This window comes from Psychrobacillus sp. FSL W7-1493 (assembly GCF_038004905.1).
Taxonomy (GTDB): Bacteria; Bacillota; Bacilli; order Bacillales_A; family Planococcaceae; genus Psychrobacillus.
The window spans coordinates 1-230,686 of record NZ_JBBOSB010000002.1 but is presented as its reverse complement, the minus strand read 5'-3'; the positions used below and the strand labels follow the sequence as shown (position 1 = coordinate 230,686).

The 230,686-nt window shown below is 38.0% G+C and carries 238 protein-coding genes, 13 tRNA genes, 6 rRNA genes, 2 pseudogenes and 4 riboswitches (1 of these 263 cut by a window edge); of the genes and pseudogenes, 85 read left to right on the top strand and 174 right to left on the bottom strand.

Going from position 1 to position 230,686, the window contains the following annotated elements; translation table 11 throughout:
• Nucleotides 1-485: the 5' portion of an ankyrin repeat domain-containing protein gene (locus tag MKX96_RS18680; protein WP_340886594.1), read on the bottom strand. Its footprint begins 52 nt before the window's first position; only the first 485 of its 537 coding nucleotides appear in the window; it begins with the start codon at nucleotides 483-485; its stop codon lies off the left edge, out of view.
• Between the two features lie 7 nt (nucleotides 486-492).
• A complete protein-coding gene (locus MKX96_RS18675) occupies nucleotides 493-2,010 on the bottom strand; it encodes a T7SS effector LXG polymorphic toxin (RefSeq protein ID WP_340886592.1) in 1,518 nt (505 codons plus the stop codon).
• 530 nt (nucleotides 2,011-2,540) lie between these two features.
• Here MKX96_RS18675 and MKX96_RS18670 point away from each other — a divergent pair.
• The 6 genes from MKX96_RS18670 to MKX96_RS18645 all read left to right on the top strand — a co-directional run bounded on the left by MKX96_RS18670 (nucleotide 2,541) and on the right by MKX96_RS18645 (nucleotide 8,229).
• Nucleotides 2,541-3,695, top strand: coding sequence for an ABC transporter substrate-binding protein (locus tag MKX96_RS18670; RefSeq protein WP_340886590.1), 1,155 nt, complete (start codon nucleotides 2,541-2,543; stop codon nucleotides 3,693-3,695).
• A gap of 69 nt (nucleotides 3,696-3,764) precedes the next feature.
• The gene (locus MKX96_RS18665) at nucleotides 3,765-4,649 is read left to right on the top strand and encodes a branched-chain amino acid ABC transporter permease (protein WP_169360078.1); all 885 of its coding nucleotides are present in this window, start codon (nucleotides 3,765-3,767) and stop codon (nucleotides 4,647-4,649) included.
• A gap of 7 nt (nucleotides 4,650-4,656) precedes the next feature.
• Nucleotides 4,657-5,637 carry a branched-chain amino acid ABC transporter permease gene (locus MKX96_RS18660; RefSeq protein ID WP_340886588.1) on the top strand — a complete coding sequence of 327 codons (981 nt, stop codon included), beginning with the start codon at nucleotides 4,657-4,659 and terminating at the stop codon, nucleotides 5,635-5,637.
• Complete coding sequence (locus tag MKX96_RS18655) at nucleotides 5,609-6,382, top strand: ABC transporter ATP-binding protein (protein ID WP_340886586.1); 774 nt, start codon at nucleotides 5,609-5,611, stop codon at nucleotides 6,380-6,382. Before MKX96_RS18660 ends, MKX96_RS18655 begins: the two co-directional genes overlap by 29 nt.
• Nucleotides 6,375-7,085: an ABC transporter ATP-binding protein gene (locus MKX96_RS18650; RefSeq protein ID WP_340886962.1), complete on the top strand. Its 711-nt coding sequence runs from the start codon at nucleotides 6,375-6,377 to the stop codon at nucleotides 7,083-7,085. Before MKX96_RS18655 ends, MKX96_RS18650 begins: the two co-directional genes overlap by 8 nt.
• 19 nt (nucleotides 7,086-7,104) lie before the next feature.
• Entirely contained in the window at nucleotides 7,105-8,229 is a 1,125-nt protein-coding gene (locus MKX96_RS18645; RefSeq protein WP_340886584.1) for an alpha-hydroxy-acid oxidizing protein, read from the top strand.
• 227 nt (nucleotides 8,230-8,456) lie between these two features.
• On the opposite strand, the gene hpaB is transcribed toward MKX96_RS18645, so the two are convergent.
• The gene (hpaB, locus tag MKX96_RS18640) at nucleotides 8,457-9,887 is read right to left on the bottom strand and encodes a 4-hydroxyphenylacetate 3-monooxygenase, oxygenase component (protein WP_340886581.1); all 1,431 of its coding nucleotides are present in this window, start codon (nucleotides 9,885-9,887) and stop codon (nucleotides 8,457-8,459) included.
• A gap of 193 nt (nucleotides 9,888-10,080) precedes the next feature.
• On the opposite strand from hpaB, the gene MKX96_RS18635 reads away from it, so the two are divergent.
• Nucleotides 10,081-10,425 carry a hypothetical protein gene (locus MKX96_RS18635; protein ID WP_340886578.1) on the top strand — a complete coding sequence of 115 codons (345 nt, stop codon included), beginning with the start codon at nucleotides 10,081-10,083 and terminating at the stop codon, nucleotides 10,423-10,425.
• A gap of 96 nt (nucleotides 10,426-10,521) precedes the next feature.
• Here MKX96_RS18635 and MKX96_RS18630 read toward each other — a convergent pair whose 3' ends face one another.
• On the bottom strand, nucleotides 10,522-11,148 hold the full coding sequence (locus MKX96_RS18630; RefSeq protein WP_340886576.1) for a hypothetical protein: 627 nt from the start codon (nucleotides 11,146-11,148) through the stop codon (nucleotides 10,522-10,524).
• 172 nt (nucleotides 11,149-11,320) lie between these two features.
• On the bottom strand, nucleotides 11,321-12,205 hold the full coding sequence (locus tag MKX96_RS18625; RefSeq protein ID WP_340886960.1) for an SDR family oxidoreductase: 885 nt from the start codon (nucleotides 12,203-12,205) through the stop codon (nucleotides 11,321-11,323).
• Between the two features lie 162 nt (nucleotides 12,206-12,367).
• Here MKX96_RS18625 and MKX96_RS18620 point away from each other — a divergent pair, with 162 nt between their 5' ends.
• Complete coding sequence (locus tag MKX96_RS18620) at nucleotides 12,368-12,532, top strand: hypothetical protein (RefSeq protein ID WP_340886998.1); 165 nt, start codon at nucleotides 12,368-12,370, stop codon at nucleotides 12,530-12,532.
• Between the two features lie 62 nt (nucleotides 12,533-12,594).
• On the opposite strand, the gene MKX96_RS18615 is transcribed toward MKX96_RS18620, so the two are convergent.
• The 12 genes from MKX96_RS18615 to MKX96_RS18560 form a co-directional block, all read right to left on the bottom strand.
• Entirely contained in the window at nucleotides 12,595-13,353 is a 759-nt protein-coding gene (locus MKX96_RS18615; RefSeq protein WP_340886574.1) for an SDR family oxidoreductase, read from the bottom strand.
• 588 nt (nucleotides 13,354-13,941) lie between these two features.
• Nucleotides 13,942-14,760, bottom strand: coding sequence for an SDR family NAD(P)-dependent oxidoreductase (locus MKX96_RS18610; protein ID WP_340886572.1), 819 nt, complete (start codon nucleotides 14,758-14,760; stop codon nucleotides 13,942-13,944).
• 10 nt (nucleotides 14,761-14,770) lie between these two features.
• The gene (locus MKX96_RS18605; protein ID WP_340886570.1) at nucleotides 14,771-15,469 is read right to left on the bottom strand and encodes an SGNH/GDSL hydrolase family protein; all 699 of its coding nucleotides are present in this window, start codon (nucleotides 15,467-15,469) and stop codon (nucleotides 14,771-14,773) included.
• Nucleotide 15,470: 1 nt separating this feature from the next.
• A complete protein-coding gene (locus MKX96_RS18600; protein ID WP_340886568.1) occupies nucleotides 15,471-16,064 on the bottom strand; it encodes a TetR family transcriptional regulator C-terminal domain-containing protein in 594 nt (197 codons plus the stop codon).
• A 159-nt stretch (nucleotides 16,065-16,223) separates the two neighbouring features.
• Nucleotides 16,224-16,694 (bottom strand): GNAT family N-acetyltransferase, encoded by a 471-nt coding sequence (locus MKX96_RS18595; protein ID WP_340886565.1) that lies wholly within the window; start codon nucleotides 16,692-16,694, stop codon nucleotides 16,224-16,226.
• A gap of 23 nt (nucleotides 16,695-16,717) precedes the next feature.
• Entirely contained in the window at nucleotides 16,718-17,059 is a 342-nt protein-coding gene (locus MKX96_RS18590; RefSeq protein ID WP_340886561.1) for a hypothetical protein, read from the bottom strand.
• Between the two features lie 106 nt (nucleotides 17,060-17,165).
• Nucleotides 17,166-17,645: a hypothetical protein gene (locus MKX96_RS18585; protein ID WP_340886559.1), complete on the bottom strand. Its 480-nt coding sequence runs from the start codon at nucleotides 17,643-17,645 to the stop codon at nucleotides 17,166-17,168.
• A gap of 67 nt (nucleotides 17,646-17,712) precedes the next feature.
• Nucleotides 17,713-17,910 (bottom strand): hypothetical protein, encoded by a 198-nt coding sequence (locus MKX96_RS18580; RefSeq protein WP_340886556.1) that lies wholly within the window; start codon nucleotides 17,908-17,910, stop codon nucleotides 17,713-17,715.
• A gap of 176 nt (nucleotides 17,911-18,086) precedes the next feature.
• Nucleotides 18,087-19,289 carry a quaternary amine ABC transporter ATP-binding protein gene (locus tag MKX96_RS18575; RefSeq protein WP_340886554.1) on the bottom strand — a complete coding sequence of 401 codons (1,203 nt, stop codon included), beginning with the start codon at nucleotides 19,287-19,289 and terminating at the stop codon, nucleotides 18,087-18,089.
• The gene (locus MKX96_RS18570; protein WP_340886552.1) at nucleotides 19,286-20,146 is read right to left on the bottom strand and encodes an ABC transporter permease; all 861 of its coding nucleotides are present in this window, start codon (nucleotides 20,144-20,146) and stop codon (nucleotides 19,286-19,288) included. Before MKX96_RS18570 ends, MKX96_RS18575 begins: the two co-directional genes overlap by 4 nt.
• Before the next feature lie 63 nt (nucleotides 20,147-20,209).
• Entirely contained in the window at nucleotides 20,210-21,205 is a 996-nt protein-coding gene (locus tag MKX96_RS18565) for an ABC transporter substrate-binding protein (protein ID WP_251555085.1), read from the bottom strand.
• 578 nt (nucleotides 21,206-21,783) lie between these two features.
• Nucleotides 21,784-22,743, bottom strand: coding sequence for a 2-hydroxyacid dehydrogenase (locus MKX96_RS18560; protein ID WP_340886549.1), 960 nt, complete (start codon nucleotides 22,741-22,743; stop codon nucleotides 21,784-21,786).
• A gap of 154 nt (nucleotides 22,744-22,897) precedes the next feature.
• Nucleotides 22,898-23,006, top strand: a riboswitch (TPP riboswitch).
• A 75-nt stretch (nucleotides 23,007-23,081) separates the two neighbouring features.
• Between MKX96_RS18560 and MKX96_RS18555 the strand changes: the two genes are divergently transcribed.
• The 4 genes from MKX96_RS18555 to MKX96_RS18540 are packed head-to-tail and all read left to right on the top strand — an operon-like array spanning nucleotide 23,082 to nucleotide 26,348.
• Entirely contained in the window at nucleotides 23,082-23,672 is a 591-nt protein-coding gene (locus tag MKX96_RS18555) for a YkoF family thiamine/hydroxymethylpyrimidine-binding protein (protein WP_340886547.1), read from the top strand.
• Nucleotides 23,665-24,246, top strand: coding sequence for an ECF transporter S component (locus MKX96_RS18550; protein ID WP_340886545.1), 582 nt, complete (start codon nucleotides 23,665-23,667; stop codon nucleotides 24,244-24,246). The genes MKX96_RS18555 and MKX96_RS18550 overlap by 8 nt, the downstream gene beginning before the upstream one ends.
• Nucleotides 24,233-25,603 (top strand): ABC transporter ATP-binding protein, encoded by a 1,371-nt coding sequence (locus MKX96_RS18545; protein WP_445678223.1) that lies wholly within the window; start codon nucleotides 24,233-24,235, stop codon nucleotides 25,601-25,603. The genes MKX96_RS18550 and MKX96_RS18545 overlap by 14 nt, the downstream gene beginning before the upstream one ends.
• Nucleotides 25,593-26,348 (top strand): energy-coupling factor transporter transmembrane component T family protein, encoded by a 756-nt coding sequence (locus MKX96_RS18540; protein ID WP_340886540.1) that lies wholly within the window; start codon nucleotides 25,593-25,595, stop codon nucleotides 26,346-26,348. Before MKX96_RS18545 ends, MKX96_RS18540 begins: the two co-directional genes overlap by 11 nt.
• Before the next feature lie 95 nt (nucleotides 26,349-26,443).
• Here MKX96_RS18540 and MKX96_RS18535 read toward each other — a convergent pair whose 3' ends face one another.
• Genes MKX96_RS18535 through MKX96_RS18525 form a run of 3 tightly spaced genes read right to left on the bottom strand, consistent with a single transcriptional unit; the run spans nucleotide 26,444 to nucleotide 27,139 of the window.
• Complete coding sequence (locus MKX96_RS18535) at nucleotides 26,444-26,599, bottom strand: hypothetical protein (RefSeq protein ID WP_340886536.1); 156 nt, start codon at nucleotides 26,597-26,599, stop codon at nucleotides 26,444-26,446.
• A 9-nt stretch (nucleotides 26,600-26,608) separates the two neighbouring features.
• Nucleotides 26,609-26,914 carry a hypothetical protein gene (locus tag MKX96_RS18530; protein WP_340886534.1) on the bottom strand — a complete coding sequence of 102 codons (306 nt, stop codon included), beginning with the start codon at nucleotides 26,912-26,914 and terminating at the stop codon, nucleotides 26,609-26,611.
• A 3-nt stretch (nucleotides 26,915-26,917) separates the two neighbouring features.
• Nucleotides 26,918-27,139: a helix-turn-helix transcriptional regulator gene (locus MKX96_RS18525; RefSeq protein WP_340886532.1), complete on the bottom strand. Its 222-nt coding sequence runs from the start codon at nucleotides 27,137-27,139 to the stop codon at nucleotides 26,918-26,920.
• A gap of 139 nt (nucleotides 27,140-27,278) precedes the next feature.
• Between MKX96_RS18525 and MKX96_RS18520 the strand changes: the two genes are divergently transcribed.
• Nucleotides 27,279-27,779 (top strand): DUF1697 domain-containing protein, encoded by a 501-nt coding sequence (locus MKX96_RS18520; RefSeq protein ID WP_340886530.1) that lies wholly within the window; start codon nucleotides 27,279-27,281, stop codon nucleotides 27,777-27,779.
• 105 nt (nucleotides 27,780-27,884) lie between these two features.
• Entirely contained in the window at nucleotides 27,885-28,253 is a 369-nt protein-coding gene (locus MKX96_RS18515) for a VOC family protein (protein WP_340886527.1), read from the top strand.
• Between the two features lie 63 nt (nucleotides 28,254-28,316).
• On the opposite strand, the gene MKX96_RS18510 is transcribed toward MKX96_RS18515, so the two are convergent.
• On the bottom strand, nucleotides 28,317-31,403 hold the full coding sequence (locus tag MKX96_RS18510) for an efflux RND transporter permease subunit (protein WP_340886525.1): 3,087 nt from the start codon (nucleotides 31,401-31,403) through the stop codon (nucleotides 28,317-28,319).
• 96 nt (nucleotides 31,404-31,499) lie between these two features.
• Between MKX96_RS18510 and MKX96_RS18505 the strand changes: the two genes are divergently transcribed.
• Nucleotides 31,500-32,333, top strand: a complete 834-nt coding sequence (locus MKX96_RS18505) for a TetR/AcrR family transcriptional regulator (protein ID WP_340886522.1) — start codon at nucleotides 31,500-31,502, stop codon at nucleotides 32,331-32,333.
• Between the two features lie 76 nt (nucleotides 32,334-32,409).
• Here the strand turns inward: MKX96_RS18505 and MKX96_RS18500 are convergent, their stop codons facing one another.
• The 3 genes from MKX96_RS18500 to MKX96_RS18490 form a co-directional block, all read right to left on the bottom strand.
• Entirely contained in the window at nucleotides 32,410-32,760 is a 351-nt protein-coding gene (locus tag MKX96_RS18500) for a DUF4260 domain-containing protein (protein WP_340886520.1), read from the bottom strand.
• A 199-nt stretch (nucleotides 32,761-32,959) separates the two neighbouring features.
• Nucleotides 32,960-33,400 carry a hypothetical protein gene (locus MKX96_RS18495; protein WP_340886517.1) on the bottom strand — a complete coding sequence of 147 codons (441 nt, stop codon included), beginning with the start codon at nucleotides 33,398-33,400 and terminating at the stop codon, nucleotides 32,960-32,962.
• A gap of 19 nt (nucleotides 33,401-33,419) precedes the next feature.
• Nucleotides 33,420-33,953 carry a dihydrofolate reductase family protein gene (locus MKX96_RS18490; protein WP_340886516.1) on the bottom strand — a complete coding sequence of 178 codons (534 nt, stop codon included), beginning with the start codon at nucleotides 33,951-33,953 and terminating at the stop codon, nucleotides 33,420-33,422.
• A 253-nt stretch (nucleotides 33,954-34,206) separates the two neighbouring features.
• Here MKX96_RS18490 and MKX96_RS18485 point away from each other — a divergent pair.
• Both MKX96_RS18485 and MKX96_RS18480 read left to right on the top strand, forming a co-directional pair.
• Nucleotides 34,207-34,630: pseudogene (locus tag MKX96_RS18485) on the top strand (carboxymuconolactone decarboxylase family protein).
• Between the two features lie 126 nt (nucleotides 34,631-34,756).
• The gene (locus MKX96_RS18480) at nucleotides 34,757-35,605 is read left to right on the top strand and encodes a methyl-accepting chemotaxis protein (RefSeq protein ID WP_340886514.1); all 849 of its coding nucleotides are present in this window, start codon (nucleotides 34,757-34,759) and stop codon (nucleotides 35,603-35,605) included.
• 629 nt (nucleotides 35,606-36,234) lie between these two features.
• Here MKX96_RS18480 and MKX96_RS18475 read toward each other — a convergent pair.
• Genes MKX96_RS18475 through MKX96_RS18465 form a run of 3 tightly spaced genes read right to left on the bottom strand, consistent with a single transcriptional unit; the run spans nucleotide 36,235 to nucleotide 39,900 of the window.
• Nucleotides 36,235-37,266 (bottom strand): ribonucleotide-diphosphate reductase subunit beta, encoded by a 1,032-nt coding sequence (locus MKX96_RS18475; protein WP_340886512.1) that lies wholly within the window; start codon nucleotides 37,264-37,266, stop codon nucleotides 36,235-36,237.
• On the bottom strand, nucleotides 37,208-37,681 hold the full coding sequence (locus MKX96_RS18470) for a flavodoxin (protein WP_340886509.1): 474 nt from the start codon (nucleotides 37,679-37,681) through the stop codon (nucleotides 37,208-37,210). Before MKX96_RS18470 ends, MKX96_RS18475 begins: the two co-directional genes overlap by 59 nt.
• Nucleotides 37,681-39,900 carry a ribonucleoside-diphosphate reductase subunit alpha gene (locus MKX96_RS18465; RefSeq protein ID WP_340886959.1) on the bottom strand — a complete coding sequence of 740 codons (2,220 nt, stop codon included), beginning with the start codon at nucleotides 39,898-39,900 and terminating at the stop codon, nucleotides 37,681-37,683. The genes MKX96_RS18470 and MKX96_RS18465 overlap by 1 nt, the downstream gene beginning before the upstream one ends.
• A gap of 165 nt (nucleotides 39,901-40,065) precedes the next feature.
• A riboswitch (cobalamin riboswitch) is annotated at nucleotides 40,066-40,244 on the bottom strand.
• A gap of 203 nt (nucleotides 40,245-40,447) precedes the next feature.
• On the opposite strand from MKX96_RS18465, the gene MKX96_RS18460 reads away from it, so the two are divergent.
• Genes MKX96_RS18460 through MKX96_RS19610 form a run of 3 tightly spaced genes read left to right on the top strand, consistent with a single transcriptional unit; the run spans nucleotide 40,448 to nucleotide 41,508 of the window.
• Nucleotides 40,448-40,972: a DUF2569 domain-containing protein gene (locus tag MKX96_RS18460; protein ID WP_340886508.1), complete on the top strand. Its 525-nt coding sequence runs from the start codon at nucleotides 40,448-40,450 to the stop codon at nucleotides 40,970-40,972.
• 24 nt (nucleotides 40,973-40,996) lie between these two features.
• Nucleotides 40,997-41,392, top strand: coding sequence for a DUF2569 family protein (locus MKX96_RS18455; RefSeq protein WP_340886505.1), 396 nt, complete (start codon nucleotides 40,997-40,999; stop codon nucleotides 41,390-41,392).
• Nucleotides 41,393-41,427: 35 nt separating this feature from the next.
• Nucleotides 41,428-41,508 (top strand): hypothetical protein, encoded by an 81-nt coding sequence (locus MKX96_RS19610; RefSeq protein ID WP_445678225.1) that lies wholly within the window; start codon nucleotides 41,428-41,430, stop codon nucleotides 41,506-41,508.
• 74 nt (nucleotides 41,509-41,582) lie between these two features.
• Here the strand turns inward: MKX96_RS19610 and nhaC (MKX96_RS18450) are convergent, their stop codons facing one another.
• Together nhaC (MKX96_RS18450) and MKX96_RS18445 are read right to left on the bottom strand one after the other, a co-directional pair.
• A complete protein-coding gene (gene nhaC, locus MKX96_RS18450; RefSeq protein WP_340886503.1) occupies nucleotides 41,583-42,968 on the bottom strand; it encodes a Na+/H+ antiporter NhaC in 1,386 nt (461 codons plus the stop codon).
• 590 nt (nucleotides 42,969-43,558) lie between these two features.
• The gene (locus tag MKX96_RS18445) at nucleotides 43,559-44,761 is read right to left on the bottom strand and encodes a DUF418 domain-containing protein (RefSeq protein ID WP_340886500.1); all 1,203 of its coding nucleotides are present in this window, start codon (nucleotides 44,759-44,761) and stop codon (nucleotides 43,559-43,561) included.
• Nucleotides 44,762-44,873: 112 nt separating this feature from the next.
• Here MKX96_RS18445 and MKX96_RS18440 point away from each other — a divergent pair, with 112 nt between their 5' ends.
• Nucleotides 44,874-45,575, top strand: coding sequence for a response regulator transcription factor (locus MKX96_RS18440; protein WP_340886497.1), 702 nt, complete (start codon nucleotides 44,874-44,876; stop codon nucleotides 45,573-45,575).
• A 3-nt stretch (nucleotides 45,576-45,578) separates the two neighbouring features.
• Nucleotides 45,579-47,234: a sensor histidine kinase gene (locus MKX96_RS18435; protein WP_340886494.1), complete on the top strand. Its 1,656-nt coding sequence runs from the start codon at nucleotides 45,579-45,581 to the stop codon at nucleotides 47,232-47,234.
• A gap of 40 nt (nucleotides 47,235-47,274) precedes the next feature.
• Here the strand turns inward: MKX96_RS18435 and MKX96_RS18430 are convergent, their stop codons facing one another.
• The 3 genes from MKX96_RS18430 to MKX96_RS18420 are packed head-to-tail and all read right to left on the bottom strand — an operon-like array spanning nucleotide 47,275 to nucleotide 49,802.
• Entirely contained in the window at nucleotides 47,275-48,102 is an 828-nt protein-coding gene (locus tag MKX96_RS18430) for an undecaprenyl-diphosphate phosphatase (RefSeq protein WP_340886491.1), read from the bottom strand.
• A gap of 9 nt (nucleotides 48,103-48,111) precedes the next feature.
• A complete protein-coding gene (locus tag MKX96_RS18425) occupies nucleotides 48,112-48,714 on the bottom strand; it encodes a DedA family protein (protein ID WP_340886489.1) in 603 nt (200 codons plus the stop codon).
• Between the two features lie 5 nt (nucleotides 48,715-48,719).
• Nucleotides 48,720-49,802, bottom strand: a complete 1,083-nt coding sequence (locus MKX96_RS18420) for a metallophosphoesterase (protein WP_340886487.1) — start codon at nucleotides 49,800-49,802, stop codon at nucleotides 48,720-48,722.
• A 158-nt stretch (nucleotides 49,803-49,960) separates the two neighbouring features.
• Here MKX96_RS18420 and MKX96_RS18415 point away from each other — a divergent pair, with 158 nt between their 5' ends.
• From MKX96_RS18415 to MKX96_RS18390, 6 genes are all read left to right on the top strand, one after another.
• A complete protein-coding gene (locus MKX96_RS18415) occupies nucleotides 49,961-50,308 on the top strand; it encodes a lmo0954 family membrane protein (protein WP_340886486.1) in 348 nt (115 codons plus the stop codon).
• Between the two features lie 13 nt (nucleotides 50,309-50,321).
• Entirely contained in the window at nucleotides 50,322-50,960 is a 639-nt protein-coding gene (locus tag MKX96_RS18410; RefSeq protein WP_340886484.1) for a PspA/IM30 family protein, read from the top strand.
• Nucleotides 50,961-51,059: 99 nt separating this feature from the next.
• Entirely contained in the window at nucleotides 51,060-51,761 is a 702-nt protein-coding gene (gene liaF, locus MKX96_RS18405; protein ID WP_340886482.1) for a cell wall-active antibiotics response protein LiaF, read from the top strand.
• A complete protein-coding gene (locus tag MKX96_RS18400) occupies nucleotides 51,758-52,825 on the top strand; it encodes a sensor histidine kinase (protein WP_340886481.1) in 1,068 nt (355 codons plus the stop codon). The genes liaF and MKX96_RS18400 overlap by 4 nt, the downstream gene beginning before the upstream one ends.
• Nucleotides 52,826-52,830: 5 nt before the next feature.
• On the top strand, nucleotides 52,831-53,472 hold the full coding sequence (locus tag MKX96_RS18395; RefSeq protein ID WP_340886478.1) for a response regulator transcription factor: 642 nt from the start codon (nucleotides 52,831-52,833) through the stop codon (nucleotides 53,470-53,472).
• A 60-nt stretch (nucleotides 53,473-53,532) separates the two neighbouring features.
• Entirely contained in the window at nucleotides 53,533-53,787 is a 255-nt protein-coding gene (locus tag MKX96_RS18390) for a hypothetical protein (protein WP_169360876.1), read from the top strand.
• Nucleotides 53,788-53,831: 44 nt separating this feature from the next.
• Here MKX96_RS18390 and MKX96_RS18385 read toward each other — a convergent pair whose 3' ends face one another.
• Both MKX96_RS18385 and MKX96_RS18380 read right to left on the bottom strand, forming a co-directional pair.
• On the bottom strand, nucleotides 53,832-54,329 hold the full coding sequence (locus MKX96_RS18385; RefSeq protein WP_340886475.1) for a DNA topology modulation protein FlaR: 498 nt from the start codon (nucleotides 54,327-54,329) through the stop codon (nucleotides 53,832-53,834).
• Nucleotides 54,330-54,332: 3 nt separating this feature from the next.
• Nucleotides 54,333-54,797 carry a DinB family protein gene (locus tag MKX96_RS18380; protein ID WP_340886956.1) on the bottom strand — a complete coding sequence of 155 codons (465 nt, stop codon included), beginning with the start codon at nucleotides 54,795-54,797 and terminating at the stop codon, nucleotides 54,333-54,335.
• Between the two features lie 106 nt (nucleotides 54,798-54,903).
• Between MKX96_RS18380 and MKX96_RS18375 the strand changes: the two genes are divergently transcribed.
• A complete protein-coding gene (locus tag MKX96_RS18375) occupies nucleotides 54,904-55,842 on the top strand; it encodes a nuclease-related domain-containing protein (protein WP_340886954.1) in 939 nt (312 codons plus the stop codon).
• A gap of 299 nt (nucleotides 55,843-56,141) precedes the next feature.
• On the opposite strand, the gene MKX96_RS18370 is transcribed toward MKX96_RS18375, so the two are convergent.
• The 7 genes from MKX96_RS18370 to MKX96_RS18340 all read right to left on the bottom strand — a co-directional run bounded on the left by MKX96_RS18370 (nucleotide 56,142) and on the right by MKX96_RS18340 (nucleotide 62,168).
• Nucleotides 56,142-56,309: a hypothetical protein gene (locus MKX96_RS18370; protein ID WP_340886472.1), complete on the bottom strand. Its 168-nt coding sequence runs from the start codon at nucleotides 56,307-56,309 to the stop codon at nucleotides 56,142-56,144.
• A gap of 392 nt (nucleotides 56,310-56,701) precedes the next feature.
• Nucleotides 56,702-58,906 (bottom strand): sensor histidine kinase, encoded by a 2,205-nt coding sequence (locus MKX96_RS18365; RefSeq protein WP_340886470.1) that lies wholly within the window; start codon nucleotides 58,904-58,906, stop codon nucleotides 56,702-56,704.
• Between the two features lie 138 nt (nucleotides 58,907-59,044).
• Nucleotides 59,045-59,737 (bottom strand): response regulator transcription factor, encoded by a 693-nt coding sequence (locus MKX96_RS18360; protein WP_340886468.1) that lies wholly within the window; start codon nucleotides 59,735-59,737, stop codon nucleotides 59,045-59,047.
• Nucleotides 59,738-60,376: 639 nt separating this feature from the next.
• Nucleotides 60,377-60,556 carry a hypothetical protein gene (locus tag MKX96_RS18355; RefSeq protein WP_340886466.1) on the bottom strand — a complete coding sequence of 60 codons (180 nt, stop codon included), beginning with the start codon at nucleotides 60,554-60,556 and terminating at the stop codon, nucleotides 60,377-60,379.
• A gap of 13 nt (nucleotides 60,557-60,569) precedes the next feature.
• Nucleotides 60,570-60,863: a YolD-like family protein gene (locus MKX96_RS18350; RefSeq protein WP_340886463.1), complete on the bottom strand. Its 294-nt coding sequence runs from the start codon at nucleotides 60,861-60,863 to the stop codon at nucleotides 60,570-60,572.
• Between the two features lie 83 nt (nucleotides 60,864-60,946).
• Complete coding sequence (locus tag MKX96_RS18345) at nucleotides 60,947-61,168, bottom strand: transcriptional regulator (RefSeq protein ID WP_340886461.1); 222 nt, start codon at nucleotides 61,166-61,168, stop codon at nucleotides 60,947-60,949.
• A 136-nt stretch (nucleotides 61,169-61,304) separates the two neighbouring features.
• The gene (locus tag MKX96_RS18340) at nucleotides 61,305-62,168 is read right to left on the bottom strand and encodes a S16 family serine protease (protein WP_340886458.1); all 864 of its coding nucleotides are present in this window, start codon (nucleotides 62,166-62,168) and stop codon (nucleotides 61,305-61,307) included.
• A 460-nt stretch (nucleotides 62,169-62,628) separates the two neighbouring features.
• Here MKX96_RS18340 and MKX96_RS18335 point away from each other — a divergent pair, with 460 nt between their 5' ends.
• Nucleotides 62,629-63,507 carry a BsuPI-related putative proteinase inhibitor gene (locus MKX96_RS18335; protein WP_340886456.1) on the top strand — a complete coding sequence of 293 codons (879 nt, stop codon included), beginning with the start codon at nucleotides 62,629-62,631 and terminating at the stop codon, nucleotides 63,505-63,507.
• 43 nt (nucleotides 63,508-63,550) lie between these two features.
• Here the strand turns inward: MKX96_RS18335 and MKX96_RS18330 are convergent, their stop codons facing one another.
• From MKX96_RS18330 to aceA, 3 genes are read right to left on the bottom strand one after another with little or no spacing between them, the layout of a single operon-like run.
• A complete protein-coding gene (locus tag MKX96_RS18330) occupies nucleotides 63,551-63,673 on the bottom strand; it encodes a YhfH family protein (RefSeq protein ID WP_205964027.1) in 123 nt (40 codons plus the stop codon).
• A 12-nt stretch (nucleotides 63,674-63,685) separates the two neighbouring features.
• Complete coding sequence (gene aceB, locus MKX96_RS18325; RefSeq protein WP_340886452.1) at nucleotides 63,686-65,281, bottom strand: malate synthase A; 1,596 nt, start codon at nucleotides 65,279-65,281, stop codon at nucleotides 63,686-63,688.
• 27 nt (nucleotides 65,282-65,308) lie between these two features.
• Complete coding sequence (gene aceA, locus MKX96_RS18320; protein ID WP_340886450.1) at nucleotides 65,309-66,592, bottom strand: isocitrate lyase; 1,284 nt, start codon at nucleotides 66,590-66,592, stop codon at nucleotides 65,309-65,311.
• 199 nt (nucleotides 66,593-66,791) lie between these two features.
• On the opposite strand from aceA, the gene MKX96_RS18315 reads away from it, so the two are divergent.
• From MKX96_RS18315 to MKX96_RS18305, 3 genes are all read left to right on the top strand, one after another.
• A complete protein-coding gene (locus MKX96_RS18315) occupies nucleotides 66,792-67,448 on the top strand; it encodes a LytTR family DNA-binding domain-containing protein (RefSeq protein ID WP_340886449.1) in 657 nt (218 codons plus the stop codon).
• 144 nt (nucleotides 67,449-67,592) lie between these two features.
• Nucleotides 67,593-67,949, top strand: a complete 357-nt coding sequence (locus tag MKX96_RS18310) for a YybH family protein (protein ID WP_340886446.1) — start codon at nucleotides 67,593-67,595, stop codon at nucleotides 67,947-67,949.
• Nucleotides 67,950-67,968: 19 nt separating this feature from the next.
• Nucleotides 67,969-68,139 carry a hypothetical protein gene (locus tag MKX96_RS18305; RefSeq protein WP_298469496.1) on the top strand — a complete coding sequence of 57 codons (171 nt, stop codon included), beginning with the start codon at nucleotides 67,969-67,971 and terminating at the stop codon, nucleotides 68,137-68,139.
• Nucleotides 68,140-68,153: 14 nt separating this feature from the next.
• Here the strand turns inward: MKX96_RS18305 and MKX96_RS18300 are convergent, their stop codons facing one another.
• The 4 genes from MKX96_RS18300 to MKX96_RS18285 form a co-directional block, all read right to left on the bottom strand.
• Nucleotides 68,154-69,512 (bottom strand): DUF4652 domain-containing protein, encoded by a 1,359-nt coding sequence (locus MKX96_RS18300; protein WP_340886443.1) that lies wholly within the window; start codon nucleotides 69,510-69,512, stop codon nucleotides 68,154-68,156.
• Nucleotides 69,505-70,029 carry a sigma-70 family RNA polymerase sigma factor gene (locus MKX96_RS18295; RefSeq protein ID WP_340886440.1) on the bottom strand — a complete coding sequence of 175 codons (525 nt, stop codon included), beginning with the start codon at nucleotides 70,027-70,029 and terminating at the stop codon, nucleotides 69,505-69,507. Before MKX96_RS18295 ends, MKX96_RS18300 begins: the two co-directional genes overlap by 8 nt.
• Nucleotides 70,030-70,140: 111 nt before the next feature.
• Nucleotides 70,141-70,590, bottom strand: coding sequence for a hypothetical protein (locus MKX96_RS18290; protein WP_340886436.1), 450 nt, complete (start codon nucleotides 70,588-70,590; stop codon nucleotides 70,141-70,143).
• A gap of 675 nt (nucleotides 70,591-71,265) precedes the next feature.
• Entirely contained in the window at nucleotides 71,266-72,132 is an 867-nt protein-coding gene (locus MKX96_RS18285) for a DMT family transporter (protein WP_340886434.1), read from the bottom strand.
• A gap of 90 nt (nucleotides 72,133-72,222) precedes the next feature.
• On the opposite strand from MKX96_RS18285, the gene MKX96_RS18280 reads away from it, so the two are divergent.
• Nucleotides 72,223-72,453 carry an excisionase family DNA-binding protein gene (locus MKX96_RS18280; RefSeq protein WP_169359239.1) on the top strand — a complete coding sequence of 77 codons (231 nt, stop codon included), beginning with the start codon at nucleotides 72,223-72,225 and terminating at the stop codon, nucleotides 72,451-72,453.
• 60 nt (nucleotides 72,454-72,513) lie between these two features.
• Here MKX96_RS18280 and MKX96_RS18275 read toward each other — a convergent pair whose 3' ends face one another.
• Together MKX96_RS18275 and MKX96_RS18270 are read right to left on the bottom strand one after the other, a co-directional pair.
• Complete coding sequence (locus MKX96_RS18275) at nucleotides 72,514-73,500, bottom strand: homoserine dehydrogenase (protein WP_340886431.1); 987 nt, start codon at nucleotides 73,498-73,500, stop codon at nucleotides 72,514-72,516.
• Between the two features lie 124 nt (nucleotides 73,501-73,624).
• Complete coding sequence (locus MKX96_RS18270) at nucleotides 73,625-74,917, bottom strand: O-acetylhomoserine aminocarboxypropyltransferase/cysteine synthase family protein (protein WP_251555225.1); 1,293 nt, start codon at nucleotides 74,915-74,917, stop codon at nucleotides 73,625-73,627.
• 121 nt (nucleotides 74,918-75,038) lie between these two features.
• Nucleotides 75,039-75,155: riboswitch (SAM riboswitch) on the bottom strand.
• Between the two features lie 144 nt (nucleotides 75,156-75,299).
• Between MKX96_RS18270 and MKX96_RS18265 the strand changes: the two genes are divergently transcribed.
• Nucleotides 75,300-75,941 (top strand): glycerol-3-phosphate acyltransferase, encoded by a 642-nt coding sequence (locus MKX96_RS18265; RefSeq protein WP_340886427.1) that lies wholly within the window; start codon nucleotides 75,300-75,302, stop codon nucleotides 75,939-75,941.
• An 18-nt stretch (nucleotides 75,942-75,959) separates the two neighbouring features.
• Entirely contained in the window at nucleotides 75,960-76,547 is a 588-nt protein-coding gene (locus MKX96_RS18260) for a YdcF family protein (protein WP_340886424.1), read from the top strand.
• An 87-nt stretch (nucleotides 76,548-76,634) separates the two neighbouring features.
• On the opposite strand, the gene MKX96_RS18255 is transcribed toward MKX96_RS18260, so the two are convergent.
• Both MKX96_RS18255 and MKX96_RS18250 read right to left on the bottom strand, forming a co-directional pair.
• Nucleotides 76,635-77,036 carry a hypothetical protein gene (locus MKX96_RS18255; RefSeq protein WP_340886422.1) on the bottom strand — a complete coding sequence of 134 codons (402 nt, stop codon included), beginning with the start codon at nucleotides 77,034-77,036 and terminating at the stop codon, nucleotides 76,635-76,637.
• A 115-nt stretch (nucleotides 77,037-77,151) separates the two neighbouring features.
• Entirely contained in the window at nucleotides 77,152-77,907 is a 756-nt protein-coding gene (locus tag MKX96_RS18250) for a DUF2087 domain-containing protein (RefSeq protein ID WP_340886420.1), read from the bottom strand.
• Nucleotides 77,908-78,054: 147 nt separating this feature from the next.
• On the opposite strand from MKX96_RS18250, the gene MKX96_RS18245 reads away from it, so the two are divergent.
• The 4 genes from MKX96_RS18245 to pepT all read left to right on the top strand — a co-directional run bounded on the left by MKX96_RS18245 (nucleotide 78,055) and on the right by pepT (nucleotide 82,684).
• On the top strand, nucleotides 78,055-79,752 hold the full coding sequence (locus MKX96_RS18245; protein WP_340886418.1) for a M3 family oligoendopeptidase: 1,698 nt from the start codon (nucleotides 78,055-78,057) through the stop codon (nucleotides 79,750-79,752).
• Nucleotides 79,753-79,778: 26 nt separating this feature from the next.
• On the top strand, nucleotides 79,779-80,183 hold the full coding sequence (locus MKX96_RS18240; protein ID WP_169359247.1) for an RDD family protein: 405 nt from the start codon (nucleotides 79,779-79,781) through the stop codon (nucleotides 80,181-80,183).
• Between the two features lie 587 nt (nucleotides 80,184-80,770).
• Nucleotides 80,771-81,424, top strand: coding sequence for a lysoplasmalogenase (locus MKX96_RS18235; RefSeq protein WP_340886411.1), 654 nt, complete (start codon nucleotides 80,771-80,773; stop codon nucleotides 81,422-81,424).
• A 33-nt stretch (nucleotides 81,425-81,457) separates the two neighbouring features.
• Entirely contained in the window at nucleotides 81,458-82,684 is a 1,227-nt protein-coding gene (gene pepT / locus MKX96_RS18230) for a peptidase T (RefSeq protein ID WP_340886409.1), read from the top strand.
• Between the two features lie 69 nt (nucleotides 82,685-82,753).
• Here pepT and MKX96_RS18225 read toward each other — a convergent pair whose 3' ends face one another.
• Together MKX96_RS18225 and MKX96_RS18220 are read right to left on the bottom strand one after the other, a co-directional pair.
• Entirely contained in the window at nucleotides 82,754-84,910 is a 2,157-nt protein-coding gene (locus MKX96_RS18225; protein ID WP_340886405.1) for a YhgE/Pip domain-containing protein, read from the bottom strand.
• A 147-nt stretch (nucleotides 84,911-85,057) separates the two neighbouring features.
• On the bottom strand, nucleotides 85,058-85,405 hold the full coding sequence (locus MKX96_RS18220; RefSeq protein ID WP_340886402.1) for a DUF6054 family protein: 348 nt from the start codon (nucleotides 85,403-85,405) through the stop codon (nucleotides 85,058-85,060).
• 965 nt (nucleotides 85,406-86,370) lie between these two features.
• Here MKX96_RS18220 and MKX96_RS18215 point away from each other — a divergent pair.
• Together MKX96_RS18215 and MKX96_RS18210 are read left to right on the top strand one after the other, a co-directional pair.
• Nucleotides 86,371-86,685: a DUF3243 domain-containing protein gene (locus MKX96_RS18215; protein ID WP_169359253.1), complete on the top strand. Its 315-nt coding sequence runs from the start codon at nucleotides 86,371-86,373 to the stop codon at nucleotides 86,683-86,685.
• Nucleotides 86,675-86,887 (top strand): hypothetical protein, encoded by a 213-nt coding sequence (locus MKX96_RS18210; RefSeq protein WP_169359254.1) that lies wholly within the window; start codon nucleotides 86,675-86,677, stop codon nucleotides 86,885-86,887. Before MKX96_RS18215 ends, MKX96_RS18210 begins: the two co-directional genes overlap by 11 nt.
• A gap of 61 nt (nucleotides 86,888-86,948) precedes the next feature.
• On the opposite strand, the gene MKX96_RS18205 is transcribed toward MKX96_RS18210, so the two are convergent.
• The 4 genes from MKX96_RS18205 to MKX96_RS18190 all read right to left on the bottom strand — a co-directional run bounded on the left by MKX96_RS18205 (nucleotide 86,949) and on the right by MKX96_RS18190 (nucleotide 89,594).
• The gene (locus MKX96_RS18205; protein ID WP_340886398.1) at nucleotides 86,949-87,503 is read right to left on the bottom strand and encodes a biotin transporter BioY; all 555 of its coding nucleotides are present in this window, start codon (nucleotides 87,501-87,503) and stop codon (nucleotides 86,949-86,951) included.
• Nucleotides 87,504-87,648: 145 nt separating this feature from the next.
• Complete coding sequence (locus tag MKX96_RS18200; protein WP_340886396.1) at nucleotides 87,649-88,038, bottom strand: DnaJ family domain-containing protein; 390 nt, start codon at nucleotides 88,036-88,038, stop codon at nucleotides 87,649-87,651.
• 9 nt (nucleotides 88,039-88,047) lie between these two features.
• Complete coding sequence (locus tag MKX96_RS18195) at nucleotides 88,048-88,494, bottom strand: PH domain-containing protein (protein ID WP_340886393.1); 447 nt, start codon at nucleotides 88,492-88,494, stop codon at nucleotides 88,048-88,050.
• 11 nt (nucleotides 88,495-88,505) lie between these two features.
• A complete protein-coding gene (locus MKX96_RS18190) occupies nucleotides 88,506-89,594 on the bottom strand; it encodes an AI-2E family transporter (RefSeq protein WP_340886391.1) in 1,089 nt (362 codons plus the stop codon).
• A gap of 137 nt (nucleotides 89,595-89,731) precedes the next feature.
• Here MKX96_RS18190 and MKX96_RS18185 point away from each other — a divergent pair, with 137 nt between their 5' ends.
• From MKX96_RS18185 to MKX96_RS18175, 3 genes are all read left to right on the top strand, one after another.
• The gene (locus tag MKX96_RS18185; RefSeq protein ID WP_340886387.1) at nucleotides 89,732-90,175 is read left to right on the top strand and encodes an NUDIX hydrolase; all 444 of its coding nucleotides are present in this window, start codon (nucleotides 89,732-89,734) and stop codon (nucleotides 90,173-90,175) included.
• Between the two features lie 1,056 nt (nucleotides 90,176-91,231).
• Nucleotides 91,232-91,405 (top strand): hypothetical protein, encoded by a 174-nt coding sequence (locus MKX96_RS18180; RefSeq protein WP_340886385.1) that lies wholly within the window; start codon nucleotides 91,232-91,234, stop codon nucleotides 91,403-91,405.
• A gap of 296 nt (nucleotides 91,406-91,701) precedes the next feature.
• On the top strand, nucleotides 91,702-91,941 hold the full coding sequence (locus MKX96_RS18175; RefSeq protein WP_340886383.1) for a PepSY domain-containing protein: 240 nt from the start codon (nucleotides 91,702-91,704) through the stop codon (nucleotides 91,939-91,941).
• A gap of 120 nt (nucleotides 91,942-92,061) precedes the next feature.
• On the opposite strand, the gene MKX96_RS18170 is transcribed toward MKX96_RS18175, so the two are convergent.
• Nucleotides 92,062-93,498: a DEAD/DEAH box helicase gene (locus MKX96_RS18170; RefSeq protein ID WP_340886381.1), complete on the bottom strand. Its 1,437-nt coding sequence runs from the start codon at nucleotides 93,496-93,498 to the stop codon at nucleotides 92,062-92,064.
• Nucleotides 93,499-93,746: 248 nt separating this feature from the next.
• Here MKX96_RS18170 and MKX96_RS18165 point away from each other — a divergent pair, with 248 nt between their 5' ends.
• Complete coding sequence (locus tag MKX96_RS18165) at nucleotides 93,747-93,968, top strand: DUF2187 family protein (protein ID WP_169359263.1); 222 nt, start codon at nucleotides 93,747-93,749, stop codon at nucleotides 93,966-93,968.
• Here the strand turns inward: MKX96_RS18165 and recQ are convergent.
• Together recQ and MKX96_RS18155 are read right to left on the bottom strand one after the other, a co-directional pair.
• Nucleotides 93,953-95,719 carry a DNA helicase RecQ gene (gene recQ, locus MKX96_RS18160; RefSeq protein ID WP_340886378.1) on the bottom strand — a complete coding sequence of 589 codons (1,767 nt, stop codon included), beginning with the start codon at nucleotides 95,717-95,719 and terminating at the stop codon, nucleotides 93,953-93,955. The two genes, MKX96_RS18165 and recQ, sit on opposite strands and share 16 nt — an antisense overlap.
• 40 nt (nucleotides 95,720-95,759) lie before the next feature.
• A complete protein-coding gene (locus MKX96_RS18155; RefSeq protein ID WP_251555282.1) occupies nucleotides 95,760-95,999 on the bottom strand; it encodes a hypothetical protein in 240 nt (79 codons plus the stop codon).
• A 252-nt stretch (nucleotides 96,000-96,251) separates the two neighbouring features.
• On the opposite strand from MKX96_RS18155, the gene MKX96_RS18150 reads away from it, so the two are divergent.
• A complete protein-coding gene (locus MKX96_RS18150) occupies nucleotides 96,252-97,445 on the top strand; it encodes a class I SAM-dependent rRNA methyltransferase (protein WP_340886374.1) in 1,194 nt (397 codons plus the stop codon).
• Nucleotides 97,446-97,690: 245 nt separating this feature from the next.
• Here the strand turns inward: MKX96_RS18150 and MKX96_RS18145 are convergent, their stop codons facing one another.
• Entirely contained in the window at nucleotides 97,691-98,116 is a 426-nt protein-coding gene (locus tag MKX96_RS18145) for a GatB/YqeY domain-containing protein (protein WP_340886372.1), read from the bottom strand.
• 137 nt (nucleotides 98,117-98,253) lie between these two features.
• Between MKX96_RS18145 and MKX96_RS18140 the strand changes: the two genes are divergently transcribed.
• From MKX96_RS18140 to MKX96_RS18120, 5 genes are all read left to right on the top strand, one after another.
• A complete protein-coding gene (locus MKX96_RS18140; RefSeq protein ID WP_340886369.1) occupies nucleotides 98,254-98,589 on the top strand; it encodes an ArsR/SmtB family transcription factor in 336 nt (111 codons plus the stop codon).
• A gap of 18 nt (nucleotides 98,590-98,607) precedes the next feature.
• Nucleotides 98,608-99,903, top strand: coding sequence for an arsenic transporter (locus MKX96_RS18135; RefSeq protein WP_340886367.1), 1,296 nt, complete (start codon nucleotides 98,608-98,610; stop codon nucleotides 99,901-99,903).
• Between the two features lie 23 nt (nucleotides 99,904-99,926).
• The gene (gene arsC / locus MKX96_RS18130) at nucleotides 99,927-100,346 is read left to right on the top strand and encodes an arsenate reductase (thioredoxin) (RefSeq protein ID WP_340886366.1); all 420 of its coding nucleotides are present in this window, start codon (nucleotides 99,927-99,929) and stop codon (nucleotides 100,344-100,346) included.
• Nucleotides 100,347-100,435: 89 nt separating this feature from the next.
• On the top strand, nucleotides 100,436-100,882 hold the full coding sequence (locus MKX96_RS18125) for a MarR family winged helix-turn-helix transcriptional regulator (protein WP_298469291.1): 447 nt from the start codon (nucleotides 100,436-100,438) through the stop codon (nucleotides 100,880-100,882).
• 71 nt (nucleotides 100,883-100,953) lie between these two features.
• Entirely contained in the window at nucleotides 100,954-102,288 is a 1,335-nt protein-coding gene (locus MKX96_RS18120; RefSeq protein ID WP_340886363.1) for an NAD(P)-binding domain-containing protein, read from the top strand.
• 296 nt (nucleotides 102,289-102,584) lie between these two features.
• Here the strand turns inward: MKX96_RS18120 and MKX96_RS18115 are convergent, their stop codons facing one another.
• The 3 genes from MKX96_RS18115 to MKX96_RS18105 all read right to left on the bottom strand — a co-directional run bounded on the left by MKX96_RS18115 (nucleotide 102,585) and on the right by MKX96_RS18105 (nucleotide 104,851).
• Nucleotides 102,585-103,025, bottom strand: a complete 441-nt coding sequence (locus MKX96_RS18115) for a cell wall hydrolase (protein ID WP_169359273.1) — start codon at nucleotides 103,023-103,025, stop codon at nucleotides 102,585-102,587.
• A 193-nt stretch (nucleotides 103,026-103,218) separates the two neighbouring features.
• Nucleotides 103,219-104,040, bottom strand: a complete 822-nt coding sequence (locus tag MKX96_RS18110; protein ID WP_340886359.1) for a phytoene/squalene synthase family protein — start codon at nucleotides 104,038-104,040, stop codon at nucleotides 103,219-103,221.
• A 79-nt stretch (nucleotides 104,041-104,119) separates the two neighbouring features.
• A complete protein-coding gene (locus MKX96_RS18105; protein ID WP_340886355.1) occupies nucleotides 104,120-104,851 on the bottom strand; it encodes an SDR family NAD(P)-dependent oxidoreductase in 732 nt (243 codons plus the stop codon).
• Nucleotides 104,852-104,977: 126 nt separating this feature from the next.
• On the opposite strand from MKX96_RS18105, the gene MKX96_RS18100 reads away from it, so the two are divergent.
• Nucleotides 104,978-105,223, top strand: coding sequence for a spore coat protein (locus tag MKX96_RS18100; RefSeq protein WP_340886951.1), 246 nt, complete (start codon nucleotides 104,978-104,980; stop codon nucleotides 105,221-105,223).
• Between the two features lie 36 nt (nucleotides 105,224-105,259).
• Here MKX96_RS18100 and MKX96_RS18095 read toward each other — a convergent pair whose 3' ends face one another.
• A complete protein-coding gene (locus tag MKX96_RS18095; RefSeq protein ID WP_340886353.1) occupies nucleotides 105,260-106,918 on the bottom strand; it encodes a hypothetical protein in 1,659 nt (552 codons plus the stop codon).
• Nucleotides 106,919-107,132: 214 nt separating this feature from the next.
• Here MKX96_RS18095 and MKX96_RS18090 point away from each other — a divergent pair, with 214 nt between their 5' ends.
• Nucleotides 107,133-107,561, top strand: coding sequence for a hypothetical protein (locus tag MKX96_RS18090; RefSeq protein WP_340886350.1), 429 nt, complete (start codon nucleotides 107,133-107,135; stop codon nucleotides 107,559-107,561).
• 328 nt (nucleotides 107,562-107,889) lie between these two features.
• On the opposite strand, the gene MKX96_RS18085 is transcribed toward MKX96_RS18090, so the two are convergent.
• The 9 genes from MKX96_RS18085 to MKX96_RS18045 form a co-directional block, all read right to left on the bottom strand.
• Nucleotides 107,890-109,599, bottom strand: a complete 1,710-nt coding sequence (locus MKX96_RS18085; protein WP_340886348.1) for a hypothetical protein — start codon at nucleotides 109,597-109,599, stop codon at nucleotides 107,890-107,892.
• 454 nt (nucleotides 109,600-110,053) lie between these two features.
• A complete protein-coding gene (locus MKX96_RS18080) occupies nucleotides 110,054-111,094 on the bottom strand; it encodes a siderophore ABC transporter substrate-binding protein (protein WP_340886345.1) in 1,041 nt (346 codons plus the stop codon).
• 212 nt (nucleotides 111,095-111,306) lie between these two features.
• Nucleotides 111,307-112,071 (bottom strand): iron ABC transporter ATP-binding protein, encoded by a 765-nt coding sequence (locus MKX96_RS18075; RefSeq protein WP_340886341.1) that lies wholly within the window; start codon nucleotides 112,069-112,071, stop codon nucleotides 111,307-111,309.
• Entirely contained in the window at nucleotides 112,068-113,024 is a 957-nt protein-coding gene (locus tag MKX96_RS18070) for an iron chelate uptake ABC transporter family permease subunit (RefSeq protein ID WP_169359282.1), read from the bottom strand. Before MKX96_RS18070 ends, MKX96_RS18075 begins: the two co-directional genes overlap by 4 nt.
• Nucleotides 113,011-113,967, bottom strand: a complete 957-nt coding sequence (locus MKX96_RS18065; RefSeq protein WP_340886338.1) for an ABC transporter permease — start codon at nucleotides 113,965-113,967, stop codon at nucleotides 113,011-113,013. Before MKX96_RS18065 ends, MKX96_RS18070 begins: the two co-directional genes overlap by 14 nt.
• Nucleotides 113,968-114,409: 442 nt before the next feature.
• Entirely contained in the window at nucleotides 114,410-115,645 is a 1,236-nt protein-coding gene (locus MKX96_RS18060) for an MFS transporter (RefSeq protein WP_340886334.1), read from the bottom strand.
• A 145-nt stretch (nucleotides 115,646-115,790) separates the two neighbouring features.
• Nucleotides 115,791-117,977, bottom strand: a complete 2,187-nt coding sequence (helD, locus tag MKX96_RS18055) for an RNA polymerase recycling motor HelD (protein ID WP_340886332.1) — start codon at nucleotides 117,975-117,977, stop codon at nucleotides 115,791-115,793.
• A gap of 208 nt (nucleotides 117,978-118,185) precedes the next feature.
• Nucleotides 118,186-118,872 carry a GNAT family N-acetyltransferase gene (locus MKX96_RS18050; protein ID WP_340886329.1) on the bottom strand — a complete coding sequence of 229 codons (687 nt, stop codon included), beginning with the start codon at nucleotides 118,870-118,872 and terminating at the stop codon, nucleotides 118,186-118,188.
• 14 nt (nucleotides 118,873-118,886) lie between these two features.
• Complete coding sequence (locus MKX96_RS18045) at nucleotides 118,887-119,999, bottom strand: mandelate racemase/muconate lactonizing enzyme family protein (protein ID WP_340886327.1); 1,113 nt, start codon at nucleotides 119,997-119,999, stop codon at nucleotides 118,887-118,889.
• Nucleotides 120,000-120,086: 87 nt separating this feature from the next.
• Between MKX96_RS18045 and MKX96_RS18040 the strand changes: the two genes are divergently transcribed.
• Nucleotides 120,087-121,322, top strand: a complete 1,236-nt coding sequence (locus MKX96_RS18040) for a hypothetical protein (protein ID WP_340886325.1) — start codon at nucleotides 120,087-120,089, stop codon at nucleotides 121,320-121,322.
• 90 nt (nucleotides 121,323-121,412) lie between these two features.
• Here MKX96_RS18040 and nhaC (MKX96_RS18035) read toward each other — a convergent pair whose 3' ends face one another.
• The 3 genes from nhaC (MKX96_RS18035) to MKX96_RS18025 form a co-directional block, all read right to left on the bottom strand.
• On the bottom strand, nucleotides 121,413-122,852 hold the full coding sequence (gene nhaC, locus MKX96_RS18035) for a Na+/H+ antiporter NhaC (RefSeq protein WP_340886323.1): 1,440 nt from the start codon (nucleotides 122,850-122,852) through the stop codon (nucleotides 121,413-121,415).
• A 92-nt stretch (nucleotides 122,853-122,944) separates the two neighbouring features.
• Complete coding sequence (locus MKX96_RS18030) at nucleotides 122,945-124,048, bottom strand: amidohydrolase (protein WP_340886320.1); 1,104 nt, start codon at nucleotides 124,046-124,048, stop codon at nucleotides 122,945-122,947.
• Nucleotides 124,049-124,108: 60 nt separating this feature from the next.
• The gene (locus MKX96_RS18025) at nucleotides 124,109-124,303 is read right to left on the bottom strand and encodes a YwbE family protein (RefSeq protein WP_169359290.1); all 195 of its coding nucleotides are present in this window, start codon (nucleotides 124,301-124,303) and stop codon (nucleotides 124,109-124,111) included.
• 213 nt (nucleotides 124,304-124,516) lie between these two features.
• On the opposite strand from MKX96_RS18025, the gene MKX96_RS18020 reads away from it, so the two are divergent.
• From MKX96_RS18020 to MKX96_RS17995, 6 genes are all read left to right on the top strand, one after another.
• On the top strand, nucleotides 124,517-124,957 hold the full coding sequence (locus tag MKX96_RS18020; protein WP_169359291.1) for a peptidylprolyl isomerase: 441 nt from the start codon (nucleotides 124,517-124,519) through the stop codon (nucleotides 124,955-124,957).
• Between the two features lie 142 nt (nucleotides 124,958-125,099).
• Nucleotides 125,100-125,282, top strand: a complete 183-nt coding sequence (locus MKX96_RS18015) for a hypothetical protein (protein WP_340886314.1) — start codon at nucleotides 125,100-125,102, stop codon at nucleotides 125,280-125,282.
• Nucleotides 125,283-125,381: 99 nt separating this feature from the next.
• Nucleotides 125,382-125,687 carry an ArsR/SmtB family transcription factor gene (locus MKX96_RS18010; protein WP_169359292.1) on the top strand — a complete coding sequence of 102 codons (306 nt, stop codon included), beginning with the start codon at nucleotides 125,382-125,384 and terminating at the stop codon, nucleotides 125,685-125,687.
• 2 nt (nucleotides 125,688-125,689) lie between these two features.
• A complete protein-coding gene (locus MKX96_RS18005; protein WP_340886311.1) occupies nucleotides 125,690-126,382 on the top strand; it encodes an SRPBCC domain-containing protein in 693 nt (230 codons plus the stop codon).
• Between the two features lie 393 nt (nucleotides 126,383-126,775).
• Complete coding sequence (locus tag MKX96_RS18000; RefSeq protein ID WP_169359294.1) at nucleotides 126,776-126,967, top strand: hypothetical protein; 192 nt, start codon at nucleotides 126,776-126,778, stop codon at nucleotides 126,965-126,967.
• 187 nt (nucleotides 126,968-127,154) lie between these two features.
• A complete protein-coding gene (locus MKX96_RS17995) occupies nucleotides 127,155-127,355 on the top strand; it encodes a YjcZ family sporulation protein (RefSeq protein WP_340886307.1) in 201 nt (66 codons plus the stop codon).
• A gap of 91 nt (nucleotides 127,356-127,446) precedes the next feature.
• On the opposite strand, the gene MKX96_RS17990 is transcribed toward MKX96_RS17995, so the two are convergent.
• From MKX96_RS17990 to MKX96_RS17970, 5 genes are all read right to left on the bottom strand, one after another.
• Nucleotides 127,447-128,118: an SOS response-associated peptidase gene (locus MKX96_RS17990; RefSeq protein WP_340886305.1), complete on the bottom strand. Its 672-nt coding sequence runs from the start codon at nucleotides 128,116-128,118 to the stop codon at nucleotides 127,447-127,449.
• Between the two features lie 114 nt (nucleotides 128,119-128,232).
• Nucleotides 128,233-129,345, bottom strand: coding sequence for a DUF1648 domain-containing protein (locus tag MKX96_RS17985; protein WP_340886303.1), 1,113 nt, complete (start codon nucleotides 129,343-129,345; stop codon nucleotides 128,233-128,235).
• Nucleotides 129,346-129,348: 3 nt separating this feature from the next.
• Nucleotides 129,349-129,732 carry a GntR family transcriptional regulator gene (locus MKX96_RS17980; protein ID WP_340886300.1) on the bottom strand — a complete coding sequence of 128 codons (384 nt, stop codon included), beginning with the start codon at nucleotides 129,730-129,732 and terminating at the stop codon, nucleotides 129,349-129,351.
• Between the two features lie 280 nt (nucleotides 129,733-130,012).
• Nucleotides 130,013-130,174, bottom strand: a complete 162-nt coding sequence (locus tag MKX96_RS17975) for a hypothetical protein (RefSeq protein ID WP_340886298.1) — start codon at nucleotides 130,172-130,174, stop codon at nucleotides 130,013-130,015.
• Between the two features lie 9 nt (nucleotides 130,175-130,183).
• On the bottom strand, nucleotides 130,184-130,828 hold the full coding sequence (locus MKX96_RS17970) for an FMN-dependent NADH-azoreductase (RefSeq protein WP_169359299.1): 645 nt from the start codon (nucleotides 130,826-130,828) through the stop codon (nucleotides 130,184-130,186).
• Nucleotides 130,829-131,030: 202 nt separating this feature from the next.
• On the opposite strand from MKX96_RS17970, the gene MKX96_RS17965 reads away from it, so the two are divergent.
• Entirely contained in the window at nucleotides 131,031-131,243 is a 213-nt protein-coding gene (locus MKX96_RS17965) for a hypothetical protein (protein WP_169359300.1), read from the top strand.
• A 58-nt stretch (nucleotides 131,244-131,301) separates the two neighbouring features.
• Here MKX96_RS17965 and MKX96_RS17960 read toward each other — a convergent pair whose 3' ends face one another.
• Nucleotides 131,302-131,739 carry a GNAT family N-acetyltransferase gene (locus MKX96_RS17960; RefSeq protein WP_340886295.1) on the bottom strand — a complete coding sequence of 146 codons (438 nt, stop codon included), beginning with the start codon at nucleotides 131,737-131,739 and terminating at the stop codon, nucleotides 131,302-131,304.
• Between the two features lie 213 nt (nucleotides 131,740-131,952).
• Complete coding sequence (gene trhO, locus MKX96_RS17955; RefSeq protein ID WP_340886292.1) at nucleotides 131,953-132,897, bottom strand: oxygen-dependent tRNA uridine(34) hydroxylase TrhO; 945 nt, start codon at nucleotides 132,895-132,897, stop codon at nucleotides 131,953-131,955.
• 279 nt (nucleotides 132,898-133,176) lie between these two features.
• Here trhO and MKX96_RS17950 point away from each other — a divergent pair, with 279 nt between their 5' ends.
• Together MKX96_RS17950 and MKX96_RS17945 are read left to right on the top strand one after the other, a co-directional pair.
• Nucleotides 133,177-133,470, top strand: a complete 294-nt coding sequence (locus MKX96_RS17950) for a 3-isopropylmalate dehydrogenase (protein WP_340886290.1) — start codon at nucleotides 133,177-133,179, stop codon at nucleotides 133,468-133,470.
• A 291-nt stretch (nucleotides 133,471-133,761) separates the two neighbouring features.
• A complete protein-coding gene (locus MKX96_RS17945; protein WP_340886288.1) occupies nucleotides 133,762-134,235 on the top strand; it encodes a hypothetical protein in 474 nt (157 codons plus the stop codon).
• Between the two features lie 93 nt (nucleotides 134,236-134,328).
• On the opposite strand, the gene MKX96_RS17940 is transcribed toward MKX96_RS17945, so the two are convergent.
• The 4 genes from MKX96_RS17940 to MKX96_RS17925 are packed head-to-tail and all read right to left on the bottom strand — an operon-like array spanning nucleotide 134,329 to nucleotide 138,596.
• On the bottom strand, nucleotides 134,329-135,690 hold the full coding sequence (locus MKX96_RS17940) for an ABC transporter substrate-binding protein (protein WP_340886286.1): 1,362 nt from the start codon (nucleotides 135,688-135,690) through the stop codon (nucleotides 134,329-134,331).
• Between the two features lie 34 nt (nucleotides 135,691-135,724).
• Nucleotides 135,725-136,537 (bottom strand): carbohydrate ABC transporter permease, encoded by an 813-nt coding sequence (locus tag MKX96_RS17935; RefSeq protein ID WP_169359306.1) that lies wholly within the window; start codon nucleotides 136,535-136,537, stop codon nucleotides 135,725-135,727.
• Complete coding sequence (locus tag MKX96_RS17930) at nucleotides 136,534-137,469, bottom strand: carbohydrate ABC transporter permease (protein ID WP_340886281.1); 936 nt, start codon at nucleotides 137,467-137,469, stop codon at nucleotides 136,534-136,536. Before MKX96_RS17930 ends, MKX96_RS17935 begins: the two co-directional genes overlap by 4 nt.
• Nucleotides 137,466-138,596, bottom strand: coding sequence for an ABC transporter ATP-binding protein (locus MKX96_RS17925; RefSeq protein WP_340886279.1), 1,131 nt, complete (start codon nucleotides 138,594-138,596; stop codon nucleotides 137,466-137,468). Before MKX96_RS17925 ends, MKX96_RS17930 begins: the two co-directional genes overlap by 4 nt.
• Nucleotides 138,597-138,818: 222 nt before the next feature.
• Here MKX96_RS17925 and MKX96_RS17920 point away from each other — a divergent pair, with 222 nt between their 5' ends.
• A complete protein-coding gene (locus MKX96_RS17920) occupies nucleotides 138,819-139,685 on the top strand; it encodes a glycerophosphodiester phosphodiesterase family protein (protein WP_340886276.1) in 867 nt (288 codons plus the stop codon).
• Here the strand turns inward: MKX96_RS17920 and MKX96_RS17915 are convergent.
• From MKX96_RS17915 to MKX96_RS17900, 4 genes are all read right to left on the bottom strand, one after another.
• Nucleotides 139,682-140,134 carry a YaiI/YqxD family protein gene (locus tag MKX96_RS17915; RefSeq protein WP_340886274.1) on the bottom strand — a complete coding sequence of 151 codons (453 nt, stop codon included), beginning with the start codon at nucleotides 140,132-140,134 and terminating at the stop codon, nucleotides 139,682-139,684. The two genes, MKX96_RS17920 and MKX96_RS17915, sit on opposite strands and share 4 nt — an antisense overlap.
• A 211-nt stretch (nucleotides 140,135-140,345) precedes the next feature.
• Nucleotides 140,346-141,425, bottom strand: coding sequence for an ABC transporter substrate-binding protein (locus MKX96_RS17910; RefSeq protein ID WP_340886273.1), 1,080 nt, complete (start codon nucleotides 141,423-141,425; stop codon nucleotides 140,346-140,348).
• A 12-nt stretch (nucleotides 141,426-141,437) separates the two neighbouring features.
• Nucleotides 141,438-142,217 carry an ABC transporter ATP-binding protein gene (locus MKX96_RS17905; RefSeq protein ID WP_298469777.1) on the bottom strand — a complete coding sequence of 260 codons (780 nt, stop codon included), beginning with the start codon at nucleotides 142,215-142,217 and terminating at the stop codon, nucleotides 141,438-141,440.
• Between the two features lie 5 nt (nucleotides 142,218-142,222).
• Entirely contained in the window at nucleotides 142,223-143,050 is an 828-nt protein-coding gene (locus MKX96_RS17900) for an ABC transporter permease (RefSeq protein ID WP_169359313.1), read from the bottom strand.
• Nucleotides 143,051-143,171: 121 nt separating this feature from the next.
• Here MKX96_RS17900 and MKX96_RS17895 point away from each other — a divergent pair, with 121 nt between their 5' ends.
• Together MKX96_RS17895 and MKX96_RS17890 are read left to right on the top strand one after the other, a co-directional pair.
• Complete coding sequence (locus tag MKX96_RS17895) at nucleotides 143,172-144,527, top strand: M48 family metallopeptidase (protein ID WP_340886270.1); 1,356 nt, start codon at nucleotides 143,172-143,174, stop codon at nucleotides 144,525-144,527.
• 149 nt (nucleotides 144,528-144,676) lie between these two features.
• Nucleotides 144,677-145,081, top strand: a complete 405-nt coding sequence (locus MKX96_RS17890; protein ID WP_445678222.1) for a DUF5412 domain-containing protein — start codon at nucleotides 144,677-144,679, stop codon at nucleotides 145,079-145,081.
• 152 nt (nucleotides 145,082-145,233) lie between these two features.
• Here MKX96_RS17890 and MKX96_RS17885 read toward each other — a convergent pair.
• The 3 genes and pseudogenes from MKX96_RS17885 to MKX96_RS17875 all read right to left on the bottom strand — a co-directional run.
• Nucleotides 145,234-145,716 (bottom strand): annotated as a pseudogene (locus MKX96_RS17885) (nucleoside deaminase); the annotation flags it as partial.
• 26 nt (nucleotides 145,717-145,742) lie between these two features.
• A complete protein-coding gene (locus tag MKX96_RS17880) occupies nucleotides 145,743-148,823 on the bottom strand; it encodes an SMC family ATPase (protein ID WP_340886265.1) in 3,081 nt (1,026 codons plus the stop codon).
• Entirely contained in the window at nucleotides 148,820-149,986 is a 1,167-nt protein-coding gene (locus MKX96_RS17875; RefSeq protein ID WP_340886264.1) for an exonuclease SbcCD subunit D, read from the bottom strand. The genes MKX96_RS17880 and MKX96_RS17875 overlap by 4 nt, the downstream gene beginning before the upstream one ends.
• Before the next feature lie 148 nt (nucleotides 149,987-150,134).
• Here MKX96_RS17875 and putP point away from each other — a divergent pair, with 148 nt between their 5' ends.
• From putP to MKX96_RS17850, 5 genes are all read left to right on the top strand, one after another.
• Nucleotides 150,135-151,625: a sodium/proline symporter PutP gene (gene putP / locus MKX96_RS17870; RefSeq protein ID WP_298469790.1), complete on the top strand. Its 1,491-nt coding sequence runs from the start codon at nucleotides 150,135-150,137 to the stop codon at nucleotides 151,623-151,625.
• 157 nt (nucleotides 151,626-151,782) lie between these two features.
• Nucleotides 151,783-152,835: a fatty acid desaturase gene (locus MKX96_RS17865; protein WP_169359320.1), complete on the top strand. Its 1,053-nt coding sequence runs from the start codon at nucleotides 151,783-151,785 to the stop codon at nucleotides 152,833-152,835.
• Between the two features lie 86 nt (nucleotides 152,836-152,921).
• The gene (locus MKX96_RS17860; RefSeq protein ID WP_169359321.1) at nucleotides 152,922-154,052 is read left to right on the top strand and encodes a sensor histidine kinase; all 1,131 of its coding nucleotides are present in this window, start codon (nucleotides 152,922-152,924) and stop codon (nucleotides 154,050-154,052) included.
• Between the two features lie 2 nt (nucleotides 154,053-154,054).
• Nucleotides 154,055-154,657, top strand: a complete 603-nt coding sequence (locus MKX96_RS17855; RefSeq protein WP_169359322.1) for a response regulator transcription factor — start codon at nucleotides 154,055-154,057, stop codon at nucleotides 154,655-154,657.
• Between the two features lie 107 nt (nucleotides 154,658-154,764).
• On the top strand, nucleotides 154,765-155,364 hold the full coding sequence (locus tag MKX96_RS17850) for a hypothetical protein (protein ID WP_298469797.1): 600 nt from the start codon (nucleotides 154,765-154,767) through the stop codon (nucleotides 155,362-155,364).
• 141 nt (nucleotides 155,365-155,505) lie between these two features.
• On the opposite strand, the gene MKX96_RS17845 is transcribed toward MKX96_RS17850, so the two are convergent.
• The 7 genes from MKX96_RS17845 to MKX96_RS17815 all read right to left on the bottom strand — a co-directional run bounded on the left by MKX96_RS17845 (nucleotide 155,506) and on the right by MKX96_RS17815 (nucleotide 159,402).
• Nucleotides 155,506-156,306, bottom strand: coding sequence for a metallophosphoesterase (locus MKX96_RS17845; RefSeq protein ID WP_251555445.1), 801 nt, complete (start codon nucleotides 156,304-156,306; stop codon nucleotides 155,506-155,508).
• A 118-nt stretch (nucleotides 156,307-156,424) separates the two neighbouring features.
• Nucleotides 156,425-156,709, bottom strand: a complete 285-nt coding sequence (locus MKX96_RS17840; protein ID WP_251555460.1) for a hypothetical protein — start codon at nucleotides 156,707-156,709, stop codon at nucleotides 156,425-156,427.
• Nucleotides 156,710-156,809: 100 nt separating this feature from the next.
• Nucleotides 156,810-157,511 (bottom strand): CBS domain-containing protein, encoded by a 702-nt coding sequence (locus MKX96_RS17835; protein WP_169359325.1) that lies wholly within the window; start codon nucleotides 157,509-157,511, stop codon nucleotides 156,810-156,812.
• Between the two features lie 17 nt (nucleotides 157,512-157,528).
• Nucleotides 157,529-158,020, bottom strand: coding sequence for a hypothetical protein (locus tag MKX96_RS17830; protein WP_340886254.1), 492 nt, complete (start codon nucleotides 158,018-158,020; stop codon nucleotides 157,529-157,531).
• Nucleotides 157,959-158,312 carry an ABC transporter permease subunit gene (locus tag MKX96_RS17825; RefSeq protein WP_340886252.1) on the bottom strand — a complete coding sequence of 118 codons (354 nt, stop codon included), beginning with the start codon at nucleotides 158,310-158,312 and terminating at the stop codon, nucleotides 157,959-157,961. Before MKX96_RS17825 ends, MKX96_RS17830 begins: the two co-directional genes overlap by 62 nt.
• Complete coding sequence (locus MKX96_RS17820; RefSeq protein WP_340886250.1) at nucleotides 158,309-159,208, bottom strand: ABC transporter ATP-binding protein; 900 nt, start codon at nucleotides 159,206-159,208, stop codon at nucleotides 158,309-158,311. Before MKX96_RS17820 ends, MKX96_RS17825 begins: the two co-directional genes overlap by 4 nt.
• A complete protein-coding gene (locus MKX96_RS17815) occupies nucleotides 159,205-159,402 on the bottom strand; it encodes a PLDc N-terminal domain-containing protein (RefSeq protein ID WP_340886248.1) in 198 nt (65 codons plus the stop codon). Before MKX96_RS17815 ends, MKX96_RS17820 begins: the two co-directional genes overlap by 4 nt.
• 92 nt (nucleotides 159,403-159,494) lie before the next feature.
• Here MKX96_RS17815 and MKX96_RS17810 point away from each other — a divergent pair, with 92 nt between their 5' ends.
• Nucleotides 159,495-160,064 carry a GNAT family N-acetyltransferase gene (locus tag MKX96_RS17810; protein WP_298469812.1) on the top strand — a complete coding sequence of 190 codons (570 nt, stop codon included), beginning with the start codon at nucleotides 159,495-159,497 and terminating at the stop codon, nucleotides 160,062-160,064.
• A gap of 19 nt (nucleotides 160,065-160,083) precedes the next feature.
• Entirely contained in the window at nucleotides 160,084-160,989 is a 906-nt protein-coding gene (locus MKX96_RS17805) for a DMT family transporter (RefSeq protein WP_340886245.1), read from the top strand.
• Nucleotides 160,990-161,046: 57 nt separating this feature from the next.
• Here the strand turns inward: MKX96_RS17805 and MKX96_RS17800 are convergent, their stop codons facing one another.
• Complete coding sequence (locus MKX96_RS17800; RefSeq protein ID WP_340886244.1) at nucleotides 161,047-161,409, bottom strand: hypothetical protein; 363 nt, start codon at nucleotides 161,407-161,409, stop codon at nucleotides 161,047-161,049.
• 56 nt (nucleotides 161,410-161,465) lie between these two features.
• Nucleotides 161,466-162,347: an alpha/beta hydrolase gene (locus MKX96_RS17795; RefSeq protein ID WP_340886242.1), complete on the bottom strand. Its 882-nt coding sequence runs from the start codon at nucleotides 162,345-162,347 to the stop codon at nucleotides 161,466-161,468.
• 533 nt (nucleotides 162,348-162,880) lie between these two features.
• Here MKX96_RS17795 and MKX96_RS17790 point away from each other — a divergent pair.
• The 4 genes from MKX96_RS17790 to MKX96_RS17775 are packed head-to-tail and all read left to right on the top strand — an operon-like array spanning nucleotide 162,881 to nucleotide 167,114.
• The gene (locus tag MKX96_RS17790) at nucleotides 162,881-164,521 is read left to right on the top strand and encodes a spore germination protein (protein ID WP_340886239.1); all 1,641 of its coding nucleotides are present in this window, start codon (nucleotides 162,881-162,883) and stop codon (nucleotides 164,519-164,521) included.
• Nucleotides 164,511-165,725 (top strand): Ger(x)C family spore germination protein, encoded by a 1,215-nt coding sequence (locus tag MKX96_RS17785; protein ID WP_340886236.1) that lies wholly within the window; start codon nucleotides 164,511-164,513, stop codon nucleotides 165,723-165,725. Before MKX96_RS17790 ends, MKX96_RS17785 begins: the two co-directional genes overlap by 11 nt.
• 28 nt (nucleotides 165,726-165,753) lie before the next feature.
• On the top strand, nucleotides 165,754-166,896 hold the full coding sequence (locus MKX96_RS17780; protein ID WP_340886234.1) for a GerAB/ArcD/ProY family transporter: 1,143 nt from the start codon (nucleotides 165,754-165,756) through the stop codon (nucleotides 166,894-166,896).
• Complete coding sequence (locus MKX96_RS17775) at nucleotides 166,893-167,114, top strand: hypothetical protein (protein WP_340886231.1); 222 nt, start codon at nucleotides 166,893-166,895, stop codon at nucleotides 167,112-167,114. The genes MKX96_RS17780 and MKX96_RS17775 overlap by 4 nt, the downstream gene beginning before the upstream one ends.
• A gap of 564 nt (nucleotides 167,115-167,678) precedes the next feature.
• On the opposite strand, the gene rrf (MKX96_RS17770) is transcribed toward MKX96_RS17775, so the two are convergent.
• The 34 genes from rrf (MKX96_RS17770) to MKX96_RS17605 all read right to left on the bottom strand — a co-directional run bounded on the left by rrf (MKX96_RS17770) (nucleotide 167,679) and on the right by MKX96_RS17605 (nucleotide 197,246).
• Nucleotides 167,679-167,794: ribosomal RNA gene (rrf, locus tag MKX96_RS17770) — 5S ribosomal RNA — on the bottom strand.
• A gap of 87 nt (nucleotides 167,795-167,881) precedes the next feature.
• Nucleotides 167,882-170,810, bottom strand: a 23S ribosomal RNA gene (locus tag MKX96_RS17765).
• Between the two features lie 116 nt (nucleotides 170,811-170,926).
• Nucleotides 170,927-171,002: transfer RNA gene (locus tag MKX96_RS17760), tRNA-Ala, on the bottom strand.
• 16 nt (nucleotides 171,003-171,018) lie between these two features.
• Nucleotides 171,019-171,095: transfer RNA gene (locus MKX96_RS17755), tRNA-Ile, on the bottom strand.
• 109 nt (nucleotides 171,096-171,204) lie between these two features.
• Nucleotides 171,205-172,758 (bottom strand): 16S ribosomal RNA (locus MKX96_RS17750).
• A gap of 135 nt (nucleotides 172,759-172,893) precedes the next feature.
• Nucleotides 172,894-172,969 (bottom strand) — tRNA-Ala (locus MKX96_RS17745).
• 14 nt (nucleotides 172,970-172,983) lie between these two features.
• A tRNA-Pro gene (locus MKX96_RS17740) sits at nucleotides 172,984-173,060 on the bottom strand.
• A gap of 5 nt (nucleotides 173,061-173,065) precedes the next feature.
• Nucleotides 173,066-173,142, bottom strand: a tRNA-Arg gene (locus tag MKX96_RS17735).
• Between the two features lie 16 nt (nucleotides 173,143-173,158).
• Nucleotides 173,159-173,247, bottom strand: a tRNA-Leu gene (locus MKX96_RS17730).
• A 15-nt stretch (nucleotides 173,248-173,262) separates the two neighbouring features.
• A tRNA-Gly gene (locus MKX96_RS17725) sits at nucleotides 173,263-173,337 on the bottom strand.
• A gap of 17 nt (nucleotides 173,338-173,354) precedes the next feature.
• A tRNA-Leu gene (locus tag MKX96_RS17720) sits at nucleotides 173,355-173,439 on the bottom strand.
• 22 nt (nucleotides 173,440-173,461) lie between these two features.
• Nucleotides 173,462-173,534 (bottom strand) — tRNA-Lys (locus tag MKX96_RS17715).
• Between the two features lie 6 nt (nucleotides 173,535-173,540).
• A tRNA-Thr gene (locus MKX96_RS17710) sits at nucleotides 173,541-173,616 on the bottom strand.
• A 13-nt stretch (nucleotides 173,617-173,629) separates the two neighbouring features.
• Nucleotides 173,630-173,705 (bottom strand) — tRNA-Val (locus MKX96_RS17705).
• Nucleotides 173,706-173,728: 23 nt separating this feature from the next.
• Nucleotides 173,729-173,844 (bottom strand): 5S ribosomal RNA (gene rrf / locus MKX96_RS17700).
• A gap of 121 nt (nucleotides 173,845-173,965) precedes the next feature.
• A 23S ribosomal RNA gene (locus tag MKX96_RS17695) occupies nucleotides 173,966-176,894 on the bottom strand.
• Between the two features lie 241 nt (nucleotides 176,895-177,135).
• Nucleotides 177,136-178,689: ribosomal RNA gene (locus MKX96_RS17690) — 16S ribosomal RNA — on the bottom strand.
• Together the 16S, 23S and 5S rRNA genes with 11 tRNA genes alongside form the textbook arrangement of a ribosomal RNA operon.
• A gap of 379 nt (nucleotides 178,690-179,068) precedes the next feature.
• Nucleotides 179,069-180,559, bottom strand: a complete 1,491-nt coding sequence (gene lysS / locus MKX96_RS17685; protein WP_251557205.1) for a lysine--tRNA ligase — start codon at nucleotides 180,557-180,559, stop codon at nucleotides 179,069-179,071.
• A 160-nt stretch (nucleotides 180,560-180,719) separates the two neighbouring features.
• Nucleotides 180,720-181,745 carry a tRNA dihydrouridine synthase DusB gene (gene dusB, locus MKX96_RS17680; RefSeq protein WP_298469509.1) on the bottom strand — a complete coding sequence of 342 codons (1,026 nt, stop codon included), beginning with the start codon at nucleotides 181,743-181,745 and terminating at the stop codon, nucleotides 180,720-180,722.
• Nucleotides 181,742-181,915: a helix-turn-helix domain-containing protein gene (locus MKX96_RS17675; RefSeq protein WP_340886226.1), complete on the bottom strand. Its 174-nt coding sequence runs from the start codon at nucleotides 181,913-181,915 to the stop codon at nucleotides 181,742-181,744. Before MKX96_RS17675 ends, dusB begins: the two co-directional genes overlap by 4 nt.
• Nucleotides 181,916-181,917: 2 nt before the next feature.
• A complete protein-coding gene (gene folK / locus MKX96_RS17670; RefSeq protein WP_340886945.1) occupies nucleotides 181,918-182,439 on the bottom strand; it encodes a 2-amino-4-hydroxy-6-hydroxymethyldihydropteridine diphosphokinase in 522 nt (173 codons plus the stop codon).
• Nucleotides 182,433-182,798 (bottom strand): dihydroneopterin aldolase, encoded by a 366-nt coding sequence (gene folB, locus MKX96_RS17665; RefSeq protein ID WP_298469515.1) that lies wholly within the window; start codon nucleotides 182,796-182,798, stop codon nucleotides 182,433-182,435. Before folB ends, folK begins: the two co-directional genes overlap by 7 nt.
• Before the next feature lie 3 nt (nucleotides 182,799-182,801).
• Nucleotides 182,802-183,659 (bottom strand): dihydropteroate synthase, encoded by an 858-nt coding sequence (folP, locus tag MKX96_RS17660; protein WP_340886224.1) that lies wholly within the window; start codon nucleotides 183,657-183,659, stop codon nucleotides 182,802-182,804.
• A gap of 1 nt (nucleotide 183,660) precedes the next feature.
• On the bottom strand, nucleotides 183,661-184,500 hold the full coding sequence (gene pabC / locus MKX96_RS17655; protein ID WP_340886222.1) for an aminodeoxychorismate lyase: 840 nt from the start codon (nucleotides 184,498-184,500) through the stop codon (nucleotides 183,661-183,663).
• Nucleotides 184,501-185,088, bottom strand: coding sequence for an aminodeoxychorismate/anthranilate synthase component II (gene pabA / locus MKX96_RS17650; RefSeq protein WP_340886220.1), 588 nt, complete (start codon nucleotides 185,086-185,088; stop codon nucleotides 184,501-184,503).
• Entirely contained in the window at nucleotides 185,085-186,497 is a 1,413-nt protein-coding gene (locus MKX96_RS17645; protein WP_340886218.1) for an anthranilate synthase component I family protein, read from the bottom strand. The genes pabA and MKX96_RS17645 overlap by 4 nt, the downstream gene beginning before the upstream one ends.
• Before the next feature lie 141 nt (nucleotides 186,498-186,638).
• Nucleotides 186,639-187,562 (bottom strand): cysteine synthase A, encoded by a 924-nt coding sequence (gene cysK, locus MKX96_RS17640; protein WP_340886216.1) that lies wholly within the window; start codon nucleotides 187,560-187,562, stop codon nucleotides 186,639-186,641.
• Nucleotides 187,563-187,950: 388 nt separating this feature from the next.
• A complete protein-coding gene (locus MKX96_RS17635) occupies nucleotides 187,951-188,880 on the bottom strand; it encodes a peptidyl-prolyl cis-trans isomerase (protein WP_340886214.1) in 930 nt (309 codons plus the stop codon).
• Nucleotides 188,864-189,745, bottom strand: a complete 882-nt coding sequence (gene hslO / locus MKX96_RS17630; RefSeq protein ID WP_169360372.1) for an Hsp33 family molecular chaperone HslO — start codon at nucleotides 189,743-189,745, stop codon at nucleotides 188,864-188,866. The genes MKX96_RS17635 and hslO overlap by 17 nt, the downstream gene beginning before the upstream one ends.
• Before the next feature lies 1 nt (nucleotide 189,746).
• A complete protein-coding gene (locus MKX96_RS17625; protein WP_340886210.1) occupies nucleotides 189,747-190,529 on the bottom strand; it encodes a type III pantothenate kinase in 783 nt (260 codons plus the stop codon).
• A gap of 110 nt (nucleotides 190,530-190,639) precedes the next feature.
• Complete coding sequence (gene ftsH / locus MKX96_RS17620; protein ID WP_340886207.1) at nucleotides 190,640-192,673, bottom strand: ATP-dependent zinc metalloprotease FtsH; 2,034 nt, start codon at nucleotides 192,671-192,673, stop codon at nucleotides 190,640-190,642.
• A 183-nt stretch (nucleotides 192,674-192,856) separates the two neighbouring features.
• Nucleotides 192,857-193,399, bottom strand: coding sequence for a hypoxanthine phosphoribosyltransferase (hpt, locus tag MKX96_RS17615; RefSeq protein ID WP_169360369.1), 543 nt, complete (start codon nucleotides 193,397-193,399; stop codon nucleotides 192,857-192,859).
• A gap of 15 nt (nucleotides 193,400-193,414) precedes the next feature.
• Complete coding sequence (gene tilS / locus MKX96_RS17610; RefSeq protein ID WP_340886203.1) at nucleotides 193,415-194,806, bottom strand: tRNA lysidine(34) synthetase TilS; 1,392 nt, start codon at nucleotides 194,804-194,806, stop codon at nucleotides 193,415-193,417.
• 67 nt (nucleotides 194,807-194,873) lie between these two features.
• On the bottom strand, nucleotides 194,874-197,246 hold the full coding sequence (locus tag MKX96_RS17605) for a SpoIIE family protein phosphatase (protein WP_169360367.1): 2,373 nt from the start codon (nucleotides 197,244-197,246) through the stop codon (nucleotides 194,874-194,876).
• A 296-nt stretch (nucleotides 197,247-197,542) separates the two neighbouring features.
• On the opposite strand from MKX96_RS17605, the gene MKX96_RS17600 reads away from it, so the two are divergent.
• From MKX96_RS17600 to MKX96_RS17590, 3 genes are all read left to right on the top strand, one after another.
• Nucleotides 197,543-197,616, top strand: a tRNA-Met gene (locus tag MKX96_RS17600).
• A gap of 7 nt (nucleotides 197,617-197,623) precedes the next feature.
• Nucleotides 197,624-197,695: transfer RNA gene (locus tag MKX96_RS17595), tRNA-Glu, on the top strand.
• Nucleotides 197,696-197,762: 67 nt separating this feature from the next.
• The gene (locus tag MKX96_RS17590) at nucleotides 197,763-198,494 is read left to right on the top strand and encodes a nucleotidyltransferase domain-containing protein (protein ID WP_340886199.1); all 732 of its coding nucleotides are present in this window, start codon (nucleotides 197,763-197,765) and stop codon (nucleotides 198,492-198,494) included.
• Nucleotides 198,495-198,858: 364 nt separating this feature from the next.
• On the opposite strand, the gene MKX96_RS17585 is transcribed toward MKX96_RS17590, so the two are convergent.
• From MKX96_RS17585 to MKX96_RS17450, 29 genes are all read right to left on the bottom strand, one after another.
• Nucleotides 198,859-199,119, bottom strand: coding sequence for a hypothetical protein (locus tag MKX96_RS17585; protein ID WP_340886197.1), 261 nt, complete (start codon nucleotides 199,117-199,119; stop codon nucleotides 198,859-198,861).
• Nucleotides 199,120-199,124: 5 nt separating this feature from the next.
• The gene (locus MKX96_RS17580; RefSeq protein ID WP_340886195.1) at nucleotides 199,125-199,316 is read right to left on the bottom strand and encodes a hypothetical protein; all 192 of its coding nucleotides are present in this window, start codon (nucleotides 199,314-199,316) and stop codon (nucleotides 199,125-199,127) included.
• Nucleotides 199,317-199,410: 94 nt separating this feature from the next.
• On the bottom strand, nucleotides 199,411-199,869 hold the full coding sequence (locus MKX96_RS17575) for a DinB family protein (RefSeq protein WP_169360365.1): 459 nt from the start codon (nucleotides 199,867-199,869) through the stop codon (nucleotides 199,411-199,413).
• A 582-nt stretch (nucleotides 199,870-200,451) separates the two neighbouring features.
• Complete coding sequence (locus MKX96_RS17570) at nucleotides 200,452-200,883, bottom strand: S1 domain-containing RNA-binding protein (RefSeq protein WP_169360364.1); 432 nt, start codon at nucleotides 200,881-200,883, stop codon at nucleotides 200,452-200,454.
• 143 nt (nucleotides 200,884-201,026) lie between these two features.
• A complete protein-coding gene (locus tag MKX96_RS17565) occupies nucleotides 201,027-201,425 on the bottom strand; it encodes an FtsB family cell division protein (RefSeq protein WP_251556968.1) in 399 nt (132 codons plus the stop codon).
• 11 nt (nucleotides 201,426-201,436) lie between these two features.
• Nucleotides 201,437-201,955 carry a spore cortex biosynthesis protein YabQ gene (yabQ, locus tag MKX96_RS19605; RefSeq protein ID WP_169360363.1) on the bottom strand — a complete coding sequence of 173 codons (519 nt, stop codon included), beginning with the start codon at nucleotides 201,953-201,955 and terminating at the stop codon, nucleotides 201,437-201,439.
• A complete protein-coding gene (yabP, locus tag MKX96_RS17560) occupies nucleotides 201,952-202,254 on the bottom strand; it encodes a sporulation protein YabP (RefSeq protein WP_169360362.1) in 303 nt (100 codons plus the stop codon). The genes yabQ and yabP overlap by 4 nt, the downstream gene beginning before the upstream one ends.
• Before the next feature lie 170 nt (nucleotides 202,255-202,424).
• On the bottom strand, nucleotides 202,425-202,715 hold the full coding sequence (locus MKX96_RS17555; RefSeq protein ID WP_251556966.1) for an RNA-binding S4 domain-containing protein: 291 nt from the start codon (nucleotides 202,713-202,715) through the stop codon (nucleotides 202,425-202,427).
• Nucleotides 202,716-202,719: 4 nt separating this feature from the next.
• Nucleotides 202,720-204,180, bottom strand: a complete 1,461-nt coding sequence (mazG, locus tag MKX96_RS17550) for a nucleoside triphosphate pyrophosphohydrolase (protein ID WP_340886188.1) — start codon at nucleotides 204,178-204,180, stop codon at nucleotides 202,720-202,722.
• A gap of 12 nt (nucleotides 204,181-204,192) precedes the next feature.
• A complete protein-coding gene (locus MKX96_RS17545) occupies nucleotides 204,193-205,803 on the bottom strand; it encodes a putative polysaccharide biosynthesis protein (RefSeq protein WP_340886185.1) in 1,611 nt (536 codons plus the stop codon).
• Nucleotides 205,804-205,888: 85 nt separating this feature from the next.
• A complete protein-coding gene (spoVT, locus tag MKX96_RS17540; RefSeq protein ID WP_169360358.1) occupies nucleotides 205,889-206,425 on the bottom strand; it encodes a stage V sporulation protein T in 537 nt (178 codons plus the stop codon).
• Between the two features lie 88 nt (nucleotides 206,426-206,513).
• On the bottom strand, nucleotides 206,514-210,041 hold the full coding sequence (gene mfd, locus MKX96_RS17535) for a transcription-repair coupling factor (protein ID WP_340886182.1): 3,528 nt from the start codon (nucleotides 210,039-210,041) through the stop codon (nucleotides 206,514-206,516).
• 91 nt (nucleotides 210,042-210,132) lie between these two features.
• Complete coding sequence (locus MKX96_RS17530; RefSeq protein WP_251556961.1) at nucleotides 210,133-210,363, bottom strand: anti-sigma-F factor Fin; 231 nt, start codon at nucleotides 210,361-210,363, stop codon at nucleotides 210,133-210,135.
• Nucleotides 210,364-210,409: 46 nt separating this feature from the next.
• Nucleotides 210,410-210,973 (bottom strand): aminoacyl-tRNA hydrolase, encoded by a 564-nt coding sequence (gene pth / locus MKX96_RS17525; RefSeq protein ID WP_169360355.1) that lies wholly within the window; start codon nucleotides 210,971-210,973, stop codon nucleotides 210,410-210,412.
• A 235-nt stretch (nucleotides 210,974-211,208) separates the two neighbouring features.
• The gene (locus MKX96_RS17520; protein ID WP_169360354.1) at nucleotides 211,209-211,823 is read right to left on the bottom strand and encodes a 50S ribosomal protein L25/general stress protein Ctc; all 615 of its coding nucleotides are present in this window, start codon (nucleotides 211,821-211,823) and stop codon (nucleotides 211,209-211,211) included.
• Nucleotides 211,824-211,902: 79 nt separating this feature from the next.
• Nucleotides 211,903-212,862 (bottom strand): ribose-phosphate diphosphokinase, encoded by a 960-nt coding sequence (locus MKX96_RS17515; RefSeq protein WP_169360353.1) that lies wholly within the window; start codon nucleotides 212,860-212,862, stop codon nucleotides 211,903-211,905.
• Between the two features lie 25 nt (nucleotides 212,863-212,887).
• A complete protein-coding gene (glmU, locus tag MKX96_RS17510) occupies nucleotides 212,888-214,258 on the bottom strand; it encodes a bifunctional UDP-N-acetylglucosamine diphosphorylase/glucosamine-1-phosphate N-acetyltransferase GlmU (protein ID WP_340886177.1) in 1,371 nt (456 codons plus the stop codon).
• A gap of 358 nt (nucleotides 214,259-214,616) precedes the next feature.
• Entirely contained in the window at nucleotides 214,617-214,931 is a 315-nt protein-coding gene (locus MKX96_RS17505; RefSeq protein WP_340886172.1) for a DMT family transporter, read from the bottom strand.
• Nucleotides 214,931-215,272: a DMT family transporter gene (locus tag MKX96_RS17500; RefSeq protein ID WP_340886169.1), complete on the bottom strand. Its 342-nt coding sequence runs from the start codon at nucleotides 215,270-215,272 to the stop codon at nucleotides 214,931-214,933. Before MKX96_RS17500 ends, MKX96_RS17505 begins: the two co-directional genes overlap by 1 nt.
• A 63-nt stretch (nucleotides 215,273-215,335) precedes the next feature.
• Nucleotides 215,336-215,434, bottom strand: a riboswitch (guanidine-I (ykkC/yxkD leader).
• A 100-nt stretch (nucleotides 215,435-215,534) separates the two neighbouring features.
• Nucleotides 215,535-215,822, bottom strand: a complete 288-nt coding sequence (spoVG, locus tag MKX96_RS17495; RefSeq protein WP_169360349.1) for a septation regulator SpoVG — start codon at nucleotides 215,820-215,822, stop codon at nucleotides 215,535-215,537.
• Nucleotides 215,823-216,108: 286 nt separating this feature from the next.
• On the bottom strand, nucleotides 216,109-216,480 hold the full coding sequence (locus MKX96_RS17490) for a RidA family protein (protein WP_169360348.1): 372 nt from the start codon (nucleotides 216,478-216,480) through the stop codon (nucleotides 216,109-216,111).
• On the bottom strand, nucleotides 216,458-217,309 hold the full coding sequence (gene purR / locus MKX96_RS17485) for a pur operon repressor (protein WP_169360385.1): 852 nt from the start codon (nucleotides 217,307-217,309) through the stop codon (nucleotides 216,458-216,460). Before purR ends, MKX96_RS17490 begins: the two co-directional genes overlap by 23 nt.
• A gap of 57 nt (nucleotides 217,310-217,366) precedes the next feature.
• A complete protein-coding gene (gene ispE / locus MKX96_RS17480) occupies nucleotides 217,367-218,233 on the bottom strand; it encodes a 4-(cytidine 5'-diphospho)-2-C-methyl-D-erythritol kinase (protein WP_340886162.1) in 867 nt (288 codons plus the stop codon).
• Between the two features lie 220 nt (nucleotides 218,234-218,453).
• Nucleotides 218,454-218,630: a small, acid-soluble spore protein, alpha/beta type gene (locus tag MKX96_RS17475; RefSeq protein ID WP_144541539.1), complete on the bottom strand. Its 177-nt coding sequence runs from the start codon at nucleotides 218,628-218,630 to the stop codon at nucleotides 218,454-218,456.
• A 131-nt stretch (nucleotides 218,631-218,761) separates the two neighbouring features.
• On the bottom strand, nucleotides 218,762-219,025 hold the full coding sequence (gene veg / locus MKX96_RS17470; RefSeq protein ID WP_144541541.1) for a biofilm formation stimulator Veg: 264 nt from the start codon (nucleotides 219,023-219,025) through the stop codon (nucleotides 218,762-218,764).
• A gap of 152 nt (nucleotides 219,026-219,177) precedes the next feature.
• A complete protein-coding gene (gene rsmA / locus MKX96_RS17465) occupies nucleotides 219,178-220,059 on the bottom strand; it encodes a 16S rRNA (adenine(1518)-N(6)/adenine(1519)-N(6))-dimethyltransferase RsmA (RefSeq protein ID WP_340886160.1) in 882 nt (293 codons plus the stop codon).
• Complete coding sequence (gene rnmV / locus MKX96_RS17460) at nucleotides 220,056-220,625, bottom strand: ribonuclease M5 (protein ID WP_340886158.1); 570 nt, start codon at nucleotides 220,623-220,625, stop codon at nucleotides 220,056-220,058. The genes rsmA and rnmV overlap by 4 nt, the downstream gene beginning before the upstream one ends.
• A gap of 168 nt (nucleotides 220,626-220,793) precedes the next feature.
• Entirely contained in the window at nucleotides 220,794-222,011 is a 1,218-nt protein-coding gene (locus MKX96_RS17455) for a ubiquitin-like domain-containing protein (RefSeq protein WP_340886155.1), read from the bottom strand.
• A 122-nt stretch (nucleotides 222,012-222,133) separates the two neighbouring features.
• Nucleotides 222,134-222,904: a TatD family hydrolase gene (locus tag MKX96_RS17450; protein ID WP_340886153.1), complete on the bottom strand. Its 771-nt coding sequence runs from the start codon at nucleotides 222,902-222,904 to the stop codon at nucleotides 222,134-222,136.
• A 595-nt stretch (nucleotides 222,905-223,499) separates the two neighbouring features.
• Between MKX96_RS17450 and MKX96_RS17445 the strand changes: the two genes are divergently transcribed.
• The 3 genes from MKX96_RS17445 to MKX96_RS17435 all read left to right on the top strand — a co-directional run bounded on the left by MKX96_RS17445 (nucleotide 223,500) and on the right by MKX96_RS17435 (nucleotide 224,919).
• Nucleotides 223,500-224,033 carry a spore coat protein gene (locus tag MKX96_RS17445; RefSeq protein ID WP_340886151.1) on the top strand — a complete coding sequence of 178 codons (534 nt, stop codon included), beginning with the start codon at nucleotides 223,500-223,502 and terminating at the stop codon, nucleotides 224,031-224,033.
• Between the two features lie 31 nt (nucleotides 224,034-224,064).
• A complete protein-coding gene (locus tag MKX96_RS17440; RefSeq protein ID WP_340886149.1) occupies nucleotides 224,065-224,487 on the top strand; it encodes a spore coat protein in 423 nt (140 codons plus the stop codon).
• Nucleotides 224,488-224,703: 216 nt separating this feature from the next.
• Nucleotides 224,704-224,919 carry a spore coat protein gene (locus tag MKX96_RS17435; protein ID WP_205964094.1) on the top strand — a complete coding sequence of 72 codons (216 nt, stop codon included), beginning with the start codon at nucleotides 224,704-224,706 and terminating at the stop codon, nucleotides 224,917-224,919.
• A gap of 469 nt (nucleotides 224,920-225,388) precedes the next feature.
• On the opposite strand, the gene metG is transcribed toward MKX96_RS17435, so the two are convergent.
• Nucleotides 225,389-227,350 (bottom strand): methionine--tRNA ligase, encoded by a 1,962-nt coding sequence (gene metG, locus MKX96_RS17430; protein WP_340886146.1) that lies wholly within the window; start codon nucleotides 227,348-227,350, stop codon nucleotides 225,389-225,391.
• A 334-nt stretch (nucleotides 227,351-227,684) separates the two neighbouring features.
• On the opposite strand from metG, the gene MKX96_RS17425 reads away from it, so the two are divergent.
• The gene (locus tag MKX96_RS17425) at nucleotides 227,685-227,960 is read left to right on the top strand and encodes an AbrB/MazE/SpoVT family DNA-binding domain-containing protein (protein ID WP_144541581.1); all 276 of its coding nucleotides are present in this window, start codon (nucleotides 227,685-227,687) and stop codon (nucleotides 227,958-227,960) included.
• Nucleotides 227,961-228,056: 96 nt separating this feature from the next.
• On the opposite strand, the gene rsmI is transcribed toward MKX96_RS17425, so the two are convergent.
• The 5 genes from rsmI to ricT all read right to left on the bottom strand — a co-directional run.
• Nucleotides 228,057-228,929, bottom strand: coding sequence for a 16S rRNA (cytidine(1402)-2'-O)-methyltransferase (rsmI, locus tag MKX96_RS17420; protein ID WP_340886144.1), 873 nt, complete (start codon nucleotides 228,927-228,929; stop codon nucleotides 228,057-228,059).
• On the bottom strand, nucleotides 228,901-229,191 hold the full coding sequence (locus MKX96_RS17415) for a GIY-YIG nuclease family protein (RefSeq protein ID WP_340886142.1): 291 nt from the start codon (nucleotides 229,189-229,191) through the stop codon (nucleotides 228,901-228,903). Before MKX96_RS17415 ends, rsmI begins: the two co-directional genes overlap by 29 nt.
• A complete protein-coding gene (locus tag MKX96_RS17410) occupies nucleotides 229,178-229,924 on the bottom strand; it encodes a tRNA1(Val) (adenine(37)-N6)-methyltransferase (protein WP_340886141.1) in 747 nt (248 codons plus the stop codon). The genes MKX96_RS17415 and MKX96_RS17410 overlap by 14 nt, the downstream gene beginning before the upstream one ends.
• A 62-nt stretch (nucleotides 229,925-229,986) precedes the next feature.
• The gene (gene yabA / locus MKX96_RS17405; protein WP_169360336.1) at nucleotides 229,987-230,343 is read right to left on the bottom strand and encodes a DNA replication initiation control protein YabA; all 357 of its coding nucleotides are present in this window, start codon (nucleotides 230,341-230,343) and stop codon (nucleotides 229,987-229,989) included.
• Between the two features lie 24 nt (nucleotides 230,344-230,367).
• On the bottom strand, nucleotides 230,368-230,686 hold a 319-nt coding region (gene ricT, locus MKX96_RS17400), incomplete at its 5' end, for a regulatory iron-sulfur-containing complex subunit RicT (protein ID WP_340886137.1).

Genomic DNA, 230,686 nt, shown 5'->3' with positions numbered 1-230,686 from the left:
AACTCTTTAGCGTAGTCTACTATTGATTTATTAAAGGTATCCTTTATATTCACATCAGACCCCTCTTTCACTAAATAAGAATAAATCTCCTTCATATCCTCTGTAGTGTTTTTATTGACTGTTATCGCATATTTTAAGGGAATTGAATGGAACTTATCTAAACCATTTACATCTACACCGTTTTTCACCAGCAGTCTCACAACTTGTTCCATATAGTCTTTTGGACCTTTCATAACGTTAAAAAAGAAAGTATGTAGAGCATTTCTTTTATATAAAGAATCTGTAAAAGAAATATCTACACCATTTTCTAATAGGTACTGGATAATCGTCAGCTTATCATCGGGTTTCTCAGAATTAAGCATTGCGGTAGACAATAAATTTAACTTGCTATGTGGATTTATCTGATTTACTTCTCCATTATAGAAACTTTTAAAATCTTCAAAGGTTCCTTTAAGTACTGCATCAAACACATTTGTTATTTTCATATCCTTATCATTTCCCTTCGAATTTACGACTCCTATTTGCTCCAGGACTCTCTATCCTAAAGTTTTCGGGGTTAAATTGGAACTCTTTCAATTCTTCTAAAGTTATTTCACGATTTCTATATTTTTCAAACATAGGATGATACTCATAACCTTGTCGATGTCCAAAGTCTACCGCACCTTTTCTTGGTTGACCAGGCTTCCAGTCAAGGACCTCCATTGTATTTGGATCACGTAAAATGCCATCAGGTCCAACATTGTCGTCATATACCTTCCGTTCAAACTCTAATTTTTTGTCACCTGATAATTGTGGTCTTCCACGTGGTTTTCCATTTTTTATATATGGTCCATTTTCTATAGGAGGTAACTCATCTATAATTCTAGAGGCATCTCTAACCTTATCTGCCGCCTTTGAAGCATCAGCAGCGTTGTCTACAGCTTTGACTGCTGCCGAACCACCTTTTACAAGTTTTCCAACGGGAAGAGGGATAACAGAGGCGGCAGCTATTCCTTTATCTAAAAAAGATGCATTTGGATCTGTTAATGTTCTGATATCATCCATAATCAGAAAATCAGCGACTACTTCAAAACCGTTTTTATCCTCTGACTCCTGTGCTTCCTCTACTTTGGATACTATTTCATATTGAATTTGGTCGGATTCAATTTTTTGAAACTCTTTTACGATAAGTCCATTGTCATAAACATGATACCTGACAAACAACATAGTATCATCCAGTTCCCCTTCAACTGATTTAATTCTACCATTTTCCATAATACTCAGTATCTCTGGATCAATCTCCGTCCCTATTAATTCGTCTACGTTGTCTCCTGCAGTACAAGTAATCATTGGATATGTCTTAGAATCTACTATATCTTTTAATTCACTGTTCAACGTCATTGCTTTCCATTGGTTCGTCTCAAATCTAATATCTGTACGTCCGGATAAAAATAATGATTCAATCATAGAAATCCATTGATTCATTAAATTAATACCTTCCTCTATAGCGGATAATGCATTGTTTTGAGAGGTATCAAACTCATGAAGCTTGTCTATCGTTTCATCTTTATCTTTTCTTGCATTACTTACACCTTCTTGCACCATGCTATCATCTAATTGAGGAAGAGCTACAATATCACTAACTTGGCTTATCATATCATTTGATTGGTTAGTTAAATCACTAGTAAGCTGGGAAAAACTCGTAAGCCCAGTCTCTATTTCTCCCTCCAAATACGCCTCCCGTATATAGCCTTCTTTACTTGACTCCAGTGATTCTAAAGCATTATTTATGTTGACTAATGTTTCTGAGAAATGTTGAGAAAATAATTGAAAGGTTTGATGTAGAGGGAGATGACACTCTTCATAGAAGGACTTAATCGCTGTTCCTCCTTTCCCTTTCAGTACTTCGTCCATTGCTATTAATGCTTCGATAGATTGCTGTATAGCAGTCATTTCAGTTCTTAATCTCTCCTGTTGATTCCCAATCCGCTGAAGTCCATTTTCTAATAAGTCTACATCTAATATTTTCATAGTATGTTTTTCCTCTTAGCTCTTCTAACGACCTTACAACCATCCCCTGTTTGCTTGCCTATGCACATAAAACTCCTCCTTTAAAAAATCAATATTAGTTATAATATTCCATTTTTGTATATAGAGGTAAAGTCAGAACTCTGTTATAAACAACAAATAATTCCAAAGTAATTGAATTTTTAATTTTATTATGATAAAAGGCTCACGAGTAAATTGATCTATATAAATAAAAGCGTATGGACTAATCTTAATCTCTAATGACACCTAAGTCGGAAGTAAACTAGAATTTTTATAAGTTATTCCCACTAGTTGAATACGTAATATTATCCCTAATAGCTTTATTTTTAAATAATTTAATCTTATTAATCTTTTTTTTGAAACCTATATTTGCATGCTTAGTTCTAGATTTCATATATCAATATATTATTATTTTATTATTTAAATTATTCAAAATATTAACTTTACATTATAGAGTTAATAGTTTTAATATAGATATATGTTTTATAAATCTTTTTCAGGGGGTTTGGGGTATGGGAAATGTTTTTAAAAAGTTATCTATTATTCTTACCATTACGATGTTAGTTTTCCTGGCAGCTTGTGGAGCTGGGGAGTCTTCAAATGGAGAAAGCAGTAAGGACGCAAATGGCACGATTTCAGCCAAAATAGGGGTTATTTCTTACATGACAGGTCCAGGCGCAGCTTATGGGGAAGCGATTACAAATGGATTAAAGCTAGCTTTAGAAGAAATTAATGAAAAGGGCGACGTAAAGATTGAGCTTGTCATCGAGGATTCTGTCGGAAAACAAGAGCAGGCATTATCTGTTGGTCAAAAATTAATGAGCCAGGATGACATTGTTGCCATTATAGGGCCAACGTTAAGTACGGAAATGAACGTAGTCGGTCCTGAGGCTGACATTAATGGGATCCCAATCATGGGGACTTCTACAACAGCGGCTGGTATTCCTCAAATCGGAGATTATGTATTCCGTAACTCTATACCGGAATCTTTGGCTATTCCAGCAGCATTAGAAAAGGCAGTAGACAAATACGGTGCTAAAAAAGTAGCCATTTTATATGGGAACGATGACTTATTCACTCAATCTGGATTCGATACGATGAAGGCTGAAGCTGAAAATATGGGACTAGATATATTAACAATCGAGACGTTCCAAAAAGGACAGTCTGATTATAATGCGCAGCTTACTAAGATTAAAGATCTTCAGCCAGATTTAATCTTGGCTTCCGCACTATACAATGAAGGTGCAGTAATCATGGATCAAGCGAGAAAAATGGGCATTGATGTTCCTTTTGTAGGAGGGAATGGTTTCAACTCACCTCAGGTAATTGAAATTGCTGGGGAAGCAGCTAACGGATTAATCGTTGCAACTCCTTGGTTTGCTGATAAACCTGATGAAAAAGTGAAGGCTTTTGTAGAGAAATATGAGACAGAGTACGGGCACAAACCAGACCAATTTGCTGCACAGGCCTATGATGCTCTTTATATTTACGCAGAGGCACTAAAAAATGCTGGGGAAGCAGATCGTGATGCACTCCGCGATGCTCTAGCTGAAATAAAAGATTTAGAAGGTATTCTTGGGAAGATCTCTTTTGACGAAGAAGGCGATGTAATCATGGACCCTACTGTACTAATCATTCAGGATGGGGAATTTAAATTATTTGAGTAAGCAAATAAAATCTAACGATTATAGGTAAGGGTGAATAGCCCTTACCTTATTTTGAAAGGGTGAGCTATCATGCTTTTAGAACAAATTATTAACGGTATAACACTCGGAAGCATTTATGCTATTGTTGCCCTTGGATTTACACTTGTCTTTGGTGTACTCGGCATTATTAACATGGCTCATGGAGAAATTTTCATGATAGGTGCTTTTATAGGGGTATTGGTAACTAGTGTATTAGGATTACCACTTTGGGTAGCATTTCTCTCAGCAGTAATCGTTACAGCTATCTTGGGCTATTTGTTAGAAAAGATTGCACTTCGGCCTCTTCGAGGGAAACAGGGTGTTTCACATCTTGCTCCTTTAATTAGCACTATTGGGGTTTCCATTTTGTTGGAAAACCTTTCGCATCATTTGTTTGGAGCCGGTAATCATCCGTTTCGACATTCTTTTGCACAAATTCAAATCCAAGTTGGTTCAATCACTATTTATTTAGTACAGATTTTAATCTTTGCGATTTCTATTACCCTTATGATCGTACTTTCGTATTGGCTCTCTAAAACGAAAGCTGGAAAGGCTCTGCGCGCTACTGCCGAAAACTTAGAGACCGCTAGTCTACTGGGTGTAAATACGAAACGTACTATTACAACAACTGTCATACTTGCCTCTGCCCTTGGTGGAATAGCAGGAATTCTAGTAGGTATGGCCTTTAACTCCGTCAATCCACAGATGGGCTTGTCCATGGGCTTAAAAGGTTTAGCCATTATCATATTAGGCGGCATGGGAAATGTAAAAGGTGCAATGGTTGGAGGATTACTCCTTGGTCTTTCTGAAACAATGATTGTTGCCTACGGAGATTCTGGGTATAGAGATGCCGTTGCTTTCGTTGCTATTATCTTTATCCTTCTCATACGTCCACAGGGTATTTTCGGCAAGAAAACTGCTGAGGTAGGAAGGTGATGATCATATGCTAGGAGAAATTTTAAATCCATACTATTTACAGATTATCTCTTTTATTCTTATCAATATTATCTTAGGGATAAGCATTTACATAACGCTTTCCTCCGGGCAATTATCTTTAGGAAATGCAGGTTTCATGGGTATCGGAGCCTATACTTCTGCCCTCTTAACCATCAACTTTGAGGTCCCTCTTTATTTGAGTATTGTTTTGGGAGCAATAGTTGCAGGGGCTTTCGGAATTTTAATTGGTATTCCTGCATTAAGATTGAGTGGAGTTTATCTAGCTATTGCAACACTCGGTTTTGGAGAAGTACTTCGAGTGATTTTTGTGAACTGGGACTCAGTGACCAAAGGCTCGATTGGCTTGTCTGGTATACCTCATCTTGGTAGAGAGCTGTTTCAATTTTTAAGAGATTTAGGATTTGATCCCGATATGCTTGGACTTAAAAACAATCAAGCTATTTATTTAATAGTAGTACTTGTTTTATTGATCATTACTATATTTATTGTTTGGTTTTTTATCAGACAGAACAAGTCACGTGTCGGTAGAGCATACGCTGCCATTAAAATGGATGAAAAAGCGGCAGAAGCAATGGGTATTAACATCACTTATTACAAAGTATTGTCCTTTACACAAGGTGCAATTTTGGCTGGCTTTGCTGGTGCTCTTTACGCACATGTATTAGCTTATATCAGTCCTGCAGACTTTGCTTATCACCGTGCCATTGATATTTTAATCTTCTCCATTTTTGGTGGAAGCGAGGTTATTTGGGGAGCAATATTCGGAGCAACCTTTATGACACTACTTCCAGAGGCATTACGATTTATTAGTGAGTATCGATATATGATTTACGGGATTATTCTAATTGTATTGATGGCTTTCCGCCCACAAGGAATTATAGATGTTCCCGTATTAAATTGGCTAAAACGAACATTTACATTTAAAAGGAGGGATTCCAATGGTATTAGAGTTAAAAAATATAACTAAAAACTTTGGTGGAATCTCAGCCTTAACGGACGTTTCATTCCAAATCAACGAAGGAGAAATTTTCGGATTAATCGGACCTAATGGGGCTGGTAAAACAACCATGTTCAATATAATAACTAATATGTTCGCCCCTACTTCTGGAGAGATCTTGTTTTTAGGGAAAAACATTTCAGGTATGAAGCCTCATAAAATCACAGATAAGGGAATCTGTCGTACGTTTCAAAACATCAGGTTGTTTTCTCAAATGTCCGTCTTGGAAAATGTATTGGTAGGTGCCCATTGTCGAAATAAATCCGGTGTTTTAAAAAGTGTACTTAGAACAAAGTCACAAAAACAAGAAGAGAAAGGTAATTACGAGACGGCTTTGGAGCTGTTAGAGTTAGTGGGTCTCTCTCCATACGAAGAAACGATTGCAGAGAACTTAGCTTACGGTCAACAGCGAAGATTAGAAATAGCCCGCGCCCTGGCAAGTAATCCAAAACTATTATTATTAGATGAGCCTGCAGCTGGTATGAATGAAACAGAAACAGAGAACCTATTTGAGTTGATAAAAAAAGTTCAAAAGCGTGGAGTAACTGTTTTACTGATTGAGCACGACATGCCTTTTGTGATGAAGCTTTGCGACAGAATTGCAGTTTTAAATTTTGGGAAGAAGCTTGCTGAAGGTACTCCTACTGAAATTCAAAATAATCAGGATGTAATAGAAGCTTACCTCGGATCAGAGGAGGATGAAGAAATTGCTTAAGGTAACAGGAATTGAAACATTTTATGGAAAAATACAAGCTCTTAAAAATGTAAACCTTGTAGTAGAGCAAGGGCAGGTCGTCACCCTCCTCGGTGCAAACGGTGCCGGGAAAACTACAACGATGAAAACAATTACAGGCCTACTAAAGCCTCAAAAAGGAACTGTGGAGTTTTTAGGTGAGAACATTACTGGCATGAGACCTGACCAGCTTGTCAGAAAAGGTATTGCCCTTGTCCCTGAGGGAAGGGCTATCCTCTCTAGCATGACCGTTCTAGAGAACCTGGAAATGGGCGCTTATCACCGTAATGATAAGGACATAAAAAAAGATTTGGAAAATGTTATGGAACAGTTCCCTATTTTAAAAGAACGGGAGGATCAGTTAGGCGGTACCTTATCCGGTGGACAGCAGCAAATGCTCGCCATCGCAAGAGCACTGCTATCCAAACCGAAGTTACTATTGCTAGATGAACCTTCTATGGGGCTAGCACCATTAATAGTTGCCGATATCTTTAAAATGATTCGTGAAATTAAAGCCAGCGGTACGACTGTATTGTTGGTGGAACAAAATGCAAAGCAAGCACTGAAGGTTGCGGATTATGGTTATGTCATGGAAACCGGAAAAATCATTATTAACGGAGAAGCAGATAGCTTACTAGAAGACCCAAGAGTTGTTGAGGCATATTTAGGTAAGAAAACGAGTTAGTATTTAAGGAGGAGCTTATATGACCCGTTCTATTTCACAGTTGGAGTTACCACATTCGATTTCTCTTTTAGAAGAATTGGCCTCTAAATCTATTGAAACAGGACCGTTTACATACGTCCATAGTGGTGCTGGTAATGAAAGCACCCTTCGCGCCAATGAGGCAGCCTTTGAGGATTGGTGTATCGTCCCTCAATATTTAAATGATGTGAGCAGTCGAGACACCTCCACTACTTTGCTGGGAACTACCTTCCCTTCCTCTTTTGCACTTGCACCAATCGGGGTTCAAAGTATTTTCCATCCTGAAGGTGAACTGGCTTCCGCACGTGCTGCTGCAGCATGTGGAGTCCCTTTTATAGCTAGTACATTATCCTCTTATCCTTTAGAGGAAATTGCAGCTAATCTAGGAGACACCCCTCGCTGGTATCAGTTGTATTGGTCCAATGATGAGGAAATGGCGATAAGTATGGTTCGTCGCGCAGAAAAAGCAGGTTATTCTGCTATCGTCATTACGATTGACACCTCCCTTCTTGGAAATAGGGAGCGTGATTTGAACAATCGCTATTCTCCTTTAAAACTGGGAAAAGGTGCTGCTAACTACTTATACGACCCTGTCTTTCAGGATCGATTTACTAGCCCCCCTTCCGCTGACGATCCGGAGGTCATCAAAAGTATTGTTGATATTATCTTTAATCCTTCATTAACTTGGGAAAACCTTAAAACCATTAAGGAGCACACCAAGCTTCCTATTTTACTGAAAGGTATCCTTCATGAGGAGGATGCAAGAAAAGCTTTACTCCACGGAGTCGATGGAATTATAGTCTCCAATCACGGAGGCAGGCAGCTGGATGGCTGTATTTCGTCATTAGAGGCACTCCCATCCATCGCGGAAGTCATTCAGGGGAATATTCCAGTGTTATTGGATAGTGGTATCAGACGGGGCTCTGATGTCATTAAAGCAAAAGCTCTTGGGGCAGATGTAGTTTTACTGGGCAGACCTTTTATCTATGGTTTGGCCTCTGCCGGCGAACAAGGAGTTGAGCACGTCCTACGTAACATGATTAATGATATTGATGTTACTTTAGCATTATCTGGTTGTGCATCGATGAACGAGGTTAATTCATCGCTTATTAGAAGAAAGAAATAAACTTATTTAGCCATACTAAAGGCAAGCATGCTATTTTTCGCATGCTTGCCTTTTCAAATTATGTGATAAGTGATTGGAACCGACCGATTATTTGTCTGAACCGACCGGTTTTCTGTGCGAACCGTCCGATTATTCGTCTCGACCGACCGATTAATTGCCCTAACCGACCGATTATTAGTATTAGCTAATAAAACAAGGTAGGGTTCTGACCAGTTATCTCCCTGCAACTATAAAATATCTTTAATACGTTGAACATAAGGCTCTTTATCATAGGCAAAGTAGAGCTGGCTTGCTACGCGAATTGGATCTCCAAAGAAAAAACGCTCATAAATGGTTTGTCTTGTTCCGAAGGGACTCATCGTAAGATCCCAAGCAAGGCGGAATAGCTTTACACGTTCTTCAGCTGGGGCTGCCTTTGCCTGCAAGTATTGATCGAGGTCCTTTCTAATCGGTGAGTTAAAATCATTTTCTGTTGGAATGGTCATTAGTCCACTAGCACCCAATAGCTGTACGATTTCCGCTAGTCTTGGGTATACCTTCGGATACACAGTAATAGCAGCATGCAATGTAGTTCTATCTGGCTCCATTAAACCAAAACGATTTATTTTCGCATCTATCTCTGATTTCATTAACAACGCTTTTAAAGATTCTAATGCTACAATTACCTCTGCCGCCTTTTCCTGAACATGCTGATATTCTGCTATATTAATAGTTTTGATAATAGACTGGACAATTCCTAAGACAAATTCAGTTTTAACAATCTGTCTAGATATTACCTGGTGTAGGGTGAACGGTTGAAAGGAGCTGCTAGTCATAAAATCATTGGCCGTCATAGTGTCATCATAAATAAATACACGGTCCCACGGGACTACAGCATCATCAAAAACCACAATGGTATCCATTTCATCATATTTGGAGCTCAGCGGATAATTAAAGGAAGAATCTCCCCCTACTAATGACTCCCGACATATAAATTTTACGCCCTTCGTGTTACTTGGGATAGAGAAAAAATATCCTTTTCCTTCATCTAAAATTGAACCAATGGAGTACACTAAAATTTCATCTGTCATACCACCTTGCGTTGCAAGCAGACGAGCACCTTTTAAAATAATTCCTTTTTCATTTTCACCGATGACCTTAGCTGCAATTGGTTCTTTTTCATTTTCTAAATAGTAGAAGGTCCGATTTACCTGTGGCTCAATAAAACTGTGAGTTAAAGTTAAATCATTTTCTCGTACATATTCAAAGTAGGATTGGAGATACTGAGGGAAACAGCTATTTTTACCTTCCAGTAATTTTGCGGAAGACGCATAAGCCATTAAAGTTGTATTCATATAATCAGGACTTCTTCCCATTAGACCATTGGTCGCTCGAGCCCATTCCTGAACCATCAACCTTCTTTTAGCCAAATCTTCTTTTGATTTTGGCTCTAAAAAAGACACTCCCACAGATTCTCCTGTAGTTGGGGAAGAATAGGTTAATATTTCTTTTAATTTTGAGTCATGCTGCATATCAAATAATGCTGCTTGGCTCTTCATGACCCCTTTGAATGCGGGGTGTTCGGAAATCTTCCCCGTTACTCTTTTTCCGTCAACCCAAATTTCCGAATTCAACTGATCTATCCGGTCTATATATTGTTTTCCTGTAATAGCAGGCATAGGCACTCTCCTAAATGATGCTTCATAATTATTCTTATCTGCTTATACTATTACGATTTTTCTTGAAAGGTGACAGTTTGGGAAGAGCTATCATTTGACATCATATATTCAGTATTTTAGGATAACTATTTAAGGGATAACTTTTATTCCATGAAAAACGCTTCAAATAAAAATGATGAAGGAGTCCTGGAAAGTGAAAAAATTATTAATTGCTATCGTGGGATCTGTTATACTAGCTGGTTGCTCAGCTACTGAAGAGGAAGTATCAGATGTATCTCCCGTTGAATTAGAAGAAGAACTACCAAAGGAAAATCAAGCCCTCAATGATTTTCCAGAGTATCCTATTTTAAATAATATTATTGATCTGCAAGTATATGTAGCAAATATTGAGACTGATAACGAAGGGACTCGAGTGATTTTCTTTGAAGACACTGATGGCAATAAAATATATAAAAGTGTGTTCGTTAAAAATGAGAGTTACTTAAAAGTTATAGAGCTAGAGGACGGAGAAGGAATTCTTTACAATGAGGTCATATAAAAACAGCCCCTAGAAAAAACTTAGGGACTGTTTTTTTCGTGTACTATATTCATGTAATAATTAGGTCTTATCAATAATCAGGAATCTAGAAGATTCTTACTCCTCTTCTACCGTCTCTTTCTTTTCTTCTCCATCAACAAAATAGTTAATGGTATTTTCTTCAGTATCCACTTCAATTGGTTGGTCCACATCCACATCAATTCTTGAAGCTATTACTTCTTCATCTTCTTTAGAGTATTTATAGGTTGCTAATGTTTTGTTTGTATCATCACTTTCTTGAGTAACAAGTACTTCAGTACCGTTACTGAATGTTAATTTGTCTTCTAGGATTTCTATTTTCAAGCTGTTATCAATCGGAACATTTTGAGAAATGGCCCACTTTTCATCGGTTTCATTATACTTCCCAATTAAAAGACCCTGGGGCTCCTCTTTAGCTTGTGTATAAGGAATAACTACTTCGGGGATTGTATCCTCATCAAATTGGACGATTACGGCTTGTCCAAATTCTGGCTCAGTTAAATCATTTTCCTCCCACCATTTACTTTGGTTAGATAATGCTAGCCATTCTTCATCTGTCACCTCTAGTGAAAATTCCTCATCTTCTACGACTTCTTCTTGCTTGGTTTCTTCAGTTTGGTCCTTTTGCTTCACTGTCGTCTCCTCATCAGAGCAGGCTGCAAGCAACAGAGTAAGAGCAGTGACACCTAAAATCCTCTTTTTCATAACAAATACCTCCTTTAAAACTGAATGCCCCTACAACTATTACAAAATTCGACATTCATTTTATCTATATAACCTAAACACATGGATGATAAACTCAGTAAAGGAAAAATTAGTATTTCTATATACAAACACAAAAGACCAAATCACAAGGACATGGTCTTAACAGAACTTTTTAAGAAGAAGTGATTTGCCCGCCATTAACATGAAGGGTTTGACCAGTGACAAACCGTGAATCATCTGAGGCTAGATAAACAAAGGTAGGTGCTAGCTCGAAAGGTTGACCTTGTCGTTCCATCGGATTGCCAGCTTGTGTAACCTCATCTGCTGAAAAGCTAGCAGGGATCAACGGTGTCCATATTCTGCCTGGTGCAATTGCATTTACTCGAATACCTTGGCTTACTAGGTTATTTGCAAGGGCGCGAGTAAACCCTACATTTGCGGCTTTAGTAGCCGTATAATCCATTAAATGCTTATGTCCTTCATATGCAACGACTGAAGCAGTATTAATAATAGAGCTCCCGGGCTTAAGATGTGGTAAAGCTGCTCGCGTTGTGTAGAAATGGGAATAAATATTAACTTTAAACGTATCGTCAAATTGCTCATCTGTAATATCTAAAAGACTTAGCTGCTGGAATTGAATTCCTACATGATTACATAAAACATCTAACTGCCCAAAAGCTTGAACAGTTGCATCCACTATATGCTTACAATGCTCCTTGTCTCGCAAATCTCCCGGCAACAGTAAACAACGTTGCCCAAGCTCCTCTATCCTATTTTTTGTACGATAGGCATCTTCATGCTCATCAAGATAAGCAATGGCGACGTCTGCTCCTTCCTTAGCAAAGGCAATAGCTGCAGCCGCTCCCATCCCACTGTCTCCTCCTGTTATTAAGATAGCCTTGCCAAGTAATTTACCCGTTCCTGTATAGTTAGGATTTTCTATAATTGGCCTTGGATGCATCAGACTTTCCAGACCAGGCTGTCTTAGCTGACGCTGCTCTGGTACAGTGATAGGAACCTCTTGAAATTTCGTTATTTTACCGAAGTTTGGATACATCGGGTAGTTTAGATTGTGTTCATGCTGTTCCAAGACATTCTCCCTTCAGGTTTAGTATCCAATCATCTTATGTGTATCCTCTTATTAAGGTGAATATCCTATTCCATCCCTGTTCCTTATTCACGTTAAAAAGAATAAGCTAAATCCAAAGGAGGAATGCTGTTGAACAGACATGAAGAGGTAGAAAAATTACTTATAAATCACTCCGACAAAAAGGTAAATGTGCAATATGCTTCGAATGCCAAACCATTTGAATTACCCGAAATTGGAGCAAGACCACCATATTATTGCCACCCAAACTACGAAGCCTATTATCCGCTTATTTAATATACTTTTAGCTAATTAAAAACCCCTTCTCCAAATAAGGAGAAGGGGTTTTGATGAAGATATTAGTAGGAAAGCCAGCCTGCATCTGCTGTTATGACAGTTCCATTAACAAAGCTGGATTCGTCAGAAGCAAGGAACAATGCAACCGTTGCAATTTCTTCTGATTTACCCATTCTTGGATTGTTACCCATCCCTAATCGAATACGGCCCATTCCTTTTTCACTAATACTTGTCATAGAATTATTAATGTTCGTTTCCACTCCACCTGGTGCTATTGCATTACAACGTATACCTTGATCAGCATACATGTATCCAGTGTTTTTAGTGAATCCTACTACTGCATGCTTAGAGGCTGTATAAGCGCCGCCCGCTCGAGATCCTTGTAGTCCACCAACAGAGGCAACATTGATAATAACTCCCTTTTGCTTCTCTAAAAAGATTGGCAATACCTTTCTCGTTGAACGCATGACGCTTGTTGTATTAACTGAGAATATTCTTTCCCAGTTGCTATCTTCAATATCTCCAGCAGGCTCGAAGTTGTCCATTATACCTGCGTTGTTTACTAAAATATCAACCGTACCATACGTACTTACCGTCGTATCAATAAGATTTTGAATATCCTCTTCTTTTGCAACGTTGGCAGTTATGGCTAGTGCCTCTCCGCCATTTGATTTAATCTCATCAACTGTTGCCTTTGCCGTTTCTTCATTTAAATCTGAAACCACAACCTTAGCTCCCTCTTTTGCATAGAGAACTGCAATCGCCTTGCCCATCCCTGAACCCGCACCTGTTACTACTGCTACTTTATCTTGAAGTCTCATTTCAACTACCTCCTCGGCTTGATTGAATGCGCTTACATTATTATGATTTAGTAGTACATAAACCATCTCGTACTATCTTTAGTTTAGTTAATAATATCCATTTTTGCAATATATAATATGCGAAAATTCAAATAATTTAAACTATGTTAAAGGGAAAGGTTGATAAATGGTATTAATATAATAACAGGATATAGTGCAATTGTTTTCAGCTTTCCGCTTCAATCAATAAATTGAAAGTAAAGATCACTTATTACAGCTATTAGATTATCTTCTTGAACAAAGGAATCACATACTTGCACTATTACAGTTTGAACAAGTTGAAAAGCATTTACTGTTCTTAATGAAAGATTTAATCGTCACCCGGAGAATTCAATCTAAAAATATAAGAAAAAAATCATGGTAGATACAGATATTAAGACCGCCTCTATATCGGGGTAATCATGTGGTGGATAAAAGATGGCTTGCACTTAGATTCCGAATATATTGCCGAGCAAATTAATCTACTGTATCGAACTTGACCTTGTTTTCTTTATAGAGAGCACTTGACCTGGTATTTTAGGACATGACTAGACAGAGGGATTCTATAGCCTATGATATACGAGCTCTCCTTCCAACTTTGCAAACATAGTCCATTAGCTTACTATGTGCTAGTGGGAACAAGGAAAAGAAGATATCCATTGTTCGTCGCATGGGCATCGGACAAATAATGGGGGCATTTTGATGAACACCATTTATGGCAATCTTAGCTAGCTTTTCAGGAGTCATTAACTTTTGCTTTTTCATCTGTTGAATCATTTTATGCTTATCCATATTAATAGCTATAGCATTTGAAAAGATAGGCGTATCTACAAATGTGGGACAAAGTACACTTACTTTCACGCCATGTTCTTTTGCCTCATAATGCAATGAGGTTGTGAGCCCAATTACAGCATGTTTCGTGGCGGAGTATGCTGCAGTAAGAGAAGAGGGCCCCATTCCTGCCGCCGAAGATGTATTTATGATATGACCAAAGCCTTGCTCTTTCATGATCTTGTAGCCTATCTGTGTCCCATGTATGACTCCCCAAAGATTGACATTTACGATATGTTTCCAGTCCTCTATTGAAACATCATACAATTCACCATACATAGTAATTCCAGCGTTATTGAACAGATAATCCAGTCTACCATGTTCGTTAAAAGTATTCTTAACCAACTCTTCCATACTTATTTGATCAGCTACATCCACATACTCATACCGCGCACAGCTCTGTGGTCGATTAAGCTCATCCTCCACAACTTTACCTTCTATCTTATTTACATCTGCTATTATGACAAATACCTGTTGAGTGATGAGTTCTTCGCAAATTGCTTTACCAATTCCGGAAGCTCCACCAGTAACAATCGCAACTTTTCTTTTTGTGTCCATGATTACCCCCTTAAGAAACTTCCATAATTGAACTATCACCAAGTGTACTTCTGATCACAGTGGCATATTCATCTGCAACAATTCTTGCTCCGGTGCTGTTCAGATGTATTCCGTCTAAGGTAAGTTTTAAACCACGCTGGCTTGATAATCGATCAATCCTTGCTTCACTTTTGTAGAAGAATACATCGAACATAACTCGAAATGGATTAGTTGAAATATAAGTGGAGCTGTTCGTGTTAGCCAATTCTTTCTCAAAAATCGTTTGGAGATTCATATAATCCATTAGCTTTTTTTCACTTAAAGACTGGATAAGAACAGATAATTCTTTAATTTCCTTGTTAGTCTGATTTTCAATATATTCACCTACTATAGAGGGTGAAACCGTCACCATCTTCTTGGTAGAAGGCATCACTATTTTTAACACTTGTTGGTAAAGCTTTATAAATTCATCATGATTTTCAGCAACTGGCTGCGCCTGAACCTTTAATAGCTTTGAATATACATCGTTCGTACCAATCCATAGAAAGGTTAAATCATAATCAGAATCTAAACCAGTTTTGATCAATCGGCTATATAGACTTTTTACAGTCTCCCCTGGTTTTCCAAGATTCACAAACGAATCGCTCGGAAACTTCTCTTTTAAAATATTTACAAACGAAACGCCAGGGCGTCCCTCAGTTAAACTGTCACCAATTAATGCAACTTTCATATCAGTTTCCCCTTTTCTTTATTGAACTTAAAAATATAGTGATTGCTTGTTCAAATAAAGGCTCAAGTGACTGTAATGGCTGTGTATTGGTCAATTGACATAATCCCCCGAGCCAAGTTCCTAACAGGGCAGTCCATTCATCAACATTGCCGTTTTCGAACTCATCACATTCAATTCCTTCTATAAAGATTGAACGATAAGAGCTCATCGGCACTACCGCAAGTTCATATAACTTTCGGACCGATTCCAATGATGATTTAGGATTAGCCGCTAATTCCTCTCCAGCCTTAAGCAATGGAGTTTGATAATTGTACAAAACATGCTTGGCCATTCCGTACCATTTTTCAGAGGCTGATGAATAATTTTGTTCGACATCCGTCCATTTTGAATACCAATCATGCATGGAATTCTGTGCTAATAGGACAAACAACTTCTCTTTGTTTTCAAAATGATAGTAAATGTGACCTTTACTAAATCCAGAAGCTTTAGAAACATCTGCGATTGAGGTCTGATTGTAGCCATGTAATGAAAACAATTCAAAAGCCTTTTCCTTAATGATTCGTTTTGCCTCTTCACTGTCATAACGCCTACTCAATACAAAATAATCTCCTTCCGTCAATTTGAACGACCGTTCTAATTTTATTGTATGATTAATTCCTCCAAAATAAAAGTTTATTTTCTGAATTTTTAGCTTTATTTTACAAAATAAAAAAGAGCAACAATGTAGAGTTACCCTTCTAATAGAAATAATAATTCAAGTTTGTATGTCTCCATTTATTTTGGATACCCATTCGTATTGAATGTCAGGTAAATTTTCTTCGTTTTCATGCCCTCTACTTATCACTTCAAAACCATGTTTTTCATAAAACTGCTGTGCATTTTTATTTACCTCAAATGTGTACAATGTTAATTTCCCACTAGATTTCACTTTTGCTTTATCTAGTAATGCTCGACCTATACCGATTCCTTGATACTCTATGTGAATATATAGTTGGCTTATTTCCCTGTCATTATAGGCGATCATCCCAACTACTTCTTCATCCATTAACGCTAACTCTATTTGAAATTGTTCCGTTAAAATATGATTTAAAAAATAAACGTGTTTTTCGAAGTCGTGAATTTCTTTTTGGCCAATAGCCTGTTCCTTACTTTTCCGCCACATATCCACTGTTTTTACTGCGTACTTAGGGTTATACGGAATAATTTTGATCTTATGGTGTAGCATATAATACCTCCTTAAACATAAAACTATTCTTCACAAAAATTATCTATATTTGAGTGGATGTAGTATCCAGCCATGGTGACTTTTCCGTTACTAAATAAATTGAAAGATTTTGTCTCACCTTCATTATTTTCGAGTGTAGAGAGATGCTCCAGATCAAATTCCATCTCTTGTGTACCTTCTCTTTTTGATTCGTTGATTTCCCTAATCACTTTTTTAATGGTTTTTTCGTTATCAATTTCAATTATTTCACCATCTATACATCCAATTGTGAGTTTAATCATCTCATCATTTAATAAGGGTTCATTGAATTGACTACAGGAGCATAAGAACAAGATACATAGGCAATAGAGTGACATTCTCTTCATTTATTCATCTCCTAAAGACTTAAAATGACTTCTAAATAAGTTATAGTGTCCCATAAACACCCAAATTCAGACCTTAGACATGAAATGCGCCCTGTTTCTAGTACCACTATTGGATCCATTCCATCACAAACAATTTTTGTTCTTTCGCATTTGAAATAGCCAGTATATAACTATTATCCTCTTCCAATTTATAAAAATATTTATCCTCTTCTTCAAAAGTCACAGGATTCTCTTGAAATAACATATTAAACTGCTGTGTATCCTTATTAATATTAGCCACATCTTTTTGAAACTTTTTAAGGTGTCCAGATACAGTGTCAAAGGAATCTTCATTAATTGAAATCCAACCATCTTTGTCCTCTAATTTCTTTTCAATAGATTTATAATGAAGTACATGAAATACTTCTCCCTCGCTAGGAAATCCATTTCTTGTATGAAAGACTGTTTCTATCTTGGTTGGTCTTGGGATTCCTATCTCCCAATTCAACTTCCATTCGGTATATTGGGAAATATAATTCCAATTCACTGTTATTAAAACTATTATTAATAAAGGAACTGGAATCCAAATAAGTAATTTCTTTTTCACCTAAACTCTCCTTTAATATGAATGATAATTCTATTGTATTCACCAAAATATATAATCATTTTCTTAATTATCTCGAGTTAAATCCCATACTCCATGAACAAAAGCTAAACAGCCCAGTTAAAAAGAAGGATAACAAAATAACCTCTATTGAAACTACATTTTCACTACTAAATACTAGCCAAGCAAATATGCCAAAGTAGAAGGCAACGAAAGCCAATATTGCTCTGATGTTGTTCTTTACTATTTTTATTAGGCTATTTTCCATGGATAACTCTCCTTCTGTCCAATTCTCAAACAACACTATGTTTACATGTTAAATTTTAACATAATCAACCAAATAATATTCCATTTATTACACATGTTGTTTTCATTTTTCATCTTTAAATGGTCAAAATAAAAAGCCCAAAAGACGACATAATGGCCTTTGGGCTTTCTTGATATTTATATTTCTTCTGATTCCTCTATCGGATCACTTATTAAACTTGCCAATACATGCACTCGTAAAATAATTCCTTTCATCGTACCTTCCTCGTCTGTGACAACGAGAGGATACCTGGAATCAAGTACCTGTTGTATTAAATCTTGTACATATTCTTCTGGATGTACAGTTTTTACTTCCTTCGACATCGCTTCTTGTAAGGTTTTCTTTTGTTTCATCCCTTCAATAGCTTGGTCGATAGTAATGATACCTTGTAGCTGCCGCTTTCTGTCAACTACAAACGCACTCGAGTTACCATTCTCTCTCATTACCTGGATTGCAACATTTAGTCCATCCTTTAAGGATACTAATCCATTTGGCTTAGACATGATGTGCTCGGCCTGAAGAATTTTCGTACGGTCAATATCGCGTATGAATTCGGAAATATAACTGCTTGCTGGATTTTCCAGAATCTCTTCTGGTGTGCCAATTTGCTCTACTTTTCCGTTTTTCATAACCGCTACACGATCGCCAATTTTAAATGCTTCGTTAACGTCATGTGTAATGAAAATAATTGTTTTTTGCAGACGGTTTTGGATATCTAAAAGCTCTAGCTGCATTTCTCTACGGATTAGTGGGTCAAGTGCACTGAAGGGCTCGTCCATTAATAGGATGTCTGGATCGTTCGCAAGCGCTCTTGCGATGCCTACTCGCTGACGCATACCGCCAGAAAGCTCATCAGGATATTGGTTTTCATAGCCTTTAAGACCGACCGTCTCTAAATGCTTCTGAGCAATTTCCTGACGCTCCTTCTTGGACATTCCTCTAATTTCTAATCCATACTCGATATTTTCTAATACGGTACGGTGACTAAACAGTCCAAAGTGTTGAAATACCATTGCTATTTTCTTTTGACGATAGAATTTTAACTGTGTCTTATTGTAATCGACCACATTTTCCCCATCGACATAAATAGCACCTGAGGTAGGTCTATTCAATAAATTCAAGCAACGGATTAGGGTAGATTTGCCACTTCCAGACAGCCCCATAATGACGAAGGTCTCTCCTTCCATGATTTCCATAGAAGCATTGTACACTCCAACAGTATGCCCTGTCTTAGCTAATATCTCTTCCTTTGGTACACTCTTCTCTACCATTGGGATAATTTTTTTAGGGCGTGGTCCAAATATTTTGGAGACATTTTCTAGTTTTAATTTTACTGTCATGCTGCATCCCTCCTATGCTTCTGAAGGCGATTTGCAATTCCTCCGGTAACTCGGTCGATAATAATCGCTAGAAAGACGATACTAATTCCGGCTTCAAAACCTAGGGATATGTCAATTCGGTTAATCGCAAAGAGTACTCGTTCTCCAAGTCCCTGTGCCCCAACCATAGAACCAACAACAGCCATTGCAAGAGCCATCATCGTTGTTTGATTGATACCCGCCATAATTGTAGGTAAGGCTTGTGGTAGTTGAACTTTCATGAGCATTTGAGAGGAAGAGGAACCAAATGATTGTGCAGACTCTACAATTTCTTTATCTACACTTCGGATACCTAATTCTGTTAAACGGATTACTGGTGGTAAAGCATAAATGATTGTTGCAATAACTGCTGGTACATTTCCTAGTGGAAAGAAGAAAATTACTGGTATTAAGTAGACAAAGCTCGGCATTGTCTGCATTGCGTCTAATATTGGGCGCATGATTCTAGACATGGACTTACTAAAAGCCATTCCAACGCCTAGCGGAATGCCTATTACAAGAGATAAAATTACGGAGATTAGAACGATGGAAATCGTGGTCATCGTTTCCGGCCACAAATCAAAGGAGCCTATTAAGAAGATAAATGCCCCATAAAGCAATCCTCCATAAATATTATTAAAATACCACCCTATTAAAAAGATGATAACAATAAATAACCACCAAGGTATTGCTAATAGACCTGCCTCTAAGCCTTTAATCATAGAGGAAGAAATAATAAAGATAAAATCAAAGAATGCATCAAAGTTCGCGGCTAAAAAATCTACGAATTTTTCTACTACATCCCCGATTGGAAAACGTACATCTGGAAATTCTGTCATATAGTAGGACTGCAAAACATACAGTCGCAGGTCACCTCTCTTTTAGTTAGATTGAGTTATGAATTATTTTAAAGAAGCTTTAACTTTTTCTGCCACTTCTTCTGACACCCAAGCTGTCCAAATATCTTCATACTCTTTCATCCACCAAATAGCGGCTTCATCTGCTTCCACATCATTTTCTTGCATGTAATCTAAAGCACTTTCAGTTAAATCATTACTAGTTTCATAGTTACTTAAAAAGTCTACTACTTCCTTAGCTTGTGTTGGTAAATCTTTATGAACAGCAACCACTACATCATTCGGAGGAAATTCAGTTCCCTTCGAATCATTCCATGTTGCTTCATCGTATGGTGCGTCTTCTAATAGAGTTAAATCGTAGCTTGCTGTTACCCACGTTGGTGACCAATAATAACCTACCCACGGCTCGCCTTTTTTATATGCGCCAGCTAAATCTGCAACAATGGCAGAATCAGAGCCAGGTGCTAGATAGTTATATTGTTCGTCAAGGCCATATGTTTCAAGTTTCGTCCCCAAATACTCACTTACTACCCAACTGGATGGAGCACCGACCACTCGGCCTTTACTGCTATCTTCGGGATCTTGGAAAATTTCTGGATACTTCTCTAAGTCTTGAACTGTTTTTAAATCTGGAGCGATTGGTTCAATACCTCGTTCTGCATCTCCTTCTATCACGTAAGTTGGAACATATAATCCTTGCGCGTTATCAGCGAAATTAGTAGCTACCTTTATGATATCTCCACTTTCAATTGCTTTTTCATAGACATCTTTAATGTTATCGGTCCATACTTCCATATAGACATTTATGTCGCCCTTCTCAAGTGACTGCATTGTTGCTGCTGTTGTTCCACTTGTTACTTCGGTTTCATAACCATAACCTTCTTCGACGATTGTTTGAGCTATGCTATTGTGTAGGCGAATACTATCCCACCCTGCATCAGCAAACTTAATCACCTCAATATTGTCCTTGCTTGTCTCACTGCCACAGGCTGCAAGTACTAAAAGCGTGCAAAGTGAAAAAAATAACATAATCTTTTTCATTAGTTTGACTACCTCTTTTCATTCAGTTTTTAAATTAGACGTTCGATCGTTCCTCCTTCAAAATCTATAAATAATTGCTAAAATACTAAACAATTAAACTTCCCTGAATTTGGAAATTAAAGGACGCCTAATTTATAACTACTAATACTACTAAACAAATTTGTATATTGCAAATTTACTTAATAAATGATTGTTATTATTCTATCTTTATCTGAATATTATGTATCATTTTTATAGTTATTTATCATTAAATAATTAGTAAACCCTAGACAATCTATTCATACAAATAACGACGTAATTATTAATTATTTGTTATAATTCTTTTTTTGCTCGAGGGTGGCTTTGTCTAGGAGAAAGTATGCAGATAAATAGAGTAGATTTTGAATTTATCACCGTTCGGGGAAGGTTTATCACCGTTCACGCGAGTTTATCACCGTTCGTAGAGATTTATCACCGCTCATTAAGGTTTTATCACCGTTCATGGGATTTTATCACCGGTAGGGTTAATTTTTATTTTTTATCACCTTGCAAAACCTAAAAAAAGCCATGAACGCTATGTTCATGGCTTCTCTTACACTTTAAACCACTCTGTTTTCTGGTACCCGTTCCTCTAAAGCATCTTCAATGGCCGTAGCATTTATTTGCATCATAGCAAGTCTTGTATAAATACTGGCACTACCGATGTGGGGTAGGACAGTCACGTTAGGTAAAGTTAATAGTGGATGATCTAATGGAACTGGCTCCGTTTCAAAAACGTCTAGACCCGCAGCCCAAATGCTTTTGTTGACTAGGGCATCATAAAGAGCCTGCTCATCAACTATTCCTCCTCGTGCCACATTAATAAGAGCTGAGGTTTCCTTCATCATTTCCAGTTCTTTTTTCCCAATTAAGCCTCTAGTTTCTGGAGTGAGAGGAGTCAATATGACAACAAAATCTGACTCCTTTAGTAGTGTCTCAAGCTCCACATATGTAAAGTTATACTGTTGCTCAGATTCTAATTTTCTTGTTCGATTATGGTATAAGACCTTCATATCAAACCCTTTTGCACGGCGTGCAACCGCTTCACCGATTCTCCCCATGCCTATAATTCCTAAGGTTGATCCAAAAACGTCCATGCCAGTCAGTTGCATCGGCGTCCAAGACTTCCATTTCCCTGCACGAATATCCTGCTCCGCTTCTGTAATACGACGGGCAGTTGCTAGTAATAAGGCAAATGTTAAATCTGCTGTAGTTTCCGTTAATACACCAGGCGTATTGGTTACAATAATCCCTTTTTCTTTTGCAGCCTCGATATCAATGTTATTATAGCCGACCGCAAGATTAGATATAATTCTTAGATTTGGTAGGCTTTCTATCAGTTCCCGGTCCACTTTATCCGAGAGAACGGTCCACAAAGCATTACAATCCTTTGCCTCTTTTTTAATATCCTCGTACTTCATTGGAATTTCTTCGCTATGCCACATAATGACTTCAAATTTTTCTCTTAGTGGTTGTACAATCTCTTCCGGTAACTTTCTAGTAATAAAAATTTTATACATCCAATTCCCCCCTAATGATTTTCTGATAATTTAAGCATCGCTGATTTGAGAAAAGAATTCAACTGTATTTACAATAATATTTTTATACGCTATACTGTGGTCACATAAAAAAACAGATTGTGTAAATCTTACATAATTGGAAAACTACATACCGTTTCTGCACTAGGGGTGCCCACTTTGGCTGTGATGAGAGCTTTTTAAGCTCCGATCCCTTATTACTCGATCAGGATAATACCTGCGTGAGGAAGTGCGGTGACTTTCCTTTTTTTCATAAGGTTAGTGGCTGCATCTTCACGGATGTAGCTTTTTTTTATGAAAAATTTTAAGGAGGGTTTTGAATGGAATGTGGTTTAAGTCCAATTGTAGGGTTTCGTTTCTCCCTACATCCAATGAGCAATGAGTTTATCAGTATTATTAAGGGGGCGTTACAGGATACAGACACATCGAATGTGTGGATGCATACGGATGACGTATCGACTGTGATCAGGGGAAAACAAGCTCATGTATTCAATGTGGCAAAATCAATAGCTTTAAATGCAGCTAAAACTGGGGTACATGTGGCTCTCTCAGGAACATTTTCAGCGGGCTGTCCAGGTGACACAGCAGCTGACGTTTATTTAGAAAGAGGAGATGAAGTTGCTAATATGGATGCAACTAAACAATATGTGTCCTCTCAATTTGCCTTATATCCAATGAACAATCCAAACTACATGGATGTTATCTACAAAGAGATTCAGCATGCGAAAGACGCTGATATATTCAATGAGTCCATGCATTATGCAAGCGGGATTCACGGGGATATCCATGATGTATTTGCCTTCTACGAATCTACCTTTAGCAGAGCCAGATCAGAGGAGCACAAGCATTTAGTAATGACTTTATCGATGAGCATTAACAGTCCTTCTCATGGAGATAATCTTCATGCTTAAAACATGGAAGCTAAAAGAGATTATTTTAATGTCTATCTTTGCAGTAGTATTTGGGATTGTGTATTTACTATTCCTTCATGTCGGAAATATTTGGTCAGGGTTTATTGGCCCAATCGCATATGAATGGATTTTTGGAGTATGGTTTATCGTTTCTATCATCTGTATGTATATTATTCGCAAACCAGGAGCTGCTGTAATCTCTGAAACTATTGCAGCCGCAATAGAGGTGCTTTTAGGTAATGCAGTGGGACCACGACTTATCCTTTCGGGTGTCATTCAAGGATTGGGTGCAGAGGCAGTATTCGCAGCTACCGGCTATAAACGATTTGATCTTTGGGTATTAATGCTTGCTGGTGCAGGATCTGCAGTGTTTAGCTTTGTATACGGATATTTTTTAGGAGGGTTTACCGTTTATACTACTGGATATGTCCTTTTTATGCTTGTCGTACGGATCTTTAGTGGGACGTTAATTGCTGGTGTAGGAGGCAAAGCCATAGCTGATGGTTTGCTTGCAACAGGTTCGTTAAGAGGATATTCTATCTCACGATCTAAAAAAGGTGATGCACGTGTCTAATGTTATCCGTCTCGAAAATGTTTCTTTTTCATTTCCTGATGAAGAGATTCCTGTATTATCAAATTTTTCGATGTCTATTGAACAAGGAGAGCGCGTTGTAATCACTGGTCCAAGCGGCTGCGGGAAAAGTACATTGCTATATTTGTGCAACCGCCTCTACCCTGACAATTGCGATGGAATAGTTTCTGGGAAAATAGAGCTATTTGGGAAGGAAAGCGATTCTTATCGACCAGGCGAGGTCAATCATCGTATCGCTACCGTCTTTCAGGATCCGGAGGCGCAGTTTTGTATGCCAACCGTTGAGGAGGAGCTTGCCTTTACTTTAGAGAATTTACTCGTGGCGCGAGAGGACATGGATTCAAGAATTTCAGAAGTATTGGAGGCAACCAGGTTAACCGCTTATCGACATTCCATCATTCAGTCACTTTCTGGAGGAATGAAACAAAGAGTCGCCACGGCTTGTGCGCTCATTATGAAGCCAGAGGTTTTATTGTTAGATGAGCCGATCACACACTTAGATCCCTATACTGCAAAGCAATATATTGAATGGTTGGATACACTGCAGCAAAGCTCTGGATTAACGATATTAGCAATTGAACACAAGCTAGACCTTTGGGAAGACTTCTTTCATCGTCGAATTAGATTAAAGGAAGACAGAAATTCGCTTATAAACGATGTTAAACGGGATAACAGGGTCCAACAGGAACTATCCCTACAAGTGGAAGGAGTTAGCACCACTAGTTTTCTTCAACCAAGCTCGTTTTCTTTAAACAAAGGAGAGGTCGCAGTATTAGCAGGACCTAATGGCAGTGGAAAATCCACCTTATTAAAAGCACTGTCCGGGATCCTGGCAGCTGAAGGCAAGGTCCAGCCCAGCTTGTTAGGCTATGTACCACAGTCACCAGAATTTTTGTTTGTTACAGGAAGAGTAAAAGAGGAGGTCTCTTTTGGCGGTGGATCAAACACAGAAGAATTGCTGGAACGACTTGATTTATCTAGCATCTCAGAGGCCCATCCATTTTCTATCAGCCATGGACAAAAACGTCGCCTAGCTATAGCCGTTATGCTTTGCCAGAACCGTAAAGTGATTTTGATGGATGAACCAACTTCTGGTCAGGACTCTGCTAATCTGACAGAACTTTTAAAAGTCGTAGATGAGCGCTCTAGGGCAGGTACTACTTTTCTAATCGTTACCCACGATATGGAATTTGCGTATAAGGTAGCTGATTCCATCTTATTGATGAGGAACGGAGGGGTGACAGGGAAATATAGTTCGACTAGCTTCTGGGATAAGAAAGATTTAATGCTAGAACATCAATTACTTCCTCCTAAGCGAGGTCCTGTCTATGCGTACTAGCCTTCATAGGATGAATCCGTCCATTAAGTTTGTGATCGTAATGATTTGCATGCTTTCACTAGCATTCTTTTTCGATCCATGGACACCACTAGTTTTTTGGTTCAGCATTATTGTGATTCAAATATTCTTAAGCAATATCTCCTGGAAAAACTGGGCCTTACTGATGCTCCCTTTCGTAATCGCAGCTTTTGGTTACCTTTGGACCACTCTTCTATTTGCAGAGAGCGGGTCTGGAACTGTTCTTTGGTCCATCGGTTCTGTCGATATAACGGAAAGCCAATTGAACCATGCCTTATCCTTAAGCTTTCGGGTGTTGGCCTTTTCTAGTCTGAGCCTTTTATTTGCTCTAACAACCGACCCAATTATATTTATACGGAGTCTAATGCAGCAGTTGAAGCTGTCTCCTAAAATTGCTTATGGTATTATGGTTGGTTATCAATTTTTACCGCTTTTAAAGGACGAGTTTATACAAGTTCAACAAGTACAGAAACTGAGAGGACTAAGCGACGACTCCAATGTTTTTAAAAGACTGATTGGTTTACGTCGCGTATTGATTCCTATGCTTTCTGGGGCTGTTCGTAAGGCTGAAAGAGTGGCGTTCGCAATGGAAGCAAGAGGCTTTACGGGAGATCCTAGAAAAGTTTTTTATCATGAAGTGCCTATTGAAAAGAAGGATTTTATACTAGTGTTCTTGTTTATTTGTGTTTTACTAATTAGTTGTAGCACTAGTATGTGGCTACCGTAAAGAAAAAGAGTGTCTCCAGACTTGGATGACACTCTTCTTTCATTTATGGCAACTCGCTTTCCACTAACTCTATATAGTCCTGGTCATCTATTAATTTAAATAGGAAGTGATCTATACTTTTTTGCAGAGAAAGGCTTTGTATTTATAATAATCGATGTAATTTTCCATTTACCTATGTTTTTTGCATCCTTTAGAGGAAGTAGGGTGAAGAACGCATAAATTCCAATACCAATCCACGTATAAATGCTCATCTTATCCTCCTAATACTTTCTTTTTAAAACGATTATGTTAATGGCGTGCCAAATCATTAATCCCGTCAGTAGAAACCATATTGCTAGCTTGTATGATTCATAGCCTATTTCGCTTATATATGAGTCATATAGCTCAATCAGGAACCATCCAAAGGGTGCAAACGGAAATATGATGCTGTAGGATTTGTGAGCGATTGCGTTACCTCTCTCATCTTTTCCTTCACTACTCCATTCAAATTTGAAGCTTATATAGCAAGCAACAAAAAAGATAACTACATAAACAAGCCTTAATATACCAAATACAACCTCCGTCACTTTCTATTCCCCCTCTTTCTTATATTGAAATACATCCGTTAAATCCACTTCAAATAGCAATGCAATGTCAAATGCTAGCTTTAACGATGGATTGTACTTGTTCTTCTCTAGCGAAATGATTGTTTGCCGGCTCACTCCCAATAAATCAGCAACTTCTTTCTGGGAAAGACCCTTTTCAGCTCTTAATACTAAAATTCTATTGGTTATATGTCTCTTACTTTCCATGTTCTGTCACCTCACACAAATTGTAATATATTTTTTACTTAAAGTAAACTATTTTTTACATATTGTTAGAATTATATTACATATTCCACTAATCAGAAAATATATGTATGATTAATGTAAAAATAGTGGAGGTCGTAACATGTCGTCAGTAGCTCTATTAAGAGGGATCAACTTAGGAAAGCTCAACAAAGTAGATATGAAATCGCTAAAGCTTCTTTTTGAAGAGTTAGGCTTTCAAAATGTGCGTACATATATTCAAACGGGAAATGTTATTTTTGATAGTGGAGGTTGCAGCGAGGAAACACTGGAAGAAGCATTAAGGAATGACTATGGATTCGAAATACCTGTTGTAGTGAGACCAAAAGCAGAATTAGAAGAAATACATAATCACCCACTTTTCTTGAATGACCAAACCTTCGTCATGTTCCTACAAAAGGACGTTACAAATGATCAGCTTGCTATATTAAAAGGAACTGTAGAGGACGATTTTATTGTCCTACATAATCGAAACTTGATCATCCACCATACTAAAAACTATCATCAAACTAAATATACAAATACCTTTTTTGAAAAGAAGCTTCAAATGGTCTCAACAGCTAGAAATAAAAATACCGTAAATAAAATATTGGAGCGAATGTAACCTTTTTAACATAAGAATTACTTATCCCTTTTCATGATTTATATAAATTTTTATTATCAAAAAATTCCATTTATAATTAAGTTAATTCATAAGGGGGTATGGACCATGTCATTTACATTTAAAAGAATTGATCACATTCAATTAGCTGCTCCAAAGGACTGTGAGGAAGAGGCACGCAGCTTCTTTACGGGAATATTAGGATTGCGGGAAATAGAAAAACCACCTCTTCTAAAAAAGAAGGGTGGCGTATGGTTCGAGCTTGGAAGCTATCAAATTCATATCGGGGTTGAAGAGCCTTTCTCTCCAGCCAAGAAGGCACACCCAGCTTTTGAAGTTGAAAGCCTTGAAGCTCTAAAAATGCATTTAACCGAACAACAAGTAAGCTTTAAAGTAGATACAGAACTTCCAGGGGCTAAGCGCATATATATTAACGATCCATTTGGTAATCGTATCGAGATATTAGAATGGATTTAAGAAAAGGATAATCTAAGTTGCAAAAAAGCGCCTGTGAGAATCAATCCCACAGGCGCTTTTTGTTTAATTATCTTGTACTTCGTTACGTTTTTTCTTAAATAGCTTCGATAGAACCTCGTAAACGATTGGAACGATGATTAATGTTAGTAGCGTAGAACTTGCTAGACCACCAATAACCGTGATACCTAATCCTTTAGAAATTAAACCACCGCCGCCTGATCCAACTGCAAGTGGTGCGAGTGCTCCAATGGTTGCAATAGCAGTCATCAGAATAGGACGTAAGCGAGTTGCACCAGCTTCAAGAATTGCTTCACGCATATTCATACCTTCGCGCTCCATATGAATGATTCGGTCCACTAATACAATGGCATTCGTGACAACGATACCAATCAACATGAGAAGCCCCATCATAACAGATACGGAAATTGTTTCGTTTGCAATCCATAGACCTGCAAATGAACCGATTACTGCAAATGGTAATGAGAATAGGATAGCTAATGGTGCTATACCTTCACCAAATGTTACTACTAATATAAAGTAAACAATCGCAATTGCTGCAAGCATTGCTACTCCAAGCTGAGTGAATGTTTCATTCATATCTGCAGTTACACCGGCAACACCAACTGTAACGCCTTTAGGTAAATCTAGCTTTTCAATAGCTTTGTCAACATCTGCTGAAGCTTTTGAAATATCATCATCTTGAATTGTAGCGGATACAGAAGCATAGTATTCACCCTTACTACGAGCAAGCGTATTTAGAGCGTAACCCTCTTCTACTGTTACTAATTCAGACAATGGCATTGTAGTTCCCATTGCTGTCGGTACTTCTCTAGCTAAAATATCATCAATCGATTTAGGTGTTGCTGTTTGTTCTTGCTGTACGATAACCTCTAAATCATTTCCTTCTTTTTCAACTGTCGTTAATACTTCCTCCGTAGTGGAAGGACTCAACATCCCAACGATTTGACCAGTTGTTAAACCGTACTGCAATAATTCATCTTGAGCTACTTGGAATGTATACTCTACATAGCTGTCTTCAGCACTCGAAGAAACATCTTCTAATCCTTTTGTTTCTCCCATTACTTCTTCAACCATTGCAACAGCTTCGTTCAACTTATCTAAATCTTCACTATAGAATGTATAGCTAATTTCATTTGTCGACATGGACATACTTGAGAAGTTTTGGCTCTTCCATTCGCCAGTTTGACCAATGTTGAACACATAATCCTCGATTTCCTCACGAGCACCTGGGAAGTCTTCCATATCCTCGTCAAAGATCAAGTACATTAATGCGCCGCCTGAACCTCCGCCCATCATTGCCGTCATGTCATTTGCGCCGTCACCGTTTATGGATACTTGAGTAATATCAATATCCTTACGTTTAAGCATCTCTTCTTCAACTTTAGTAACGTTTGCCAATGTGTCTTCTTTTAGCTCACCAGCTTTTGGAGTGTAAGTTAAATACATTACTTTTTCTTCTTCACTACCCAAGAAACTGAAACCAATTAACGGTGTAAGCATCAAGCTTCCTACTAGCAATGCAACCGATACAAGGGAAGTAATAATTTTGTGGTTTAATGTCCACTCTAGAGCTTTTTTATAGCTACCAGCTAACTTACCTTGCTCTTTATGATTACTTTCTGTTTTTTCAGCGTACAATTTCTTCTTAAATAAGAAGTGTGACATTGCAGGTACAATTGTAATTGCTACTAATAGAGATGCACCAAGAGCAAATGTCATTGTTAGTGCGAATGGCATGAACAATTCTCCAACCATACCACCTACAAAGATTAATGGAGCAAATACTGCTACCGTTACCAATGTAGAAGAAAGGATCGGTTTGAACATTTCAATCGTTGCTTCACGAACAAGGGCACGGCCAGTTAATGGTTCCCCTTTTAAGTGAAGGCGTCTATAAATGTTCTCTACTACAACAATCGAGTCATCAATTACACGTCCAATTGCTACGGTAACGGCTCCAAGTGTCATAATATTTAACGTAATATCTAACCAATTTAATAGCAGTAATGCCATAAAAATAGAAACCGGTATAGAAACAATAGAAATAATTGTAGATTTAAAATCACGTAAGAACAATAGAATAATCAACACGGCGATTAATCCACCAAACAATGCTTTCTCAACCATTGTAAATACTGAATCTTCAATAGGAGCACCTTGGTCTAAGGAAACGTCAATCACTAAACCATCAATGTTCTTTTCTTCGTCTGCGATTAAATCTTTCACTGCATTTACTACTGTTACAGTGTTAGCATCTGGATTTTTTATAATTTGGATTGCAATTGCATCTTTCCCATTTGTACGGGAAACCGATTCTACTTTACCAACCACTTCAATAGAAGCAATATCTCCAAGTTTTACAAAAGGAGATGGGTTTGTAGCAGAAGGTGTAACAGGGATAAGCATTTCTTTCAGTTCGTCGGCTGTCATGAACTTACCGTCAACCGCTACTGCCTGCTCGCCTTCTTCAAATTCAAACAATCCTAAGGATACTGCCATATCACTTGCTTGGATCATTTGTTTCACTGTATCTTGAGTTACATCTAGTTCGGCCATTTTTGCTTCGTCATATGTAAGCTCTACTTCTTCAATATGCTGGCCTGTTATAGTAGCAGAACCAACACCATCTATTTTCTCAATTTTCGGTAGTAAAATTTCTTCTACTGTCGATGTTAGCTCTACGATATCTTCTTCTGTGCTACTTACGCTTAGGGCTGCTACCGGCATCATATTCATGCTTATTGCCGTAATAGTTGGCTCCATTGCTCCTTCAGGTAAGGTTATGTTATCTAAAGAAGACTCCAATGCGCGTTTTGCTTCATCCATGTCTGTGCCATATTCATACTCTACTTGAATATTAGACATACTCGAATAGGAATTGGAATATACCGATTTAACATCCTCTAATCCTTCTAACGCTTTCTCAAAAGGCATCGAAATATCTTCCATAACTTTTTCAGGAGTCGCACCTGGATAAACATCCATCACCATTAAGAATGGAATCGAGATATCTGGAATGGTCTCCATCTTCATTCTTGTACCTGAATAAATACCGGAAACAGTAATGATAATAGTTAATAACCATACCGCTAACTTATTTTTCAGTACAAAATTTACTAAACCTTTCACACTTGCACCTACCCTCATTTGACTTATCAAACTCATTTACTTATAATAATGACTAATTGGTCATTTGTCAACAATAACCATTGGGAGCGATAAGATATGGTAAAGAAACAATTAATAATGGATAAAGCATTAGAACTTTTTTCAAAGCAAGGTTTTGAAGCTACATCAGTCCAACAAATCACTGACCATTGCGGTATATCTAAAGGTGCTTTCTACCTTTCCTATAAATCCAAAGATGAGCTCATTACTTCTTTGGTAGATTGCTTTATGAAGCAGATTATTTCAGAAATTGACTACTCGGTCAAAGAATGTTCACATTCTGATGAAATGCTATATACCTTTTTCTACACTGCCAACAAGGCATTTCAAGAAAACTCTACTTTTGCTAAAATCTTCTTCAAGGAACAGACACATACGGTAAACGATGATTTATTAAAAAAACTAACTTATTATGACAATCTATTAAATGAAATCATTCTTTATATGGTAGACAAGTTAGATTTAACTTATGAAGAAACAAAATATGACTTACTTATTTGTATAAAAGGTTTTATGAAAATATATATCGATCTCTATCTATTCTTTGAATTACCAATCGATATTGACACGCTAACTAAGTCGCTCGTTGAAAAAACGAAAGTATTGGCAAAGCACTCAACCATCCCTTTAATCTCAGCAGATAGTGCTCAAATTATGCAAAAGGTTATAAAAGAGAACACGGATAAAGACAAGCAAATACTGGAGTTAATCAGTCAGATTCTATTAGAAATAGAAGAGCCAATTGAAAAGGAAACGCTTCAAATTCTAAAAAATCATCTCCTAACCGAAACTCCGAGTCTCGCACTTATAAAAGGTCTTTTAGAGAATATTAAAAACCATCCTCAATGCAAGTGGGTTTCCTACTTAATTAGAGAACAGTATAAGCTTTAAAGAAAAAGCGTCTAACCAGTTGTGTGACTGATTAGACGCTTTTTCTATGATTAATTATAAAAAACTAACTTTAATTTTAAAGCCTTTGCATATGAGTTTCTTTAAAAGATTCTTGGTACTTTAATCCAAAGCCAAAAAGTCTATCCATAAAAATATGGGCTACCCAAATGATAGAAATTATAAGCAAATAATCTTTTAAAAAGTAGAAGTAACCTAATGTTAAAAGTATAGGAAAAATAAAACTGTGACCAACATTATAAATGGTCGCACCTATTTTATTATTAATTGTATAACCGATCATCGTAATATCAGGAACGAATAATAGTAAAAAAAACATCCAGATTGGAAAGTCCAGCTGCATATAAATAAAAAAGGAAATCCCGAAAGCTAATCCGTTTTCGAGGTGAATTATATGATTGACCTTCACTTCAACACCCTTTCTATCCTTAGAATTCGTCTTATCTTTCTTTCCTGATCAGCTATTTTGAATGAGGTCAAAACATACTTTTTATTAGAATGTTCTTTATTGAAGGAAGCTGGTGATAATCTTGGTTTTTCAATTTTAGCTGCCTCTGATATTCCAAAAATATATTCAGCATGTTTCCTTCCATTTCTCAAGAATATAACTAATCCCAACAATTAAAAATAACCTCTCCATTATTATTCGGACGCCAATACTTCACATTTTTTAATTCATCCTCTGATAAATCATGAGCGTTAGGATTAAACGGATCATTTAAAAAAGCTGCTTCTAAAACTGTATAAAATGGACTCAGCTCAGTGGATAAATTATCATACTCTATAAATTGTAGCTGGAGTTCATTTTCATATAATACAATGGCTGCATATGGAAAATATTGATGCAGTAGAATCGACACCACTTTTTTATCTACCTCAATGTCCATACGAAAATAATTCAATGGGTAGCTAGGTGAAAAAAAACCAATTATTTTACCATTAGTCTTTCTAGCAATTTCGTATCCTAACTTTTTAAATAGGTCTCCATCCATCTCTTTCATTTCAATTGTACTATTTGCTAAGCCGGTAATATTCATTGGTAGCCTCATTTTATTCTCCTTATCTTATTTACTTTTTAACAATGTAATGTAGTTCTACAAACTGGTTGAAGGTTCTAGTCCCTTTCAATATAAGGTCTAACTGATAATCTCCTTTATTGAATAACGGAATACCTTTTCCGATTATAGTCGGAGCAACAGTTAAAATAATTTCATCCACTAGTTTTTCTTTTAGAAAGTTTTGTAATAATTCGCCTCCACCGACAAGCCAAATGTTACTTCCTTCGCTACTTTTTAGTTCGCCGGTTAATTGCACTATGTTACCATTCGTAAACTGAACATCTTCGGTATCTTCCATAGTTAATCTTGTAAATACGTAACATTCTTTATTTTTATATGGAAATTCTCCTGATTCATGCTTTATTATCCAGTCATATGTTTTTTTACCCATTAAAACGGTATCTACCGTCTCATAAAACTCTGATATTCCATTATCACCCTCACCCTCTACATTAAATAGCCACTCTAAAGAATCATCTTCCGTAGCTATATATCCGTCTAAGCTAGCAGCAATATATAAAATCAAGTTTCGTTTATTATTCATTTGTATCTCCTTTTGTGATCTGTTTTCATTCAGTATATTTTAATTTTTGGCTATGTTAAACGTAAAGCTGATAGAAGTATACATAAAAAACGAGCTAGGATGTTTTCTACTGGCTCATTTACTTTGATATTATTTTTTACTGAAGCACGTGTTAGCTAAATAAGCATCTTCTCTTTTATTACACATTATCTACTTACTGCGAAGCAACCCTAATTACTCTTTACAGTTGGATTTCATCTTGAATAAATACGATATGATGGAAATGGAGAAATATACGAAAACTACAGCTATCGAACGAAAACTTCGTGAGCTAATTAAAATTCGTGCTTCTCAAATTAACGGATGTGCATTTTGTTTGAGTATGCATACAACCGATGCCCCAAAAATGGGTAAAACCGAACAGCGACTTTACTGTGTCAATGCATAGAAAGAGTGAATTCTACACTGAAGCAGAAAAAGTTGCTTAAGAATTGACAGAGCACGTGACATTAATCCCAATGAAACGTGTTCCAGACGAACTTTATCAGCGAACTCGAGAACATTATGACCAGAAACAATATGTAGGTCTTGTTCTAATTTTCAATCAAATCAACAGTTGGAACACAATTTGTATTTATTATAAAGAGAAAAATATTAGGAATAAGACGATTAATTATAATAAAGCTTATATCCCCTAATTTAGTAGAAAATTTATAACGATAATAGTAATGGAGCACCAAAAAATATTATTTAGCAGACAATTTTAATTACTAGTGATAAGATAAATTAAAATCCATCTTTTAGTAGAAAAGGAAAAATAGAAAATGACTAATATTAAAATTTTAAATTCGAATTCAGCCATTCATCCAAATCTACAAAACTATTTAGAAATCTTACCTATATTCCACTCGATGTTACCAGACATAGCTATTGGATTAACAAATACGCAAGAATGGATTGCTTATCATCCTGGGCGTAAAATAGATATAGGAGCAAGAGCTGGTACTAAAATCAATCCACGCGAACCATTAGCAGATTGTATTAAAAACATGATAGTAATAAGCGAAGAAGTTCCATCCGAATTCTTTGGAATTCCGTTTACTGGATCAGCTGCACCTATTGTAGATAATGGTCAGGTCATTGGAGCATTAGCCATTCAATTACAAAAACAAAACGAAAAACAACTTAGAACCATTTCAGAGCAGATTGAACAATCACTTGAACAAGCTAATAATCGTGTTGTATCTATAACAGATGGCTCGGAAGGTCTCTCGAAAATAAGTAATGTATTGTTAGAAAAGTCCAATCGTGCTTCGGAAGAAGTGAATAATACGGATGAAGTACTAAATTTCATTAAGAGAGTCGCTAATCAAACAAATCTTTTAGGGTTAAATGCTGCTATTGAAGCAGCAAGGGCTGGTGATAAAGGTCTTGGCTTCACAGTAGTCGCTAATGAAATAAGAAAACTTTCTTTAGAAACAGTTTCTTCCACAGAAAAAATAAGACAAACATTAACTAACATCCAAGAGTCTGTGAATGAGATTACAGCTTCCATACAAGAGGTTGTTATTGTTGGACAAGACCAGGTATCCTCTACTGAAGAAATCTCTAACATCATTACCAAAATTCACTCGATGAGTAAAGAGTTAAACAAGTATGCTTCCGAATTATAAAAATAAAGAACGTATTTAAATAGAACCTCCTGACATTAATCGTTTTGATTTAGTCAGGAGGTTCTTATTTGATAATCCAACAACTCATAATAGTTTGTGTGACTGTTGTTTTTAAACACTTTCCAATGAATGCTTCCTCGTCTTCGACTTTTGTTCTTTTTATATCAAACTCTTCTGGTAAAAAAAACAAAGAAATTTCACTATTTCATCCCAAAAATACTGTAAAAAATCCAAATCGTCTTTACTAATAGTCTTTGAATAAAGACTTCTACCATTATTCCACCAAAGGATTGTGCATCTCTTATTCCCATAATTTTTTTCAATCTGGTCGAATAAACTTACCAACAAGGATTTATTTGGATTACCATTTGAGAAATTAATCCATTAAAATCTGTAAATTTGCTTTTAGTCTGATACTTTGGTCTAACGTAATTATGTCTAAAAAGCCTTCCCACGAATTTGTCATATTTTCACCCATCTCCACTTCAAGAAAAATCAACCTAAGCCTTTAACATAGCCTGATTTTGTTAGATTCCAACTAAATATCCATCTATTAAAAAAAATGCCATGAACACGAAGTTCATGGCATTGCTAAGATTATAATTTTATCAGACTAGATCTCTTTTCTACTAAAGATCATCAAAGCCATTATCAATTGCATTCACCTTTACATATTGGCGAGACTTTTGTTCGAAGAAGTCTGTTTTAGTGCCATCTATATTATCTGCATATGCTCGAATCCATTTCATCGGGTTTTCCACATACTCAGGGTAGATTTCATTTAAACCGATGAGACGTAGCATTTTATTGGCGCGGTATTTAATATACCCTTGCATATCTTCTATATCGATTCCATCGATATCATGTAGCACATAATTGGACCATTCTATTTCTAGTTGGACAGATTCTTTAAATTGCTCATAGACCCACCCTATAAATTCATCGTTATTTAGCTCTGGATTTTCAGCTAGCGTTGCTCTGAATAGCTCTGATATAAACCGGCCATGCTCTAGCTCATCTCGGTTGATGTAGCTAATCATCGTAGAAGTACCTACCATTTTGTTATAACGAGCAAGATTATAAAAGAAGGCAAAGCCAGAATAGAAAAATAGCCCTTCCAATAATGTTGTATAAGTAAGCGTCTTTAATATGTTTTCCGTCGTTGGGTTCTCTACAAATTCATTGTAGTACTTGGCAATGTTTTGATTGCGCTTAATTAGCACTTCATCCGTTCTACCAAAATCAAATGCCTTGTTTTGCTTATCCAGCGATACAATGGATGATAAAACATAGGAATAGCTTTCATTATGCACGGCTTCTTGCTGTGCAATGACCGCCATAATGGATTGTACCGATGGATCTGTTGCATATAGCGAAAGCAATAGAGCTGTACGAGTTTGAGGTGCATCTAATGTCGCTAGCAGTCCAATGATTTTTAAGTACGCATCCTGCTCCGATTCACTCAAGCTACCAAATTGCTTTATGTCATTAGACATATTTATTTCATCCGCTTGCCAGTAGTTCCCTAGCAGACGTTTGTACATCTTATGCCAATGTGGATACGCAATATCATTCCAATTCAGTATACCGCTTGATTGCCCATTAAATATTCCTGTTGATTTGTTTGGATTTCTTGGTTCTAATGTTTTTGCCTTTTGCATGATTTAAAACTCCCTCTAGCCATTTAGTGACAATTTTCTCTTGGCTTCCTCTTGGTGACTGTTCAATTTTTAAGCCTTGGAAAGGACTGTTACAATAGCAAACTAGTTTATCCACTGCTCCGCAAAATAGCTCGTCTCCACCAAATTGAGTATCGCCAGAGCCAAATATATAACTATTTTCTGGTCGATATCCTAAGTCTCTTAAAAAATCCTTCATTTCATCTGGAATACCCCCCTGATCCCAGGTGAAAGTCCCTATAAATACTAAGTCATACAGCTGCAGGTCTGGTAAGTCTCCTATACCGATGCAATAGGTATCCACCTGATAATGGAGGGTCACCAGCTGATTTTGTAAAAGCTCTGCTATTTCTTCTGTATTTCCGCTATAGCTCACATAACATATAATTGCCTTCATCAGCTCGAACAGGACTCACATTCGATAAGTTCTACCGAGGTGGAACGTACGTAATAAGTCGTTTTTAGCCCACTTTTCCAAGCTTCTAAATGTAACGAAAGTAATTCCTTTGCCTTTATCGTGTTTTGTACATATAAATTTAAGGAGACCCCCTGGTCAATATGTCGCTGACGTGCAGCGTTTTGCTTCACCGTCCAATGCTGATCAATGAAATAAGCAGACTTATAAAACCACGTAGTCTCTGAATTTAAATCTGGCACTGTAACAGGAATTTTATAATCCTTCTTCTCTTCTGCATAAGACTTCTGGAAAATCGGATCAATACTAGCAGTACTTCCCGCTAAAATAGAAGTCGATGAATTAGGAGCAACTGCCATTAAATAACCATTTCTAAGACCTACTTCTGCGACCTTTCTGCGAAGCTTATTCCATTCGTCTCCTTCATACTGACGCTTTTCAAAATAAGCACCTGTTTGCCATTCCGAACCTTCGAATAAAGGATAAGCTCCCTTTTCCTTAGCAAGACTTGAGGATGCCTGAATAGTTAAATATGCAATTCTTTCGTATAATTTATCCGCAAGTTCAACCGCTTCCTCTGACTCCCAACGAATCTGCTTAAGTGCGAGCAAATGATGCCATCCAAATGTACCAAGACCAATACCTCGATACCTTGCATTTGTGCGCTCTGCCTGGGGCACAGGAATCATATTTAAATCGATTACATTATCTAGCATGCGTACTTGAATGTTTATCAGTCTTTCTAATACATTTGCTGGTACAGCCTTTCCTAAGTTAATAGAGGATAAGTTACAAACAACAAAGTCCCCAGGTTTTCTGCGTGTGACAATAACATCATCCTCTAACTGGATCGATTCAAAAGTTGTTGCGCTCTGGTTTTGAAAAATTTCTGTGCAGAGGTTACTACTATAGACCATTCCTTCATGCTTATTTGGGTTGCTCCGATTTACTTCATCTCGGTAAAACATATATGGCACCCCTGTCTCTAACTGAGACCTCATAATTCTTTTCATCAAGTCGATTGCTTGTACAGTTTCTCGCGATAGGCGTTGGTCATTCACACATTCCTCGTATTTTTCTCGGAATGATCCTTCTCCTCGTTTCTCATCGTAGAAATCCTCCAAAGAATAACCCATTACCTGACGAACCTCATGCGGATCAAACAAATGCCATTCTTCTCTTGCATCAACCCTCTCCATGAATAAATCCGGCAAGCATATACCTGTGAAAATATCATGCGCTCGAAGGCGATCATCTCCATTGTTTAGGCGTAAGTCTAAAAAAGTAAAAATATCCTTATGCCAAGCATCCAAGTAAACAGCTACTGCTCCTTGTCGTTGGCCAAGCTGATCGACGCTGACTGCCGTATTATTTAACTGTTTAATCCAAGGTAGAACTCCACTAGATGCTCCCACGAATCCTCGTATAGAAGAGCCACGGCTACGCACCTTCCCCATATATACACCGATACCCCCTCCAAATTTAGATAGAGTAGCTACGTCTGTATTACTGTCGTAAATACCTTGCAGACTATCATCTACAGTGTCTATAAAGCAGCTAGAGAGCTGTCCATGCGGCTTCCCAGCATTAGATAAAGTTGGAGTTGCAACCGTCATATATAAATTGCTCATCGCCCAATAAGCTTCTTTTATTTTTTCAAGACGGTTTACTTTTTCGTCCTTCATAAGTGTCATAGCTATAACAAGCCAGCGTTCTTGTGGCAACTCTACAATATTCTTATTAAAATCCTTCGCTACATAGCGATCTAAAAGGGTTTTTAAGGCTATATAGGTAAATAGGAAATCTCTTTTTGCGACAAGGAGATTTCCTAGCTGCTCTAACTCCTCATTCGAATAACTTTCCATAATAGAGGGATTATATATTCCCTTTTTAGCAAGGATCCGTACGTTCTCTGCAAATTTTGTATAGACGGCATCTGCGGTTGTGTTTCTGCGTTCGGCTTGCTGTGAATAGACTTCTGCTAAATATATTCTTGAGGCTACAAATGTCCAAAATGGCTCCTGTTCATCTAAAAAGCTTAGTGCATCTAGAGACATAGCTTTAGACCAAGCAGCAATTGTGCCTTCCGGGTGTTTTTGTAACCACTTGTGATGCGACTTAACTAAGGGCGCTATCTTTTCTTCTCCAAATTCTACTATTAACTGCTGTAATACCTGCTGTTTTTCTGTATTCGTAATAATTGCCAATTCAAATTCCTCCCTATTTTTTATATACAAAAAAAGCGATGCCTCCAGCCTCTTCGGCTGAGTCATCGCTCATGATTTTAAAGTAGGAAACAACAAGACATATCGTTCGTTTTAAGATAGAGTCTCTCGCCCCCACCTCTCAACCCCCGAAGAAAGTGTTGCTTCACCGATAAAAAGGCAGGTCTACTGGCTCGTGTTTCTCCCTTCTGCTGGCCTTCCCACGAAATATCGCAGTGGCATATTCAACAGTCGTCTACACTTACAGTTGCGGGGACAGCTTCGGTCTTTCACCGAATTCCCTTTTAAACCATAACGGTACCTTTTCATCGTATAAATACTATATATTGTGTTTTGATTACTTATATACCCTAACATATTGTGTTTAAACTTGTACATAGGTAAAAAGACTATGAGTTAGGTCTTACATCTTATTTTCAGAATAACTCTGTCACAAAATTGCGAATCCAATATTTTCTGTATATTATAATTATAGCGACCTATAAAAATGGTAAAATATCTTAATTTTAGGAGAGTGTTAAATATGATTGCAAGCAATTCCGCGAGGTCGACCTCTAAGGACTTATTACCCCAAGGACCAGTTGGTATTGGTGGCTGGCTGATACTTCCACTTATCGGACTTATTACCTCACCGTTTGTTATTATTGCCTATCTCATGATAGATGTTTTCCCTTTTATGACGGCTGAAGGTTGGGAGAGTATAACTAGTAGGAGTGGAGAGTATTACCACCCTTTATTTGGCCCAATTGTAATAATAGATCTCATCATTTACCTTGCTCAAAATTCTTTAGTTATCGTATTACTCATTCTTTTCTTTAAAAACAAAACCATTTTCCCTAGAGTAATGATCACCTATCTTACCACAATACTAATATTAGATATTCTCATAGGCTATATAAATTTGCAAATCGTAGAGAGTGTGTTTGAACCCGATCCTTTAACGTCCCAGCACTATATGTTTAATGTAATACGGGCTATGGTAAGTACCTCGATTTGGATTACTTATTTTAGTAAATCCAAGAGAGTAAAGAATACATTTGTAAAGTAAACATACGATAGGAGGTAGTTCTCAATGACTGTTACTAATGTATCTATACAACCACATAATGGACCCTCAGGAATTAATGGTTGGCTAATTCTGCCCTTGATCGGTTTGCTATTTGCACCATTTCACTATTTACTTAGATTTTTCAGCCACGTAATAACCTACCTTACGAATAACATTTGGGTGACGATGATTGAATTAGATGTATCTAAAGGACAGCAAATCTTCATAAGTGTAACCATAGTAGTCTACTCCCTTATTTTACTTTTAACAGCAGTCATCTCAACCATCCTTATTTTTCACTTTTTCAAGAAAAAAAGGACATTACCAAAGAATATGATTCTTTATTATATTGCCACAGCTGCGTGTAAAATTGTTCTCGGCTTTGCATTGTTTACATATCAAATCTATTATATGGAGTGAATCATGAGGAACGGTTTGAATTTGCTGCTGTCTCTATGATGTCCTTTATTTTTACATTTATATGGGCGAATTATTTCAATGAATCTCAAAGAGTTCATAATACATTTGTTCATTAACAAACAATCCAGCCCATAACTACAGTAAAGTCCTCATTACTAAATAAAATTAGTAATGAGGATTTAGTGTAAAACTATTTTCCTTCGATATAAGTTAATGTTTTTCCAGTAAATCCAAATAATATAGTCAAAATCGGGCTAATTAAGCAGAAAAATGCGAATGGTAAGTACTCGAGTGTTGTCACAGCTAATACATTCGTTATGAAAATCCCACATACACTCCATGGTACTAGCGGGTTTACAACCGTACCAGCATCTTCCATTACGCGTGCTAAGTTTTTATTGGCCAAACCAACTTTTTTAAATTGTGCTTGGAATGCTTCTCCAGTCAATAAAATCGACAAGTACTGCTCTCCGATAAGTGTATTAACCCCAATTGCAGTAAATGCAGTTGCTGCAACAACAGAACTCACCTTCCTTAGCGAGCTTTCCACTTTCATCAGCAAGCTTTGCACGATCCCCAGTGTAAACAAAAGTCCACCCATACTTAGGGCAAGTAGAACAAGCCCAATCGTAAACATCATGCTATTAATGCCTCCCCTAGAAAGTAAGGAGTCAATTGCTTCCATACCCGTGCTAGATGTAAAACCGTAAAATAGTATATTCAATACTTCCCCAAAACTAAAAGATTGATGGAAATAGGAAATAAGTATAGCAACAACTGATGTGAAAGCCAGAGATAATATAGCAGGCACTTTCTTAATGGAAAGTATAACGAGTAAAACAAGAGGGATCAGTGTATACCAATGAATCATCCCTGTTTGGAGTAGTCCAGCTTGAAATCCATTTACTTGCTCGAGCTGTTGAAATTCTTTGTTTGGCGATAAAATTACATATCCAATTAGCGAAATAATGAATGCTGGTATCGTTGTCCATCCCATATTTCGAATATGTTCAAATAAATCTACCTGAACGATAGCAGATGCGAGATTTGTAGTATCTGATAGTGGAGACATTTTATCTCCGAAAAAAGCTCCTGAAACAATTGCACCAGCTGTAATAGCCAAAGAAATATCCATAGCGCTAGCCATTCCAATAAAAGCAACACCGATTGTAGCTACTGTTGTTAGGGAGCTTCCTATCGATAAACCAACGATACAAGTAACTAGAAATACAATAGCATAAAAAAAGTGGGGCGTAATAAATTGAAAGCCTAAGTGAATAAGTGTTGGAATCGTCCCGCTCATCATTAAGCTACTAACTAATATACCAATAAAGAAAAAGATGAAAATTGCGCCAAGACCTGCTTTGGCACCATCTGCTAGTCCTTCTTCTAGTTTTTTGTAAGGTACTTTCTTCATAAGACCATAAGTTATGAGTAATAGAATTGCCAGTAAGATAGGCATATGAGGAACTGAATCAAATTTTATGATACAAAGTGCCATTATTGCGATAATCATAGTACTAAGTAGTGCCGCCTCCGAAAATGAGGGGGAGATCGTGGAACGAATACGAAACATTGTATATCCTCCTAATAATAGTTTTTAGGAATGAAAAAAAACCTTCCAATCCCTATAGCTAGGGACGAAGGAAATCTCCGCGGTACCACTCTATTTGTCGAACATGGTGTATGTTCAACCACTTCATTAAAATTGAGTTTACTTAATTGTTGTAATTCATCTATCATGTTTACCTGAACTTTCACCAACCGTTCAGTCTCTTTTTGCTGGGTACATGCAGATTACTAGGACAATCACTCATACATATTCCACTTTCGCGATTCAACGCTTTCAATCGCTAAAGTTAATAGAATTTTATCATGTTTTACCGTACTGTCAAGATGTATTATGTTAAATGCATTATTAACGGGTATGTTTAATGAAAAAGACAGAAAACCATTAATTTTAACGTAGCCAAAAACAAAAGGATGACCCCTGTGAAAGAAGTCATCTCTTAATCATAAAAAAATATAATAAATGCTAGTACTGTCACTAAAACAATACGATAAACCTTAAACAGGATTTAATTAATTTGCAATTTCTGTTTAGCAATTATAAGTTCGCTCTAATTTATTGGTATTGGAGCCGTAATCCAAAACCTTAACTTCTTGTTATGCGAGCACTTTTTCTACCTTTATCTTCTGCTTTTTCGCTTTTAAATCTCCTCTCCAGGATAGATTTGTTCCCATTCTAATAATCATCTCTAAAGGACCTCGTTTAAATCTTTTTAGATAAAAATAGCTGCTTATGCACTGAAATACAAAAAGTATAAGAACAAGAAAAATACTGTTTAGCATTCCCAATGTTCCAAACTGACCCAAGCCGTATCCATAGAAGACAAAGGTACATACTATGCTTTGTGAAATGTAATTAGTTAAGGAAAGCTTCCCTGCACTCTCTAAACCAAGGAATACTTTACTAGCAGAAAACTTTCTAAATAGAAGAGCAAAAGTACCAATGTAAGCTATAGAAAGAAATTGTGCTCCTAAATGCAGAAAAATGTCTGTCCAATTGGAATCATCCCCAAGTATAGCTAATGATTTTAGCAATAGTCCTATCGGCAATAGTGCCATACTAAGCTTATACCACTTCTCCTCCTGTTCCATTTGTTGAAATAACCCACCTTTTGCAGCTGCCATTCCGAACAAAAACATTGGAGAGGTCAAAAGCGGTGCAAATAACAGCATAAACAGTATTAAGAAGGCCGTTTCCAACTCATCGTCCGTAAACAAGGGGCTCTCATTATTTCGATGATCCTTTATTTCTTCGTAAGAACCGCTTTTGTAGATATCATATGTTTTTTCTATGTAGTCAGAAATTCTTTTCTCTTCCTCTATTGATTGCTCTACTACACCATAACCGGCTGCCCCAGTCAGAATGAATAAAACCACTCCCCAGATGATTAACGTTTTCTTTTTTCTATTAAGAAAGAGTAATAGGAAGATACCCATCATCCCGTAAAAGGCCAAAATATCTCCTTCCCACAAGTAAGTCGAATGTAATAGACCTAATGAAAAAAGCAGTAAAAAACGTCTCCACAGGTGTCTTTTTACTTTTCCATTTTTATTTTTGATGGATTCTGCTAGTTTAATTAGCGAATATCCAAATAAAAAAGTAAAAATGGGCATAAAACTTCCTTCTACAACAATTTTTAGAAAAGAATATAATCCTTTATCTGTATCCGACAAAGAAAAATAACTAATTTCATCTTTTCCCCAAATACCGTAATGAAAGATTAAAAGATTGGCCAATAATATACCAAACAAGCTTAATCCTCTTAAGGCATCTATAAAGCTTATCCTATTTGTGTTCAACTAAAAAACCCCCTAAAATTTTCACCTTCTTAATTAGTATAAAATGGTAAGCTTATAATATATTGAAACCGACCTTAAAGAAACCTTAAATATTTATAGGAGTGAGTTAATTATGGAAGATACTAATATATTGATAGTGGAAGACGAGCTTGCCATCGCTGAAATGGTAGAAATCATTTTAAGAAGAGAAGATTTTCGTCATATTGATATTTGTGAAACTTATCAGAAGGCCAGTAGTTATATTTCCACTAGTCTTTATGATTTATATATACTCGACATAATGCTTCCCGATGGAGTAGGACTTGATTTAGCTAAACAAATTCGCTTAAAATCCAATGCTCCTATATTTTTTCTAACAGCAAAAGAAAGCGATGCTGATAAAATAAGAGGATTTATGAATGGAGCTGATGATTACATAACCAAACCTTTTAATCCATTGGAGTTAGCGGCCCGAGTTAAAGCACATATGAAACGCTATACTTCTGCATTTAAACCTTCTGATGAAAAGGTATATAAATTCGGCAATTTTATGTTGAATAAAAGTAGCGCAGAGCTAACTGTAAACGGAGAAAAAAGTATTGTTACGGGTAAACTATTTCATTTACTGCTTCTTTTTTGTGAAAATGCCGGACAGATTTTATCTAAGGAGCAAATTTTTCTTTCTATCTGGGGAGAAGACAGCTATATAGATGACAACACAATAATGGTACATATACGGAGACTCCGAGAGAAAATTGAACAAAACCCTAGTAATCCTCAACAGTTGGTAACTATTAGAGGGATTGGCTATAAGCTCGTTAATGAGGAGAAATAAGGTATGAGACTTTCGAGTAAACTATCATTACGATTTTTAATTTATTTTGTTGTATTCTATGCCGTATTATTTTTAGTGACATTTGGGATGTTCGCTTATATCATTTACGATTTACTTTCAAAGGAAGCTATCTCAGATATTCGTGCATTGGATACCTTTGAAATAGAAAGTGACATTCAGAAACAAACAGATGGTAGCTATATATTTTCGGAGGACTTAGTAAAAATGGCCAAACAAAACTCCGGCCATGTATACCTTGTAGACGAAGTAGGGAAAATTCTTGTAGCTACTGACCAAGAAAAACTGTCTTCACACTCTATTGAATGGACTGCCATACAGAAACAAGATCATGTTGTTTGGGAGTTACCAGATCAGCTTTTCATGATTTTCATAGAAAACCATATGGTAGAGTCGTTACTTGATAGGCTTTATATAAATAATGAAATTCAAATGAATGACGAGCTAGAAAAGGAGTTTTCAGCTGTAGATGCAGCAGTAGAAATATACAATTCCAATGGTACAAGAGAAGAAATCATTTATGGAGATACACATAAAGCATTAAGTAGCATGGAAATAGTTACGAATAGTCAGGACTACTTTGAAAGAAAAGAAGTTACAGCTTTCAAAATGATGGGAAATGGAAAAGTCCTAGTAGTACGAATGCCTAATATGAATTATCATCCCTTTGAGCCGGCCTTAGTAGATACGATGAAAAAGCTAGTGTTCTCCATTTTAGCATTTCATCTCTTTCTGTTCATCTTTACTATTCTTTTTTCTATCTGGCTTGGATATCGATTTGGTCGTCCTTTGCTCTACTTCTTGCATAGAATTGAAAAATTAAGCGTAAAAGACTACGAATCACCACATGACAAAAAATTACGTTCGCCAAAATCCGGTAGATTTAAACGAAAATACCGTATATACGAGGAAGTGGATAAGTCCCTAGCCAAATTAGCAAATACATTAAAAAGTAACGAAGAGAAGATAATAGAAACGGAAAAACTAAGAGAGGACTGGATTACTGGGCTTTCTCATGATTTAAAAACCCCTCTCAGTTCAATCTATGGATATTCTACCATGCTAGCTTCCTATGAATACTCCTGGTCGGCTGAAGAGGTACAACACTTTGCTAAAACCATGCAGGAAAAGTCTATTTACATGAATGCCTTAATCGAGGATTTGACTTATACTTACCAGTTGAAAAACGATGCAATTCAACTTAACAAAGAAAAATTAAATCTCTTTAAATTTTTAAGATCCTATGTTATCGCCAGTCATTGGAATGATGTTCAAGAACCTAGAGGGAATAAGGATCTTACTGTTTATTTAGATGCAAAGCTATTTGAACGGGTTCTCGATAATCTTGTAGGAAATGCAGTAAAACATACTCCGAATGGCACTAACATTTACTTGGAGATTTATGAAAAAGATAGCGTAGCCTGTCTTGCAATTCGAGATGAAGGCCCTGGTATTCCAAAGGTAGTTTTAGACAACTTGTTTAACCGTTACTATAGAGGAACAAATACAACTTCTGAAACTTCGGGAACTGGGCTTGGTTTAGCAATTACTAAACAACTAATAGAAGCACATAACGGTACTATAAGGGTAGAATCATTAAACACCGGAACACTAGTGACTGTTATTCTTCCAAAGGAATAATAAAAAGCATTGGGAACTCCCCCAATGCTTTTTGGTATCTTTACAAAAATATAATACCCGCTAATACAGCCGCTAAAACTATTCGATAAATAGCGAACGGTGTTAGTTTAACTTTATCAATTAGTTTCAAGAAGAAGCGAATCGATATTAAAGCAAATACAAATGCGCTGACAAAGCCCACTGCATAAAAGCCAAAATGATCCATCTCCACGTACTCCCAGTTTTTCAAAAGGGATAGAAAGCTTGCCCCTGCCATAATTGGCACAGCCATGATAAAAGTAAAATCTGCTGCCGTTTTATGATTCATACCTAATATTACGCCACCGGAAATCGTTGAACCAGAACGAGAAAATCCTGGCCACAATGATAGACACTGTATAAGCCCAACAAGAATCGCTTGCTTATATGTAATCTTGTCTAGTGTGTTCGTTTTTGGATGTTTAGGTCCAAGTTTATCAGCAACAATCATAAGGATTGCACCTAGCACTAATCCTATTAATACAGTCTCTGTTGTAAATAAATGCTCATCGATGTAATCCTCAAACAATACACCAAGCACACCAGCAGGGATAAGCCCAACAATTACATGAGTCAGCTTTAGCTGTCCCCCTTTAGGCGCATCCTCTATTTTATATAAGCCTATTAAACTCAATAATCTTTTCCAAAAGACAACGACTACAGCGAGAATTGACCCAAGCTGAATAACAATTTTGAATGTATTAGCTGAGTATTCTCCTAAAAAGTCTTTTGTTTGAAGCCACATATCATCCACGATAATCATATGACCAGTGGATGAAACCGGAGCAAACTCCGTCATACCTTCTACAAAACCTAATATTAATGCTTTAAATAATTCTAGAATTTCCATAAGATCTCCTTAGTCACGTTTTTTAAAATACCATACTAAAAATGCAATCCCTACTATTGCTATAAGCACATAAACTATGTTCGAGTAGATATCCATATACCCTACGATATCTTCCCAGTTTTCACCTACTGCAGAACCTACAGAAACTAAAACTGTATTCCAAATAAGTGTACCTAGTGTAGTAAATAGAAGGAATAGCCAAAATTTCATATTTGACATCCCTGCTGGAATAGAAATAAGACTTCTAACCAATGGAATTAGTCGACCAAAAAATACAGCCCAAACGCCATATTTGTCGAACCAGGCATCCGCCTTATGAATATCTTTTATAGTAAGTCTCAAGAATTTACCGTACTTGTTCACAATCTTTTCTAAACGCTCTACATCTAGTAATAGACCAATCCCATAAAGAATTGTCGCCCCAATTACCGACCCCGCAGTAGCTGCTAGAATAACACCTACCTTGGTCATCGAAGTTGTAGTTGTCATAAATCCTCCAAGCGTTAAAATAACCTCTGAAGGTATCGGCGGGAATACGTTCTCTAACAATATTAATAAAAATACGCCAAAATATCCAAACTGGTTCATCCAGTCTGTAACCCATGCTTCCATTATACTTACACATCCTCTAACTTAATCTCTACCGACCATAACTCTGATTGACTACCTAATCGAATTGGAGGTCCCCAAAATCCAAATCCGGAAGATACAATCGCATGCATATTTCCTTTTTTCCTATACCCGTAATCTAGCTCAAAAATTCTTTGGGTAAACAAATGATTTGGCCACATTTGACCACGATGGGTATGACCCGACACGTGAAAGTCTACCTTCTCCCTCTCAGGGATGAGTAAATTAGACGGTGTATGATCCATTACAAGCCATGGCAAATTGTTTTGTTTTGGTGCCAGTTCGGATAGTTCTTTTCTATTTCTATTAGTTAAGTCCTCACGTCCTGTCAAATAGAACGTGTCTGCCACCATGATTGTTTCATCTAATAACATCTTTACATTAGAAGCTTCCATTTCCTCCACAAGTAATGGAATTTTCTTCCCATAGTATTCATGGTTTCCTAGCACCCCATAATTACCATACGTAGATTGAAGCTGCTTCATCACCTCGGACATACCCTTTTTTACAAACCATATTGGGTCATCGTCCACTATATCTCCAACTAGTAATACCAAATCTGGATCTTGTTCATTTGATTTTTTTACAAATCTTTGTAAATGCACTTTATTGGATAACAGACCCAGGTGAAAGTCAGATGCAACCACCACTTTCAACTTGTCCACTGCTGCACCCTTTTTAGGCATGGTAATAGTAAGATTTCGGACTACTGGTGAGAAGGCATTATATGTTCCAAGCAACATGATCAAAACAAAGATTAGCAAAACGATTCCACCAATCGGCTTTAAATACTCTGGGAAAATCCACACAAGTATACTTGCAATCGGGAATAAAAGAATTCCATACTGCATGATTATAAGCCAATAAGAACCTATTATACTAAAAGTTCTTAGTCTGTGGTCAAGTCTTGCAATAATAATTGCATAAGCAACTAAAAACCAAATCCCCATGAAAAGCCCCAGATTAATTGAGAAGAAAGCTTCTAACCATGTCCACACACTCCAGCCAAAATAAAAAACAATTGCGGAATAAATAAGGATCGCTAACGTTATAAAGCCATTTTTTTTCATTTGAGTTCTCCATTTTGTCTTTTCCCATTAGTATAGCAGATTTGCGTAATTTACTCCTTCTCAGCCTTAAGACCGAGGAGAAAATCATGTTTAAGCCCGTTTAGCAAAACATAAGGAGTTGGTAAGCTATAGATACAGACGAGAGGAGGAACAAATATATGAAAAAATTTGGTTTAGTTACACTTGGGATAATTGCAGGAATTGCAGCATTGGTGAATCTTGGTCCGTTATTAGGATTAGGGATATCCGCATTGTTCGTCATGGCAGGTGTACATTTCTACTTAAAAAGCGATTCAAGCCTACTAAAAATCTTTTGGGCAACAGTCGGTATTATTGGTTTATTGACAGCGATTTCTAATATACCAGGATTTGTTGGTATCTTATCAATCGTAGCTTTATACTTCATCTGGAAAACTTGGAATAAGGAAGATCTTTCACTATCTTTACAAAAAAAAGATGATCCATTCGTTAATTTTGAAACACAGTGGAACGAACTTAATAAATAAGGAGGAAACAAACATGACATCATTACTACAACGATTAAAGTATTCAGTTAAGGCAGATCTACACCAACTATTTGATAAAAAAGAAGAAAAGAATCCAATCGCTATGCTCAATCAATACATTCGAGAAGCAGAGAAACAAACAGAACAAACCGGTAAATGGCTAGAGCGCCAAGGGAAATTAAAGCAAGAGCTGGAAAAAGAATTGGCTGAAACATTACAGATGGCTGAAAAACGCAAAAACCAAGTCGAACTAGCTAATGCTTCAGGCGAAGAAGATTTAATTTCCTTTGCACAGGCAGAGGTTGATGCCTACAACGAACGTGCAACAACTTTACAGACTAGCATTCATCAAACTATGGAGGAGCTTTTCGGGTTAGAGCGCAAATATGAAGAGATGAAGCACAAAGTGAAGGATATGAAGGTCCGCCAACTGCAGCTGATGGGCAAAGAAAATGTTACTCGTGCCCACCACCAAATGGATCAATTGTTAAAGCCTGAAGAAAAGCAGAAAGGATTCGGTACTTTTCAAGACATGGAACAATATATCGAACGCCTTGGACAAAAAATTGAAAAAGAGCATGAAATCACTTCCATGGAGCAACGTTTAGAACAATTAGAAAAAAACGAACAACCAAAGGCAGAAATTGTGTAATATATAGTAAAAGGTTGTCCATTTTATAGGACCAATGAGGGGAAGGCAAACGCCTTCTCCTTCTCATGCATTACTATGCGAAGAAGGGAGAATACAAGCATGAAAGAAAACCAAACAAACAAGCTAGCTTTTTTTCTTATTTGTTTTGTTTTTCTCATTTTTATAGAAGCTACTATATTTGGGAACGGCAATATTATATTAGTCCTTCTTGGCATAGGAATGATGTACTTTAGCTTACGGAAGCAATCGAAATATATGTTCTGGCTAGGCTTTATATTTCTGATTTTAGCCATCTTTTCTATGTGGAGCCTACGATTGTTTTTAGTAGCTATCCTTGTCTATTCCCTTTATAAGCTTTGGAAAAACGAACCTATTAGCCAAGTGATTAAACCGTTTGGCAAGGTATATGAAGAAACACCAAATAGTATAATCCAAAACAAGCTATTTTCATCACAATCAACGCCATTTCAAGCCTATGAGTGGCAGGATGTACACGTGCAAAGCTTTTACGGAGACTATGTAATTGATGTCACTGAGACAGTGCTACCAAAAGGCACCTCCCTTATTTCCATTCGACAATCTTTAGGGAAGGTTACTATACATGTTCCATACGAGATTCCAGTTCGCATACATTACACTACCGTAATTGGTGAAGCACGTATTCTTTCCCGCGGGGTTCAGCGTCTATGGAACCAGACTGTCCTTGTAAAGGACGGTTACCTGGAGGAGGTTTCTCATCCAGCAGAGCTACTGATAACTGTATCCACGTGGATTGGTGATGTTGAGGTGATCCGAAAATGAAAATATTTCTAGGTCAAGGAATCTCCCTCTTTTTCTATCTAGTTAGTATTATTGTGTTACTTTTATATGTTGTCTGGGGATGGCCAAATGACGAAGCTTGGTGGTCATTGTTAAACCAGACATATGCACAAATACCTCTAGGCGTGTGGATAATAATTGTGCTAGCTTTTATAAGCTTCGGATTTTCATTGAACACACTTCAAAAGGTGCGCGGTCAAGAAAAGAAAATAGAAACGAGCTTACGCCCATTACTTGCAGAAACGTTTGAAACGAGCAAGAAAAAGTATACACAAACCAAAAGAATGCAGGCAACTGTTACTCAACTAGAACAGCTAATCCTGACCCAACGAAAAACATTACAGCGTATAACAAATGAAAAGGCTGAAACACAGGACAGAATTATTCAGGAAAGACTAGTCCAAGAAAGACAAAGATTGGCTAGAGAGCTTCATGATTCCGTATCCCAGCAGCTTTTTGCAGCATCCATGCTTCTATCTACCATGGTAGAAATAGAGGAATCTAAAAATGGAGAAGTCCCAAAAACCTTGATGCAAACAGAGAAAATTGTACAGCAGGCTCAATTAGAAATGCGCGCGCTACTTCTCCACCTACGCCCAGCAGCTTTACACAATAAAACCTTAAAGGAAGGCTTAGAGGAGTTACTTCAGGAGCTTCAAGAGAAAGTGTTTTTTACCATACACTACCGATTAGAGGAGGTTTCCTTGTCTAAGGGCGCCGAGGATCATTTATTCCGAATCGCACAGGAAACCTTATCAAATACACTAAGACACGCTAAAGCAACTGAAGTAGACATTCTCTTCGTTGAAAGAGACAATCTCGCTATTTTCCGTGTCCAGGATAATGGTGTTGGTTTTGAAGTAGGGGAAGGTAAAAATGGCTCTTATGGAATACAAAGTGTTCGAGAACGAGCCGTCGAGATTGGTGCTACATGCAAAGTCGTATCCGTTCCCTCTCAAGGAACAATTGTAGAAGTGAAGCTGCCTATTGAAAGACCAGTAGTCCAGCCTATAAATATAGATATTAAAAAGGCCACGGAGGAGTGAATAGAATGATTCGCATTTTGCTAGCCGATGACCATGAGATGGTCCGTATCGGCGTTTCAGCTTACTTACAGGCTCAACCAGATATGGAGGTTGTAGCAGAGGCAGTAAATGGACTAGAGGCAGTCGACTTGGCTCTCAAGCATCGACCTGACATTATTTTAATGGATATGGTCATGCCTATTATGAACGGGGCAGAGGCTACTCGGGAAATTATTAAAAAATGGCCTGAAGCTAAAGTGATGGTGGTCACTAGCTTTATCGATGATGACAAGGTGTATCCTGCTTTGGAAGCAGGAGCGATCAGCTATCTCTTAAAAACGTCCAAAGCCTCACATATTGCTGATTCAATTCGTAAAACTTTAAATGGAAATGCTGTTTTAGAGCCAGAGGTCACTAACAAGATGATGTTACGAATGCGACAAGGATCTGGTCGTTCATTACATGAGGATTTGACTGATCGTGAACTAGAAGTGCTTCTTCTCATAGCCGAGGGCAAAACAAATCAGGATATTGCCGATACTTTATTTATTGCGCTCAAAACAGCAAAAACGCATGTCAGCAACATCTTATCTAAGTTGGAGGTAAATGATCGTACTCAAGCTGTTATATATGCTTACGAGCATAAGTTAGTCTCTACAAAAAAATAACCAAACCTAATCGGCTATCATATGCTAATGAAAAGACAGCCAAAGGATGATAGACAACATATGACTCCTAATAACAACGACAAACCTAGTGAGCAACCTAACCTTGGCGCTACCGTGGACTTCTTGGGCTCTGTCGTCATCACATTAGGTTTCCTCATTGGTACTATTGGAGAAGGTATCACCCTCCAAGAATCCTTAGAAGAAAAGAAATCTGAAAAAAACTCTAAGAACAATCAGAAACTGCAGCTCTCTCAAATAGAAAAAAAATTAGACCAAGTGATTAAAGAGCTAGAAGCATTAAAGAAAAGGAGATGATCCTAACCATCTAAGGGTCATCTCTTTTTGATGTTTTAGCGTATTTAAAACAATGCTATTATTTTTCGGAAATCACTTGTTGATAGTAGTGCTACTTTATTATCATACGTATTAAACTTCTTAATAAATTCAGGTTTCATTTGTTTTTCAAAGTACCTCGTCCATTGAAACATTTTTAGAAATATAGAAAAGGTTGGCTGGTAGTTAGCCTTTTCCAATCCAACTGCTTGACGAGTAAACCTCTTTACAATTCGCCAATGTCTTATAGCTACTGGAATATCTAGAAATAAAATATAATCGGATGCCTCTAAACCAGGGTCCGTCCAATCTATATGAACTCCTTCGATTACCCACTGCTCCAATTGAATTGCACTTTTAAGTAAATCGTCTCGTTTTTCCACAGAATTCCTAATGTCCCCCTCAGGGCGTCTGGTCCAAACAAAGTTATCTGTTTCAAAATGAGGTATGCTATAATACTCCGCTAACTGTCGACCTAGTGTTGTTTTTCCACTTCCTACAGAACCCACAATATATATTTTCATCTGTTACTCCATATTTGCTTGATTGATCGAATGAATGATTCCTGCATGTACCCCTTCATGCCAAACAATGAATTGTACAATTGCCTCTACAGTTTCCATGCTATGTAGATTTCCTATCTCTAACGTATCTATTAAATAATCTTGTAGTTTTGGTGCTAAAAGTGCTAACACACGGTCTAACTGGTCTTTTAAACTAACTACTAGTTCTTCTTTTGAAGGAGGGATCTCCTGCCAATCTTCCGGATCTGTGCCTGGTGCAAAAAAAGGTATCCATTCGGGATGTACTATTTGGTAGGCAGGGATTGCTTTTTGAACTAAAATCTCCATTTGTACAAAGACATGTCCGACATTCCATCGAATGGTGTTAGAGAATCCTTTAGGCTTTACATCCCATTCAGCTTCTCGGCATTGTTTGATTCTGCCAAGTGTGTAGATTCTTGCAAAGTTTAGTTGGTATAAAGATTCTATTGTTTTCCACCCCTTTTTAATTTGAGTATATCATTTATGGGAAAATTCTGTCTCCTGATACTTGTTTTCTATTATAGTAGATGATATGTTTTAAGAAAAAGGAGAGATTACTATAGACCAACCCCGTGGCATTCCTAAAACAATTGAAGTTTACAAACGATCTATTCATCGACTTCCTAATCAACATTCGCTTACTCCCCTTCTAGAAAATCGCATTTATAGTCTGAAAGCAGGCTACGCTGGCGAAACATACGTTGATAACTTTTTAAAACAAATCCCGTTTTCTAAGCATTACGCTATTTTAAAGGATCTTCACCTTCCCATTTCTGACTCGAGCTACCTTCAATTAGATACCATAATCCTCACTCCAAAATATTTAGCCCTCCTAGAAATCAAAAATATTCGAGGAAAAATCTCTTTTCAAAGAAACCCTGAACAACTTATACGTGAAATCGACGGTGAAACCACTGCCTTTAAATGTCCTGAGCAACAGATCATACGACACGCCCAAAAGCTAACATTCCTATTAAACTCCCTCAAAATTCAGCTTCCTGTGAAAAGTTTTATTGTTTTTGCTTCCACGAAGACCATCGTTATCCAGCCCCCTAAATTAGTGAAAGCCGTCATGGGCTGTGATATTGCAACTTCTATAAATTCCCTACACATTCTCCCTGATGTCCTGTCCGCAAATAAATTTAAACATCTATTAAATTATTTAACGTTGCACGCTACCGAGTTCATACCAAAACCTCTATCTCATATCCATCCCTTAGACCTTCAGGACATTAAGAAAGGTTTGCTATGTGGAAAATGCTTTCAATTTGTAGAAGGCAATTGCCCATCATGTGGTACATTAAAAAAAATAATGCAACATGATGGCTTGGAAGATTGGTTTTATCTATATAAAGAAACAATCTCCAATAAAGAGTGCATGGAATTTTTAAACCTAAAAGACAAGCATGCTGCTTCATACTTATTAAGGAACTCTAGATTATTTCCCATCAATAATACGAAAAGTCGTTACTACGTCATTCAAAAGAAATAAAGATTCACGAACGAGCAGTAGTTTGAGCGAGGACTAGGTATGCCGTTCAGTAACTAGGAGAGGTTCGACATAGCAGGTCTCTATTTTAAACCAATCCCGGCCTGAGTCTCCTCCCGGAGATGGATTACAACAATCAGCCGCTCGTTTACTACAATCACGCTCTACTTTACGACAATCACCTAGTTTTTTACTACAATCAATGACCAAACTATCTTCCCAACCATCGATTACGACAATCAGCCGCTCGTTTACTACAATCGAGCTCTACTTTGCGACAATCAACTAGTTTTTTACTACAATCAATGACCAAACTCTCTTCCCGACCATCGATTACGACAATCAGCCGCTCGTTTACTACAATCACGCTCTACTTTACGACAATCAACTAGTTTTTTACTACAATCAATGACCAAACTATCTTCCCAACTATCGATTACAACAATCAGACGCTCGTTTACTACAATCACGCTCTACTTTACGACAATCACCTAGTTTTTTACTACAATCAATGACCAAACTCTCTTCCCAACCATCGATTACAACAATCAGCCGCTCGTTTACTACAATCACGCTCTACTTTACGACAATCAACTAGTTTTTTACTACAATCAATGACCAAACTCTCTTCCCGACCATCGATTACAACAATCAGACGCTCGTTTACTACAATCGAGCTCTACTTTACGACAATCACCTAGTTTTTTACTACAATCAATGGCCAAACTCTCTTCCCGACTATCGATTACAACAATCAGCCGCTCGTTTACTAAAAACACGCAACAGAGTATGCTCCTAACTAAGACCCAATCCCTTCACAACAAAAAACCCTTCCAAAAGGGAAGGGTTTTCGATTTTCTTATTAAATAACTGGTATTTTCACAGTTACTTTAAACAGATCTCCGTCTACTTCGGTTACCAGGCTTCCTCCATGTAAGTCTACAATAGATTGAGCAATGGCAAGGCCTAGTCCAGAGCCTTCTGTGTGACGGGATGTGTCTGCACGCTTAAATCTCTCCGTAAGCTCTGCCACATCATCGCCCAGCTCATATTTCGCGATATTTTTAAACACAAATACTGCGTGGCCATCTGATTGGTCTAAGTTTATATATACTCTTGTATTAAGCAGAGAATACTTCAATGTATTTATAATTAGGTTATCTAGTACTCTCCACCACTTCTGACCATCTACATAGGACATAATTGGTTTTGTGCCGATAGTCACTCGGTAGTCAAGTCCAGACTTATCGATATCCTCTTGATGTTCAGCAACTGCCTGCTGCAAAAGCTGAGTTAAATCGACCTTACGTTTGTCTAACTCCATATTTCCTGAGGCCATTTTAGATACCTCAAATAAATCCTCAATCAATGTTTTTAGCCGTAATGATTTCTTATCTAAAATCGCTATATACGAAGCTCGCTCTTCCTCCGTAATATCGGGATTTTTCAAAAGATCCGTGTACGTAATAATAGAGGTCAATGGCGTTCTTAAATCATGGCTTACATTAGTAATTAGCTCCGTTTTTAGGCGTTCACTTTTCACTTGCTCTATTTGTGAAGTTTGTACGCGTCCCCTTAAGTCATTTACATTCGATGCAAGCTTAGCAATCGGTGATCTTCCCTTCACCTTAATTTCAGAACCATCATTGCCCTTGACCATCTCTTCGGTTTTCCCAATAATACGATTCAAATAAGCCATTCTAGATAATAAAATAAATAGAACAGGGATACCTATAAATAAAGTACAAGGAATCCATAATATGATTAGTTCCGGAACATTTGCGATTAAGACCGTACCTACCCCCCAGAAAAATACTACAATTAGCATAATAATTGTTTGTACTCCAATGGATCGATTTAGGAAAAACCCTTCTAACGATTTAATCCCATGAACTGTAAGACTGTTTTTCCAGTCAGCTGTACTTAACGATTCTTTTAGCCACGGAATTTGATAGAGAGTTGCTGCTGTTAAGATAACCGCAATAATAAATCCACCGATTGGTATATCATATCCTCCATAATGGAAAACTGACAGTATAGCTTCCTCAGCAAATAAAATTGCTAGGAATCCACTAACAAAAGTTAATACTATCTGAACATCAATTGGCAAGCTTTCATATTTTGCTCTTCCTTTTTCAAAAATGAAAGATTTACGATTCTTTCTCCATTGAAATACAAACAATACTGCTGAAAGAATCCCTACTACAATGACACTATAAAAAATTAGCTGTCGTGTTTTAAAGTAATTGTACTCATACGATCTATTTCCACTAAGCATACTTGCTTCTGAGATGGCAATGGTACCTTCAAAGCGAGTATATCGACTTCCAAGAGTGTCACTTAGATCCCTATAAGCGCCGTCGTAATAATCTTCATTAATTGCTGGCGAATACGTGTTAGGCTCCTTTAAATAGCCATTATCACTGGAGTATACTTTCTTAAACGCCATTTTCTTTCCGATTGTTCCGTTTGTGAATACCTCTCCGGTTTCTACATTTTTTAACTCGTAGTTAAAATCATCTTTCTCATTTAATAAATGGTTTTTTGCTTTAGCTACGCTTTGGAAATAAGCATCCACTTCTTCTTCTTTTTCTTTTCGGATTTTATCTTCTACGTGTTCATCGCTTTCAAAATTCTTCTTAATATCCGCTATCTTAGCGTCTCGTTCTGCTATGAGGCTCGCTCTAACCGTGTTTTCTACATCCTTCTCCTGTGCTGCATCACCCTCGCTAGATGTCTCCTCCATGGTTGCAGAATTTATTCTATCCTCATAGTTACGCTCAATAGAATATATTTGATCCTCCAAATTTCCATAACGATTACGATGCTCTTCAATTTCACTAGAGGTAACTACTATATTTTTCTTTACTGCTTCTATATCTGGGACAGCCAACGCTAACGGAACAAGCGCAGATTCAAACTCATCTAATTCTTGTTGAAAGCTAGAACTATCGAAATAGTTTTTCCCTATATACTCTCTACCTAAATTTGTAAGAGTAATGAACGCACCAACGGCTATCACTACCAACACACTCAATAAAATTACTTTTCCTAGAGGGCGCTTCATCTTGCTCCTCCTTTCATTAATTCAACAATGTCTGTAAAGGTTCTGCTAATCTCCATGATGGGAATGAGCTGAGATGTACAATAAAATAAACAAATTGCTCCGCAAAGAATAGCGCCTATAGAAAAAAGAAAACTCCATTTACTTGTCGATTTTATAGCCAACTCCCCACACCACCTTTAAGTATCTTGGATTTTTAGGATCTGCCTCAATTTTTTCTCGTATTTTACGAATATGAACAGCCACAATATTCTCCGCGTTGTATGCTGGTTCATTCCATACTCGTTCATAAATATCGTGAATAGAAAAAACTCTTCCTGCATTGGTCATTAACAGTTCTGTTATTTTATATTCAATTGGGGTTAGCTTTACCGCTTCTCCTTCTACAGAAAGCTCCTTTGCCTCCTGATTTAAAATAAGACCATCCACTTCTATCACCGCTTGCCTGCCCAGATACGTCCCTAGCTTTGTGTATCTTCTGAGCTGTGACTTAACTCTGGCTACAAGTTCCATAGGATGAAATGGCTTCGTTACATAATCATCTGCACCTACAGACAAACCGTGAATTTTATCTGAATCCTCTGCTTTAGCACTTAACATAATAATTGGTATATTTCTTTGCTCTCGAATTTTAAAAGTAGCAGAAATTCCATCCATTTGAGGCATCATGATATCTAATACAATGACATGAACCTCGTTTTCCTCTAGCAACTCCAGTGCCTCTATCCCATTTCCTGCCTTCAACACACGGTAGCCTTCATTTTTTAAATAGATCTCTATTCCATCTCGAATGTCTTGATCATCATCCGTCACTAGTACAGTAAACTCAGGCATCTCTTGCTACCTCCTCACGTTTGCTTTCTTATGATTCTTATTGTAACCTTCATTTCTTAACATTCCAGCAGTATAATTCTGAAGAAAATCTTAAGAAATTATTTTGTTTATGGCTATGTTAAAGAGTAGGGTTGATTTATGATGCATAGAAAAAGAAATCTTTAAGTCAGAGAGTAGAATTGATCACCGCACCAGCCGGAAGCTTTCTTCGGGGTGAGCGATAAGCCATCACCCATCGCTTACGCGCGTGGATGTATGTCTTATCTGTCTCACTCATCCCGTAGGAGTAGCCGTCTGGCGCTCCAATCAATAAATGGGAACAGCTTTAATGCATCGATAAATTGCTTATAAATTTACTCGCATAAACAAAGCCGAAAAACTGTACCCAATCCCAATTTCATCATCTATTTATGTTCTTAATAGCCATTTGAAAGTTCCTTTTTTAATGTTTACAGTCACTATAAAAAAGAATTGTTTGTCAAAATCAACCAATAACTTTAACAAAGCTTGGTTTATTTATATATTGTTGCACTCTAAGGTTTTGTAAGCTTAACTAAATTATCGGCATAATAAAGTACATTCAAAATAGAATAGAGTATTTTCTTTTGCACTCACTATTAAAAAAATCCACCTACCTTTTTACAGGTTGGTGGATTCATTACACGTTTCTTCTATACTAGTGCAAAGCTCTAGGTCAATGTCCTGGTAACTTATATCGCTAATCCGCTCTATATAAGAATTCACTACTTCACCAGAATAATTTTCAAATAATTCATTTACTAATTGATCTAGCTCTAATTGTTCCTTCGTTTTGCTCATGATTAGTCACTCCTTAGTCCATAATTGTTATATCTACAATTTCTTCTAGCTTAATAGGTATTAAATAAAATGGATCGTGAAGATGAATTGTCCTATGCTTTGCATCTATTTCTTCAATAGTACCCCTGTTATAAATATAGTGACCATTTTTCCAGCGTTTGATCTTCGTATCACCTTTAGACGTATAGGCTAACTCAAGCGTCTCTGATATCATGACATAATCGTATTCTGTCAATACTGGCTTAGGCTCTTTCTTTACCTCTTCATAATACTCACGAAGTAGTGAGACATGTTCTGGAAGCATCATAGATGTCCCCCATTTAATATTTCGGCGAGGATCTAAAGGATATTTAGATTTTTTAATCCCTTCAAAAAACTTATCATAAATATTCATATAACCTCACGTTCCTTTTGAAGAATGGGAACAAATGCTAGCACATTTTCTATTTTAAAGATCCTTTTCGTACCTCTTAAAAAGCAATAAGCCTGAAAGGATTCCTTAGAGACACTTAGCACCTTAACTCGTCTCTTACTGATTTCACCATTGTGTTTCATGTAAATCATTTCAGATAACTGATTGGCTTTCATTGACTTCAAAATTATTATGCGCACATTCGTTCCCTCCTATTACTTTTTAGTATACGAACATTTGTTTGTTTTTACAACTTGAAATTTTAGGGAAATGAAATTTTGTAAAGAAAAAAACGCCACTATGGGCGTTCCTAAATAATTTAAAGTTCCTATCAATCTACTTTTTATATTTTTCGTTCAAATCATTAATTACTTCAATTGCTTCCTCAACATGCTCGACATCAAAAACTTCAATATTTAACTTTAACTCTCTTTGAAGGGTCTCTGCTTCTTTTGCGTTTTCGCTCGGTATAATAATAAAAGGAAAACCATATTTGTTAACATTTTGCAGCTTTTCTCTCAAGCCTCCAATAGCTAAAACATTTCCCTCTGCATCAATGGCACCTGTAATAGCCAAACGTAAATCATTTTGTAGTTCACCTTTTATAATGAGCTCAGTTAACAGCAAGCTTAGCCCTGCACTGTCTCCTATCGCTTTATCATGCTTGAAATATTCTGTAAGCCTTGCTTCTTCTTTACCAAAGTACAGTTTTAAGTTCTCTCTCATCTCTTCCTTCGGCGTTTTTTTAAGTTGTAGCCACTCAAATATTGTCCTGTTCTTATTTTCGTAAAGAATTTCATTCGTTATTTTAGCAACGTTTATAACCTCTAGATCAGGGTGATTTCTTAAATACTTCCGGACCTCCTGTTGGCTTTTCATGTTATCTAGAGGCTTGTAAGAAACAGAAACTATAAAGATTCCTGAACCTTCTACTGTCTGTCTTGGTTCTACATATAAGTTTGCTACGTATGTTTTTGTAACGAACCCTAGAAGCGGAAGCTCATAACAAAATAGAAGCAATAGGATAGCTAGAGCAATAGTAAGTTGTTTTTTGGTCTTCTGTTTTCTTCGAAATATGAAGATGGAGATAATTAGCATAAATAAACTAAGGAGCAGTAAAACTAAATACGAGATACCATCTATAGCGTCTCGAAGGAATAAACCTAGTACTAGAAGATAAAATACGATAGTAATAATCACGGGGATAACATTTAGTGATCGAGTATAATTTTTCGATATAGTGGTCCAGCTCCTTCTTAAAAGTCTATACTAGTAAAGGGAAAGATCCTTTGTTAAGTTATGCATATGATTATGTAAGTAATGATATTCTTTTTCATCAAATGCCATATAAGGGGCTCAATTACGTAATAGCGTTCCACAGATAAATTTAGAATCTATATTTGATTTGTAAGACGGAAAATATCATATTGGGCAACCCACGAAAATCCGTCCGAGTAGAAATCATTTATTTAATTATTAGAGGTAAATACTTACTTTCAAAGACTTTAAACAACAAGTCCAGGATACAGTAAGAACTAAAGTATTTATAACACATTTAAATTCCATTATAATCCTATTAAGGCAACTTAACTATCACTTTTTCGTATATCTGAAACTTTCTGGAACAAAAACGGTCTAATATTCTAAAGGAGTGAACAAGATGAAAAAAATGCTTTGGAGTATGTTAACTATTTTTACGATCTTATTCCTTGCAGGCTGCGGTACTAGTAATAATAACGATGACCCTACAACAGGCAGTGGAGAGCAAGAAACAGAGGCGAAAATTACTACTCAATTAAAGGTGGATGCTACTGGAGAAGCAAATCTCCTTATCAAAAACCCTACCAAGGAAGAAATGACATTAACCTTTCCAAGTGGTCAAGAAGTGGAGTACCAACTACTAGACCAGGATAAAAATGTTATTTATACGTATTCTGCCAATAAAAATTTTACACAAGCAATTCAAGAAAAGAAAATACAGCCTAACGAAGAGATTTCCGTTAACCTAGATTTAGAAAACGAGCTTGCAGATGTACCTGCTGGAAAGTATAAGCTAGTTGTTTGGTCTTTGGCATCTGAACTGAGCGAACAAAAAGTGGAAACAAATTACGAATGGGCTGGAACTGAACAAGCAGAAGAAAATGCTCCTCCTGCTGGTGAAAATGGTAAAATTACTTTATACAAAGAAGATGCTAATGCAGAATTTGTAGAGCCTTACGAGGTGGAAATTGATCCATCTGGAGATAAAGTGAAGCAAATATTTGAAGAAATTGACACAACAAATGTAGGATTACTAGAATATCGTTTTGAGAATGACGAGAAAAAACTAGTTTTAGTAATGGATAAGGCTACTGAAAATGTTCAAGGAACTGCTGGAGAATACCTATTTTTAGGCAAAGTCCTCCATTCTTACTTTGAAAACTACCCTAAATTAGAAGAAATTGATTTTGTTAAAGAAGATGGTACACCTGTTGAACTGTCACATATGGGAGCTGTATCCACCTTCACACGCGATGAGCAATATACAAAACCAAATTAATAAAACAAAAGAGCTTGGATCACCTCCAAGCTCTTTTTCTAGTTTATTCACTTCTATCATTCAGACAGCGTTCACATTCAAATAATGGAGATTCGACTTGCTCTTGGATGACGCATCCACATTCGCGACAAATCTTTGGATTTTTTTCACTCGTTGGCTTATTCATTCCAATCACCTCCTATAATTTTGCATAGCCTGGAATAGTTAAAAATTCAATGAAGTTATCCTCTTTCACTAATGTCAAAAATAGCTCTGCTGCTTCCATATATCTACCGTTCAAATAGATGTCATTACCGAAGTCAGCTTTTAACTTCCCTAGCTCCTCTGTTAATACCTGCTCTACAAGTGGCATTGTAATTTTTCGCCCGTCCTCTAGCTTTCCTTCTGGATGTCGAACCCATTGCCATACCTGTGTACGAGAAATTTCTGCAGTCGCTGCATCCTCCATCAGGTTGTTAATAGGTGCAGCCCCGTTGCCTCGTAGCCATGAAGCAATGTATTGAACTCCAACGCTACAGTTTAGACGGAGTCCTTCTTCGGTGATTGTTCCAGCTGGGACTTCGAGAAGGTTGTCTGCAGTTACCTGAACATCCTCTCGTTTACGGTGGATTTGGTTAGGCGTTGGCATATACTCGTCGAATTGCTCCCAAGCAACTGGTACAAGTCCAGGGTGTGCTACCCAAGTTCCATCGTGTCCATCCGAAGCCTCTCTTCTTTTGTCTTCTCGAACCTTTGCAAATGCCGCCTCGTTTGCTTCCTCATCATTCTTAATAGGAATTTGAGCTGCCATTCCCCCGATAGCTGAAGCATTACGTTTATGACAGGTTTGAATACAAAGCTGTGTATACGCTCTCATAAATGGTGACGTCATGGTCACCTGGCCGCGGTCAGGTAAAATGACCTCTGGTTGGTTGCGAAGACGTTTGATATAGCTAAAAATATAATCCCAGCGTCCACAATTTAAGCCTGCAGAATGATCTTTTAATTCGTATAAAATCTCATCCATTTCAAAGGCAGCCATAATTGTTTCTATCAATACCGTTGCTTTTATAGTTCCTTGTGGAATACCTAGCTTCTCCTGCGCAAAGATAAAGATATCATTCCACAGTCTTGCCTCTAGATGACTTTCTAGCTTTGGCAGATAAAAATATGGTCCTGTTCCACGTTCGATTGCCTCTTTCGCGTTGTGGAAAAAATATAATCCAAAGTCAAAGAAGCTACCAGAAATCGGCTTACCATCTATATGAATATTCTTCTCCATCAGATGGAGGCCACGAGGACGAACTAATAACACTGCTGTTTCATCCTTTAAGTGATAACTTTTTCCAGTCTCAGGTTGCGTATAAGAAATTGTCTTTCTTACTGCGTCTCTCATATTAATCTGGCCTTCAATCATATTCTCCCATGTAGGAGATGTTGCATCCTCAAAGCAGGCCATGAATGCTTTTGCTCCAGAATTTAGGGCATTAATAACCATCTTTCGATTGACTGGTCCAGTAATCTCTACCCTTCTATCCTGTAAATCCTTAGGGAGTGGAGCTATTGTCCAGTCCCCTTCTCGAATATGCTTTGTTTCTGTAAGAAAATCTAATTTTTCTCCATTATCTAGTCTTTCCTGGCGATCTCTCCGAGCAATGAGCAAATCCTTTCGTCGATCATCAAATGTTTGATGAAGAGAAGCGACGAATTCCAATGCTTCTGGTGTTAGAATCTCATGTATTCCTTCCACATCATTACCAACAATTTCAATCTTTTTTTCAGTTATTTGTTCCATTCCTTTACCCTCCCATTTCTTCAATGATCAAGCAAATTGTGCTGTTTCAGTTGAACCTTTCATGGCAGTCGTAGAGGAAGTACCACCGGAAACGACTTGAGAAACCTCATCAAAGTATCCAGTACCAACCTCACGCTGATGTTTGGTAGCAGTATACCCCTTTGATTCGTTCGCAAACTCTGCCTGTTGCAATTTGGAGTATGCAGCCATCCCTTTCGTTTTGTACTCATGAGCAAGCTCAAACATGCTGTGGTTCAATGAATGGAATCCAGCAAGTGTAACGAATTGGAACTTGTAGCCCATCTTACCTAGCTCTACTTGATACTTAGCAATCGTCTCTTCATCTAAGTTTGCCTTCCAGTTAAATGATGGAGAACAGTTGTATGCAAGCATTTTATCTGGATATTGAGCATGAATTGCATCCGCAAATTGCTTTGCTTCCTCTAGGCTCGGGTGGGAGGTTTCGCACCATACTAGATCTGCATATGGAGCATAAGCCAATCCACGAGCGATTGCTTGTTCTATACCAGCCTTCGTACGATAGAAGCCTTCTGGAGTTCTTTCTCCCGTAATAAATTCATGGTCACGTGGATCAATATCACTTGTCACCATGTCTGCAGCGTCTGCATCCGTACGTGCGATTAAAACGGTAGGGACGCCAGATACGTCAGCTGCTAAACGAGCTGCCACTAGGTTACGGATAGCATTTTGTGTTGGAAGAAGTACTTTACCTCCAAGATGACCGCACTTCTTTTCTGATGCTAGCTGGTCTTCTAAGTGAACGCCAGCTGCTCCTGCTTCAATCATTCCTTTAATTAACTCAAATACGTTCAGTGGGCCACCAAAACCTGCTTCAGCGTCTGCCACAATCGGTGCGAACCAGTCAAACTCATCCTCACGACCTTCAGCTTGGTCAATTTGGTCTGCACGCTGAAGTGCTTGGTTAATACGCTTCACTACTGCTGGAACGCTGTTTGCCGGGTAAAGACTTTGGTCTGGGTACATTTGACCGGAAAGGTTTGCATCAGCTGCTACCTGCCAGCCACTCAAGTAAATCGCTTGTAGTCCTGCTTTTACCTGCTGTACTGCCTGGTTTCCAGTTAGAGCTCCTAAGGCATTTATAAAATCTTCTTTATGAAGGGAATTCCATAGACGTTCTGCTCCCTTGCGCGCTAATGTATGCTCGATTTGTAGTGATCCACGTAACTTAATAACCTCTTCAGGAGTATAAGGACGTTCTATTCCCTTCCAACGGTTATCCTCTTCCCATTGCTTTCTAAGCTCTTCTACTTGCTGTTGTCTGTTTGTCATTATTCAACACACCTCTCCACAATTTTTTGATAATTAAAAATATGTCTTTTTTACTGTATCATAACAGTGCCTTTTCTTGTAATCTAATATATAACAGAATGGTTTATTCTGTATCGGTTTTTGGATAAGATACTTTTTTTCAAGGACGAACAAGAAATAAGGCAGACGAATGGTAAAAAAAGAACTTGGAGGTGTATGAATGGAAATAACGAAAGACCAATTAAAGAGGTATAGCAATCTATTAGAAGAATGGATTCCTAAAGAGGCTTCCATTGCAATTGCCGTTAAAGACCAGTACATCTATTATTATGCAGGTGAGCATGACCTACAATTGCAGGAAGGACAGAAGGTTCAGCCAGGAAGTATTGCTGATTTAGTTTTTAAAAATGGCTGTCGAACAGAAGCTGTATTAGACGATAATTTGTTTCAAATCCCTTACTACGGAGTAGGCTATCCTATCGAAATTAATGGCGAAAATGCTGTATTAGTTGTTATCCTCCCACCAAAGCATGCTGTTCCAAAGCAATCCCTGGTTCGATTTCTTACAGGAAAAAAAGAAGAAGAGTGGAAGCCTGTACCTATTGAAAAAATAGAATACCTGGAAAGCTTGCAAAAAAAGATTTGGTTTTATGCAGAGGGTGACGCTTACAAAACGACTCTCCCTTTAAAGGATCTTCAAAGAAAATTGCCTGATAATTTCATAAGAATACATCGTTCTTATATCGTTAATATCTCATTTATTGATCGAATCATTCGAGACTTTTCCTCCAATTTATTAGTTGTATTAACCGATGATACAGAATTGCCGATTAGCCAATCTTATATGGCTGAGGTGAGGGCTGTTCTAGGATTTTAAAAGAAGAGGTCATAAGCCTCTATCAATAGACATAAATAAAAGAGCTACCATTTTAGGGAAGCTCTTTTTAGGTTGCCAAATACCATTTGTTTTCTACAAACAACTTCTTTATTATAAAAATAAGTAAACTGTCGGAGGATAATCATGGAAATTCTAAATACGTATATAGCAGCCACGAACACGCATGACTTTGAACAGGTCCGTAAAGTATTGCACAACAATGCCGTTTACTTTTTCTCCGATCAAACCTGTACTACTCATCAAGAGATACAGAATTACTTTGAAAACGCTTGGACGGTTGTAAAAGATGAAAACTATGAGGCTCGGAATGTCCATTGGCTCCATCAAGGTGAAGACTCAGCGACATGTATCTATACCTATTTTTATGAAGGGTACGTAAATGGTGAGTATGTTAATGGTGAAGGCAGAGCTACAAATGTATTCGTAAAGAATGAAGGAGATTGGAAACTCATTCATGAGCATTTAAGTAACCAATTATAATAAGAAAGGAGAAATTTGATTGATGAACACGTTTATTGCAATTATCCCTTTAATTCTTTTCTTTGCATTCTGGTGTTTTGTTATTTGGTTTATCATTACATTAGTACTTTCGAATAAAGAGCGTAATGAATTATTAAGAGAGATTTCTAGAAAGCTCGATAACCTCCCCCATTCTAACAAGGCAGAATAAAAAAGAGAGGGTAATTACTCCCTCTCTCCAGGCTTTGGTAATGGTAGTGTATTTTCTTCCACATGGCTTTCTGAGCCTTCCATTGCATCTGTATCATATACATGTAATTGATATGTGAAAGTATCATCGTTGTTCACCTTTATAGACATAACTTCTTCTTTGTTAGTTAAATCTGTAATAATTGGCTTCATTTCATTCCTCTCTATGTCTAACACATACAGCTTGCCACCAGCAGTTATCATCCCGTACGCGTAGCCGATTATAACAAATAGTCGACTTTCATCAATCCAAGCCACTTCTTTCGGTGTGTATTGCCTGTAAGGTTCTTCCTCCAGTAATTTAAAGATAAATGAATCCTTTGCATTCATGTTTTCGATAACTAAAGTACCGATGCCCTCTTCTCCAGCATGTTCTCCACGTCCTTCTATTGTGGCACGATATGTACCGTTGGGTGAAGGAATCCATGGAGAGTGGAAAGTTGGTTTGTAATTAAATTCTTTAGTTTTCTCAAATGTATCGGGAGTTGCTTTATTTCTATCATCTTTTGACTCTGTTGCATACGTATATTCTTTTATTTCCTCTGTTACCCCAATAATATAATCGCCTTTTTCTTCATCCCAGTATTCAGATACCCCTTTTATATATCCATATCCAGGAGCATAGTAGCTTCTAGCTCGATACGCATCCGCACTTGTCTCTACAACCATCACGTTGTTCAAGGTACCTAAAGGAGTTGTAATCTCTTCCTCTAAGGAAACAATAACCCCTTCACCAAGGGTACCTCCATACCCATATGGATCTCCCACTTCAAATGGAGCTTCTAGTATCAGCTCTATGGTAGGCAAGGACTCTAACTCTTTGAATGTCATATTCGTTGGCGAGACGCCCTCTAGCATTTCTCTGTAAACGAGCTCTACCTTATTGTCCTTAATTCGATAAATGTTTTCGAACGCTGCCCCTGTATTACTCACTATTTGCTGAACATAATCTACGTTGAGCCAAGTTGTTTCAATAGTAGAACCGCTATCCTCATAACCACCATCAAAAGTAGACTTGCTATTGGACGGAAAATATTCTTTTAATAGCAATGTAAGATCTTCTTCATGATTTGGTTCTTCCAAGGGAGGGACCACAGTGGTTGGCGGTTCCTCTGCAGGTTGGAACGGCTTTTCTTGGAGAAGGTTTGGGACTAGTAGGAAGCAAGCAACAGCTATCAAACCTGTAAAAGCTGCTATAGCTGTATAGCTAGCCAAACGCTCCGACTTTCTTTTTATGTGGTTCCCTTTTTTCTTTTGAATCTGCTCCTTCACTCTATCACCACGTTCGGAGGTGTTCCCTATTTTCAACAGCAGCTGTTGTTTAATATCATTCATTTACAAGCACCTCCCATTCCCCATCCTTTAGTTTTTCCTTCAATAGTGACCTAGCTTTTCTGAGCCTTGTCTTTACGGTACTATCTGAAATGATTAACAGCTGAGAAACCTCCAGGACTGATAACTCTTCAAAATAATAGTGTATGATCACTTCACGATATTTCAATGGGAGCTCTAGCACTGCTTCTGCCAGTTCTAATTTTTCATCACTTTCTATCATGACATTTCGAGACCTTTTAGTTGGTGATTTAAATGAATTAGTTAATGTATGAGTTCGATATCGCCAGCTCTTCAAATAATCCTTACATCTGTTAATGGTTATTCGTGCAAGGTATGTCTTCAAAGATGCTCGTTCTTCAAACTGCTCGAATTTCTGATAGAAGGTCAAAAAAACCTCTTGAACAATATCTTCTGCTGCAGGCCACTCCTTTACATATAAGTAAGCAAGCTTAAGCAGATAATCCATATGCTCCTGCATTACCTGCTGAAACCTCTGTTCTTCTAAATAACTGTCCAAATTCTATCCCCCTTCCTATCCCTTTTAATAATAGACGAGGCACCTATACAGCACGTTTTGAAAACGTACATATTAATAAAAGCTGCTTCGACTCTTGCTCGAAACAGCTTGTTAATTTAAAAACAGTATTTTCCTTGTATATGGGTTAAAGATTACAACAATTTCATTGGAATCCTGAATAACATTCATACGATAATTCTCTTTACCTGTCTCCGCTTGAGGTATAGTAGTTAGAAAACTCTCTTGGACCTCTACGTCATACTCCTTCGCTACTATTTGCTTTGCTTCTTCATACGTATAATTAGGCTTAACTATTTCATACATCAAAGTAATACAAACAATACCTAATAAGCACAATCCTGTCGTTTTAAAGAATTTTTCTCTTTCATCCATCCAAATAATATAAATTTGAACATACGATAATAAAATTAACGGAATGTAAATCGATAAAAAGTGTAGAGTTGGATCAATCCTTAAATATTTGCTGGAATCATAAAAGAAGTGAAGAAAGAAAGCAATGGACGCTATAAAATAAATAATAGACACAATTATTTCCTTCATCTTTTCACCTCACTTACAGATTTCTATTAAAAGATTTCCATTCTTACTTATTCTTCAACAAGCCGTCCTCTTTTACCTTTTCCCCATACATTTTGAAGTCCCAAGGTTAGAATGTACAAATTATCTTCCACACAAAAATGCAGTCCCTAATTGATTTCGAAAGGATGCTCTACTGCTGGATTGTAGTAAAATACCGGTTGATTGTCGTAAAGTAGAGCTCCATTGTAGTAAACGAGCACAGGATTGTCGTAATCTTTGTTCAGGAAACCAATTTGGTTAGGGATTGTAGTAAAATACCGGCTGATTGTCGTAAAATATAGCTCCATTGTAGTAAACGAGCGCAGGATTGTCGTAATCTTTGTTCAGGAAACCAATTTGGTTAGGGATTGTAGTAAAATACCGGTTGATTGTCGTAAAGCAAAGCTCCATTGTAGTAAACGAGCGTAGGATTGTCGCAATCTTTGTTCAGGAAACCAATTTGGTTAGGGATTGTCGTAATCTTTGTTCAGGAAACCAATTTGGTTAGGGATTGTAGTAAAATACCGGTTGATTGTCGTAAAGTAGAGCTTCATTGTAGTAAACGAGCGTAGGATTGTCGCAATCAATGAGACTTTATTTCAGATTGCTGCTTCCAGTCATGAATTGTGTGGAAATTGTGTGTGACACAGGGACAGGCTAGCGTCTACTACCCAAAGTTAAAATGACGATACTTCCAAGCAACAAACCAATTCCTATCCACGATGTAAACCCTAAAATTTCTCCCACTACGACTACACCAAGCAGTGCAGCTGTGGTTGGCTCTGCTAGCGATAGTGTCAATGCAGAGGATGCTGGTATCTTCCGAAGACCCCACCCATACAAAACATACGCCACACTCGTTGTAGCCAAGCCTAGATAGACGATGATTCCCACGTTACCTGGATCAGCTAGCCAGCTTATGTCATATATAAAGAGAAATGGCGTTAACAGCAACGCACTTAGTGAGAACGTCACTGCCACTACAGGGATGGCTTCTTCTTTTTGTAAAAGTGACTTGCTCGTAAGCGTATAAAAAGCAAATATAAGCCCGGCAACTAGTGAATATAAAATACCTACCGGATCAATTGTTACTTCACCCTTCGTCAAAAATAAAAACAGACAGCCAACAATTGCTAGTCCAGTAGAGAGCCCCCACACTTTTGTGGGTCTCATTTTCAAGAAAATCCATTCAACCATGCCAGAGAAAACAGGCGCACTTCCGATAGCAACTACACTCGCAATGGCAACACCGGTTAATCGTACGGATGAAAAAAACAAAAGCTGAAACAAGGATATGCAAATAGCGGCATATATTGTCTGTTTCCAAGGCCAAGTGCGAAGCTTTAACTTTTTTAGTAAAATCATCACGATTAATAGTGGAATGCCTCCGGTTGCAGATCGTCCAGCGCTAATAATAAAGGGATGGGCATTATCTGGTAAAAATGTTTGAGCCGTTCCTGTCGTTCCCCAAAGCATCGCTCCCAGTAATACGAATATGTATGGTATAACAGCCACTCTTTTCATCCTTTCTACTACAACTATTTTCTATGTGAGGACATTGAGTTACCTCCTTGTCTCCATTATACTAATAAAGACGTAGGAGGGATTCGTACCATGTACATGACAGTAGAAGAAACAGCTGACTTCTTGTCGATGCCACTTGAACAAGTCAAAAGGTATATCGCCGATAAAAAAATACGTGCTGTCTTTGACGGAGAGCAATATGTTGTCAATAGTGCACAGTTCGAAACCCATTTAGAGCAAGTGGAAGAATTAAAACGCCAAATTGATGAGTGGCGCAATACTCCAATTCCAGAGGACATTGATGTGAAGGACGAGGACTAGCCAATTTAAGCATATCAAACAAAAAGGACTTTTTCCGAAGGGAAATTGTCCTTTTTGATTTTATATTGTAATAAAAAAGCCTGCTCTCTTACCGATAATCTCTGCGTAGTCCTCAACCATCACACTAGCAGTAGGATACATCCCCGCTCCAGGACCTACTAGTGTAAGTGTCCCAATATAGTTAGTATCAAGAGAAACAGCATTATTTACTCCTTCGATTGCATACAACGGATGATCTGCTCCTACCAGCTGAGGTCCTACTGATGCATATAACTCTCCATTTTCATCCTGTTCAATTTCTGCTACATGACGATAACGAAGACCTTTGTCCTTAGCTTCACGTACATCCTCTAATGTAATTTCATCGATTCCTACTACACGTACATCGTCCCAATCTGGCTGTTTTCCAAATGCCAATGCGCTTAAGATCATTAGCTTGCGAAATGCATCCTGACCAGATATATCGTTGTAAGGATCAGCCTCTGCATATCCAAGCAGCTGTGCTTCTTTTAAGGCATCCTCAAATGGCGAATCCTCTATACGCATTTGCGTCAAAATATAGTTGGATGTTCCATTCAATATTCCTTGAATTTTCTTCACAGAGTTTACTTGAAGCAGGTTTTTTAGAGTCTTGATAATTGGCACCCCACCAGCTGTAGTAGCCTCATAGCCTACAAATACACCTCGTGATTTTGCGCGCTCCTGTAAGGGAATACTATATTTAGAGAACATGACTTTATTTGCAGTAATCACGTGACAACCTTTGTCAATCGCTCTGCATAAATAGCTATATGCGGGCTCTTCGTTGACAATTGCCTCAAAAACTACCTGGAGTCCAGGAATATTCTCAATATCCTCAAAGTCGTCTGTTACCAAAACTCCTGGAGTTTCAGGTCTTTCTTTTGCTAAATTATTTATCAGGATTGCACAAATCTCAATATCCAACCCTAATGACTTTTTTAAGTCTTCTCTTTTTTCATTTACGATGTGATAAATCCCTTGGCCGACTGTTCCAAACCCTAAAATCGCTGCTTTTATTTTTGCCATGCTGTCTCCTCCAAAATGAATCTGTACAATTGAATATAAATAATCGCACTTGTGTAATATTTCAATAAATTTATTGACTATTTTACATATTGTAGACTATTTTTATTCATTATACAATATAATTCTACCTAGAGAGGACATTTGTTTTTCTCAAAAGTACTTTTTCGAGTGCATTTTGTAAGTCTTCAACTGCCTCCAAGCCAACAGACAAGCGGATTAGATCCTCTGTAACACCTGATTTTACTAAATCCTCGGGAGTAAGCTGTTGGTGAGTAGTAGAAGCTGGGTGGATAATTAAGGATTTTGCGTCTCCTACATTAGCAACATGAGACCAAATTTCAATATTATCAATAATTTGTCTACCTGCTTCTCTGCCTCCCTTCACTCCAAATGTCAGAATAGAACCGAAGCCATTTTTTAAATACTTTTTAGCCAGCTCGTGCGTTGGATGGTTTTCAAGCCCTAAGTAGTTAACCCATGACACTTCCTCATTTGCATTTAAGTACTCTGCAATCTTCTGTGCATTTTCGTTATGTTTTGGCACTCTTAAGTGAAGTGTTTCTAGTCCTTGAAGAAAGGAAAATGCTGCCTCTGGGCTAAGAGTAGGACCAAAATCCCGAAGCAACTGAACTCTTAGCTTAATTGCAAATGCTACATTTGGTACGTCGATTCCATAACGTAGCCCATGATAAGTAACATCAGGCTCTGTAAATCCCGGAAATTTATCGGAGTTCCAATTGAAATTCCCTCCATCTACTACTACACCACCAATTGTTGTCCCATGTCCTCCAATCCACTTCGTTGCAGAATGTATAACAATGTTAGCTCCATACTCTATAGGATTTGAACCAAAAGGTGTAGCAAATGTGTTATCTACTAATAATGGAACTCCTACTTCATTGGAAATTTTTGAAACAGCTTCTACGTCTAGAACATTTAAGCTTGGATTTCCAATGATTTCTGCAAAGAACCCTTTCGTTTTCTCTGTAACAGCTTTACGGAAATTTTCTGGATCAGAGGAATCTACGAATTTTACTGTAATCCCATAACGTGGGAGTGTATGTGCAAATAGATTAAAAGTTCCTCCGTATAAGTTTTCAGCAGCTATAATTTCATCTCCAGCTCCAGCAATGTTCAAAATAGAAAATGCAATGGCTGCTGCTCCTGAGGAAAGTGCTACTGCTGCTGTTCCTCCTTCCAGTAATGCAATTCTTTGTTCAAAAACATCTACGGTTGGGTTTGTGATTCTGGAATAGATATTACCAGTCTCTTTCAAGGCAAATAGATTTTGTGCATGCTCTGTGTTTTGAAATACATATGAGGTTGTTTTGTAAATCGGTACTGCTCTAGATCCTGTCACTGGATCAGGCGTTTGTCCACCGTGTAATAGAAGTGTTTCTTTTTGAAGATTAGTCATTTGAATTCCTCCGATTTAGTAGATTAGATGGATGCTGGAGGCCAGAGAGGATTATAGAACTGACAACTATAAAAACCCCTCTCCAATTAAGAAGAGGGGTCAAATTGATGACATGTTCCTCCTCTTATCTTCCAAATTCTATTAAAGAATTTGTAGGATTTAGCACCTTTCCAAGTTATAGAACTTGGTGGTTGCCGGACTTCTTAGGGCCTATTCCCTCAGTCACTCTTGATAAGAGTATTTGATTAGTATTCCATCTTGTTACACAGTATAAGTCTCCATATATTTAGATGTCAAGTAATTTTATAAAAATTCTGAAACTTCTTCTTTTTTTAATCGTTTAATATAATAGATAGAATAATTTTATAAGGGGTGTCATAGAATGGTTGTTTGGATTGTTAGCATTCTCCTAACAGGCTACATTATTGGTTCGCTACATGGATCTAAACTCGCTCAATGGATGAGTGGAGTTAATATAAAAAAAGAAGGCCTAAATAATTCCGGAGCATCCAATGCTACTATCGTACTTGGTTGGAAGTATGGTGTTTTAGTGGGAGTCATAGATATATTAAAGGGTGCCATTATGATTATTGGCGTACGTGTACTTTCTGAGCAGTGGAGCTTGTTTAGTTCATCAGAGCTGGATCTACTTCTTTATCTAGCTGGTGCCGCGGTTATTTTAGGACACAACTTTCCAGTTTTCACAAAATTTAAAGGTGGGAAAGGCACTGCTTCCATCATCGGGGTTTTACTTGCATTACACTGGCCGGTCGGACTGGCAGGATTGCTTATATTAATCTGCGTTACACTTTTAACGGATTATTTGTTGATAGGAGTTTTATTTTTTTATCTCATATTTTTAGGAGCCTCTGTCTGGACAGCAGATGGAGCAGGGCCAATTTTAATAGCTGGCTTCCTATTTTTAATGGCTTCCTTCTTACACATAGAAAATGTCCAACGATTATTACGAAAGGAAGAGACAAAAATCTCCTCCGTTATAAAGAAAAAGAAGCCTTCGCTTTAAAGGAAAAGAGTGAGTTAAATGAGCAAAAAAAAGAGGTGGATTGTGGTCATTCCATTAATAATAATCGCATCGAGCGGATTAGGTATGTGGATGCTTACAAGCAAATGGCTCGAGGACGGGTTGAAGCCTAAGGCAGACGGTTCCAATGAGTATGCCATTGTGTTAGGGGCAAAGGTAAAAAAAGGACATATACCTTCTCTAGCACTTCTTTATCGTTTGGAAGCAGCACTAGAATATGCTGAAAAGTATCCAGCTGTAAAACTTGTTGTTACTGGAGGACAGGGACAAGATGAGGATATAGAGGAAGCTATAGTGATGAAGAACTATCTTGTAGAGAATGGAATTAAGGAGAGTCGAATCATAGTAGAAGATCAATCTACCTCTACGTATGAAAACCTTTTATACTCCCAACAGCTTCTCCCTGACAGCGTTACCTCTGTCACCATTATTACGAGTGATTTCCATTTACAGCGCGCAAAAATTATAGCCGAAGGAATAGGATGGAATGCTGATGTGGTAGCTGCTAGGACACCACAAATTTCAGAGGCAAAACTGCGTTTGCGTGAAAGAGCAGCCTTGCTCAAAACCTTTGTCTCTGGAGAATAAAACAAAGGGAAGGATTAAAAAGAAGAGTAGCTACGCTGCCCTTCCTCCCTTCCTCGGCTCGCTCATTTGCGAAATATAGGAAATTTATTAACCCTCTACCAGTGCATAGTATTTCAGAAGTTTACCTTCTAACTCTACGAGTAAAATAGGACCTTCTTTTTCTATAGTTGAAAAGATCTTTGCACCAACAGGGAGCTTATTCGACATTTCGTCTTCAAAGTCTGTGTCTGAATCATTTCTTGTTTTTATTTCCCCTACTTGCTCGCCTTTTGTTAAAGTAAGTTCCTCAACCCAATCAATTCCGGTCTTATAAATCACACCATCTAGCTGAAATATATCGGCTTCAGGGTCTAATGTTAAAACCTCTTCAGCGTCAGGATTTTTAGTTTCATGAACTTCTATTTTTTCTGTATTTAATGAATTAGAACATCCAACAGCAGTTAATAAAATGAAAATGATCAAACCCAAAAATAATGCTGGTAGTCTCACGTTATCCCCTCCTTACATTGTTAGACGGACAAGGGTGGAATAAGTTACCTCTCAATACTTTTATATATGGTCTGTATTCTTCTCTAATTATAATTGGATTCAATTCACTTCTTCCTCACCCCTTTACCCAATAAACACTACCATCATCTTTTCTATCTAAAAACCCGTACTCAACTAAATAGCGTCTAAGGGTCACATAGTCATCGTATATGCTTTTTAGAATTTCATTTATTTCTTTTTCGCTATACTGTTTTTCCTTCTCAAAATGCTTAATAATTACTCGTAGTGTTGCTAGCTTTTGCTTTTCCTTTTTCGGAAATTTAATCATCCGCCCATTTAATCCACCAGGGAAGAACTTTTTCTCTACTTCTGCCTGCTCTTCGGCTGTTATATTGTAGCGATCGTCTACCATCGTAGCGTTTTTATGAATTGGAAGGAAATTAGGGGCATGACTGTCCTTTTCCTTCAACAGCTCCATCATCGTCAAAAATATCTTTGCTTGGCGTTCCTTCTCCTTCAAAACAAAACGGTGATTTCGAATAGTTGAGGCGCTCCCTATCTCTAACTCCTTTTGAACTTCTAAGTCACTTCTCCCTTCATAAAACAGTTTTAGCAAGCTATTTTGGTGATCCGTCAAGCCTGTTAGCTTTTTGTTTAAGCCAATTAAATAGTCAAACACAGAGATATGTTGTTGCTCTATATGAAGCTTCATAAATTTCTCCGACTCATAAAGTACGTGATTTTCAGGATAAATCAAACCTTTTTCTACTTTTTCCCCACACAATAAACATTGATAGCATTCTAGTTCCTCCACATATCCTCTTTTCATATCTTCCATAGAAGCTTCTATAAATTTCTCAACCGCATTCATAACAAACACTCCTTAATTTTGTTTATTTATTTATAAACATTTTATATTATTGTCTATAAGTAATCAAATAAAATAATACTGTTGCAATTTTTCTGAAAATAATAAACAATTGAAAGGTGAGGATTACAAAAATTAGGGGGAAATACAGTGGTTACATTTAAAGAGTACGAATATAAAAGACCAGATTTACAAGAAATGAAGACAGCATTTCATAGTTTATTGGATAAAATGAAGGAGGCTTCTTCTGTAGAGGAGCAAAATGCAATAATTGAAGAGATTAACTCGATTCGCAACGACTTCTCTACCCAAGCAAACCTTGTTTATATCCGAGCTTCTATCGATACAAACAATGAATTTTATCAAAAGGAACGCGATTTTTTAGATGAAATTAGTCCCGAGGTAGATGAGCTTGTCACAGAATACTACAAGGTTCTTGTAGCTTCCCCATACCGTAATGAGCTAGAACAAAAATGGGGCAGCCAATTATTTGATTTGGCAGACTTTCAAATTAAAGGATTCTCTTCCGAACTTATAGGCTTAATGCAAAAGGAAAACAAACTAACTTCTGACTACTCTAAACTTGTTGCATCTGCAGAAGTTGAGTTCGAGGGAGAAAAATATACTCTAGCACAGCTTGGAAAGTTCACAGAGTCGACAGACCGTGAAATAAGAAAGAAAGCTAGAGAAGCTTCCGGTGGATTTTTCGAAGAAAACGAAGCCAAATTCGATGATATCTATGACCAACTTGTCAAACTACGTCATGAGATGGCAACTACTCTTGGCTACAAAAACTTTGTAGAGCTTGGGTATATTCGAATGAACAGAATCGACTATAATGCAGAGATGGTAAAGAAATTCCGTGACCAGGTTCGTGATTATATAGTCCCTCTTGCCAATAAGCTACATGAAAGACAGGCTAAACGCATTGGTGTAGAGAAGCTTAAATTTTATGATGAACCACTTAACTTTTTAACTGGGAATGCAACTCCACAAGGCTCTCCACAATGGATTATAGATAACGGAAAGAAAATGTATGAGGAGCTTTCTCCAGAGACAGCTGAATTCTTCCAATTTATGATTGACCGAGATCTAATGGATTTAGAAGCTAAAAAAGGGAAAGAAGCTGGAGGATATTGTACATTTATCGATGACTATGAATCTCCTTATATTTTCTCTAATTTTAATGGAACATCTGGAGATATTGATGTCTTAACACATGAAGCCGGGCATGCTTTTCAGGTTTACACAAGTAGAAATATTGGGATACCGGAATATATCTGGCCAACGTTTGAATCATGCGAGATCCACTCGATGAGCATGGAGTTTTTCACTTGGCCATGGATGGAGCTTTTCTTCAAAGAGCAAACAGAGAAATATAAATTTGCCCATCTAAGCAGTGGCCTTTTGTTCCTTCCTTACGGTGTGGCCGTAGACGAATTCCAGCACGTCGTATATGAAAATCCAGAAATGACACCAGCAGAAAGAAAGGCAGCATGGAGAAAAATTGAGCAAACGTACCTCCCTCATCGTGATTATGATGGGAACAGTTATTATGAGGCTGGTGGCTTCTGGCAGCGCCAAGGACATATTTACGCAAGTCCATTCTATTACATCGATTATACGTTGGCACAGATTTGTGCATTCCAATTTTGGAAACGTTCAAGAGAAGATCGTGAATCCGCTTGGAAGGATTACTTACACCTTTGTAAACTAGGGGGCTCTATGTCCTTCACTAAGCTTGTAAAAGAAGCTAATCTCATTTCTCCTTTTGAAGAAGGCTGTGTCGAGTCTGTCATTGGTACAATTGAGGATTACTTAAACAGCGTAGATGATGCTTCACTTTAATTTTAGAAATAAGGAGTTTATAAGTTATGATTAACCCAGCAGGTTTTTGGATAAGAGTTGGGGCAGGTCTATTAGATGGAATTATTATCGGTATACCATTGGCAATTATTAGCTTACTTTTGTTCGGAGAAAGTGATACTTGGTTTACGACCATAGGACAAAACTTTTATACTTTTATCTTGCCTATTTTATGGGCAGGATACACAATAGGCAAACGAATTGTAGGAGTACGAATCGTTAAAGTAGACGGGTCTAGTGTAGACGTTTGGACGATGGTAAAAAGAGTTATAATAGCAGGAATTGTCTATGGGATAACTTTGGGTATTGGTCTAATTGTGAGCTGTTTTATGGTCGGTTTACGCGAGGATAAGAGATCCCTTCATGATTTTATAGCTGGTACTTATGTAACTCATGATTCGCCTTATTCATGAGCAGTTAACTTAACCTTCTATCATCCCCACTTTATTTTTGATACTAATGAAAAGTAAAGAAGATGGTCGTGATTCCCTTCACGACCATCTTCTTTTATCTAGCCTTATTTTTTAAAGCTTTGTTAAAGTTATTGGTTGATTTAGACTAACAATTTTTTTTATAGTGACTGTAAACATAAACAAAGGAACTTTCAAATGGCTATTAAGAACATAAATAGATGATGAAATTGGGGTTGGTGACAGTTTTTCAGCTTTGTTTAGCGAGTAAATTCTTTAGCGATCGATGCTAAAGCTGTTCCCGTTTATTGATTGGAGCGCCAGACGGCAACTCCTACGGGATGAGTGAGACAGATAAGTCGTCACAACCACGCGCGTAAGCGATGGGTGATGGCTTATCGCTCACCCCGAGGAAAGCATCCGGCTGGGGCGAAAAATCAATTCTACTCTCTGATCTAAGATTATTTTGCATCATAAATCAACCCTAACCTTTAACATAGTCTTTTTAATAACATTTTTTAGCCTATACTCTCATACAATAGCAGGTAATTCATAGAAGATAACGAATGTAAGTATAAAGGGGTGTTATTATGTCGAGTAAAATATTAGCAATTACAATTGCGATTATGGGAATTATTTATATATTTTTGATACCTCATGATCCGGTTGGTATTAAAATAATGTTCAAACTTATTCCTATGTTGCTTATTATTCTTTTTGCAAGTGTTCAACCACCTGGTTTACCCAAGAGCTACAAGACACTTATCATTTTAGGATTATTTATATGTATGCTAGCAGACGGACTAATTTATTGGTTTATAATCGGGCTTATCACATTTTTAATAGGACATATCATTTATATTTTTGCGTTCAGGAGAATAAAGAAGAAAACCATCCCTAAGTGGGCAGCAGCTTTGTTACTTCTTTATGGACTTATTATGATTATTTGGATTGCAGGCACTTTATGGACTGAAGGAGAATTTGTTTTAGTAGTTGCTGTTGTTCTGTATATAGGAGTTATTTTAACTATGGGCTGGCATGCATTACAGACAGGTAATAGGTTCGCCATAATGGGTGCCATCCTATTTATATTCTCTGATTCAATTCTAGCAATTAATAAATTTATAGTAGCTATCCCTTATGAACATGCACTTGTAATGCTCTCCTACTATGGTGCACAATTTCTCTTCTCATACAGTATATTTTCGCATTATTCCTCAACACGGAATAATCTGTTAAAATAAATATATGCTTTGCATATTGGAGGAGATTTTATCATGAAAGAAATTCTTATCGATCGATTAACTAGATACACTAAAATAGATACACAATCCAATGCCGCTAGCTCTTCTTGTCCTTCTACTGAAGGTCAGTGGGACTTACTTCATTTATTGGAGAAGGAATTAGCAGAACTTGGGATGGAAGAGATCACGTTAGATGATAATGGATACTTGTTTGCATCTCTACCAGCTAACACAAATAAGGATATACCTACAATCGGCTTTTTGGCACATGTGGATACAGCAACAGATTACACAGGAAAAAATGTAAATCCTCAGCTAATTGAAAGCTATGACGGTCGAGACATTCAACTGAATAAGAATACTGTTATGTCAATTGCAGACTTCCCTGAATTAACAAAGTACGTTGGTCAAACACTAATGACTACAAATGGATCGACCTTATTAGGAGCTGACAACAAAGCAGGTATAGCTATTATCATGACTGCTATGGAATACTTCCTTCAGAATCCAGAAGTAAAACACGGGAAAATTCGTGTGGCCTTTACACCAGATGAGGAAATAGGTCGAGGACCACATAAGTTTGACGTAGAAAAGTTCGGGGCAAAATACGCGTACACGATGGACGGAGGTCCAGTTGGAGAACTGCAGTATGAGAGCTTTAACGCCGCTAGTGTAAAAGTTATAACTCATGGGACTAGTGTGCATCCTGGCTCTGCTAAAGGAAAAATGGTGAACTCCATTACGATGGCAACTAAATTCCAATCCCATATGCCTGTGGATGAAGTTCCAGAGAAAACTAGTGGGAACGAAGGCTTTATTCACTTAATGTCCATTAACGGGGATGTAGAAAAATCAGAGCTAGGCTACATTATTCGTGATCACGACCGTCAAAAATTCGAAGCTAAAAAACAACTGTTTCTAGATGTGGCAGAAAAATTGAAAGCTGAATACGGAGAACACGCAATCGTGGTGGATGTAAGAGATCAGTATTATAATATGGGTGAAAAAATTACACCTGTTATGGAAATTGTAGATATTGCTAAGGATGTTATGATTTCTTTAGACATAGAACCATTAATCATTCCTATCCGTGGTGGGACAGATGGCTCTCAGCTTTCCTTCATGGGTATGCCAACACCAAACATCTTTACAGGTGGAGAAAACTATCATGGGAAATATGAGTATATCTCTATAAATGCAATGGAAAAAGCTACAGAAGTAATGAAAGGGATTATTCAAACCTTTGAAAATAAAGCATAACTAAGCTATAGATAAAAGAGACACTTGCCATATTAGCGAGTGTCTCTTTTATCGTTTTAGCATATCTTATTACACTGTAGCTTCTGTTACTGGATTTCTTTCTGCAATGTAGCGAGATACATGCTTGTAGCTGACAGCAAATACGATAAATGTCAGTACAAGGAATGCCACTAAGCAAATTAGAAGTACAAAACCATTTGCCAGCATAAACCCTGGATCGCCTAAAGAAATAACGGATTTAAGCCCTGCATTAGAATACGTTAGCGGTAAGAATTTACTAAGCGCTTGTAAGTTCTCCGGTAACATAGGTATTGGTAGGTTCGAGCCTGTTGTAGATAATTGAAGAACGATGAATGCTAGAGCAATAAATCGACCAATATTACCTCCTAATGCTATCAAGAAGAATACAATAGACATAAACGCTAGACTTACAAAAACAGTAAACAGTACAAATAATCCCGCATTAGTAACCTGAAGTTTCAAGAAGAATAATGAAAATAAAGATACTAATAAACCTTGAGCAACTGCAAATAATGAAAGTTGCATAAGTTTACTTGCATACCAGCTAAATAATGAACCTGGCAAAGTAACTGGTCTTTTGAAATCAACGATAAAAGATAATATTAAAATTCCAACAAATAAAGCTAAAGAAATAATATATGGAGCCGTAGAATCACGGTAATAATTATAGCTGTTCACCGTCTCCCCCTTAAAACTAACCGGATTAGAGAATTTAGCTATATTAGCTTCACTCACCTGAATACCATTTACTTGTTCCGCTCCACCTGCTAAGCCAGTTTGAAGCTCTTGGCTTCCAGATTGCAATTGATTTGCACCATCGTTTAGTGATGTTACCCCTAAAGTCATTGTCTCCCAACCAACCGCAACAGTTTGGTTACCATCACTAATTTGTGTAAGCCCTGCCTTTAAATCAGTAACTGCATTGCCAATCTTCGTCCAAGAACTTGCAACAGTGGCATTCCCATTAGCCACTTGATTTGCCCCTGTTTTAAGTCGATTGATCCCAGCATTAGCTACCGTTTGTCCTTCTACAAGTTGATTGATCCCAGCATTCAGCTGCTTAGAGCCTGTGGTAAGCTGAGTCGCTCCCGCAACTAAAGCGTCAGCACCCTGCTTTAATGGTTGAACTTGCTGATCAAATTGAGTGAGACCTTTTGAAATTGCATCACTTGTACCTACAAGAGTCATAAATTCCACATCTTTTGCAAGCTCAGGATGTTTTGCTAAATAACCCTTCAGGCCTTCCGTAAGATTTTGAGATCCTCCTGAAAGCGTTTTCGTAGATTCCGTCACTTTAGCAATTCCACCTGCTAACTGCTCTGCCCCTGGTTTCAACTGTTTTTCTAAACCTGCAGATAATGTGGAACTGCCTGTGTTAACAGTCTTTAAACCATTCAATACCTGGTCAGATCCAGCTTTTAGAGAATCTAAGCCCTTCACAACCTCTTTTGATCCTACAGCCAGCTTTTTAATATCATTCTCTCCACTTTTAATCGAGCTAAGTAATTGGCTAGCTCCATCCTCAGCAGTTTTAGCTCCAACTGCAAGCTTCTGAACATCTCCTGATTTTTCGTTTAAAGATTGTAGCAGTTGACTTGTACCTGCCGAAAGACTTGTTGTACCCTCATACAATTTGTTAGAACCATCAGCACCAGAAGCAAATCCATTAGAAATATCACCAAATCGAGCAAATAATGTTTTGGTGTAGGTTTCCGTAATTTTGTTTCCTAGCTGTTCACGAATTTTTTCTGTGGCACTTTTCGTGACCTGTGAAGCCATGAAGTTTAGCCCTTCATTTTGTGTATAAATTATTTCTGCTACCTGTGGATTAGCATCTAGCACAGTTGTTACCTTGCTAGAAAAGTCCTCTGGAATTTCAATAGTCATATAATACTTCTGACTCTTGAGTCCTTTTTCGGCTTCCTCTTTCGATACAAAATCCCATCCTAATGCTGGATTTTGCTTCAAATCTGCCACTAAATCATTCCCCACGTTTATTGGGGCTCCCCCTGATTCAGCACCTGCATCATTATTAACAAACGCTACAGGTAAATTATCTAGATTGTCATACGGATCCCATGTAGCAGATAACAACACTGCTGCATAGACAATTGGAATTAGCAAAACTCCAATGAGTGAAAATAATACCCCTTTTTTCTCTGTTAGCTTGGATAATTCCACGCCCAACAATTTGAACGCACCCATACATAACCCCCTATTTTAAATTAAAAAAATGTAGAAACAAAAAATGAATACTCATTCATTTTTATTCCTACATTAATTATATTTTAAATTTTTAGATTTTTCATTATTTTTGTTAAATAGTAATTTTAGACAAAAATTATCAAAATTTCACTGTTCAACAATATATTGGTCCAACGCACGGCTTACACCCTCTACAAAATTACTGCCAGCTCCCCAATCAAACCGCATAAATGCTCCTGCCCCACCACCAGAGGCTACTGCATGAACCTTGGTAAATTCCTCTAAATTGTCTAATGTGATAGTTAAAGATGCTCTATTACTTGTTCGATAATAGAATTTTTCTATTACACAAACAACTATCTCTTGGTCTCCTACAGAGCGCTTATATACGTCTAACACCTTACCAGATATAGATCCTGTGACAATTGATTGTTCTATTACCCTTAATGCCTCAATAGGTGTAATATCTACATAAAATTCTCGTACGTCTTTCATAATAACCGCCCCCTTTCTAACTTCTACGGTTTGGAAGTTAAAAAGGTTCCATGTCACAAGTCATTATTACATAAGTGATAATTGGTACAACGCAAGATTGCTTAAACGATTTTACCTTATACTATATGCTCTTTTTTAAACTGTAGTTCATGCTAGCACATCTGGTGCATTTCTCAATTGATTGGATGTACAGTGAAGATAATTCCCAGTTAGAATGGCCGCCAAAGTCTCAGTAAATACATGCGATAAATTTGTAAATCCTTGTTTTTGTATATTATTAATAATGCCTGATAAATTACACATAATAATTTCATACAATCAATTATTTGTTTTTTTCTTTACGAGCTTGACTTCATAATTTTTTTGTCAATTATTTTAAGTCTTCCACGATAATTTCTTTTTAAACTTATATAAAACTATAGGTTGGTCTACCAAATATTACCATTCCAATACCTGTAGGTTGTTCACCGTTACAGCGAACACTTTCTATTTATTGATAGTTACGTCGCCGCCTTATTTGTTTTATCGCGTAAAAAAAAGCGACATCCACGCGGATGCCGCTTTTCAAGGGACGAACTTAACGTTGAGGGGGTTAAGTCGTAATAAATACTCAGCTGTACTTTGGAGAAAAGTTGCTGGTAAGAACCTTCTCTATTGAGTAAGCTCTATACGATAATGATAATCATTTTCAATTAGTATGTCAACCATTTTTATAAATGTAATTTTTTACTTACCCAAGTTGAGTTTATATTTAGCAGCCGAAGATTGGTGACGGCTTATTATCTCTTTTCACAAGTAAACTTTTGCCAGAGTAGAAATCAAAATAAAACACCATTATTAGGTGTTTATCGATTACACTCCCCTTTTAACAGTTTGCCAATAACTTTATTGTAAAACTAAAATGCATATTCCTTTTAGCTTCGGGAATAGCTAATAACAATCCCAAAAAAAAGGAGTGAGAAAGAATGGATCGAAAAATAGACAAACAAGTGGAAGTAGCATTAGAAAGCTTCAGTACAGACGAAAAAAATAATATCCTAAAAAGCTTTACTACATTTAAGGATTATCTAGCTGACAAAGTTAAAATGGGTGAAAAAATGGGTCTAAGTGATGAGACCCTTGCAAAAGCAACCGAGAAAGTCGCAGGTTATCTTGCAGCACACGAAGAACCTAGAAACCGTGAAGAACATCTTTTACAGCAACTATGGAAAACTGCTGACAAAGATGAGAAGCAAGCACTTAGCCAAATGCTTTTAAAACTTACGAAACATGAAGGATAAACGAGAAGAGGCAGATGGTCGTCTATTAGACAATCCTGATAGGGTAAAGACGACCAAAGTCAGCCTGTTCGATATGCATGAGGATATGCAAACTGTTGATGCAATCTCTGTAGAGGATTTGAATATTCAAGTTCAAGACGAAAGAGATCATACCCACACGAAAAACCGTTCTTCTAGCGAAGAACGATTTCCTCCTAGATAATGTTTCTCCAACCTAGAAATAAAAAAGAATGCTCCTTTCCCCTTGGAGCATTCTTTTTTTATTAAAGAGGAGTAGCCCTAATCAATTTAGCTTGGACCAAACGACGTCTAATAACCACTCCTAGTAGTGCTGCAACTATTGATTTTACTAAATCGGGAATAAGAAAAATTAACATTCCACCTTTAAAGGCACCTTCCCATGAAATACCTGTAACTATTTTTAACCAAACCATACCGATCGATAGGATAATTAATACACTAAGCATATTAGCTCCAATAGCCACAAATTTGTTATGACCAAACATGTCTAACAGAAAACTTATACATACCACAGCTGGAAGCGTAGCTAAAATATATCCTCCCGTTGGACCGAGTAATATGCCTGGTCCACCTGTCATGCCAGCAAAAACAGGTATGCCACCTAGTCCAAGTAATATATAGATGATAATAGCAAGACACGCATATTCCTTCGGTAAAATAGTAGCCGTTAACATAACAGCAATCGTTAAGAGTGAAAATGGTACAGGCGGTATAGCGATCATGATCTGAGCAGCTACGGCAATAATGCCAGCAAACATAGCAGCAGTAATCATCATTTTCAAACGTTCATTTCTCATAATTTCTTCCCCTTTTTATTTGTGTTAACCACTTACAAATATAGGTTAACACAAAGGTGGGTAAAAGAGAACAAAATAAAAAAAGAAACCGAAGGATTAATTCTCGGTTTCTTTTTTTATTTGAAGCAAGTCTGTCTAGCAATGCTTACAACCAACGAATCACTACATTTTCTACTGATTCTAATCGTACTGTACTCTTTTGCATAGGAGGCGGACATGACTTGTTATAAGCCATAATTTTTTCATTTACTTTAGTAATTCGAAAATGGAGTCCTTCTTTAATACCATGTGTATAGTTAGACGCTATATCCTGTAACTCATCACGAATTTCATGCTGTAGCTTAAGCCAGTGTGGTTTGTACCCAGCATCTTTGGCTATCTTTTGAAAGTGCTGAAAAATGTCTCCTGAGAAATATTCATCCGAAATCGGTTGACCCATTCCCTTGATACGATCCATGCCTCCAGACTTTTCATAGTTCCTAAGAATATCACCCATTAAATCGTTAACCGGTGGTGTATAATCGTCCTTATCCATCATCAAACCTCATTTCATAGAGATGTGTGGTGCTTTTTCAGACAAAATTCTTAAAAATTTCTGCTGTTCGCTAGGTGAGATAATTACACTTCCAAGCACTGCTTTTTTATAATGAATTTCTAACGCGTCTTTAGAAGATAGAATTCGATAACCAGCTAAAATTTGAGATGTTTTATTCACTTTGGTTATATCCTCATAAGGAATTTTACTTTTAAACGGACCTCCTTTAATAAATAAGTACTTCTCCCTAAAAGAATACTCAATATCAAAGGTTATCCACAAAATAAATCCAACACACATGATAAATAGAATACTGATAATAACCACTGCTTTTACATCTACATCATCTGAAAAGATTTCATATAAGGCGGGTACAAGTGTAGCAAGTGCTATTATAAAAATTGCTACCCCTATAAAATAAGCAAAGGTTTTATCAATTTTAGATTTAAAGGTCATTCCATCCCCTCCTAGACAGATTTCGTGGCTGTATCCTTAATCCCTTCCCTATGTGCATATATATTCTTTAAAATAGCTTTAATAACTGCATAGGTTGGAACCCCTAAAATGATTCCCATTAAACCTGCTATATTTCCAGCTGCTAAAATAATCGTAATAACCGTTAATGGATGAATATCCAAGGATTTTCCCATCACGTTTGGAGTAATGAAGTTACTTTCAATTTGCTGAGCCACAAGCATTACAATCGCTACGTAGATAGCTAGTTTAGGATCTTGAATTAAAGCAATAATAACAGCAGGAACTAGGGATATATATGGCCCTAGGAATGGAATAACATTCATAATCATCCCAAATAAAGCTAGTAGTAAGGAATATTCTAGACCAATTATCTTATATCCGATAAATAGCATGACTCCCACTAAAAAACTCACGAATAATTGTCCTTGAACGTATGAGCGAAGAGTATCATCTATATCCGATAAGGTTTTACGTATAAAGGTCCTCTTCTCCCCTTTGAAAAACTGTGTAATGAAAGGGACAAATTTTTCATGATCCTTCAGCATATAGACCAGGAAGAATGGTACAAGCACCAATAAAAATACTCCTTGGAATACATTCTGGACGAACTTAACTATCAAACCGCCAGCAGATACTGCTATCGTTTCTATTTTTCCACTTGCACTATCTATCGTAGTTTGAATTGCCTCTGGCAGTTCACCAAATTTTTTTCTTTGGGAGATGGAATAATTAACGAATTCCTCTACCTCTTCTACCATCTCAGGTGTATTATCTACCAACGCATTCACCTGTTTTGTTAGGACAGGACTTAATAATGCAATGAATCCCCAAATAAGGAGACCAATTACAACAAATACTGATATAATACTAGCCCATCGTGGAAATTTTTTCGATTCTAGCCATTTTTGAAGTGGTCTGGATAAATAGAATAATACCCCACCCAATAACAGCGGCATAAAAATAGCCTGGGCAATTGTTAGAAAAGGGGAAAAGATCGATTTAACCTGCATAAACATAAAAATAATTAATAAAGTAAATAATATTGCGGTTCCAACCTGGAACCAAAGCTTTTTAGTCAACTAACTTTCACATCCTCCATGTAGGTTTAACATAATCTTATATACGAATTATCATAAGGTAAGTTTCATCATTATACGTATCGTACCATTTTTATAGTAAACTGTTAATAATTCTTAACTTGAATAGGGGGAGACTCTTGGAATACTATAAAAAATTACGCCAATATGTTGGGCATCAGCCACTAATACTGCCTGGTTCAGTTGTGCTAATACTAAATGAACACAATGAAGTGTTACTTCAAGAAAGAGCACCTGGCATTTATGGTCTACCTGGAGGATTAATGGAACTTGGTGAAAGCCTGGAAGACACTGCACATCGAGAGGTTTTAGAGGAGACTGGCTTGCGTATTGGAAAGCTGACACTTTGCCAAGTTTACTCGGGTCCTGATTATTATATAGAAAATCCAAATGGTGATACCTTTTATTCGGTTACTATCGTTTACAAAACCAATGAATATGAAGGCCTACTTACACCGGATGAATTAGAATCTATCTCACTTCAATTTTTTCCACCGAATAACCTACCGAACGGTATCCTAGCATCCTATCGTACCTTTATAGAGGACGAGTTATTGAATTAACGTCTCCATAACATAATTCAATGCAAATACTACTCACATTATGTATGAAACTTCTATAATTTTAGTATTTCTAAAAAAATAGATTGTCATTCAATTATCTCCAATTATTTTATAGATGAAAAATTGGATAGCAATTATAACAGAGAAGAAAAGGTCAGCGTCTAGGAGATGATGCTGACCTCTTTTTTACTTTTCTTTATGTTCAAATTCGGGAAATCCTTACCTAAACATGGAATATAGACCTAGTATAGCAGATCATAACGCTTATTCTTGGTTATTTAAAAAACAATTTCACAACCACTTAAAATGGATATTTATGTTAAAATATAAAGAAGTTGTTAAAAACTAAACTTGAACTAATGATACAGAGAAGTCAATTGTACATTTTTTATAAAAGCTTTGTTTAAGTTATTGGTTGATTTTAACTAACAATTCTTTTTTATAGTGACTGTAAACATTATAAAAAGGACATTCAAATTACTATTAAAATCATAAATAGATGACTAAATTACGTTGGTTACAGTTTTTCAGCTTTGTTTATGCAAGTAAATTGATTGGCGCTTTATCGATGCTAAAGTTGTTCCAATTTATTGATTGGAGCGCCAGACGGCGACTCCTACGGGATGAGTGAGACAGATAAGACATCACAACCACGCGCGTAAGCGATGGGTGATGACTTATCGCTCACCCCGAGGAAAGCGTCCGGCTGGCGCGGAAATCAATTCTACTCTCTTTTAAGATCTCTTTGAATCATAAATCAATCCTACCCTTTAACATAGCCTTTATAAAATGATAAGCAGGAGGTACCATTATTAAAATAAATACTTACTTTATTCAATTATCTTTTACAATAATTATTATTTTCGGTGGAACTTTTGTCATTCGTTATTTTAGAACGAATGAACTTCTAGTAGACCAACTTATTGGAGCATCCGTTGGAGTTCTGCTTCTTATGGCATCATTGTTTTGGAGGAGAATAAACAAGTAATTACAAGACGTTAATGAAAATTGGCATATGTGTATAGAACGAGTAAATGCATTTAGGGGGTGTAATTAATGACTTTGAATCTGGATGATGTTATAGCGACTTTAATATTTTTAATTTTTATTGTTCTAGTTATTGCTATTATTTTTATAGCTATTAAAGGCTTGAGAAATTCAACTAAAGAAAAACAGCTAATTAACCAAAAGTTAGATACCGTATTGAAAAAGTTAGATGATAAAAGTTAATCCATTAAAATCTAAGCTATTATATTCACTCATCAGGGAACTCAGAAAAATTCATATACAAGGAGCGGAGAAAAAATCATGAATAAAAAATCTATATTTATTTTGATTTTTTACTTCCTTATCGCAAGTTCATGCTCTTTTTATTTTTATAATAGAACCGTTGCTTACGCATTTGCTATTCCGTATTTAAATCTTGTTTTCTTCCCAATTATCACCTTTTTAGTATTGTTTTCCGGCGTATTTATCTTATATCTTAAAGATAGACAACACCTTGTTTTTAAATGGCCACTATTTTTATGGCTATAATAGTAGGTATGTTTATTTTATTTGAATTGACTAGTCCTAATTATACGTATGACGAAGCTAAGGAAATAATAGAGACGGAATATAATGTAAAAGTAGTAGAAAGTGATCATAAGAAATTAATGGATCATGACGTTGGCAAAGAAGTATATAGAATTACTGTTCTCAAAGATTCACAAACACTAGTGTATACGTTCAACCCGTATTCAAAAGAGATACTTTTTTTTAAATAATATAATCTTTTTATGAGGTATGTACAAAAGAATTAGAAGAACCTCCTAACCTTTAATTCAAACAAAAAAACTACCTCTAGATCACTCTCTAGAGGTAGTTTTCGTTTTCTATTAGATATCTTATTTATGCGCAATGTGGACTTTTAAAAGCTTACCTTTAATCGTTGTGTTTCTCATTTTTTTCAATACAAGAGGTCCTTTGCCATTGAGAATTTCAACGTATGAAACGTTATCTTGGATCGTAATAATACCTATATCGTCAGCACTAACGCCCTCGATTTTGGCTATTGTCCCTACGAAGTCTACCGCTCTGATTTTCTTCTTCTTACCACCATTGAAATATAGCTTAGTAATATTAACATTCAGCTGCTCGCCTTTTGATTTCTTAGCCTCCGGCTGCTCCTGCATCTTCAAATCAAACGCTGCTCTGTTTTGAGCAACCATTTCTGACGTAATTTCACGACCAGTTGGAATTTCAAAGCCAATAAATGCTTCAATCTCTTTTACAAATTTGTCTTCATGAGGAGTCGCAAGCATGATCGATTTTCCGCTTCTGCCAGCTCTTCCTGTTCTACCTGTACGATGTACATAGCTTTCTTGCTCTAACGGCACATCATAATGTACTACGTGCGTAATATCTTCAATATCAATACCACGTGCTGCGACATCCGTAGCGATCAAATAACGGAACTCACCTTTTCTGAAATCATCCATTACCTCAAAACGATCTTCCTGCATCATACCACCGTGAATCTTATCTGCCGTATAGCCTTTATTGTCTAATGCGTCTACTAATTGATCTACACGCTCTTTTGTCCGGCAAAATACAATACAGCTATCCGGATTTTCTGTAATCGTCAGCTTTTCTATAAAGGCTAACTTCTGGTCATCTTTCACTATATATTTTAAATGCTCAATTTTAGGCGCATCTTCTTCAGCTGCGTCTATTTCTATTGATACCGCATCATTCATATATCTGCCGCTCAACGTTTTTATCTCCTGTGACAAGGTTGCAGAGAATAGCATAGTCGTACGTTTTTTAGGAAGCAGTTTTATAATAGATTCTACTTGTTCAAGGAAGCCCATGTTTAACATTTCATCTGCTTCATCAATTACTAAGTATTCTATTTTGGATACATCCAATGTCCCTTTTTCTATATGATCTAACACACGACCTGGAGTTCCAACTACAATATGTGTTTTTTGCTTTAATGCCAGCTTTTGCTTTGCAAATGGAGATTTTCCATACAACGCTAATCCTTTAATTCGTTTATAGCGACCGATATTTGTGATGTCTTCCTGAACCTGCACTGCAAGCTCTCTTGTCGGGGTTAAAACTAAAGCTTGTGGCTTATTTTCTTCCCAATCTACTAGCTCACATAAAGGAGTGGCAAATGCTGCAGTCTTCCCACTACCTGTTTTCGATTTCACCAGAATGTCTTTCTTTGACAAGGCTACTGGGATTACCTTTTGTTGGACTTCAGTTGGCTCTGTGTAACCTAGTTGTTCAATTGCTTGCAATATTTTATCATCTAATTTAAATTCGTTAAAATGCATTCTGCATAATCTCCTCTTAGTTAAAGCCTAATTTATCTTCCGCGTTCTTTTTCTTGCCTTACTTCTATCATGTGCAAATGGGTTAATCTCAAACATAAAATGTGCTAGTGTCATTGGCCAAACTACAATTCGACAATATTCGTAGGGAATCTCTTTTTAATAATCTTAAACTACAATTTTCAACCCAATTTTGTGGTATAATTACTATATCGCTCTGTGAGTGAATATATTAGAAAAGAGGCAGATACATGAGTTTCCAACGACAACCTAAGGATGTTTCACCTTTCGTGGCAGCACGGAAAATTGATGAGAAGATCTCTTTTACACGCAATGATGTTGAAGTACAAGGTACTATTTTTAAAATCCTAGAGCAATCTGTTATTGTCGAAATATCTATGGAGGATGCGAAGAAAATTAATGTTCCTTCGAATCTTACAGTAGTATCACATAAAAACTATACGGTGATATAACGGAGTATTTCTTCTAGAAAAGCTTGACCATATTTGTCACGCTTATTAGCACCAACTCCATGTACATCTAGTAACTCATCTTCGGTTTGCGGACGCTTTACGCACATGTCTTGTAATGTTTTATCAGAAAATATAACAAACGGTGGAACACCAGCTTCGTCCGCAATTTTTTTCCGAAGCACTCTTAACCCTTCAAATAACGGGTCATTCTTAGCAATCTGCTTTGTGACTGCTACTCCCTTACGCATGATCTTTCTCTTCCCTAACAATACTTCTTTTCCTGCATCCGAAATATAAATCGTCGGCATACTTCCCTGGTTCACTAGAAGTAATCCTTCTGCAATCATAAACTCCATAAGCCCTAACACTTCTTTTAAGGATTGAGCCTTTAATATCCCATAAGTAGATAGTTTTTGAAATCCAAACTCTATTACCTTTTTGTTTTCTGAACCTGTTAGCACCTGAGCGGTAATCGTCTTACCAAATCTTTGTCCCATTCTAACCACGCAAGACAAAACCATTTGTACTTCCTTTGTAACGTCCTGCATTTCTCTAGAATCTGTACAATTTCCACATTGACCACAAATATCTCCATTGGGCTCTCCAAAATATTGCACAATATATTGCTGTAAGCAGTTTTCTGTATGGCAATAATCTACCATCCCTTGTAGTTTTTCTAATTCTTGAGGAATTCTATCTCGGTCTAATGCCTGATCGATTAAGAATCGCTGTGTTTGTACATCCTGCGATGCATAGAGAACCACACATTCACTCGGTAGTCCATCTCGGCCAGCTCTTCCAGCCTCTTGATAATAACTTTCCATGTTTTTAGGAAGCTGATAGTGAATGACATATCGGACATTCGATTTATCAATTCCCATTCCGAAGGCATTTGTAGCAACCATCACCTGTGCCTCATCTGTAAGAAACCGCTCCTGCTCCTTGTTTCTAAAGGCCTCAGGTAATCCGGCATGGTATTTAGCCGCTTTGACTCCTGCCTTGTTTAATAAATCATATAACAAATCTACTGTTTTTCTCGTTGCTGCATATATAATGCCGACTTCCTGTGCATTCTTTTTAATAAATTCTTTTAAGAATTTATTCTTATCTTGGCCGAGCACAACAGAGAACGATAGATTTGAGCGAGCAAATCCAGTTATAACCGTATTTTCATCTCGAATTTGTAATAAACGACAAATATCGTCTCGTACAGCTGGTGTCGCTGTTGCTGTTAATGCAAGAACAACAGGCTGTTCCGTGAATACATCCTTTAATCGATGAATCGCACGGTAGCTGGGACGAAAATCATGACCCCACTGAGAGATACAGTGTGCCTCATCGACTGCAATTAACGGTACCTTCACTTTTTTTAATTGGTTCAAAAAGGCTTGTGATTCCAAACGCTCTGGAGCTATATAAAGCATTCGATATTGGCCATTTAGAACCTCTTCCATCGTTTCTCGTACTTCTTCAGAAGATAATGTACTATTTATGAATGTTGCGGGTATACCTGCCTGCAATAAGGTATCCACCTGATCCTTCATCAAGGAAATCAATGGTGAAATTACTATAGTCGTCCCATCTAATAATAGAGAGGGAATTTGATAGCAAAGAGATTTACCACCTCCAGTAGGCATAACACACAGGCTCGATTTGCCATTCATTACATAATTGATTACTTTCTCTTGCCCTTCTCTGAAAGAGTCATAGCCATAATATTCCTGTAGTAACTGTGTTGCATTTTCTAGCATGCTAGTCGCTCCTATCTAGTGAAGTAAAAAGGGAAACAGATTATTTTCCGCTTCCCTTCTTTTTATTCTCTGTATGATTAGCTGATGGTTTTGGATCTACCTTGTCGATGTCTGGTTTTAAGAGGATATAACCTATGGAAGAGGACACAATAGCTGCACCAAGTGCGATAAGAATCTTATTTATAATAGTGACTTCATTATATTCTTCTTGAGATAAAAGAATGGCTGCCAACACGACCACAATTACCATGATTGGTATGATAACTTTTGATTTTTTCAAAACAAACTTCCTTTCGCGACATATAGAATAGTATATCATAATTCATAGGAAGAATGTGACGAAGAGGGTGTAACGTCGAGTTAATTTAGAAGCTACTTTACATTATAAGTATGGAAAACCATTAGTCTCTATTTTATGCTTGTAGGTAATATAAGTCATTTATAAGCTACTGAATTAACTGGAACCTCGTTCCTTTTTAAATATAGCTGGTTATGTGATAATAGAGAAAACATAACTAGAAGGATGAAATGTATGCAAAAAGAAATAGATATTAAAGTAAAAGACTCTCTAGCACAAGATTTACAGAAGGGGGTTCCTGTTTTACTGAAGGATGGCTTTCACGAGACGGACTCGTTGGTAGATGGGACAATTCTAAAGCTCAGAAATCCTGGAGGAAAGTTTATAGGCAAAGGCTATGTCGGGAAGCAAAATAAGGGAATTGGCTGGCTGCTTACTAAAAATGAAGCAGAGACAATTGATACTGGTTTCTTTCAAAATAAAATTACCAATGCATTAAAGCACCGAAAAGATTACTATGAAAACGATGATACAACCGCCTTCCGTGTCTTCAATGGAGAGGGTGACGGAATCGGCGGTTTGACGATTGATTATTTTGATGAATTTTATCTGCTCAGCTGGTACAGTGAAGGGATTTATGCATTTAAGGAGCAAATCTTAAAAGCTTTAGAATCTACTGTTCCTTCTTATAAAGGAATTTATGAAAAAAAACGTTTCGATACGAAGGGCCAGTATTTAGAAGACGATGATTTCGTAAAAGGCGAACGCGGGGAGTTCCCTCTTTTAGTAAAAGAAAATGGAGAAAACTTTGCTATCTACTTAAACGATGGAGCGATGGTTGGAGTCTTCCTAGATCAGCGAGAGGTTCGAAAAAAAATACGCGATGAGTATGCAAAAGGAAAAACGGTTCTCAATACATTCTCCTATACTGGTGCTTTTTCTGTATTTGCTGCAGCTGGCGGTGCAAAAAAGACAACAAGTGTCGATTTAGCAAAACGTAGTTTAAGTAAAACGACAGAGCAATTTGAAATAAACGGGATTAATGTTGAAGACCAGGATATTATCGTGATGGATGTCTTCGATTACTTCAAATATGCAAAGCGTAAAGAATTATCTTTTGACATGGTTATTTTAGATCCCCCTAGCTTTGCACGCTCGAAGAAGTATACGTTCAGTTCCGCTAAGGATTATACGAAATTGTTAATGGATGCCATTACGATAACAGAAAAAAATGGGGTAATTGTTGCCTCCACAAACAATGCAACCTTTGGCATGAAGAAATTTAAGACCTTTGTGGAAAAGGCATTTAACGAAAGCAATCGAAAGTATGTCATTGAAGATGAATTCTCGTTACCAAGTGATTTCCGTACTTCCCCACTCTTCAAAGAAGGTAACTATTTAAAAGTACTTTTCATACGGGCAAAATAATAAAAGCGTAAGCACTACTTAGGCTAGGCTCGATATGCTAATGGGGTAAGAGAAAGGGCAGGTTTTTGGTTACTGCAAGGTTCTTGATGGTTTCCGCAAGGTTTAAGCTGATTTGTGCAAGGTTTCAGTCGATCTGTGCAAGGTTCTCGCTCGTTTCTGCAAGGTTTTCTGCCGGAGCCTAATTCATAAATGGTTTAAATATAACGAGGAGGGGCATGACTTTTTGAGTCACGCCCCTCCTTTTTTTAGATTAAGCTTTTAACTACTTTAGACATTGTTGCTCCATCTGCTTTTCCTGAAAGCAAAGGTTTAGCAATTTTCATAGCGTCACCCATGTTCATTCCCTTAGTAACCCCTGCTTCTGTAAGAGCCGCAGCAATTTCTTCTTCACTTAATTGTTTAGGCAAGAAGCTCTTTAATAATTCTAGCTTCGCTTCCTCTTTCTCAATTAAATCTTCACGCCCCGCATCTTTGGCTCCATCTAATGCTTGGTTCGTTTGTTTTACTTCACGATTTACCACTGCTACTTCCTCTTCTTGCGTTAGAGTAGCACCTTTTTCTTTTTCAGCTTTATCTAAAGCTGCTTTTAAAAGAGTCAATACACCTTTTGATAACACATCTTTATCACGCATCGCTTGCTTCAATTGTTCAAATACTGCTGTTTTTAACATTTAAATACTTCCCTTCTACTTTACGTTCCATATATTTTATTATAGTCCACCTCTTCTCCTACTGTAAAATTTAGTTGCACCGAGCATATAAGCAAGGTATTATATAAGCAAACGCTTATATAAAGGATGGATTACTCTTGGAACAAGAAATCGAACGTGCTGCGAATCTTTTCAAGCTACTCGGTGATAAAACAAGACTTACTATGCTTAAAATGCTTGAATCACATGATTACTGTGTTTGCGAATTTGTGGAGATTTTCAAGACGAGTCAGCCTGCAATTAGTCAGCATTTAAAAAAGCTAAAGGATGCAGGCTTAGTTCAAGAGACTAGAAGAGGCCAATGGATTATTTATTCCCTCAATAGAAATCAGGAGCTCTTTTCACTCGTAAAAAGCTTGCTCGAACATTTGCCAAATCAAGACTTTTACCTGGAACAGCTAGAGGAACAAGGAAGACGTATTTCATGTAAGTAATTATTGGAGGTTTCTATATTGTCACCACTTATTTTAGCAGCAACTATTTTTATCGTTACTTTGATTTTTGTCATTTGGCAGCCTAGAGGCTTGAATATCGGCTGGTCTGCCTGCGCAGGAGCTGTTGTCGCATTGTTAGTTGGCGTTGTCGGATTTAATGATGTCCTAACAGTAATAGACATCACCTGGAATGCCACCCTATCTTTTATAGCAATCATTCTAATTTCATTGATTTTAGATGAAATTGGTCTATTTGAATGGGCTGCCCTTCATATGGCTAGAGTAGCAAAAAGCAATGGTATTAAAATGTTTGTCTATGTCAGTCTACTAGGGGCGGTAGTTGCGGCGTTCTTTGCTAATGATGGAGCTGCTTTGATCCTTACCCCTATCGTATTGGCAATGGTTCGCAACTTAAATTTTACAGAGAAAATGATTTTTCCTTTTATTATGGCTAGTGGTTTTATAGCCGATACGACTTCTTTACCCTTTGTCGTCAGTAATCTAGTAAATATCGTTTCTGCTGATTTCTTTGGCATTGGATTTATAGAATATGCATCTCGCATGATTTTGCCAAATATATTTTCTTTAATTGCCACTATTACAGTTTTACTGTTTTACTTTAGAAAAAGTATTCCGAGAACGTACGATTTAACCATGCTCAAACAGCCTAAGGAGGCTATAAAAGATACGTCTATGTTCCGCTTGTCCTGGTATGTGCTTGCTATTCTATTAGTCGGCTATTTCACAAGTGAGTTTATAGGGTTACCTGTTTCATTTGTAGCTGGCGTGGTTGCCATATTTTTTATCGTTATGGCAAGAAAGAGTTCAGTTGTCGATACTCGCACGGTAATTAAAGGTGCACCATGGAATATTGTCTTCTTTTCTATTGGTATGTATGTAGTTGTTTACGGACTAGGAAATGCAGGATTGACTCATGCCTTGGCGGGGGTTATTGATACTGCTGCTGGATATGGCTTATTTACTGCAACCATGTCTATGGGTTTCATCGCTGCGTTTCTATCATCCATTATGAACAATATGCCAACGGTAATGATTGATGCACTTGCAATCGCCGAGACGAATACTACTGGTACAATCCGAGAGGCACTTATTTATGCCAATATTATTGGCTCTGATTTGGGACCAAAAATTACACCTATCGGGTCTCTTGCAACACTTGTATGGCTGCATGTCCTTTCTCAAAAAGGCGTTAAAATATCTTGGGGAATCTATTTTAAAACAGGTCTCATGTTAACAATCCCTATTCTATTCATCACACTATTAGGCCTATATTTTTCTTTATTAGCCTATTAATAAACCTAGAGGAGCAAACTATAATGACCAGTAAAATAATTTATTTTTTATGCACCGGCAATTCTTGCAGAAGTCAAATGGCTGAGGGTTGGGCAAAACAATATTTAAGTGACGAATGGATTGTAAAAAGTGCTGGAATTGAAGCACACGGCCTTAATCCTAATGCTATAAAGGCCATGAATGAGGTAGATATCAATATTTCCAATCAAACCTCAGATCTTATTGACATGGACACACTCCATCACGCCGAATTAGTCGTTACTCTATGTGGCGATGCTGCCGACAAATGTCCAGTAACACCACCCCATGTGAAAAGAGTACATTGGGGATTTGATGACCCTGCTAAAGCAAAAGGATCTGAAGAAGAAAAATGGAGCGTCTTCCAACGAGTTCGCGATGAGATTGGAGAAAGAATCAGGCACTTCGCGAAAACGGGTGAATAAGTATGATTTCGAGCACTTACGCTCGAAATTTTTATTAATTAGTTGCACTTTACAAGTAATGACCATATACTTTAATAGAGGTGAACTACATGGATAACAAACGGGAGCTATTTCAAATACTTACGCGTCGCTTTGGACTATTAAACAAAAATTGTTGTTCAGTAGGTTCTGTTGATATTTCAACTATTCAAAGCCACATTTTATACGAAATTGATAAACACCCCGATCGTTCTATGCAACAAATTGCAGATATTCTTGCAGTGGATATCACTACCTTTAGTCGACAGATTCAAACATTAATTAAAATGGAATTAGTAAAGAAATGTCCATCACCTAAAGACAAAAGAGTGTACCTGCTTTCTTTAACCACTCAAGGAAAGTTTGTCGCTACAACAATCGATCAATCGATGAATGATTATTTAGAGGAAGTATTTTCACATATGAATGAGTTTGAAAAAGAAACTGTCATACGCTCCATTCAATTATTGAATCAGGCAATGGCTAAATCCACGGTATGCTGTACTCCGTTACTTTGAGCAAGCGAAAGCTTGCTTAATAAAATATTATATAGTTGCAAATTACAAATAAATTACTGGAGGTTACTATAATGAATCAAATTAAATTAACGCCGATTAACACAGGATGCTGTTCTTCCACTCCTGAAAAGATTGAACCAAACAAAGAACTACCTATAGCCATTATCGGTGCTGGCCCCATCGGCTTGGCAGCAGCTGCTCACTTAGTAAATGCAGGAGAACACTTTATCGTTCTTGAAGCTGGAAGTACTGTTGGACACCATATTTCTTCTTGGGAACATGTACGTTTATTTTCTCCATGGCAATATAATGTAGATAAGGTTGCGGAGAAATTGTTGGAGAAACAGGGATGGATTGCACCAAATCCTGAGCATCTTCCTTTAGGTAAAGAACTAATTAGCAGCTATTTAGAGCCTTTAGCAAAAATACCCGAAATAAAGTCTTCACTTTCGCTTAACACGAAAGTAGTATCCATTAGCAAAAAGGGATTAGACAAGATGAAAACTGCCAATCGATCAGATGTACCCTTCATTTTGTACGTGGAGCAAGCAGGACAATTAAAGAGAATAGAGGCACGAGCAGTTATTGACGCAACTGGAACGTGGTCTTCTCCCAATCCAGTTAATGCCGACAACATATGGACAAACGCTGAAAAAGATTTAAAAGATCATATTTATTACGGAATTCCTAATGTACATGGCTCTGCTCTAGACAAATATAAAGGAAAACGAGTAGCAGTTGTTGGTGGTGGTCATTCAGCTATTAATTCGATTTTAGAGCTAGCTCAATTAGATGAAGAAATTGAAATCATATGGATTATGAGAAAGAGAAACGTAGAAGCGGCATTTGGAGGAGAAGACAAGGATGCCCTGGCAGCTAGAGGTGAATTAGGCAGTAAAGTACACCAGCTAGTAGATGCCGGCAAAGTGCGGGTATTCACACCATTTCTTATTCATCACTTAGCAAAAACAGAAAATGGAATCATTATAGAAGGTGAATCTAAGGGCCAGGTTACCACTCTACCTCCCATCGATGAAATTATTGCAAACACAGGTAGTCGACCAGATTTTTCTTTAACAAGAGAGATTCGATTGGATATCGATCCAGTAACTGAAAGCGTGACTGCGATTGCCCCATTAATTGATCCAAATATCCATAGCTGCGGAACTGTTCGCCCCCATGGAGAAGAGGAATTAAGACAGCCTGAAAAGAACTACTATATTGTTGGGATGAAAAGTTATGGTCGGGCACCTACTTTTCTAATGGCCACAGGATACGAGCAAGTACGTTCTATTGTAGCCTATATAACTGGAGATATAGCTGCAGCCAAAAAGGTAGAGTTAGATTTACCTGAAACGGGAGTTTGCAGTGTGAATATTCAAGACCCTACTTCTAGCTGTTGTTAAGCTTTGCTCATATATAATTTTAGCTTGGATTACATTAGACAAATAAAAACACCTTTCGTTGGAAAATGGGTATACGTTACCTTCAATTTTCAATCGGAGGTGTTTTTTTTGAAATATAAGTCCTTTATTTAGTAATGACTGCTATATTTTCATCTATCTCCAGTGATTTATGAAACTATGCTCGATAAATATGCTCAAAAATAGACATATTCATTTTATCTGAATATGCCTTATAAATAGACTTATTGAAGAACATTAAATTCAACTAAAACTCCAGATTTAAAATACTATATAACCTAACCTATATAAACGCTTTCGCATGTTCCAGCTGCTGGTTCATAAAAACAATGATCTTTATATTGACCAGAAAAAGGTTGACCATACCAAGTCGGAGGGCACGGAGCGTATGGATTAAAATACCATAATGCATATTTTGCTGGGTGTTCTCTCCAGTAATCCAAAGCCTGCTTTGCTAACTTTTTTTCAGTACCTCTCGCTCTTTCATAAAATAAATTACCTTTTTGAACGGCTTCAAAAGAATAATTGCCCCCTTGTACCTGAAAAATGACATCCTCAATAGACCTTACATCTCTAAAGTCTAAACAATCAGCTTTAGCACGGTTTACAATTACATTTCCAACATATAACATCCCTTGCTTACCTTCACCTTCAGCTTCTGCTCTCATCATCCTTGCCATGAGGTCAACATCTTTATCTCGGTATTTAACTCTAGCCATTTTTTCACCCCCTAGATACTATATGATAAAAGCCCAAATTATGTCATTTTATACCACACCCTTTAAAACAAGTAACCATATGAATAGGGATCGATACTCCCTATTCATTTAGGTTATAAACCTTTTCCTTTAAATCAGCCTATTAAAAAATCTCGAGACACTACATCTCGAGATTGCTTTAGTCTATACACTTTTAAACTTCTGCCTGTACTTCAACCACTGTTTCTTCTACTTCAGAGCGACTCATTTTTTCTTTACCGCTCTTCAACGCTTTTAATGTTTTATGTGCTAGCGCAAGTGGTAGCTTGCAGAATAACAGGATGCTTTTACGGTTAATGCTTTTTATATACTCGTCCGCTTTAGATAGGTTGTCCTCCGCATATTCAAACATATCCGCTCGTGTCCATCCCTCGGGGAAGAATTGTACCCCTCGCTCTTTGTCTTCGTCTTTATTTCTTAATATGTTTACTGCTTGCAAGCCTCTCCCGTACGCTACCGCTAAATCTCGGTCGGTTTCAATATCTGCATTCCACTTCCATAGATCAGAAAGCATTACGCCAACAAGTCCAGCTACATAGTAGGTATACTCATCTAAGTCTTCTTTTGTTTTTACTTGCCATTCCTTCTCAACCCACTTCGCCATTCCTTCCGCCATTTCAGCAGTATAGGTCTTAACTGTCTCCGCTAAATCTGTTGGACAGATTTCAAGCCAGTCGCCAAGTCGGAGGGAAACTGCTGGTAATTGTTCCTGATACGGAGCTACAAGCAGTTCATACCCTTTTTTATCAAAACCATTTACAAGCATCTTGCTAGTTTCGAACAATAAATGTTGTTTTACTAGTGCATCCAATGTTTCGTGGTCTTCAATCTCATCAATTGCACGCATACAAAGGTATGCAGAAGCAACCGCTTTTTTCAGAGTGGGCTCTAAAAAAGTAATTGGAATATAAAAGGTTCTGCTTGTTTTCTTTAGCATATCCATTGCTTCTTTTTGTAATGTTGCTACTTCACGCACAACTAGGCGCCTCCATTTCACGTTCAAGATTCTATACCCTCTATTGTATCGGATTTTACCTAAAAGATAAAATGACTCCTTACAGTTGTCGTAAATCTGTTACAACTTCACTAGTATAATATTGATCACTTACCAAAAAACCTATCAGCTTGGATGCAACTTCCTCTGCACTACTTAGCTGACCAGTCACTTTATACTCTCTAAATTTATTTACTAACGCAAATTCACTTTCTTTGGCATCCCGAATCTTCCCTTGCATATTCGTATCAATAATTCCCGGAGCAATAGATACTAGCTTTACACCATTTGTTTTCCTCGATTCCTCTAGCTGTACTGCTTCTGTAAAACGATCAAGTCCTGCCTTCCCAGCACAATAGCTGCTCCATCCCTCATACCCATTTCGACCAGCGCCAGAAGAAATTTGCATAATTTTTTTCGGAACTTCTTTTTGTTCTGTCATTCTTATAAACGTTCCAGTTAATATCATAGGTGCAGTGAGGTTTACCGCAATGCTTTTTGCCACTAGATTAGAATCTATCTCTCCAGCTGTCCCAATTGGCTCAATGGTTCCTGCATTATTGATAAGGGTCAACGATGTTGCCTCTTCTATCACGTTATTCAACAGCTCTTCTAGAGTTTCTGCTACCTTTTCAGTTGTTGCTAAATCTAATAGAACGTGATGATAATTAGGATGTTCAAGCTTACTTTCTCCCCTTGCAATACCAAACACTCTTTTATTTTTATCAATTAGTTGTTTTACTAGCTCTTGTCCGATCCCGCTAGTAGATCCAGTTACGATAAATACGTCCATTGTTAGTCCTCCCTTTATTAACTGCTTCTATTAGAATATCCTTCCTTCTGTCTCCTTTCAAATGTCCTTCTCTCTTTTTATATTTAAATTAAAGATTGAAATGGATTAAAAGAAAAAAAGGGGGTAATTGCTACCGATTTATTAATTACTTCTAAGGCAGCTGTTAGAAACCTTGCTACTGCAATTACGGAAACTGCGACTCCTTCTATTAAGAAGCTGCTACGTCGTGAGATGGATAATGCCATTGATACACATGATAAAATCGCACAATACATGATTAAAAATGAAATGTATCACGCGTATGATTTAAACGAACAAATGGAGCATGATTTAGAAAAAGCTGATATTGCCTTAAATTTAGCCAAAAAATAGGGATTCGGAGATAACTCCAAATCCCTTTTTATAGTACTACTCAATGCCCTCTATCTTTACTTCTTTCACTGGTAAGAACAGCTCGCCTGTCTCTAGATACTTCACCTGTACCTTGTCGCCCACTTCCATATACACAACGAATGGTGCCATTTCTGAAGAGACAATGTAATTTGCTTTATTGTCTAGCAGGAACGATACTTGCGTGAAGTCTCCTACACGTTCTTTAAATACACGAACTACTGTACCAGACACTGATTTTTCCTCGGCGCTAGAACTACCGTCTACAGTGCTTCCGCCACGCTGAATAGCTGTTTTATAAAGTTTTAACGCTTCATTTGGCGTATTCCCGTAAACAGAGATTTCCGGGTTCGCTGCTGACACGATAAAGTAGTTTTGTAAAAACCCGTTTGAGTCTAATACTGGTGTTAGCCAGCTTGCTTCTCCATAAAAATTATAGAGAACAGGCATTTCTCCAGACCATTTCTTTTCAATAAATTTCTTTTCAATAATTTGAAGTGCACCTTGTGAGTCCATATAGGAATCCTCTAGGTTACCAGTGTAATAGGTTGCTTTACCAGTTCGACCGTCAGTTAAGGAGTAACCAAGCATAGAGTCCACGCCTTCTTTTGGGCTAGTGAAATCTGTAAAATAATACATTTCTCCGTTTTCAGTGAAGATTGGACTTACATTAGCCTCCGTTCCTTCGTCTGAAGGAAGCTTCACTTCTTTTTTACCGATCAAGCTATTAATAAACCCATGCACATACTTTCCATAGTAACTGTTTTGTAAGCTTACCGTCTCTGGTGAAACAGCACCATCAATAAATTCGGGTACATCTGCTAAAGCAAATGATTCCGTTTGTCCTGTAGCTGGGTCTACAACAACGATCCCCTCTACATCAAAGCCATTACGTGCAGTGATAAATTTACCGTATGAACGAATATAGTATGGTTTTCCATCTTCATCAATTTCTAATTGGGCATCTCCATAGAAAATTTTAGTCGGATGCTTCATACGCATATGTCTTTCTAAGTTTTTATGAAGAAATGACGATGGTGTATAGGTCATTTGGGATTTCACAAATTTAGGATTATCCGCTGAATCAGTTGCACTCATTGTAAAATAACCTGGAGTGACATCCCCATTCCACCATTTAAAAAATCCTGAAAATTCTACCGGTGCGATATATACGTACTTGCCATCTACCTTTTGAATTTGTAAATTACCTAATTCATAGTAGCTTGTATCTGGTACTTGGCCAAATGCCTTCTTCATTTTGTTACGCGCAAACTTAGGAGGAACACTCGCTGGTGTTTTTGTTTCATCGAATGCCTCAATTTCAACTTCTTCATCCATTTTTGCTACTTCATACTTTTTATCAGCATTCCACACAGGTGCTGATAGCATATAAATTGCTAAAGCTAAGCTTCCTAGTAAAAGGAAACCTTTTACCTTTTGTTCTACACCTCTTGCCAAAAACGTTCCTGCAAAGGTGATCAATACTAGCCACGGCCATAGGGCAGTCCAGTTTCTATCTAAATTTGTTACATAGTATATGATTGCGACTACAACGAACGTTAGGATTGCAAGTAAAGCAATAGAAGACACTTTATCCTTACGACCGCCGCCAAGTGGGACTACTAATAATGCAGTGAATACTGCGACTACGGCTGAAATAATAAATACAAAAGCCATTTATTCATCCTTCTTTCTTTTGTTCATACTTCAATATACGGTCGAAAGAAGAAATGGTTTCAAGCTAATAAATTAAATAATTCTTTCAAACTTATTTAATTCCCATTATAATTTACAAGAATCTAATGATTAAGGGAGCAATAATTTAAAAAGAATACTAACTATACTTATATCCCTGTTAATCCTTGCAAGCTGTTCAAATCAGAACAATAGCTTGGAAAATGAAAGTAAAGATTTTTCTCTAGAAGACCAAATGAACGAGGCCATTATTGGTTATTTTGGCCATCGGGTTGAAATTCCAGAACAAGCAGTTAAAACGATAGAATTTAATGAAAAAAATGGAAATTTAAAAGTTGTTGTAACTACCTTAGCTTTTATGGATGAAACAGTAGAAGAATTTAAAGCTGATTTACTTGATAGTTGCATACTACTTTTGCAAGAAATACAAATGCAAGACAAGGTGCAGAATCTTACACTTGTAGTTGAAATACCGTATGAAAAAGAAAATGGGGAAAATATAAACTATGGCGTATTCAAAATAGATTTTACACAGGAGAAGCTTTTAAAGGTCAATTTCGATAAACTAAATCCTCAAAACCTTAGAGAAAAAGCTGACTTTTATTTTGAAGCTCCCTTTTACTAATAAAAAACTGTAATACTTCCTCCATGAATAATGTTGGATATATTACAGTCTTTTTTTATTCAGGCTATGTTACGGTTATGTATCGGCGTTGAAGATAAATCAGTGAATCATGTGTGTTTTCATGTGAAAACCTCGAAAATATTAAAAAGCCCTTAGAGAGATGGACAGTATTAATTCTGTCACTATCACTCCCATTTGCACAGAAAATGGTAACTCATTAGCATTGGCAAGTTTCTCTATACTGGAACAATCGAATTTTACACAAGGTTCTTTTCTATTATTTTCCCTATATCTAACCGTTAATTTTAATTAGCTGAAACGACTTTCATCATTGTATAATTTTATCGCCTTCCACCTTGTACGTTTTTATGGCGTGTTTTGGAAGTTTTGAAGAATATAATGTTTCAGTAGAAACAACCACCAATCTCCCATTTTGATAAAATATATTTTTGATATATCCACTCATTGTATAACTCTGAACTCTTTCCATTGTGGCATAATTGTAAACCTCTATATTTTTTCTATTGCTTGTATAGAAGAGCCCATCATCCATGTTATAGGTAATTTGTTCAAAGGGGGTATATAGCTTTGTTAGATACGTCATATTCATTGCCTTTGAATCTGAAGCAACCATAATGACACCGGAACCGTTAAAAATATATTTTCCATCCGGTGAAATGCTTATATTTGTATTTAGTGAGTAATCACCGTGATAAGGTGAATCGTACCCTGTTGTTACTTTACCATTTTCAATAAGGTGATTTTCAATATCTCTTGGACTAACAGTTGTATCAATGGCATAAATTCTATCTAAATTTGGATGCATTACTATATAACTATCCTGATATACAGACATGCTGCTCTTGGAAGTTTCGAGTAGTGTCTCCCTTGAATATCCCAGGATATTTGAATGTTGACCAGAACCGCTTGATATATATATAGACTTGTCATCTGCCACTATATCAAAAGGATCGATATTAATATCAAACTGTTCCACCACTTTAAAATTAACCGTATCAATTATAGCGATAGCCCCATTTTGATATTCTATATAAGTACTACGTGTCCCTTTTAGTAAAGCAACATACAGCTCATTATTATATAAATAGATAGTTTCGGGAACTAGATTCATTGTAAGTCGCTGAATTTCACCTGTTTTATAATTTATCTTTAAAACATCTTTATTTTCGTTTAAAGCATAAATAATAGGCTGGGATGGATGAATCACTACCTCCCGAATTAAATCGGATAAATAAAAGAACTCATCATAATCGAACAGGTTGATTCCTGGAATGGTCTTTTTAGCCTCATCTAATTTATTTAGTAATAGTTGTCGAGCGTTTTCATCTTGTATTTTGTTAACAGTGGCCTGAATTTGCTTGGCAGTTAAAAGTAGTTCTTCTTTGGTTTTATTATTAGCAATTAATTGCTGAAACCGGTCAATCTCTATGTTTGCGCTTATGGCATACATGGTAGATTGTCTGGCTTTTTCTCCTGGGCTTTTATATCTTTCTAAAATAGCATCCCTCGTTGACTTACCGTATACACGATATAGTAATATCGCCTGCTTTCTAATTTCGCTCGATAAATCATGATAAGCCTTTTCTGTTTGCTTACCTAACGGGTTTAATCTATAGGCATCATTAAGATCATCTTTTTTTACTATGATTTTATTCCCAGACTTTATAGCATCTATGTACGCCATTGACCTGGTAAAGTGGATATCCACATTACTCTCCATTCTTTTAGTTAACTTCTCTTTCTCTTGAGAGGGGAGACTTTTGATCGCATCGTATGCTAATTGCCTTGCACGTTTTGTATCATTGTATAAATTCATATTTGGTAATGTCACGGGATCTGAATACTTAACCTTTCTATGTTCTAGAGAGATTTCCCATTTTAATATCGTTGCAGCACTCTCAGCTTTTTGAACCAACTTCTCTGCTTGTGAAAGGGTAGCTGCATTGCCTGTGCTAGGCATTGTCATCATAAGAACAGTTAAAATAATAACCGTCGCAAAAATATTACATTTATTCACTTAATTGCTCTCCTCATCCTATTAAGAATCTTATAAAAACTATATATTAATATACTAATAGATTTGCCTAAGATTGTATAATGGTAAAAAAAATCCACTCAAAGATGTGATTCATCTCTTTCCAATCCGGTTAACTCTAAAGTATTATTCACCATACAAGACCAGTTAATGATTTGTTAAGAGAATCATCTCATATTTTCTAAACGCAGATGGATGGAACTTGTTTGAAAGATTGTAGTATTCCTTCGATTAATTAACGGACACTCGCTGTATTGATTGTAGCGGGAGGTGGCGACTCCGCGGTGGGATGAAAGCTATCACAACCACGCGCGTAAGCGATGGGTGATGGCTTATCGCTCACCCCGCTATTAAAAAAAACCCTATAAGATGACCTTTTTTCAAAGTGTCTATCTTATAGGGTTTATTTGGCTATGATTTGAATCTTTTTATGAGATTATTTTAACTCATTTAAGATTTCATCTAATTTTTCTGTTTCAGTAGTTACACCGTTGCTTGAGAAGTACCAGTTAACACCGTCTAAGTACACGATTTTACCTTCTTTGTAAGCGCGAGTTTGTTTAATAATATCATTTTCAATATCAGCTTTAATTGTTTCTACATCAGAAGCTGTACGGTCAATTATTAATAAAACTTCTGGATCTACAGAAAGAACTGATTCATAAGAGAAATCTGAACCATGAGATGATGCCTCAATATCAGTAGTTGCTGGTTTGAAACCAAAGTCATTGTACACATATGCAAAACGAGAATCTGCTCCGTTATCGAAACCAGAGATTTTTTTGTCATTGTACATTGCTACTAATGCATTTTCATAACCTGCTGCTTTTTCTTTCACTTCATCCACTTTTGCTTGTAGATCTGCTTTTAGTTTTTCAGCTTCTGTTTCTTTATCAAAGATTTGAGCTGCTAAGTCAACTGTTTCATTTACAGCGTTAATATAATTTTCATTGTCAGAACCTATGAATACTACATTTGGTGTAATTTCTTTTAATTCCTCATAGAATGGTGCTTGACGACCTGAGATGAAAATAACATCTGGTTCAGCAGCTGCTACTGCTTCAAAGTCGATTTGTTTTAGCGTACCAACATCAGCTACACCGTCAACTACATATTTTTCTTTTAAATGTGGTGGGATGTTACCTTTACCACCGTTAGCTGCGATTCCTACAATTCCTTCTACTCCAAGTGCATCCAGTGTATCCAAGAAACCATAATCTAAAGTGATAATGCGTTCAGGCATTTTATCTAATGTTACATCTTCAAATGTAATTGTTGTTCCTTTTTCTTCATCTTCGCTTGAAGCTGTCAAAGAAGATATTTTCATTGGAAATGCAGATTTTTCAGCCGTATCAGTTGCTGCTGAAGTTGAATCTTTCTCTGTAGATTCACCAGTTGCTGAATCATCATCTGAGTTACATGCTCCTAGCATTAATGTTAAGGCTGCAACAGCAGTTAAAAACTTCCATTTTTTCATCTTTCTTTTCCTCCTAAAATATACTTACTTTAATTGAAAATGATTATCATTTTCATTTCTAACTCTAGTTTAAATGAAACCTTCAAAATTTGTCAACTGATTTCTGCAATTAATTATCATTCTCATTTAGCCTCATGAAACACGTGCATAAGTGTCTGACTTATGCACGTACATGAATCTCCTGGTTACTTGCTAAAAAGAGTCCTATAGAGTTATTGGGAATTAAAGTACACGCAAATACGACACCCATCTTGCACTTGTACAGGGATATCCATATCGTAGACATCACGTAAAGCTTCGGAATTGATAATCTCATGTGTTGGACCATCCTTTACAAGGCGGCCTTCTTTAAGTGCAACGATACGATCAGAATAAACAGAAGCAAAGTTAATGTCATGTAATACAATAACTACAGTTTTTCCTAAGTCATCTACGAGTTTACGTAAGATTTTCATGATTTGTACAGAATGTTTCATGTCTAGATTGTTTAACGGCTCATCCAATAAGATATATTCCGTATCTTGAGCAATTACCATGGAAATAAAAGCACGCTGCCTTTGACCACCTGATAACTCATCCAGAAACTTATCTTGCATATCTGTTAAATTCAAATACTCCAGTGCTTGATCTACCAACTTCTCGTCCTCTGTATTTAGTCTCCCTTTTGAATAAGGATAGCGACCAAAAGCAACAAGCTCGCGTACAGTTAAACGGATGTTTAAATGATTGGCCTGCTTTAAAATAGCCACACGCTTTGCAAAGTTATTCGATTTCATTTTCTTTACATCCGTTTGATCTAAAAATACTTCCCCTGTATCCGCATCTAAAAGGCGGCTTACCATGGATAACAATGTGGATTTACCTGCACCATTTGGTCCAATAAAAGAAGTGATTGCTTTTGGTTGTATTTTTAGTGTTACATTTTCAACGACCGGTTTTTTCCCAAAGCTTTTAGAAAGCTCTTTAATTTCTATCATGCTGCTTTCCTACTTTCCTTTAGTAATAAGTAAATAAAGTAAATCCCACCGACAAAGTTAATGATGACACTAATAGTTGTATTTAAATGAAACACATGCTGCACGATAAATTGTCCTCCGACAAGGCCGATAATACTAATCAAGCTTGCTCCAACAATTAATACAGAATGCTTATACGTATCTAAAAATTGATAAGCTACGTTTGCTACGATTAGTCCTAAGAATGTAACAGGACCAACTAGCGCTGTGGAAGTAGCTATTAACACAGAAGATAAAATCAAAACTTGTAGAACAATCTTGTCATAATTAACACCGAGGTTAATGGCATTGTCTCGTCCTAACGAAACAACATTTAAATCTTTTAACAACCTAGAGCCATACAAAAATGCCAGTCCTAGTATAACCATGGCAATCAGTAATAATTCGGTTTTCACATTCATAAAGCTTGCAAACAACCGAGCTTGTAAACTTTCATATTCAACAGGATCAATGATGACCTGCATAAATGTCACTAGACTTCCTAGCAAAGTCCCAATGATCATACCTGCTAATAGTAGAAGGAAGATTGGATACTTATCTGCTCGGAATAGGAAACGATATAAAAGCACTGCGAAAATGATCATCGCCATAATCGATACGCTAAAGTTCAAATAACGATTTACGACGAATAAAGAAGCAGAGCCTGCTGTAAAGTAAATCACCGTTTGTACTACCTCATACATAGAGTCAACGCCCATTACGGAAGGTGTTAATAAACGATTATGTGTTACCGTCTGGAATATAATCGTTGCATAGGCAATTGCAGTACCCGTGATTACCATTGCAGCTAAACGTTCCACACGCTTTGGAAAGGCATAACTAAAGCCACCCTGAATATTGTAAAATGCAAACAATGCCATACATACTAATGCAATAACAGCCAAAATAATTAGCTTCTTACTATTTTTTCGCATATGCTTTCCCCCTAAACAACATAATTAAGAAGATCGCACTGCCGATTACGGCAACTGTTGTATTTACCGGAATCTCATAGGGATGAACTATTAGACGGCTGATAATATCACATGCGAGTAAGAATGCTGCTCCCATGAAAATAGTATGCGGTATTGTCTTGCGTAAATTATCTCCTAAATACAAAGAAACGAGGTTCGGAACGATTAAACCTAAAAACGGTATAATACCTACCGTTAAAACGACCGTTGTAGAAATAATAGCTACAATGACAAGACCTATATTTAACACTGTACGATAACTTAAACCTAAGTTTTTTGCAAAGTCCTCACCCATGCCTGCTACAGTGAATTTGTTTGCGTAAATATAAGCTATAATAATGGCAGGTACGGCTACGTATAGTAGTTCATAGCGTCCAGAAACAATTAGTGTAAAGCTCCCTAAGAAGAATGAATCTACATTTTGTAAGACATCTGCTTCGTATCCTAAGAATGTGGAAATGGCACCAATGATATTACCATACATAATACCAATTAAAGGTACGAACATAACATCCTTGAATTTAATACGCTCAAGCAGCTGCATAAAAATAAACGTACCGATTAGTGCAAATGAAAAACTAAAGAAAATCTGTCCCATATAAGACATATTTGTAAAGAATATCATCGAAACAATGACCCCTAGTTTCGCTGCATCCAGCGTACCGGCCGTTGTCGGTGATACGAACTTGTTCCGACTTAAACTTTGCATAATTAAGCCTGCAATACCCATTCCTGCACCAGCTAAAATAATTGCCATTAAACGTGGCAATCGACTCATTATAAAGATTTGGGTCTTCTGGGAGTCCAAATCAAGCAGATCACTCGGTTTTATATCAATGGCACCTATAAATAGCGAAATAAAGGATAGGATAATAGTTGCTACTACTAATATCCATAATCTCATTTGTAATCCCCATAAAAAAATATATTTCTCAACTTTGTTGATAACGATTATCATTATTGAGTCGTCTTTCATTATAAACAACGAATATAGTAAAATCAACATGTACTACTCAATTACATTGTTAATTTCAACAATTCTTTGTACTCTAAAATTATAAATTGACGTTAGTTTATGAACATATGTTTTAAAATATAGTTTAGGGTAGGACATTTAACTTGAGAACTCTAGTTTTTTAGACCTAATAGCTACCTGCAGGCACAATTATAAAAAAGATTAAATTCGTATTTAAATTGCAAAGTTTAGTTATGAAAACAAAGAAACTTCTATGTAGATTACATATGCATATTTCAACATTTGCTACCTTTCACTATGATGAGAATATGAAAAAACTGCTCTTAATATTCCATCATACTTAAGAGCAGTTTTGTTTGATTGATTTAGTTTATATACTGACTTCTTCTATACAAATAGCTTTTTTATTTCTTACCACAAAGCCTTTCTTCCAGCTAATTGTAACCATGAAGGCCGACGCGACCAATAGGCCACTTAATATATAGAAACATATGATAATTAATCCGGAAGAGACCATTCCTGTAAAAAGACCTAGTAATAATATTCTAATGAGTAAACCAATAGAACGGAACAAACTATCAACTCTGCCAATAATCTTGTTCGGAACTTGATCCATCAGGAACGAATTTCTCGCTACTCGAGCCCCGCTGTTTCCAATAGCTAAAAACAACATTAACGATAGGTAAATAGGCAGCTCTACAAAAACAATCAAAGAAATGGCAACGGTATAAATAAGCACTCCTACTATAATAGTCTTCTCATTTCCTAGCTTTTTCGCAAGCATCGGAACAAATGCCCCTGCTAGCACTGCTCCAGCTGCATATATCATTCCCTCCAAGCCATATACGCTAGCGTCCGCCTCTAGTACTTCCACTAAATAAACAGGAAATAAATAATTCGTCAGCATAACTCCTATAAAGGGCATAAAGGCAAATATCAAAAAAACGAACATGGCTGGACGTGCCATCATGTAAGCTAACCCATCCCAAGCTCTACCCTTCTCTTCCTTCTCTGCTTCTGATTGTTTCGCTCTGGTATAAGGAAGTTTAACATAGAAGTAAATAGCTGCTCCGTAAGTCAAAACATCTAATAGTAAAATATAATGTAAATCCCATTTCATCAACAAAATACTAGCTACTCCTCCAGCTATCATGCTAGAAAGCTGCCCCTGTACCTCCATCGTCCCGTTTAAAGATTTATACTGATCCTTATGAAAAATCTCCTGATTCATCGCAAACATAGTGGGATAAAAAATAGTGTAATACAGACTTCCAATCATATAAATTAGTGTATAATGCCAGATCTCATAGGATAACCCAAGGAATCCAATGGAAGCAAAAAACACTAATGCGATTAAACAAACTACTTCACTGATTAAAAGTAATTTTTTCCTGGACATTCTATCCACTAAAGAACCCACAAAAGGCGTTATCATAAAACTAATGATTGTCATTGTGATTGTAATGTATCCGAAGACAGTATTTCCTTCATCACTTGTCACGAGCATCCAAGGGATTGCAATCATTGTTATTCCAGAACCAATAGAGGAAGCTATATTAGCCAGTATGATCAGCCAAAATCGCGAATCTTTATATAAATTTTTCATCGTCAAACACCCTCTCAAATATTCTTACTATTCTTAATGTAAGGGAATTGACATGGATTGCATTCAGCCAATGGTCTTAAATCATCCTCATACCTTTGACCGAAGAAACCCACCTTTACAGGAGGTAAAGGTGGGTTTCTTTGTTTTATTTTAAGGTTTCCGTAAGATATAAGTCCTTTTGGATTTGTTTCAAAGCCTCCGTAAGCTCTATACGATAGAAAATAATTAAGTTTCTGGTTGCTCGCGATACCATAGTGTAGAGAAGAAACTTGTCATAGGGCCCAGCGTAAACCGCTTGGTCAGCGTCTGCTATTAATACAGTCGTAAATTCGAACCCCTTTGCCATGTATCCTGGCATGATTAATATCCCTTTCATATATACCTTTTGTTCCTGTGATATTAGTTGAATAGTGGGAATGATATTCTTCAATTCCTCAAAGAGCATCCGACAGCTTGCCATGTCCTTACATAATATAACCAAAGAGGTGTTGGTCTCATAATAAGAATCTACCACTGCTTCTATTTCCGTTAGCCGTTGCTCCTTATCCACTTTTTTTACTAATGGCTTTCTCCCACTCACTCCTAGCGAGAGGACCTTGTCTTGTTTTAAAATATCACTCATAAAATCTGTAATTTCATGCGTAGAACGATACGATTTGTTAAGTTCTACTATTGATATATCGGAAAGCTCCCTTGGCACCTGATCTTTTTCGGTTGGATGTACTACCTGGTTTTTATCTCCCAGCAAGGTAAAGTGAGCTTTCGGGAAAAGCTGCTGAATAGCTTTAAACTGAAGAAATGAATAGTCCTGTATTTCATCGATTACAATATGCTTGATGTCTAGGTTTCTGTCAATCCCTTTGATTCTAGCTTGTATATACATAAGTGGACCTAAATCTTCATAAAAAAGTTGTTTGGATTTTATTTGTCGAATCGTTAATTCATAGACTTTTCTAGCCTCCGTTGTATCCATACTCCTAATGGAACCCGTATAAATTTTCAGGATGTTAACGAATCCCAGTTCTTCTATTGCACTATGGAGGGGTGAGTACTGCTTTTCTATCTCTTTTTTACTCTGTCTAATCAAATCCTCGTCATCACCGATGTATTGGTCGACTCCTCTAAGTTCCTCGTATCTCCTCAAAATCGCTTGTTCCTTCCATTCCCTTAACCTAGGCATCAAGTGATTACGGATCTTTTTTAAACGGAAGTCTATTTCCAAGTTTGTATATTTTCGATAAAACAATTCTTGAAGCTCTGTAGCTGATATAAAAACTTTCTTGCCAATGCTTAATGTGTAAAAAGGTAATCCTGCCAATCCTAAATCCTGTAGGTATTGTACGAGATGAATTGCATAAGCATTTGAGTTTTTCCAGTAAAAGCTTTCCTGATGTATCAAGTCGGCGTTTTGTAGCCGCTCTACATTTTCATAAAAGGTCTCTGCCAATAATGGAAGACGCCTCATCCCTTTATATAAACGATAATAGGTTGAATGTACGACATTCTCCTCTCCTAATTCTGGTAAAACATTGGAAATATAATCATTAAACAAATCGCTTGGGGATATAAGCATAATATTTTTGGCGGAAAGCGTCCTGCGGTATTGATATAGAAGATAAGCGATGCGTTGCATAGCTACAGATGTCTTTCCACTTCCCGGTGGTCCTAGCACCATCATATTACGATGACTTTCTGAACGAATAACTGCATTCTGATCACTTTGAATGGTCGTCACAATACTCTTCATCTTTTGTTTTGCTGTATCCGTCAAAAGGCTTTGCAGCACCTCATCACCGATATACATGTCTGCATCGAATATTTGTAGAAGATTATCGTAGGAGATTTTAAATTGTCGGCGTCTTTGAATCTGGACGGGCACCATCTCTTCACTAGGAATTTGGTAGAACGCTTCACCTAACTTGTTTTCATAAAACAGACTGGATATAGGGGCACGCCAATCATGGATAATGATATCACCTGTATCTTCTTCACCAAACGTAGCGAGTCCAATATAAAGGCTCTCCAGTTGTTCATCCTCTATATCAATTCGTCCAAAATAGGCACTTTTATAGAGTAGCTCTAACTTAGAAAGCACGTCATTAACATGGATATAACGAAGTTCTTTTTCCTTGAGAGTAGGTAGTATGGTTGCAAAATCAATTCCACGTTCATCAGACAAATCTGAGAACTCCTTTGAAACGGATTGCCGCTCTTCTATTAGTTCACCTTTTTGCTTTTTAAGAAAAACTTGAAGAACATCTATATGTCCCGTTAGCTTTTCAACTACTGTGGTTAAATGTCGCTGTTCCTCATCCCAAATATGTTTTTCCATCCACTAACCTCCCTGACATAGCATGCTTATGTATTATTACAAAAAATTCTAACAATTTGCAGTCTTATAATAAAAAAATAAATCTGCTATAATGAATATATAAGAAAGGCAGAGACACTAGTGTCCCTGCCTTTTATAGTCTATGCAAATAAGCAAAAATTTATAAGAGTTACCTCAAGGCTATAGCTCTAAAGGTATTCCCTTTACCTTAAATCGTTTCTTTATAGACTACGTACCACTCTTCTTCTTTTTGTAGAATGTTGGTGCCTACCCAGCCTGCTTTAAGTAGCTTTTGCTGTTCCTCTATGTCAGACATTTTTATATTCATCTGATTTTCACCAAATACAATATAATCATTTCCGTCGAGCCTTTTGTAAAATATGTAACGTAGCATGTTGTCATACTTACGTTTGAGAGCTTTAATAACCATTCCTTGACTAAGCTTGTCCTTCAAGCTAGCAAAGTTAAAAGGTGCTACTGTTGCACAAATGTATGTGTACGGAGAATTCTGCAGGAGCTCCATTACTAGGTCTGCTAGTTTTCTTTGAAGACCGTAGCCTCGATACTCTGGATGGACATTTGTAATTTCCTGATAAACTACATCACCTAGCTGCTCTTCCGAAAGACCAATGTCATAGCCAAGGTGATTCTCATCCATCACTGGGATGGCAAGCGTTCGAAATGCAATCAGCTCATCATCAGCGAATACCCCTACCATTAATCGATGCTTAAGAGAGTCTTCAAATTCCTCTTTTGTTAGAGGCTGTAAAAACTCTTTGTTCTCTAAATGCTGGAGAACAATGCTCTGTAACGCTAAAATTTGTTCCATGTTGTCTATTGTTAATTCTCTAGCTGGATAATCTTTTTTCCCTAGACTGACAGTCCACTCTTTCATTGACGCACTTCCTCTTACTTCATGACTTTTACGGAGAACTCGGTTAACTCTTTTAACATATTTTCATCCACATCAATTCCTAAACCCGGACACTCATTCAGTTTAATAAATGGGACATCATAGCGCAAATTCCCAACGTCCTTCGAGAATTTAAGTGGACCGGTCAATTCGACACTCGTAAATGCTTTTTTAGAAAATGCCACATGAAAACCTGCTGCTGAACCAATAGAAGACTCTACCATCGAGCCAATCTGGCATTCCATTCCAGCCATTTCTGCCATATGAGCGAGTTTCATAGCAGGGTATATACCCCCACATTTCATCAGCTTGATATTCACCTTATGCGCGGCTTGTTTTTCTATTAATTCACGCATGTCTCGTATTCCTCTCAACCCTTCATCCATCATAAGCGGGGTACTAGTTTTTGCCTTGACCTCTACCATCCCATTGAAGTCGTCGGCCATAACGGGCTGCTCTAGCCAATCTAATCCGGTATGCTCCAACTGACGCATGGCAGAAATTGTGTTCGCACTGTTCTTCCACCCTTGGTTTACGTCCACTCGGATAGCAACCTCATTACCTACTTTTTCTCTAACGGCTTGTATACGTTGTACATCCGCCTGTACTTCTGTTCCAACCTTCATTTTAAACGATGTATAGCCCTCTTTCATACGTTTTTCTGCTTCCTCTGCCATAGACTCTGGTGATCCTATGCTCAATACATGAGTAACTGGAAATTGCTCGTGATAACGCCCACCTAACAATTGGTATACAGGTACGCCTAGTTTTTTACCAACTACATCGTAACAAGCAATATCTAAGGCTGCTTTAGCTGCTGGAGCTTGATAGACCGCCTTATCCATTTTTTCATGCAGTCGCTCAAATTCCATTGGATTTTCTCCAATCAAAGCCGGAGCTAACGTATTTTTCAGCATCGCATAAGTGCTCTCCCACGTTTCCCCTGTTACATGCTCGTCTGCTACTGCCTCCCCATATCCAATTAAACCTTCTTCTGTTGTTAGCTTAACTATAATCGAAGGCATATCATCGTATGTATGATAGCTGATGATAAATGGGGCAATTAATGGTAATCTAATAGCATAAATTTCTATTTCTTTAATTTTCATATTTTTCTAACTTCCTTTACATTTTTATATTTTTTAGTTATAGTTGTCGTTAAATAGTCGTTAATGTTTTAAAAAAAGGAGGATGTCATGCAAACACGTATAGCAGTACTTGGTTCTAGAAACTTTATAGATCGCTTGAAGCTTTTCGAACAAGAAATTCCTTCTATCCGTTTGGATTATTATCAATATCATACTCCAAAAGAAGCAAAGGAACTACTAAAAAATATAAAACCATGCGACGCTGTATTTTTCTCCGGTTCGCTCCCCTACCTATATGCAGTACAGGAGAGAGAGCTGTTGCCGGTACCTTCCTATTATTTAAAACAGGATGGTACTTCTGTTGCCACTACATTATTAGCAACCTGCAGTACCCCTATGCATCATATTTCCATGGATTTAATGGAACCAGCCCTTGTAGAGAGTGTCCTTCAGGATATTAATCAAACTGCTTCTGTCCCCTTCCTTATGCAAGTAGATCCTGCATTCTCTTTAGAGGAAGTGACTTCCTTTCATATAAACCTACAAAGGAACGAAAAAACAAAATTGGCTATCACCTCTGTGCACGCAGTTTATGAGACCCTGGTACAAAGGGGAATACCTGTTATACGAATGATTGATCCTAAAAACTCTATTTTAAAGTCCCTTGAAGAAACTAGGTCATTGGCATTACTCACAAAAAGTGAGGCTGCTAAGATTGCCGTTTGTTCCATCTCCCTTACCGAACAAGACATGAACACAGCAACAGCATTAAAAAGAATTACAGATTCGATTGATGCTTCTATTGTGAAAGCAGATGACCTCCTCTATTTGCTATTTACTACTCAAGGTAAGGTTCAGCAAGCCTTAGAGCACAATAAGGTTAATAATTGGCTTGAGTTTTTTAGTACACCAATTCGTATTGCCTTTGGTTATGGAACGACAGCAATAGAAGCAAGTGAAAATGCAAAAGATGCTTTAGCACATGCGACAGAAAATACAGTCTTCCTTATGAATGAGAAAAAACAATTGACTAGCCCACTCTTCCAGGAAGAGAACAAGATCAATTTAAGAACGAGCGATCCTAGGCTAGTTGTATTGGCGAAGGAAACAACTTTAAGTCCAGCAAATCTATCTAAAATTATGCTTTTTAGTCGCCTCCATCATTCAGTTGAGTTTACGGCACATGATTTAGAGATCTTTTTAAAGGTCAGCCGCAGGACTACCGAAAGGATACTAAAGAAGCTGTTGAACAAAGGTTATGCATCCATTGTTGGGGAAGAAATGACGTACCAGCAAGGCCGTCCCCGAGCGATTTATGAATTTAATTTTCCTACCTACCAATAAATATGTATAGGCATCAACTAATCTTTTTATCAGTATTCAATCATGAAACCTATAAAAAAGAAAGTTCAGCTTGTCACTGAACTTTCTTTTTTACGCTTCGGCAATCTCTTTGTTTAAAATCTCTTGCTTTTCTTCCTCTGTAATTTTTACAATGGAGAACCCTACCGCTGCATAGATAATAGATATAATTGGCACTGTAAAGTTTAATATTGCATAGGGAGCATATTCATAAGCCCCTACTCCTAATGTTCCTAATATGAAAACGCCACATGTGTTCCAAGGTATGAACACAGAAGTCAATGTCCCTCCATCCTCTAAAGCTCGTGATAGGTTTTTAGAGTGGAGTCCCATATTCGTATATGCTTTAGAAAACATTCTCGCTGGCACAACGATGGAGATATATTGCTCAGAGCATGTCGCATTCGTTGTAAAGCAAGCTAATATAGTAGAAGCTATCATCGAAAAAGCAGTCTTTGCTAGCTTTAAAATTTGATTCATAATAGATTGAAGCATCCCTGAAAATTCGAGAATACCACCAAATGTCATCGCCACAATGGTCATCGACACGGTATACATCATGGAATCCAATCCACCACGATTAAATAGTTCATCCACCATTGTGTTACCTGTTTTAATCTCAAACCCACTTTGAAGAGCACTAACAGCTGATGCTACATCTCCCCCTTGTACAAAAATTTGAGAAAGGAATCCTAGTAAAATCCCCACCACTAAAGCTGGTATAGCAGGTACCTTTACAGCAACTAATACAATTACTGCTAACGGGATTAATAACAACCATGGAGATATTACAAAGCTTTGATCAAGTACATTTATTGTTTGCTGTATGCTCTCCTGATCAATACTGCTATTTTTGTATTTCATTCCTAACAGACCGTAAGCTACTAACGCAATAATAGCTGCTGGTATAGTTGTATAAAACATGTGTCGGATATGTACGAACAAATCTGTCCCTGTAAGACCAGCTGCAAGATTGGTAGTATCAGAAAGCGGGGACATCTTGTCTCCAAAATAAGCTCCAGAAATAACTGCACCAGCAATCATAGCAGCTGGAATCCCCATGCTTAGACCAATCCCCATACCTGCAACCCCGATAGTCCCCATCGTAGACCAGGAGCTACCAATGGCAAGAGAGACAATCATACAAATCACACAAATAGTGACTAAAAAGAATGCTGGTGTAATAATTTTTAGACCAAAATAAATCATGGTCGCAACTACACCGCCACCGATCCAAGCTCCTATTATGAGGCCGACCAATATAATGATGACTACAGCTGGAAGCGCTAGTTTGATCCCCTTATACATCATTTCCTCGACTTCATCCCATTTAAAGCCATGCTTCCAAGCAACCATAGCTGCTACGATTGTACCAACTATTAGCGGAATGTGAGGACCTTGCTCCAGCTTAACGACAGCTATAACCATTGTTATAATCATTACTAGTAAAGGCGTTACAGCCCATATTAATGACATTTCTTTTTTCTCTGTTTGTTCCTTCTTTTCTACCATTCCACTTCACCCCTTCGCGACTTTTTCAATTATTAGAAATTGTCGTTTATTAGTCGCTATTAGGGATATATTAATCTTTTATTAAAAATTCGTCAATCTTTTTTGGCAATTTGTAAAAGCGTTTTCATAAGGACTTGAGCGCCTATATAAAGGGCTTTACGGTCAAAAGACATATGTGGATGATGAAGACCGGGAGAAAGGTCTGCACCGACCCCAATCATAGTAGCCTTTAAATCCGGCTGTCTAATCGTATAAAAATGGAAATCATCACTACCAGATGTGATAACCTCTTCCGCCAGGCTCTCTTCTCCTATTGCTTCCACGATACCCTCTCTTGCTATTAAAGCAGCCTCATTGGAGACTTCTGCTCCTGGAGTGATATCCTGCCATTCCCATTCTATATCTATATCAAAAAGAGCTTGAAGAGCATGTAAATTCTTTTCAATTTGTACTTTCATTTGTTTTAGCACACTATTCTTTTGAGCGCGTGCATCAATTGAAAAGCTCGCTGTACCAGGAATAATATTAGAGCTCTCACCGCCAGCCTGAATTTTAGTTAGTTTCGCGGAATATGCTTCAAAAGGAGAAAAATATAAGTTCTTTAAGGATTGATGTATAGCGACTGCTACATCAATTGCATTCTGCCCTTGATGAGGTCTGGCTCCATGGGCATCCATTCCTTTAATCTTACCTTCAAGAAACATAGCTGCTCCGTGATGAATTGCTGGTGAGACCTTACCAAAAGGTAGTTCTTCTATCGGTCTTAAGTGCACACCAAAGAGATGCGTAACTCCTTCAAGCGCTCCTCTATCGACCATAGAATTCGCACCATTTCCTTTTTCTTCTGCAGGCTGGAAGATGAAACGAATACGTTTATTTAATTTTTCATCCTTCAATAAAAGAAGGGCTCCTAAAACCATAGAGATATTAGCGTCGTGACCACATGAATGATTGGCTCGGTAAACCCCGTCCACTTCCTGCCACAAAGCATCTATATCTGCACGAATTGCTATTACTTCGTCACCTTCTCCTATCTCTGCTAGGAGGCCGGTTACATCATTAAAAAGTCGGTAAGGTACATTGAGCGAATCAAGAATTTCTGTTATTTTTTTCGTTGTTTCGAATTCCTTCCAGCTAACTTCGGGGTATTTATGAAAATGTTCAAACCACTCTAAAATTTGAGATTCTACCTGCATCTTTTCTCATTCTCCCTTTACACTTTTTTATTTTTAGAGCTTTTTTGAAGCCCCAATTTTTTACTTTATGATTTCACATACACGGCCAATTTGACCATCTGTGAGTCTTACTTTAATACCGTGTGGATGAAAGGAAGAATTCGTTAAAATATCTTGAACGATTCCTTTTGTTTTGTTACCGGTACGCTGATCCTTCTTCAAAATAATATAAACTTCTAGTCCTGCGTGAATGTCTTTTCTATTTTGTCCGTTCATATAATCACCTCTTTTTGTATCGTACCACTTTCATATCATGCTTACATCCATTTGTTTAATTGAAACCGGTTTTCCTTAGTAAGTTTTAGAAGAAATGGGCGCCATCTTATATTTAGTACACTACAACTGCTAATAACAGCTATGTTCTTTGGAAAAAGCAAGAGTTCATGCTATACTGTGAAAGAATTTTCATTACAAAAGGAGTGTTTTATAATGGCGAAAAAAGGTTATTTCCTTATGGAATCTGGGGACAAAATTGAATTTGAACTATATCCAAACGAAGCACCAAACACAGTAGCTAACTTTGAAGAATTAGCTAACAGTGGTTTCTACAATGGTGTAGTGTTCCACCGTGTAATTCCTGGTTTTGTAAGCCAAGGTGGAGACCCAACTGGTACAGGTATGGGCGGAAGCGGTAAAACTATTAAATGTGAAACTGCTGGAAATCCTCACAAACACGAAGCTGGAAGCCTTTCTATGGCTCACGCTGGAAAAGACACTGGGTCAAGCCAATTCTTCATCGTTCACGAACCACAACCACATTTAAACGGTGTTCACACTGTTTTTGGTAAAGTAACTAGTGGTTTAGAAGTAGCAAAAGCTATGAAAAACGGCGACAAAATGGAAAAAGTCGAAGTATTCGACGAAGCTTAAGTTAGATATTTTAGGTCTTGGGGTGATTAATTCCAAGGCCTATTTTAAATAACAAAGTCACACCCCTCCCCCCAGCTAAATCCCCAGTATCGTATATCACTGAACAATAAAAACAGAGCAGTACATTTTAGGAGGTAAAAGGATGAAGGATTTCCATTGCTGTGCAACTTGCATTCATTTTAGCAGTGAAAAAACGACTAAAGGCATGCATTATAAATGCAAACGATTAGGCTTTCAAACTGAACCCTCTTATAAATTCAACTGTTGGAACCCAAAAGAGAATGTAAGAAAGCTAATGGAGAAGACAGACACTAGTAAGTCTTAATAAATTAAACTAAATATTACAACTATATATTTACACCGCTTATCCATTATTGTATATTTTATATATAACCAAAAGGTTATGTGATGAGGAGGTCATTTGTTGACGGACATTTATAGAGCAATAGCAGATCCCATACGTCGTCGTATCCTCACCATATTGTCTCAAAAGGAATGTACTCAAACCGAGCTAGTTGATCATTTCCCAATCTCCCAGCCTGCAGTAAAAAAACATCTCACTATATTGCTAGAAGAGGAATTAATTGAGGAAAGGCGAGAAGGGAAATATCGTCTCTATCGTTTAAAGCAAGACAATTTTGCTGTTCACTATAAAAAATTGCAAGAAGAGATTGGCTTGATATTAGAGGATAAGCTCACGAAGCTAAAAAACTATTTAGAGGAGGATTAAAATTGGAGAAAGTTGTTCAGTCGGTTCAAAGGAAAATCTTCATAAAATCTACACCTGAGAGGGTATGGAGAGCACTTACACAAGCAGACGAACGTAATGCCTGGGAAACCAGAAGCTGCGAAATGGATATTAGAATCGGCGGACAGGTAACCCTAGATTATGGGTGGGGCGCTAGCTATGTAGGAACTATAATAGAGTTAGAGGAAGAACAAAAGCTCGTTTTGCAAGGGAACGACAAGCAATTGACCACATGGACCATTACTACTGAAGCAGATGGTGTCCTTGTCTCCATTGAATATACAGGTTCTTGGACTGGGGACATTGGCTTAATGGAAATGGACAATATGCTTTTTGGTACTTATCAGTTCATGTTAAACCTTAAGAGTGTATTAGAAAAGGAAATGGATTTACGCAAAAACTTTTGGAAAAGTTGGATTGGTGTCTTGCATCGTACTGCGGATAAACGAGAAGGAACTAAAGTAGTTCAAGTAATAGCCTCTACTCCAGCGGATGGGTTAATAGAAGTAGATGACGTGATTACAGCAGTAAATGGAAATCCGATTCAATGCTATGACGACTTGGAAAGGTATGTATTTTCATGTAATCCCGGACAAAATTTAATTATTTCTCTTAATCGAAATGGGCATGAACTGCCGGTTAGCCTTCATACGGTTGGTTTTGGTCAATTCAATTAATTCTGCTATATTGGAATCCAAGTAGGCCCTCCTTCGAGAGCCTACTTTATGTTAGGAAGAATCCATCTCTCGTCACTAAGCGTAAAGGCTTATCCATCAACCGTCTCGCTTCGCCACCTACAGCTTTATAAGATCTACCCTCTTAAGCACTTTCCTTCCAACTCATTGCATCGATTTTTAATAACAGTACTTCAGTTCTTAAAACATCTCAGCAAAACCCATTACGTTGTAAATAAATTCCTTTTATAGTCATAATTAATTATTTTTTTAATATTTGGTTACTATATTACAATATAGTAACAATTATAATATAAATTTGTATATTTATACCTTTTATATGTTTTTGTAGGTATAATAAATTATAACAAAATAGTGATAGGCGGAGGTGTACCTATGTTTCTAATCACTCGCAAAATCAATGGTACAACAGAGACCTTGAAAAATTCCAACAGCCAATTCAATAAAACTTTTACAACTTATGAGGATGCCCATAAGTTTGTTCTAAAGTTAAATAATAATATTATTCCTTCTAAGCATTGGAAGGTTACCGAAGAGACGATGGAAGTTACAAACGAGCAGTCATAGCTGCTCGTTTTTTTATTACAGTTTTACTTACCTGTCCAATCCCACCATATCCCGTCAATACTAGTGAACCCAATATTTTTTTGTTTCGCCTAAAAAATAATATGAAAAATCGTTACATATTCATCAGTCTAACCCTATCCCTCTACATATAAATAAGATAACTCTTAGCGAGGAGGAGGTGTTAATAATGAGTTATTCAAATTATTGTGGTGGTGGCTACGGTGGTGGATACGGCGGTAACACTGGCGGTGGCGGTTACCCAGGCGGCGGAGCTGGCATGGGTTCTGGATTTGCTTTATTAGTTGTTTTATTTATTCTTTTAATCATCGTAGTTGGTACTTTCGGATATGGAAGTGGCGGCGGTTATGTTGGCGGAGAGTCCTGCTAAATAAATGTGTTAATGTTCCTCCTAGTTACTATACTTCACCTCACAAGACGGGCTTTTAGGAGCCTGTCTTTTTTTATTACATGTAGTTATTTTATAATGAGTTTAAGAGCTCAGCATAATTATTTTTTGGAGTATTTACTTCCTTCGAAACTGGATAAGCCTGCATTAGGTTTGATTCATAAGGGTTGAGCATTGCTTTAAGCCTATCTTTATCACGAAGGTTGGGATCTAACCAATTCCCGAACTTTTCTGGTGGAAGTATGACTGGCATACGATCATGAATAGTCTTTACTAAAGAATTAGCTTCGGTAGTGAGAATAGTGCAGGAATGAACCGTTTCTTCATTATCCCTTTTCCAGGTCTCCCATATTCCCGCTACTCCAAATAGTTCATTGTTTTTCATTTTTATAAGCATTGGAACCTTTTCCTTTTCATTTACGGTCCATTCATAAAAGGAATTCATAGGTATGATACATCTTCGTTGTGTAAAAGCATTACGATAGCTAGGTTTTTCATCAACTGTTTCAGACCTTGCATTGATCATTTTGTAACCTATCTTCTCGTCCTTTGCCCAGCTGGGTATTAAACCCCACCGTAGCTGCCCCATTCTATTGCTGGTTCCATCGTTAATAATAGCTACGACAGACTGAGAAGGGGCTATATTATAATTAGGATAATAATCCTCTTCATTGGATACAAACTGCACATCAAATTGTTCTTTGATCTGTTCCATATCCGTATATAGACTAAAACGCCCACACATAAGTGAACCTTCCTTTCTAATTACCTGTCCTATATCCTTTTCCTATTTATCGTTCGTTCAAACGCAGACAAAAATTAAAAAGATCCCTAGAGTGTTTTACTCTAGAGACATTTTCTATAAGAGAAATGAAATACCAATAATGAGCACGATAGGTCCTAAAATAAATAACCAAGCTAGCGGTCTTGCAAAGTTGACAGACCAGCCAACTCCAAAGCGTTTTTCTACAAAAACACTTGGATCATCTTTGTTGATATAGAAAATACCGCCCTTCCAAAATCGATCATCATCTACAGAAGTAATATGAGGATTTCCTACAACCGCTTCTTCCTCCCCTACTTTCAAACGTGATCCTCCTTGACCAACTCTTACAGTAAAAATAGCTACACTAGCAAAAGCTAGCACCAAAAATCCTATTGGTAAAGCAATCATAACAAGGGAAGAGGTTATTTCAGGATGTATAGTCTGTAACTGAAGATATCCCATCAGCAAGGTGACTCCTACCGACATGACAAAAGAGAGCCAGCTAGAGTATTTCCGAAATGCAAGCTGCTGCTTAACGGAAGTTTTTTTGCGTTGAGGGCTAATGCTTGTTCCCGACATTTTAATTCCCTCGCTAGTAAATAAAAACATTACCTGCACTATCAATAAAATTAGTGGAAGGGAAATAACAGTAAGATAGCTTTTCTCACTAAAAGCATCCGCTTCCCCAGTTGGACCCCAATGAGTAGGAATCATGTCCGGCATCTGTGGATATTTTAAAAGCGTATAAAATATAAGCCCAATCGATACAATCATGGGAATAATAAATAAAATTCTCGGCAGCAGTTGAAGCTTCTCTTGAAATCCTAAATCTACTACTTTCACTTCATTTTTGTCGGAAAACCAGCGACGCTGCTCCTTTAATTTCTTCATTTTCGTATGCATGATGAAGTAATAGGCGACGCTCAAAAATAGAACACCAATTTGAACTCCAACACTAACAAGAGCTAATACTTCTTCCTGAGGATTTTGAAGCAACGCCCAAGCAATATAGCCCGCAAAAATTACTAACCCAACAAAAAGTACTACAGCTGTGTATCTATTTTTTAACTGAAGGATTTCCTTGTCCTTTTCATGCTGCTCAGGAACGTTTACACCAAACACAATCGTTGGTTTTAAAAATTTTGGAATGTATGCCTGTAAAATTGTAATAAATAAAAGAATAAATCCAAATAACAACAAAATCATTATTTACCCCTCCTTAATTTGTCGAACAAGCTCTCGTACCATTACAACCATTTCTTCCTCTGAAAGTTGCAATACCATCCCCTCTGCTAACAATGGGCGAATCTGTTCAGCTAACACTTGCTTTTGTTGATCTGTTGCTTTTTCCATACCTTTTGGTTGTATAATTACCCCTGACTTCGGAACAATTTGAATGAAATCTTTCTCCTCCAAAAGATGATAAGCCTTATTAACCGTATGCATATTCATACCCAAATCACTGGCAAAGCTTCTAACAGATGGCAAGGAATCCCCTGGCTTTAGTTCTCCTCTAGCCATTCCTTCCATCAATTGTTGCGCTAGCTGTAAATAGATCGGCACAGATGAATTCGGCTTTATCTCTATAAACATTTCATGACCTCCTATTTACCTCTTGTTCTATATATATTATAACACTCTGTTCTATATGTAGTATATCAAAATGTTTTTATTTTTGGCTAATCCATTGTTTTACTGGATAATCTTGGGTCGTTTTACGACAATCCGCGCCTCAATTACTACAATCCAGGCTTCGTTTACTACAATCCCTCACTCTTTTACTACAATCACTGGAAATTTTACGACAATCCCTTTCCAGGCTTATTTCCCTGACTCGATTTACTACAATCAAGCATTCATTTACTACAATCCCTCATTCTTTTACTACAATTAACTGAAGTTTTACGACAATCCCGATCCAATCCTGATGCTTATCAATAACTACGGAGCCCTTCACACTTACCATTCTTCCGCAAACAGGACTCATTCCAACAAAAAAAGCCGACAAGATCTCTGAGGATCTTGCCGGTTCCAAATATGTTTATTATCCTTTTACTGTTAACTCTACTAAGCGTTGAGCAGAAGCTTTTACTTCTTCCATACCTGCTGAGATAATTTCTTGTGCTTTAGCAGGCATAGCATTGTGACCTTCAATAATTACTTCATCAATGATTTGCATACCGAATACTCCACCAAATACTGCACGCATATAGTTTACAGCCATTTCCATTGGCGCTGCCTCAGGTGTAGAATAAATTCCACCACGAGCGTTTAAGAAGATTGCTTTTTTATCTGTCATTAATTGAACCATGTTGCCTTGTGCATCATATTTAAATGCAAAGCCTGCAGCATATACATAATCAATAAAAGTTTGTAATTTAGCAGGGATTGTTAGATTCCATAATGGGAATGCAAATACTACAACATCTGCAGCAGTTAATAGATCCATTGCTTTTTGTTTAGCTGCTAATAAGCGAGATTCAACGTCCGTCAACTCTCCACCAGTTTGTACTTTACCGAAAGCATTGAAAAGGTCTTGTCCGAAGTATGGAGTATCCTCTTCATATACATCATAAACTGTTACGTTTACATCTTTACCTTCAAGTTCAGCCATGAAAGTTTCATACATTTTACTTGAAATCGCTTCTGTTGCTGGTCGGTTATTTGCTTTTACTACTAATACGTTCATTTTTATAACTCCTCTATAATATCCATATATTTTTATATTTTTATTTATCTCAAATTCGAGACTTCCTTATATTATATTAATATAAGAAGACTGTCAAAAGGTTAGCTCCTGTTAGTTATTTGCTTCTATGTTTTTCTTATCCTTGGAAACTTTAACTATTAATGTATTTGTTATACTATTTATATAAAGGGAGGTGCATTTCTTGGAGGATATTATTGCTATCTTTATTTTTTCAACTATTGGCTTATCCTTGCTGAGTTTAATCGCTATGGGTGGCTACGTAACAGTGAAACAACAGCAGCATAAACAAAAGGAATTAGAGATAGAACTTTTGCGTTTAGAAAACGAGGCTTTTATGCTTTTGGAGCGAAAAGCTATGCGAGAAGAAAAGCATCTAGAGGAACCTAAGAATTGAATATAAAAAGGTGCTCCTTGTAAATAACTTCACAAAGAGCACCTTATAGAATTGTTGTTTAAAGTCCTATTACATGAGTGGTGTCAGGAGATCTGCGGTCAAATATAAAGCCGTTTGCCCGATAAAAAGCATCCGCTTTCATGGATTCGGTTTTAGTCGTGATTTCGTTGAACTGACCTTTAGCATCCTCTAAAATTGCTTTAAAAAGTTCACTGCCGATTCCTTTTCTTCGATAATCAGGCAACGTATAAAAACGATGCAATCTAGCAGAATCTGCTCCTAAAACATCTCGATTTAAGCCTCCAATTGCCACTAGCTCTCCTTCATTCCAAGCACCATATAGTGCCTCCCCTTGCTCACTAAACCTGTTTGTACCGTCCTCATACTCAGTAGCTAGCCTGGATACAAAACGGTACCCTTCTTTTTCGCTTTCTTGAATTAGCTTGGATACGTCGACCTCATTCAAATCAGAAATTCTTCTTACTTCGATTGCCATATACGCTCCTCCATTCTATTTGTAAAAACGAACTCCTAGTAACTTTCGATATACAGAAGCGAATAACCTCTATTACATCAATATATTTCTATCCTTCCACAAATAGAATGTCATCATTCACGTACCCATTAAATCTTATTTTCTGATGCAGGCTCGTCTTAAAAAAAGTAAAAAAAGACTGCGCTTAAAAGCACAGTCCTTTAGCAAACGAAATTAGATAGCAGCTAATCTTGCTTCTACTTCTTCATCCGTCAATTTATGTTCTACAATATAGCGATTACGCGGGTGTACACGACATTCGTGTGAACAGCTGCGAAGATACTTATGTTCATTTTCTTCCGAACATAGAATTTTGTCATTACAGTCCGGATTTGCACAGTTTACATAACGTTCACAAGGCTCTCCAGTGAAATGATCTTTCCCTACAACCACATGCTCTACTTGGTTAATCGGAACAGCAATACGCTCATCAAATACGTACATTTGACCGTCCCATAGCTGACCACGAACTTCTGGGTCTTTACCATAGGTAGCAATACCTCCGTGCAGTTGAGCAACATCTTCGAATCCTTCTCTAACTAACCAACCAGAGAATTTTTCACAGCGAATTCCGCCTGTGCAATACGTTAATACCTTTTTACCTTCAAAAAGCTCTTTATTATCGTGAATCCATTCAGGAAGATCACGGAAGTTTTTGATATCTGGACGGATTGCTCCGCGGAAATGACCTAAGTCAAATTCATAATCGTTACGAGCATCGATAACTATTGTGTCTTCGGCTTGCATTTGCTCATAAAATTCTTTTGGAGACAGGTATTTACCTGTTAATTCATTAGGATTGATATCTTCCTCTAATCCTAAGTGAACAATTTCACGCTTAGGGCGAACGTGCATTTTCTTAAATGCATGTCCTTCCGCTTCATCTATTTTAAACACCATGTCAGCAAAACGTTCGTCTGCTTTCATCATGTCCATGTATGCGTCTGTTTGTTCAATTGTTCCGGAACAAGTTCCGTTTATACCTTCATTCGATACTAAAATACGCCCTTTTAACCCAAGTTCCTTACATGCAGCAAGATGTTCTTGTGCAAATGTTACTGGATCTTCAATCGGGACATATTTGTAGTAAAGTAATACTCTGTATGCATTTGTGTCCATTTTTTACTCCACCTTTTCAAATTTTGTCCATCAATTTATCATAACAAATTTAAAGGGAGAAGTTAAATAGTTAGTTTTGTCAAAAAATAATCACGAAATAATTCAAAGAGTTTTAATGTCTGATAAGTCTAACAGGAAAGCCATTTTCCACTTATAACTTTAAGGTTTTATTTTTCTTTATATGGAATTGTTTGTAAAATGTTACACTTGAACTAGTAATGATCATCGCAAACAATATTTTAGTTGTGATGATAAATAAATTTACTGACGGGGGTTTACATGGATAGTTTTTTCATAATACTTTTAGTCTTTTTTATCGTTGCTGCCAATATTATTGGATTTCTAACTTACAGAAAAAAGAAAAGTCTATATTACTCCGCTTTTACTATATTATATCTAGGGGTTTTGTTTGGCTCCATCGGTGGTGCAATAACCGTATTTGTTATTAATGATCCTTTTGCAATATTTTACGGTCTTCAAGTAGCATACTATCTACTAATAAATAGTGTTATTGTTTTTCTAATTGCCATTTTAGCAAGCGCAATAAAAAGATTTAACAACAAAACAATATGATTCGAGACTAGACAGTTTTGACCTGGGTTTTAGGTTTTCTAACTATTCTCAGTCCTTTTTGAATATAAATCATATATGTCCAATTGTTGCGTGGGTCATTTTCAGCTCATTTATTTTATTTAAAGAGATTCATAAACAAGTAGTACCCGCCAATCAATGACAAGGTAAAAGAAGCGTACGAAAGATATATAGAAGATAGAGACGAAAAACAAACTTAATGCAAGAACGCGAAAACGAAAAAGTTTTTTCTTTTTGAAAAACAGTAATGTGCATTAAGATAGGAGAATTTCTTTGAATAATAAATTTAAGATTTTGATGATCTTATTAACTTTTTTCGCCATTGTATGTTTGGCTGTATCTTTTTTTAGCCAAGACAAAAAGAACGCAGAAGAATTTGCAAACAAAGTCTTTTCTACTCCTCTACCTCCTAAGACAAAAGAGCTTGATCGTGGATTTGACTTTGGAGTTGCGTATGGTGGAGGACCATGGGGGAGTGGGGGACGACCAACTGTCGTTGTCTACAAAAAGTTATATTCTGAACTTAGCGAAAAAGAAGTACATGATTATTATAAGGAAAGAGGTTTCGAAATTTACTTTGACGGTGACGAAGAGCTTAAAAAGACCTCTAATGGTAAGAGATTTTGGTATGAAGGAAAGGAACGCAAGAATTTAAGTACTAAAGATAATACTGAAGAACCTATAAAATTCATTATTCAGATAAGAAAGGAGTTTACTTCTGCATTTGGAGATTTAGCTAGATATTAAAGTAAGCTCGGAGATTCATAATTAACCGCCCTGTATCCTTTCTTTAAATTACTTAAAAAACAAGCAGAAAGCCTAAGCTCTCTGCTTGTTTTATTATTTTGTTCTATTAGCAATCTCGATTGCGCGGTTAGTTCCTTCTGCCGCTGCATCTAGCGCTTCTTTAGGATCCATCCCTTGATATAAATTCTCCAACGCCGTCACAATTTGCTGACGAGATTCTGGGAACACTGATATTAAGGCGCCCTGAGTAGCGATAGATGGCTCTGTGCTTTGTAGCTGTTCTACCGTTACTTTTAACTGTGGCATCTTTTCCCATGCTTCTTTAACAATGTCTGCTTCATATGCAGATGGGTTAATCGCAAAGTATCCTGTATCTAAATGCCACTTAGCTTGAACTTCTGGAGTAGTTAAATACTTCATGAACTCCCAAGCTGCTTTTTGCTCAATTTCAGCGATTCCTTTAGACATCCATAAAGATGCCCCTCCAATTACAACACCTTTACGATCTACTTCGTCTGCGTAAGGAATGTATGCAGCACCCACTTCAAATGGCGCATTATCAATAATACCTCGTACACCTGCAGAGGAATCCATATACATAGCTACCTTCCCTGATTGGAAAGCTGCTCGAATGTCATCCCAGTTCGTTCCGAAGTTACCAAATGTACCAGCCTCATTCATAGTATTTAAGAATTCAAACACACGTTGACCTTCTTCTCCGTTGAAAACCGCTTCTGTTGCATCACCAGCACGACCGTTGTCTTCATTTACATAAAGTCCACCTTGTGTGGCTACTAACTGCTCGAAGAACCAGCCGTATGTTAGCATAGAAAAGCCTTTCATCTCCTCTGTTTTAAGCTTTGCTGCTGTATCAATTACCTCCTGGAACGTTTTAGGAGGGTTTTCAGGATCCAAGCCGGCTGCTTTAAATGCATCCTTGTTGTATAGCATTACTGGTGTAGAGGAGTTAAATGGCATAGAATATAGCTCTCCATCAAGAGAATAATAATTTAAGATATTCTCCTCTAATTGAGACAAGTCATAGTTATCTTCATCGATAAACTTTTGCATTGGCTCGATAAATCCACTTTCAATCATATATTTAGTACCTACCTCAAACACCTGCGTTATGGCCGGAGCGTCTGCAGTACCCCCAACACTACGAAGCTTAGTTAACGATTCTTCATATGATCCTTGGAATTCTGCCTTTACCTCGTAATCATCCTGGGATGCATTAAAGTCAGCGACAATATTATCAAGAGCTGTTTGCCCTGAACCTGACATAGCGTGCCAAAAGGAGATGACTGTTTTACCATCTTCGGATTTTTCAACATCCTCGTCGCTTTTTTGTACAGGTTCTGTCGATGAACTGTCATCACTATTTGTACATGCAGCTAATGCTAGAATACCTAACAAAATCATGAATAACCACGTAAACTTAAACTTCTTCCTCATGTCATACACCTCTTTTTTTAGTTTGGAACAACTGTTATTTTAGAGCCCCTTGCGTTAACCCTTTTTGCAATTGCTTTTGACCTAAAAACAATAGTAGTAGTGTTGGAATAATAACAACGATTACCCCTGCCATAACCACCCCCCATTCTGTTGCAACCTCTTGTGACTGGAGTTGTTTCAAGCCAATTTGTACGGTTCTTACAGAGTTATTAGTTGTAACTAGTAATGGCCACAAGTACATATTCCATGTTGTTAGAAACCCATATGCTCCTAATGTTACTAAACTAGTTTTAGAAACCGGCAAGATTACACGAACAAAAAACGCAAATCTACTGAGTCCTGCAATCTGGGATGCCTCATGCAGCTCCTTCGGTATTGTTTTGAAATGCTGTCTAAGTAAAAATGTCCCGAAGGCTAAAGCAAAAAATGGTAGTGTCATCCCTTGGTATGTGTTAAGCCAGTTTAGATTTTGAATGGTAAAGAAATTGGGAATCATTGTTGCTTCCCAAGGAATCATCATCGTGGAGATAAAAAGGAAAAATACAAAGTCCCTTCCTTTGAATGGGATAAAGACGAAGGCATAGGCCGCTAAACTACATACGACCAGCTGTCCAAGCATAACCCCGAACGAAACAATGAAACTGTTTATCAAATAATTTAATAGAGGCAATCGATCAAACACCTTCACATAATTATCAAAACTGAAGGTTGACGGCAAGAATTTTCCTTGTAAAATTTCGCCTCCCGTCATGAAGCTTACCATCAAGGCATAGATAATCGGGAAAAACATAATCAGGGCAGTAACGATCAATAAAAAATACACAATGGAGCGCTTTAGTATTCTCATTGGTAATGCACCTTCTTTTCCCCTAGCTTAAATTGTAAAATTGTAACGAGTAAAATACATATAAATAAGAACACCGCCTGCGCACTGGCAGTACCAAATTGAGCGTTAACAAATGCCTCTCTATAAATGGAATACACGATTAAGTTAGTGGATTGGGAGGGCCCGCCCTTTGTTAAGATATCCACCTGTCCAAACGTTTGAAACGCATTGATGAGAGAAATGGTAATAATAAAAAATAAGGTGGGAGAGAGCATTGGTATAGTTATTCTTCTCAAACGATACCAATAGCTTGCTCCGTCAATACGAGCACTTTCATATAAGTGCTCATCAATATTTTGTAGTCCCCCTAGCAATATTAGGAAGCAGAAGCCTGTGTTCAACCAAATCGTTGTTAAAGACACCGATAGCAACGCCCATGTTGGATCTAGAAGCCACTCGACTTGTGGAAGATTCAATATGGCAAGCACTTTGTTGAACATCCCAATACTTGGGTGGAATAAGAATAGCCACACAACGGAGGAAGCTGCTACGGAAACCCCCATAGTGGAAGCATAAATTGTACGAAAGAAACCTATTCCTCTTAGCTTTTCATTGGCAAGTAATGCTAGGCCTAGCGCAATAATAATTCCAGTAGGCACTGTATATAGTACAAATAGGAATGTGGCCTTTATACTGTTTAGAAAAGTAGACGATTCAAGCAAATAAGCATAATTTTCCAGACCAACAAACACTGCAGCCTCTCCTGCTTGGTTGGTTAAGAAAAAGCTTAAATAAATGGTACGAAACATTGGATAAAAAACAAAAACGGAAAATAAGATAATAGATGGCAATAAATATAAAAGAGCTGTTCGAGCATTCAGTGAGCGCTTCCAGAAACCTTTCTTTTGCTTAGATCTAACGGCAGTTACATGATTTGATTTCACTACTGTCATACAAATACCTCTTTACCAAATACATGGTTTTCTACATCAGAAGGTTTTTTAATAATCTCCTTTGTTACGCTATCAAAGAAGCAAAAGGAATCATAGTTCATGATGACTGGTATTTTATCACCGACAGCTATCTGCCATTGGCCGCTCCATTTAACTTGCCATTGCTGATCATTCAATGTAAATGAAAATACAGTTTCATTTCCTAAAATTTCTACATTTACAATTTCTACAAATACCTTTTCCTCAGAGGTCGACTCCTTAGTCGCTGCTTTTATATGCTCCGGACGAATGCCAACAATAACTTTGTCTGTCAGGTAGTGATCGTCCTCAGCTGGTACGGAAATAGTAATGAAATCATTTAACACAATAGCACGCTGTTCTTTACTTCCTATGCCTTCCGCAATATTCATAGGAGGTGAACCAATAAAGGTAGCCACAAAAGGATTGGCTGGATTATTATAAATATCAATTGGTTTGCCTATTTGTTGGATAGATCCTTCATGTAGGATCATAATGCGATCACCCATTGTCATCGCTTCAATTTGATCATGCGTCACATAAATCATAGTAATTCCAAGTCTGCGCTGGATTTGTCTAATTTCAGATCTCATGTGCGCACGAAGCTTAGCATCTAAGTTAGATAATGGTTCGTCCATTAGACAAATTGGCGCTTGGTTTACGATAGCTCGGGCAAGAGCAACTCGTTGTCTTTGTCCACCGGAAAGTTCTCTTGGCTTACGTTTTAAGTAATCAGAAAGCCCTAGCATTTGAGCAACCTCTATTGTTCGATTGTTACGTTCTTCTTTAGAGATTTTTTTTACATGCAGACCAAATTGAATATTTTCTTCTACCGAAAGATGTGGGTATAAAGCATAGTTCTGGAATACCATAGACAAATCACGCTTACTTGGAGGTAAATCATTCACTTCCTGCTCACCAATCTTGAGCACTCCTCCTGTTATCTCTTCTAATCCCGCGATCATTCGAAGCATTGTACTTTTTCCACACCCCGATGGACCAACAAGCACAAAAAATTCCCCTGGTTCAATCGTTACGTTAATATTAGAAATAACGTTAGATTGTTTGTCGTATGATTTAGAGATATCAATCAATTCTACTCGCTTCAAAAGATTTCCCCCATTCTCTAATCGATTATGTTGACATAAGCCTCAAGTTTATAGATTTTACTATGGAAGCTAGTAAATTATGTTTTTGTCATTTTTTCCATAGCTATGTAATCTTTTCTTAACCATATTACTAAAAAGAATATTCTAAATCAAAGAAATTTACAATCTTTACAGAATATTTAATTTTATACAAAAAGTTTACAGTTCTTGGAGGACAAATTTATGCGTAAATATCAAATAATCCTACTTATACTTGTTTTGTTTGTTTGTGGATGTGTAGGGAAAGAAGTAACACCCATAGCTTCGGGAGAGTTTTTTATCATCGCACATAGAGGAGCATCCACTTATGCACCAGAGCATACATTGGTCGCTTATGAGATTGCTGAGCAGCTAGGGGCTACTTATATTGAAATTGACTTACAAATGACAAAAGATGGAGTATTAGTTGCCATGCATGATGAAACAGTAGAACGTACTACTGAAGGTGAAGGGCTAGTAAAAGATTACACATTAGAGGAATTAAAAAAGTTGAATGCCGGGAAATGGTTTAATGATAAATATCCAGATTTCGCCAATACTGCATTTGAAAAGGCACGAGTTCCTACATTAAGAGAAATATTTGATAATTTTGGAGATAGAGTCAACTACTACATTGAAATGAAATCCCCAAAAATATATGAGGAAATGGAGGAGGAATTGCTTGCTTTGTTAGAAGAATATAACTTATTAAATCACGAAGAAGATGTACCGAAAGTAATCGTCCAATCCTTCAACCGTGCTAGCCTAATAGAATTTCATGAGCTTGAACCAAGCATCCCCCTTATCCAACTGCTCGGTAATAAAGAGGAGGCTAAATTTACCAACCAGGAAATGAAAAGCCTAAAAACCTATGCAAGTGGAATTGGCGTCAACGTGAATGCTGTAGATGGAACCTTTGTCCATGAAGCACATGAAAATGGGTTGAAGGTACACCTGTTTTCCTTGATAGGAGAAGCAGATATAAAAAAAGCCTTGCTCTACAAGGCTGATGGTATATTCGCAGATGCTCCTAACGTTGCTTTAGAAATAATAGATCGTACACAAAATTAAATCTGTTGCTTCAAAACTTTTTCACAAAGTCTTTTAAAATGAATTTCATATTTCTCATTGTCTTCTTTTTGACGTTTTCGTGGTCCCTTCATTCGGCCACCTGCTTGTCTTATTTTTTTGGATATATGTCTACTCTCTAATAGCTGGTCTATATTCTCTGGTGTATACCATCTTCCATTTTGGTCTATTGCATAGCCTCGCTTAGCTAAAACCATGGCTGCAAGACCATAATCCTGGGTGACAACAATGTCGCCCTTATTCACTTTATTAACGAGCACAAAGTCTACAGCATCCGCGCCTTTCGAAACCATGACTGTTTCAGCACCTTCCCTCTGCATATAATGTGCAGTGTCGCATAACAACGTTACCTTCAAATCGAACTGTTTTGCGATATCAATCGTTAAATCCACGACAGGACAGCCGTCCGCATCTACTAGTACATTCACCATTTTGAGCACCCCTATCAGCTATATATCCTACATTGTATACTAAAAGAATATTTTTATGAATGTAGGAGGTTGCAATACAAAGGCTTTTTTACCACGCAGTTATCAAAATGAATAATTTAGTTGTATTTGGCAATTAGTTTTTAAAAGTTTCCAATTATTATATAAATCAAAAGGCATGGATATATTCTTCCATACCTTTTATATTGAACCTTTACTTATATTCACCTAATATCTCCACTGCTTTTTCTGTTATAGATGTATCCACCGCTTTATCAAAGTCAACGTCACCGCTAATTGCTCCATTTTCTTTATATACGTCATATTGCTTTAACACGTCATCTAAAAACATTTTTCCATTAGGATCTAAGCCTGTAACAAATACTTTTTCCCATAACACTGGATCTTTTAGTGAAGTATACTTTGTCATAATTTCAATGATTTCAGCTTTTCCTTCACCCTTTATAAATGCATCATTATAATCCCGGACACCCTTTAAATAGGCCGCCATGAATCGGAGCGAAACATCTTGTTCCTCACTCATAAATTGAGGAGAACCTAAAACCATCGCGATTTGAGATTCCGGTGCATAATCCGTAGCGTCTCCAAAGCGCTCATGAAATCCGTTTTCAATCCCTTGGGCGATTAGTGGTTCAATTTGAAGTGCGGCATCTATCGAACCATTTTCAATCGCCCCTAGCATGCTTCCAAAGTCTCCAAGTAATACAAACTCTACATCCTCAGGTGTTAATCCTGCATGCTTCAGCATTTCTAAAAAGATAAATTCATCAATCGAGTTTTTAGAGGAAACAGCAATACGCTTTCCTTCAAAATCCTTATACTCCTTGATGACATCCTTCATGTGGTTTCCAATGACGAATGAGAAATACGACTTACCTGGCACATTGTGTCCCTTGTCTGCAATAATTTTTACGTCAATCCCTTGGGCAATGGCATTAAAAAATGAAGCAGTTGAAACCCCACCGGCAATATCCACGTCTCCCGAAGCAAGTGCAGGAAGCATTTCATCACTATTTGCAAATTGCGCAAACTCTACTTCAATATTGTAGTCCTCAAAATAACCTTTTTCTTTTGCAATGTAAAAACCTGCTCCAGAGGCAGCCCCGTCTTCCGCTATAATTACTTTTACTTTCTTATTTAGCGGTGCCAAGTCTCCAGAAGGGTTATCCTTACTTACTTCATCATTTACATTGTCAGTTCCTTCTTCTTTTGGACTACAAGCACCTAGTAAAAGAACAATAGATGCAAATAGTATGAACCAGCGTTTCTTCACAACTTTCCTCCTTTATTTTCTCGATTTTTGAACTTCTTGCTGTAAATGATTCCAAATCGTTATAAACTGTTCCGCCATTTCTGCATTTGCCCTAACCTGCTCCATTGTACGGGGTCTTGGCAATGGAACTTTTATCTCACTTACAATCTCACCTGGATGAGAGCTCAATAACACGATACGGTCACTCAGCAACAAAGCCTCATCAATACTATGAGTGATAAATAAAACGGTCTTTTTGTTTTCGGACCAAATTGATAGTAACTCTTCCTGCAATATGAATTTGTTTTGTTCATCCAAGGCAGCAAATGGCTCATCCATTAACAAAATTTCTGGATCATTGGCAAAAGCCCTAGCAATACTAATCCGTTGCTTCATCCCTCCAGAAAGCTCTTTTGGATAAAGCGAAGAAAACTTACTTAAACCTACCTTTTTTAAGTAGTAGTCGGTTTGCTTTTTAACGTATTCCTTTGGAAGGTGCCTCATTTTTAAACCAAAAGCAACATTCTCTTCAACGGTCAGCCAAGGAATAACCCCTTTTTCTTGAAACACCATAGACTGTAGCGGACGTTCCCCTGCTTCCGATGCAATTAAAAAGGAGCCAGAGCTCGGAGTTTCTAGTCCCGCAAGGATGCGTAAAAGAGTTGTCTTTCCACATCCACTTGGTCCAACTAGACAGATAAATTCTCCTTCCTCTACCTGCAGAGAAATATCCTTTATAGCTGTAACACTATTACTTTTTTTATAGAAAATCTTCGTAAGATTATCAATGGAAATTTTAACTTTTCCGCTCATTTAACTCACCTCCATGGGACAATTCTCTTTTGCAGTCCACGTAGGAGAAGGGAAAAAAGAAACCCAAAAAAAGAAATGAGCACTAAACCAACGAACATTTCCTTCAACATGAATGCCTTATAAGAGGTCCATATTAAATAACCGATACCAGAGGTTGCCCCCATCATTTCTGCGGCAACGATTGTTAACAAAGCTATTGCCTGCCCCATTTGAATACCTTCTAGCATAACTGGCAAGGCACCCGGGAAAGCAATTTTCAAAAAGAAATCCTTTGGACTTGCACCATAGTTTTTGGCTACATCTAGATGTACCCTATCTATGTTCAAAACACCAGCCACTGTATTAATAACGACAGGAAAAAATACACTCCCAGCAATAGTAACTACCTTTGAAAAATCTCCAATACCAAAAAGGATAATGATGATTGGCATTAAAGCTAATGTTGGAATCGGCATAAATGCCATTACTATAGGGGATATAAAGTGTCGAATAGGAGCATACAATCCCATTAACAGCCCTATGATTACACCTGGAATTACACCGAGTAGGAAACCCATTGCAATTCGGTAAAGAGAGACTGATACATGAGTCCATAGTAACCCACTTGTAGCAAGCTCAAAAAATGTCGAAACTATTGCAGTAGGAGGAGGGAAAAAGCGTATATCTAAAATGCCCGTTCGTGAGAAGACCTCCCACAAGATTAAGATGAGTATTGGTGAAGTAATTGTTAAAAGCTGCTTACCACGTTCTTTTAGTTGTTGCTTTTTCCATTCCTTTTGTTCCGTTTCATAGGGATCGTAGTCGCTATCCACGAGCCCATTTTCATCGCGCATCTTTCACCACCTCTTTCTAAAAATAATATGTCGAATGGGGAAAATGTGTGACCACACCTACATTGAAATTGACTTAAAATGTAGATTTTGGTAATTTTAAAATAAGAAAGAGGGGGTTAATATGACAGACAAACAATTAAGATCCACAAAAGAAATGCCATATTTTATTTTAAGCATCCTATTTAGTTTATTAATTTACGTTATAGCTATAGCTAGTATTTTTGGGATCGCAATCATTCTTGTTTTATTTTTTATCAGTACATATGCACATCTTATGAATCTTAGCTATATTCGATCAAATGGTATCAGAGTTAGCCAAAGGCAGTTTCCAGATGTCTATGAACGAATAACTCGTATGTCTGAAGATATGAATTTAAAAAAAGTACCAGATATATTTGTAGTTCACTCCGAAGGTGCTTTTAACGCTTTTGCAACCCGGTTTTTAGGAAAGAATATGGTTGTGCTCTATTCAGAGGTATTTGAGCTTGCTAGGGAGCAAGGCGATGCAGAGCTAGATTTCATCATAGCTCACGAGCTTACACATATTAAACGAAATCACATTTGGAAAAATATATTAATTACACCCGCTCGTTTAGTGCCGTTCCTTTCCCAGGCGTATAGTCGTGCATGTGAATATACATGTGATCGTCAAGCAGCTTACTTCATTAGAGATGGTGCAGCTGCTAAGCGTGGCCTAACAATTTTAAGTATTGGGAAGGAACTATATAAAGAGGTAAATGAGGATGCCTATTTAGAGCAAATTTCCACAGAGTCCAATGTTTTCACATGGCTTGGTGAGGTCTTATCCTCCCACCCACCCACTCCTAAAAGAGTCCAAGCAGTCGGTCATTTTATGCAAGTAGAAGGGACTCCTACCTACTATACGAATGCTAATAAAATCGCTCTTGGTTTAGGCGCATTATTTGGTATTTTATTCATTGGTTATTTAGGGATTATAGGAATAGTCCTGGCAGGCTCTCTTACCTATGCAAGCATTTTTCCTGATGACTTGCTAGAGGATGAATCCGCGTTAAATACTTTAACTTCGGAGGAGTCAACACTAGAGACAGGCTCTTCACCTTCAGACCAAGACACTTACAATTACACTCCATTAATGAATGCAGTCGTGGATGGAGACTATACGAAGGTGCGAGAGCTTATAGCTAGCGGGGTAAATTTAGAAGAAAAAGACACAGAGGGGGCAACTGCTTTACATCAAGCAGTATATTTAAATGACATTATGATGGCAGAAATTTTACTTGAGGCTGGGGCAGACCCTAATACAAAGGATCTCTATTCCAACGCTTTGACCGCCACCTTTTATCATGAGAATTACGAATTGACAGCTCTATTGTATGAGTATGGGGCAGATCCGGCCATAGTTGATCCCGAAGGTTACTCGGGAAATAATATTCTAGGTGTTCCTAGTGGGCAGTTCGAACAGACATTGAATAGTCTACTTCAACCAGTAAATTGAAATACCTATTTTAAATCTATCCTCTCCTAGTTTTGGACAGGTCACTCCCGTCGCGGTAAGCGTCAAGCTGGTGCGGAAATCAATTCTACTTTTTGATTAATTAGCATAGTCTATTTTTTAATAGTTCCAATGAGGGGAAGTAATAAGATTTGGAATACAATGAACCAACTCTAAATGACAATAAAAATAAATTAAATAGACTATTAAAGGTCTTCATCATTGGAAGCTTGTTAATCGTCGGACTTGTCGGCTACGGAGTATATTGGGCTTTTTTTGATATGAATAGGTTACCAACAGGAGAATATCTTATAGAAGAGACTTCACCTAATGGAAAGTACACATTAAAAGCATATGTTACGAACGGAGGCGCAACTACGTCATATTCTGTTCGTGGCGAGCTGGTATTTAATGATAAAGATAATAAAACTAAAAACATCTATTGGAACTATCGAGAAGAAAGCGCAAATATTTCTTGGACAGATAATAATACAGTAATAATTAACGGTCATACATTAGATGTTACAAAGGAAAAATTTGATTTTAGAAGACAATAATAATCTTTTTTTCTCTAATCATAAAAAAGCTCGCGAAGATGAAATTCCGCGAGCTTTCCTTCTATATATTTGAGTATTTATAGACTATATTTACTTTACCAATCAATCACTTACCCAGAAAAATCTACCATTTACTATGCATATTTTTCGTCTTATTGCCTATTACGCAATGATGTTACATTATTTGCATTTGTCTCCCAGCTAATCATTAATTCCTTCTGTCTATTCTTTAAATCCTCAAAAGGTTCTTCCATTACTTCGATACGGTCAAATTTTTCTAGGAAGACGGAGGCATCTTTCAGTCTTTTATATCCTCCAAAACCATGATCATCGTTTAATAACCAAACGACACGCTGAATTTTAGCAAATAGTATTCCTCCTGTACACATTGGACAAGGCTCGAGGGAGCTATAAAGCGTAAATTTCTTGTGTTTAATTTTAGCATCAAACATTACAGTCCCAGCATTTCTTATCGCATCCATTTCTGCATGTGCCGTAATATCCTGACTAGGATGTACTCTATTTCTACCTTTAGCAACGAGATTAAAATGCTCATCCACAATAACTGCTCCAACTGGATAAGTATTTTCCTCTAATGCTTTTTCCGCTTCCCCTAACGCCATCTCTAAAAAATATGATCCAAGTCCATGATATCCCTCCGTTACTTAATCACAAACTTTGTTTGGCTGTAGCCTTCTTTTAGCTTCTCGACTTCAAGTATGGCAGGAATAGCCGACTTAAGCTCACTAACATGAGAAATCACACCGACCATGCGACCGGATCTTTGAAGATCTACCAACGTGTCTATCGCTTTATTTAAAGATTCCTCGTCTAGCGAACCAAAACCTTCGTCGATGAACATCGTATCAATTCTTACACTTCCACGATAGCTTTGGATGACGTCTGCCATACCAAGCGCAAGACATAGGGAGGCATTAAATTTTTCTCCCCCTGATAATGTTTTAACATCTCGGATTTGCCCAGTGTAAGCATCATATACATCTAGACCTAGTCCACTTTGCTTGCCGTGGGTTTCCTGTCTATCACTTCTCATTAGTTGGTACTGTCCATTCGATAAATGCTTGAGTCTTTCATTTGCTGCATGAATTATCTGTTCTAAGTACTCTATTTGTATATAGCGTTCAAAAGAAATTTTCAAAGGATTTTGCCCTCTAAGTAAATCGTATAAATCGAGAATATGACTTACTTGTTGCTCTAACTTAGCAATACGATCGCTGGATAATGCTATTTTTTCTTGAATTTCTATGCCCGCTTTTACAAACTCCTTAGTACTATTCAAAGTATTTAATGCAGATTCATATGCAGTTTTAAGTTGGCTTAACTCTTCTTCAAGGGCGTTCAAATCGACTTTGCTCTTACCTTCTAGCTTCTTATAACCATCCTTCACTTGTTCGGTAAATGTATGTACCGCCTGTTTATATGCTTCACAACGTTCTCTTAACGCCTTCCGCGCAGGTTCATCCATTCTTGCTTCCTCATACTCCTCTTTGGTTTCAAAACCAGCCTTTACTAACGCTTGTAAAAATTGTTGTTTAGCCTTCTCTTGCTTAAGTATTGCTTCCTCTGCGGATTGAGTGGCATGCTCTAATCTCATTTGGGCTTTCGTATGGGATTCCTCTGCATCTTTATGTTGCTTTTGAGCCTTCTCCCATGTTTCTTCTAATAGAAGCTTTTGCTTAGTAGCAGCATTAATTTGTTCGTGAAGCTCCTCAAGATTAGAAATTGTACTTGGGATAGAGCTTTGTTTGGACTCTAGGACGGCATTTGCCTGCTCATATTCGGCCTTTGCATGGATATAATCTGCCTCAATATTATTCTTGTTTTCTTCTAATTCCTCTATTTGTCTTACACTCGTTTTGTACGTTTCTTTTAAGGAAATTAAGCTTTCTTTATCAGAACGGAGACCTTCTATTTCATTTTCTAGCTGATTTAGATCCATTTTTACTTGCTCTATATCTAGAATAGATAATTGTAGCTCTTCTAGCTGTTCCAAGATTTTTTCTATGTTCTCAAGAGCATGCTCTCGTTTGGTTCGTATAGTTAAGTAGCTAGTTTCCTTACTCGTAAGATCTTTTTTCAGCATCTGCACTTGCTCATCCGTTAATATAGCTTCATGGGTATAAGTGCTTGTTGGCTTATGCTCGGTACTACCACATACAGGACAAGCTTCACCGTCTACGAGCCTAGAGGCAAGGATACTCGCCTGATTATTAAGCCATCTGCCTTCTTCATATTGAAGAGTTTGCTGGGCTTTCAGGTATATCGTCTCTTCCTTTTCTTCTATGTTCTTCAATTCCTCAAGCTTGGACTCCTGCTGTATAAAATCCTGCATTAGTTGATATTGCCCTTTAATCTGAGAGTATTGTTGAACCTTGTTATCTAATGGATTTACTTGCTCCTCTAGTTTCTCTATTTCGTTTTTCATCAAAAGGTGGCTTGCCTTAGCTTGTTGGTATGTAGCTATTTTAAGTTCATGCTGCTCCTTGAGATTACGTTGCCTAACCTCTAACTCTTTTAACTGCCGCTTCCTTTTTTCTAGGTCTTCCATTAAAGGTAATAGAGCATTTAGCTGGATTAAAGCTTCTACACTTTGTTCACGGTCTTGCTTTTTGCTTAACTCTTTGAGATAGACCTCTTCCATCTGAATTAAGGAATTAGATGTTAAGGATAGCTCCTCTTTAGCTCTAAGCAATAGGCTTTCCTTTAAATTTCCTTCAGTAACTGTTTCTTTATAGTGGCTCTCGATTGCTTCTATAGTATTTGCCCGTTCTGCTGCCTCTAGTCTACTTTCTTCCTTTTTGTATGTTTCTTCCTGGCTAAGAAGACGCTGGAGGTTTTGCTCTTTTAACTCAAGCTCCTCCAATTGGGTATTGGTGTTTTTAGCATTGTAATAGGCTGATTGCTTCGCTACCTGATTTTCATATGCCTCTTCACAGAGGAGCTCGTCTTTTTCTATCTTATCTCGGTAATAATTAGTCTCAGCCTGTAAAGCATCCTTTAACTGGAATATATTATAATTACCTTCCTCTAGGAGGTCAAAAAGAATAGACTCCCGTTTTGGAAAAGAGGCCATAATCTGTTCCGAATAACTATTACGGGTGTTTTCTTCTTTTTTAAGCTCTGCCTCAGCTACTAATTTTTTCTCTTTAAGTCTTTCATTAATCAGCCTGTAGGGTTCTGTTTTAAATATTTTCCGAAGAATTGCTTCCTTGTTTTCAGTAGAAGAGGTTAATAGCTTCCTAAACTCTCCTTGTGGCAGCATGACAATTTGGCTGAACTGATCTTGCGTAAGTCCAATGATATCCTCTATTTTCTTGTTAATCTCTGAAACTATTTGTCTTTCAACAACAGGTACTTCCCCTGTCTCCTTTATTTCGAAGAACTCATATTTTTCTCCCGTTGAGCTTTTATTTCCTTTTTTAACGTGAGGAAGCTGTCTTAAAATACGATATTTGCGGTTAAATATTTCAAATATCAATTCAACAGAAGTATGCGTTTGATCCAATGCAAAATCACTGCGTAACATTTTCGTATCTTTTCTATCCTCCCCACTCCCAGAGCCATAAAGGGCAAAGCTTATTCCATCAAATATTGTCGTTTTTCCTGCTCCAGTAGCTCCAGATATGACAAATAATCGATGATCCATCAAATCCATGAAGTTAATCGTTTCCGTATATTTATAGGGACCGAATGCTGTCATTTTTAACTGAATAGGCTTCATGCTCTGCTTCCTCCTTCTCTTTCTTCAAGCATTAATCCCGAAAGTACTTCCTTAAATAGTTCTTTTGTTTCCTCGGCCGGAGTTTGTCCCTTGATTTCCTCATAGAAGGATTCAAATAGCATTAAGTCATCCATCTTATGACGACTTTTTGGTTCTTCTGCTTTTCCTATTCCAAAGGATTGGAATACTTTTCTTTCTACATGCATGGCATTCGGATATACAGTTCGAATTTGCTCCATTGGTGAAAGTACTGGCGTTTCATCTAGTAACTTCACGAAAATGTAATCCTCGCTTGTAGGATGCTGTAAAATGTCATTCAGATAGCCTTCCACTGTGCGCATATCTCTTTTAGGGGTAAGTAATCTTTTTTCTACTTTTGCACAACCTTTTTCATCTATTTCCACTATTAGAAAGCCTTTTTTATGGTGTTCCTCTGAAATGGAATATTTTAAAGGAGATCCGGCGTATTGAATGGTTTCATTTTGCACAAAATGTGCTTGATGAAGATGGCCTAACGCGGTGTACTTGAAGTTCTTAAATAGCGAAGCATCTACATACTCAGCTCCACCAATGGCAAGCGGTCTTTCTGACTCACTAGTATTATCCTCTTCCCGACCTTGAGGAGTAACAAAGGCATGTCCTACAAATACATGTCTTTTCGAAAAATCCATTTGCAATTCAATAGCTTCCACTATTTTTTTCATGGCTAGCTGATGACTGGTGATTGTTTCGTCCTCGAGTATGAACCTAACCTGAGAAGGGTCCATATACGGGATTAGATGAAATTCTACTTCTCCATATTCATCACTGATTGTCACAGAATTAAACTCTTTTGTTAGTTGTCCCACTATATGTAAACCAGTTTCTTTCATAATGTTTCTTCCAAAATTTAAACGGCCTGGGCTGTCATGGTTTCCCGCAATACTTAAAACAGGAGTCTGATGCTTTAATACAATCTCTGCAAGTACATTGTCCAACAAATTTACAGCTTCTGCAGGTGGTACAGCACGGTCATATAAATCTCCTGCTATGATTACTACATCTGGCTTTTCTTCCTCAATTGCTTTTATAAATGAAGCCAACACATGTCTCTGATCTTCTGTCATATAGATTCCTTGTACTAATTTACCTAAATGCCAGTCGGCTGTGTGAAATATTTTCATGAGTAATTACCCTCCTACACTGAAGATTTTATGTTAATTTATATCTATTTTATCATTTAAGGAGGACAGGTTATATTAACTTGCCGAGATTTCATATAAAGTTAAATAGTAAATATGTAAAGATTATGATTAAAAGGAGGATTTTTATATGTCACCAGAAACTTATCAATTGATAGCCATATCTATCTATATGGTTGCCATGCTTGCTATCGGATATTATTCGTATAGAAAAACCGTTAATCTGACTGATTATATGCTAGGAGGACGTTCACTCGGCCCAGCTGTTACCGCTTTAAGTGCAGGAGCTGCTGATATGTCTGGGTGGCTCCTAATGGGATTACCAGGAGCAATCTATCTACATGGTATGGGAGAAGCTTGGATAGCGGTTGGTTTAACAATTGGAGCGTATTTAAACTGGCTATATGTAGCACCACGCTTACGTGTCTACACACAGGTCTCTAATGATTCCATTACTATTCCGAGTTACTTAGAAAGTCGCTTGAAGCAATCTTCCCGTTTATTACGAGTTGCCTCAGGTCTCATTATCCTTTTATTCTTTACTTTTTATGTATCATCAGGAATGGTTGCTGGAGGAGTATTTTTTGAAAGCTCATTTGGACTAGACTACCATACTGGCTTGTTAGTTGTATCAGCGGTTACAGTAGCCTACACTCTGTTTGGTGGCTTCCTAGCCGTTAGCTATACGGATTTCCTACAAGGTCTTCTTATGTTTCTCGCACTAATTTTCGTTCCCATTATTGGCTTATTTGCAACTGGGGGAATAGATACAACTGTAGATTCAATCAAGGCGGTTAATCCAACTCATTTAAGCCTGATCGCTGGTACTACAACTGCAGGGATTATATCATCCTTAGCATGGGGTCTTGGTTACTTTGGACAGCCCCATATTATTGTTCGTTTTATGGCTATTAGTTCAGTAAAAGAAACAAAGAATGCTCGTCGCATTGGTATAGGGTGGATGATTCTAAGCTTAGTTGGAGCTATTTCCACTGCTCTTGTTGGACTAGCATATTACCAACAAAACCCTAATCTAACTCTTACTGATCCAGAAGCTATATTTATCTCACTTGGCCAAATTGTGTTCCACCCATTCATTGCAGGTCTTGTGCTTGCTGCTGTTTTAGCAGCCGTTATGAGTACAATCTCGTCTCAGCTAATCGTTACTTCCTCTGCATTAATAGAGGACTTGTATAAAGCATTTATAAAAACAGATGCTTCTGATCGAACATATGTAAATTATGGTCGTATCGCTGTACTAGCAGTATCCATAATTGCTGCTGTGCTTGCTTGGGAACAAAACGAGACTATTTTAGGCCTTGTAGCCTTTGCATGGGCAGGCTTCGGTGCATCATTTGGTCCTGTCATTTTACTTTCATTATATTGGAAAAAGATCACTTCTCATGGTGCTCTTGCAGGAATGGTCGTAGGGGCTGTTACTGTAGTCATCTGGGGTAATAATGAAGCACTTTCAGATGCATTATATGAAATTGTTCCCGGCTTCTTTTTAGCTCTGATCTTTACTGTGGTAGTAAGTTTGTTAACCTACAAGCCTAATGCTGAGATTGAAAAAGAATTCGATGACACCGTTCAACTATTAAAAGAAGAGCGTAAAAAATAATAAGAAAAGGGCTAACCTCACACTGCAGGTTAGCCCTTTTCTATATATTGTCCTATATGATACTTGTCATAGTGTTGACTTGACGTTTATGCCTACTCCTAAGACCAACATTGCTTTATAGTTAACATAACGAAATATGTATATAGGAGGAATTATAATGAGTAGAGAAAAAACACTTGAATTACGTAAGAATGTAAAACCATTTGAAAATTCCGAGTTGAAGAAAAGCATAGTACAGCTCATCAATACAATTCCACCATTTTTTATCCTCTGGTTTTTAGCCTATTTAAGCCTCGACATTTCTGTATGGTTGACTGTTGGATTATCCATCATTGCTGCAGGATTTGTCGTTCGTATATTTATTATCTTCCACGATTGCACACACGGATCTTTCTTTAAAAATAAAAAAGCTAATAATATAACAGGAACTATTACAGGTATCATCACCTTATTTGCATACGAGAAGTGGAAGCGCGAGCATAACATTCATCATGCAACTAGTGGTAATTTAGACAAACGTGGCGTTGGTGACATTTGGATGATGACAGTCGAAGAGTATATAGAGGCTTCACCGATGAAGCGCCTTTCTTACCGACTATATCGTAATCCAATTGTTATGTTCGGTTTAGGACCTGCCTTGTTATTTCTAGTAAGTAATCGTATTAACCGTAAAGGCGCTAAAGGAAAAGAGCGCTATAATACGTATCTTATTAACATTTCAGTAATTGCTATTTATTCTTTCATGATTTGGCTAATTGGCTGGCAAGCATTTGCCATTATACAAGGAACTATTCTTTTTGTAGCAGGAGCTTTAGGGATTTGGTTGTTCTACGTACAGCATCAGTTTGAAGATTCCTACTTCGAAGATGAGAAAGAATGGGATTATGTAAAAGCTGCGATCGAAGGAAGCTCTTACTACAAATTACCAAGAGTGCTACAATGGGTAACAGGAAACATTGGTTTCCATCACGTTCATCATTTAAGTCCAAGAGTACCTAATTACAACTTAGAAAAAGCACATGAATCTACACCACCCTTACACAAAGCTACAACTATAAATCTTCGTACAAGTTTACAATCTATTCATTTCCGTTTATTTGATGAAGAGAACAAAAGCTTTGTAACCTTTAAAGAGATTAAGCATTTGCTTAAGCAATCTAAAGATGCAGTAAATCTTAATGCTAAAAATACAACAATTGAAGGAAAATAGACCTCTCTTAAAACCATTCCTTATCCACTAGGGGGTGGTTTTACTTTATAATAAAAGAAAGTGTATACGTGAAAGGTGTCTGTTAAATGAATAAATGGTATCAGATTTTCCCTAAAGCTCCCTGGCTAAGTATTTATGCTTGGGTCGTATTTTGTATCTTTCCTTTTTTCTTTATTTTTCGTTCAAACGAGCTATCTGAAATCATTATAGGTCTGCTCTTCACAGGAATATTCTTTCTTGCATACCGTCTTTCTTTTAAGTCGACAGGTTGGTTTTTATATGTTTGCTTAGCTATTGAAATAATAATTAGCTTATTGATGACCTATTATTATGGGTATATTTACTTTTCTATCTTTCTTTCCTTTTTTATCGGGAATATTACACAAAGATTGGGCTTCTTCTTAATATATAGCCTAAATATTCTCTCCACCTTAACTGCTGTTATTATCGGCTTTTATATAAAAATAGAATTATTTATTTCTCAATGGCCATTTTTGGTTATATGTATACTTGGGGTAATTTTATTGCCTTTTAGTACTTATAATCGTCATAAGCGAGAAATGCTAGAAGGCCAACTAGAAGATGCTAATCAGCGTATTGCTCAATATATGGTTATTGAAGAACGTGAAAGAATAGCAAGAGACCTACATGATACACTTGGTCAAAAGCTTTCCTTGATTGGTTTGAAAAGCGACTTAGCTGGAAGGCTAATGGATAAGGACCCTGAAGCAGCTAAGCATGAAATTCAAGATATTCATCAAACAGCTCGTTCTGTTTTAAAAGAGGTACGTGAGCTCGTTACAAACATGCGTGGTACTAAGTTGGAGGATGAGATTTATAGAGTGCAGCAAATACTTAATGCAGCAGGTATTTCTTGTAAGTTTAGTGGCTCCCTTCATCTTGTTAAAACACCGCCTATTGTTGAAAACATGCTAAGTATGTGTCTGAAGGAATCCGTGACTAATGTGGTAAAACATAGTGGAGCCACTGCCTGCTCTATTTCATTAAAGCAGTCAGCAAGGGAAACTTTATTAAAAGTACACGATAATGGAAAAGGATTAGACCTTAGTAAAGACTGGATTAAAGGTCATGGATTGCAAGGGATTAGGGAGCGACTGGAATTTGTTAATGGTACACTAGATATTTATTCAAAAAATGGTACAACGATTAATATCAGAGTACCAAATGTAATATTACAAACACGGCAGGAGGATTAGACATGATACGAATTGTCATCGCTGAAGATCAACGAATGGTTTTAGGAGCACTTGGATCTCTTCTAAATTTGGAAGAAGACATGGAAGTAGTAGGTAAAGCGAATAACGGAGAGGAAGCTCTTGCTCTTATTAAGCAGCTTCAACCTGATATTTGTATTATGGATATCGAAATGCCTATTAAAAGTGGATTAGATGCAGCTGAGGAATTAAAGGATCACCCATGTAAGGTAATCATCTTAACTACCTTTGCACGCTCAGGCTATTTTGAAAGAGCGCGAAAAGCAGGCGTAAATGGATACCTTTTAAAAGATAGCCCTAGTGAGGAGCTGGCTAACTCAATCCGAATAATTATGGATGGTCGACGGATCTATGCTCCAGAATTAGTTGATATGGCCTTTGAAGAAGAAGAAAATCCGTTAACAGATAGAGAAAGCCAGGTGCTTGAGCTAATCGCTAACGGAAAAAATACGAAAGAAATCGCAAGTGAGTTATATATTACTCCTGGTACTGTCCGAAACTATATTTCCGTAATATTGGAAAAGCTTCAAGTGGGGAATAGAATTGAGGCAATATCTCGCTTTAAAGAAAAAGGTTGGTTTAAATAATTTCTTTCCCCTGTTACCATTTTCCATATTTTACGTCTAATACCTTAACACTATTATTAGCTGGTGATTTGTATTAAGTAAATCCTTTAGCAAAGAGGAGTGAAAATATGAAAAAGAGGTATCTGGCTTTGACCATAGTTATTATTTCAGTGGTAACCATTTTAATCATATTTTTGCCAAATATGATTAGTCAGGTTAAAGCTCCTAGTAAAGAGATAGCTGAGGAAAATCAACAATCGGATTCGAAGGGATCTGCATATGAACCCTCTAAAAAACAAGTCGATTACATGATTACCTTTGATGAAGATATTTATAAATTAGTGGAGGGTGATCAGTCGGATACCCTCACTACTAAAGTACCTTTAGAAGAAAAATATCCAGAGGTTTCATTAAAAATAGAACAGATAAATGATCAATCCCCTGAGGAGCTCCTTCCTATTCTAGAGATGCAAATGGGTGTTGACTATACTAGCCCTAAAGAAACGGAAAAGGTTATTGATCCAGTGGTTGGATACTGGCTACATGCAATTAGTCACGATTCAGCCGGGCTAACCAACTGGGATAGTCCTGTTGGTGATATCTATATAATAGATAATGGCGTTGGAGGAAGCTTTGTTATTACACAAAAGTACTTTCTAGAGGCCGCAGAAGGACATGGTTCGAATTTCCGATCTATTTTAGAGACCTTTCAAATAGTTGAAAAGTAATTATTTATAGCGAGTAGGAGGACAATAATCGTTCAAACACTCGCTTTTTTTAATCGTTGATTGCACAAAAAAAGGCACTATCTGTTTCAAATGAACAGACAATACCTTATTTAAAAAAATAATCACCTTCAAACAGCGTGATTATATACTTTTTAATGTAACCACGATTAACTCTGGAGTGTTAAAGACTCTAATGGGAACCAAGCTGTTTCCTAACCCCCGACTCACAATCATAGTCGTTTCCTTTTCTTTATATGTTCCTGCAGTGTATTTTGGAAACCACCCTTGTCCTGGTGCCACTAACCCACCTAAACCAGGAATTCTAAATTGACCTCCGTGCGCATGACCAGAAAATACTAAATCCATTTCAGAATTAACATAATCATGAAATACCTCTGGTCTATGAGATAGCACAAGGGTATAATCCTCGCTGCTTTCAAAGTTTTCTAGCTGCTCTCGAACAAGCAAACCACTTAAAGGATCCTCAATGCCGATAATACGCATTTTCTCCCCATTATATTCAACCGTTACTTCCTCATTGGATAAAACATGGACACCAATCTCCATTAAAGAAGTTTTAATGTGATTAACATCATTTGTAGCAATTTCATGATTTCCAGTAACATAGTAAACCGGTGCTATACTAATAATTTGATTGACTAGATCCAAGCTATTTTGTAAGTCATATCGATTGCTGTCGATTATATCTCCTGTGATAAAAATAATATCCGGGTTTACATCCTTAATCTTATGTACGAGTTTTGCTTGCTTATCACCAAATGTGGCATCATGTAAATCGGATATCTGCAAAATCTTCCATTCATTAAAACTAGCTGGAATCTTCTCTGATTCTATTATTACTTCGTTAATACTTACTCGAGTGTTCCCTATGTAAAGTAGCACAGCTAATATAACTACTAATAAAACAATCCATTTTTTCATCTAAAATCTCCTAGTCTATTTGCAAAAAACGATACCCCTGAGAAATTTAATAAATCCCCATAAATGTATGGGGATTGTTAAATTTTGTCGGTTATTATAATTTCCCAGGAAATAAGTGCTAATAATTTACACCTTGAAATGCAGCGAGGAAGAATACTATTATAACAATATATATTATTATAACTAACCCTATAGAAATAGCCATCCAAATAAGTGATGCTCGAGCAAAATTACGTCTTGGGTCTGGATTACCAAATCCCCAAATGAATAACATAACCAGATTAACAATGGGAATAGCCATAATCAGCATCGTGATGATCCATTCCATTACAGTCATCTCAGTTGAAGTTTTTATTGCCGAGCCATCTTTATAATGTAACTGCCCCTCTTCATACGTATTCACTTACAATCCTCCATCCCTATTATAGTTTACATGATAAAATCACGTCCACTTCCATTTTACGTCATAAAAGGGAAAATAGTCATCTGATAAATGATTATTTTTAAATTTTCATCATACTCATTGGAGTTACAATTCCTATTAGTTGGTTACTCAGTTTTCCATCCTTAGTAATTAGCAGTGCTTCTAATCTCTTTCCTCGTCCAATTGCTGATTTAAAAACTTCTAGCGCCTCATACACGGACATCTCTGCTTCAACAAAGCGGTGATTCTCTCTATTACTTTCATGCTTCAAAATTTCACCCAGGGTTGCTTTTTTCCTTGAGAAACTCTTGGACTCTACCTCACTTGCCATCCACATAGTAATTCCTACTGGTGTGATAAGACCTTTAAATTTATCCCCATTATACACAGGAAATTGATTGTATTTCTTATCCTTAATAACCTGGAGTGCATAGCTTAAAGAATCTGTTTCCTGAAAGGTAGTTACTTCTCCGGAGAACATATTTCCTACTGTGACAGGCTTGCTTAAAGCCTCTTCGATTTCTTCCATCTTTGCTACTACCTCTTCATGGGGTTCTGCTATCGCATATTCCATAGTTGTACGATGGTGCACGATTGCGTTTCTTAAGTCACCATATTCTCGAAGATCTGCTTCATATCGTCTTAGTACAGCGTTTTTTTTCTTAGCGAAATCGATTAATCTAAAAAAGGATAAGTGTTCCTGAGTATCGGCTATATCTCTCATGATTTTATCTAATCTATTGTAAGAAGTGATAAAACGATCCGAGTTGCGTAATGTCATATATAAGTCTCCTCTTATTATATTTTAGCTTTCCAGACGTTGTTTTTGGTAAAAAAAACTGCCCCCATCAATAAGAAGCTGATTGCTAATATCGTAATTAAGATACTCCATATATATGAGCTACTTTCAACATCACCGTTCAAAACATAACCAGCATACATTGGCAACTTCCATGGGGAGATAGTCCAGTATGTGCCTAGTAGCCCGTCTATAACCTGAACAATTATTACCAAAACAAAAGACACCGTAGAAGCCATTCCAGTTGATAAGGCAGCACTAGTAAATAAAACAATACTAATTACGAATAAAAGCCACAGAACATAAATACTAGTAAATTCTATAAAACTTAAGAAATCTATCGCTCCAAAAAGTATGGATGTATAATATAAGCTAGCTACTATTCCTAAAATAAAACTACCTAAAACAATTATACTCAAGATCGCCAATTTACTTCCTACATAACCTGTTAAATGAAAGTGGTCGAACGTATAATAAAGTTGCCGTGCCATTCTTTCGTTCCCTTGAAATAATACCCGAAAAAGCTAGAATAACTACTAACATGCCGATTAACTGATATTGACTAATGGTGGACATTAATATTTGTTCAGAGGTCATGGAAGGAAATTCAATGACTGTTCCTTCAGGTAAATTTCCAACAGAGCTTAGGATTTGAGGCATGTAGTAGTTCATGACAGGCTCTGTAATCCCAAATAGAATAAACACAAGAGGAATCCAGAGAATCTTAAAATTACGGATGTTTTCTCTCCATTCCTTTTGAAACAAAACAAGAAATGTATTCATTGTTTGTTCACCACCTGCATAAATATTTCTTCGAGATTAGCCGATGCCTTCTCTATCCTTTGAACAGTCCAATCTCCTAAAGACGCATATGCTAAAATCTCTTGCATTCGCGGTTCGTTTTCCCTTATAGGAATACAGACAGAGGACCCTTCTTGTTTTACATTCCAAGGGGAGCTACTTGCAAAAACTTTAGCCTCTTCTTCTAAGGAAAAGATAATTTTAATCATAGGGTTTGCGTATTTTTCACGTACATCCGATAATGAACCTTGCTCCACCAGCTCACCATTTCTCAAAAATAATAGCTGATCCGTCATTTCTTCCGCATCATTTAAAATATGGGTCGAATAAAGAATAGTAGTTCTTTCTTGAAGTTCCTTTAAAAGATTTAAAATCTCTCTTCTGCCTACTGGATCCAATGCAGAAACTGGTTCATCTAATAAAAGAAGGGATGGATTATGTACAATTGCCTGTGCTAATCCTAATCGTTGTTTCATCCCTCCTGAAAACGTACCTGTTTTTTTCTTTTTTACATTACCGAGCCCCACAAAATCTAAGATTTTCTCTGACTCCTTCACGGCAACTCTAGCATCTACCCCACTTAACTTTGCAGTCATCTCTGTAAATTCAATTGCAGAAAGCCATGAGAAAAACTTAGGATATTGCGGTAAAAACCCTATCATTCTACGTGCGTCCTCCTTATTCTCCTTCAGAATAATATCGCCAAACGTTGGATTTACTAGTCCCGTGAGCATAGAAAGTGTAGTGGTTTTACCTGCACCATTAGGACCGATTAAGGCTGTTGAAGTATTTTTCATTAATGAAAAGGAAACATCTTTCACTACTTTTTCTCTTCCATATTGCTTGGTTAATGATTGAACAGTTAGTAATGTATTCATTCGTTACGCCTCCCCACTATGAAATAGATAATAGAACCTATTATTCCTGATATGAAAATAATTATTACCCAAAGCCACTTAGGACCATTTGTGTCGTATACCTTTATCAAATCTACAAAGGCAACAATCATTAAAATAAATTGTAAAATAATAATGGGTAATATTAATTCCCAAGGTATTGTTGAAAGATCCAATATGATTCCTCCTTTTTAATTTCCAATTATAGCTTTTATAAAAGAAAGCTTTCACAAACTATGTTATAATAGCAAATTGGGGGGTGAATTGAATGGAAATTGTAATAAGAAAAGCTATTAAAGCAGATGCCGAATCATCAGTTCCTCTAATTATGGAAGCAATCGGTGACATTTCGATGCAAATGACTGGAGAAACTGAAGAATCAGCGATCACCCAGGAGTTCATTCACTTATTTACTCAAACCAGCAATCGTCATTCCTATTTAAATACCTACGTTGCAGAAATGGAAGGTCAAATTGCTGGAGTACTAGTTTTTTATACTGCTGAACAAGCAGTTACTTTGGATGCTAATTTAGAGCAGTATCTCTCAGCCAAAAAGGGTGAACAGGTGACGATAGATAAAGAGACGCTACCTGGCGAATGGTATATAGATACTGTAGTTGTCGATCCAGCCTATCGTGGACATGGCATTGGAACGAAGCTATTAAATTTTGCTGAAAAAGTAGTCAAAAATAACGGTGGCGGGAAACTCTCCTTGAATGTAGAAACTGAGAAAGAGGCTGCAATCCGCTTATATAATCGTCTAGGATTTGAAAATGTTTGTCCTTGGACAATTATCGGCGAGCCTTTCTATCACATGGTGAAAACGGTAGGCCCCTGATTGAAGGAGAAGCAAGGTTATGAAATTATGGATCTACCCCTTAATGGTTGTCTTCGCAGCCAGCTGTTACGGGACTTTATCAACTATGGTAAAATTAGCAATTGGACAAGGCTATACAGCTTCAGAAGCTGTTTCTAGTCAGTACATTGTTGGTTTCCTATTAGCATTAGTCATCTACATGGTGACACAAAGAAAAATACCACGTCTTTATGGCGGGTTTAAAATTATACTGTTAGCAGGGATTTTTACAGCAACTACGGGTATTGTCTATGGACAAGCCCTTATATATTTACCAGCCTCCCTAGCAGTAGTCATGCTCTTCCAGTTTACGTGGATCGGTACTTTGATTGATTGTATAATAAGAAAAAGATTACCTTCTCGAGCAGAAGTTATCTCCCTTGTTATTTTATTCGCCGGTACACTGCTAGCTGCAGGGGTATTAGATGTCGATTTGAGTGGAATTGACTGGAGAGGCTGGGTATATGGTTTCGCAGCAGCGATTTCCTTCTCACTTAATATGAACATTAATACTAAACAAGTAGAGGGAATGAATACTACTACTCGTTTACTTTGGGTTTCCTTTATTGCCGCTTTAATGATCTCTGTCTTCCAAAGTCCAGAAATCATGTGGAACGGTAAACTATTTACGGAATCTCTACTTTACTTGGGACTAGGCTTAGGATTACTAGGTATCATTATCCCTATTTATTTCTTCGTAATCGCTGTACCAAAAGTTGGCGGCGCAGTTTCATCTATTCTAAGTGCAATGGAATTACCTGTAGCTGTAATGGTGTCTGTACTTGTATTAAGCGAGGCACTTACTTGGTTACAAGTTATCGGTATCCTCATTATACTGATAGGTATGTGTATCCCAACGATTGCAGATATTCGAAGAAAGCAAAAGCAACAAAAGCCTATTGTGTAGGTCGAAACGCTGAACTCACCGTTCAGCGTTTTTTTTATTTGTTCGGTTTCTGGTGTTTTACTTTATAAATTCAATTATTCCATCCATTAGACCTTCTGCTAACGGTAGACTTGGATCTGTATATGTCGCCATATTCCCTGCCTCATCAGATGGAGATTCTTTTAGCACATGGTTCATTTTTTCAATTATTAGAAGCTCAGAGTCCACCTTGGCCTGATGTAATAATGTTGCATCATTGCTTGGAACTTGAATATCAAATGTACCATTTACAATTAATGTTCTAGACTCTAATTGTTGGATCTGTTCCGATGGATTATATTGTAACCATGAGATCATATAAGGCTGGACGGACTGTCTGAAAATGGTTTGTAGCTGATCCGAGACTTCTTCTACCTGTTGGCCTTGTTTAAGCATCTCCATTATTTTTTGGGCTTCATTCAGAAGTTCATTTGGCAACTGTGAATTTAATTGTTCTTTTAAAATCTCATCGACTGATCTCCCTGCGCTGCTAGTGATATAAATAAATCGGCACCTACCTTTTGAGCAGCAACCATTCCCACAAGAGATCCTTCGCTATGGCCTATAAAACCAATCTCACTAAATCGTTTGTCTTCTTTAGCAAAATCTGCCCATGCTATAGCATCTTCTATATAGTGATCAAATTTTAAGTCTTCTTCCTTACTGGCAAGAGCAATGTTTTGCCCCACTCCCCTTTTATCATAGCGAATACTCGCAATCCCTTCTTTCGATAACTCTTCTGCCAACATTTTTAAACTATTGTTCTTGCCTACCATGAGTAAGGAGTTACCGTCACGATCAGTTGGACCTGAACCGGCAATGATAATCATGAGTGGGAACGGTCCTTCCTCTTCAGGAATCTTTAATTGTGCAGTCATTTTGCCTCCATGTACTGTTATTTCTTCTAACTGTTCATCCTTAGCTACATCATCTGATTTAGTAAGTTCAAATGGAAATGACTGACCTTGTTGTGTAAACGTTCCTGTAATTTTTTCATCCGCTAGCTTTCCTACAAAGGTAATTTTTTGTCCTGGAAGTGGCATGTTAAAGGTAATATTCTTATCATTTAAAGTAATGTTAGTAAGTGGATGGTTGTTTAACCCTTGAATTGGAATACTAATTTTCCCATCTTCTTTTATGAATTTTACTGTAATGGGGAGTGGTTGATTAGGTACGTTAATGGACCCCTCCCATACTCCTTCTACTTTTTCCAAAGATACAGTTTGCTTTGATTCTTCTTTGGATTCAGACACATTATCTCCCCCTTGTTTACTATTACATCCAGAAAGTACTATTAAGAAAGTTAAAATGGTTAAAATAAGAATTTTCTTATGTGCCATAGTCATTCCCCCTCTGCTCTACTTCGAGTATAACAGTTTAAGAGAAGGAAAGTAAAATTTTTTGATAATGTTTGGAAAAATTGTAAACATACAGATTTATATTTTTAAACTAAAACCCGAACAATTAATAGAAAATAGTGATTTTTTATGTGCTTTTATATGTTTAGAGTATAATTGATATTCGCTCTCGGCGGACGCTTTCCGCTGCAATCAATAGAAGTGATGTGTTTTAACTGTTTACAGTTAATTGACTTAATACCCTTTACCCTATAAAAGAAGAATCCGTTATATATGTATAGCACCTGCTCGTTCTACCCAATAATTCAAACAGACAACCTTCAAATAAGTTGTTAGCAAAAGACAACAAGGCGTTTTATATTCCGGATAATTAGCACCTTAAATCGTGTGTATGATGAAAAAGTTTCAAGAGAAATCTCCCAGTTGACTTATATTTATGACTTATCTTTTTCTATGTGTGTTTAAAAAAGTTCTATCATGAACAAAATGGGTTAAAAAAGAAAGGTATTTGAGCCATGTTTTCATTTTTAAAACGAAAGAAACAAATAAATGATAAAAAGATCCTAGAGATAAACAATCAAAAACAAACTAACAATAGACCACCTAACCTAATAGAAGGCTCTTTATCCAAGAATCTTGAAATCATTAAACAAAAAACAGGAAACAGTTCAGATATCGTAATCCGCCATTTAAAAATTGGACATAATTTTCAAATAAAAATAGCTCTTTTATATATAAAAGGGATGGTTGACAATCAATCGGTTAAAGATTTTGTAATAGATTCAATTATGAATAACCAAAATTTAAGTGAAAAGCTCATACCACTAGACGTGTTAGAAGCTCTCACCGTAGATGTAATTGCTGTGGGCGAAATAAAAGTAGTTAGTGACTGGACAAAACTACTATCCGCATTAATGTCAGGTGAAACTATTATCCTCATCGATGGAGTAAGTAAAGGAGTTTGTGCAAGCACACAAGGTGGACAGAGACGGTCTGTTCAAGAATCTACTACAGATGTTTCTATTCGAGGATCTAAAGAAGCATTTAATGAGTCCATAGAGACAAATACAGCCATGGTTCGCCGAATAATTAATAATACAGACCTATGGGTTGAGTCCATCCATATTGGCAAAATAACTAAAACTGAAGTTTCAATTATGTATATAAATGGCATCGCAAATAATGAAATCATAGAAGAAGTACGTAAACGTTTAAATAGAATAAACATTGATGGCATTTTGGAATCCGGATATATTGAACAGCTAATAGAAGATCAAACAAATACAACTTTTCCTACGATATATCATACCGAAAGGCCAGATAGTGTGGCAGGTAATTTGTTGGAAGGAAAAATCGCCATTTTTGTAAATGGAACTCCTTTTGTATTACTGGTTCCCGCCCTATTTATAGATTTTTTTCAGTCAGTTGAAGATTATTATGAACGTTTTGATATCTCATCGGCTATTCGCTTTTTGCGTACTGTAGTCTTCTTTATATCCCTTGTCGGTCCTGCTATTTACATTGCAGCTACCACTTTTCATCAGGAAATGATTCCAACAGAGTTGACTATTATTATTGCTGCACAAAGGGAATCTGTTCCGTTTCCTGCATTTATAGAAGCACTTATAATGGAAATAACTTTTGAAATTTTAAGAGAAGCTGGTATTCGTATGCCCAAAGCAATGGGATCCACTATTTCTATAGTAGGAGCACTTGTCATCGGACAGGCAGCAATACAGGCCGGGATCGTGTCACCTGCAATGGTAATAGTAGTCTCTTTGACTGCAATCGCCAGTTTTGCTACACCTTCCTATGCTGTTGCAATATCTGCTCGTTTGGTTAGATTTATTTTTATGATTAGTGCAGCTACATTCGGTTTTTATGGAATTATTCTAGTGTTTATTCTGTTGATAGTTCACTTATGCAGCTTACGTTCTTTCGGTGTCCCTTATATGTCACCTCTTGCACCATTTATCCGTGAGGAAGCAGGGGATACTATTTTCCGAAGACCCATTTGGGCCTATAAGAAAAGACCCCGATTGATTAGTGGTCAAAATAGGGTTAGTCAAGGAGAAAATCAAAAACCACAGCCTCCTCGTACTCGTATTATGAAAAATACAACTAACAGGGAAAAAGGTGAACAGAATGAATCGTAAATGGTTTCTTCTTTTCTTGATTATGACAAGCGCAGTTTTCATCTCAGGATGTTGGAGTCAAAAAGAGTTAAATGAAATTGCAATAATATCTGCCATGGCGATTGATAAAAATGAAGAGGGCAAGTATGTCAAGACCATTCAACTTATCAATCCCGGAAACGTAGCAGGAGGACTTCAAGGTGGAGGCAGTGGCCAAAGCCCCACGGTTACCGTATACACAGCTATGGGAGACAGTGTTCTGGAAGCACATTTCCATGCGACAACTAAAATCTCAAGAAGGCTATATCACGCACATGCAAATTTGATTGTTATTGGTGAGGAATTAGCAAGGGAAGAAGGCATTACCGACATTTTAGATGCCTTTGAACGTGACCCTGAAATTCGAATGACATCAAGGGTTGTAATAGCCCATCAAACAAAAGCAGGCGATCTTCTTAAATCTTTGACTGCCATTGATAAGATTCCAGCGGAGAAAGTGAACGGAACTTTACAGAATACAGAAAGTGTTAGAGGAGAAAGTATGAAAGTTACCCTTCAGGATGTTATTACTACTCTCACTTCTGCAGGAAAGGAAACAATTATTAGCGGATTTAGCTTAAAAGGAGATATCCAACAAGGAAAAAAAATGGAGAACATTCAACAGTCTGAACAGGATACCAATCTTGAATCTGACGGACTGGCCATTTTTAAAGAAGGAAAGTTGGTTGACTGGTATCAAGGTGAGATGTCCAGAGGAGTAGTATGGATTTTGAATAAAATCCAACAGACAGACGTGACATTAGACTGGAAAGGACAAGATAATACCCTAGTTTACAACGTAGTCCGTCAAAAAACAAAAGTCTCAGCTAATACTACAAACGACCTCCCAGTAATTACTGTTAATGTAAGAGCGGAGGGTGATATTCGCGAAGTAAGATCACAAATTAATTTATCAGATCCTTATGAAATTTTGGATATAGAAAAGGAATTAGAAAAAGAAATTAAAAAGCAATTAGAAAAGACTATTGCAAAAACGCAGGAAAATAGATCAGATATTTTTGGGTTTGGGGAAGTGGTTCGTCGTTCTAATCCGAAAAAATGGAAAAAAATGAACGATGATTGGAATGACATATATTTTCCAAACTTAGAGGTTAATGTGAAGGTAGAGGTGTTTATACGACGGTCCGGTAATAGGACCAATTCATACCTTTCCGATTTGAAATAATAATTGTAAAGAAATGGGGTAAAAATCATTGGAAAAAGCAAAAATCAGCGCATACCAGCTTTTCATTCTAATTGTCTTGTTTGAACTTGGTAGTGCCTTGTTGGTACCAATTGCAATAGAAGCAAATCAGGATGCATGGCTTGCTATTATAATGGGTATGGTTGGTGGTCTTTGCTTATATTTGATCTATTATGGTCTCTTTTCATATTTTCCAGACATACCTCCAACTGAATATATACAAAAAATTATTGGAAGTTTTTTAGGGAAAGTATTCGCATTCATTTACGTACTCTATTTTATATATCTTTCTGCAAGAGTGTTGAGGGATTTTGGAGAAATGCTAATTACATCCTTTTATTGGCAAACCCCATTATTTATTTTGAATACATTGATGGTTCTTTTAGTTATATATACGATTCGTAAGGGTATTGAGGTATTAGCTCGTACAAGTGAATTACTATTTGTTCTAATCTTTTTACTTGGGATTAGTGGTTTATTTTTGATAGCTTTTTCTGGGATAATACAAATATCTAACTTAGAACCTGTTCTTGAAGAAGGCATCATGCCCGTTCTAAAAACGACATTTACTCAAACGCTATACTTTCCATTTGGGGAGGTAATTATATTTGCTATGATTCTTCCCTATTTAAATCGACCCGAAAAAGGAAAACGAATTGGTTTATTAGCAATAGGAATCAGCGGACTCATATTAGCATTAGTCATGGCTATAAATGTTAGTGTCCTTGGTGTAAATAACATTACCCGTTCACCCTTTCCCCTTCTTTCTACTATACAAACGATGGAGGTAGCCGGTTTTTTAGAACGGCTAGACGTTTATTTTATACTATTAGCGGTTATCGGTGTATTTTTTAAAATGTGCTTATTTTTCTATGCATCTGTAGTAGGAACGGCCAATTTATTTAAAGTCAAAGAATCCGCGCGACTAGCTTTCCCATTAGGACTAGCAATCCTGATTCTATCCATAACCATCGCCAGTAATTTTTCTGAACATGTTAAAGAAGGGCTTTATGTGATCCCCCTTTTTTTACATCTTCCACTTCAAGTAATTATTCCTATTCTGTTACTTCTGATTGCATTTATTAAGAACAACAATAAGAAAAGAAAATTTCCAAAAAGGAAGTATCGTTTAGTGGAGCGTGATAAAAAATGAAGATAATTGGTATTTCTATTCTGATGTTCATATTTTTAACTATTTTTTCTCTGAGTATGGACATCCTTTTAGGATTTGACCTAAACACTTCCATTAATAATGCTATTAGACCCTTTCTAGTGATGGAAGTAGCAGAGCAAGTTATTTTTTTTCTCTTAATTGTTCTCATAGCTGGTGGTCAAGTCCGTGCATTTTATAATAAAAGAAAACAGAAATAACAGGGATAAAAATAGGAAAGATATTTCTATTCAGTTCTAGCTTTAATCACAAGCTTTTATTCGTGGTTTGCAAATCCTAATTTCAAATAGGAAAACAATTGTTTAGGAATTACCTTACATACATAAAAACCTTTTTTAAGATATAAATAACAACGAGGGAAGTCAATGCTTAAATCCCAATCAGTCGGAAAATCTGATATTGGTCCTAGTCTTTTTTGTTTTTTAAAGGCAATTAAATAGTCTTAAACAAAATAAAAAAGCCGCCACCGATTACTCGGTGACGACTTTCTTTGGTGCCCAGCGACGTCCTACTCTTGCAGGGGGACCCTCCAACTACCATCGGCGGCTCCGAAACCAGATGGGCGGCAGATTTCTTTGTCAGCCGCAGTCGTTCGGTTCTCGCGTATGCCATACGCTCCGAGCCTCTCTTCCTTGCTTCCTCGAACTCTTTGCCCCTCCGGCTTCTCGCTCACTTTCTTAGGGAGAGAGTGCCTTCGGCTTTTTTTCATTTTAAACAAAACAAAAAAGCCGCCACCGATTACTCGGTGACGACTTCCTTTAGTTGCCCAGCGACGTCCTACTCTTGCAGGGAGAGACCCCCAACTACCATCGGCGCTGAAGAGCTTAACTTCCGTGTTCGGTATGGGAACGGGTGTGACCTCTTCGCCATCATCACTAGACCTTTTCGGCTTTCAATACATGATTGAAACCCTCAGAGTTGTTCACTCAAAACTGGATAAAAGACATCATTAATCGAAACAAACAATTTGGTTAAGTCCTCGATCGATTAGTATTCGTCAGCTGCACGTGTCGCCACGCTTCCACCCCGAACCTATCTACCTCATCGTCTTTGAGGGATCTTACTTACTTGCGTAATGGGAAATCTCATCTTGAGGGGGGCTTCGTGCTTAGATGCTTTCAGCACTTATCCCGTCCACACATAGCTACCCAGCGATGCCCTTGGCAGAACAACTGGTACACCAGCGGTGTGTCCATCCCGGTCCTCTCGTACTAAGGACAGCTCCTCTCAAATTTCCTACGCCCACGACGGATAGGGACCGAACTGTCTCACGACGTTCTGAACCCAGCTCGCGTACCGCTTTAATGGGCGAACAGCCCAACCCTTGGGACCGACTACAGCCCCAGGATGCGATGAGCCGACATCGAGGTGCCAAACCTCCCCGTCGATGTGGACTCTTGGGGGAGATAAGCCTGTTATCCCCGGGGTAGCTTTTATCCGTTGAGCGATGGCCCTTCCATGCGGAACCACCGGATCACTAAGCCCGTCTTTCGACCCTGCTCGACTTGTAGGTCTCGCAGTCAAGCTCCCTTCTGCCTTTACACTCTTCGAATGATTTCCAACCATTCTGAGGGAACCTTTGGGCGCCTCCGTTACACTTTAGGAGGCGACCGCCCCAGTCAAACTGCCCGCCTGACACTGTCTCCTACCCGGGTTACGGGTATGGGTTAGAATTTCAATACAACCAGGGTAGTATCCCACCGACGCCTCCTCCGAAGCTGGCGCTCCGGGCTCTAAGGCTCCTACCTATCCTGTACAAGTTGCACCAAAATTCAATATCAAGCTACAGTAAAGCTCCACGGGGTCTTTCCGTCCTGTCGCGGGTAACCTGCATCTTCACAGGTACTATAATTTCACCGAGTCTCTCGTTGAGACAGTGCCCAGATCGTTACGCCTTTCGTGCGGGTCGGAACTTACCCGACAAGGAATTTCGCTACCTTAGGACCGTTATAGTTACGGCCGCCGTTTACTGGGGCTTCAATTCGCACCTTCGCTTGCGCTAAGCACTCCTCTTAACCTTCCAGCACCGGGCAGGCGTCAGCCCCTATACTTCACCTTACGGTTTTGCAGAGACCTGTGTTTTTGCTAAACAGTCGCCTGGGCCTATTCACTGCGGCTCTTCTAGGCTATTCACCCAAAAGAGCACCCCTTCTCCCGAAGTTACGGGGTCATTTTGCCGAGTTCCTTAACGAGAGTTCTCTCGCTCACCTTAGGATTCTCTCCTCGACTACCTGTGTCGGTTTGCGGTACGGGCACCTCCCACCTCGTTAGAGGCTTTTCTTGGCAGTGTGAAATCAGGAACTCCGGACATACGTCCTTGCCATCACAGCTCAATGTTACAGAGTGCGGATTTGCCTACACTCACACCTCACTGCTTGGACGTGCATAACCAACAGCACGCTTACCCTATCCTACTGCGTCCCCCCATCACTCAAACGGTGGGGTGGTGGTACAGGAATATCAACCTGTTGTCCATCGTCTACGCCTATCGGCCTCGACTTAGGTCCCGACTAACCCTGAGCGGACGAGCCTTCCTCAGGAAACCTTAGTCATACGGTGGATGGGATTCTCACCCATCTTTCGCTACTCATACCGGCATTCTCACTTCTAAGCGCTCCACCAGTCCTTCCGGTCTGACTTCAACGCCCTTAGAACGCTCTCCTACCACTGATACCAAAGGTATCAATCCACAGCTTCGGTGATTTGTTTAGCCCCGATACATTTTCGGCGCAGCGTCACTCGACCAGTGAGCTATTACGCACTCTTTAAATGATGGCTGCTTCTAAGCCAACATCCTGGTTGTCTAAGCAACGCCACATCCTTTTCCACTTAACAAATACTTTGGGACCTTAGCTGGTGGTCTGGGCTGTTTCCCTCTTGACTACGGATCTTATCACTCGCAGTCTGACTCCCAAACATAAATCATTGGCATTCGGAGTTTGTCTGAATTCGGTAACCCGGGATGGGCCCCTAGTCCAAACAGTGCTCTACCTCCAAGATTCTAACGTTTGAGGCTAGCCCTAAAGCTATTTCGGAGAGAACCAGCTATCTCCAGGTTCGATTGGAATTTCTCCGCTACCCACACCTCATCCCCGCACTTTTCAACGTGCGTGGGTTCGGACCTCCAGTAAGTGTTACCTCACCTTCATCCTGGACATGGGTAGATCACCTGGTTTCGGGTCTACGACCACATACTCATTCGCCCTATTCAGACTCGCTTTCGCTGCGGCTCCGTCTTCTCAACTTAACCTCGCATGTAATCGTAACTCGCCGGTTCATTCTACAAAAGGCACGCCATCACCCGTTAACGGGCTTTGACTATTTGTAGGCACACGGTTTCAGGGTCTATTTCACTCCCCTTCCGGGGTGCTTTTCACCTTTCCCTCACGGTACTGGTTCACTATCGGTCACTAGGTAGTATTTAGCCTTGGGAGATGGTCCTCCCGGATTCCGACGGAATTTCACGTGTTCCGCCGTACTCAGGATACACTCTGGAGGGAATGAACTTTTGACTACGGGGCTTTTACCCTATCCTGCGGACCTTTCCAGGTCGCTTCGTCTAGCTCATTCTTTTGTAACTCCGTATAGAGTGTCCTACAACCCCAAGAGGCAAGCCTCTTGGTTTGGGCTCTTCCCGTTTCGCTCGCCGCTACTCAGGGAATCGAATTTTCTTTCTCTTCCTCCAGGTACTTAGATGTTTCAGTTCCCTGGGTGTGTCTCAGATGCGCTATGTATTCACGCAAATGTACTGCCCCATTACGGGCAGTGGGTTTCCCCATTCGGAAATCTTCGGATCGAAGCTCACTTACAGCTCCCCGAAGCATATCGGTGTTAGTGCCGTCCTTCATCGACTCCTAGTGCCAAGGCATCCACCGTGCGCCCTTATTAACTTAACCTAAAAGTTAAAAGTACTACACTTGCAATCACGTAAGTGATCACAATTTGAATATCTTGCGTTTGTTTCTTTTTTTGATGTCGTTTTATCCAGTTTTCAAAGAACAAATTATTTCGTTGGTGGAGCCTAGCGGGATCGAACCGCTGACCTCCTGCGTGCAAGGCAGGCGCTCTCCCAGCTGAGCTAAGGCCCCGAAATAAAAAAAGGTATGGTGGGCCTAAATGGACTCGAACCATCGACCTCACGCTTATCAGGCGTGCGCTCTAACCAGCTGAGCTATAGGCCCTCTTTGAATTTCCATATCTATTAAAAATATTAATATACATGAACATTCAAAACTGAACTGCAAAACGTTAAGATACAGATAAAGATCTGTATTCCGAATATATCCTTAGAAAGGAGGTGATCCAGCCGCACCTTCCGATACGGCTACCTTGTTACGACTTCACCCCAATCATCTGTCCCACCTTCGGCGGCTGGCTCCCAAAAGGGTTACCCCACCGACTTCGGGTGTTACAAACTCTCGTGGTGTGACGGGCGGTGTGTACAAGGCCCGGGAACGTATTCACCGTGGCATGCTGATCCACGATTACTAGCGATTCCGGCTTCATGTAGGCGAGTTGCAGCCTACAATCCGAACTGAGAACGGTTTTATGGGATTTGCTCACCCTCGCGGGGTTGCGACCCTCTGTACCGTCCATTGTAGCACGTGTGTAGCCCAGGTCATAAGGGGCATGATGATTTGACGTCATCCCCACCTTCCTCCGGTTTATCACCGGCAGTCACCTTAGAGTGCCCAACTGAATGCTGGCAACTAAGATCAAGGGTTGCGCTCGTTGCGGGACTTAACCCAACATCTCACGACACGAGCTGACGACAACCATGCACCACCTGTCACCGCTGTCCCCGAAGGGAAAAGCCTATCTCTAGGCCGGTCAGCGGGATGTCAAGACCTGGTAAGGTTCTTCGCGTTGCTTCGAATTAAACCACATGCTCCACCGCTTGTGCGGGCCCCCGTCAATTCCTTTGAGTTTCAGTCTTGCGACCGTACTCCCCAGGCGGAGTGCTTAATGCGTTAGCTGCAGCACTAAGGGGCGGAAACCCCCTAACACTTAGCACTCATCGTTTACGGCGTGGACTACCAGGGTATCTAATCCTGTTTGCTCCCCACGCTTTCGCGCCTCAGCGTCAGTTACAGACCAGAAAGCCGCCTTCGCCACTGGTGTTCCTCCAAATCTCTACGCATTTCACCGCTACACTTGGAATTCCGCTTTCCTCTTCTGTACTCAAGTCCCCCAGTTTCCAATGACCCTCCACGGTTGAGCCGTGGGCTTTCACATCAGACTTAAAGGACCGCCTGCGCGCGCTTTACGCCCAATAATTCCGGACAACGCTTGCCACCTACGTATTACCGCGGCTGCTGGCACGTAGTTAGCCGTGGCTTTCTAATGAGGTACCGTCAAGGTACGAGCAGTTACTCTCGTACTTGTTCTTCCCTCACAACAGAGTTTTACGATCCGAAAACCTTCTTCACTCACGCGGCGTTGCTCCATCAGACTTTCGTCCATTGTGGAAGATTCCCTACTGCTGCCTCCCGTAGGAGTCTGGGCCGTGTCTCAGTCCCAGTGTGGCCGATCACCCTCTCAGGTCGGCTACGCATCGTCGCCTTGGTGAGCCGTTACCTCACCAACTAGCTAATGCGCCGCGGGCCCATCCTGTAGTGACAGCCGAAACCGTCTTTTAACATTTCCTCATGTGAGGTAATGGATTATTCGGTATTAGCCCCGGTTTCCCGGAGTTATCCCAATCTACAGGGCAGGTTGCCCACGTGTTACTCACCCGTCCGCCGCTAAATCAGAAGAAGCAAGCTTCTTCATCATCCGCTCGACTTGCATGTATTAGGCACGCCGCCAGCGTTCGTCCTGAGCCAGGATCAAACTCTCCATAATAGAGAACTTAAAAAGCTCATTTTGTTTTGCTGGCATCATCATTAAATGATGTCAAAAATTGTTTTGCGTCAATCAAGCCGAAGCTTGTTGATGCTGTATGTCTTAACGTTTTGCATGTTCAGTTTTCAATGTTCATGGTGGAGCCTAGCGGGATCGAACCGCTGACCTCCTGCGTGCAAGGCAGGCGCTCTCCCAGCTGAGCTAAGGCCCCGAAATAATAATAACTGGTCGGGAAGACAGGATTCGAACCTGCGACCCCTTGGTCCCAAACCAAGTGCTCTACCAAGCTGAGCTACTTCCCGTTATATGGCGCGCCCGGCAGGAGTCGAACCCACAACCTTCTGATCCGTAGTCAGACGCTCTATCCAATTGAGCTACGGGCGCTAATTATTCATAAAAGTGGTGCCGAGGACCGGAATCGAACCGGTACGGTAGTCACCTACCGCAGGATTTTAAGTCCTGTGCGTCTGCCAGTTCCGCCACCCCGGCACTTCAATGAATCTTTGGAGCGGAAGACGAGGTTCGAACTCGCGACCCCCACCTTGGCAAGGTGGTGTTCTACCACTGAACTACTTCCGCTCGGTTATTAAGTTAAGTGGTGCGGGTGAAGGGAGTCGAACCCCCACGCCTTGCGGCGCTAGATCCTAAGTCTAGTGCGTCTGCCAGTTCCGCCACACCCGCATATTTATTTCACAAAAGTGAATGAGCCATGAAGGACTCGAACCTTCGACCCTCTGATTAAAAGTCAGATGCTCTACCAACTGAGCTAATGGCTCGGAAAATGGTGCCGGAGAAAGGACTTGAACCCTCAACCTACTGATTACAAGTCAGTTGCTCTACCAGTTGAGCTACTCCGGCAGGAGTAAAATTATGGTGGAGGATGACGGGCTCGAACCGCCGACCCTCTGCTTGTAAGGCAGATGCTCTCCCAGCTGAGCTAATCCTCCTGGGTAATATTTTTTTATTGCAAGCCCAGCGACGTCCTACTCTTGCAGGGGGAGACCCCCAACTACCATCGGCGCTGAAGAGCTTAACTTCCGTGTTCGGTATGGGAACGGGTGTGACCTCTTCGCCATCATCACTAGACTTGAATAATTATTGAAAGACAAGTTCTATTATATCAACTATGTAGATTATTACAAGCATTAATTTAATAAAAATTTATTCTTTCAAAACTGAATAAACTGACATCTTAGAAACAAACAATTTGGTTAAGTCCTCGATCGATTAGTATTCGTCAGCTGCACGTGTCGCCACGCTTCCACCCCGAACCTATCTACCTCATCGTCTTTGAGGGATCTTACTTACTTGCGTAATGGGAAATCTCATCTTGAGGGGGGCTTCGTGCTTAGATGCTTTCAGCACTTATCCCGTCCACACATAGCTACCCAGCGATGCCCTTGGCAGAACAACTGGTACACCAGCGGTGTGTCCATCCCGGTCCTCTCGTACTAAGGACAGCTCCTCTCAAATTTCCTACGCCCACGACGGATAGGGACCGAACTGTCTCACGACGTTCTGAACCCAGCTCGCGTACCGCTTTAATGGGCGAACAGCCCAACCCTTGGGACCGACTACAGCCCCAGGATGCGATGAGCCGACATCGAGGTGCCAAACCTCCCCGTCGATGTGGACTCTTGGGGGAGATAAGCCTGTTATCCCCGGGGTAGCTTTTATCCGTTGAGCGATGGCCCTTCCATGCGGAACCACCGGATCACTAAGCCCGTCTTTCGACCCTGCTCGACTTGTAGGTCTCGCAGTCAAGCTCCCTTCTGCCTTTACACTCTTCGAATGATTTCCAACCATTCTGAGGGAACCTTTGGGCGCCTCCGTTACACTTTAGGAGGCGACCGCCCCAGTCAAACTGCCCGCCTGACACTGTCTCCTACCCGGGTTACGGGTATGGGTTAGAATTTCAATACAACCAGGGTAGTATCCCACCGACGCCTCCTCCGAAGCTGGCGCTCCGGGCTCTAAGGCTCCTACCTATCCTGTACAAGTTGCACCAAAATTCAATATCAAGCTACAGTAAAGCTCCACGGGGTCTTTCCGTCCTGTCGCGGGTAACCTGCATCTTCACAGGTACTATAATTTCACCGAGTCTCTCGTTGAGACAGTGCCCAGATCGTTACGCCTTTCGTGCGGGTCGGAACTTACCCGACAAGGAATTTCGCTACCTTAGGACCGTTATAGTTACGGCCGCCGTTTACTGGGGCTTCAATTCGCACCTTCGCTTGCGCTAAGCACTCCTCTTAACCTTCCAGCACCGGGCAGGCGTCAGCCCCTATACTTCACCTTACGGTTTTGCAGAGACCTGTGTTTTTGCTAAACAGTCGCCTGGGCCTATTCACTGCGGCTCTTCTAGGCTATTCACCCAAAAGAGCACCCCTTCTCCCGAAGTTACGGGGTCATTTTGCCGAGTTCCTTAACGAGAGTTCTCTCGCTCACCTTAGGATTCTCTCCTCGACTACCTGTGTCGGTTTGCGGTACGGGCACCTCCCACCTCGTTAGAGGCTTTTCTTGGCAGTGTGAAATCAGGAACTCCGGACATACGTCCTTGCCATCACAGCTCAATGTTACAGAGTGCGGATTTGCCTACACTCACACCTCACTGCTTGGACGTGCATAACCAACAGCACGCTTACCCTATCCTACTGCGTCCCCCCATCACTCAAACGGTGGGGTGGTGGTACAGGAATATCAACCTGTTGTCCATCGTCTACGCCTATCGGCCTCGACTTAGGTCCCGACTAACCCTGAGCGGACGAGCCTTCCTCAGGAAACCTTAGTCATACGGTGGATGGGATTCTCACCCATCTTTCGCTACTCATACCGGCATTCTCACTTCTAAGCGCTCCACCAGTCCTTCCGGTCTGACTTCAACGCCCTTAGAACGCTCTCCTACCACTGATACCAAAGGTATCAATCCACAGCTTCGGTGATTTGTTTAGCCCCGATACATTTTCGGCGCAGCGTCACTCGACCAGTGAGCTATTACGCACTCTTTAAATGATGGCTGCTTCTAAGCCAACATCCTGGTTGTCTAAGCAACGCCACATCCTTTTCCACTTAACAAATACTTTGGGACCTTAGCTGGTGGTCTGGGCTGTTTCCCTCTTGACTACGGATCTTATCACTCGCAGTCTGACTCCCAAACATAAATCATTGGCATTCGGAGTTTGTCTGAATTCGGTAACCCGGGATGGGCCCCTAGTCCAAACAGTGCTCTACCTCCAAGATTCTAACGTTTGAGGCTAGCCCTAAAGCTATTTCGGAGAGAACCAGCTATCTCCAGGTTCGATTGGAATTTCTCCGCTACCCACACCTCATCCCCGCACTTTTCAACGTGCGTGGGTTCGGACCTCCAGTAAGTGTTACCTCACCTTCATCCTGGACATGGGTAGATCACCTGGTTTCGGGTCTACGACCACATACTCATTCGCCCTATTCAGACTCGCTTTCGCTGCGGCTCCGTCTTCTCAACTTAACCTCGCATGTAATCGTAACTCGCCGGTTCATTCTACAAAAGGCACGCCATCACCCGTTAACGGGCTTTGACTATTTGTAGGCACACGGTTTCAGGGTCTATTTCACTCCCCTTCCGGGGTGCTTTTCACCTTTCCCTCACGGTACTGGTTCACTATCGGTCACTAGGTAGTATTTAGCCTTGGGAGATGGTCCTCCCGGATTCCGACGGAATTTCACGTGTTCCGCCGTACTCAGGATACACTCTGGAGGGAATGAACTTTTGACTACGGGGCTTTTACCCTATCCTGCGGACCTTTCCAGGTCGCTTCGTCTAGCTCATTCTTTTGTAACTCCGTATAGAGTGTCCTACAACCCCAAGAGGCAAGCCTCTTGGTTTGGGCTCTTCCCGTTTCGCTCGCCGCTACTCAGGGAATCGAATTTTCTTTCTCTTCCTCCAGGTACTTAGATGTTTCAGTTCCCTGGGTGTGTCTCAGATGCGCTATGTATTCACGCAAATGTACTGCCCCATTACGGGCAGTGGGTTTCCCCATTCGGAAATCTTCGGATCGAAGCTCACTTACAGCTCCCCGAAGCATATCGGTGTTAGTGCCGTCCTTCATCGACTCCTAGTGCCAAGGCATCCACCGTGCGCCCTTATTAACTTAACCTAAAAGTTAAAAGTACTACACTTGCAATCACGTAAGTGATCACAATTTGAATATCTTGCGTTTGTTTCTTTTTTTGATGTCGTTTTATCCAGTTTTCAAAGAACAAAGCTTGTTCCTTTGCGACGAGTAATCGCAGGAGCAAGTTAAAAAGCTTTAAATGCTCATATAGAATGAACATTCAAAACTGAACTGCAAAACGTTAAGATACAGATAAAGATCTGTATTCCGAATATATCCTTAGAAAGGAGGTGATCCAGCCGCACCTTCCGATACGGCTACCTTGTTACGACTTCACCCCAATCATCTGTCCCACCTTCGGCGGCTGGCTCCCAAAAGGGTTACCCCACCGACTTCGGGTGTTACAAACTCTCGTGGTGTGACGGGCGGTGTGTACAAGGCCCGGGAACGTATTCACCGTGGCATGCTGATCCACGATTACTAGCGATTCCGGCTTCATGTAGGCGAGTTGCAGCCTACAATCCGAACTGAGAACGGTTTTATGGGATTTGCTCACCCTCGCGGGGTTGCGACCCTCTGTACCGTCCATTGTAGCACGTGTGTAGCCCAGGTCATAAGGGGCATGATGATTTGACGTCATCCCCACCTTCCTCCGGTTTATCACCGGCAGTCACCTTAGAGTGCCCAACTGAATGCTGGCAACTAAGATCAAGGGTTGCGCTCGTTGCGGGACTTAACCCAACATCTCACGACACGAGCTGACGACAACCATGCACCACCTGTCACCGCTGTCCCCGAAGGGAAAAGCCTATCTCTAGGCCGGTCAGCGGGATGTCAAGACCTGGTAAGGTTCTTCGCGTTGCTTCGAATTAAACCACATGCTCCACCGCTTGTGCGGGCCCCCGTCAATTCCTTTGAGTTTCAGTCTTGCGACCGTACTCCCCAGGCGGAGTGCTTAATGCGTTAGCTGCAGCACTAAGGGGCGGAAACCCCCTAACACTTAGCACTCATCGTTTACGGCGTGGACTACCAGGGTATCTAATCCTGTTTGCTCCCCACGCTTTCGCGCCTCAGCGTCAGTTACAGACCAGAAAGCCGCCTTCGCCACTGGTGTTCCTCCAAATCTCTACGCATTTCACCGCTACACTTGGAATTCCGCTTTCCTCTTCTGTACTCAAGTCCCCCAGTTTCCAATGACCCTCCACGGTTGAGCCGTGGGCTTTCACATCAGACTTAAAGGACCGCCTGCGCGCGCTTTACGCCCAATAATTCCGGACAACGCTTGCCACCTACGTATTACCGCGGCTGCTGGCACGTAGTTAGCCGTGGCTTTCTAATGAGGTACCGTCAAGGTACGAGCAGTTACTCTCGTACTTGTTCTTCCCTCACAACAGAGTTTTACGATCCGAAAACCTTCTTCACTCACGCGGCGTTGCTCCATCAGACTTTCGTCCATTGTGGAAGATTCCCTACTGCTGCCTCCCGTAGGAGTCTGGGCCGTGTCTCAGTCCCAGTGTGGCCGATCACCCTCTCAGGTCGGCTACGCATCGTCGCCTTGGTGAGCCGTTACCTCACCAACTAGCTAATGCGCCGCGGGCCCATCCTGTAGTGACAGCCGAAACCGTCTTTTAACATTTCCTCATGTGAGGGAATGGATTATTCGGTATTAGCCCCGGTTTCCCGGAGTTATCCCAATCTACAGGGCAGGTTGCCCACGTGTTACTCACCCGTCCGCCGCTAAATCAGAAGAAGCAAGCTTCTTCATCATCCGCTCGACTTGCATGTATTAGGCACGCCGCCAGCGTTCGTCCTGAGCCAGGATCAAACTCTCCATAATAGAGAACTTAAAAAGCTCATTTTGTTTTGCTGGCATCATCATTAAATGATGTCAAAAATTGTTTTGCGTCAATCAAGCCGAAGCTTGTTGATGCTATATGTCTTAACGTTTTGCATGTTCAGTTTTCAATGTTCATTGCGCCGTTCGTTTTGGCGACTTTATTATCTTACCAAATCTACTTTTCAATGTCAACAACTTTTTTCAAGTTATTTTTGTGAGATTTAGAAGTAAAATTGGGAACTTGATTACTATACCACCCTGCCAGCACCTTTTACAAGGGCTTTTTAAAAGTAAAATAATTAAAATAATTCTCACCCAATATATAGTCGTATAAATAGAAAGAGACACTACTACTAGTAGTGTCCCATTCTTAAGCTCTTTAATCTCTATGACGCATCGTAGGGAATAATAAAACATCGCGAATAGACGGGGAGTTTGTTAATAACATTACCAAACGATCTATTCCAATTCCTAGTCCACCTGTTGGTGGCATTCCATATTCTAATGCCTCTAAGAAATCTTCATCCATTTCATGTGCTTCATCGTTTCCAGCAGCTTTCTCTTCTAATTGCGCTTCAAAGCGATTACGTTGATCGATAGGATCATTTAACTCTGTGAAAGCATTAGCATGCTCACGACGAACAATAAACAGCTCAAAGCGATCTGTAAAACGTCCATCCTCTGGATTTTTCTTCGCAAGTGGAGAAACTTCTACTGGATGTCCATAAATAAATGTTGGTTGAACTAAAGTTTCTTCTACCTTTTGTTCAAAGAATTCGTTTAGTACATGTCCCACTTCCATAGAAGGTTTAACTTCTACTCCATGTTCTTTAGCCAAGGCATGAGCTTCTTCTTTCGTCATCTCTTTCCAGAAATCAACTCCTGAAGTCTCTTTGACTGCATCTGCCATATGCCAGCGTCTCCAACCAGGAGCAAGATTGATCTCATCATCTCCATACATAACTGTAGTAGAACCAAGAACTTCTTGAGCAACATGTGCTACTAGATTTTCTGTTAGATTCATGATGTCTTTATAGTCAGCGTATGCCTCATATAACTCAATCATTGTAAATTCAGGATTATGACGAGTAGATACACCTTCATTACGGAATACACGGCCTATTTCATAAACCTTTTCTAAACCACCTACAATTAGACGCTTTAAGTGTAATTCAATTGCAATTCGTAAATAAAGCTCCATATCTAATGCATTGTGATGAGTAATAAACGGACGAGCTGCTGCTCCCCCTGCTACAGTATGTAACAATGGTGTCTCTACTTCTAAATAGCCTTGGCTATCTAAGTAACGACGCATAGATTGAATAATACGGCTTCTAGTGATAAAAGTGTTTTTGCTTTCAGCACTAGTCATTAAATCTAAGTAGCGTTGACGGTAGCGTTGTTCAACATCTTTTAACCCGTGGAATTTCTCTGGCATTGGACGTAAGGATTTAGTTAAGAAGGTAAACTCTGTTGCTTTTACTGACAATTCACCTACCTGAGTTCTAAATACTTTACCTCGAACGCCTACGATGTCACCTAAGTCTGCTGTAGTAAATAGCTCGTAAGCATCTTCACCAATTGCATCTTTTCGTACATAAATCTGAATTTGGCCGCCTAGATCTTGTATATGCGCAAACCCAGCTTTTCCTTTTCCGCGCTTCGTCATGATTCGCCCAGCTATTACTACTTCGTGAGGCGTTTCTTCTAACTGCTCTTTTGTGAACTCTTCAAATTCAGAAACGACTTGGTCACTTAAATGAGTTCTTTCAAACTTTCCGCCAAATGGATCTAATCCTTTTTCTTGTATCGTAGTCATCTTCTGGCGTCTCACCAAAAGTTGATCATTTAATTCTTCCATGTTAGACATTTCCTTCACTCCTTTTACAATCTATTATTCGCAAGTATCCTTTACGTTGCATTTATTGTACACAATTTCAGTGTTTACTTCATCTTTTATTTCTGCCACTGAACCTAACGACTAAATAAAAAACGGAAAGAGCCGTCACTTGATGTGACAGCCCACTAAATTAAGCAAGAATTGTGCTAGCCTCATTATATTCCTTTAAAGACTCTTCTGCAAAGAAGCGCAAGTAATCCTTCAGCTCTTGTGCAGTTTCTGTTTGGTTAATCATATTTCTAGCCGTCCCGTTTCCACGGATCCCTTTAAGATACCAAGATGCATGCTTACGCATTTCACGGACCGCAATATGCTCTCCCTTAAGAGCAGTCAGCCGATCAAAATGTAATAAACATACGTCAATCTTCTCTTGCACAGTAGGTTCAGGCTTTAGCTCGCCTGTTTCAAGATATTCCACTGTACGATAAATCATCCATGGATCACCTAATGCTGCTCGTCCGATCATTACACCATCAACGCCTGTTTCATCTAACATACGTTTTGCATCTTGTGGAGTGTTCACGTCCCCATTACCGATGACAGGAATATTAACTGCTTCTTTCACTTGTCGTATTAAGTCCCAGTTTGCTTCTCCCTCATACATTTGTACACGAGTACGTCCGTGTACGGCAACGGCTGCTCCACCAGCGCGCTCGACTGCTTGTGCATTTTCTACCATATATAAGTGTTCTTCATCCCAGCCTGTACGCATTTTTACACTTACCGGTTTTTTTACATTATCTACAACTGCAGATACCATCTCATAGATTTTGTTAGGGTCCAAGAGCCATCTTGCCCCAGCCTCACATTTTATAATCTTATTCACTGGGCAACCCATGTTAATATCAATAATATCGGCTGAAGTGTGCTGGTCAACATATTGCGCTGCAGCTACTAGCGTTTCTTTTTCTCCGCCAAAGATTTGCAGTGACAATGGATTTTCACGTTCATCAATGTAAAGCATGCTTAATGTTCTTTCATTTTTTTGAACAATCCCCTTATCGCTAATCATTTCAGCATAGACAAGTCCCGCGCCAAACTCTTTAACCGTTAGACGGAATGCTGAGTTACAAATACCAGCCATGGGTGCCAAAACCACTCGGTTATCCATTACATGGTTACCAATTTGAAATGGCTTAGTCGGTGCATTTGTCATTTATCTTCACCTGCCTCTATTTCTCCTTTTAGTTCCTCTATCTTTATATCAAGTATGGCAGCAATCTTTTCCAACTGTGCTTCGGTTGGAGCGCGCTTACCTTGTTCAATTTTCCCAAGTATAGACACAGACATATCCATTTCTTTTGCAAGCTCGACTTGCTTGATCATCTTTAACCTTCGAAATGCACGAATGCGTCGACCCCAGCGAACTTTCTCCATAAATGGACGCCCTCTTTCTGGTCATGCACTAAATTCGAAAAAGCTTGTTTTGTCCGCGGATCGATTATATTAGGATTTAACTCCAAAAGCGGAACAAGCACGAAGCCTCTTTCCGCCATCCTAGGATGAGGAATAATGAGGTCTTCTGTTTTCATATTTTCTTCATTATACAACAAAATGTCAAGGTCTACTGTTCTTGGACCCCAGCGAACTATTCTCTTTCTCCCCAGTAAGTCCTCTATTTCATTGCATTTTACTAATAATTCATGTGGAGTAAATAAAGTCTTCAGTTCTACAACTATATTTAAAAATGCCGCTTGGTCCACGTAACCGACTGGAGCTGTCTCGTAGACCGACGACACCTTCAGAACATCTATCTGTTGTGTCTCCTTCAATAAACCAACTGCTTCTTGTAAAAATTCTAATCGATTCTCTATATTCGATCCTAAGGAAATGTATGCTACGTTCATAATATACCCCTCGTTATATCAACAGCTACCGAAGTGTAGTGGCCTACTATAGGAGGGTTTGGTTTTACTAGATGTATTCGACATCCACTTACTTTTTCCTTATACCGCTCCAGTATTCGAGAAGCAATTCTTTCCGCAACAGCTTCTATTAACAAATAAGGTTTTCCCTCCACGATTTCCTTACAGAGCTCAAATACCTCAGCATAGTTAACCGTCTCGTCTAAGTTATCTGTTTCCCCGGCTTTTTTTAAGTCACAGGCAAGAGTCACCGTTACTTTAAAAATTTGCCCGAGCTTTGTTTCCTCTGGAAGTGCCCCATGAAATCCGTAAAATTCTAAATCATTTAAATGAATATAGTCCATCTGTTAAGCCTCCGCTTTCATCTCGATGCCTTTGCCTAATAAAGCATCCATCATTTTCGTCATTCTTCCCATCTCCTTGACATCATGAACTCTCACTATATGACAGCCAAGCTGGACACCATAGCATACTGTTGCTCCAGTACCCTCCACACGTTCGTCCACTGGCAAATTTAATACATTGCCAATCATACGCTTACGGGAAGTGGCCAACAATACTGGGTAGCCCATAGCCACGAGGTCAGCTAAATGCTGCATCATTAAAATATTCTGATCATGAGATTTTGCAAATCCTATGCCAGGGTCTAACCAAATGTTTTCATGAGGTACACCTGCTGTCCTGGCAATATGGATGCTTTCTTCTAAATCCTTCTTCGCCTCTATCCAAAAATCTACATAGTCCTCATCATCTCGATTGTGCATGAGTATAATTGGGACATTGAATTCGGCTGCCACATTGGCAATCTCCGGATCTTTCTTAGCTCCCCAAATATCATTAATGACGTGCGCACCGGCCTCTATAGCTGCTCTAGCTACAGCTGATTTATACGTATCAATAGAAATGATTGCGTCCACTTGTTGGCTAATAGCTTGGATAACCGGCACAACACGCCCAATTTCTTCTTCATCAGATATTGGTGTATATCCTGGTCTTGTGGACTCTCCCCCAACATCTATTATTTTAGCTCCTTCGGCTACCATTTGTTTTGCTCTACCGACAGCCTGCTCTATCTCATTGAACATTCCACCATCCGAAAAGGAATCCGGTGTAACGTTAAGAATACCCATTATAATCGTTTCATTTCGAAAATCTAGAGTGACTCCTCCAGCTTTAAACGGTTGTAAATTATGTTTTAAATTCATGCTATGCTCTCCTTTTTCCCTGAATACACGCAACGTATTGTTTGTGAAGCTCTTTGTAAACAGGTCCGAGATTTCCTAAAAACTGTTTCCCGTCAATACTTTTAATCGGAACCAGCTCCTGAACTGCGTTTGTTATAAAAACCTCTTCTGCAGATTCTAAATGAGTCTTTGTGTAAAAGCCTTCTTCTATATCGCTTGTACAATTTTTTAAAATCCATTTCCTCGTCGTTCCATTTAATATTCCAGTTTCAACAGAGGGAGTATAGACTTTCCCACCCTTAACCCAAAAGACATTAGAAGTAATACCTTCTGCCACAAAACCTGAGGTATTTATAAAAATCCCTTCCTGATCAGCTAGTGAGTCTAGTTCAAACCTCGCTTGAACATTGTTTGCAAAGTGGTGGGATTTATGACGAATGCTGCTCTCCGGAGTATTTCTGACAGTCTTTAACCAGACTGCTGACTTCTCTTTACCACGTATCATCGGAACAAGGGGCTTTCGATATAAAATAACGGTTGGTTCCTGATAATTGTTTGGCTGTAATCCCAGATCATGAATACCTGCACTAACGTTTAAACGAAAATACCCGTCTTCCCCTTTATTCGCTTCTGTTAATAAATTCACAGCCTCCAAAATGGCCTGCTTGTCATAAGGCAAGTCTATACGAAAATCGGCCAGTGCCTCTTTGAGTCTCAACCAATGCTCATCCCATAAAAATACGTTGCCATTGTAGGTGCGAAACGTTTCGAAAAAGCCAAGTCCATATAAGAAGCCATGATCATAGGCTGATACCGTTAATTCACTAGCTTTATATAATTGCCCATTCTTCCAAGCCTCCATTTAGGACAGCTCCTTAGCATAGCAGTGGTCATGCACAAAGTTTTGGATTAGTTTTTTTCCTTCCTCCGTCATGATAGACTCCGGGTGGAACTGTACACCCTCTACTGGAAAATCCTTATGGCGTATTCCCATTATTTCTCCCTCCGCTGTCCAGGATGTAATTTCGAGACAGTCTGGAAGTGAGCCTCTCTCTACTATTAAAGAATGATAGCGAGTAGCAAGGAACGGGTTAGGCATATTCTTATTAACACCTTTACCATCATGAAAGACCGGAGACGTTTTCCCATGCATTAGTCGTTCTGCACGAATTACATTACCCCCAAAAGCTTGGCCAATGGATTGATGTCCCAAACAAACCCCTAGCAAAGGTATTTTCCCGGCGAAATAGGTGATTACTTCTAAGCTGATACCTGCCTCGTTCGGGGTACAGGGACCTGGAGAAACAACAATAACTTGAGGTGATAATTGCTCAATGTCTTCTATGGAAAGCTCATCATTACGAACCACCTTTATCTCTACACCACATTCCCCGATATATTGCACTAAATTGTAGGTAAAGGAATCATAGTTATCAATCATCAAAATCATTTGCTTCCTCCTTCCGCCATGGCCTTTGCTTGCCATAAAGCCTTTGCTTTGTTTATGGACTCTTTATATTCTGCACTAGGCTTCGAATCAATTACTATACCTGCCCCTGCCTGTATATGAGCCATTCTATCTTGTATAAATGCCGTCCGTATAACGATATTAAGCTCTATATCCCCGGTGTATCCAAGCCATCCTATAGAACCTGTATATAGTCCTCTTCGAACAGGCTCTAACTCATCTATGATTTCCATGGTTCTTATTTTTGGTGCTCCAGTAATGGTTCCACCTGGGAACATTGCTCGAACTATTTCTGAGTTTGTCACCCCTTGGCGTAGCTGCCCCTTAACATTTGAAACAATATGCATGACATGGGAGTAACGCTCAATCACCATAAACTCGTCCACTTCCACTGTGCCATAAGCAGAAACGCGCCCTATGTCGTTCCGCTCCAGATCTACAAGCATGACGTGCTCAGCACGCTCTTTTTCATTTTCAATCAGCTCATTGGCCAATAAAAGATCGTCTGCCTCGTCTTTCCCTCTTGGCCTTGTACCAGCGATTGGTCTTGTAGATAGCTCAAACCCCTTTTTCTTTACCAATAACTCAGGAGATCCTGAAACTACCGCAAACTCTGGTGACTGGATATATGCCATATAAGGAGAAGGGTTGAAGGTACGCAAAGCCTCGTACATTTCAATGGCTGATGCTTTTAACTCTTTAGATTGACGAACTGATAAGTTAACTTGGAAAACGTCTCCTTGAGCAATATATTCTTGAATTTTTAGCGTAGCTGCTTCAAATTCCTCTGAACTCATCGACACATGTAGCTTCGATGAATCCTCTTGAACTTCCATCGCAGCTCCCGGCAAGAAGATTCTAGAGGATATGCCCTGATCGGCTGCCTGTTTGTATCGCTCTTCCATATCCTCTAAATCCTCACTACTACTAGAGAGCTTCATCAATGTTACTGTTTCAGTCTCCACATCTAACACAGCCCAGCTATCTAGTAGATAAAAGTATATATCCGGTATATGCAAATCATCTTCTGAATGGGTTGGTAGTACTTCTATCTTTCTAGCATAATCGTAGCTAATAAAACCAGCTGCTCCCCCTTGAAAGTCAGGAAGGTTGCTATCGTAAGAAATCTTATAGTTTGCAATGAGGCGCTCTAGCTCATCTAAAGGCTCACCCTCTATAGATTCCTCCCCTCCTTCTCTCCACTTAACATGGATGCCCTTCTCCTCAGACTTAATAGTAGCTAATGGATTCCAGGCTGCGACAGAAATATGACCGCCTCTCCCACTCTCTAAGAACAGATGATGTGTTTCATTTTTGGTAAGCTCTTTATATCCATAAAAAAATGCCTCTTTAGACATTTGAAATGAATGCGTATGAAGATGTAATCCCATTATTTTCATTTCCCCCTAAAAACAATCTGACTTCATCTTAACGTGAAACTATTCCTTTTTGCCACAAAAAAGAGAGGAAGTAAACAAACTCCCTCTCGTTAAATCAACTCTTATGAAATTATAATCCCGAACACATATAAATTAGTCTTCAAATTGATAAAGAGGTGTACTCAAGTAACGTTCCCCGTTGTCAGGGATAACTGCAAGAACTTTTTTACCTTTACCAAGTTGTTTTGCTAACTGAAGTGCTCCGTAAATAGCAGCACCTGCAGATACTCCACCTAAAATCCCTTCACTTTTAGCAACTTCACGAGAAGTAGCATAAGCATCCTCGTTAGAAACTTGAATGATGGAATTGTATAAATCTGTATCTAATACTTCCGGTATAAAACCAGCACCAATTCCTTGAATTTTATGTGGTCCTGGTTTACCACCAGAAAGGACACTTGAATCCTTTGGTTCAACTGCAGCAATGTGGATGTTTGGGAATTTTTCCTTTAACACGCCACCAGCACCTGTAATTGTACCACCTGTACCGATTCCAGCAACAAATCCATCTAATTGGTCAAATGCTTCTACAATTTCAGGACCAGTTGTTAAACGGTGCACCTCTGGATTTGCAGGGTTATTAAATTGTTGTGGCATAAACCAACCGTTTTCATTCGATAGTTCTAGCGCCTTCGCAATTGCACCCTTCATACCATCAGCTCCAGGTGTTAACACTAATTCAGCACCATATGCACGAAGTAAATTTCTACGCTCTAAGCTCATTGTGTCTGGCATTACTAATACAGCTTTATACCCTTTTGCAGACGCAATCATTGCTAGCCCGATTCCTGTGTTACCACTTGTAGGCTCAATAATCGTGCTTTCTGCATTTAATTTGCCTTCTTTTTCGGCATTTTCTATCATTGCTAGAGCAATACGATCTTTTACACTGCTTCCAGGGTTAAAGTATTCTAATTTCACATAAACCTCAGCATCTTCTGGGCTAGTCACTCTGTTTAATTTAACAATCGGTGTTTTACCTATTAAATCTGCTACACTATTCGCTAATTTTGCCATTCTACGATTCACTCCTAATCCCTACTTGATTGATAGGTTTTATTTCCTATATCATATCAATCTTTGAGAACTACTGTCAATTAATACAGTTCGCCAAATAAAGTAAATTTTATTATTGACGATTCTTTTAAAATAAGCAGTTCACCCACATTGCCATAAATACTAACCTACCCCTTTTACTACAGTACAAACAAAAATTTTAATTCTTGTTCTATATATTCTACGGGACTTTAGACTCTTATATACATTTGTTTTCAAAATGAATCCATTTCGCGTTCAGTAGGGAGAGCAGCATGGTATATTCCCGACAATCTCTTGCGCCGTCTATAAAAATCGCCCTCCATTGTTAGATTCATCCAACATTGGAGGGCGGTTTAAAGCCTTATTTTTACTGTTCTCCATATATCCATTCTGCTTTATATTCCTGCCAGAATGATTCTTGTGTTACAGATTGATTTATTTGACTTAGTGCCAGCTCTCTCTTTATATGACCTTCTACTTTCTCATAAGAGAATGCTTGTCCTTCAAATATATCCTTTACAAGTGCTATTGCATAACGGCCATCCTTAAGAGCGATAACTCCGCTAGTCTTTCCTTCTTTAACATTCTCTAATGCTTCAACTAAAGCTTCATCTATCGAATCAGTACCTTTAGAGATATAACCCACGTCTCCACCTAAGCTTGCAGAACTTGGATCTGTCGAACGCTCTCTTGCCAGACCATCAAAGGACGATTCATCCTTGAGCTCTTTTAAAACAGCTTTCCCTTCCTCTTCTGTAGACACGTAAATAACGCTAGTACGGTAGGAAGTTGGGATATTATATAGATTTTTATTATTTTCATAGAAATCCTTAATATCCTTTTCCTTTACATTAACATCTTTTGCTAATACCTTCTCTAAAATAAGGCGGGACCTAATTTTCTTTCGTAATATCTCATCGTCATATGCTTGAAGGGAAGTGTCTGTACCTTCCCTTGTTGACCTAATAAGCGCTAGCTCCAGATCTATCTCTGCATCTGTTACTTTAATATCGTTTTTCTTCGCAGCAGCCTCCATGACCTCTGCGTTTACCATATCTAATAATACTTCTTTTCCGTAAATTGTTTCCATGGAAGCCATCCATTGCTCTTTCGTAATAATCTTTCCATCAACTGAAGCGACTTCTTCGGATGCCTTTGCTTGTTGATCATTTGGTATTAACCAAGCTATAAACCAAAGTAAGTTTCCAAGTAAAAGTATACCTAGTACAATAAGTACCGGTTTCGTTTTTAAACGTCGTTTAGGTTGAGTTGGAACATTATTATGAATTGATTTCATCGATAAAAGACTCCAATTCATTTACTGAGTAATTATATTTTTCCATACAAAAATGACATTGAGCCTCAGCACCACCGTCTTCTTCAATCATGTCACGGATTTCACTTTCCCCAAGACTGATAATTGCACTACCAAATCGATCTTTAGAGCAATTACATTCAAACTGTACTGGCATTTCATTTAATATTTGAACGTTTTCTTTCCCAAGAATTTCAAATAAGAGTTCCTCTGGAGTCAATCCTCTTTCGATTAACTTAGACACCGGCTCCATCTTATTTAAATGTTCTTCTATAATTGTTATAGTCTCGTCATCTGTCCCTGGTAATAACTGAATGATAAACCCACCAGCAGCCAAAATGGAGTTGTCTGGGTTAACCAATACTCCTAGACCTACTGAGGACGGAACTTGTTCTGAAATAGCGTAATAGTAAGTGAAATCCTCTGCAATTTCTCCAGAAACTATTGGTACTTGTCCCGTAAAGAAGTCTCGCATCCCTAGATCTTTGACAATTGTTAAAGTACCCTCTGTTCCAACTGCACGACGAACATCAAGCTTGCCGACTGAGTTTAAATCAAAATGTACTTGAGGATTTGTTACATATCCACGCACCTCACCTTTAGCATTGCTATCGATGATCATAGGACCAATAGGACCATTTCCTTCTACTTTAACTGTTAACTTATCGTCACCCTTTAACATTGCTCCCATCATAACTGCAGCGGTCATAGATCTACCTAATGCCGCAGAAGCAGTTGGCCATGTTTGATGACGCTGCTGTGCCTCACCTACCGTACCTGTTGTACGAACTGCAAATGCTCTTACGCTTCCTTCAAAAGCTAAAGCTCTAACTAAATAATCATTCATTTTATCTCATACCTCTTTCATCTATATTTCGTTGATAAATTAAATACAATCCTTTTAACGTAAGAAAAGGATCAATCATATCCATAATCGTTGTTTCATTACCTATTAAAGGAGCAAGTCCTCCTGTAGATATAACTTTGGGAGTTACTTTAGAAACTTTTTTCATCCTATTTACAATGCCCTCCACTTGCCCAACGTATCCAAAAACAATACCAGACTGCATTGCTGAAACAGTATTTTTACCGATTACATGCTCAGGCGTAGTAAGCTCAATTCTTGGAAGCTTACTAGCCTTTTCAAATAATGCTTCTGTCGAAATACCGATTCCTGGCGCAATAGCACCACCCAAGTACTCACCTTTTTCATTTACATAACAGTAAGTGGTGGCAGTACCAAAGTCCACAATAATTAAAGGTGCTCCATATTCATGAATAGCTGCTACTGCATTAACAATGCGATCCGCACCGACTTCACGAGGATTTTCATATTTTATATTCAATCCCGTCTTTACACCGGGACCTACAACTAAGGGTTTTATACCAAAATACTTCTTACACATAGCTTCTAAGGAGAACATAATTGGTGGCACTACTGAGGAAATGATAATACCTTCTATTTGTTCGAAAGTTATATTAACATGAGAAAAGAGTGCTTTGACCTGCATCCCGAACTCATCCTCTGTTTTACGACGGTCCGTCTCCATTCTCCAGTGATGAATCAGCTGATCATTATGGTAAATTCCTAGTACAATATTTGTATTTCCTGTATCAAGCACAAGTATCATGAAGATTTTCCTCACTTTTACGTAGATTTCCAACACATCATACCATATTTCCCGAGAAATAAAAAAGCTGAGTGACTCGCCTAAAGACGAAAATCACTCAGCTATATATTTTATTTATCAGTTGGACGCTTTTCTTGAATTGGATCTGAAGTACCATCTGTACGTTCTTCTAGAATAGGACCTGTCTCATGAGACGTGCCTTTTTCTGATGGTAAATCACCAATTGTCGGATCAGAAGAAGCTCCTGTAGCATCGGAATCCTTTTCCTTACTCAAATCAACCTTTTGGTCGTTTTGATCGTATTCACGAACAGGTAGTGTTCCATGCTCTTGTAAATGTAAAATTTGAGCAGCATCTAACGTTTCAACATCTAATAACGTATTTGCGATTAAATCTAACAAATCGCGTTTCTCTGTTAAGATCTGTTTAGTTCGTTCGTATTGCTCTTTGATCATCGTTTGCATCTCATGATCAATTTCATATGCAATCTTATCTGAATAATTTTGCTCTGAGTTAAAGTCACGACCTAGGAAGACATTTCCTCCTTGAGTTTGACCAAATTGCATTGGTCCTAGCTTGTCACTCATACCATATTCCGTAACCATTTTTCTGACGATACCAGTAGCACGTTGGAAGTCATTATGAGCTCCTGTAGAAACTTCTCCAAAGACGATATCCTCTGCAACACGACCACCTAGTAATCCTGAAACTTTATCCAGAAGCTCTGGTTTAGTCATGAAGTAACGATCTTCTTTTGGAAGCATTACTGCATATCCGCCAGCTTGGCCACGAGGAACAATAGTTACTTTATGAACGACTTCTGCGTCATCTAGTGTTAAACCTACTACTACGTGTCCAGCCTCATGGAAGGCAACAATTTTACGTTCTTTCGGAGATATTACTTTCCCAGATTTAGCTGGTCCAGCAATAACTCGGTCTGTTGCTTCATCAATGTCTGACATATCAATTTTTGTTTTGTTTCTTCTAGCAGCTACCAGGGCAGCTTCATTTAAAAGATTTTCTAAATCTGCTCCAGAGAATCCTGGTGTGCGTTGAGCAATTGCTTTCAAGTCAACTGTATCATCTAAAGGTTTGTTGCGTGCATGTACTTGAAGCACTGCTTCGCGACCTTTAACATCTGGGCGACCTACTGTAATTTGACGGTCAAAACGTCCAGGACGTAGAAGAGCCGGGTCTAAAATATCTGGTCTGTTTGTAGCTGCGATGATAATAATACCTTCGTTAGCTCCAAAACCATCCATCTCAACAAGTAATTGGTTTAGTGTTTGCTCACGCTCATCATGACCGCCACCAAGACCTGCTCCACGTTGACGACCAACTGCATCAATTTCATCTATGAAAATAATACAAGGCGCATTTTTCTTTGCATTTTCAAACAAATCACGTACGCGGGATGCACCCACCCCAACGAACATCTCTACGAAGTCAGAACCACTGATAGAGAAGAATGGAACTCCAGCTTCACCAGCTACAGCACGTGCTAGTAACGTTTTACCAGTACCTGGAGGACCTACTAAAAGAATCCCTTTAGGTATACGTGCTCCAATTTCTACAAACTTGCGTGGATCTTTCAAGAAGTCTACAACTTCTACTAACTCTGCTTTTTCTTCATCTGCCCCAGCAACATCTGGGAATTTCACTTTTTTCTTGTCATTATCATACAGTTTTGCTTTACTCTTACCGAAGTTCATCACACGGTTACCACCGCCTTGTGATTGGCTCAATAAGAAGAAGAATAAAATGATGATAATCAAGAAAGGAAGTAGACCGGTAAAGAACTGTACCCAGCCACTAGTTTTTGAAGTTTCAATAACATCAATTTGTACGTTGTTTGCAGTTGCTAGTGAATCTATTCTCTCTAGCACTTTTTCACTATTGTAAGGAAGTTTAGTTAAAAACTTTTCTCCTTCTTCATAGCCCTTCATAGAACCTTCTATAAAGTAAACTCCTTGTTCAGGTTGCATTGAAAAGCTAGTAACATCACCTTTTGAAAGTGAAGTCATAAATTCATCATAACGAATATTTTTAGTAGGGGTATTATTTGTATTAAACGTAGCAAATATTCCTACAATCACAAAAAATATCAATAAATACAATATGGCGTAGCGCAATGCTCGATTCATTCCTAGCCTCCTCACAAGGTAAACAGAAAAACTAATGATTATCTTAACATACGTTTTTTTTGGCGTACAATGAAAAGCCTTCTAAAAAAGAACAAAATTTTAAGGCTTTGTTCATATCTATCAATGACTTTCATAGAGCTTTGACTTTTGCTTAACATACTAGTTAAACAGTCCTAGCTTCCATTAAAAAGAGTAAACTTCTTTTTTAAGAACACCAACGTACGGTAAGTTTCTGTATTTTTCTGCGTAATCTAATCCATAACCAACAACAAAAGCATCTGGAACTATAAAACCAACATAATCAGCTTCTAACTTTACTTTTCTACCTGTCGGCTTATCCAATAATGTGACAATCTTAATAGATTTTGCTTTACGATACTTGAATAGATCCACTAAATAGCTTAATGTCATCCCACTATCAATGATATCCTCAATAATTAAAATATCTCGGCCCTCTACACTTGTATTCAAATCTTTTACAATTTTCACTTCACCAGAAGAAACAGTAGCATTTCCATAGCTAGAAACGTCCATATAGTCCATTTCGATGTATGTATCTACTCGTTTCATCAAATCAGACATAAATGGCATTGCACCTTTTAAAATTCCGATAGCAAGGGGAAATTGGTCCGCATAATCTGCAGTAAGCATAGCTCCAAGCTCATTTGTTTTTTCTTGAATTTGTTCTTCTGTTAATAAAATCTCTAGAATATCTTTCTCTAGCATTTCTAGTCCCCCTAGTCATTTATCTCGCTTTACAAACATCACATAGTTCTGCGAGCTGTGTTGCTTTGAAAATAATTCTCCGTAGCGTAAGCCAATTACTGCAATTATATCATTGTTAGCTTGCACAAGCAGTGGCCAACTCATCCTATCCTCTGGTAAGACCTTCTCATCGATAAATAGACGGGAAACTTTTTTAGATGAGGACATTCCCTTGATACGTATTCGATCACCTTGTACCTTCTGTCTTATAGAAAGCGGAAAGTGGTGGTTTTCTAATTGTACAAACCATTTCTCTTGGGAAAGATCGTCTGTTAAGTTTCGCGTTAAGTAGATGGAAAAGCCAGCACCGCAATTGATCCAACAATCTTCCGACAAAACAAATTCCCCACGTATAACAGGTGCCGTTTTATGAGCGCTAAATTGTATGTGGTTGTAATGGCGAGTGAGATGAAAAGCATTTGGTAAGTGTAATACCTCATTACCTTCATGATTATTGCAAGCGGCGAGAATGGATTCAATCAATCGATCGTTAAGTAGTATATCGGAGTTTTTGTATAGATACTCTAATAGTAGTAGAATCACTCTTCTTTGTAAAGCAATGGGAACTGTAGAAAAGCTTAGAGAATCTATAACCAATGCCCCTTCCTCATTAACCGTCACAAGCTGTTCATACTTTTTTGCCGCTATCTCTTGAAGGTACTTTTCATCCTGAAGCTGTTTCTCTACAAAATGCATTATGCGATCGCTTATATTTGGATTTTCTTCTTTCAAGAGAGGCACTAATCGATGGCGAATTCGATTCCTTGTATATGTATGTTTGTCATTGCTTGGGTCATGTCTATGAAGTTGTTGTTGGTCCTTTAGATAGGTTGCAATCTCTTGCTTTGTAACACCTAGAAAAGGACGGATTATTTGACCACTTGAAAAAGGTCTCTTTTTTGGAATCCCCGTTATCGTGGAGCTAATAGTACCTCTTATTAACGACATCAAGACATTTTCTATTTGGTCATCTGCATGGTGTCCCAGCAAAAGCTTGTTATAATTATAGGTTTCCATCACCTCATCGAAAAAGGAATAACGCTCCTGCCTACAAATAACTTGAACATTTCCCCCTTCTTGTTCTACTCTACTCATCACCTCTAACGCAGCAGAATAGAAAGGAAGTTTTAACCGATTAGCTAATTCCTTGACGAATTCGAGGTCCTCGGCAGACTCTTTTCCACGCAATTGATGATCTGTATGAACAATACCAAGCTCACAACTGTAAAAAACCGCAAGTTCCCTCATGGCTAGTACCACTGCAACAGAGTCTGTACCGCCAGAACAAGCGATAAGAAGACGCTCTTTTTCTTCAATCAATCGGTGCTGGTCTATATATTGCTTCACCTTTCGAACGAATGGATGCATCTTCTCATCTCTCCCTTAAAAATAATCTATCTTCATAATTCACTTCTCTATAAACATTTATACTAGTCTAGTGTACCATTTTTTCTTGAAATTTTGCGGCTTGTCTTGGTGAAAATATCGACCATTCCGGTACAGCATGCTTCACCTGCATAAAGATTACAGTTCTATCATCTCCTGGCAATGAGTAGGTTTCCTCTAAAATCTTCACAAATTTTTCTGCACTCATTGTAGGATCCTGTAACACCTTTTTGTAGTAGGCCTCCTGTTTTTCTATTGTTGTATTTGCTGAGAACACACCATCCGATAGCATTAATAATATATCTCCATCTTTAATATCGACCTTTTTCGCCTCTATTGAAAAAGTAGGCAAAAAGCCAAATGGCACATGCTTACTTTCAATTTTACGCATCTCATTACCTCGAATTAGATACGTAGACATACTACCAGCTTTCCAGGACCACAACTCTCCCTTTTGTAAATCTATTAAAGCCAGATCTACCGTAGCATAGCTATCTGAGTCATCTTGTAGACTCATCATATAATGCAATGTATGCATAGTTGTCTCAGGATCCATTTTCTTATGAAGACATTCCCTCATAAACTGCATTACCCTCCTACTTTCCCTATGTGCCTCTACATTATTACCCATCCCATCTGATAAAATAACTGCTAATAACCCCGGGTGTAGCTGGAAAACGGCATGTGCATCTCCTGAATAGATTGTATTTTTACTAGAAGAAGTAAATATATCGTGTGAAACACTAAATCGGACAGAAGATTTAAATGATACTTGAATATGTTCATATGGGTGATGAACTTCTTTCATCGAAGTTATTTCAAAAGGTTCCTTCCATAGCTCATATAAAATCGGAATTATTAACCTTTCCCCTATCATTTTACCTCTAGCTTCTATTGGCAAACAGCAGACTACCTCCATCTGACCCACATCAATGTTCAATACATCTATTTGATAAAATGGAATATTGCATTGCTGAAATTTCTGTTTCACCTCTTCCTCCTGCGATGTATACAACGCAACATTATTTTCTAAGTTGTTCATCAGCTCACTCATGTGATTTCCCATATCTCTCAATTTTAAGGCAAACATCTTTTTACCATGCTGCATTTCATAGGCTAGCTTTCTTTTCGCCTCCCTCTCCTTTAATTCGTGCATTATTTGTAATGGTTTAACGCATTTAAACTGCATTTTCTTTTCTAACTGTATCCTCGCTTTTTTAGGTTGCTCCTCCCACTGTTGAATTAGACTCGGTATGCCGTTTGATTTTGCCCCCCAACATTTTTCATAATGAAAACAAGACTGACAAGTTACTAATGCTTCTACCCTCTCCTCACTTGCTGCTTTAGGTTCAAATCGATCTGATATAAAACGCGTAATGAAATCCACAAAGTGTTGAAATTCCTGTAACTGATGATTCACCTTTTCAGTCATCCACTTCTGTCTTCTCAATAAGACATGCGTCGTGTCAGGATAAAGCTGTTCCTTCAAATCCTTAATCCATGCAGAAGGAATCATAAAAAAGATTAGCGAGGCCGCTACCAATGAGCCGATATAAACCGAATCTAGAGGTAACGTTCGATCATATAGCAGAAAGAAAAATGTGGCTCCAAGCATACTAAATGCCTGCCAAAGCCTGCCAAATCTCTTATGGAGACCCGCTAAGAAGCCGGTCAAGGCATAAACCGCAATCATTCCACTAAAGCTTAAGGTGGAAATACTTAATACCGTGCCCGCCAGGACTGCCACAACAGTAGAAAGTTGAACACCTCCTACCGCGGCAGCAACAGCAATTACTAAATGTGCAAGTATTAATGGAACCGAAACATAACCAATGATAAAGGATGACATACCAGTTAGCACTAGGGCCCCTATCAATAAAGCAGAGCCCATCCTTTCCATTGTCCATTTTTTATGGATCAATTCGGGTAATGGAATGAACAACTGAAACAAAAAGATTGTCATGAACAAGCTCAATACACCTTCGTACCCTATCGCTAACCAAACAGAAACTGGAACTGAGCCCCCATATGAAGCGAATTGCCAAAGAACCTGGATCAATACGACATCTATTAATACAAATAAGGGAATAGGGATTTTATTTATCAGCTTCTTTCCTTGAAGCGTAAAGAAAATACCCTGAAATACATGAATCATCAATTGCCCTAATCCAAGCGTCAAGCTTCCTAATAGTGCTCCTGCAAATGTCCAAGGAATAAATCGTTGAAATCTTAAGCTAACCAATGCCCAAATAGGCAAGAAAAATGGTACTGACGCTTCGAATAGAACAACCTGGGCTAAAAAAAATGAAAGTACAAAGAATGTCGCCATTAAGGTTAAGGTGACCTTTCTTGCTTGAATATTTTCAACTACCCTTCTCCATGTGAAACTTCTTTTTTGCTCTTGTTCGTAAATAGTTTTCATATTGTATTCCTCCCTATTCAACTCATGTTCGAAGTATACCTAGTGGATTTCAAAAAGTATGTCTCTTCCTGGCACCACTCTCAAAAACTTTTCGACCTGATATACCACGTTTTGAATTCCCTGAAATATTGAATGATGCATTTGGCCCTGGACCACTCGAAAACCAACGTATTCCTAGGTTATTATCCGCACATAAATTGTCAGTTTTTTTCGTAAATGATTATTTATGAATATCTTTTTAAAAAAGTATTGACACTTTGTCCAAACGCTTGTAATATGATATTTGTTGTTATAACGGCGGCCTAGCTCAGCTGGCTAGAGCGTACGGTTCATACCCGTGAGGTCGGGGGTTCGATCCCCTCGGCCGCCATTTATACGGCCCCTTGGTCAAGCGGTTAAGACACCGCCCTTTCACGGCGGTAACACGGGTTCGAATCCCGTAGGGGTCATCTTTAAAAAGAGGTTGCATACTTGCAACCTCTTTTTTGTTATCCTTTTATCAAAGGAGGCAGGTAAATGTTTAAGAAGAAAAGTGATCCACTTGTAGTAGCTGAGCATTTTGTTCAGCAATACTTTCCTCATTGTCTAGGAGCCATTTTAGCTGGGAGTGTTGTTCGAGGAGAAGGTACCTCCACCTCTGATTTGGATATTGTAATATTCGATGAGCACATTCTCACCTCCTATAGAGAATCTCTATACTTAGAAGGATGGCCAATAGAGGTATTTGCCCATAGTTTGAGCTCCTACAAGCACTTCTTTGAGCTGGATTGTGAAAGGGCTAAGCCTTCCCTTCCAAAGATGGTCGCGGAGGGAGTGGTATTAAAGGGGCAAGGGGTATTGTCCCCTATTCAAGAAGAGGCTCGCGTACTATTGTCGAATGGACCGAGGGAATGGTCTAAAGAGACTATTACGATGAAACGCTATTTTCTTACAGATGTTTTAGATGATTTTATTGGCTGTACAAATACCCAAGAGGAGCTATTTGTCGTCCATTCCCTCTTAGATCTAGCCAATGAATTTGTATTAAAAACAAATCGGCAGTGGACGGGCACGTCTAAATGGGGGTATCGTGCTTTGAAACAATTTGACGAATCATTTGCAATTAAATTTACGGAAGCCTTCGATGCCTATTACAAGCATCGTGAAAAAGAGAAGATTGTCGAGATTGTCGACGAGATGCTTCAGCCTTATGGTGGGCGCTTGTTTGAAGGGTTTTCTTTAGGCAAGCCTACCAGTGATGATCACTAAGCATAGTTAACCTAATGCAACAGTTGGAGATCCAATAATCACCTCAACTGTTTCTTTAGAGAATCCGTTAGGTCGGATGCCGAAATAATCACGGATATTTATGTGAGTAAGTGAACGACAAATCGTTTGCTTACTCGCTTTTTAAAATTTGAGAGCAGCGATTTCCATTCCAGTCGGACGCTTTCCGCCGGCATGGCCTCAGCCTCCTCGTCGCTGCGCTCCTGTGGGGTCTTCACCTCATGCTATTCCGGCAGGAGTCGCCGCCTTCCACTTCAATCAACTAGTATCCCTTCTATTCCAAAAAAATATTGTAGGGATGTCTTTCATCTAAAGTGTCATCTATAAGAGAAGTTTTTACTAATTATCAATTAATATCACCTACATAGACTGTTGTTTTTCCTTTCTCTACATAAGTAATGATATGTTCTCTTAATCCTTTGGGGTAAAAATTATATTTCATTAGCTCTGCAATAGGTATCCACTCCAAGCCAGTTTGTCCTAGGTCAAGAAAAGTAGATTGTGCGTAGTTTAATCGAACAACTTTGGTTAAAAACATAAACTCCGTCTGATGGTAACCCGCGTGTTTCTTAGAAAGCTCATGATTCTTCCCGATATATTCTCGCACAAATATTAGATCTCCGATGGTAACCTCTGCGCCTGCCTCTTCTCTACATTCTCTTTTAGGGTTTCATGTAAATTTTCTCCTGGCTCTTGCCCACCACCCGGTAAAATAAAATAAGTCTCATTATTTTCGTATAACTTAATAGTTAATAGTCTCTTATTATCTATGATAAGAGCCTTTGCTGAATTTCTAGTTATCATTAGAATCTCCTTCCTCAATAAATATTTTTTTTAAAGTTCCCAAAGAACAAAACCCGTAGACCTTTTGAAAATGGTCTAACGGGTTTTTGAGAGGTTAGTTATTATATTCCGGTGTTATTTGTTTTTGATGATGTAGGTCATGCTCGATGAAGTCTGTAAAATAATTTCGTATAGTACTTGAATGGTCACCAATATAAAAGTACTTATCCCATTCTACTTCATCAATTTTCTGAAGCTCTGCCATGATCGCTTCACGTTGCTTTTTTGCATGAGCAAGGGTTTCTTTAAATGTTTGTTCATGAGCAAGGGCTGCAGCTTTTGCATTGAAGTCTTCGAAATTCGGGTACGCTTGATGTTTTTCCCCTTCTTTCATTAGAGGTAAACGCTCCTGCAAGGTAAACTTATCCCACTCTGCCAGATGCATTACAATCTCGTTTGGAGTCCATTTCCCTTCTCGATAAGGAGTATTTCCTTCATCCTCACTCATCTTCTCAAGAAAGGTCAACCAACGTAAGTAGTTTTGATGTGCATGTAGAATTTCATCCTTAGTCATCACTCATCCTCCTACACTAAATCCTAGATTTAACTATTCATTCTCTTTTTCATGGTTGCACTAAGTAAATATTACCTTAGTTGTGCGTATTTTGAAAATATTTTTAATACAAAAGCTTTGTTTAAGTTATTTGGTTGATTTTGACTGAAAATTTTTTTTATAGTGACTGTAAACATAAACAAAGGAACTTTCAAATGGCTATTAAGAACATAAATAGATGATGAAATTGGGGTTGGTGACACTCTTTCTACTTTATTTATGCGAGTAAATTTATTAGCGCTTTACCGATGCTAAAGCTGTTCCCATTTATTGATTGGAGCGCCAGACGGCGACTCCTACGGGATGAGTGAGACAGATAAGACATCACAACCACGCGCGTAAGCGATGGGTGATGGCTTATCGCTCACCCCGAGGAAAGCGTCCGGCTGGGGCGGAAATCAATTCTACTCTCTGATTTAAGATTTCTTTGCATCATAAATCAACCCTAACCTTTAACATAGCCAATACAAAAAAGGCACTAGCTAAGCTAGCACCTTTCTACATCTATTAAACATTTTTTCTACCGATAAAACAGACAGCATGTTATCCTCGTTTTGCGCCTCTACCACCGCGTTTAGATTCAGTTGCGCGTTTTAACGTAGTCAAACGATCTTCACTATCCTTTAAGAATCTCGCCATTTTTTGCTCAAAATTCTCTTTGCTCGGACGATCACGATCGTTCGGGCGGTTATTACTGCGTGGACGCTGAGGACGTTCTGGTCTCTCTGGTCTTTCTGCTTGTGGCTTTGCTTTACGAATAGATAAGCCGATTTTGCCATCCGCTTCAACATTCATCACTTTAACTTCTACCATGTCGCCCACTTTTAAATGATCATTAATATCCTTCACATAGTTATCTGCAACTTCACTAATGTGAACTAGACCAGTTGAGCCTCCTGGAAGCTCGACAAATGCTCCGAAGTTAGTGATTCCTGTTACTTTACCTTGTACCTTGCTGCCTACTTCAATTGACATAAAAAAAATGCTCCTCCTTAAAATTTAAGCGGTCCTTAAAAAATGAATTTGTATAGTTTTTTTATACATATCCTATCTTTTATTATAGCTAACAAAAAAAGAGTGTCAACAAGACCACTCTCTTCAAATTGGTTTTTTTTAATTTACTTATCATTTTCCTCTGGAAGAGAGAAGATAATTTCGCCTTCCTCTGAAAGGAAAAATTCTTTTCTTAATAACTTTCCGATGTAATCATCATCATTTAACTTGGAGATTTGGATTTTGAGCATTTCTTGGTCTTCTTGAACTTTTGCTAGTTCTTCTTCTACCTGGACCTGCTGTTCCTTTTTCTCTGCTAATGTTTGATGGCTGTTCACAAGGGTCATTATTAAAAATCCAGTTACTGCTATTGAAACGATAAAGAATGCTGCTAACCGTCTAAATAACCGAACTTTTTTAGATTTTATACGAGATTCGCGACGTTGAACAGAGCGTAAATAATCTGTATTTATAGATGCCACTTGTTTTTCGTATGGTTCTTTTTGTATTTGTCTCTGCCTCACATCGTTCTCTCCTATCTTTTCTTATATTTTTTCTTATATTTTTGGTATCTTTTATTATAACTTATTTTTGGCAATTTCTGTAGTGCCAATAGCTTTAATTTTTTGTATGGAGTACGGAATGGTTTTATTATTAAACTGATAATAAATATGATAAAAGATATAATTTTTCCAAGAATCCTTAAAATGGTCCGAATTATGAACCAAATCGGCTTTACTACCAAACGCAAAAAGATTCTTCCAGCTAACCGAAAGACGGGCTGAAAAAATAACTGGTAAAGGAGGATTCCTAACACTTGTGCAAGTGGATCATAAATTCTCCAAATCCCGTCTCGTACATTAAAAAGAATGTAAAAGGTCGCTAGTCCCATTAAAATCCAAATAACTATTTCTAACACTACCTGATATTTAAAAACAAAGGAACGCTTGGGAGTATGCCCCGTTATAAAACGCGTTCCTTCTATTACAGCACCAACTAAAATACCGCTGCCAATCATTAGCATTAAACTATAAAACTGTAGAGAAAGTGTCATCCGAATAATTTATGAAGTAATCCTCTAGCACCGTCTGAACTTTGTTCCTCATCGTACTCCATAGATCGTACAATGCCCTCCAAAGTTAGAAGTCCTTTATCAACATCTAGATGGACAATCTTCAAGTCCTCTCCTTTGATATGAAGGGTTCCTTGAGATGTACGTACATAAAATTCCTGCTGATCAAATCGTTCGATTGCTTTTACAGATGTTAAGTCCATTCTTTTACGATTTCTAAGTGAAATTAAGTGATCCCCCGACGGAATTGTGATAGTTTGATTCTCTGCTTGATATTGCATATACTCTCTCCTCTCCTTGTCCTAATCTATTGTATGCTCCATATAAAAAAAGCATGACTCAATCTCATGCTTTTTTTAAAAAGAATTTATTCTTAATAGATTTAGCCGGAAAGGAAGACTATCATCTTCCAATTTAAACGTAATCTTTGAAAACCAAGATAATCTTTCTCTTAATCTTCATCGTCAATGAACTGAGGATCTACCTTCTCTAATCTCTCTTCTTTAATAATGGTGAACATGGATGCAGCTTCTTCTTTTTTAGCAGAGTCTTTAATCCCGTCCACGGATGCAGTCACAACCTTTTGGCCGAAACGAATAGATAGCTCGTCACCAACCTTAACGTCAGAGCTAGCCTTTGCGACCTTATTATTAATCGTAATACGTCCTTGATCCGCTACCTCTTTAGCTAATGTTCTTCTTTTAATAAGTCTTGAAACTTTTAGAAATTTATCTAATCTCATATCCTCACTGCCTCTCTAATTTTTTGGCATCCTTCCAAAACTGGTCAAGCTCCTCTAAGTTATAATCTTCAAAGCTTCCTCTGTTTTGTTGAACACAGCGTTCTATATATTCAAATCTTCTTTTGAATTTTTTATTTGCTTGCATCATGGCAAGCTCTGGAGATAGTCCGTAAAAACGTGCTAAATTCACCACGGTAAATAATAAATCTCCCAGCTCATCTGTCTGCGCTTCTTTATCATTAGACAAGAGCTCAGCCTTCCACTCCTGCAGCTCTTCCTCAAACTTCTCCCAAGCTCCAGAAACCTCTGGCCAATCAAAGCCAACTTTGGCAGCTCTTTTTTGATAATTAAAGGAGGTCAATAGAGACGATTCCGTTCGTAATTCATCCTCTAATAAAGATTTTGAAGTTTTCTTACCTTCTTTTTCTTTAATCTCCTGCCAATTACTTAATACTTGTTCTGTACTATTTGCTTCTACATCTCCAAAAACATGCGGATGTCTTCGAATCATTTTTTCAGTTATTGAAGCTAATACATCCTCTAAACTAAAGTATCCATTGTCTTCTCCAATTTGAGCATGTAAGAAAACTTGTAAAAGTACATCTCCCAGCTCTTCTACAATATGATCGTCATCTTCCTCGTCTATTGCTTGAAGTAGCTCGTAAACCTCTTCTACTGCATATTTTTTCAAGGTTGTATGCGTTTGTTCCTTATCCCAAGGGCACCCATTAGGACCTCGCAGCTGGGCTACCACCTCTCGAAGAGTTTGCCATTCCTTAACACGACTTTCTTTTTCATGAATAGGTGGAACGTATAAGGTTGTTAAATTATTTAATTCCATTTCCCGATCCAGTTCAAATAAAGGCACCTTTTTTAAAACTTCTTCCGAGGAACCTGCCGCTGTCACTATTGTGACCTCAAAATCGTCCGGATACTTTTCCATTAGTGTTAGCTTAACGTCTGAAGCACTAAAGGAATCATAAACCTGCCCTATTAAAACGTGAGAATTCATCTGTATATCATCTCGCTTAAAGCTAGTTCCGTCTAACAATTGAAAACCTTCTATAGGATCTATGCGAAGAGCTCCAAAAATAGGGTCTAGAAAGCTCTGCCCGCCCTCTATAGTAATCGTTGCCTTGCCTTGTTTTTCAGCCTGAACCAATAGTTGAACGGTTTGCTCCGCTACTAAAGGGTGGCCAGGAACAGCATAGATTATTGGATTTACAGCTGACAGCTCCAGAAGATTCTCCACTATCTCTTTGTACACATTCTCAAATTGATCATTCTTTTCATAAATAGCATCAAAGCTAGTCCAAGTTACGCCCTCTGTTTGGAGCTCTTGAAGGACTGGATGCTGTTCTGTACGAACATATAAATGGGTTGCATTTTTTAACTTTTTATAAATCCCTAGTGGAAGCTGATTTAAATCACCGGCCCCAAGTCCGATTATTGTAATCTCGTGCATCTTCTCACAACCTTACTTTTCTTTATTTAGCCAAAGCTGGAGCTTGGCCATTCTTCTTCCAAAGGGAAGTAAGAACCATTCTTTCTCTGCAATTACACGTCTTTTCGTCAATAGAAAGATAAAAACTATTGCACCAAGCATTACCGAACTAAGTGAAATGACTACTGCCTCCACTCTGCTAGATAAGATTCCAACTGGAAAATGATCTATAAGCCTAGTATAAGCAATAACGACTACGAACATAACTAATGATGCCTGAGCAACACCCTTATAAAAACTGTTGGGAGCGAAGCGTATTTTCCACTGTTTTTTAAAGTAAAGCAACATCAATATACATGCAATCGCTAAACTAATATTCCCCGACCAAGCAGCACCGATTACACCATAACTAGGTATTAGTATACCGTTTAATATCCATTTACAGCACACACATAGTAATAGGATTAGGGTTGGAACTCTCACCTTCCCCCCACCTTGAAGCATGGCCATGAATGTTAATATTAAAGACATCCAAATTATCTGCAAAGAAAATACCATGAGAGTAATAGATTCTGCACGCGTTTTAAACAGCATTTCGTTTAAATAAGGAAGTACTGCAATAAGTCCTAATGCGGCAGCAATTCCAAACGTAAAGGCTATTCTAAACGTCAACTGCATAAATGGTTGGGCAGTTCTTCCTTTGTCTTTATTTAAACGATGTGCAACAAGAGGCACGATAGAAAGAGAAAGGGTAGAGGCGATGACAATCCCAAGCTGTACGAGTGGTTGCCCTCGATCATATACGCCCTTTTTCTCCATCGCCTCTTGTCTACCCATTCCATTATCTACTAGTAACTGAAATACTGTGAAGGAGTCTACCAGTTGAAGAAGTAAAAATAGCAATGCACTTATACTTGCACTTATACTTAGCATCGTCAGTTGCTTTACGATGGGCCATACAGGCACCGATCCTACGCTTTCTTCTTTACCTGTTTTCTTTGTAATCTTCCAATAGACTATTCCTAAGAAAACTACTCCTCCCAATTCTCCAGCAACTGCTCCATACATCGCCATACTACCCGCTTTATATAAATCCAAGCTATTTAAGAGAACTACCCAGGTCCCGAGTAAAATAACCGAAACACGAATGGCCTGCTCTAGTACCTGAGCATAAGCAACCGTGCCCATTCGTCCCTCTGCTTGAAATTCTCCTTTTAGGACTGCAAGGAGCGGCATAAGCAGAATGACATAGGATCCTGCTCTTAAAAGCTGAGCTAGTTGGACATCCCCCATAAAACTGCCTAATAAATTTGCACCAAAAAATAAGAAAACAAAAAATATAATAGAGATAATTCCGATATAATAAAAAGCAATTTTTCTTATTTTAGGGATTGCAAAGGTTTTCCCATTCGCTTTATAATCAGACAAAATTTTGGAAAGTGCTATAGCAAAGCCAAAAGAAGTCCAAGTTGTAATAATCGCAATAAAAGGATAAACCTGTTGGTAAATGTAAAAGCCTTCATCGCCGACTAGGTTTTGAAAGGGTACGCGATAAACTGCACTAAGTAGTTTCACGATAATCGCTGCCACCGTTAGCATGGCAGCGCCCTTCATATACGATTTCATATTCCAATCATTACTCATTTTTAAAATCCTTCTTCCATCCAGCAATAGCACTATTATACATGAATATAAAGAATCCTTCCTCTTGTACAAGAGGAAGGTTCATTTAGCTCTCCATTTGTTTTGCTAAGAAATTAGCTGCTGTTTCGATAGCTTTCATTTCTGCTTCTCCGATAAAATGCACTTTAGAGAATAGGAATATAGCGCCTATCGGATCGCCAGAAGCAATGATTGGGGCGATACAGTAGGATTTAACTGTTTCAACTACTCCCGGTACCCATTCTACTGAGTTTTCATGCTTTTCCACTACCATTGTTCTATTATTCACTACATCCTCAACGTCGGAACTTAAACGACGTTTTAAATAATCCTTCTTAGATAACCCTGCTGCAGCAATCATTTCATCGCGATCACTAATAAGTACTGGCGTACCTAACGTTTCATAAAGCGTTTCAGCATACTCTTTTGCAAAGTCTCCAAGCTCACTAATTGGAGAATATTTTTTTAGGATAATTTCTCCTTCTCGGTCTGTAAAGATTTCTAAAGGATCACCTTCTCGTATACGAAGGGTTCTACGTATTTCTTTTGGAATTACAACTCTACCTAGATCATCAATTCTACGTACTATGCCTGTTGCTTTCATGTAATGTGTGCCTCTCTTTCGACAGAATGGAAATTAAAGTTCATTTCTGCCATAGTATGCCTCACATTACCCAATAATATGCAATACGTTAATTTACTTCTAATTTCTTTTTTGCTTTAGGTAATAAACTCATTATTTCTTCTAATACATCAAACGTATTTAACTTTCCTATTTTACGCTCATCTATGGTGACAACTAAGTTGCCCTTATCTACATTAAAGCCTACAGCACGACCAAACTTCATCGTTTCCTCTAACAGTAATGCACCATCAATAGATTGTGTTCCAGACTCACTCAGCCTAATGGATGTTATCTTATTGGCTTCTTTAATAGATTCTATTCCAGCAATTTTACCCCAGACCTTCATACGAGCAATTCTAAGAAGTACTTCCGTTTCTAGAGGCATATCTCCAAAACGGTCCTGTAATTCTTCAACAATGTCCAAATACTCTTCTTCTGTTTCCATTGCCTTGACTCGCTTATACATTTGAATTTTTTGATATCCATCTGCAATATACTCATCTGAAATATATGCTTCTACTCCTAATACAATTTCAATATCTTGTACTTCTTCTTTTTTAGTTCCAGTTTGTTTTTCTTGTATAGCTTCTTCTAGCATTTGCGTATATAGATCAAATCCTACCGAATCAATAAATCCGTGCTGCTGTGAGCCCAATAGATTTCCTGCTCCTCGGATAGATAAATCTCTCATCGCTATCTTGAAGCCAGATCCAAGCTCTGTAAATTCCTTAACCGCCTGTAGCCTTTTTTCTGCTACATCAGTTAACACTTTGTCCCTTTGATACATTAAGTAGGCATAAGCCACACGATTAGAACGACCTACGCGTCCACGTAGCTGATACAGCTGGGACAGCCCCATTTTATCCGCATCATGGATGATCAACGTATTAACATTCGGTATATCAATTCCAGTTTCTATAATAGTAGTTGTCACAAGGACATCATACTCTCCCTCTAAAAAGCTGATAATGACAGACTCTAGCTCCGTCTCAGACATTTGCCCATGTGCATAGCCTACTCTAGCCGTTGGGACTAACATTTGTATCTCATCAACCTTTCGAGTGATGTCCTCAACGCGGTTGTATAGGAAAAATGCCTGTCCTCCCCTAGCCAGTTCTCTCTCAATAGATTCCCTAACTAAAGCTCCGTTATATTCCATTACATATGTTTGCACTGGGAAACGGTTTTTAGGGGGAGTTTCAATAACGGATAAATCCCGAACTCCAATCATCGACATATGGAGGGTACGAGGAATTGGAGTGGCAGTAAGCGTTAAAACATCAACGTTTGTTTTAAGCTGCTTAATCTTTTCTTTATGCTTAACTCCAAAACGTTGCTCCTCATCCACTACCAATAGCCCTAAATCTTGATATTCTACATCCTTTGACAGGATACGGTGAGTTCCAACTACTATATCCACTAGACCCTTTTTCAGTCCGGTAATTGTTTCTGCCTGTTGCTTCTTTGTGCGGAAACGGCTTAGCATCCCTACCTCAATTGGGAAGTCTTGAAAACGCTCCAACATCGTTTCATAATGTTGTTGCGCAAGAATGGTAGTAGGACATAGAAATGCTACCTGTTTTCCTTCCATCACAGCTTTAAAAGCAGCACGGATCGCAACCTCGGTCTTACCATAGCCCACATCGCCACAAACTAGACGATCCATCGGTCTTGGTCTCTCCATGTCTCGTTTAACCTCTTGAATTGTCCGTAGCTGATCCTCAGTTTCCTCATACGGGAAAGCTGCCTCAAAGGTATGCTGCATCTCTCCATCAGGCTCAAAAGCATATCCAACCTCAGCCTCACGCTTAGCGTAGAGCTTGATCAGCTCATCTGCAATATCTTGAACTGCCGCTGAAACTTTGGATTTTGTTTTCTTCCAATCGGTTCCGCCTAATTTATGAAGCTTCGGATCCTTTTCCCCTGAAGCAACATACTTTTGGATAAGATCTATTTGATCTACTGGTACATAGAGTTTATCCTCGCCTCGATAACGTATATGCAAATAGTCTTTATGAACGCCGTTCACAAGCAAGGTTTCTATTCCTATATATTTCCCTATCCCATGATGGATATGTACAACATTATCTCCAGGCTTTATTTCTGAATAGCTTTTTATACGTTCAGCATTCGTCACTTTTTGTGTACGAGATTTTTTCTTACTCTTTTGCTTAAACAATTCCGAATCCGTTATGACGGCTATTCTTTGAAGAGGTAATTCGAAACCTGCTTCCAGATCTCCCTCTACGATAAAAATTCCTGGGTTATTTAAATCATTTGTAGACGTACCAATCTGGGAAACTATTTCATAATCTTCTAGAACCGTATGGACTTTTTGAACACGGTCTTTACCATCTGCTAAAATAATTACTCTAAATTTACCTTGAGCAAATCTCTCTGTTTCATTTTTTAGCAGATGCATTTGTCCATGGAAATTTTGCATAGGCTTACACGAAACGCTCATCGCCTTCTTTATAACAATGCCAGAAAAAGTACGTGAAAATAATGATAGGTACACCTTATAGTTAGAAAGCATATGAATGATTTCTTTCAAGTGGTACGACGGTTTTACACTATGGACAGTCTTCCCTTCTTCTAATAAGGAAAGATACCAATCATTTTCTTCTTTTTCCAAAGTCTCTGTTACTTCTTGGATTCTTCCAAGCTCATCGAACATAACAATTCCTTGTGGATCAAAATAACTTCCTAAAAAGCTGTCTTCTTCTATCAAGGAGATGTACTTCATAAACTCCTTTGGTTGTTCTCCTTGTTTTAAAAGTTCTATATCCTGTTGTATATTTTGATAAAATTTTTCTTTAATATCCGACAGCTTAACCTTTTTCAAGCTTTCCGCTAATGCTTCCTCGAGCTTTTGTGCTAGCATCATTTTTTTCTCTTTTGTTAAAACATATTCAGTCGCAGGTAAAATACGAACGTCTTTTAATTTTTTTAATGACCGTTGATCCTCTGCAGAAAAGGTACGAATGGAATCTACTTCTGTGTCAAATAACTCTATCCGAATAGGATCTTCCAAATATAGTGGATATATATCTATAATACCGCCTCGTAATGCAAACTCTCCTGGAGTGGTAACCATAGGCTGACGTACATAACCCATGTCTACTAAACCTTGCAGGAAATTGTCTAATACAAGATCCTCTCCCTCCTTCAGGGAGATGGAGCTATTTTTCCAATCCTCTACGTTCCCCATTCGCTTTTTCAGGCCAGACACTGGAACAATATAGACACCTTTTTTTATATTTAACATGTGATCTAATGTTTCTAAACGTTGTGCACGCAATTCGGGGCTGGCAATAGTTATATCTGCAGCTATCAATTCATCGGCTGGGTATAAACGAACTAAGTCTTCTCCAATTAGCTTGACTAAATCCTCAGCAAGCTTTTGAGCGTGTAAAAGGTTCGGTGTAACAATCAGAATGGGTTTATCTAATTCCTTATGAAGCATTTTAGTAAAGACAGCACGTGCGCTTCCTGATAGACCCGTGATTAATGTTTGGTCTATACCATTCTCTAAATCTTTCACTAGCTTTTGCATTTGTTTATCTTCGATTAATACATTACTTAGTAATTCCATTTTCACCCACCCTTATCTAATAAACATACAAACGATTTACGCTACAATTAAAAACAGAAAAAGGCTTTGTGCACGAAGTGTGCCAAAGCGTTTACTGTATCCATTTTTTTAATGCATAATAGCTAGGAAACTTTTGCAAAGAGGTTTGACACTCTTCACAAATACACTGTATCGTATAATCTCCCTCAGCCCCCGTTTGTATATATATGTGTTGTTCTTCTGGCTCAATATTGTGTTTTTCTAAAAAAGCCTCGTCTATGGAATCGAATGGTAGCTGACCAACTTCTGTTTCACAATGGCGACATCTATAACGAATCGGCATAGCCATTAACCCCCTTTTTAGGAAGTATAGGCTTTTACTTCAACTTTTATGCACCATTAAAAACATTCATTACTTCAAGAAAGCTCTTCGTAAACCATTGTTCGCAAGCATCCGCGCTCTTTTTAATCGCTAAATCAATTTCTGGTTTTTCTTCATTGGTGAAATTGGAGAGTACATAGTCTGGAACCTTCATCCCGTTTTTTGGACGGTCCACTCCTATTCGAATTCGATTAAATTCCTGTGTACCCAAATGTTGAATGATGGACTTAATCCCGTTATGACCTCCCGCACTTCCCTTTTGGCGAAGTCGTAGCTTCCCGGCTTGTAAGTCTAAATCATCATAAATAACAACTAATTCCTCATCCTCTACATCAAAATAATTCATCATCGGAACGATACATTCTCCCGATAAATTCATATATGTTAAAGGTTTTAGAAGCATCACTTTTTCAGTTCCTACAAAGCCAGCGCCGTACATTCCATTAAATTTTGATTGATTGAGGGGAATGTTTAAACGCTTGGACAGTTCATCTATTACATGAAAACCAATATTATGTCTTGTTCCTTCATATTGCTTGCCTGGGTTTCCTAGGCCAACGATCATTTTCATTTCTTTCCATTCCTTTTAACCTTATTTCTTTTATTTTAACATAAGAGGGATGAGTAAAGCCCATAAATCAGTTTGTTCACTTGGAACATCACCTTCTTTTAAAGCAAAAGAATGGAACCCAGTTCCTAAACTAATAATTGTATCGGTGCATAACTAAAGACGAGAATGTCGATTAAACATCATTCTCGTCTTTAGGTTAGCTTGCATAATTTTAATAGAGACTCACCTTATCACTTTATTCCTCTGAGGATGCTTCTTCTGTTCCTTCGGCATCTGCCTCAGCTTCTGTTTCAGTATCCGATTCTGTCTCAACTCTTGGAGCAGATACAGTTACTAAAGTATAGTCGTCATCTTCGACTATTTTATAATCTACCTTTTCACGAACGTCTCCAACTGTTAGCGTATCACCGATAGCGATATTAGTTACATCTACTTCTATAGAATCTGGAATATCGGAAGGTTTTACAATAACAGTAAGTTCTCTGTTTGGCTGTTGAAGTAATCCACCCTCTGAGACACCTACAGAAGTTCCAGTTGTGTTAACTGTTACACTTACTTCTAATTCTTCCTTCATATTAATCGCGAGAAAGTCCGCATGAATCATTTGAGCCTTTAATATATTCATTTGATAATCATTCAATACAACGTTTAGAGATTGACCTTCTACATCAATTTTCATTACGCCATTTCTACCAACTTCACGTAATGTTTTTATTAAATCTTTTTCATCTACCGCAATTGGTTGAGACTCTGTTTCAAAACCATATACAACTGCCGGTATGTACCCACTATTTCTTAGCTTGGTATTGTTTTTATGTTCTCTCTTTTGTGCTTTAATAATTGTAGCCATAAATAAAATCATCCTCCCGATGTAATTGGTAACTAAAGATAAGATACCCTTCGGGAGGATGATTCAAACATCTATGAGATTAATCAAACAAAGTACTTACAGATTTTTCTTCAAATACACGAACAATTGCATCACCTAATAATTTTGCAACTGATAGTTCTTTAATTTTTGGTGAGTGCTTATCTTCTGGTAATTGAATAGAGTTTGTAATAACCAATTCTTTAATAACAGAGTTATCTATACGTTCAATTGCTGGCCCCGATAGCACTGGGTGTGTACAACATGCATACACTTCTTTTGCACCGCTTTCCATTAAGGCCGCAGCAGCAATCGATATAGTTCCCGCAGTATCAATAATATCGTCGATTAAAATTGCCGTTTTTCCTTCTACATTACCAACTATGTTCATTACTTCTGCAACATTAGGGCGTGGACGTCGTTTATCAATAATAGCAATTGGCGCTTTCAAACGGTCTGCCATTTTACGTGCACGAGTAACTCCACCATGGTCAGGTGAAACAATAACAATTTGAGAAGGATCTAGGTTTTTCGTTAAGAAGTAGTCAGATAAGATAGGCACAGCTACTAAATGATCGATTGGAATATCGAAGAAACCTTGGATTTGTGGTGCATGCAAGTCTAAAACAATTGCGCGAGTTGCTCCAGCAGAAGTTAGCAGGTTAGCTACTAGCTTAGCTGTGATCGGTTCACGAGCACGAGCTTTTCTGTCTTGTCGAGCATATCCGTAATAAGGTAGTACAACACTTACGGTACGAGCAGAAGCACGTTTAACTGCATCTAACATGATTAATAATTCCATTATATTTTCGTTTACAGGACCTGAAGTGGATTGAACGATAAATACATCACATCCACGTATGCTCTCTTCGATATTAATTTGGACTTCGCCATCGCTAAATCTTGTTACAGTACTTTTCCCTAGCGGAACTCCAACCTCTTTTGCAATTTCTTCTGCTAATTTCTTATTCGAATTAAGAGTAAATATTTTTAGTTTGGCATTTTCATATCGATGAGTCATGATAATCCTCCTGAATAGTAATTGGTTATTTTAGATTGAGTTTGTTTACGTAGCCTTCTTTGTTTTCTTGTCGAGCACGACCAATAGCAAGTGCTTCACCTGGAACATCCTTAGTAATCGTAGATCCTGCTGCTATATATCCCTTTTTACCGATTGTTACAGGTGCAATGAGATTAGAATTACATCCAACAAATGCATCGTCTTCAATAGTTGTTACAAATTTATTTTTACCGTCGTAATTAACCGTAATAGCTCCGCAACCAATATTCACATTAGTTCCTATAGATGCATCGCCCATATAGCTTAGGTGAGAGATTTTACTTCCATTGCCAACTACTGATTTTTTCACTTCCACAAAGTTACCAATCTTAACTTGGTCACCCAATTCCGAGTCTGGTCGTATGTGTGCGAATGGGCCTACTGAGGTATGGTTACCAATTTCACTTGATAATACTACAGAAGAGTGAATAGTTGTTTCATCACCAATGACACTAGAGACTATGTGGCTATTTGGGCCAATTGTACATTTTTCTCCGATAATTGTCTTACCCTCAATGATAACTCCTGGCTGTAGAACAGTGTCAGAGCCAATTGTTGCTTCACTGCTTATATATGTACTTTGAGGGTCTATAATAGTTACGCCTTCACGCATATGGTGATGGGCTATTCTAGCACGCATAATTTGTTCTGCTTGCGATAGTGCAACACGATCATTAATTCCAAGAGTTTCATCAAAGTCTTTCGCTGCATATGCAGAAATAACTTCTCCATCTTGTTGTAAAATCCCAATAACATCAGGTAAATAATACTCACCTTGGGTATTTTCATTTTTTACTAATTTTAATGATTTAAATAATGCTTCGTTGTCAAAGCAGTAAGTACCAGAGTTAATCTCTTTGACAAGCTTCTCTTCTGAATTTGCATCTTTGTCTTCTACTATAGACTTAACGTTCCCTTGCTCGGTACGAATAATTCTTCCATAACCAGTTGGATCTTCAGCTATTGCAGTCAATATAGTAGCTTTTGCATTTGTTTCTTTGTGATGCTTAAGCAATTCCTTAATAGTTTCTGCAGTTATTAGAGGAGTATCGCCACACACAACAATAGTTGTTCCCTTCAGGTTAGAAAGAACTTCTTCTGCTTGTAAAACAGCGTGTGCCGTACCTAGTTGCTCTGATTGTAAAGCATATTCGCTTCTGCTCCCAAGCTTACTTTGCACTAATTCGGCACCATGACCAACAATAGTCACGATTCTTTCTACCCCTACCTGATCCATGTTATCAATAACATGTTCTACCATTGGTTTTCCACACACAGGATGTAATACTTTATATAGACTAGATTTCATACGAGTGCCTTTACCAGCTGCCAAAACAACTGCATAGGTATTTGTCATTTGATATTCCCTCCAGTGGGCTAATTTCCTCTTTTGACTATATAGGAAAAGAGGGTTTTTTTCAAGGAATTATCTCTTGACAAATACATGACAAAACAAGTAATATATATATTTTTTTGTTAAATCATACTTTATTTTTATATAACAAATCTTAACGATTAGATTGAATATGACATATATATGCTTTTTAATAATTGATTTCTGCTTTATTGTAATAACTTTCCCAGAATGATGATATTTATAAAATTGACTCATTTGCTAAATAAATTATAGTGAAATTATTTTTTTAGGAAGGGAGAGGCAGCCTATAAATAATTATTCCACATTTAGCTTAAAGATATATCCATCACGTATCATCTTATGATACGAGTTTTAGGCCAACAGCGGCGCCTAAAATCATTCCAATAAAAATTAGTCGTTTCGGGTCTTTAGATTCTCCATATAAAACCATACCTAATATCGCTCCTCCAGAGGCTCCAATACCTGTCCAAATAGCATACGCTGTTCCCATAGGAAGAGTTTTCATGGAATAAGCCAAAAGAAGAAAACTTGCTCCAAATCCGAGTATTAAGAGTACTACCGCTTGCCAATTACGATCTTTATGCAATTTACTTATCATCGCCACTCCGAACATTTCACAAACACCTGCTAAAATTAATGAAATCCAAGCCATTAAGATTCACTCCTTTCCTGAACTTTTTCCTTTGTAATTAATTTCAACCCAATTACTCCAGCAAGTAATAGTACAATCAAGAATACTTTTTCTACTTGAAATGGTTCGTCAAAGAATAGAATCTCAGAAAATACAGTCCCTGCTGTACCTATACCAACGAAAATAGCATAAACAGTACCTACAGGAAGTTCTCGACCAGCCATAATCATTAAATAGAAACTGATAAAGATAGCAATAACTGTTCCAGCCCAAGTCCAAAAATCGTCTGCATACTTTAATCCAATAACCCAAAAAACCTCAAATAATGCAGCAATGAACACTTTAATCCATGCCTTATCCATCTAAAAAAACCTCCAATATATTATTATTCTCAAAAAAAAGCCTGAGAGAAACTATTAAACAGTTTCTCCCAGGCTTTTATCCTTCCGTGACACAGCAAAGCTGTGAGTTTTCTCTCGGTCCAGACCAACCACAACGGTTGCGGAACCCTAGAAAACATTCAAAGTATTTTATTATGGATATTATATAGTTGTTTATTAGTAAAGTAAAAGTATAAGATTCTTATAGCCTGTTTCTGAACGCTAACTACAACTGAAGATAGTCTTATATAGTCGCTTCTTCCACTTCCGCTATTACATCATCACTTAAATGATAGGCATATAGCACAGCATCCTGAATTTTAGATCGTGTGCCTACATTTATAGGATGAGCTATATCTCGAAATTCCCCTTCTGGTGTTCGCTTACTTGGCATAGCCACAAATAACCCTGCATTTCCTTCGATAACTCTAATGTCATGGACTACAAACTCGTTGTCTAGTGTTATAGAAGCGATTGCCCTCATACGCCCATCGGTTAATACTTTACGCAATCTCACATCTGTCACTTCCATATAATCTCTCCTTCCCCCTAGTTGCAAATATCTATATTAACTTACTATTCCACAAAAATTTAAAAATTCCTGCTTTGTTTTAGAATATTTTTAATATTATATACATTAAAAAACTATCAAAAAATAGTATAAAAGACGAGGGGATTTTACAAAACTTATTTGGAGTATGACTTGAGGTTCTTGTATCCTTATTGTTCGATGAAATGCTTGTGGGAGTGACAATAAAGTAAACTTAAAGAAAATCTAAAAAAGCACATAATTTCCGAAGAAAGCATGTGCCTTAGCTTTAAATAACTGCTATAACTTCAATTTCTACCTTTACATCTTTAGGTAAGCGAGCAACCTCTACAGCTGAACGAGCAGGCTTGTGATCACCAAAATGTTTTTCATAGGCAGCATTGAATTCAACAAAATCGTTCATATCTTTTAAAAAGACAAGAGTTTTTACTACCTTGGACAAGGAAGAACCAGCTTCAGTTAGAACAGCTTCTAAGTTAGCGAAAACTTGGTCAGTCTGTTCCGTAATAGAACCATCAATTACTTCTCCGGTTGGCGTTAATGGAATTTGACCTGAGCTATAAAACATTCCGTTAACTACCATACCTTGTACGTATGGACCTATTGCAGCTGGAGCCTTATTCGTTGATACTATTTTCATTTGATTTTCCACCCCTCGTGAAATAATTACCTTCAGTTAAAGCGATCGTACCGTCTTTTTCATTTACTTCATGTAACTTTAATAAAGACAAGTAATTCTCAACCAATTGTTCCCCTGTATGCTCCGCTTCCACTAAGACAGCTATGCCCGCAAGCTCACAGTTAAACTCCTCAAGTAAGCTTTTCATACCATTGATAGTTCCTCCAACTTTCATAAAGTCGTCGGTAATTAGCACACGCTGGCCTTTTTCCATACTTCTTTTAGAAAGAACCATTGTTTGAATTCTTCTAGCTGAACCAGAAACATAATTTATGCTGACAGTAGGTCCTTCTGTGACCTTACTATCCCGTCGCACTACAACTACAGGAACATTTAAGTGTCTTGCAATAGCATGAGCAATAGGAATACCTTTTGTTGCAACTGTCATAATAGCATCGATTTTTGTATCGACAAATGCAGATGCAAATACCTTCCCTATTTTGTTCATTAGCATTGGTTCACCCAAAAGGTCAGTCATATACAAATAACCACCGGGTAAGAGACGTTCCGCTTTAGAAAGTTGGTCCATTAATTCCTGAGCGATTTTCTTAACATCCTGGTCTGTCATAGTTGGAATAAATTTAACTCCCCCTGTTGCACCAGGTACAGTCACAAGTATACCTTTGCCTCTTTCTTCAAATGTTTCTTTTACTATCGTTAAATCTTCACTAATAGAAGATTTTGCAGACTGATATAAAGCAGCAAAATAAGTTAAAGGGATTAGTTTATGTGGATGCTCCATTAAATATTGAGTCATGTCCACTAACCGTTCACTTCTTTTCCATTTCATCATTTTCCACCTCTAATCACGAATATTTTAAACAAAACTTACCACAATTATACGTGTTTAAGCAAGTGGTTCTCTATCTCCCATTAGCCTAACGGCATATACCTCATCACAGAATCCTCGTAGCCCGTTATATATTCTCTGTACTCGTGATTCTTGGTTTACAAGTCCAAAAACAGTTGGACCACTACCACTCATTAATACAGCATCAGCTCCGAAGCGTTGCATTTGCTCTTTTAGGTTAGCTACTTCAGGGTATAGTTTTAGTGTTACATCTTCTAAAACATTCCCAAGTGAGTTGCACATCAAATCATAATCCTTGTCCTTAATAGCATTTACCATTGCTGTTGTTTTCGGATGAACTATTTGATCAATTTTTAAATTTCCATATACATCTGCAGTAGATACCCCTAATGTTGGCTTAGCTAATATAACCCAACAGTTGGCCGGTGCCGGAAGCTCTTGGATTTTTTCTCCTCGCCCGGTCGCCAATGCAGTCCCACCGTATACACAAAATGCCACATCTGACCCTATTTTTGTTCCTATTTGAGCTAGCTCGTCTAAAGTGAGATTTAATCCCCACAGAACATTTAGCCCCTTTAAAGTTGCCGCAGCGTCACTACTACCACCTGCAAGTCCTGCTGCAACTGGTATATTCTTTTCGATTTTAATAGAGACGCCAGACTTCACCTTGTACATTTCTTTAAGTATCTTTGCCGCTTGATAGGCAAGGTTACGATGATCATTTGGAACAAAACGATCGACTGAAATAATATGTATAGCTCCGTCTTCTCTCATTTCTAACCCGATGCGGTCTGCTAAATCTACAGTGGTCATAATCATTTCCACCTCATGATAGCCATCAGGGCGTTTATGTAATACATCAAGTGTTAAATTTATCTTAGCAGGTGCTTTCACATAGTACATCCCATCTGCTCCTTTTCCTACTTATGCTGTTCCCTATTTTACCATAGTCCTTCCTTTTTGAAAAAAATGAGAACAATAAGAAAAGTATAAGCATTGACTCTACCCATTAAACGAATGGTGGAATGGGAATGGAAGAGGTGATTAAAAAAAGAAAAGGCATAGATCGCCTTTTCTTTGCTAGTTGTATTTTATTTTGGATATCGAACTTAGGTAATCTTGTTTATTTACTTTGGTTGTTCATTTGTTGTTCAGCCATTTCAATTGCACGTTTTACCATATTACCTGCGTCTCGGGATTTAATCCCACCCCAGCCTTCTGTTTTGACTACATCATAAAATCCAAGATCCTTGGCAATCTCTTCTTTTAATTCCTTAGACATAATCCCTCTTCTAGCCATATGGTGAATCCTCCTCAAAACAACTAGCAACGTTAGTATGTGCATTTAAAAGAAAAAAACTCCTATCCACTCATTCGAATGGGATAGGAGTTTTTGCCATATAAAAACGTAAAAATAAAAGTTCTAAACAATCATTTTACTACAATTGAATTATTTGCTTCATCATAAATAGTGATTTCTACTGCTTCTGTCAAAATGTCTGCGTAACTATAAGATACCCGTTCAAAAGAATTTTCATCTTGATCCAAATCGATTACGAACACTGCATGATAGGTTTCTCTTAACACCCCTGCACGTTCAATTGTTTTCTTACGACCTCCGTTTGCTTTTAATTGCAAACGTTTCCCTAAATGATGATCTAATGACTTTTTAATATCAGCTAAAGTTTTTGGCATTCCGCTTACACCTCACTGACTCAATCCTAACACATATCCATTTTTTTGTCAAACAAAACATTTTATCAACTTACACATACTCTTGTCAACGTTTTTATTAATCGTTTTTACTACTTTATTTATTAACATTACTAATATTGTAACAAGTAAATTTAATGGAAATTTGGATACAGCTCATCTGCTAGCCTTCCAAACTCTTCAATACTCAGCGTTTCTCCTCTACGTGTGGGTGATACGCCTACCTTCTCCAGTGCTTGAATGATTAGTTCCTTCTTCTCCTTCCCATTAGGAAGGGAGGATTGTAGGTTATTTATTATAGTTTTTCTTCGTTGCACAAAAGAACCTCTTGAAACTTTAAATAAGAAATCCTCATCTATCACTTGTACTGGCGGAGTTTCATGGCGAGTTAGCTTAATTACCGCAGAGTCTACGTTTGGCGGTGGCATAAAGACAGCCCTAGGAACAGTCATAGCCACCTCGGCTTTCATATAATACTGAATTGCAATTGACAAAGACCCATAAGCCTTGGTCCCCGGCGAAGCGGTAATTCTATCAGCCACCTCCTTCTGCATCATCACAACCATCCCCCTTATAGGCAAACGATCCATTAATAGCTTCAGCAAAATTGGGGTTGTTACATAGTATGGCAAATTAGCTACAACCATGACATCTTTATAATCAGTTAACTTTTCCTCAAATACTTCTAGCATATTCGCCTCTAGAATATCCTTGTGAATGATTTCTACATTGTTATATGGTGAGAGTGTATCTGCTAGCACAGGCAACAAACGCTGATCTATTTCAAAAGCGATTACTTTTCCAGCTTCTCTTGCTAGATGTTCTGTTAAAGCTCCTATTCCCGGGCCAATTTCAATTGCGGCTGATTCATTTGTTAAATTGGCATGACTAACGATATTTCTAAGAATATTAGGATCTATTAAGAAATTTTGTCCTAAGCTCTTTTTAAAAGAAAAACCATATTTTTTTAGTATTTCCTGTGTGCGTATAGGAGTTGCTATATCTTTTTGTGTCATTTCGTATTGTCCTCCAAATCGAGTTGCAGAATCGCTGCTTCCAGCTGTTCCTTATTTATTTGAAATATAGTTAGTCTCTTTTGTAACTGCTTTCCATTGGTATAGCCTATTTTTAATAACTCTCCAAGTCGAGTCCTTCTGTCTTTTGCATGTGGGTGTCCAATAAGCTTTCCTGCTATTAGCACTTCTAGTGGAATGGCCGGAAAAGTAGTTTCCATGTCAGTTTTAGGGGTATACACATGACTAAGAGCTTGTCGAATATCTTCATCTTTAGCATGTTCAATCCCTAGTCCCTTACCATTTTTAGCTATCGTTTTTTCTTTTGATAAAAAAGCATGCTTCACCCCAGGGATTTGTTGTTCTATAATGGCACGAATTCTTCTGCCAGGGTAATCTGGGTCAGTGAATACAATGACACCTCTTTTATCTTGAGCGTGCTGAATTTTGATAAGTGTTTCTTTTGATATGGCAGAACCATTAGTTTCTATAGTATCAGCTTCAACTGCTCTTTTTATAGCAGTCGTATCATCTTTTCCTTCTACGACGATTATTTCATTTATTCGCAAGCGTTTTACCTCTTTTCCACTTCTATACTAGCCTCTATCATAACGCAAAAAAGCTCTCCCTATCAACGAGAGGGAAAGCTATACGAAAAATGATATACAATGTCGTATAAAGCGAGTACGTAGTTTACCCGATATCTGTATCTACACCTGCTTTACATACCTTTTATATTATTTTAAAACTTTTACACGAACTTTTTTACGCCCAAAATCATAGGCTTGCGATTTGGAAGCCATAAATAAGTCTATTTTCTTTCCTTTTATAGCACCACCAGTATCTCCAGCCACTGCATAGCCGTAGCCTTCGACCCACACCTTAGACCCAAGAGGAATAACACTAGGATCTACAGCGATCACTTTTACCTCTGGATTAGACTTTAAATTAATACCAGTTGCTGTCACACCTGTACACCCATTACAGTTAGCTGTATACGCTGTAGCTGTGACATAAAACTCGCTTCCTTTGGATGGGGCAGCCGAGGTTTTAGTCCCACGAGATACATTCGCACTTGCAGTCATTACTTTAGTTCCAACTGCTACAACTTTCTTTTTAGGCTCTTTAGTGACTTTTTCACTCACTATGTTACGGGAAACTTCCACCCCGTTTTCTTTAACTACCTCATAAGTGCGCGCAACAGAACCTTTTTCACCTGTTTCAACGATTTTTTCTTTTCCCTTAAGCAGAGAATCATCTTTCTTTGTAACTACTGCAAAGTTTGTTTCTTCCTCAACTACATCGGTGACCTTTTCTACTCTCACTATTTGTATTTCAGAGTTAGGAAGTATAAGTTCATCCATTTTCTGATCTACACGGTCCAATTCATTTAATGAAATGTTATGTTTTTTTAAAAAGTCAGCGACCGTAGTCGAAGTGGACCATAATTTTTGTTCTTCCTTGCCATCTATAAGCGTGACTTCATATGCTTTTTCAATTGCAATTCGATTATCGGGTCCCACCTCTGCATCTGCAGCAGGGGTAATCGCATCATGTTCTGTATAAGCAACATTTGCCTTTGCTAGTATTTCTGATACTACATCATCAGTAGTCTGGACAGTTTGAATTTTACCGTCTACTGTGATTTCTATTTGTCTTGCCTGCTCCCACTCAATCTTAAGATTATTTTTGATTGAAGTGTTCACTGAGGGATGTAAAAAATCATCGTTAGAGACCACTAGATTATTTTCCTCTAGTAGTTCTCCAACGGTATTGGCATGTGTTGTTATTTCTTGTTGTTCTCCGTTAACTGTTATAGCAACAGTTTTCTTTGTTCCTTCGTATAATACGAACGAAACCACTGCAAAAAACAATAGTAAAGATGCAATCGTTACTAGTGTTTTCTTGCTCCTCAATGAATGAAAGAACAGGTTTTTCATGGTATTATTTTGCATGAAAAACGCCTCCTTGTTCACTCGTGTGATTATATAGAGTACTTTTAAGCTTGTCAACACTTTAGGTTTTTATCCAATTTTTACCTCAAGGTGGTTTACTATACAAAAATAAGGGTCATTAGTTAGTCATTTAAGTGAAAAAAACGCATAGCATTGCTTGTTGTGGCCTCTGCTACCTCCTCCACTGAAATACCCTTTAATCGAGCAATTTCTTCTGCAACAAGTGCAACAAGTGCAGGTTCATTTCTTTTACCTCTATGAGGATGTGGAGCCAAATAAGGAGCATCTGTTTCGATTAATAAATGCTCTAATGGAATCTCCGTTGCGACCTCTTTAGGTTTCTTCGCATTTTTAAAGGTTACTGGTCCACCAAGTGAAATCATAAAGTTCATATCAATACATTGTTTTGCTGTTTCTACACTTCCCCCAAAGCAATGCATAATTCCCCCTGTTAGATGAGCCTCCTCCTCTTGAAGAATCCTAATCACGTCTTCCGTTGCTTCTCGATTATGTATAATGATTGGCAAGTTAACCTTTTGCGCTAAGCGTATTTGCTTGCGGAAAATAGTCTGTTGAATTTCTTTAGGGGACTTATCCCAATAATAGTCTAGCCCTGTTTCACCAATACCTACTACTTTCTCATGTGCAGATAACTCTTCGATCCACTGTAAATCTTCTTCCGTACAATCAATTGCATCCACTGGATGCCATCCAATTACGGCATAAATAAACGGGTATGTTTCTGCTAACTCCATTGCACGTTCAATTGTTTTCCGATCAAAACCAATTACGACCATCTTCTGAACATTTGCCTCTAAGGCTCTATCAATTACTTCCTGAAGGTCTTCATCATATTGATCTGCATTTAAATGGACATGTGTATCTATTAGCATATACATTCTCCTATCTGATATTTATTTTACAATCTTTTTAATTTACATACATCACAATATTATTACAATTACATTAAATGAGTCACATTTTTAAATTTTTTGATTAATTTCATACGATAAAACAATAAATTTCCTGAATCATTTTCATCATTTCTGTTAATTTGTAAGAACTTGAACAATATTTGCAGGGTTAAGTAAACCGTCACTTGCGAACGTTTGAAGTGCACAACTGTCTCAATCCCCCCTAGAGTCGCAACCTCCCCCTTCACTTCATAATAGGTATTATGAAATTAACCCACCTATGTTTGAAAATAATTGCTCGGTTTAGTTGATTAATAAAAATCTATTCACCCATTTTCTTTAAATCTAATTAATCTTGCTTATTTTTCTATAGGCAAGATTATTTAGTTTGCTCGAATCGTCAAGATTATCACAACAATTATGCGTTCACAAAATAATTAAGCGTAAAAAACATAGTCTTTTTAATAGTCAAACAAACTATGTCAATAAATATCTTGTTCATATGATACAGAAGTGAGGTTGAAAGGATTCATTTCTTATAACCAAGCTAGAAAATAGGAAAGGAGATTTTAGAATGAGTCAACCACAAAGTAAACGATATAGTGACACTAGTTATCAACCAGTAAGAGACTGCCAACTATGTAGCAGCCTTGATGCCAAAGATAGCGAGCTAAAAAACCATCATTATCAGAATCATCACGAACTTAGTGATCATCATGATAATGATTTTAGTGAGGCAGCTGTTGTTGAGGAAGGCGATCAATTGATATCTGTAGATCAAGAATCCGATGAACTAATTTGGATTAAGGATTCCTGTAACGTAACAGTTCAAACAACTGATACTCAAGCATCCGTGTCTCTTCAAATTGGACTACAACTTGCAATTGCTCTAGTAGTAAGTATTGCAATTGGTGATTCTAATCAGGGTCAAGCTATTGCACAAGATATATTCCAAAAGTTTAATGATGAACAATCCAATAAGCAAAAAATCATTATTTATAACTCAAAAGACGTTAATATCGTGACTACCGATACAGATTTAGCCGTGAACATTCAGGCTATGCTTCAAGTATTAGTTTCATTAGTTGTTAAACTAGACGTTCTTTAAATTTTTTAAAAAGAAGAAAAGAGGTGAAAATATGAATAAATGGAAAGCATTAGATCATTGCGATGACAATGATCATAATAATGCGGATGTACAGCAAAATGGAGCACAAGTAGTATCTACTAAGCAACAATCATATGAGTGGATTGTTGTAAAGAATTCAGAAGGCGTAGACATCCAAACAACAGACACACAAGCAGCATTGTCCTTACAACTAGGAATTCAAGCAGCTATTGCTGCAGTTATAACCATTACTTTAGGAGATACAGATCAAGCTAGAGCTGTTGCCCAAGACATGAAGCAGTTTATAAAAACTAAACAACAAAATGTCCAAAAAACTATTATTGAGGGATCCAAAAATGTAAAAGTTACAACTACAGACACAGATCTAGCAATAAACATTCAGGCTATGCTTCAAGTTCTTGTATCTTTAGTAGCTAAGTTAGATATTTTATAATATATCGAATCAATTTAGAAATATTTAATTTGAGTAAGTGCGCTTCAAATTTGGTTTGAGCGAGTCACTTTTAAAATATTTTCTAATTAACCTCCAATTAAGGTTATTGTTGAGACGGTCTATTCGTTGGGTTTGAAAACGTAAAAGATTCCACGCTCCTCTTAAATTATAGTTGCATATAATAATACGAATGATATTAGAGAAGGAGTGAAAGACGTGAGCGAGATACCCAAAAAAGCAAATGCAATTCCTAATAAGGTCATTGATTTAATAGTGAGTGATACACTACGTAAAAATGGCGTAGATCTTGATGATGTTAAAGGAAAATTATCCACTGAGCAAAAGCAATTACTCAAAGAACTAGTGGAAGAACTAACCTTACAAGTGGACCAATTTATTGATCCGACATCCGAAAAAAAGAATGATGACTGAAAAACAACGTTGCTTATTAGTAACTGACAAATAATTTTAAGATGTATTAATTAGAGTAACATGTCTTTAATTTCCGCTATGGTGGAAGCAGTGAATGAGAAGAGCAGGTAAGATTTACTATAGGATTACGCTGTTGTGAAGGCTTGTCTGCCTACTCATCCCACTGTATGTTTCAACATTAATATACAAGTTATACTGCCAATACTATTTTAGGAATCATATTTAAACGCCTATAACATAGGCGTTTAATTTTTTATTTACACAAGAAAAGCGCATGCGCCTATATCTGCCCTGACAGGCAAATGGAGAAATGCGAGGAGGCAGTTCCTCAGCCACCGGAGCTTTTACCCATTTGACCCCGAGGGGCAAGGCGGTGGAGCTAGACATCAATTTATCCACAGGTTCAGAACTTTGTAATTTCCTAAACAACAAAAAAACTGCCGCTCACGCGACAGTTTTAATTAGCTTATTATTTTACTTGTGCACCATTTTCTAGTTTTTCATCAACAGTTGCTAGAGTTAAGTATCCATCTTTTTCACCAGCTAAAATCATCCCTTGGGAAAGTTCTCCACGAAGTTTTACTGGTTTCAAATTAGCTACTACAATTACTTTTTTTCCTACTAGCTCCTCTGGTTTATAATGCTTTGCTATTCCTGAGACAACCTGACGTTTTTCATATCCCAAGTCTAATTGTAGTTTTAATAACTTATCTGCTTTAGGAATAGCTTCACATTCCAATACTGTTGCTACTCTTAAATCAACTTTAAAGAAGTCATCAATAGAAATTTCCTCTGATTGCTCTTCCTCTGCTTCTTCCTCCACCTCTTCTTGTAGAGTTTTGACAGAACCGCGCATTTGCTCACGTATAAAAGCTACTTCTATATCTACGTCTAAACGAGGGAAAATTGGCACTCCTGTACTAATTACTTGTGTACCCTCAGGGATAACATTAAAATCGCCAAGTTTCTCCCATTGTAGCTGAGCGTCCGTTAAGCCTAGTTGCTCCATAATTTCTTTGGGGCTATTTGGCATAAATGGTTGGATTAAGGTCGCTATCTGACGAAGACTTTCCGCTAAGTTGATCATAACACTTGCAAGTTGCCCTTTTCTTGCTTCATCCTTTGCTAGAACCCATGGCTGAGTCTCATCAATATATTTGTTTGTACGAGACACAAGAGACCATAAATCTCCTAATACAAGGCTAAACTGCATTTTCTCCATATTGACTTCATATTTTTCTATTGCTTCTTTAGCAAATTGATGTAAAGTTGCATCAAATTCTGTCGCTTCTCCTTGGTTAACAGGAATTTTACCATCAAAGTATTTGTTGATCATCGAGACTGTTCTATTTAAAAGATTCCCAAGATCATTGGCAAGGTCAAAATTCGTACGTTCTACAAAGGATTCCGGTGAAAACACACCATCTTGTCCAAATGGAAGCTCACGAAGTAGGAAATAACGTGTCGCATCAAGTCCATAACGCTCCACTAGCATCTCTGGATATACAACATTTCCTTTTGATTTTGACATTTTACCGTCTTTCATCATGATAAATCCATGTGCAAACACTTTTTTCGGAAGAGGTAAGTCTAATGCCATTAAGAAAATCGGCCAATAAATTGTATGGAAGCGTACTATATCCTTCCCTACTACATGTACATCTGCAGGCCAATATTTTTTAAAAAGGGCGTCGTCATCTGACATATAGCCTAAGGATGTAATATAGTTTGTTAAAGCATCTACCCACACATAAATGACATGCTTTGCATCTCCTGGAACACGAATTCCCCAGTCAAAGGAAGTTCTCGATACTGACAGATCTTCTAAACCAGGCTTGATAAAGTTATTGATCATCTCATTTTTTCTGGATTCCGGTTCTATAAATTCTACATTGTTTTCGTAGTAGTCCAATAAACGTCCTGCATACTTCTTCATATTGAAGAAATACGATTCTTCTTTTACCTTGTGAACTGGTCTACCACAGTCCGGACAATTTCCTTCGTCCAATTGAGTTTCTGTGAAGAAGGACTCACATGGCGTACAGTAGGACCCCTCATACTCTCCTTTGTATATATCTCCATTGTCTAGGAAGGTTTGAAAGATTTTTTCTACTGCTTCTGTATGACGGCTTTCTGTTGTTTGTATAAAATCGTCATAAGATATATCCATAGTTGCCCAAGTCTTCTTAGCAGCTAATGCAATTTCGTCCACATATGCTTGTGGCTCCATTCCCGCTTCTTGAGCTTTTTCCTGTATTTTTTGACCATGCTCGTCCATCCCAGTTAAAAAGCGAACGTCATAGCCTCTTAACCGTTTATAGCGTGCCATTGCATCGGAAGCTACCGTTGTATAAGCTGTTCCAATATGGAATTTACCACTTGGGTAGTAAATAGGGGTCGTAATATAAAATGTTTTATCTTGTGCGCTCAATGCTAATTGCCTCCAATGCTGAATCTTCTATATACTTTATTCTATCGAAATGGGGTAGTTGTTTCAATCTATACCTCTGAAGCAATTTTGTCGAATTTTCTTTATGACTTACATTATTTCCATTAATAGCAAGATTATTCCTAAGAATGATATAATATTTATTTTTATTAGGTATATTATGTAAACATAGTCATATTTTTATCATCCATTCTAATAAAATCAGAAGAATAATTATTGACCAATATGGTAGTACTTGGTATGATTAAGTACATAAAAGAGGTTAATGTCGAATTTTGGCGAAAAATATACACTCTTGAGAGGAGAAACTTTAATAATGAAATCTACAGGTATAGTTCGTAAAGTTGATGAGTTAGGACGCGTTGTTATTCCTATTGAACTTCGTCGTACACTAGGTATAGCAGAAAAAGATGCGCTTGAAATATATGTTGACGATGATAAAATCATCTTAAAAAAATATATGCCAAACATGACTTGTGCAGTTACTGGTGAAGTATCAGATGAAAATCTTCGTCTTGTTGGGGGCAAATTAATTTTAAGCCCAGAAGGTGCAGAACAATTAATCAAAGAAATTCAAAGCAGCTTAAAATAAGACCTAAAAAACATCCGTGCAGACGGATGTTTTTTTTAATGCAGCTTTTAATGCAGCTTTTAATGCAGCAATGGAGATTCAAAAGATCTGATCCAGCTATTCTACGTGATAGCTTTGGTAAACGTCTCTTTTAGGTAACCCTCGTTGGATGGATACTTCTTTAATGGCATCCTTCGACTTTAGTTGCTTTTCTTGTATTAAATGCTCGACATGCTCCTCAATACTTAAATCCGCCCACCAAGCTTTTTCTATTTCCTCTTTAGCTTCATTGCCAGCAAGCACTATACAAAATTCACCACGAATTTCATTTGTTTCTGCCCATTCGACCGCTTCGTCTATTGTACCTCTTAAAAACTCCTCAAATTTCTTTGTAAGCTCTCTCGCTAATACAATTTGACGTGTTCCATCCATAATTGCTTTCATATCTTTTAAAGATTCCTTCAGACGGTGAGGAGACTCATATAATAGAATTGTTTCTTGTCTCTTTTCTAGCGTTGTAATTTCCGCTTTTCTTTCCTTCTTATTTCTACTAAGGAATCCGTAAAAAAAGAACGGTTGCGTAATCATTCCTGAGGCTATTAGAGCACTTATAGCAGCATTTGCTCCTGGAACGGGTACCACTGCAAATCCTTCTGCTATTGCTTTTGCAGCAATATCTGCTCCTGGATCTGAGATACACGGTAGACCCGCATCACTTACCAATGCAACTTGTTTCCCATCCCTCAATATTTCTAATATTTTCTCTCCACCAGCTAGCTGGTTATGGTCATGATAGCTTGTTAAAGGCGTAGATATCTCAAAATAGTTACATAACTTCTTCGTATTCCTAGTATCTTCTGCTGCTATATAGTCGACTTCCTTCAAAATACGAATAGCACGCATTGTCATATCCTCTAGGTTACCTATTGGGGTAGCTACTAAATACAAACAACTACTGTTTTCATGTTCTGTTGATTTTTGTGAATTCATTGGCTGACTCACCTCTCATATGAGCTATTTTTTGTTTTCTTGTAAGTTGCTTAAAAGCATATTCTGCCTGCATTGCCTCTTGTTTTGACTCGAAAATTTCCTTATAAATACACTTAACTGGGAGTCTTGCCCTCGTGTACTTTGCTCCTTTTCCTTCATTATGAACCTTAATACGCTTAAACAAATCATTCGTATAACCAGCATAGTAGGAGCCGTCATTACATTGTAATACATAAAAAGTATGCTCTTTAATTGTCTCCATACAGCATCTCTTTAACCTCATCTGTGTATTGTCCATCTTCGCCGTACACATAAAGAGGAGGTAAAATTTTTAAATCTGGTTTTCCGTCCTTAATAGCCTCAATCAATAATGTATTAGCTTCCTTACCTTTTTTGGGATAAACAAACCGAATACGTTTTGGCTCAAGTCGGTTGGCTCGCATAGAGGTAACAATATCTAACAACCTACCAGGGCGATGAACAAATGCAGCCTTCCCTCCCTGTTTGAGTAGCTCACTCGCTGATTGCACTGCCTCTTCTAGGGTAAGATGTATCTCATGCCTTGCAATAGCTAGATGTTCCTTGAGATTTTTGTCACTTGCTTCATGTGCTGGAAAATAAGGAGGATTACAGGTTACCACATCATATTTTTCAGTTCCAATTTTACTTGCTATACCTATAACATTATCTTGCATAATATGAATTTGTTCTGTTAGATTGTTATACTTGACACTTCTGTTTGCCATATCAGCTAATCTTTCCTGCAATTCAATACCCACTATTTCAGCTTGTGATCGTGCACTTAGGAAAAGAGGAATAGCTCCATTTCCAGTACATAAATCTACTATTTTTCCTCTTTTAAATGGGACATATGTAAATCTTGCTAATAAAACTGCATCTAGGGAAAAGGAGAAAACAGAAGGACTTTGTATAATTCTTAAATCCTCTGCCAATAAATAGTCTAGCCTTTCATCATCCTTTAGCCATTGCTCCATAACTTAAACCTCCATAAAACAAAAGACTGACACCCACCTATGGAGTGGCATCAGTCAATTGATTAGACATTTTGTTTATTTAAAAAAGATAAGCAAAATAAACAATCTTCTTCCTTCCGAGCGCTTCCGAAATGAACATGACATACATGATAACCTTCCTGATAAAGCCTTGCTAGGTTATCATAGCCTTCACCTATGTCTGCCTTGTTTAATCGTTTCTCTCGTATCTTTTCGTCCATTACTTCTTTTCCATGTATTTCATCAAGTCTTTGTCTTAAATGATTGTTCTCTTCTTGTAACGCTTGACGTTCTTCTATCATAATCGCTACAAATTCTTTCAAAGCGCGAAATTGGAGCTGCGTGGACTCTAACTGTTTTTCAAATTCTATAATTGTATCAAAAAAATTACGGTCCATCACCTATTCACCTCATTGCCCCGTCCATTATACTGGATTTTTAGCATAGTTTACAACCTCATCTAACGTATAGTCTAATATACGAAGTGGATCACTTAACTCAATACGTAAAATTCTCTCTAAAATATTCATGCTAACTACTTTTCCGAATCCATCTGGTGTCTCAATTTTATCACCAATGTCAGGCATTTGCTCTCTTGCAGCCTCATATTCGTCATTTTCATACTTTAAGCAGCACATTAGACGTCCGCACAATCCGGAAATCTTAGAAGGATTCAATGATAGGTTTTGATCTTTTGCCATCTTAATAGATACTGGCTCAAAATCACCTAAAAAGGTTGAACAG

Excerpts from the sequence above, each read along its gene's own strand:
- MKX96_RS18675 (WP_340886592.1), bottom strand. The coding sequence starts at position 2,010 with ATGAAAATATTAGATGTAGACTTATTAGAAAATGGACTTCAGCGGATT.
- MKX96_RS18670 (WP_340886590.1), top strand. The coding sequence starts at position 2,541 with ATGGGAAATGTTTTTAAAAAGTTATCTATTATTCTTACCATTACGATG.
- MKX96_RS18665 (WP_169360078.1), top strand. The coding sequence starts at position 3,765 with ATGCTTTTAGAACAAATTATTAACGGTATAACACTCGGAAGCATTTAT.
- MKX96_RS18660 (WP_340886588.1), top strand. The coding sequence starts at position 4,657 with ATGCTAGGAGAAATTTTAAATCCATACTATTTACAGATTATCTCTTTT.
- MKX96_RS18655 (WP_340886586.1), top strand. The coding sequence starts at position 5,609 with ATGGTATTAGAGTTAAAAAATATAACTAAAAACTTTGGTGGAATCTCA.
- MKX96_RS18645 (WP_340886584.1), top strand. The coding sequence starts at position 7,105 with ATGACCCGTTCTATTTCACAGTTGGAGTTACCACATTCGATTTCTCTT.
- hpaB (WP_340886581.1), bottom strand. The coding sequence starts at position 9,887 with ATGCCTGCTATTACAGGAAAACAATATATAGACCGGATAGATCAGTTG.
- MKX96_RS18630 (WP_340886576.1), bottom strand. The coding sequence starts at position 11,148 with ATGAAAAAGAGGATTTTAGGTGTCACTGCTCTTACTCTGTTGCTTGCA.
- MKX96_RS18625 (WP_340886960.1), bottom strand. The coding sequence starts at position 12,205 with ATGTATCCAAACTTCGGTAAAATAACGAAATTTCAAGAGGTTCCTATC.
- MKX96_RS18615 (WP_340886574.1), bottom strand. The coding sequence starts at position 13,353 with ATGAGACTTCAAGATAAAGTAGCAGTAGTAACAGGTGCGGGTTCAGGG.
- MKX96_RS18610 (WP_340886572.1), bottom strand. The coding sequence starts at position 14,760 with ATGGACACAAAAAGAAAAGTTGCGATTGTTACTGGTGGAGCTTCCGGA.
- MKX96_RS18605 (WP_340886570.1), bottom strand. The coding sequence starts at position 15,469 with ATGAAAGTTGCATTAATTGGTGACAGTTTAACTGAGGGACGCCCTGGC.
- MKX96_RS18595 (WP_340886565.1), bottom strand. The coding sequence starts at position 16,694 with ATGCTACACCATAAGATCAAAATTATTCCGTATAACCCTAAGTACGCA.
- MKX96_RS18590 (WP_340886561.1), bottom strand. The coding sequence starts at position 17,059 with ATGAAGAGAATGTCACTCTATTGCCTATGTATCTTGTTCTTATGCTCC.
- MKX96_RS18580 (WP_340886556.1), bottom strand. The coding sequence starts at position 17,910 with ATGGAAAATAGCCTAATAAAAATAGTAAAGAACAACATCAGAGCAATA.
- MKX96_RS18575 (WP_340886554.1), bottom strand. The coding sequence starts at position 19,289 with ATGACAGTAAAATTAAAACTAGAAAATGTCTCCAAAATATTTGGACCA.
- MKX96_RS18570 (WP_340886552.1), bottom strand. The coding sequence starts at position 20,146 with ATGACAGAATTTCCAGATGTACGTTTTCCAATCGGGGATGTAGTAGAA.
- MKX96_RS18565 (WP_251555085.1), bottom strand. The coding sequence starts at position 21,205 with ATGAAAAAGATTATGTTATTTTTTTCACTTTGCACGCTTTTAGTACTT.
- MKX96_RS18560 (WP_340886549.1), bottom strand. The coding sequence starts at position 22,743 with ATGTATAAAATTTTTATTACTAGAAAGTTACCGGAAGAGATTGTACAA.
- MKX96_RS18555 (WP_340886547.1), top strand. The coding sequence starts at position 23,082 with ATGGAATGTGGTTTAAGTCCAATTGTAGGGTTTCGTTTCTCCCTACAT.
- MKX96_RS18550 (WP_340886545.1), top strand. The coding sequence starts at position 23,665 with ATGCTTAAAACATGGAAGCTAAAAGAGATTATTTTAATGTCTATCTTT.
- MKX96_RS18545 (WP_445678223.1), top strand. The coding sequence starts at position 24,233 with ATGCACGTGTCTAATGTTATCCGTCTCGAAAATGTTTCTTTTTCATTT.
- MKX96_RS18540 (WP_340886540.1), top strand. The coding sequence starts at position 25,593 with ATGCGTACTAGCCTTCATAGGATGAATCCGTCCATTAAGTTTGTGATC.
- MKX96_RS18535 (WP_340886536.1), bottom strand. The coding sequence starts at position 26,599 with ATGAGCATTTATACGTGGATTGGTATTGGAATTTATGCGTTCTTCACC.
- MKX96_RS18525 (WP_340886532.1), bottom strand. The coding sequence starts at position 27,139 with ATGGAAAGTAAGAGACATATAACCAATAGAATTTTAGTATTAAGAGCT.
- MKX96_RS18520 (WP_340886530.1), top strand. The coding sequence starts at position 27,279 with ATGTCGTCAGTAGCTCTATTAAGAGGGATCAACTTAGGAAAGCTCAAC.
- MKX96_RS18515 (WP_340886527.1), top strand. The coding sequence starts at position 27,885 with ATGTCATTTACATTTAAAAGAATTGATCACATTCAATTAGCTGCTCCA.
- MKX96_RS18505 (WP_340886522.1), top strand. The coding sequence starts at position 31,500 with ATGGTAAAGAAACAATTAATAATGGATAAAGCATTAGAACTTTTTTCA.
- MKX96_RS18495 (WP_340886517.1), bottom strand. The coding sequence starts at position 33,400 with ATGAGGCTACCAATGAATATTACCGGCTTAGCAAATAGTACAATTGAA.
- MKX96_RS18490 (WP_340886516.1), bottom strand. The coding sequence starts at position 33,953 with ATGAATAATAAACGAAACTTGATTTTATATATTGCTGCTAGCTTAGAC.
- MKX96_RS18480 (WP_340886514.1), top strand. The coding sequence starts at position 34,757 with ATGACTAATATTAAAATTTTAAATTCGAATTCAGCCATTCATCCAAAT.
- MKX96_RS18475 (WP_340886512.1), bottom strand. The coding sequence starts at position 37,266 with ATGCAAAAGGCAAAAACATTAGAACCAAGAAATCCAAACAAATCAACA.
- MKX96_RS18470 (WP_340886509.1), bottom strand. The coding sequence starts at position 37,681 with ATGAAGGCAATTATATGTTATGTGAGCTATAGCGGAAATACAGAAGAA.
- MKX96_RS18460 (WP_340886508.1), top strand. The coding sequence starts at position 40,448 with ATGATTGCAAGCAATTCCGCGAGGTCGACCTCTAAGGACTTATTACCC.
- MKX96_RS18455 (WP_340886505.1), top strand. The coding sequence starts at position 40,997 with ATGACTGTTACTAATGTATCTATACAACCACATAATGGACCCTCAGGA.
- MKX96_RS19610 (WP_445678225.1), top strand. The coding sequence starts at position 41,428 with ATGATGTCCTTTATTTTTACATTTATATGGGCGAATTATTTCAATGAA.
- nhaC (WP_340886503.1), bottom strand. The coding sequence starts at position 42,968 with ATGTTTCGTATTCGTTCCACGATCTCCCCCTCATTTTCGGAGGCGGCA.
- MKX96_RS18440 (WP_340886497.1), top strand. The coding sequence starts at position 44,874 with ATGGAAGATACTAATATATTGATAGTGGAAGACGAGCTTGCCATCGCT.
- MKX96_RS18435 (WP_340886494.1), top strand. The coding sequence starts at position 45,579 with ATGAGACTTTCGAGTAAACTATCATTACGATTTTTAATTTATTTTGTT.
- MKX96_RS18430 (WP_340886491.1), bottom strand. The coding sequence starts at position 48,102 with ATGGAAATTCTAGAATTATTTAAAGCATTAATATTAGGTTTTGTAGAA.
- MKX96_RS18425 (WP_340886489.1), bottom strand. The coding sequence starts at position 48,714 with ATGGAAGCATGGGTTACAGACTGGATGAACCAGTTTGGATATTTTGGC.
- MKX96_RS18420 (WP_340886487.1), bottom strand. The coding sequence starts at position 49,802 with ATGAAAAAAAATGGCTTTATAACGTTAGCGATCCTTATTTATTCCGCA.
- MKX96_RS18415 (WP_340886486.1), top strand. The coding sequence starts at position 49,961 with ATGAAAAAATTTGGTTTAGTTACACTTGGGATAATTGCAGGAATTGCA.
- MKX96_RS18410 (WP_340886484.1), top strand. The coding sequence starts at position 50,322 with ATGACATCATTACTACAACGATTAAAGTATTCAGTTAAGGCAGATCTA.
- liaF (WP_340886482.1), top strand. The coding sequence starts at position 51,060 with ATGAAAGAAAACCAAACAAACAAGCTAGCTTTTTTTCTTATTTGTTTT.
- MKX96_RS18400 (WP_340886481.1), top strand. The coding sequence starts at position 51,758 with ATGAAAATATTTCTAGGTCAAGGAATCTCCCTCTTTTTCTATCTAGTT.
- MKX96_RS18395 (WP_340886478.1), top strand. The coding sequence starts at position 52,831 with ATGATTCGCATTTTGCTAGCCGATGACCATGAGATGGTCCGTATCGGC.
- MKX96_RS18390 (WP_169360876.1), top strand. The coding sequence starts at position 53,533 with ATGACTCCTAATAACAACGACAAACCTAGTGAGCAACCTAACCTTGGC.
- MKX96_RS18385 (WP_340886475.1), bottom strand. The coding sequence starts at position 54,329 with ATGAAAATATATATTGTGGGTTCTGTAGGAAGTGGAAAAACAACACTA.
- MKX96_RS18365 (WP_340886470.1), bottom strand. The coding sequence starts at position 58,906 with ATGAAGCGCCCTCTAGGAAAAGTAATTTTATTGAGTGTGTTGGTAGTG.
- MKX96_RS18360 (WP_340886468.1), bottom strand. The coding sequence starts at position 59,737 with ATGCCTGAGTTTACTGTACTAGTGACGGATGATGATCAAGACATTCGA.
- MKX96_RS18355 (WP_340886466.1), bottom strand. The coding sequence starts at position 60,556 with ATGAGCAAAACGAAGGAACAATTAGAGCTAGATCAATTAGTAAATGAA.
- MKX96_RS18350 (WP_340886463.1), bottom strand. The coding sequence starts at position 60,863 with ATGATGCTTCCAGAACATGTCTCACTACTTCGTGAGTATTATGAAGAG.
- MKX96_RS18335 (WP_340886456.1), top strand. The coding sequence starts at position 62,629 with ATGAAAAAAATGCTTTGGAGTATGTTAACTATTTTTACGATCTTATTC.
- MKX96_RS18330 (WP_205964027.1), bottom strand. The coding sequence starts at position 63,673 with ATGAATAAGCCAACGAGTGAAAAAAATCCAAAGATTTGTCGCGAATGT.
- aceB (WP_340886452.1), bottom strand. The coding sequence starts at position 65,281 with ATGGAACAAATAACTGAAAAAAAGATTGAAATTGTTGGTAATGATGTG.
- aceA (WP_340886450.1), bottom strand. The coding sequence starts at position 66,592 with ATGACAAACAGACAACAGCAAGTAGAAGAGCTTAGAAAGCAATGGGAA.
- MKX96_RS18315 (WP_340886449.1), top strand. The coding sequence starts at position 66,792 with ATGGAAATAACGAAAGACCAATTAAAGAGGTATAGCAATCTATTAGAA.
- MKX96_RS18310 (WP_340886446.1), top strand. The coding sequence starts at position 67,593 with ATGGAAATTCTAAATACGTATATAGCAGCCACGAACACGCATGACTTT.
- MKX96_RS18300 (WP_340886443.1), bottom strand. The coding sequence starts at position 69,512 with ATGAATGATATTAAACAACAGCTGCTGTTGAAAATAGGGAACACCTCC.
- MKX96_RS18290 (WP_340886436.1), bottom strand. The coding sequence starts at position 70,590 with ATGAAGGAAATAATTGTGTCTATTATTTATTTTATAGCGTCCATTGCT.
- MKX96_RS18285 (WP_340886434.1), bottom strand. The coding sequence starts at position 72,132 with ATGAAAAGAGTGGCTGTTATACCATACATATTCGTATTACTGGGAGCG.
- MKX96_RS18280 (WP_169359239.1), top strand. The coding sequence starts at position 72,223 with ATGTACATGACAGTAGAAGAAACAGCTGACTTCTTGTCGATGCCACTT.
- MKX96_RS18275 (WP_340886431.1), bottom strand. The coding sequence starts at position 73,500 with ATGGCAAAAATAAAAGCAGCGATTTTAGGGTTTGGAACAGTCGGCCAA.
- MKX96_RS18270 (WP_251555225.1), bottom strand. The coding sequence starts at position 74,917 with ATGACTAATCTTCAAAAAGAAACACTTCTATTACACGGTGGACAAACG.
- MKX96_RS18265 (WP_340886427.1), top strand. The coding sequence starts at position 75,300 with ATGGTTGTTTGGATTGTTAGCATTCTCCTAACAGGCTACATTATTGGT.
- MKX96_RS18260 (WP_340886424.1), top strand. The coding sequence starts at position 75,960 with ATGAGCAAAAAAAAGAGGTGGATTGTGGTCATTCCATTAATAATAATC.
- MKX96_RS18250 (WP_340886420.1), bottom strand. The coding sequence starts at position 77,907 with ATGAATGCGGTTGAGAAATTTATAGAAGCTTCTATGGAAGATATGAAA.
- MKX96_RS18240 (WP_169359247.1), top strand. The coding sequence starts at position 79,779 with ATGATTAACCCAGCAGGTTTTTGGATAAGAGTTGGGGCAGGTCTATTA.
- MKX96_RS18235 (WP_340886411.1), top strand. The coding sequence starts at position 80,771 with ATGTCGAGTAAAATATTAGCAATTACAATTGCGATTATGGGAATTATT.
- pepT (WP_340886409.1), top strand. The coding sequence starts at position 81,458 with ATGAAAGAAATTCTTATCGATCGATTAACTAGATACACTAAAATAGAT.
- MKX96_RS18225 (WP_340886405.1), bottom strand. The coding sequence starts at position 84,910 with ATGGGTGCGTTCAAATTGTTGGGCGTGGAATTATCCAAGCTAACAGAG.
- MKX96_RS18220 (WP_340886402.1), bottom strand. The coding sequence starts at position 85,405 with ATGAAAGACGTACGAGAATTTTATGTAGATATTACACCTATTGAGGCA.
- MKX96_RS18215 (WP_169359253.1), top strand. The coding sequence starts at position 86,371 with ATGGATCGAAAAATAGACAAACAAGTGGAAGTAGCATTAGAAAGCTTC.
- MKX96_RS18210 (WP_169359254.1), top strand. The coding sequence starts at position 86,675 with ATGAAGGATAAACGAGAAGAGGCAGATGGTCGTCTATTAGACAATCCT.
- MKX96_RS18205 (WP_340886398.1), bottom strand. The coding sequence starts at position 87,503 with ATGAGAAATGAACGTTTGAAAATGATGATTACTGCTGCTATGTTTGCT.
- MKX96_RS18200 (WP_340886396.1), bottom strand. The coding sequence starts at position 88,038 with ATGGATAAGGACGATTATACACCACCGGTTAACGATTTAATGGGTGAT.
- MKX96_RS18195 (WP_340886393.1), bottom strand. The coding sequence starts at position 88,494 with ATGACCTTTAAATCTAAAATTGATAAAACCTTTGCTTATTTTATAGGG.
- MKX96_RS18180 (WP_340886385.1), top strand. The coding sequence starts at position 91,232 with ATGACTTTGAATCTGGATGATGTTATAGCGACTTTAATATTTTTAATT.
- MKX96_RS18175 (WP_340886383.1), top strand. The coding sequence starts at position 91,702 with ATGGCTATAATAGTAGGTATGTTTATTTTATTTGAATTGACTAGTCCT.
- MKX96_RS18170 (WP_340886381.1), bottom strand. The coding sequence starts at position 93,498 with ATGCATTTTAACGAATTTAAATTAGATGATAAAATATTGCAAGCAATT.
- MKX96_RS18165 (WP_169359263.1), top strand. The coding sequence starts at position 93,747 with ATGAGTTTCCAACGACAACCTAAGGATGTTTCACCTTTCGTGGCAGCA.
- recQ (WP_340886378.1), bottom strand. The coding sequence starts at position 95,719 with ATGCTAGAAAATGCAACACAGTTACTACAGGAATATTATGGCTATGAC.
- MKX96_RS18150 (WP_340886374.1), top strand. The coding sequence starts at position 96,252 with ATGCAAAAAGAAATAGATATTAAAGTAAAAGACTCTCTAGCACAAGAT.
- MKX96_RS18145 (WP_340886372.1), bottom strand. The coding sequence starts at position 98,116 with ATGTTAAAAACAGCAGTATTTGAACAATTGAAGCAAGCGATGCGTGAT.
- arsC (WP_340886366.1), top strand. The coding sequence starts at position 99,927 with ATGACCAGTAAAATAATTTATTTTTTATGCACCGGCAATTCTTGCAGA.
- MKX96_RS18125 (WP_298469291.1), top strand. The coding sequence starts at position 100,436 with ATGGATAACAAACGGGAGCTATTTCAAATACTTACGCGTCGCTTTGGA.
- MKX96_RS18120 (WP_340886363.1), top strand. The coding sequence starts at position 100,954 with ATGAATCAAATTAAATTAACGCCGATTAACACAGGATGCTGTTCTTCC.
- MKX96_RS18115 (WP_169359273.1), bottom strand. The coding sequence starts at position 103,025 with ATGGCTAGAGTTAAATACCGAGATAAAGATGTTGACCTCATGGCAAGG.
- MKX96_RS18105 (WP_340886355.1), bottom strand. The coding sequence starts at position 104,851 with ATGGACGTATTTATCGTAACTGGATCTACTAGCGGGATCGGACAAGAG.
- MKX96_RS18095 (WP_340886353.1), bottom strand. The coding sequence starts at position 106,918 with ATGGCTTTTGTATTTATTATTTCAGCCGTAGTCGCAGTATTCACTGCA.
- MKX96_RS18080 (WP_340886345.1), bottom strand. The coding sequence starts at position 111,094 with ATGAAAAAATGGAAGTTTTTAACTGCTGTTGCAGCCTTAACATTAATG.
- MKX96_RS18075 (WP_340886341.1), bottom strand. The coding sequence starts at position 112,071 with ATGATAGAAATTAAAGAGCTTTCTAAAAGCTTTGGGAAAAAACCGGTC.
- MKX96_RS18070 (WP_169359282.1), bottom strand. The coding sequence starts at position 113,024 with ATGCGAAAAAATAGTAAGAAGCTAATTATTTTGGCTGTTATTGCATTA.
- MKX96_RS18065 (WP_340886338.1), bottom strand. The coding sequence starts at position 113,967 with ATGAGATTATGGATATTAGTAGTAGCAACTATTATCCTATCCTTTATT.
- MKX96_RS18060 (WP_340886334.1), bottom strand. The coding sequence starts at position 115,645 with ATGAAAAATTTATATAAAGATTCGCGATTTTGGCTGATCATACTGGCT.
- helD (WP_340886332.1), bottom strand. The coding sequence starts at position 117,977 with ATGGAAAAACATATTTGGGATGAGGAACAGCGACATTTAACCACAGTA.
- MKX96_RS18050 (WP_340886329.1), bottom strand. The coding sequence starts at position 118,872 with ATGAAAGAGTGGACTGTCAGTCTAGGGAAAAAAGATTATCCAGCTAGA.
- MKX96_RS18045 (WP_340886327.1), bottom strand. The coding sequence starts at position 119,999 with ATGAAAATTAAAGAAATAGAAATTTATGCTATTAGATTACCATTAATT.
- MKX96_RS18040 (WP_340886325.1), top strand. The coding sequence starts at position 120,087 with ATGCAAACACGTATAGCAGTACTTGGTTCTAGAAACTTTATAGATCGC.
- nhaC (WP_340886323.1), bottom strand. The coding sequence starts at position 122,852 with ATGGTAGAAAAGAAGGAACAAACAGAGAAAAAAGAAATGTCATTAATA.
- MKX96_RS18030 (WP_340886320.1), bottom strand. The coding sequence starts at position 124,048 with ATGCAGGTAGAATCTCAAATTTTAGAGTGGTTTGAACATTTTCATAAA.
- MKX96_RS18025 (WP_169359290.1), bottom strand. The coding sequence starts at position 124,303 with ATGAACGGACAAAATAGAAAAGACATTCACGCAGGACTAGAAGTTTAT.
- MKX96_RS18020 (WP_169359291.1), top strand. The coding sequence starts at position 124,517 with ATGGCGAAAAAAGGTTATTTCCTTATGGAATCTGGGGACAAAATTGAA.
- MKX96_RS18015 (WP_340886314.1), top strand. The coding sequence starts at position 125,100 with ATGAAGGATTTCCATTGCTGTGCAACTTGCATTCATTTTAGCAGTGAA.
- MKX96_RS18000 (WP_169359294.1), top strand. The coding sequence starts at position 126,776 with ATGTTTCTAATCACTCGCAAAATCAATGGTACAACAGAGACCTTGAAA.
- MKX96_RS17995 (WP_340886307.1), top strand. The coding sequence starts at position 127,155 with ATGAGTTATTCAAATTATTGTGGTGGTGGCTACGGTGGTGGATACGGC.
- MKX96_RS17990 (WP_340886305.1), bottom strand. The coding sequence starts at position 128,118 with ATGTGTGGGCGTTTTAGTCTATATACGGATATGGAACAGATCAAAGAA.
- MKX96_RS17985 (WP_340886303.1), bottom strand. The coding sequence starts at position 129,345 with ATGATTTTGTTGTTATTTGGATTTATTCTTTTATTTATTACAATTTTA.
- MKX96_RS17980 (WP_340886300.1), bottom strand. The coding sequence starts at position 129,732 with ATGTTTATAGAGATAAAGCCGAATTCATCTGTGCCGATCTATTTACAG.
- MKX96_RS17970 (WP_169359299.1), bottom strand. The coding sequence starts at position 130,828 with ATGAACGTATTAGTAGTAAAAGCAAATAACCGACCAGCAACAGAAGCG.
- MKX96_RS17960 (WP_340886295.1), bottom strand. The coding sequence starts at position 131,739 with ATGGCAATCGAAGTAAGAAGAATTTCTGATTTGAATGAGGTCGACGTA.
- trhO (WP_340886292.1), bottom strand. The coding sequence starts at position 132,897 with ATGGACACAAATGCATACAGAGTATTACTTTACTACAAATATGTCCCG.
- MKX96_RS17950 (WP_340886290.1), top strand. The coding sequence starts at position 133,177 with ATGGATAGTTTTTTCATAATACTTTTAGTCTTTTTTATCGTTGCTGCC.
- MKX96_RS17940 (WP_340886286.1), bottom strand. The coding sequence starts at position 135,690 with ATGAGGAAGAAGTTTAAGTTTACGTGGTTATTCATGATTTTGTTAGGT.
- MKX96_RS17935 (WP_169359306.1), bottom strand. The coding sequence starts at position 136,537 with ATGAGAATACTAAAGCGCTCCATTGTGTATTTTTTATTGATCGTTACT.
- MKX96_RS17930 (WP_340886281.1), bottom strand. The coding sequence starts at position 137,469 with ATGACAGTAGTGAAATCAAATCATGTAACTGCCGTTAGATCTAAGCAA.
- MKX96_RS17920 (WP_340886276.1), top strand. The coding sequence starts at position 138,819 with ATGCGTAAATATCAAATAATCCTACTTATACTTGTTTTGTTTGTTTGT.
- MKX96_RS17915 (WP_340886274.1), bottom strand. The coding sequence starts at position 140,134 with ATGGTGAATGTACTAGTAGATGCGGACGGCTGTCCTGTCGTGGATTTA.
- MKX96_RS17905 (WP_298469777.1), bottom strand. The coding sequence starts at position 142,217 with ATGAGCGGAAAAGTTAAAATTTCCATTGATAATCTTACGAAGATTTTC.
- MKX96_RS17900 (WP_169359313.1), bottom strand. The coding sequence starts at position 143,050 with ATGCGCGATGAAAATGGGCTCGTGGATAGCGACTACGATCCCTATGAA.
- MKX96_RS17895 (WP_340886270.1), top strand. The coding sequence starts at position 143,172 with ATGACAGACAAACAATTAAGATCCACAAAAGAAATGCCATATTTTATT.
- MKX96_RS17880 (WP_340886265.1), bottom strand. The coding sequence starts at position 148,823 with ATGAAGCCTATTCAGTTAAAAATGACAGCATTCGGTCCCTATAAATAT.
- MKX96_RS17875 (WP_340886264.1), bottom strand. The coding sequence starts at position 149,986 with ATGAAAATATTTCACACAGCCGACTGGCATTTAGGTAAATTAGTACAA.
- putP (WP_298469790.1), top strand. The coding sequence starts at position 150,135 with ATGTCACCAGAAACTTATCAATTGATAGCCATATCTATCTATATGGTT.
- MKX96_RS17865 (WP_169359320.1), top strand. The coding sequence starts at position 151,783 with ATGAGTAGAGAAAAAACACTTGAATTACGTAAGAATGTAAAACCATTT.
- MKX96_RS17860 (WP_169359321.1), top strand. The coding sequence starts at position 152,922 with ATGAATAAATGGTATCAGATTTTCCCTAAAGCTCCCTGGCTAAGTATT.
- MKX96_RS17855 (WP_169359322.1), top strand. The coding sequence starts at position 154,055 with ATGATACGAATTGTCATCGCTGAAGATCAACGAATGGTTTTAGGAGCA.
- MKX96_RS17850 (WP_298469797.1), top strand. The coding sequence starts at position 154,765 with ATGAAAAAGAGGTATCTGGCTTTGACCATAGTTATTATTTCAGTGGTA.
- MKX96_RS17845 (WP_251555445.1), bottom strand. The coding sequence starts at position 156,306 with ATGAAAAAATGGATTGTTTTATTAGTAGTTATATTAGCTGTGCTACTT.
- MKX96_RS17835 (WP_169359325.1), bottom strand. The coding sequence starts at position 157,511 with ATGACATTACGCAACTCGGATCGTTTTATCACTTCTTACAATAGATTA.
- MKX96_RS17830 (WP_340886254.1), bottom strand. The coding sequence starts at position 158,020 with ATGGCACGGCAACTTTATTATACGTTCGACCACTTTCATTTAACAGGT.
- MKX96_RS17825 (WP_340886252.1), bottom strand. The coding sequence starts at position 158,312 with ATGAATACATTTCTTGTTTTGTTTCAAAAGGAATGGAGAGAAAACATC.
- MKX96_RS17820 (WP_340886250.1), bottom strand. The coding sequence starts at position 159,208 with ATGAATACATTACTAACTGTTCAATCATTAACCAAGCAATATGGAAGA.
- MKX96_RS17810 (WP_298469812.1), top strand. The coding sequence starts at position 159,495 with ATGGAAATTGTAATAAGAAAAGCTATTAAAGCAGATGCCGAATCATCA.
- MKX96_RS17805 (WP_340886245.1), top strand. The coding sequence starts at position 160,084 with ATGAAATTATGGATCTACCCCTTAATGGTTGTCTTCGCAGCCAGCTGT.
- MKX96_RS17800 (WP_340886244.1), bottom strand. The coding sequence starts at position 161,409 with ATGGAGATGCTTAAACAAGGCCAACAGGTAGAAGAAGTCTCGGATCAG.
- MKX96_RS17795 (WP_340886242.1), bottom strand. The coding sequence starts at position 162,347 with ATGGCACATAAGAAAATTCTTATTTTAACCATTTTAACTTTCTTAATA.
- MKX96_RS17790 (WP_340886239.1), top strand. The coding sequence starts at position 162,881 with ATGTTTTCATTTTTAAAACGAAAGAAACAAATAAATGATAAAAAGATC.
- MKX96_RS17785 (WP_340886236.1), top strand. The coding sequence starts at position 164,511 with ATGAATCGTAAATGGTTTCTTCTTTTCTTGATTATGACAAGCGCAGTT.
- MKX96_RS17775 (WP_340886231.1), top strand. The coding sequence starts at position 166,893 with ATGAAGATAATTGGTATTTCTATTCTGATGTTCATATTTTTAACTATT.
- lysS (WP_251557205.1), bottom strand. The coding sequence starts at position 180,559 with ATGTCTAACATGGAAGAATTAAATGATCAACTTTTGGTGAGACGCCAG.
- dusB (WP_298469509.1), bottom strand. The coding sequence starts at position 181,745 with ATGACAAATGCACCGACTAAGCCATTTCAAATTGGTAACCATGTAATG.
- MKX96_RS17675 (WP_340886226.1), bottom strand. The coding sequence starts at position 181,915 with ATGATCAAGCAAGTCGAGCTTGCAAAAGAAATGGATATGTCTGTGTCT.
- folB (WP_298469515.1), bottom strand. The coding sequence starts at position 182,798 with ATGGACTATATTCATTTAAATGATTTAGAATTTTACGGATTTCATGGG.
- folP (WP_340886224.1), bottom strand. The coding sequence starts at position 183,659 with ATGAATTTAAAACATAATTTACAACCGTTTAAAGCTGGAGGAGTCACT.
- pabC (WP_340886222.1), bottom strand. The coding sequence starts at position 184,500 with ATGGAGGCTTGGAAGAATGGGCAATTATATAAAGCTAGTGAATTAACG.
- pabA (WP_340886220.1), bottom strand. The coding sequence starts at position 185,088 with ATGATTTTGATGATTGATAACTATGATTCCTTTACCTACAATTTAGTG.
- MKX96_RS17645 (WP_340886218.1), bottom strand. The coding sequence starts at position 186,497 with ATGGGATTACATCTTCATACGCATTCATTTCAAATGTCTAAAGAGGCA.
- cysK (WP_340886216.1), bottom strand. The coding sequence starts at position 187,562 with ATGGCAAAATTAGCGAATAGTGTAGCAGATTTAATAGGTAAAACACCG.
- MKX96_RS17635 (WP_340886214.1), bottom strand. The coding sequence starts at position 188,880 with ATGAAATCAATTCATAATAATGTTCCAACTCAACCTAAACGACGTTTA.
- hslO (WP_169360372.1), bottom strand. The coding sequence starts at position 189,745 with ATGAATGATTATTTAGTTAGAGCTTTAGCTTTTGAAGGAAGCGTAAGA.
- MKX96_RS17625 (WP_340886210.1), bottom strand. The coding sequence starts at position 190,529 with ATGATACTTGTGCTTGATACAGGAAATACAAATATTGTACTAGGAATT.
- ftsH (WP_340886207.1), bottom strand. The coding sequence starts at position 192,673 with ATGAATCGAGCATTGCGCTACGCCATATTGTATTTATTGATATTTTTT.
- hpt (WP_169360369.1), bottom strand. The coding sequence starts at position 193,399 with ATGCTAGAGAAAGATATTCTAGAGATTTTATTAACAGAAGAACAAATT.
- tilS (WP_340886203.1), bottom strand. The coding sequence starts at position 194,806 with ATGCATCCATTCGTTCGAAAGGTGAAGCAATATATAGACCAGCACCGA.
- MKX96_RS17605 (WP_169360367.1), bottom strand. The coding sequence starts at position 197,246 with ATGAAAACTATTTACGAACAAGAGCAAAAAAGAAGTTTCACATGGAGA.
- MKX96_RS17590 (WP_340886199.1), top strand. The coding sequence starts at position 197,763 with ATGTTTAAGAAGAAAAGTGATCCACTTGTAGTAGCTGAGCATTTTGTT.
- MKX96_RS17580 (WP_340886195.1), bottom strand. The coding sequence starts at position 199,316 with ATGATAACTAGAAATTCAGCAAAGGCTCTTATCATAGATAATAAGAGA.
- MKX96_RS17575 (WP_169360365.1), bottom strand. The coding sequence starts at position 199,869 with ATGACTAAGGATGAAATTCTACATGCACATCAAAACTACTTACGTTGG.
- MKX96_RS17570 (WP_169360364.1), bottom strand. The coding sequence starts at position 200,883 with ATGTCAATTGAAGTAGGCAGCAAGGTACAAGGTAAAGTAACAGGAATC.
- yabQ (WP_169360363.1), bottom strand. The coding sequence starts at position 201,955 with ATGACACTTTCTCTACAGTTTTATAGTTTAATGCTAATGATTGGCAGC.
- yabP (WP_169360362.1), bottom strand. The coding sequence starts at position 202,254 with ATGCAATATCAAGCAGAGAATCAAACTATCACAATTCCGTCGGGGGAT.
- MKX96_RS17555 (WP_251556966.1), bottom strand. The coding sequence starts at position 202,715 with ATGAGATTAGATAAATTTCTAAAAGTTTCAAGACTTATTAAAAGAAGA.
- mazG (WP_340886188.1), bottom strand. The coding sequence starts at position 204,180 with ATGCACGAGATTACAATAATCGGACTTGGGGCCGGTGATTTAAATCAG.
- MKX96_RS17545 (WP_340886185.1), bottom strand. The coding sequence starts at position 205,803 with ATGAGTAATGATTGGAATATGAAATCGTATATGAAGGGCGCTGCCATG.
- spoVT (WP_169360358.1), bottom strand. The coding sequence starts at position 206,425 with ATGAAAGCAACAGGCATAGTACGTAGAATTGATGATCTAGGTAGAGTT.
- mfd (WP_340886182.1), bottom strand. The coding sequence starts at position 210,041 with ATGGAATTACTAAGTAATGTATTAATCGAAGATAAACAAATGCAAAAG.
- MKX96_RS17530 (WP_251556961.1), bottom strand. The coding sequence starts at position 210,363 with ATGCCGATTCGTTATAGATGTCGCCATTGTGAAACAGAAGTTGGTCAG.
- pth (WP_169360355.1), bottom strand. The coding sequence starts at position 210,973 with ATGAAAATGATCGTTGGCCTAGGAAACCCAGGCAAGCAATATGAAGGA.
- MKX96_RS17520 (WP_169360354.1), bottom strand. The coding sequence starts at position 211,823 with ATGGCTACAATTATTAAAGCACAAAAGAGAGAACATAAAAACAATACC.
- MKX96_RS17515 (WP_169360353.1), bottom strand. The coding sequence starts at position 212,862 with ATGACTCATCGATATGAAAATGCCAAACTAAAAATATTTACTCTTAAT.
- glmU (WP_340886177.1), bottom strand. The coding sequence starts at position 214,258 with ATGACAAATACCTATGCAGTTGTTTTGGCAGCTGGTAAAGGCACTCGT.
- MKX96_RS17505 (WP_340886172.1), bottom strand. The coding sequence starts at position 214,931 with ATGGCTTGGATTTCATTAATTTTAGCAGGTGTTTGTGAAATGTTCGGA.
- MKX96_RS17500 (WP_340886169.1), bottom strand. The coding sequence starts at position 215,272 with ATGGATAAGGCATGGATTAAAGTGTTCATTGCTGCATTATTTGAGGTT.
- spoVG (WP_169360349.1), bottom strand. The coding sequence starts at position 215,822 with ATGGAAGTGACAGATGTGAGATTGCGTAAAGTATTAACCGATGGGCGT.
- MKX96_RS17490 (WP_169360348.1), bottom strand. The coding sequence starts at position 216,480 with ATGAAAATAGTATCAACGAATAAGGCTCCAGCTGCAATAGGTCCATAC.
- purR (WP_169360385.1), bottom strand. The coding sequence starts at position 217,309 with ATGAAATGGAAAAGAAGTGAACGGTTAGTGGACATGACTCAATATTTA.
- ispE (WP_340886162.1), bottom strand. The coding sequence starts at position 218,233 with ATGTACTATGTGAAAGCACCTGCTAAGATAAATTTAACACTTGATGTA.
- MKX96_RS17475 (WP_144541539.1), bottom strand. The coding sequence starts at position 218,630 with ATGGCTAGAAGAGGGATTATGTCTAAGGAATTAAAAGAAGAGATTGCC.
- veg (WP_144541541.1), bottom strand. The coding sequence starts at position 219,025 with ATGCCAAAAACTTTAGCTGATATTAAAAAGTCATTAGATCATCATTTA.
- rsmA (WP_340886160.1), bottom strand. The coding sequence starts at position 220,059 with ATGACACAAAAAGATATAGCAACTCCTATACGCACACAGGAAATACTA.
- MKX96_RS17455 (WP_340886155.1), bottom strand. The coding sequence starts at position 222,011 with ATGCAAAATAATACCATGAAAAACCTGTTCTTTCATTCATTGAGGAGC.
- MKX96_RS17450 (WP_340886153.1), bottom strand. The coding sequence starts at position 222,904 with ATGCTAATAGATACACATGTCCATTTAAATGCAGATCAATATGATGAA.
- MKX96_RS17445 (WP_340886151.1), top strand. The coding sequence starts at position 223,500 with ATGAGTCAACCACAAAGTAAACGATATAGTGACACTAGTTATCAACCA.
- MKX96_RS17440 (WP_340886149.1), top strand. The coding sequence starts at position 224,065 with ATGAATAAATGGAAAGCATTAGATCATTGCGATGACAATGATCATAAT.
- MKX96_RS17425 (WP_144541581.1), top strand. The coding sequence starts at position 227,685 with ATGAAATCTACAGGTATAGTTCGTAAAGTTGATGAGTTAGGACGCGTT.
- rsmI (WP_340886144.1), bottom strand. The coding sequence starts at position 228,929 with ATGAATTCACAAAAATCAACAGAACATGAAAACAGTAGTTGTTTGTAT.
- MKX96_RS17415 (WP_340886142.1), bottom strand. The coding sequence starts at position 229,191 with ATGGAGACAATTAAAGAGCATACTTTTTATGTATTACAATGTAATGAC.
- MKX96_RS17410 (WP_340886141.1), bottom strand. The coding sequence starts at position 229,924 with ATGGAGCAATGGCTAAAGGATGATGAAAGGCTAGACTATTTATTGGCA.